This window comes from Bryocella elongata (genome assembly GCF_900108185.1).
Taxonomy (GTDB): domain Bacteria; phylum Acidobacteriota; class Terriglobia; order Terriglobales; family Acidobacteriaceae; genus Granulicella; species Granulicella elongata.
In genome coordinates, this window is sequence record NZ_FNVA01000006.1 from 1 (window position 1) to 230,686 (window position 230,686).

Here is a 230,686-nt window from a genome sequence, read left to right on the forward strand (position 1 = left end):
TGAGGCTCGTACGCATAGCTCGACCGGTCCACATCCAGCCCGGGGTCCCCAGCGGCAGGTCTTCGGCGCTGGGGTGGAGCAGCTTGCAGGCCCGGCATTCGCTCAGTCCGTGCTCGGCCTGAACGAACGCCACCTCCGCCCTTAGACCGGCAAGCTTCAGCCCGCGGTTCTCATCCTCCAGGCCCTTCAGCCGCTGTGCCTCGGCTACGTCCATCCCACCGTACTTCGGCTTCCAGGCATAGAACGTCGCCGCGCTGATCCCGTGCTCCCGGCACAACTCCGCCGTCTTCACGCCCGCCTCGTGCTGCTTCAAGATCCCGATGATCTGCTCTTCGCTAAACCGACTCTTCTTCATCCTCCGTCCTCCCGTTCCCATTACGAGAGAACTCCAGATCCAACTGGCAGAGTTTGCTGGGGGCAGGTCACAGCCAAGAAAAGCCCGCGAAAGCGGGCTTTTTACTTGGAAAGCTCTCTAGAGAGAGATCCTTTGCCGCGCTAACTCGAGAGACTTCTCTGCCTCGGGGTCTCTCGTATCTCCTCGGCCGAGGCATCCACGATGCTAGCGCCCTCGAAGGTGGCACGTCGCTACTGACCTTGGAGCTCTAAAGAAAACGTTAATTACTTATTTTCAATTGCTTATGCGGCCTGGTGCACCAGCTGCGATGCATGCCTGGTTGACAGTGGATGAGCGCAATAGGCGAAGATAAGGCGAATGTGCGCGCTGACCCTTTCTACCCAAACCCGGCTGCAGGTGGAGTCTGCGCTGGCGCGCAAGGCGCCTTCCGCACTCACTCCTCGGCCGCGGACGATCCGCGAGCGCATGGGGTCAGGCTCAGAGATCCTCGACCATCTGCTGGATGGTGGCTTGCCTGTTGGAGCGGTTTCGGAGTTTGTGGGCATTACGGGGTCGGGCAGGACGACCATGGCACTGGCGTTCGCGGCGGCCATGGCGCAGGAGGCGCGCGTTGCGGCGTGGGTAGATGTCGCCGATGCGTTCGACCCCGCCAGTGCGGCGCTGAACGGCGTGGATCTGGAGCGGCTGCTGTGGGTGCGTTGTGCATGCACGGGCGCTCCTTCAGCGGACAAGGGCGGTGAGGCCATGGCGCCCTCGCGCTCCACTATGCTGCATGCCACGCAACCCCCGTCACCGCTGCGAGGCGGGGGTAGTCCGCATCCGCGTTCGGAGGGCCTGGGGATGCCTGAAGCCATCCAGGCGATGATGCAGGCTCATGGAGGCCTCAACGATCATCAGGAGAGGCGCGAGCGGAAGAAGGTTGGCACACCGGGAATGCCGAACCGCCCGCTATCGCCGGTGCTGGATCGCGAAGAACAGGTACCCACTGACCGACAGCCGCCACGGCGCGAGAAGGTTATCCGTGGCGTGCAGGCGGGCAGAGACAATGCCGGCCGACGAGTCGACATTCAGGCCATGGAGGCAGCGCAGGGTGGTCCGCGTTGCGCGGAGCCGAAGCCGCATCCGCGCAAGAGTCCGGAGACAGCGCAGGTGAAGGCGGCGGTGATGCAGGCTGCTGCGGCCCAGGCAGCTCGAGCTTTAGATCCAGTTCGCCAGACTTCCGGTGCAACGTCCGCTCCTCGTCCCAAGAGGTCGTGGACAGATCTCGATCATGCATTGCGAGTCACTGATCTGTTGTTGCAGGCCGGAGGTTTTGGGCTCATCGTGCTGGACCTGGGAGACACGCCTGCAGAGAGGAGCTGGCGCATCCCGCTGGCGACGTGGTTTCGGTACCGTGCCGCGTGCGAGCGCTCGCGCACGAGCCTGCTATTGCTCACACAGCACCCGTGCGCGCGATCCAGCGCCGAGCTTGTCGTCCGTATGGAGGCCGGCGTGATGGAGTCCGCGGGCAAGGTGCTGACTGGCATGCGCTTCCGCATGGAGATCGAGCGGCAGCGCTTCCAGCACGTGCAAGCGGAGTATGAATCGAACCTCGTTGCCTTTCGCAAGGCACCGCAGCGCGCGGAACCTGGCGAAGCGAAAGGCATGTGGAGAGGACGCGCGTCATGGGCCGTGTAGAGCCGCAATACGTGTGCGTGCATGTGCCTGAGTTCCCGGCGCAGGCACGGCTGCGGGTGCGGCCGGAGCAAGCGCTGGAGCCTGTGGTCATCCTCGAAGGTGAGCCGCCGTTGCAGGAGGTTTGCAGCACGACACGGAAGGCTCGGCAGCTTGCCGTAACGAACGGTATGACGCGTGCGCAGGTGGAGGCGATTTCCGGACTCGTCCTGCTGCAACGTTCCATCGTGGAGGAGCGTGCAACGCGGTCCGCCATGCTGGGCATCGCCGCTGTGTTTACTCCGCGTGTGCAGGTCGTAGATACGCCGGCGAGCCTGACGTGCGTGTTCGACATGGCAGGTTCCGAGCTGCTCTTTGGAGGTGTGCAGGATTCGACCCGATCGATTGCTCGTGCCGTGCGCTCTCTTGGGCTGAGGAGTCATCTTGCGGTCAGCGCCAACTTCCATGCTGCGGTATGTGCCGCTCCCTACGCTCTGCGCGGACCATGCATCCTTGCCCATCATCGTGAGCATGAGCACCTTGGTCGACTTCCTGTTGTGGCCTTACCGCTCACGGAAGAGCAGGCAAAGACCTTCGATCTATGGGGAATCCGCACCCTTGCGGAGCTGGCAGCGCTGCCGGAGACGGATCTGATTACGCGGCTGGGGCAGGAGGGCAAGCGGTTGCGTTCGATGGCGCGCGGAGAATGGCCGCATCTTATGGTGCCCGAGGAGGCGGCATTCACGCTGGAGGAGTTCGTGGAGTTCGATGCCCCGGAAGATCGGCTGGAAGCTCTGCTGTTCGTTGCTGGCCCCATGCTCGATCAACTCATCGCGCGTGCCAAGATGCACGCGCTGTCGCTCGCGTCGGTGACGATCACGCTGCCGCTCGATGGTGGCGGGGAGCACGTGCGCACGCTGAAGCCCGCGCTCCCGCTGGCTGATCGTGCAGTTCTGCTGAAGCTGATGAACCTCGACCTGCAAGCACATCCACCCTCGGCGGCGGTGATGGGCTTGTGGCTTCACGCAGAGCCGGGCAAGCGTGGCAAGGTGCAGATGGGACTCTTCAGCCCGCAGCTTCCAGAGCCGACGCGGCTGGATGTGACGCTCGCGCAGATTGAGGCGATGGTAGGTGAAGGGCGCGTGGGGTCGCCGCGGCTTTCCGATACGCATCGGCCGGACAGCTTCACCATGGAACGCTTCGCTTCGCCCGCGAAGCCTTCGAATATATCAAGGCCGCAGCTTTCGACAGCGCTTCGCCGCGTGCGTGCACCGTTGGGGTTGCGCGTGTGGCTAGACGCTCCTGCTCGCAGGCCGAAGTCGTTCGCTTTCGAGAGCAGGCATTACACGGTCGCAGAAGCCTATGGCCCGTGGCGGCAGAGCGGAGAGTGGTGGAGCGAACGCGTGTGGTCGCGGGAGGAGTGGGATGTGCGCGCGGTGTGCGGCGAGAGCGTGCTGCTCTGCGTGCTTGCGCATGATCTGTTACGGGAGTTCTGGCAGATCGAGGCGTTCTATGACTGAGGGCTATATAGAGCTTCATGCAGCCAGCGCGTTCAGCTTCCTTGAAGGCGCCTCGCAGCCGGAGGATCTTGTGCGGAGGGCCATGGAGTTGAAGATGCCATCCATCGCGGTGCTCGATCGCAACGGCCTCTATGGCTCAGCCCGTGCGCACAGCGCAGCGAAAGAGAACGGAATGCGTGCTCATGTCGGTGCGGAGATCAGCGTGGCGGACCTGGGTTCGCGGCTGACGTTGCCGAAGGCACTGCCGCATCAGCACATAGCCGAGCCTGTGCGACTGCCTCTGCTCTGCACCTCGCGCGTTGGCTACCAGAACCTCTGTCAACTCATTACGCGCTTCAAGATGCGGGAACCGGCGAAGGGCGAAGGCGCGGCCCTGCTGGAGGATGTGCGCGAGTTTCGCGATGGATTGCTCTGCCTCACTGGCGGTGAGGAGGGACCGCTGGCTGCTGCACTTGCTGCCGGAGGGGAAGTCGAAGGGCGCAGATGTGTGGCGCAGCTCACGGAGATCTTCGGCGTACATAACGTCTACGTTGAGCTGCAACGTCATGGCTCGCGGGCAGAGGAGGCTCGCAACCAGGCGGCGATTCGCATTGCGGAGTCGCTGCGCCTGCCGCTACTTGCCGCCAACGGCGTGCGGTATGCCACGCAGGTAGAGCGTGAGGTGCTGGATGTCTTCACCTCTATCCGCCACCATGTCTCGCTCGACGAGGCAGGCCGGTTGTTGCAGGCTAACTCGCAGCGTCATATCCGTACCGCACGAACGATGCGTGGGCTCTTTCACGATCTGCCCGAGGCGATTGAGAACACGGTGTATGTTTCCCAAAGGCTTGAGTTTGAGCTGAATAACCTTGGCTACGAGTTTCCAAGTTACGACACACCGAATGGCGAGCCCATGGAGGTCTTCCTGCGCAAACGAGTTGCGGAAGGCATCAGCGTGCGGTATGGACCGAAGAACGACCCTGAGCTATTGGCGAAGGCGCAGAGGCAAGCGGAGCACGAGCTCGCATTGATCGAGAAGCTCGGCTTCTGCGGCTACTTCCTCATCGTGTGGGATATCGTGCGCTACTGCAAGACGCACGACATCCTCATTCAGGGCCGCGGCAGCGCAGCGAACTCTGTAGTCTGCTATGCGCTGGAGATCACCGCCATCGACCCCGTAGGCATGGATCTGCTCTTCGAGCGCTTCCTCAACGAGAATCGCAAGGAGTGGCCGGATGTCGACCTCGACCTTCCCTCCGGCGACAAGCGTGAGCAGGCCATCCAGTATGTCTACCAGCGTTACGGGCAGCTCGGTGCGGCGATGACCGCGAACGTCATCAGCTATCGCGGCAAGAGCGCGGCGCGTGAGGTCGGCAAAGCGCTGGGCTTCGATGCGGAGACGCTGGCGCGGCTGACGGGACTGATCGGCCACTGGGAGTGGCGCAAGAAAGGTGAGACCATTGGCGACAACTTCGGGCATGCAGGCTTCGATGTGAGTCATTGGCGCATCGCGAAGTATGTGGAGCTGTGCGAACGCTTGCAAGACCTGCCGCGCCACCTCGGGCAGCACTCCGGTGGTATGGTCATCTGCCAGGGGCACCTCAATAAGGTGGTGCCATTGGAGCGTGCGTCCATGCCCGGCCGCAGCGTGGTCCAGTGGGATAAAGAAGACTGTGGCGACCTCGGCCTGGTGAAGATCGACCTCCTCGGCCTTGGCATGATGGCTGTGATGAAGGATTGCCTCACGCTTATTCCCGAGCACTATGGTGTTGGTGTCGATCTTGCGCAGCTTCCACAGGATGATCCCGAGGTCTACGACACGCTGTGCAGGGCGGATACCGTGGGCATGTTCCAGGTGGAGAGCCGTGCACAGATGGCATCGATCCCGCGCAATGCACCACGCAGGTTCTATGACCTCGTCGTGCAGGTGGCAATCATCAGGCCGGGCCCGATCGTAGGCAAGATGATGCACCCCTACATGCGGCGCAGGCAGAAGAAGGAGGCGATTACCTATCCTGTGCCGGAGCTGGAGCCCGTTCTCAAGCGAACGCTCGGCGTACCGCTTTTCCAGGAGCAGTTGTTACGCATCGCGATGGTCGTCGGCAACTTTAATGGCACGGAGGCCGATGAGCTGCGCAAGGCTGTCGGCATGCGGCGAAGCTGGAAGCGTATGCAGGAGCTGATGATGAAGCTTCGCAACGGCATGGCCGCGAACAATATCGCTCCGGAGACACAGGAGCACATCGTGCAGGGCATCCAATCATTCGCACTGTACGGCTTCCCCGAGTCACACGCCGCAAGCTTCGCACTCATCGCGTACGCCTCGGCCTACTTCAAAGTGAAGTATCTCGCCGCCTTCACTGCTGCGATGCTCAACAACCAGCCGATGGGCTTTTACTCCTCTGCCGTTCTGGTGAAGGATGCACAGCGACATGGGCTCAAGGTGCGTTACATCGATGTGCAAACTTCGCAAGAGATATGCATTGTGGAGCATGACGCCGATGGGTCGCTGTCGCTGCGATTGGGTTTGAATTATGTGCGAGGTCTGAAGGTCGCGGTGGCTCAGCAGCTTGTTGCGGTGCGCCGGTGCGGAGGGTTGTTTCGCAACGTGGATGATCTGGCTTTGCGTGTCCCTGCTCTCAACCGCAGCGATCTCGCTCAGCTTGCACGCATTGGCGCGCTTAACTCACTGGGAGGCGTGGAGCATCGCCGCGATGCCATCTGGCAGATCGAGCAGTCATCGCGCCCTGTGGGGCAACTGCTGCGCCAGGCCGCGGCTCATGCTGAAGGCGCCAACCCGCCACTGCGACAAATGAGCACAGGAGAACGGCTAGTGAGTGACTACTCCGGCACTAGCCTCACTACCGGTCCTCATCCCATGGCGTATCGCCGGGCCGAGTTGCGCAGGATGGGCGTGTTCTCTGCGCAGGAGCTTCAGAAGATGCGTGATGGACAGTACGTCACTGCAGCAGGTGCTGTCATCGCACGTCAACGGCCAGGTACCGCGCTGGGCTTCATCTTTCTTTCGATGGAAGATGAGACCGGCATCGCCAACGTCGTCATTCATCCAGACCTCTACGAGCAGCAACGCATGCTTGTTACACGCGGAAAATTTCTCAAGGTCTATGGACGGCTGCAGAACCAGGACACCGTCATCCATGTGAAGGCCGAGTATCTGGAGCTGATGACAACGGAGCCCCTTGATATGAAGTCGCATGATTTTCATTAGGGTTTGCGAGAAAAATTCGCGAGTGGGATGGTTGTTAGTTATTTTGTGGATGCCTTCTTCACGGTCATTGAGGAAAAACATTAGGTGTTTCGGCAATCATCATCGCCGTAAAGCATATCTTCTGTTGGAAGGCTTGCATGAGGCGGGTCCTATCATGCTTTGGGGTCGCGGAGCCTGGGAGCCGCAACCGGAATTCGACGATGTTGAGTGTTGTCTGCGTGGCCGTATCTTGCGGTTTACGCTACGCGGATAATAGCTGAAAGGTGGCCGGACCCTCGCCAGGGCGAGCAGTACACGCAATATGCCACGGCCAACTCGGACGCTCAGCAAACAAGCTCCATCGAGAGAAATACTCCGCCGCCATCCGAAAGTGGCATTCTGAGCGACGTCGCCCATGCCGACGCTGCCATGAGGTCAGCGTGAAGCTTGTCTGTGCGCGGTAGGTCGAGCGCGGGACGGTCTGGTATAGTCACGCCAACAGCCACCATTTCCCAGAGACCCACGAATAGCCTTTTGCAGGAGCGTATCGCCGTGATGCTTCGTCGCACCCTTGTTGCCTTCGCTGGACTTTGTCTTTGCCCCCTGGCGCTTCAGGCGCAGACCCATGGAGCGGGTCACGTTTCGTCGCCGAAGGAGGTGCTCGGCTTCAACATCGGCGATGATTACCAGCTGGCGAACTACACGCAGCTGGTGACGCTCTGGAAGAGGTGGGCGGGCGAGTCGAACCGGATGAAGCTGGAGGAGATCGGTAAGACGGCCGAGGGCCGGACCATGTACATGGTCACGATCTCGTCGCCGGAGAACCTGAAGCACCTGGACCGGTACAAGGAGATCTCGCGCAAGCTCTCGCTCGCGGAGGGGCTGACCGACGATCAGGCGCATGCGCTGGCGGCCGAAGGCAAGGCCGTGGTGTGGATCGACGGTGGTCTGCATGCAGCGGAGACAGAGGGATCGCAGCAGCTGATCGAGACGGTCTATCACCTGCTCTCGAGCAACGACCCCGAGGCGCTGCGGCTGCTTAACGATGACATTGTGCTGGCCGTGCTGGTGAACCCCGACGGCCAGGACATCATGGCGGACTGGTACATGCGCCAGACGGACACCTCGAAGCGCACGTTCATCGGCGTGCCGACGATGTACCACCACTACGCCGGGCACGATAACAATCGCGACTTCATCATGGACAACCTGCCCGAGTCGGAGGCGATCGCGAACCAGCTCTACCGGCAGTGGTATCCGCAGATTGTCTACAACCACCACCAGCTGGGGCCGACGGGCGCGATCGTGTTCGTGCCGCCCTTCCGCGATCCGTTCAACTACGTCTTCGATCCGCAGATCTCGCTGGAGGTGGAGGCCGTGGGCACGGCGATGAACCAACGGCTGGTGGAGCGGGGCATGGGCGGCTCCGCGCAGCGGGCGGGCGCGAACTACTCGACGTGGTGGAACGGAGGGTTGCGCACGGCGCCCTACTTCCACAACCAGATTGGCCTGCTGACGGAGATCATCGGCGCACCCACGCCGATCCCGGTGGAGTTTTCGCCAAGCAAGCAGCTGCCGAATGGCGACTGGCCGCTGCCCATCCCGCCGGGCATGTGGCACTTCCGCCAGTCGATTGACTACGATCTGCAGCTGAACCGCGCGGTGCTGGACTACGCATCGCGCAATCGCGACACGCTGCTCTACGACATCTACCGCATGGGCAAGAGCTCGATCGCCCGCGGCAGCGAGGACTCATGGACGATCTCGCCGAAGGCGATCGAGCGCGCGGTTGCGGCGTCTCGCAAGGCGGACCCGAAGCTGAAGGCGACCTCGGTGGCCGAAACGCTCGGAGCCATGGGTGATCCGACGACGATCCCCGGCAGCTTTTACACGACGGTGCTGCATGATCCGGCGCGGCGCGATCCGCGGGGGTACATCCTCTCCGCGGACCAGCCGGACTTCCCGACGGCCATCCGGTTCCTGAACGCGCTGATCAAGAACGGGGTCACAGTGCAGAAGGCCACGGCGGCCTTCACCGTGGACGGCAAGACCTACCCGGAGGGATCGTACGTGGTGCTGAGCGCGCAGGCGTTTCGGCCCGAGATCCTGGACTTCTTCGAGCCGCAGAACTATCCGAATGACTTCGCGTATCCCGGCGGCCCGCCGAAGCCACCGTATGACATGACGGGCTGGACGCTCGCCATGCAGATGGGCGTGCAGTATGACCGCGTGCTGAATGGCTTCACCGGCCCGTTCACTCCGGTCAAGGATCTGCTGGCATTCCCCGCGGCGAAGGTGGAGGCCGTGGCGCGCCCGGCGGGTTACCTGATCAGCCACCAGAGCAACAACTCGACGATCCTCGAGAACCGGCTGCTGAAGGCGGGACTGCCGCTGTCCTGGATGGAGCAGGAGGAGCACGTTGCAGGCAAGTCACTGGGGACGGGCGCCATCTGGGTGCCGGCGTCGGATGCGGCGAAGGCGATTGTCGAGAAGGCGGCGGATGAGCTGGGGATCGAGGCGCATGGCCTCGAGGAGAAGCCGGCCGGAGCGATGCTGAAGATCAAGCCGGTGCGGGTGGGGCTGGTGGATGTATACGGTGGGATGATTCCGGCGGGCTGGACGCGCTGGCTGCTGGAGCACTACGAGTTTCCATACAAGGTGGTCTATCCGCAGCAACTGGATGCGGGCAGCCTGAAGGACCAGTTCGACGTGCTTGTGTTCCCGAGCTCGGTGTATGGGCTGGATGGTCGCTACTCCAGCATCCCGATGCCGCCGGTGGGCTATGCGATCTCGGGCACGGGGATCGTGCACAGCGAGCCAGCCGCGGCGGATGTACCCGACGCCTACAAGGCGACGACGGGATTCATCACCGCGGACAAGACGATTCCCATGCTGAATCAGTTTGTGGCCGCGGGTGGAACCGTAGTGGCGGAGGGGACCTCCGCTGCGCTGGGTGCCGCGCTGGGGCTGCCGGTGTCGGACCACCTGACGGAGATGGGCGCGGACGGCAAGCTGCATCATCTGCCGGGAGAGAAGTTCTATATTCCCGGTTCGCTGCTGAAGCTGAACATCGACAACACCTCGCCGCTTGCGTACGGGATGCCGAAGCAGGTGGCTCTTTACTACGACAACAACCCGGTGTTCAACCTCGCTCCCGATGCGCAGCATAGCCACACGACGGCGATCGGCTGGTTCAGCGGCACCGATCTGGAACTGAGCGGATGGGCCTGGGGGCAGCAGTACCTCGATGGCGGAAGCCCGTTCGTGACCTCGAAGATCGGGGCAGGGCGGGTGACGCTGCTGGGGACGGACGTGACCTTCCGCGCGCAGCCGGCGGCGACGTTCAAGCTGCTCTTCAATAGTCTGCTGCTGAGCTCAGCGGAGGAAGCCAAGCCCTGATTCAGGGAAATCGTGAAGCCTTGCCTGGCACGAGAGTAGGCCACTGAGAATTCAACCTGTCTGACCCGGTTTGCCGGATGAGGCAGGATGTACACTGCCACGTAACACTTCCCATCTTGCTTCCCTTGTCACGGTTCGTGCTTTCCCAGGCCCCTCTCATGGAATCTACGGCTCCCGCACAAGACCCGGATGATGTGACCTTGCTGCTCCAGGCGTGGTCGCAAGGAGAGCCGCTCGCAGCCGACCGGCTGTTCGAGCGGGTTTATCCGCATCTCCGCTACATTGCTTCGGCTTTGTTTCGAGGGGAACGCAAGGACACGGTGCTGCAACCGACCATCGTGGTGCATGAGCTGTTTCTGAAGCTCATCCGGCAGCGGAAGCTACAGTTTGAAGATCGCCAACACTTTTATGGCTTATGCGCAAAGCTGATGCGGCGGATCCTGATTGACCGTGCGCGCGAACAGCGGCGGCTGAAGCGCGATGGCGGGATTGCGATTGAGCTGGAAGAGCACCTGGCGTGGGTCGATGCGAGGGATGCCGGCTGGATGGACGTGGACCGGGTGCTGATGGAGCTGGAGGCGCTGGATCCGAAGATGTTGCGCATCCTCGAGCTACGGTTCTTCCTGGGCTGCACGGCGACGGAGACTGCGGAATTGACTGGGATCTCGAAGTCCACGGTGGATCGTGCGCTGCGATTTTTGCGCGGATGGCTGTATGAACGGCTACGGCCTCAAGGTGCCTGACCCATTCTTCGCGCGCAACGCGCGATCTTCTGTAGACAAACATGGCTGAGATGGATGACGTTCGCGAATTCCACGAGATTCAGGAACTCTTCGATCTGATGGTGGACCTGCCTTCTGAAGAGCGCGAGCAGCTTCTGAATGTGCGGGGCGTCGGGGGTGCAACTCGGCGGCGGCTGGCGACGATGCTGGAGGGCGCCGAGCTGCCTGAGATGGATGCGGCAGGCGTGGCCGCGGCGACGCATGTGGGACAGAGGGTCGGAGGTTTCCGGCTTGTACAGCTGCTCGGTGCGGGCGGAATGGGCGCGGTGTATCTTGCGGATCGCGTGGGGCAGGGGGAGCCTCGTCGCGTCGCGGTAAAGCTGATGGCTCCGCATGCGGCTGGGCCAGACTTCGTGCGTCGATTCGAACGCGAGCAGCACAACCTGGCGGAGCTGGATCATCCGCACATTGCGCGGCTGATCGAGAGCGGTATCAGCCCGGAGGGCGCGCCCTACCTGGCGATGGAGTATGTCGCGGGTGAGCATATCGATCGCTACTGCGATGCGCAGAGGCTCGGCGTGCGGGAACGCATCGGGTTGCTGGCGCAGGTGTGCGACGCGGTGAGCTACGCACACCGGAACCTGATCCTCCACCTCGACATCAAGCCCTCGAACATCCTGGTGACTCGTGAGGGCAGCGTGAAGCTGCTGGACTTTGGCACCTCGCGGCTGATTGCAGGGGACAGCCTGCTGACGACAGCGGCGATGGCCACGCCAGCGTATGCGAGCCCGGAGCAGCTACGGAATGATTCACTGACAACGGCTTGTGATGTGTATTCGCTGGGCGCGGTGCTCTACACGCTGCTGTGCGGAAGACGCCCGGTGGAGGATACGTCGATCATTGCGCTGATGGAGCGCGTGTTCCGCGAGGAAGAACCTGCCCCGCTGGAAGATGGGATTACCGAAGACGCTGCGGCTTTGCGAGGAGCAACCGCGACGCGGCTGCGGCAGGTGCTGCGTGGAGACCTCTCTACGATTGCAGCGCGATGTCTGCGGTCCCTGCCCGGGCAACGTTACGCGACGGTGGATGCCTTGGCGGACGATCTGCGACGTTACCTGGATGGGCGCGAGGTGCTGGCTCGTCCGCAGACGACAACGTACCGGCTGAGCAAGTTTGCGCGGCGTAACGTGAAGGCGCTTGCGGCGACGATCGCCGTGATGCTGGTGGTGGCGGGTACGCTGGGTTACGCGGCGTGGCGTCAGCACCAGGCGGTGATTCAGGGCGAGCGTGCGCAGCAGATGCAGAGCTTTCTCTATGACCTGTTCCGCATCGCTAACTCCAATTACACAGGCAAGCCCGCGGCTACGGTTCCGGAGTTCCTGGAGCTGGGCGTGAAGATACTTCCGGACTTTATCCATGATCCGGACGACCTCCGGCACGCGCAGCTGGCGCTGGGTGAGTCGATGCTCCATGATGGCGCGCTGGCTCCGGCGGAGCGTACGTTGCTTTCGGTGCGCGACCAGGCGAAGGCCTCGGGAGATTCCTCATCGCAGGCGGAGGCGGATGCCTTTGACGGCCCGCTGGAGGCGCGGCTCGGCCACATGGAGCAGGCCCTGGCGATCTCGCAGGAGGCGCTGGACCTGACGGAGCGGAAGGTCCCGATTCCGGCGCTGCGCGTGTGGGCGGAGCTGGGCTACGCGGAAGTCCGCGAGAATGGCGGAGTTCCTTCAGACCGCAGTCTGCAACTGCTGCGCGATGCTGTGGACACGGCGCGACGGAAGAAGCTATCGGACAGGATCGTGGGTGCTGCGCAGTATGCGCTGGCCAGCGATTTGGAGATCCGGGGACAGCTGGATGAAGCGGATCGGCTGATCCGAGACGACCTGGCGATCTACCTGCGCGAGCCGTATGCGGCGTGCGACCAGTCGAAGATGTACGGCGACCTGGGATTCATTGCCGGGGCGCGCGGTGATGTTGCGGCGAGTGTTCCGCTGTTCCGAAAGGCGTATGACGGAGCCCTCGCCTGCGCGGGACCCGACAACAATTCGACGTTGGTGATTGAGGACTTTCTGGCGGGAGCGATGCTGCATTCGGGCGATGCGCCCGGCGCCGTACGTGTGATGCGGGACGCCCTGCCGCGCTGGAAGAAGTTGGGCAGCGGAGGAACAGACCTTTCGAATGCGCTGTTCTACACGGCGTCGGCGTTGCTCGCGAACCATGAGCTGGCGGAGGCCGAGACAACCGCGAGGGAGCTCATCGAGAACGTGTACCGGTTCTCACCTCCCGGGAGCCACACAGTGGGCTCGTGCGAGAAGACGCTGGCGGAGATCCTGATCGCCGAGGGCAAGGACGAAGAGGCGCTGGCGCACGCACGGACGGCGGACACGGTTCTGACGGCGACTGCGAACTCACCGGCGTTCCAGGCGCAGGCGCAGAAGATGCATGTGGAACGGCTGGCGCTCGAGGCGCGGCTGGGCGATAAGGGAGCGCCGTAGCTCCCTTGGGTGAGGCGCAAGGATCCTGTTCGCACACGATCACCTCGACCACACCCCGGGGGCCCGGGGCACGTGGCTTCGGTGACGTTCAGCTTGATGCCGAAGGCCGGGCTGGCCAACGCCACGACGATCACGAACCAGGCGAACATTTTGTTCGATTCTGACGTGGCGATCGCGACAGGTTGAGTCTTGCGTGCATGGTGCGTACTGCTGGAAGAATTGGCGGATCAGAAGCGATGGCAAAGCGAACAGGCGCTTCGTTTGAAGAGTGATTAGGATGGAGAGCTATCTCGGAGGATGCCTTCTTGAAAGGAGAGCAGCAAAAAGCCCGCGAGTGCGGGCCTTTTGCTGTGACGATGTCTAACTACTCCTTCGCTTCGATCCAAGCGTTGGGCCTACTTCGCTGGTGCGAGTGCAATCTCCAAATGCTTGGTGGCCGCATCGAGAGACTTGATGGTAAAGCTCCGCACCTGGCCAGAGCGAACATCTTCCGTCGACTTGCTCGACGATGTGGCCGACCCGGAGCCGCCGGACTTCCACTTCGAATTGAGCATGGAGCTGAAGGCCGAGAGGTCGACGGCTCCGGTGGTGACTGGAGCTGGTGCCGCAGCAGGAGCAGCGGCGGGCAGCGTGCAAGTCACGAGGATACCTTCGCCGAGTTCGACGCGCGCCACGCCGTTTTCGACCGAGACGACGCGGCCGGTGACGGTGTCGCCCACCGAATGTTCGGCGACGAACTCGTCGAGGCCGGTAGGAACGAGCCCCTTGATGCTGAGACGAAGTTTGCGTCCCGCCTGGTCGATCTCGAGAACCTGCGCTTTGACGATCTCGCCGACGCGGAGAACGTCGGAGGGGTGGTTGAGACGGCGATCTGCGGTGATCTCGCTGATGTGAACCAGCCCCTGAACGCCTTCCGCGACGGTGATGAAGGCACCGAACGGAGTCATGGTGGCGACGGGGCCTTCGACTACCGAGCCGGCCGTCATGCGCTGCGCCGCTTCAACCCAGGGGTCGCCGAGAGTCTGCTTCAGGCCGAGCGAGATGCGGCGGTCTTCGGGAGAGATCGAAAGGATGACCGCTTCGATCACATCACCGACGTTCGCCACCTCGGTCGCTTTGTGAATGCGCTTGGACCAGGACATCTCGGAGAGATGAATGAGGCCTTCCACGCCGGGAGCGATCTCGACGAACGCGCCAAAGTCCGCGATGCGGGTGACGGTGCCACGCACGCGGCCTCCGACGGTGAAGGTCGCAGCCACGTTGTCCCACGGATGCGGCTGAAGCTGCTTGAGGCCGAGCGAAAGGCGGTTGCCCGTTGCGTCGACCTTGAGCACCTGCAGATCGAGCGTCTGGCCGACTTCGAGGATGTCTGCGGGGCTGTTGACGCGGGTCCAGGAGATGTCGCTGATGTGCAGCAGGCCGTCGATGCCGCCGAGATCGATGAAGGCGCCGAAGTCGGTGAGGGAGCGAACCGTGCCGCTGACGATGGCGCCTTCTTGAAGCTCATTGAAGCGCTGGCCCTTCAGGATGGCAGCTTCAGCTTCGGTGACCACGCGGCGGTCGAGCACGACGTCTTCCGCGGCAACATCGAGCTTGGTGATCTTCGCGAGGATCTCCTGCCCGACGAGCTTCTCCATCTCCGCCGCGTCGCGCGTGCCGGTGCGGGAGGCGGGGATGAAGGCGCGCACGCCCACATCGACCGTCAGGCCGCCCTTGACGACGGCAGTAACGGTACCGGTGATGTTGGTGCCGTCGGTGAAGGCCTTCTGCAGCCCGCTCCAGTCCGTGACCTTCGGCGCGCGGAAGAGTGATAGCTGGTAGTAGCCGTCAGGATCGCGGCCCTTGACGGAGACGATCAGGGAATCGCCGGGCTTTGGGGCTTCCGTGGCCTTGGGGAACGCCGTGAGAGCGAGAATGCCCTCGGATTTGAAGCCGATATCGACGAAGACGGACTCGGCGTCGACGGTAACAACAGTGCCCTGGATCTGCCGGCCTTCTTCGCCCAGTCGCCGGTTGCTGGTCTTCTGGTAGGCGGAGAATATATCGGCGAAAGCTTCTTCGGGCTCTTCGGGTTCGGCGAGGACAGGCTGGGTCTGTTCGGGCAGCGTGGTGGAAGCTGCGGGGTCGACGATGGACTCTGGGGTGGTGACTTCGTTTGATTCGGACATGAAAGCGAAACCCTTCAAAGATCAAGCGATCGCGTTGATCTTTCTCAATTCTGGGTCAGGATATCAGGGTGGCGGCCTCAACCCCCGTGGTCCTGCGAGTGGCCGAGAGCTTGATGCGACAAATCGAGTACGCGAATGACACCTGCTCGTGGTCTTGAACCCAAGGGTTTGGCGCTCGCGCGCAGTCACCGCGTGGGCGTGAGTGGGCGGTGGGAGCGGCGGCTGCGATAGGAGACTAAGACGTTGGCACGGGGCGGTCAGCTCGTGGATTGCCTGTGAGGCCTGGCACTAGCATGGTGCAAACCACGGCAGTGAGGGCTAGTAGCGCCGCTGTCGATAACCAGGCACCCGGGATCGCGCGACTCCTGGTCGCGTGGATCAGGTAGGTGCAGATTGCCGGCGTATAGCCGCCGAAGACGGCGGTAGCAATGCTGTATGCGAGTGAGAAGCCTGTGCTGCGAACGTCCGCGGGCATGATCTCTGTGAGGTAGACGACCATGGCGCCGTTATAACTCGCATAGAGGAGAGCCAGCCAGAGTTCGACGCAGAGCAGCCGGGCGAAGGACGGTTGTTGCACCAGCCACGCCATGAAGGGGTATGCGGTGACCAGCGTGAGGACGGTGCAGGCAACGAGCAAAGGTCTGCGCCCAATGCGATCGGAGAGCGAGCCCATCACGGGCAGCATCGCGAAGTTGAGTGCTCCAACGCATAGCGTGACGATGAAGGTGCTCTGCTTATCGAGATGCAGGGCGTTGGCGCCATAGGTGGGCGTGTACGCCGTGATCATGTAGAAGGCAGTTGTGGTCATCGTCGTGAGCATGGTGCCGATGAGCACGATGCGCCAGTTGGCCAGAACGGCTCGCAGGATCTCTGTTGTCGTGAAGCGCTTGCGTTTCGCGAGGAAGCCCGGCGTCTCTTCGAGCGTGCGCCGGATGAAGAACAGAAACGGAATGAGTGCGCACCCGATCCACAACGGCACGCGCCAGCCCCAGGAGTTCATGGCTGCCGGTGGGAGCTTCGCGCTGAGGACAAAACCGAGCAGAGCCGCAAAGACGACGGCGAGCTGCTGGCTGGCGCTCTGCCAACTGACGTAGAAGCCACGCTCGTGCGCAGGAGCGATCTCGGAGAGATAGACGGAGACGCTGCCCAGTTCGGCTCCCGCGGACAGGCCCTGCAGGAGCCGTCCCAGCAGCACAATCACGGGTGCTGCCACACCGATGCGCGCATAGCCGGGCGTGCAGGCGATCGAGAGCGTGCCGAACGCCATGAGTGCGAGCGTAAGCAGTAGCCCCGCACGGCGACCGCGGCGATCTGTGTAGCCACCCAGCACAAGCGCACCGAGCGGCCGCATGAGGAAACCCGCGCCGAAGGTCGCGAGCGACAGCATGAGACCGTTGAAGTCACTCTGGTTGGGAAAGTAAGCCTTTGCGATCGCGGCGGAGAAGTAGCCGAAGATCATGAAGTCATACATCTCCAGGAAGTTTCCGCAGGTCACGCGCAGTACGGTCGCGATGGGAAACTTCCTGTGTTCACTCTCGTTGTTCAAGGCGATCTTCCTTTGCAGCGTCGAAGTTATGGCGTGTGCGCGTGTGCGGGCAAGATGGATAGCTCGACGGACGAAAGGCGTCCGGCATCGTGGAAGACGGTGTTGTCGACGACGAGCATGCGTCGGCTCAACCCCAGAGGTTCGCCGGTGTTCGGGTTTACGTCGAAGCGAGGAAAGTTGCTGCTCGAGATATCGAGCCGGATGCGATGCCCCTTCTTGAAGAGGTTCGCGGTGTCGAAGGGCTTGATGGTGAGCTTGTAGATCTCACCCGGTGTGAGCAGCGTGCGGGTCTTCACGCCATCGCGATAGCTTGCGCGCAGGATGCCATCGGTGAGATTCATATCGAAGCCAGTCGGGAAGTCTTTGCTGGGCGGATAGACGTCAACGAGCTTGGCGGTGAAGTCGGTGTCGACGCCTGTCGAGGAGGCGTAGAGCGTGACGGTGACCGGGCCCGCGATGACCACATCTTCGGGGAGTGGCTCGGTCTCGAAGACGAGCACATCACTGCGTGAATGCAGCGGGAGATACGGTGCACGCGAGCCTGGCATATCCGGGCGCTCGCGCTGATCGTAGGCTCCATCCTTGAGGCGCTTGGATACGCCTCCGCCGATCGATGGCACGGGATGAGCGGGGTCGAACTGAAAGGTGGTCGCGTGCGACTCGGTCGGAGCTGGTGGCTTCGTCGAGAGCAGTCCTTCCGCGTGCAGGTAGAAGTTTGTGGGTCGTGCTGACGGAGGGGGCCAGGCTTGCGCGTTCTGCCAACTGCCGCCGTGTTCGAGACGGCCCTGCGCGTCCTTGTGACCATCGCCGCCGCCCATCAGGAAGTAGCGCACGGGTGCCTCATCTGCGGCAGGCGTATGTACGCCCTTCAGGTAGAAGTCGAACCAGCGGAGATGGAAGTCGATGTCGAAGTCGCTAAGCGCCGCGGTTGGCCCAAAGTCGACATCGCCTGCGTAGGAGACTGCGTCTCCATGATGGGTCCACGGCCCAATCATGAGGCGCTCCGGCGACTTCTTCAGCTTCGAGAGCTGGTGGAAGTTCTCGATCGTGCCGCGCAAATAGATGTCGTACCAGCCCCCGATGTGCAGCATGGGGACGTCGGCGGTCTGGGGATAGTACTTCTCCCACTGCATGCCGAGCGTCTCCCAGTAGGGACCATAGTCGGAGTGCGTGGCTTCGTCGAGGTAATAGCCTTCGTACACCGGTTCGATGGAGAGCGGGCTCTGGCCTTTGCGCAGCGGGAGCGGGGCGTACCAGTCAAACTCATGTTCCTGCGTCAGCATGGACCTGGCGACGGGATTCTTTGTGTCGGCGAGCGCCTGCTCCCATGCCCAGGTAAATTGGCGGCCCATCTCGAAGGCTCCGTCATAGCGCACCGAGTGATCCCAGGCGCTGGACATGCCTCCCATGTTCAGGACGAGGGTGCTCAGGTGCGGCGGGTTGAGCTTGGAGGCGTCAGCCTGCGTATGAGCGGCGTAGGAGGTGCCAAACATGCCCACCTTGCCGTTGCTGTATGGCAAAGCTGCGGCCCACTCGATGGTGTCATAGCCGTCGTAGGCGTCGTAGACGTAGTACTTCTCAAAGACACCGCCCGAGGCGTGGCGTCCGCGCGTGTCCTGCACGATGACGACATAACCGTGCGAGGCGAGGGCCTTCGCAATGGCAATCGTGGCAGGGGCAGCTTTGTCGTAGGGCGTCCGATGCAGCAGCACGGGGAGCTTCACGGAGGTGGGACCGTCAGCGGTGCCGGGGCGGTAGATATCCGTGGCCAGCTTCACGCCATCGCGCGTGACCATCATCACGTCGACCTGACGTGTTACCTCCGGATACGTCGCGGGAGCAAGAGCGCTGGAAGATCGAACTGTATTCGGGGTCTGCGCAACGAACGGCGGTGTGAGCGCGATGCTGCCTGCGAGGACGATCCACCTTGTCCAACGGTGCCGTTGAATGCAGCGCTGTTGTGTCATCAGAAAGCTCCGGCGGACGAGAGGTACACGGCGGCGACCGCTCCATGGCGGGCTAGGGAAGCTGTCGCCAGGGGTGAGGTTAAACCGTGAAGGTGGGAAGCCTTGCTCGTGAGTGTATCGCCAGTGGCCACACGGCTGCTCGGAGAGGAGGAAACGGTCTAAGTGTTGGGGGCTGGATCAAGCGGGAGGGCAGCGATTCACGAGGCGGGACATCTTGGCGAGAAGAACCGAAAATTCGATCGGCTTTGCTTCGAAGTCGTCGCAGCCGACAGCAAAAGCCCGCTCCCGATCACCGTTCATCACATGTGCGGTGAGCGCGATGATCGGAATGCCGGCCGTGCGATCGTCGGCTTTCATGCGCTCCGTCACCGTCCAGCCGTCCATCCCTGGAAGGCTCATGTCCATTAGCACCAGGTCGAAGGCATGGTTCTGCGCCAGCTCGAGGCCGGCCGGCCCGTCCTCCGCGGTCAGTACCAGCCAGCCGCACCGGGCCAGTCGCCGCGAGAGCATGTCACGGTTCCATTCGTTATCTTCCACCAGTAAAACTGTCGGCATACGAAATCGTACCGGCCCACCTCGAATTCATCGACTCAATGATCGTCTACGTTGCGGAAGAGATGAGCCATGCATCAGGAATACACAATCGCGACACGATTGTGGATCAAGAACATCACCATGGGTGATGGACGGGGTGCCACTCTGGACCTAGACTGGGTGAAAAGTGCTGCGACCGTCTGTCGACCCCGACGTCGATCTCTCGCGGCTACCCTTTTCGCGCCGACACAGTTTCTAGAGAGACGTCTGATTGGCCGATAGAAGGGTAACGGTCTTCACAGGAGGACCCTTGTTCGGCATTTTTCCCCAGATCGACCCACCTGAGGCATCGCAGGCCTCTGGTCCACCGCGCGACGCCCGGATATGGCTTGTCGCGTTGTGTGTGCTCGTCTGCGAGGTGATCTCTACCCTCGTCAATAACCAGAGTTACAAGCTCGATGGCGCCTCACTCGTCTGGCTTCCCAACGGCATTGTCATGGGGGCTCTCGTCAGTTCGCGGCGGAAGCAGTGGCCGGCGCTGCTGGGGATTGGCTTCGTCATCGATCTCATGGTCAACGAGATCGTAGGCGGCCCGCTGATCACGGCGCTCACCTTTGCACTCTTCAACTCCATAGAGTGCTTTGTTGGCGCGGTGATGCTCTATCGATTTCTCTACCCGCGCGCTCGCCTCACCGATTGGCATCAGATGCGTGCCTTTCTGCTCTACGGAGTGATGATTGCTCCCGCGATCGCATCTTGTCTTGCGTCGCTCTATCTGTACGTTCACCACGGTATCGCTTTCAGTAAGTCCTGGCGATTCTGGTACGCGGCGGATCTCCTGGGTCTTGCGACAGCGACTCCACTCTATCTCTCGTATCACCACGACCGTTTGTTCACTGGCCGTTCCCGCCGCGAATTGACGGTGCTCTTCGTGGCCCTTTGCCTTGTGTGCGTCGTGGTCTTCGACTTCAGCACGTATCCCACCCTGTGGCTCGTGCTTCTGGTGCTGATGCTGCTTGGCGTTCGCGGGGGATACACCGCCTCGGCGCTGGGGCTGTTGCTGGTGATTGCCATTGGCGGCTATTTCACGATCATTGGTCGCGGCCCCCTCGGAACTTCGATCAGCCACTCGCTGGGATCGCGCATGTTCATCTTCCAGGCCTTTACTGCCGTGACGATGGTTGTGCTTTATCTAACCGAGGTCGCTGTTGCTTCAAACCGGGCTGCACAGGCCGCCCTGCGCAAGAGCGAAGCGCGCTATCGGTCGCTCGCCGACGAGCTTGAACTGCGGGTGGAAGAGAGGACTCTCGATCTGCAGCACGAGATCACGGAACGCGAAGCCGTACAGAACGACCTGGTCCACGCAAAGATCCTCGCGGAAGAAGCTAACCACGCCAAGAGCGCCTTTCTCGCGAACATGAGCCACGAGCTGAGGACTCCCCTCAACGCCATCCTTGGCTACAGCGAGATGCTTGAGGATGATGCCGCCGAAGAAGGCCGCATGCACGTCGTCGAAGACCTCCGCCGCGTCCAGCGCGCAGGCCATCACCTGCTCCACATCATCAACGATGTGCTTGACCTCGCGAAGATCGAGTCGGGAAAGATCGATGTCTTCCCGAAGAAGGTCGAGGTCTCGAGCATCGTCACGGATCTGGTGGGCACGATCGAACCGCTGGCTGCGGCAAATAGCAACGAGCTCCGAATCGAAGTAGAGTCGCCTGCGGCGATCATCGAGATTGACGCCGTGAAGTTCAAGCAGTGCCTGCTGAATCTGCTCAGCAATGCCTGCAAGTTCACCAGGGATGGCACGGTCATCTTGAGGATTCGTGCCAGCAATGATCCCGCCTTGCCAGGCATGAACTGGGAGGTTCAGGACAGTGGTATCGGCATCTCCAAAGCCGACCAGTTGCGCTTGTTCCGGCCCTTTACGCAGGTGGACAACACCTTCACCCGCAGGCACGACGGTACGGGATTGGGTTTGGCGATCTCACAGCGTCTCATTCGCATCATGGGGGGCGACATTACCGTGATATCGGAGGTGGGGAAGGGATCTACCTTCACACTGCATCTTCCCGAGCGGCTCGTGAACCCTGCAACCCCAGCTCCCAGCCCCGTGAAGCACCCGGTCTTCGCCACGGAAGTCGACGCCTGACAGGTTTCAGGACGTAACTGCCGTTTTCGCTTGACAAAGATCGGATTGCGATGCATCATATCGTGTAACGATAAAAGCTGTGGGCCCTGCACGCACATGGGCGGTTCCCCCTCTTGAAGCCACCAGGCTTGAAGGGAACGACCCGCTGCATGATGCGCAGACGTCATTCATTCCATACATTGAGCGGAGGTACGGTATGCAGCTGAAGCCAATCTTCTTTCTGGGTGTTCTCTTGATGGCTTGTTCGAGTGTCTGCGCCCGTGCGCAGATGTCGGTTCATGCCCTGAGCGGTGTCGTGAAGGCAGTCGGCCCCATGGGAATCGATGTCCAGATTGGATCCGACACCACGACGCACTTCAAGCTGGCGCCAGGGGCAAAGGTTGCCGTGAACTTCGACGGCGGCTTGCGTTCCGACTCGGTGGCGGCAAACGAGTTCCATCACGTGGGCGCCTTCATCGTGGTCTATTTCTACGGTTATGGCAGCGATGTAACCGCGGTTGCAGTCAAGGAGCTCAATGCTGGCCCCTATGCGAAGGTTGAGGGCAGAATTACCGACTACGACCGCCGTGGCCACAAGATGACGCTTACGGACGCTGATGGCAAGACGCACTCGTTCACGCTGGCGGACCATCTGATCGTGGATTCAGACGAGGGAGCCGACGATGGACGCAAGTTTTCTCCGCGCAAGGGAGACGACGTGCGTGTGACTTATGCCTCTTCAGGTACGCAGGGAACGGTCTCGTTCATCCACGCGAGCCTGTAGCTCTATCTGGTGCAGCCAGTTGCCGGTGTTGGGCGTAACAGTCCTCGACCGGCGGCTGCTCCTGTCAGCGTGCTGTCTTCCACTGCGAGAGCACCGTTGACGAAGAGTTCCTTGACTCCCACACTCAGCTCCCGCGGATGCAGATAGTCCGCGCGGGGAGCGTATTTTGCAGGATCGAGTACGGCCACGTCGGCGAAGTAGCCGGGACGAAGATACCCGCGATGGTCGAGCTTGTAGATGTCCGCGGTAAGCCCGGTTGAATGGCGGATAAAGCTCTCCAGCGTGATGGTGTGCTTCTCCTGCACGTAAACTTTGTACTTCTGTGTGAAGGTCGCGTACTGGCGCGGATGCCCGTCGGAACCATCGGAGCTGGTGACGACCCAGGGCTGCTTCATGATCAGCTCGACGTCGCTGTCGATCATATTGAAGGAAGCGATGGCAATGCCGGCGCTCTTTCCTGACGCGGAGGTCGACGGAGCAGCAGAAGGGCCGCCCTGCATAATGACGACGGCAGCGTCGACGGCCTTCAGCTTCCATTCCTTCGCCATCGCCTCAAGCGTCTTGCCGGTCCAGGGCTTGCCGGAGGACGTGAGCAGGATGGAAGCCGGGCCGCCGCGACGGCGCAGGTTCTCCACCATCTCGACGCGAATCTTCGCCATCGTTGGCGGGTCTTCGAAGCGCTTGAGCATCGCACCGTAACCGCCATCGATGGCCCAACGCGGAACAAGCGAAGCTTCGAGATCGGAGCCCGAAGCCAGCCAGGGATACTCGTCGGCGGTTACGTCCTGACCCTTGGCGCGCGCGTCGTCTATGAGCTTGACGACCTCGGGCGCCTGCCCCTGCAGGTCGACGCCCAGCGCCTTGAGGTGCGCGAAGTGTACCGGCAGGCCTGCTTCGCGGCCGATCTGCAGCACCTCCCTGATGGAGTTCATCAGACCGACGGTGTAGTCGGACTCGTCGCGCTGATGCGTGTCATACATGCCGCCACGAATGGCGGCCTCGTGTGCCAGGGCGATGACTTCGTCGGTCTTCGCGAAGCTCTGCGGAGCATAGAACAGGCCGGTGGAGAGCCCGAGTGCGCCGTCGCACATGCCCTTGGCGACGAGCAATTTCTCCTTGTCGAGTTCCTCGGGGCTGGGCGCGCGGTCTGCCTGGCCAAGGACGCGTCCGCGGATCGCGCCGAAGCCCACGAAGGGAGCGACGTTGGTGCCGATCTTCTGGCCGACGAGATGATCGATGTCGGCCTTCACGTCGGGGGTGCCATAGCCGTCGACGCCGATGATGATGGTGCTCACGCCCTGCGCAAGCCACGGAGCATTGAGTCTTTTCGTCGCGTCTGCGGAGCGGATGTAGGTGTCCGGATGCGTGTGCGCGTCGATCAGCCCCGGCGCGACGATCATGCCCTTCACGTCGATGACGCGTGCGGCTTTCATCTTCGTCGCGTGGCCCACGTAGACGATCCGGTCACCCTTGAGCGCGACATCGCCGACGAAAGGCTTGCCTTCGCTGCCGTCGTAGATCGTTGCGCCGCGAAGAATCACGTCGGCGGCGTCCGTGCTCTGTGCAGGAAGGCCGAAAGGGGCGATGGCAGCGGTCAGAGATGCGACGGCCAGAACGTGGCGGAGGCACAGCAGGGCATGACGGGGCATGCCAACATCGTAGAGCAAGTCCGGCTATTGCGGCTTCGGGATAGCGGGCGGCAGCAGCTTCTCCGGATGCCTGGCGCGCAGGAACGCGACGAGGTCCTCGATCTCCTCCGGCTTGAGCTGATCGCCAAAGGCCGGCATGCCTTTGCCTCCGTCATGGATCTGGTGGGCAATCTGGTCGGCCTTCAGGCGCTTGCGGACATCAACGATCCTTGGCGCGCGCTCGGTTCCAGCGAGCTGCGCACCGTGGCAGAAGACGCAGCCATGCGTAGCGAAGACTTCCGCACCGCGCCTTGGAGCGTCCGAAGAAGCCTGGGCCGGATGCATCAGTGACGGCAGCAGTGCCACGCTCAGGGCTGGCGCAAGGAACAAGGAAACAACGAGGGTACGGCTTCTGTGCAATGCCACAGTGAGAGTCTTCCTGAATAGCGGGTCGGATGCAAGGCCGCGCGCGAGGCGCAAGCCACACGGCGGTCCAAGAGCTACTGCATCACGCCGTGGCCTGCGACGACGCCAGACAGAGATCCGACCTGCGCAGCCGGTGCGACGGGCTGCCCCGCACCTGTTTCGTGGTGATCGAGATCGTGCACATGCCAGGGCACGCTCTCGTTGGCGATCTCGCGGTGCTTGCGAAGATACTCGAGAGCGAAGGTGCTGGCGGTCGGATCGTCCTTTTGATCGGCAAAGTACGCGGCCTCGACCGAAGCCTTCTCCTTCTGGCCCGTGCGTCGATAGAGGATCGCGAGGTTGTAGTGTGCTGCAAGATCGTCGGGGTCGATGGCCTGAACCTGCAAGTACTCAGCCATAGCCTTGTCGTACTGGTGCATCTGGTAGAACGAGAAGCCGAGCTCACGGTGTGCGTCGCGGGAACGAGGGAACTTGGCTTCGACCATCTGCAGGTGCTTGACCGAGTCTTCGAGATCGCCCTGGTTCCGCTCCACCAGTGCGAGGTAGTAGAGTGCGCGCGAATCGTCCTTCAGTAGGGAGAGCGCCTTGTTGAGGTAAGGCAATCCGTCGTCGTACTTCTCCCAGCCGATGCAGACGATCGCCTGGTTGGTGTAGGCATCAGCGTAGTCGGACCGCAGCTTCGCGACCTGCTGGAAGGCTGCGAGCGAAGCTGCGTACTGCTGCGCGTCGAGCAAGCCGATGCCGTAGTTGTTCCAGCGCATCCACTCGGGGTTCTCGTTCGCCTGCGCGGCTGTGGGGGCGTTCGCCCCGGTGTTCAGCGTGCGGGTGGTTGTGGTCATGTCGATTACGGGCTGAGAGTAGTTCTGGCCCATCGGCATGCTCATGCCGAAGTTGATGAAGTGCTGATCGAAGCGCCGATAACGCACTGTTGCGGTGACGGAGACTGGCCCCCCGGCCTTCGGCATGGTGAAGGCATAGCGGATGAGCTGCGAGCGGCCGGACTGGATGGTGTTGTTGTAGGCGACGACCCGGTTGTCCCATACCTGGTGCAGGGCGTTGATACCGCCTTGAGCATTGATGAGGCGGTTGGTAAAGCTGTGGGCCTCGGGGTCAAGCTCGTTGTCGGGCTGCAGGGCACCGTTCTCGTAGAGGATCTTGCCGGTGGCGTCCTTGACGGTGAAGTCCACGTACATCTCGTACATGTCGCGCTGTTCGGGCACGAGCGAATGCGCGGTGCCCTTGTTCTGGATCACCACATCGACCAGGACGCGCTGGCCTGCGTTGAGGTTGAAGGCATTCTTGCCGAGCGGCGCGATCAGCTCCGGCTGACCTTCTGCGGGAGTCTCGGGCTCGACTGCGAAGATGTCGACGTTGACGACCTGATCCTTGAGAAACTTCACTACTGCGTCGGCCTGATCGTTGTACTTGTAGATCTGCGGGATGAGCATGTTCGCGGCGGCCCAGCGATGGCTGGCGAGCTGATGGTTCTTCGCGCCGTAGTCCGGCAACGTGCCCAGATCCGCGCGCTTCATGTGGCAGGTCTGGCAGGTCGAGACGACGTCCTTGCGATAGAAGGGCAGTGGTGATTCCTTGGAGAAGGATGCATTCTGCCACTCGTCATAGAGCGAGATGGCGCGCAGCCACTTGTAGTCGTTGAGCGTCTTCGGCAACGCGGCTTTGTGGCATGCCGAGCAGAACTCGCTGGTCTTATAGAGCGGCTTCATCACTGCGGCGGAGTGCCGATCGAGGTGCGCGAGGATATCGGCGTCGGACACGGCGTGCGTGATGGGCTTGCCGGCTTCATCGACGAGCACGGCAGGCGTGCCCATGACATAGCTTCCGGTGCCGCGGGTGTTCACAGACTGGATGGAATGGCAGACCATGCAGGTGACGCCGTCCTGGTCATAGGGACGTGTGCGCGGGGCCTTGTCGGTGAGCGAGCCCGAGACCAGCGCGATGGGATCGTGACAGCCTTCACAGTGGCGTGTCGAGGCGATGCCCTTCTCGGCAGCGAGCAGATTCACATTACGCAGGTAGTAGGGCACGCGGTTGGAGTTGGAGTGCACACTCTGCCGCCATTCCGCGTGAGCCTCCTGATGGCAGTGGCCGCAGTACTGCGCGGTCGGGAAGTTCTTCGGATCGATGAAGGCGCCAGTGTCGGTCGTCGCGTTCGACGGCAGGTAAGGGTGGTCGTTGCCGAACTTATAGTTATAGATCGCCGACTGCTTCGTGTTGTATTGCGCGCGAGCCTCGGCAGCAGCCTGATCCTGCGCTGCCGCGCGTGAAGGAACGACAGCGATGGCGGCGGCAAGAGCCATACCGGTGACGAGGATGCGAAGCTTTGTGCTGTGCTGCATGTGGGGTCAATCCTGTTCGGAACGCGAGCCTGAAGGGTGCCTGGGGTCGGGCGAATCTTAGTACCGTGGGCCGATACTTGTCAGTGGATTTCGGCGGAGGAAGACAAGGGACTGCCAGAACCCTCCGTGAGATCGAGTATGGCGTCCATCTTTTGGATGAGGAACTTCTCGGCGTTGCCTGAAGGCCAGTGGACCTCAAGCGTCATGGGCAGCGTGGGACCGGTGGCGCCGAGGCCGAAGTGCGGCCGCATGTCGGAGGTCGAAGCGTAGCTTCCACCAGAGAAAACGTCGCCGCGCTGCCGCATCCCATTGGCCGTGAGGTACACGGTGGCGCCGATGGCATCACGCGGGCTCTTGCGGCCATCTGGGCCTGGCTTGCCACCGCCTGTGAGCTTGAACGCGACCCAGTGATTCTTGTTCGGATCGATGTTGCGGAAGAGCGCGGGCACGGAGTCCATGTTGTTGATGACGGCGTCCATGCGGCCGTCGTTGAAAAGATCACCAACAGCGAGGCCGCGCGAGGTGAGCGTTTTCGCAAGGGCGGTGCCTTCGACAGCGGGGAGAGGCTCGAGCCTCTTGCCCTGCTCGTTGTGGAACAGCAGCGCCCGCTGTGCCCAGCTTGTGCCCCAGTCGTTGGTGTCGGCGTTGCGGTAGACGTGGCCGTTGACTTCGAGGAGATCCTTCCAGCCGTCGTTGTCGTAGTCGAGGAACGCCGTGCCCCAGCCGAGGAAGGGAATCGTCAGCTGCGCGATGTGCGTGTCGTAACTGACGTCGGTAAAGTTGGCATCACCATCGTTGCGATAGAGCGGTTTGTAGTCATCGGAGAAGGTGGTGTTGAAGACGTCGAGCTGGCCGTTGTTGCGGTAGTCGCCCAGCGCGATTCCCATGCTGGCGGTCTCGCGGCCTTCCTTGTTCAACGCATAGCCAGAGGCGTAACTGATGTCCTCGAAGGTACCGTCACCTTTGTTCAGGTAAAGATAGTTGGGCGTCGAGTCGTTCGCGACGAGCAGGTCCACCTTGCCGTTGCCGTTCAGTGAGACGAAGACGCTGGAGAGCCCGAAGTATCCGCTCTTGTCGGCGACACCAGCATGTTCACTTACATCGGTAAAGGTCCCGTCGCCGTTGTTGTGAAAGAGGTGATCGGGCTCGCCTGGAAGACCGCGCGGGCCGCAAAGGACCTTCGCTCCGCGGTACTGGCAGAAGCTCAACGGAATGCCTTCGGCGCCGACGGTCTGCTTCGCGAGGTCGTAGTGGACGTAGCCGGGGACGAAGAGATCGAGCTGACCATCGCCGTCGTAGTCGCCCCAGGTGGCGCCGGTGGACCAGTTGCCCAGCGCAACACCGGCCTTGTCGGCGACGTCGGTGAAGGTCCCGTCGTGGTTGTTGTGGTACAGCCGGTTCTTTCCGAAGTTGGAGACGTAGAGATCGGGCCAGCCGTCGTTGTCGTAGTCGCCCACGGCGACGCCGAAGCCCCAACGGTCGTTGCTGACTCCGGCTTTCGCGGTGACGTCGGTAAAGGTGCCGTCGTGGTTGTTGTGAAACAAGGCTGCGTGGGGAGCCACAGCCTTGCCCGCCTCAGCCTCGTCGGTACTGCCGTTGACGAGGTAGATATCCAGCCAGCCATCATTGTCGTAATCCAGCAGTGCCACGCCGGAACCGATGGTGTCGAGGATGTAGGGCTTGTTCGGAGAGCCCATGGTGTGGTGCCAGCCGGCGAGCCCCGCTTTCTTCGCGATCTCTTCGAAGGGCACCGCGCCCTTCGCGACCGTTCCTCCGGCTGTAATAGGCCGATGCTTTGCGTCGTAGACCGGCGCAAAGACGCCGGCCGTGTTGGAACCGCCGTGCGCGGGCGCCTGGGCGCCTTCCTGGGCCGTCTGCTGGGCTGCGTCCGATTGCGCGGTGGCTGGGAGAGGTCCAATAGATCCACCACAGAAGACCAGCGCGGCAGGGAACAGGATCGGCGCTGCAATTTGCCAGCGCAAGTGCTGAAAAGGTACCCAGAATGGCATGGCCGACCACTCTAGCAGGTGGAATCGGTCATGCGCCTCCATCAGAAGGTGGAGCTGATCGAGATTTTGGTTATGCCCGTAGCTGCATCATTGTTCCGACAATAAGGGCTGCGAATGCTATTACAATTGACCGGAACTCGATCCGGTCAGCCCCCTCCCACCTCAGAGACCGGAAAACCGGCACGGCGGATTGAGAAAGCGTTATCAGGTAACATCGACTTCTCCTCCCAAGGTCGGTACCTCTGTGAACTCCAGTCCCAAGACTTCCCGCGCCAGCTCCAAGAGGGGTCAGGTCTCTGATGTCCCCAAGGCTGGAATGCACCGCTATCGCGCGATCTACGAGACGTTGCTCGAGGAGATCCAGAGCGGTGTTTATAAGCCCGGTGAAAGGCTACCCAGCGAGGCAGCCCTCTGCGAGCGATTCTCGGCTTCGCGTATCACGGTCGCAAAGGCGTTCCAGAGCCTGCAGCAGGAGGGGCTCGTTCGCCGACGTCCCGGGAGCGGCTCTTATGTGGAGAAGCTGCCCAACTCCGCAACGCGCCAGTTCGGTTTGCTCATCCCGGACCTGGGCACGACGGAGATCTTCGAAGCCATCTGTCAGGGGCTGATGACCTCGCCTGCGGGAGGCTCGCATTCGCTGGCGTGGGGAAACGCCATGGCACGCGAAGATGCCTCTGTCACGATGGAGCGCCTCTGCCGTCAGTACATCGCTCAGCGCGTGGCCGGGGTGTTTTTTGCGCCCACGGAGTTTGCCGGTGAAGAGAACAACCGGCGCATCGCGGCCATGCTGGAACAGGCCAATATGCCGGTAGTGCTGCTGGATCGCGACTTCGAGACCTATCCGAATCGCTCGAACTTCGACTTTGTCGGCATCGACAACCGGCGGGCAGGCTATATCCAGGCGCAGCATCTGGCGCAGGCCGGGGCGAAGAAGATTCTCTTTGCGATGAGGCCTGGCTCCGCTAATACCGTGGATGCGCGGGCGGCCGGCTATCGGGAGGCCATGTTCGAGCTCTTTCACGGTGCCGTCGGCACCGTCGTGGGGGGAGACTTCGAGGACAAAGAGTTTGTCTCGCAGTTTATGAAGCGAGACAAGCCGGATGGAATCGTCTGTGCGAACGACGTCACCGCGGCGAAGCTCATGCGGACGCTTCTCTCGCTGGGATACAAGGTGCCGGAGGATGTGCGCATGATCGGGCTGGACGACGTCGGCTACGCACGATATCTGCCGACGCCTCTTACGACGCTGCGCCAGGATTGCGCGGAGATTGGCATCGTAGCCATGTCTGTGATGCTGGAACGCATCGAGCGACCCAGGCATCCGGTAGTGGATGTGCGCGTAAAGACGGAGCTGGTCATCCGCGAATCCTGCGGGATGAAACTCGGCGGATAGATCATTCTTCCCATGCAGAGCAAGTCTTCGATAGGTGATCAGGTAGGAGATCAACCCGGCGCTGCCTCCAGCCGGCGCCGCCTTCTGGTGCGCGGCGTGGTGCAGGGCGTGGGGTTCCGGCCTTATGTGCATCAGCTAGCGCAGCGATACCGTCTTGCAGGGTTTGTTCAGAACACCGCGACGGGGGTGGTAATCGAGATCGAGGGCGAACAGCCTGCACTTGCGGCCTTTGTCGCAGCGCTGCCCGTCGAAGGCCCACCCCTGATGCGCGTGGACGGGATGGAGCAGGAGGACCTGCCCACACTTGGTGGAGTGGAGTTTGTCATTCGTGAGAGCGACGCGTCCGGAGATGCTTTCGCTCTGGTGCCGACAGACGCTTGCGTATGCGCTGCATGTCTCGCAGAGATTCACGACCAGGGCAATCGCCGCTTTGGGTATGCGTTTACCAACTGCACCCACTGCGGGCCGCGCTACTCCATCATCGAGGACGTGCCGTATGACCGGCCGCTGACGACGATGCGTGGCTTCGCCATGTGTGCGAGCTGCCAGAGTGAGTACGAAGACCCAAGCGACCGCCGCTTTCACGCGCAGCCAAATGCGTGTCCGGTCTGCGGGCCTCGATTGGAGCTGGTGCATGGTGGTAACCCGCAACAACGTTGCGAGGGCCTGAGTTCTCCGGAGATTCTTGCCGAGGCTGCGCGTGCGCTGCTCGAAGGAAAGATCGTCGCATGGAAGGGACTCGGCGGCTTTCAGCTGGCGTGTGACGCTGGCAATGCAGCGGCCGTGCGCCTGCTGCGAGAGAGAAAGCATCGCCTGGAAAAGCCCTTCGCCGTCATGGTGGCGAACGCGGCCGCGGCGCGGTCGCTGGGCGAGTGTGATGAGGCAGAGGTTACGTTGCTCACGTCGCCGCAACGTCCTATCGTCCTGCTGGAGCGTCGCGAAGGGGCCGGACACCTGGCGGATGAAGTCTGCTTCGGTATACCCGTCGCCGGCGTCATGTTGCCCTCCACCCCGATGCATGACCTGCTCTTCGCTGAGGTTATGCGGCAGCGCGGTGCGGACGTGCCGCTGGTGATGACGAGCGGCAACCTCAGCGAAGAGCCCATCGCCATCGACAACGATGCGGCGCTGCGTTCCCTCGCGGAGATCGCAGACGTCTTCGTGTTGCATGACCGGCCGATTCATACCCGGGTCGACGACTCCGTCGCTCGCATCGTTGAAGGTTCGCCCATGCTGCTGCGTCGCGCCCGCGGCTACGCTCCGGAACCTCTCTGGCTAGGGCTTGGAGACGCGGAAGTGCTGGCGTGTGGAGGGGAGCAGAAGAACACCTTCTGCCTCACTCGCAAGGGGTGGGGACTGATGAGTCAACACCTCGGCGACCTCGAAAATCTGGAGACGATGGCTTTCTTCGAGGAGACGCTGGAGCGTATGCAGCGGCTCTTCCACGTTTCGCCGCGCGCGGTCGTGCATGATCTGCATCCCGGCTACATGAGCACCCACTTTGCGAAGCGCTGGGCGTGCGAGCGGGGGATGCAGGCCATCGGAGTGCAGCATCACCACGCGCACATCGCGGCCTGCATGGCGGAGCATAGGCTCACGGGAGAGGTGCTGGGTGTGGCCTGGGATGGAACGGGCTACGGAGAAGACGGCACAATCTGGGGCGGTGAGTTTCTTGTGTCAGGACTTGTCGGTTTCCAGCGCGCTGCGCACCTGCGGCCTGTGCTCCTGGCAGGAGGCGATACCGCAGTTCGCGAGCCGTGGCGGATCGCGCTGGCCTACCTGCAGGACGCCTTCGGCGAAGTACCCGAGGACCTCGCGTGGAGACCCGGCGCCAGTTCCTCCGCCTTCGAGACGGTGAAGACGATGTTGCAGCGCAGGATCAACACCATCCCGACCAGCTCCGCGGGAAGGCTCTTCGACGCGGTGGCATCGCTGACAGGTCTTCGCCACACCGTGGCCTTCGAGGGGCAGGCGGCCATGCTGCTGGAGGGTTCCAGTGCGTCAGCTATCCATCCTGCGTATTCGTTTGCCTTGGAAGAGTGCGCAGGCGCCGCAACCCAAGTCGATCTCCGCCCGATGATCCGAGAGATCGCTGGCGACAGAAGGCTGAACGTAACTCCGGCGATCATCGCAGCCCGATTTCACGCCACGATGGTCGACGTGATCACGGAGATATGCCTGCGGCTTCGCAGCAGTACCGGGCTGGATCGGGTGTGCCTTGGTGGCGGCTGCTTTCAGAATGTGACGCTGCTGCGCGGCTGCAGGTCTGCGCTGGAACAGCAGGGGTTCCACATCTATTGGCCGCAGCGTGTACCGGCCAACGACGGGGGATTGGCGCTGGGGCAGGCTGCGGTCGCGCTTGCCCGGATCGCCGCCGGGCTCTAAGTCTCCGTTACTCGAGATTCCTGCCTCTAGATCCGCGAATCGAGCGGTTTCACGGGCTATCCGAGTAATTGCATTACAACTTTCGCGCGATGGGTAGGGGTGCGGGAAACCGTTACGCTCAGTGTCAACTCGCGCCAGACCCACGGCTTCCATATGGAACGTTCGTAAGTCAAGGTGGAAGTCCGGTGCTGAGGAGATGCCCTTCGCGGTTGAAAGGACCGCCTCGTCGGAAGCCACACATGCCTCTTCGCGCGAAGACTCTCGTGCTGTTGACTGTGGCCGCCGGCCTCAGCGGTCTGTGGTGGAGCCTGCACTTTCCCCTGCAGGACTGGGGACGCTTCGGCGTGTACCTGGTGGCGGTGCTGCTGAGTTCGGGACTCAAGATCTCGATGCCACGCGGCGACCGTAAACTGGCCTTCAATCTTCCGTTCATTCTCCTTGCTGTGGTACAGCTCGCTCCGCAGCAGGCCATCGCCCTCGCTGCAGTCTCCTCGCTCGTCGAGTGCCTGGTTGGCATCCGGGCACGTTTCACCTTCACCCAGATTCTGTTTAATGTCGCGAACGTGACGGCCGCTACGGCAGCATGCTGCTGGGCCTTCGCCCTGGGTCGAGGGCATGGCCTGGATATGGCCCCGTCGCTGGCAGCCGCGACCGTTCTGTACTTCCTCATCAACACGCTTACGGTGGCTGCGGTGCTGGCCTGGTCCCAGGGGGAAGGAGCCCTGGGGCTGTGGCAGCGTGAGTTCGCCTGGTACCTTCCGTTCTATTTCGTTAGTGGCACGCTGGCCGTGCTGGTGGTGCTGGTAGGGTCGCGCCTCGGCTGGCTTACGACGCTGCTGCTGCTGCCCGCGATCTACAGCGTCTACCGCGCGTATCGAACGCAGAAGCGTTTGATGGCGGACCGCCAGGACATGCTGGAGGAGACCGAAGCTCTCCACCTTCGTACCATCGAAGGTCTGGCCATGGCGATCGAGGCCAAGGATCACAACACTCACGAGCACCTGCTTCGCGTGCGGATCTACGCGTCGGAGATCGGGCGGCTTCTTGGTCTGGAGCCGGACCAACAGCAGGCGCTTCAGACAGCTTCGTATCTGCACGACATCGGCAAGCTCGCTGTGCCGGAACAGATTCTCAACAAGCCGGGTCACCTGACGCCGGAAGAGTTCGAGAAGATGAAGATCCACACGGTAGTGGGCGCGGACATCGTGGAGCGGGTTCGCTTTCCATACCCCGTGGTGCCGATCGTGCGATCTCATCACGAGTCGTGGGACGGCAGTGGTTACCCGGATGGCCTGTCCGGGGAAGAGATTCCCATCGGTGCTCGCGTGCTTTCGGTCGTGGACTGCTTCGACGCTCTGACATGTGACCGGCCGTACCGTCGAGGTATACCCCTGGATGAGGCGATGGCAATAGTCAAGGCTCGATCCGGGACGCAGTTCGATCCGCACATCGTTGAGGTGCTCGAGAAGAATTACGTTCGTCTTGAGCAGATGGCTCACGAGGGTTCGGGAGATCTTCGGCGCCTTCAGACCGATGTGGTCGTGGAACGCGGCGCGGCTCCGGCTGCCGGGTTTGAGCGCGATGGCTCAACTTTGCTGGATGCGAATGGAGCCGATGAAGCGGGCGCTGCACCGCAGCCGATCCTTGATGCGCTTGGACTAATCGCGGCTGCGGGCAAGGAGTCGCAGGGCCTCTTCGAGATCACGCAGATGCTGGGGAGCTCGTTGAGCCCGAGCGAGACGATCCTCGTGATGTCCTCGCGCCTGCGCCGACTGCTGCCCTTCGATTGCTTCGCGCTCTACCTGATTAGTGGCGAAGGACTTACGCTGCAGCATGTCGATGGTCCAGCGAGCTCTTGCCTCTCCATGCGAACGATCCCGATGGGTGAGGGGCTGTCGGGATACGTTGCGGACTGTGCGCAGCCGATCGTCAACGGCAACCCGCACGTCGAGCCCAACTATGTAGCCGCAGTAGCTGGATCAACGGGGCTGCAATCGGCGCTTTCGATTCCTTTGACCTCACCGACGGGCGAAGTCTTCGCGGTGCTCACGTTGTACTCGACGAAGGCAGACGCCTTCTCCCGGGAACACCTGCGAATCCTCCTCGCGCTGGAGTCAAAGTTCGCCCTGTCACTCGAGAACGCGTTGCGCTTCCGGCAGGCCGAGCAGTACGCGTTGGTGGACCCCCTTACGGAGCTGCCCGGATTGCGCCAGTTCCGCGTTGCCCTCGATGCTGAACTCAATCGATCCCGCCGCTCCGGCGATCCTTTTTCAGTCGCGGTCTGTGACCTGAACCAGTTTCACCAGGTCATGGAAGAACAGGGGCGTTCCGCTGGCGATAACCTGTTGCGATCTCTTGCGGTGGCATTCCGTGAGTCCTGCCGCTCGTATGACGTGGTTGCGAGAGTCGGAGCAAGCAAGTTCCTCTTTCTCTTCCCGGCTGCTGAGGGCGAGCTGAATACTACGCTGGCCGAGCTCATCGAAGCAGCGGTGCGCCGTGTTGTTCAAGGTGAGGCGTCGGCGGTCCAGTTGACCGCGAGCATTGGGGTGGCGTGCTTCCCAAATGATGGCTCCACGGCAGAAGATGTGCTGGCTGCTGCCGATCGCCGGATGCACGTAGAGAAGCGGCGCTATTACGCAACGCATGAGGCCGCGGCCGCAGCTGCGATCAGCCTCGTTGCTGTGGCGTGACGTCTCTCATCTCGGAAGCCTGCTCACGATCAAGCTACTTTGTCCGATTCCGCAACCGTGCGGGCCGCCACACGTCATAGCGCAGCTCTCGCGTGCTGTACGGTCGGGCGCGGACGATCGGTTCCCAGCGCGGCGGACGGTCTTGACGGGGGCTTCGTAGCCACGCGTCGACAACTCCACCCGAAAATGCGGCTCCGCTAAGTACCCGTTCTAAGGTGCGCCGCCAGCGCGGACGGCCAGTGCTGGTGGCCGGGGGCGATGCTGCATCGCGAAGTCCGCTCCAGGAGAGCAGCTCTTTGAGCCCGCGTCTCTCCCTGGATAGCTTCATCCATGCCAGTCCGTGGCGATAGGACACGCCCGCTGCACGCAGCAGGTTCTGAGGATGTTGTGCGGTCACAGCCGCGTTCGGCCGAAGCACCATGCGCACGCTGGCATGGGCGAGGCGCATCACGAACTCCAGCGTGCCCAGGGAGCCGGGTTTCTCGATAAAACCGCCCGCCTCGCGAAAGATCGACGAGCGCACAGCGATGAGCCCGGCGTCGAAAGCATGCAGCGGCGCTGCGCCGCCTCGCATCGGCATACCGAGTGTCTGTCCAACGACAACGCCCAGCAGTGGGTCGGCAAGGAAGGCACGCTCGACGACACGAAGCGAGCCTGGGGCGAGTGTCACATCGGATGCGAGGAAGACCAGCACTTCGCCGAGGGCCTGGTCCGCCGCTCGATTGCGAGCAGCTGCAAGGCCCCGGCGGCGTGAGTTCCGCAGCAGTGTGACGGGCCGGCGGATGCCGCCGAGGTCCAGAGCGATCGGCTGTGGGCTGCCATCATCGACCACGACCATCTCGAGGGCCTCTATCTCCTCCGAGGAGATAGAGAGGACGCATCGCTGCAAAGCGCCCGGTTGTGCGTGGGCGACAAGGAGTATCGAAAGTGTGAGAGAGGGCAGCTCGCGCATGGATTCGAGTCCGCATCACAACGCGCATGATGGAAGGACTGAGCACGAGACTACGCAGGAAAGCATGACTGCGCCAGATAACTTCGGTTCCACCTGGTCACCACGTACCGCGTTGAGCAGGAAGGACTAATGGTGGTCACCACCGTAATCCGACGCGAGGTTACCCAGATATCGGAGCCAGAGATGACCTATGCAGACGCGTGTGGATTGCGCGGTGTGCGCACCCACGCGGCATCCTTTGCTGCAGCGCGTCGGGTCTTCGCGCGTTGGCGCAGCTTGAAGAAGATATGCGCCGGTACGTAGGCAAGAGCGCCAAGGCTCGCGAGCCCTTCCTCGCTGAGGCCTGCAGCAACGATGACGGACAGCGTCATCGCAGCCAGGCCCACAACCGCATAGAGCCGCAGCCATGGGAGCGGTAACGCGAGCGACAGCAGAAGGCACATGGCAACGCTGGCCGTCGGACGCGCCAGTAGTTCGAGCAGCGGCTCGACGAGGCGCAGCTCGCCGCAAAGCACAGAGCGCAGCATGGGCATGGTGAGTCTGCGGCGCAGAAGTTGACGGCCGCCTTCCCAGCGCGCGCGTTGTGTTGCTGCAGCTGAGGAGCCTTCGGGCATTTCGCCAGCTACATGGGCGTCGTCGACAAAGACCACTCGCATGCCCGCGCGTACCAGGGCGAGGTGGTACTCCACGTCTTCGACGATGGAGTGCGAGGTGTAGGGAAGTCCGGCGAGCGTGCGGCGCGAAAGCGCGAAGCCATTGCCGAAGATGCCGCACGAGAGCCCGAGTCGCGCTCGTCCCCGGGGACGCAGCACGTTGATCGCAACCAGCGCGAGAGCCTGCAGCCTGGTGCGCGGCGTGGTGGTATTGGCCGCGATGTAGCGGCACTGTGCCGCGGCTGCGCCTTGCTGCAGCGCGGTCGCGATGAGGGCCGTTGTATCAGTCGCGACGGTTGAGTCCGCGTCGATCACGAGCACAGCGTCCGCGTCGCCATGCAGGGCATGGTGAAAGCCATGATCGAGGGCCGCACCTTTTCCGTGCCCGGATGTCTCATTGAGTACAAGCACGGTAGCTCCCGCGAGCTTCGCGTTCTCTGCGGTGGCATCGGTGCAGTTGTGCGCGACGACGTAGATTGCCGACGGGGCGTAGCGGCTGGCTTTGAGGCTGCGCACACATGCGGCGATGAGCTGCTCCTCATTGTGCGCTGGCACCACCACGGCGAGGCGAAGCGTGAGAGTCTCGTGAGCTTTGATTCGAGCTGGCGGCAGAATGGCGGCGCTCGACAGAACGAGCAGCTCTGCGACGAGGGGAAGCGTCGCAAGTACGAGCACGCCGCCGAGAAGGTTCAGTGCGAGGTGTAGAGCGATGTGGAATGCAGGCATCATGCAGCGGACCTCATGTGTACACCTGCTGGAATTGGAATGCAGATTGCCGAACGCGCTGCGGCATAGGGATGGCCTGCGCCCAGCCTGCAAGCAGAAACAAGAGCTCGTAGGGCTGATTGCCGAGGAAGACGGTCGTAATGGTGCCGAGCAGCCCGATGAAGATCCCCAGCAGTGCGAAAGCGAAGCTGCTGTCATCGCGATTCGGCGCATTCAGAGCGATATAAGCGAGACGTATGACTGTGCTGACGCCGAGCAGGCAGAGGGCAGCCAGGCCAGCGAAGCCTTGCGTCAGGGCGATGAAGAGGTACTCGTTGTCGATGGAGCCTTGTCCCGGTACCTGGGGGAAGGTATCGCCCCAACCCCAAAGTCCGCCCTCGCGTGCGATGGGGGCGTAGTTATCGAGAAGCTGGCTTCTGTACTGCGCGGTCTGCTGCTCATCGCTGGCGGGAGCGCCGTCGCTGACGTAGTTCTTGAGGCCGGAGTAGGCGATGGCGCCGAAGAGCGCGATCCCGACGAAGGCGAACTTGGCGGTGCGCTTCACATTCTTTGCTCGCCCGACAAAGAGCACGGGAAGCGCTGCAAGACAGCCAAGCCAGGGGCCACGCGCCTGCGTCATCAGGAGCGTGATGACGAGGAGACCGATGATCGCGAAGGGCTTGGAGACGGGAGTCCACTCCAGGCCCTTGAAGCGCGGTTCCCACTGCTGCCGATGAAGCAGCCAAATTGCGAAGACGAGCCCTGTGAAGAGCACCATGCCGGCAAGCTCGGATTGCCCGAAAGGCCCGGAGACGCGACCGAATCCCCACCGGATCTGGGTCTTCCAGGAGAAGGACTCATCGGGGAAGAGCGGTTGCCAGATCATCGAGTATGGGTTGCGACCCATGGGGTATTCGTAGAGCGCGAGGATGCAACCGAGGAAGAGCAGGAAGGTGAACCGCTTCACCGTAGCCACCCGGGCGCCGTGCTGCTCGATGAGCGTCTTGCCGATCATGTAAGGCGTCAACGCGAGGGCGACGGTGTTGAAGCCGTCGAAGATCGCATTGGTGCGCATGTCGAGGAGGTACTCGGCGTAGTACGAGGAGATGATGAAGAGCGGCAGCGCCAGGTCGGCTACCGTCCAACGCCAGCGCGGGAGCTCCTTGATCAGGATGGCGATGCATAGCGGCACCAGCACGGCTTCGGAGAAGTTGATCGGGGGAAGCGCCGCGACCTTCCAGAAGAAGTAGGTCGGGATCAGCATGAAGACCGTCAGATAGACGTTGAGAAACGTCTTCGTCAGCGACCAGTAGAAGAGGCCGACGATGCAGATCAGGCACGGGATGAGGATCACGATCGACATGGCCGGCAGCCGCTGGAGTTCCGGGCATGGACTCCCAGGGAGCTTTAGTCTAGGTCGTGGCTGAAGGTCTGACGATGCCCCTCTCCGCGACGCTGGGACGCCTTTTGTGGGATGTTCCAACACGTGCGTCGCATGGCACAAACGTTAGGATGGATCGCGTTCTACCTGCCGGTGAAGAGCTTCTGCCAACTCCAGAGTCGGCGGTGGTGTGGCTTACGGGCTTCCCGGCCGGTTCCGCTCCATGGCTCCTCGAACGGGCAGCTGCCTTATTGACTACGGGAGAACGCAGCGGTGCAGAGCGCATGCGCTTGCCAGAGGCGCGATCCGAGTTCCTGCTGGGCCGCGCGCTGTTACGTTCGCTGCTGGCTCGACGGCTGGGGTGTAGCGCCGGCGCGGTGCCGCTGGAGGCCATCCCACAGCACAAGCCCAGGCTGATGCCGGGATCCGGCCCGATCGAGTTCAACCTCTCGCATGCAGGGGGACGCATTGCGATTGCAATGACCCAGGGAGTGTCGGTGGGTGTCGACATCGAGGCCATCGACCCCGAAGTGGAGTTCATGGAGATCGCGGGTAGCCACTTCGCCGCGGCGGAGAGATCCGTCCTCGTGCGCGCCAGGGAAGACTGCCGTGCGCGCTGTTTCTTCCGCCTATGGACGCGGAAGGAAGCGGTCGTCAAGGCCGCGGGAGATGGACTGACGCTACCTCTGGATGGCTTCGACGTCTCGCCTGCACTGCCGGAAGAATTGTCCCTTGTGATCGACAGCCTGGAGTGCGGAATGGGCTCCTGGTATGTGCGGGACGTGCCCGCCGAAGGCCAGTTCACGGCAGCGATCGCGTTGGCTAAGCCGGGCATGCTGGTACACCGTGTCGTGCTGGACGAGCAGAACGTGGCTTCACTGTTTCAGGCCGGGACAGCGTTCTCCCAGGTTCGCGTCGCCTGACAACGCTTGATGGCTCCGGATATTCGAAACGCATCCCCTCCTGGTAATACGCCTGAGACGTTACCGAATACCACCGAGGTTACTGACAAGTGATTGCACCGGGATGCGGAAGTTGTATTGAGAAGGCAGGCACCCCCTCCTAGTCTTTGCAAAGACATCGGGCGAACAGCGCCCCGAGTCAGGAGCGCACCGTGTCACTTCTCGCGTCGTGGACTTATCCCCGGGAAAGTGCAGGCGTCCTCGAAGGGCCGGCCGGTGCGCGTACCATTCCGCGGCGGCCCAGCTTCGCCGACACGGCGCACATTACTTCGATCGCGCCGGATGTTCGCACGGTCGCGCTCTTCGGGCTTCCCATCGCCAACGTAAGCATGGATGAGGCTGTCGCTCACATTGAGCATGCCATCGAGGCGCGCCGCTTCGAACAGATCGCTACAGCCAATCTCGATTTCGCGCGAAACGCCCGCGTCGACGCCAATCTGCATCGCGTCATCTGCGACTGCACCATGGTCGTCCCCGATGGTGCCCCCATGTTGTGGGCAGCGAAGCTCTTCAATCGACCCTTGAAGCAGCGTGTTACCGGTGTAGACCTGGTTCCGCGCCTCGCGAAGCTTTCCGCAGACAAGGGCTACGGTATCTACCTGCTAGGTTCGACGGAATCCCGCGCGGACCGCGCGGTGCAGGTTCTCGAGGGCCGATTCCCGGGGCTGCACATCGCAGGGCGCTATGCTCCTCCTCCGTGTCCGCTTGATGAGATGGACGATGATGCCATCCTTGAGCGAATCCACACCGCCAAGACGCGGATTCTGCTGGTGGCATTCGGCAATCCGAAGCAGGAGCTGTGGATCGCACGAAATCGCGATCGCCTGGAAGGCATTGTGGCCATCGGCATCGGCGGTTCGCTGGATATGATCGCGGGCAGCCTCCGCCGTGCTCCGGGCATCATTCAGGCGATGCAGCTGGAGTGGCTCTTCCGCATGGCGCAGGAGCCTCGCCGTCTGCTGCCGCGGTATGCTCGTGACTTCCGCGCGCTGATGCATCATCTTCCGACCGAGCTTTCCGCGAGCAGGCGCCAGGGCAGCCAGGCCAAGCTCTGGCCCATGGAGGTCACCTCCGACGAGAAAACGCGCATTCTGCGGGTTCCGGAGATCCTGACGGGCTCGGACTGCTACGCTGTGGTGCGCGAGGCCTCTTCGGCCGCGCGGCGCGGGCAGATGCTGATCTTCGACCTGGTCCTGACGGGACGCATCGAGGCCGATGGCCTTGGCTCCCTGTTGGAAGCGCGCCGCATCATGTCCGCGGCGAAGCTTCCCGTGTGGACGGTCGGCATCAACGAGCCGGTGCGACGGCTGGTGGAATCGGCCGGCCTTACCGAGATGGTCCGCTTTGTCCGGAATGTCCCTGAGGCTGTTCGCCTTGCGGGTCGCCCAACCAGCGACCGGCGGCGCAACACCCAGCCCTACGCTGGGCAGGAGCGCCGCGATTCGCGCCGTCAGCGCCGGGCTCCTCGCGCTTGAATTGCGTCTCCGCAGGGCCAAAGGTTGTATCTGGCGCCGACGGTACACTGACACTTACGGGGACTAGTCATACCCCATCCCTTTCTAAGAGCCTGAAACAGATCCTCCAGCCTCGTCTGGAGAAACCTGGAGACCGCTCTGTGACGTGCCATACTCCCCAGCGTATCGACCGCATCGGCAGACGCGCTCTGTCGTCCGTCGCGTGCGCCCTGCTCCTTGCGAGCGCATGGGGAACGTCGCAGGCTCAGAAGGGTGGTCCGTCGGACGTTCCGTCCAACCAGGCCAGCCAGACATTGCAACTCCGCGCATTGGAAAGTGCGCCAGACGCTCCCTATCAGCTGGGCAAAGGCGATGCGATCGTCGTCAACTTCGGCGGCCGTCCCGAGATGGACTCCAAGCAGGTGGTTGGACCGGACGGCAAGATCACTCTTCCCATCGCCGGATCGATTCTTGTCGCAGGCAGGACGCGTGAAGAGGCTGCGACCTCGATCGCCACGGCACTCGAACCGTACTACCCGGCCCTGACGGTAACCGTCGGTGTGGAGAAGTACACGTCCAACCAGGTGATGCTGCTGGGCGCCGTCGAACATCCGGGGCTTGTCACCTTCGACCGTGCACCGACGCTGCTCGAGGTGATCGCCCGTGGGGGTGCGCTGGAGAGCTCGCGCACGACGCACGCCGATGCGAGCTACAACATGACCTCGAACCTGACGGCTCGCGGTCCGGCTGTGCCGGAGCGCGTCGCGATCTATCGGGGCACCGACAAGGTTGTGTGGGTTGACCTGAAGCAGCTTCTCGACTCGGGCAGCCCTCTTGCGGCCATCCGGCTGGAACGGGACGACATCGTTTATGTGCCGTCGGCTGCGGAGCGCTACGTCTCCGTCCTCGGATCGGTGCAGCACGCAGGCGCCATCCAGCTCGACGATTCGAGCACCGTGGCGAAGCTAATCGGCCTCGCCGGTGGATTCACTCCGGATGCTGGTCGCTACCCGCAGATTCAGATCATCTCTACGACGACGGGAAAGACCCGGACAATTTCATTCAAGGAAGTACTCGAAGCTCATAATCTCGACCTCACGTTGCACTCCGGCGATGTGCTGTACATCCCGATGAGTGGCTTCAACCGTGTCGCGTACACCCTGGACAAACTTTCTCCGCTGGTGACGATGTTCACCGCCGGCGCATTCCTCACGCATTGATCGAAGGACAACGGTCACCTCATCCAGGTGGCTCAGGGGCCCAAAAGCAAGCATGAAGCCATCACGAATTGACGGACTGGAGCTTCCCGCAGTGGGAGGCGCGGCAACGCGCTCCGCGGCTCCGCCTGCCTTCCGTCTGGACGTTGTGCGCAGCGTGCGGCAACATGTCCCGCTTGCCTTGTCGGTCGGTACGATTGTCTTTGCGCTGGTGGTGATCTTCGCCCTCTCGCGCAAGCCTATGTACCAGGCGGAGAGCATGACGTACGTGGAGCCCCTGGTGACACGCAGCGTCGACGACGGCACACCGGGCGTCTACGATCCCTCCCGCTACGACTCCTACCTGCAGCAGCAGATGCAGACCGCCACGCGGCCAGACATCCTGGAGCAGGCGATCGCGACCCTTCCCGCGGGCACGTGGCAGCTGCCGGGAGAAGACATTCACAGCGCTGCAGCTCGCCTGGCAGCCTCGCTGAAGGTGCAGCGCGTGGCCCAGAGTTACCAGCTGTCGATCAGCCTCAGCAGCCCGAATCCACGTCAGGCTGCGGATGTTGTGAACGCCGCGACCAATATCTTCCTGCAGCAAGGGCGGCACGACGAGACGGTGCGGCAGGATGGCCGCTTGCAGTTGCTCAAGGAAGAGCACGCACGCATCCAGGCGGAGCTCGACGCAGACCAGAAAGAGCAGACCCAGCTTGGCCAGCAGCTCGGAGTGGCGGACCCGGCGGGTTCGTTCGGCAATCCCTTCGACTCGCAGCTCGCGAACATTCGCTCTGAGCTGGTGAGCGCACGCCAGGCGCACGATATTGCTGCCGCTCAGCTCGCAACCATTGCCTCGGCTAAGGACCCTGACGGCGCGAAGGCCGTCGCCGACGATGCGATTGCCAGCGATGCCACCGTGACCGCGCTGAAGCAGACCATCACCCAGCGGCGCGCGCTACTGGCCAGCCAGATGGCGGCTCTGACGCCGGCGAATCCGGTCTACAAGCAGGACCAGCAGGAGATCGCGCAGCTCGACAAGCAGCTTGATGGCCGCGTGACGCAGCTGCGTGATGTTGCAGAGCGCAAGCTGGAAGATAAGCTTCGACTGGACCTCGAGCGAACGGGCGATGTGGAGGCCCGGCTCAACGGGCAACTGGCACAGCAGACCGCGCTGGCGCATACTGCGGCGCCGCGGCTGCAGCGGGCGACCGAGCTGGCTGCAGATATCACTCGGCTGGAGAATCGATACACCACCGTTGAAGAAGCGATTCGCAGTCTTTCGCTGGATACGAATGGCCCCGGTACCACGCACTTGGTCGTTGCCGCTTCGGTGCCATCCAAGCCTGAGCCCAGCAAACAGAGACTGCTGTTTGCGCTGGCATTGCCTCTCGGCCTCCTCGCCGGAATTGCCGCTGCAGTCTTCGCCCGCAAGCGTGACCCGCGCCTCTACACCGAGGGCGACGTGGAGGAGCAGATCGGATTCCTGCCCATGGTGTCGATGCCGGCGCTAGAAGAGGTATCGAGCGTAGCTGCGGAAGAATACCTGTTGCGCATGGCCGCCGCCCTCGAACGCGCCTATCGTGTGGGTAAGGCGAGGACCTTCGTCTTCACCGCAGCGACTCCGACCACTGATATCTCGGGCTTCGTCCATGCGTTGCGCTTGAAGCTTATCGGTCTTGGGTTCAAGACCCAGGCCGTCTCTGCCGACGAAGCTTTGCTGGGGCAAAACGTCGGCGTCCAGCCGGCAGCGGTTCGGCCAGGTTTGCAGGACGGCCTCGCGACCGCGAGCCTGGACCGGCTCAAGTCCAGCTATGACATGATCCTGCTCGAGGCCCGGCCGCTGATGCATTCGGCGGAGGCCGAGTATGCGGTGCGTACCGCAGACGCGACGATCCTCGTTGTCGAGAGCGCCTTCACGACCAACGAAGAGATCCGAGAGTGCGCCCTCCTGCTGCAGCGGCTCAAGGCCGATGGCATCGGAGTGGCCTTGCTCGGACTGCACCGCAACGTCGTTGGAGCCGAGATGCGCGCGTCGATCGCAGAGGCCGAGCGCCGCCGGCCAGCGCGTGCAATTCCTACCGCGACCGCCGAGCCTAAAGTGTTGGAAGATCGTGTGTACGACATGATGGAGCGTCGCGCCCGGCAGGAGAGAGTGGTTTCTGCCCGTGAAGACGCCGGGAAACTTGGTATCGTGGAGCCAAAGCGTGCTCCCGACGAGGATCAGGCCCCGTACGAAGATCGAATCTCATCCTTCCAGCACGAAGAGCAGGATGGTACGCCTTACGTGGAGTGCGTGACCGCTGCTCGACCGAACGTCACACCTGCCACTATCTCTCGTCCGGTCTCGTCGGCCAGCACCCGGGAGGTCCCCATGCGGGACAAGATGGACGACCTGCGCAAGAGCCTTGCGCAAGTGGAATTCACAGACAACAACATCGCAGATGATCTGCCTGATGGGAGTCCAGCCGTGGGTCGAAGCTTCTTCCGCTTCTTTGAACGTAATCCGGAGGAGGAATCTCCGGCAGTGATTGGCTCGGAGATCGAGCGCGCCTTTGATCGTGTGCTCAAGCGCCCAGAGCCGCAGCCCCGTCGGTCGAACTCCAGCCAGGAGTTTGGCCGAACCGCGGCCGAACCGACGCCGCAGCTTCCTTCGCGCTACATCCCCGCAGAGCCCGCGCCGCCGGTCATCCCGGAGCGTCATCCTCTGATGCAGGACCTCGTGCCTGCGGAGCCGATGCAGCCTGCGTGGAGCTTCGCTCCCGAGAACCACGCGCCTGACCGCGAAAGCAACAGCTACGACGCTTCAAGCTACGATTCTGCTGGCTACGATTCAGGGAATCATTCAGCTGAGGGCTACATGTCCGAAAGCTATGCTGCCGCGCCCTCGTCCCACCAGCCCGACTTCGACACTCTCCGTGAGTTGAGAATGCCCTGGGGACAGTCCGAGCCCGAGGCGATTGAGCCTGAGGTGTCGCCGCTTTCTGAAGCAAGAATGCCCTGGACGTATTCCTCATCGTCCTATGCACCGCAATCGCACACGTCGGACGATGCGCTGCATCCGGTGGCCGAAGAGCCGATGCAACATGCAGTGTCGAAGGCCGCGACGGGGCCGACGCCCCCTGCTCCATCCTCCGACCGCAGAGCTCTCTATCCGGTCTATGTGCCGTCGGAGAATGTGATCGCCGCCCGCATGCCCCAGCCACCGGCTACCGCACTGGACCCTGCGCCCGCGCACTTCCCTGATCCGGAGCTCACACCGTTTGCCAGGGAGCAGCACCGGCGGGAAGTCGCTCGTGCGGCCGAACCCCTTCCCGTAGCGCTCGTCGATCCCCGGCTGGACTCGGGTACCTTCCGTCACGTCGCGCCAGCCGAGATGACCACGGATCATCTTCGCTCCGAGCTCATTCCGGCGCATGCGACCGCAGTCGACCCGGCCGGGTCGATGTACGTGTTACGCGATGAGTTGTCCTCTCCGCTCGCATCGGCTCGCGTTGCTCCGGAGATGCGCGTCGCCGAACCGATCGCCATCAGCTCGGCCCGCAGTGCAGCGGCCGTAGCGGCCCAGCGCCTCGCCGCAAAGATGGCAGCTGAGCTTCCCGCCGCGCCTCCAACCCCTTCTTTTCCGCGGCGTGAGCATATCTCCGGCCACCACGCAGCATTTGCTGCCGAGGCTGTGACACCGGTAGTCGCCAGCCCGATCGCCGCAACTCCTGTGAGTTCAGCGTCCGCAGTCGAGGCGCCGGATGAAGACATGCCTGGCTGGCTTTCGAGTGCTGAGGCCGAGCGTATCCGCCAACTGCTGGCGCGCTTCTCAGATGGCGTGGCGCGTTCGCAGGTCGAGGAGCCGGCCGCGACCTGGTTTGCCCAGCCGAGAAGTGCAGAGTCGCAGCCGGAGCCTGTGCCGGCTCTGGCGTCTGGCCCTCTGTACGCAGCCTCTGCGTTTCAGCCGATTCAAGCGCCCGAGCCGAAGAGTGCGTCTGACCTTCGCCCGGTCGCGTCGGTGGCCACGGCACGCCCCACCGACGCGGAGATCCACTTCGGCTACTCGCACGCTCAGCCGTCCGTTCCCGCAGTCGAGGTTACGTCGTCTGCGTGGGGTGCGCCTTCGGCAGCAGCAGCATCCTTCGTAGAGCCTGTGATCGCAGAGCCTGCAGTCCCGAGCTTTTCCGCGTACACTCCGTCAGTTTCGATTGAGGCCCCGCAGGTTTCCGCTTCAGCGCCTGTCAGCTGGTCGGTTCCGGATGCAATCCATGCTCCTGATTTCGGCGTGCCGGCTGAGCTGAAGGCCTACGAGATCCCGGCCTCGACGCTCCCCGCAGCTTCGATGCCCGTCCCCGAGTTTGCTTCGGCAGCGCACTTCGAGCAGCCCGCAGCTGCGCTGGATGCGGAGCCGGAAGGCGAAGTCGTTCCAGAGCTGCAGTGGCCGTCTTGGCCGACTCTCGCGCGCAATGCAACGCTTCTTCCGTCGGATCACCAGGAGGCGGAATCGCGACCCTGGTACGAGACCTTCGAGAACCACTTCCGCGAGGCCTCGCAGAACGAGTCGCTTGTCGTTGCGGAATCAGTTCCGCACGTCGCAGTCGAGCCGGCTCCCATCGCCGATGCAGATGCCGAGCCCGCGCCCAAGCCGGTTAGCTACGCTCCGGTTGCACCAACTCACGCGGAGCCGGCTCAAGCGGCACCCACTCCGGCACCGGGTCTTGCACTCCAGGTTGAGGCTCCGACCGAATCGATGGCCGCTCCGGTTGTCATCCGGGTGGCGGAGGCCGCGCCTCAGCCCGTGATCGAGGCCGTCAACAACTCGCAGACCCACGCTGTTCTGCCGACGAATCCCATCTCGACTCTCTACTCGAGCCATGCACCGTCCGCGGTCTCTCGTGCTTCGGCCGAGGCGGTGCTCGCGCGTACCCTGGCGCAGGCCCCGGTACGTTCCTTCGAAGAGTCCGGGCCGCTGTACTTTCACGAGTCGCATCCTGCGACTCCGATGCCGCGTGCCGACGCGGGGGAAACGCTCCGCTTCAACGGGAACGGGCACGCTCCCTCGAATGGCAACGGCACTTCGACAAATGGCAACGGTAACGGCCACGCCAGCAATGGCAACGGTCACCCGGTCAATGGGTACCAGCGGCTCGTTGAATCCTCACGGTACGAGCTCCAGGCGGCTGAGGTCGAGTTTGAAGCGCCCACCCCCTGGAAGACGCGCAAGCCGCCTGTTTCAGCGCCCGCTCAGGTCGATGAACTGACCCCACAGCCTGGCCGCTGGGGTATGCTGAGTCGCTTCGATCCTCACTCGACCAGCGCCGATGTGCTCGGTCCCGCAGGTGCGCGTTTCGCTGAGGATCGCGACGATTCTGAAGAGGAGCCGCAGCGCAGGTCTGCCACACGTTAGCCCATGAGCATCTTTCGCCAGATTCGCAGCGACTGGATCGCGCATCAGCGCGACTGGTCGCGGCATGGCTTCTGGGCTCTGATGGTCTATCGTTTCGGCAACTGGCGCTATGGCATCCGCCCGCGCGCCCTGCGCATGCCTTTCTCGTTCGCCTATCGCGTGCTGCACTTCATCTCGATCAGCCTCTGTGGCATTGAACTGCCGTGCGAGGTGAAGCTGGGCGACCGCTTCGTCATCGAGCATGTCGGCGGCATCGTCATCAGCGGCGACGCCGTCTTTGGCGAAGACTGCGTGATTCGCAATGGTGTTACCGTAGGGCTTCGTCATCGCGGCCAGCGTGGCTCGCCATGCATCGGTGATCGCGTGGACATAGGCGCCGGAGCCAAACTGCTGGGGCCAATCCGGATTGGAAACGATGTGGCCATCGGCGCCAATGCAGTGGTGCTCTGTGACGTACCGGATGGCTGCGTCGCCGTCGGAATTCCCGCTCGTATCCTTTCGCGTCGCAGCCATGACGTTCCAACTGTTGAAGCAGGCATGGAAGATCTGGTGCTGCGATGAGTCTCACGACATCGAGCACGGTGGTAGCTGCGACGCTGAGTGTTGTGATCATCGGTCGCAACGAAGGTGCGCGTCTCGAGCGGTGCCTGGAGTCGATCGCACGTATGGACCGCGAGGGCCTGCAGGTCGATGTGATCTACGTCGACTCCGACTCGAAGGACAACAGCGTAGAGCTCGCGCGACGGCACGGAGCCCGCGTCGTCGCGCTTCATCCCATCAGGCCGACGGCGGCGCTTGGCCGCAATGCAGGCTGGCACGAATCGCAGGCCGAGTTCGTGCTCTTTCTCGATGGCGACACGATCCTCGACCCGCAGTTTGTGCAGAAAGCACTCCCTGAGTTTGCGCAGCCGCGCATCGCCTGTGTCTGGGGCCATCGGCGCGAGAGAAAGCCGCTGCGTTCCATCTACTCGCGCGTGCTGGATCTCGACTGGATCTATGCTCCGGGAATCGTTCCGTTCTGTGGCGGCGACGCAATCTTCCGTCGCAGCGTGCTCATCACGGCCCGTGGGTATGACGAGACGCTGATCGCCGGCGAGGAGCCGGAACTCTGCCAGCGATTGCAGATCCTCGGTCACCGCATCCTGCACATCGATACCCCAATGACGGAGCATGACCTGGCGATCGATCGCTTTGCGCAGTACTGGAAGCGCGCCGAACGAGCAGGTCATGCCTACGCCGAGGTCTCGACCCGGCTTGCAGGTACAAAGTTTCCCTTGTGGTCCGAGGAGTCGCGGAGGAACCGGCTCCACGCTCTCGTGCTGATCGCTGTGCCGGTGATCGCGATCAGTGGGAGTGTGCTTTTGCGATCCGCGTGGCCGTTGCTCACGCTTGCGTTGCTCCCCATGGTCTTCCTGCGCTCGGCGTGGAAGGCGAGATGGAAGAAGGCAGACCCGATCACGCTGATGCTCTACGGTGTGCACTCGCACCTGCAGCAGATTCCAATTGCGGTCGGCCAGTGGCGGTATCGAGTCGGCCGGCGCAAGGGGCGGACCATGAAGCTGGTGGAATACAAGCGGTCCTAGCGCGTCTGCAAGGGCTTCGCAGGAACTCCGCCAACGGTTTCTCCTGCAGCTACATCACGCGTGACGACAGCATTCGCACCAACCGTCGCATGATCGCCCAAAGTCACTCCGCTGAGTACCGCTACACCACGGCCGATCCATACCTCTCGCCCGAGCACGATGGGTCTTGCGACGTGGGGCGAGTCTCTCAGCGTGATTCCGGACTCGCGCGTGTGGTTTGCGTCGCGAAGGCTGGCGTATTCGCCAACCATGCAACCATCGCCAAGAACGATCCGGGAGCGAGCAACGATGTGCACTCCGCTCGACAAGACAACGCCCTTGCCAAGCACGATCTCTCCATCTCCTTCGGTCTCTAGATAGACCCCGGGATACAGGAGAGCGTCGCCGCCGAACCGTATGTTTCCGGTGCCGTAGACCTGGGTGGCGCCCATCACGACTACAGAAGCCGGCAGTGGATGGCGCAGTGCGGCAGCGAGCCTTGCATGCGAGATCAATCTCACTACAAGGACACGCGGAAGTTCGATTGTGCGGAGGAGCATTCGCAAGGGCGCGGTCAGCAGAGTCTTCAATGGAGATCCCGAGGATGTAGAAGCGAACATCGCGTCACCACGGCTGCGGCGGTGAGATACGGCCGCCGTTCGTATCGCGCCAGGCCTGGTTCATCAGCCGGATGAGTGCGCGGAAGTGGACTGCGCGGCGTTGCCGTTCCTCGCTGCGGCTCGCGAGGTTGCGAAGCCACGAAGCTGTGTAGAGCAGCTGCTCCATGCGCCTGGCAGCCCATGCGCGGGAGCCGTGATGCCTGCGGTAGTAGAGCAGCGAGCTGCGCATGCGCCACAGTACAACCTGTGCCGCGATGGAAGAGAACTCCAGTGTCTTGAGCTGGCGCGAGCTCTCGCCGCCGATATGCGTTACCACGATATCGGGCCAGTAGCAGACCTCGTACCCTGCGTTCTTGAGGCGGCGGCAGAGATCAACCTCTTCGTAGTAAAGGAAAAATGCAGGATCGAAGTTGCCGACACGCTGTAAAGCTTCGGGCCGCAGAATGGCGAACGCGCCTGGGATCCAGTCGACGCTGGCTGGTTGCGTGAGGTCGCTCCAGGTGCGGTCGAGGCGGCCGAAGAAGCGCGAACGTGGATAACGATACGCGAGGCCGCTCAGCACGATAGCGTCGCCAAGCACGGTATGGAACATACGCGCCGAGGGTTGCGGCGAACCGTCTCGACTAATTAGGCGAGCACCTCCAGCTGCGCAACCTGGGTTCGCATCCATGTGCGCGATGGCGCGTTGAAGCGCGTCCTCATGCAGAAAGGCGTCTGAGTTCAGCAGCACAAGATATCGGCCACAAGCCTGTTCGAGAGCGAGATTGTTCGCCCGGCCAAAGCCGACATTCTCAGTGGTACGCAATAGGCGAACCTGAGGGAACGTTTCAGCGACCATCTCGGCAGAGCCATCGCGAGACGCGTTGTCCACGACGAAGAGCTCAGAGCTGAAGGGCGCGGACAACTGCAGTGCGGACGTGATGCACTCCCGCAGGAGTTCGCGGGTATTGAAGCTCACGATGATGATGGAGAGCTCCGGTCGCACAGGTTCACGGGCATCGGGCTTCGGTCCGGCGTCGCCCAATGCCTTGAGCGTCGTGGCCTGCGACGTCTCCGCGATGACCGCCGGGCTCACGATCGCATCTCCTCTCCGTTGAAGCACTGCGCAAGTCGCTCCTGGTTCAAAGGGAGGTTGTAATCATGCACGATGCGCCGACGAGCGGAGCGGCCGAGGAACTGCCGCAGGGTCGCGTCTCCTGCCAGCGTGGTCAGTGCATCGGTGAGCTCGCGGATGTTCGAAGGCGCAACGAGAATGCCATCGCGACCGGTGTGAATGAGCTCCGGAATTCCTGCGATGGAGGTGCTGATGCATGGAATTCCCAGTGCCATGGCTTCCATCAGAGCGACTGGAATGCCTTCCGCGAAGCTGGCGAGGACGAAGATGTCGGCGTCGCGGACGCGTGCCAGCGTTTCGTCATGAGGTAGTGAGGAGGTGAAGAGAATCTTCTCGGTGAGTCCACGCTCGCGAACAAGTTCCGTCAGGCCGAGGCGCTCGGGGCCATCGCCGATGAGTGTCGCAGAGAATTCGATCCCGCGCTCTCGCAGCCCGTAGAGCGCCTCGATGAGGATGCGATGTCCCTTGGCCGGAACGAGCCGCCCGGTGCAGACGATCTCGAGAGGCCGGTTATCGACGTTCTGAACAGCAAGCGAAGGAGTCAGCGCGGCGGGGTCCACGCCGAGGCGAACCACATCCAGCTTGCCCCAATGTGCGGGAGGCAGCAGTTGCATCAGCTGGCTCCGGCAGAAGTCGCTGATGCAGATGATGTGGGTGGCCTGGGTGAGCTTTTCACTCAGATGCTCGGCTCCGGTGTTGAGAAGTTCCTCCGGGCCGTGGATCGTCAGCGAATAGGGAATGCGCCACGCGATGGAGGTGAGCATGCCCACCGCCGCCACCGGCCCGCCGAAGTGCACGTGGAGATGATTCAGCTTGCGGGAGCGCATCCATTGTCCCAGAAGCAGAGCCTCAGCCAGATAGAAAAGCCAGTAGCCTCGCTCGGTCAGCCTTAGTCGACGGATAGCGAAGACAGCGCGAAGACCGCGAAGCAGGGTGATAGGGTGCGCTGCAATCGCGCGTGCAAGGAGCACCAGAGCACCTAAGGTATTGCCATCCTTGAGGTAACGCGTGGCATTCGCCTCACGCAGTTCTTCGTCCGAGAGACGGCTTGAGGGTCGGTCCGGGAGATTGATCGATGCGGTCTCGATATGCAGGCCACGAGCACGAAGTCCCAGAACCTCTTTGAGGAGGAAGGTGTGGGAGACAGCCGGATAGCGGCTCAGCAGATAGGCGTAACGTGTCGTCGTCTTGCTGCGTGGGCTCGGCGCGGCCTTGCGGGGCGGGGCAAGCGGCATGGTTTTGTGTTCTAGTGCCGGCACGTTATCAGCTTGCTCTCGCGATACCCCCAAAGCCATTCAACTTCGGGGCGTGGTGCTTCCACCAATGGGCTACTGCGCTACCAGTTTTGACGAGGTAGGTTGGAATCGCCGCATTCCATCCCTACGGACCGATGCCTTGACGCTTGACGTAAAACCGAAGACCGAACTCCCCGCTACATCGAACAACTTCGATGCGTTGCGCCTGGGCCTCGCGGTGCTCGTCATCTACTCGCACAGCTACGCGCTGGGGTTGGGGTCCGAGGCCACAGAGCCGCTTTATCGACTTACGCGAGGACAGATGAGTCTGGGGGCGCTGGCCGTCGACCTCTTTTTTGTCCTGAGCGGCTACTTGATCACCGCGAGTGCCGAGAAGTCTTCGTCGGTGGGCTCCTATCTGAAGAAACGTGTCCGCCGCATCTACCCGGCGTTTATCGTGAATGCGATCCTCTCCGTGGTGATCGTAGTGCCGCTGGCTCATGCCGTGATCGCCTCACCCGCGTGGGGGAACTTCGCTCTGCAAACGTTGCGGCTTTGCGAGTTTGAATACTCGAGTGCCTTCAGTGCGAATCCATTTCCGGGGCCGATCAATGGCTCGCTGTGGTCCATCCAGTATGAGTTCTGGTGCTACCTGGGCGTCGCCGCTCTTGCTTCGTTCGGGCTCTTGCGCCGGAAGTGGCTCCTGCTTGCGAGCTTCGTCGCTTCGGTGGGAGTCAGTGTGTTGTGGCAGGTGAAAGGCATCGTGCTTGGCGGCAAATTTCTTGGTCAGCTGCTGGGGTCGCCACAGCTTTGGGCGCGAATGCTTCCGCTGTATCTCGCCGGCGTGGTCGCGTATCTCTTCCGTGACAGGATTCGCCTCAACGCCCGCGGCGCGGTGCTTGCGTTGATCGTGTTGATCGGCGCCAGCTTCGTATCCCTTGGCTGGACGCTTGTATTTCCTGCCGCGGGAACGTACCTGGCGCTGTATCTCGCCTTCGCTCCCTGGCTTCGCCTGCACGGGGCGGCCAGACTCGGAGACTTCTCCTACGGAACGTACCTCTACGCCTTTCCGATCGCACAGATCATCATGAGCCGTTTCGGACACGAAGTGCCACCGTGGCAGCTCTTCGTACTCGCGACGCCGTTGACTCTGTTGGCCGCGATTGCAAGCTGGTACGGGGTCGAGCGTTGGTTCGTTCCTCGCGCGCGGCGCAATGAGGCCGTGCGGTCGTCGGCTGGGGCTCAGGCTGTTGCGGTGACACGCTCTTCCGCGCGTGCGGTGCTTGAGGCAAGAGCCGACTCGTAAACCTTCAACATCGTGTCGACTTTGCTCTCCCAGTTGAAGTGCTCTTCGACCCGGGCGCGTCCAGCAGCCCCCATTCGCTCACCCAGCGCTGGCTGCTCGACGAGCAGTTGCATAGCATCACGAAAGCCATCGATCATCGCTTCGCGGCTCGAGGGCGAGACCAGGAAACCACAGCTTGCGTCGAGATAGTCGAGCGGACCGCCCCAAGCCGTTGCGATGACGGGCTGCGCGCATGCCATCGCCTCGAGCACAACCGCCCCTCCACATTCGTACAGACTGGGCAGAAGGAGGCCGCGTGATTCCTGCAGGATCTGCGCGCAATCGCTCTGTGGCAACCACCCCAGGAAGCGAACGCGCTCCCCAAGGCCAAGGGTCTGCGCGAGGGCGCACCATGCGGCACGCATCGGACCGTCGCCGATGACATCGAGCTCAACGTTATCGACCTGGCAGATCGCCTCGAGTGCAATGTCGAGCGCCTTCCAGTCTACGAGCCGTCCCATGAAGACAAAGCGCGCGGCCGCTGAGTGAGGCTCGATGGCTTGATGGACAGCAGGCACACCCCACTGCGCGAGATCGACTCCGTTCTCGGGTAGCAGGATCACTCGCGCATCGGAAGCATCAGTCAATGCGAGCCGGGTTCGGTCATTGGCCACTAGTAGAGCCTGGGCTCTACGCTTACCTGGAATAAGCCTCTGCACGAGATCGCTCACAGCTCTGCCCAGGTCGATCACGGCGCGGCCCGGCAGCGACTCTCTTCCGCGAAACGCCGATGGATACTCCATGCCACCGTTCATTGGGCCGATGATCACGGGCGCCCCCACGTCGTAGATCATGGAAGGGAACCGCGGCGCAACGGGAATTGGCTGATGAACGATGGTATTGGCATCGGTCAACGTACGCAGCAGGCCTCTCTGTGCGGCCTGCGTCAGCATCTGGTTCGCAAGTCCGACGGTGGCTTCCGCGACACGATGCGGAAGCCATCGCGAGCACCAGTGAAATAGCTTCTGCAGCGGGCGATCCGCGATGAAGTGCAAGCGATCCTGCTGTTCCGGAAAGAGCGATTCGAGCTCTTCCCGGCAGCGTTCGTGCACGATGAGCTGCACATCGATGCCGCGCTTCAGAAGGACGCGCAGATAGTGGTAGGGAAGAATGGCCTCGCCGCCCCATCGTGTGGAGGTGTTCTCCGCGACGAGGAGCACCCGTATCGCCACGTCAGGCCCGCCCCGCGTGAAAGAGTCGATAGTAGCCAAGTCCCGCAAGCATACGCTTGGCGGTTTGCTCGGCTTCATAACGCTCACGCGAGAGCTCAACGAAGGGCAGTCTGTTTCCGTCGCCGAGGCACATAGCGCCCTGTTTGACGATGCCCAGTTCTTCCGCAGTCACAACCCAGGACTTGGCTTCTCCACCCGCGTGGAAACACTTGATGGTGCTCCAGGGCTCAGTGCGCAAGAGCGTCGCGCCCTGCACTCCGAGCTTGCGAGCTACGCGCTTGAGCTGCGTGCGATGCCAGCACAGCCAGTGTGCGGGATCGAGGTAAGAACCGCCGAGCTTCATCGCGATTGCAGACCACACGATGGCTTCGACGTGCATCATGCGTGGCAGCTGGGCGCCTCCCAGGCGTCCCAGCACCCAGTCGAGCCATTCAAGGGTGCCGTCGTCGCCGGGAGCACTCCACTGCGCGACTCCGATGTCTACATGTCGAGCGAGGCGGATGCTGTTGTCGAGCGCGCGGCGAACGACCTCCTGCGGCAACAGGCAATTCGGCTGTTGCCACATAAGCCGTAGCTCGGTCGCAGGTGTCTGCTCGAAGCGAAAGCGGTTTGGGAAGAACGTGTCAGGATCGAGGACGACGATCTCCTCTCCCGGTGCGCTCATCAGCAGGGGATCGGTAATCTTTCGCCAGCAACCATGGCCCGCTCGGAAGGCGCGAAGATTGGACCAGCGGCCAAACTGCGAAGCTTCGGCATCCGCGAGGCCGGCTTCGCTGGTGATGCTATAAGCTGCAGCCTGTGGCAACAGATCCGCAAGGGCATCGGCAAGTCTGGATTTGTCCTCTGCGCTATCGGTGATGAGATTCAGCGCAATGGGCTCGTCCGCGTGCCGCAGCAGGCTCGCGATGCCGCTCCTGGCGTAGGAGAGGGAACGCGGTGAAAGCAGAAGGAACACGCGCCGCGGTTGCTTGATCGGCAGGGGTGCGGGAGTGGGAAGACTCATCGCAAGGCCTCATTCAGATAGGCTGCGAGGGCATCGATGCCGGGTTCAAGGAAGAGGCGTTCGTGGTTGCCGTCCACTTCGCGTATCTCGATTCCGCCGCGGATGACGTCCTTCCAGCCGAGCTCGAGCGCAGCATTGGGGAAGTCCTGGTCTCGCGCCCGGAAGAGCATGAGAGCACCCTCATAGGGTTTGGGCACATACCGGTTGATCGCGACGAGGTTGATCTCGTTCGCGTCTTTGAACCAAGCAGGCAGAGTGCGGAACCCCAGCGTGGCCGCTGCTGCCGCTGCGTAACGGATCGCGCGCGTATGCAACTTGCTGGCGATGTAACTGCGGCGCGCTTCGACGCTGAGCGTCTCAGTGTTTCCGCGCAGACGATCGACGCGCTGATGCGCCTTCTCCTGCGTTGAGAAGCCGCTACGCTGTTCTTCATCGAACTTGCGCGTGCGCGAGTCGAGCATCCCGAGCATCGCGACCTGCTGCCCCGCAGCGCGCAGCTGCCGCGCCATCTCCAGCGCCAATGTCCCCCCGAAGGAGTAGCCAAGCAGATGATAAGGGCCAGAGGGTTGCAGCGCTCGCATCTCTGCGATGTAGAACTGTGCGAGGTCCTGCATCCTCAACAGGGCGGGCTTTCCTGGAAGCAATGCTTGTGCCTGAATTCCGTACACAGGCCGGTCCACGCCAATGCGACGCGCGAGGCCATAGAAGCTGATGACGTTTCCACCGACGCCGTGCACGATGAACAGCGGCTCGCGAGTACCCTCGGGCTTGAGCGCGACCAGCGAGGACTCGCTGCGTGCGGACACCCGCCGGCGAATGAGGCCGGCAACGGCAGCGATGGTCGGCGCGCCCACAAGCCCGGCAAGGCCGATCTCCATCGAGAAAGTGCGGTTCATGCGGGTGACCAGGCGCAGAGCAGCGAGTGACCCCGCGCCGAGCGAAAAGAAGCTTGACTCCACACCGATGCGCTCAATGCCAAGCGTCGTCTGCCAGATCTCCGCGAGTTGCCGTTCCAGAACATCGCGCGGCGCAATGTAGCGCTGATGATCGACTGTCGATTCCTGCATCGCGATACGTTGCACGGCCGGTGCGTGGGTCGAACTTCCGCGGCCAACAACCGCGCGGGCTTCGTCGCTCACGACGGGGAGTTGGTCTACTGCCGTCGTGGGATCTTCCAGGCCTGACTGCATGAGCTCGACAAAGAGTCGAAGATAACCGCGCACGGTATCCATGCGATGCAGCTGTGGGTTGAACTCCAGCTGTAGCCTAGGGCCTTCCTCCTCGCGGTCGACCACGGCAAACATCATGTCGAAGACGGCGCCGGGGCTTTCGGACCGCAGTGGGGTGATGTGGATGCTTCCCTCTGCCGTAGCAATGCGGCGCGCGACCATGAACGACTTCTGATACAGAAAGAAGATCGGGATCTCGAGCGAATTGTCGCCGCGGAAGTAGGGATCATGTACCAGGTCTTCAAAGGGCAGCGCCTGATGCTCCACCGCGGCGAGTGTCCACGTATTTACCGCGTCGAGCAGCTCGCGGAAGCTCATGTCCTCACGCACGAAGGCACGCAGGACCTGGATATTCATAAAAAGCCCGATGAGCTCCTCAGTCTCTTCGCTTCGATTGGCGCAGGGAGATCCAATTGTGAGGTCACGACGCCCGGTCGCCCGCGAGAGCATCGCGGAGAAGACCGTGAAGAGCAACACGTTGAATGTGACGCCTTCTCTGGCGCAGTAGGCTAACGCCCGCTGTGTGAGGTCGGAGGGTAACAGCAGCGTCTGGATATCGCCCGTGGCGTTCTTCTTGTGTTCGGGCAGGTGCTCGGGCGCATCCGCATCGGTCGGGAGCGCGATGGGGGCGGCGTCGCGGCCCAATGTGTTGCGCCAGAAGTCGAGTGAGCGCTCGTGCTCCTCGCTGTTGCACCAGTCTTCATGCCAGACGGCATAGTCAGCAAATTGGATGGGAAGCTCGGGAAGTTGCGGCGCGACGCCACGCACCCCAGCCTCGTAGAACTCGAGCATGTCGCGCATCAGTATGCCGTTAGAGATGCCGTCGCAGATGATGTGGTGCATCGTGACGAGCAGCAGATGATGCGATTCGTTCAATCGGATCAGGCGAAGCGCGAGTAGCGGACCGCGCGCGAGATCGAAGCGGAAGGCTGCATGGTCGCGTGTGATGCGGTCGCTGGACTGGCGTCGTTCCTCTCCCAGGCAACCGCTGACGTCATCAAGCAGAATCGGGACAGGCATGTGCGGATGGATCAACTGCATCAGCTGTCCATCCCGCAGCAGGAAGGTGGTGCGTAGCGATTCGTGGCGCTCGACGCAGGCGGCGAATGCCCGCGTGAGGACAGCAACATCCAGTGCGCCATCGCACTGCCACATCAAAGGCATGTTCAGCGCAGGGTTGCCGGAATTCAATTGATCCAGCGACCAAAAGCGGACTTGTCCCCGCGTCGCAGGCATGGCGTACAAATCCGCGGAGGCAGCAACCTGCGCCGTCTGGAGTTCATTCACGAGTTCGTCGAGTTCCAGTGCCACTTGTCCCTACCTGGTTACCTTGAACCGCTCGCGCGGCACGGCTGAGATCCGCGCCGGCCCACGAGGCTTTGCTTCTAACTCCGCCTTTGGCAATGCATGGCATACCGCAGCTACGGTTCGATGCTCAAAGATCTGTGAGGCTTTAACGAGAAGACCTTCGCGCTGCGCGCGCGCTGCGATGCGGAAGATCGCCAGCGAGTCAGCTCCCATCTCAAAGATGCTCTCCTCCACGCTGACGGCCTTGAGCTTCAGGACATCAGCCCAAATGGCAGCGAGTTGAGTCTGCTCAGCCGTGGAAGGTGGAACAAAGTCACGCTTGGGTGCCTGCCCCGCAGTGCCGTCGACCATCCTCAGCAGGGCCTTGCGATCGACCTTGGTGTTCGGCAGGCGGGGGAACTCGGGTAACACCAACACGGTTGGAGGCACCATATACGATGGCAGCTCGCGTTCTGCTGTGCGTCGCACTCTCTCACTCAGCTGCGGATCCACATGCTGCTGTCCGGCATCGAGGAACGCAACCAGTCGCGTGCTGTCGGTCCCAGGTTCCGTGCGGGCGAGGACAATCGCCTCGCGGACTGCATCATCTGTAGCGAGCACAGCTTCGATCTCTCCAAGTTCGATGCGGTATCCGCGAATCTTTACCTGGAAATCTGTTCGACCGAGCAGTTCTATGGCTCCATCGGCATGCCGTCGTGCAAGGTCGCCGGTGCGATAGATCCGCGCATTGACCGACGGTGCGATCACAAAACGCTCAGCCGTTAACTCCTCCCGATGCCAGTAGCCCACCGCGAGCCCATCGCCACCGATGCAAAGCTCCCCGGTGACGCCAATCGGGCATAAGCGAAGTTGATCGTCGAGGACGTGGAATTGCGTGTTTGCAATGGGGGTGCCGAGGCGCAGAGGGCCATCACCGGCTGCGACGCGGGTCGCGGAAGACCAGATGGTGGTCTCGGTCGGACCGTAAACGTTCCATACACTCGCAGACCTTGCAATCAGCTGGTTCGCGAGGTCGCGCGGCAGAGCTTCGCCTCCGCAAAGAGCCTTCAGCGGGGTCGCTGTATCCCATCCGGCATCGATCAGGATGCGCCACAGCCCAGGGGTAGCCTGCAGCACGGTTGCGTCGCTGCGTTTCGCGAGATCCAGCAACAGGCCGCCGTTGCTCACCTGCTCATCGGTTGCAATGACAAGCTTCGCCCCCGTCAGCATGGGGAGGAACATCTCGAGTGCTGCGATGTCGAAGGCCAGCGTCGTGACGCCGATGAGCACGTCATCGCTGGAGAGCCCGGGCTCGCGCTGCATCGAGTGCAGCAGATTCATCAAGGCGCCATGCGGGATCGCAACACCCTTGGGCTTTCCGGTCGACCCTGATGTGTAGATAACGTACGCGACGTCGCTGGACTTGATAGCCGCCGGGAGTGGATCGCTGACGCGAGGCTGGGGCCCGGTGATGTTGAGCATCTTCGCATTCGAAATGATGCTTGGATCGCGTCCGGTGAGGAGAAGCTTGAGGCCTGCATCGTCCACGATTCCACGCAGGCGATCCTGGGGATGCTTCGGGTCGAGCGGCACGTAGGCTCCGCCTGCCTTCATGACAGCCAGGAGCGCCCCAGCCATTTCGACGGAGCGTTCAATGCAGATGCCGACGAGTTCGCCTGGCTTCAGGCCTTCGTGTACGAGACGATGGGCGAGCAGAGTCGCATACTCATCGAGCTCCACGTAGGTCCACTTGCGGCCATTGCATTCGAGCGCCACCTTCGTTGCAGTGAGAGCCGCATGCCTGGTGACGATGGACGGCAGATCTGTGAATCGCCCAAAGTCGACGGCGGTCTGGTTCCACGTATTGCGCAGATACGACTGCTCGCTTTCCGTCAGTATCGCTAACTCAGCTGCGGTCGCGTCAGGCTGCTGCATCATGCTTTCGAGCAGCTGCTCCCAGTGGCCCATCCACCGCTCGATGGTCGATTCAAGAAAGAGCGTGTTGTTGTAATCACAAGCGAAGTGCAGCCCGTCAGATTGTTCAATGACGTTGAGAAACAAATCGCTGTTCACGAACTGCTTCGGCTGGCTGTTGATCTCAGCAGTGAGCCCGTCAAAGTTTGCGGCGTCCCCAACACGTTCGAGATTGAACTGTACTTCGATCAGCGGCAGTCGTCCCGGTTCGCGCTCCAGCTTGAGTCGGCGCAACAGGCTGCCGTAGGTGAACTCCTGGTGCTCCTGTGCATCGAGCAGCACCGTCCGAGCCGCCTTCATGTGCGAGAGCACGCTTTCCGCGGGCTCGAGCTCGCTGAGCAGCGGCAGATAGTTGACGCAGTGTCCGACAAGACTTTCGCCCTCGAGCAGAGCCTGGGCGGCCGTCGATATTCCCACGACCAGCTCCTGCTGGCCGCTGAGTCGATGCAGCAGCAGCTCGAAGCCCGCGAGCAGCGTTACATATAGGCTGCAGCCATTTCGGGCACTGAACTTCTTGAGCCGGGCATAGCGGTCCGCATCAATGTGTCCGTTGTATGTCGCGCCGGAGTAAGTCTTCACCAGGGGGCGGACGCGATCGGTGGGCAGATCGAGTCGAGGTGAACGACCTTCGAACTTGTTCACCCAATAACGTTCGTTCGCTTCAAACTCGCCACGGGCTTCCCGTTCACGCTGGGCCGCGGCATACCGGCTGAATGATAACAACGGAGCGAGTGCGCGAAGGCCTCCCGAGCCATTTGTGTATACAGCGGCGATCTCCTCAAGCAGCAGATTGGCAGACCAGCCATCCAGCACGATATGGTGCCCTGTAAGTACAAGGGCTACGCTCTGAGCGCTGAGCCTGAACGCCATGATGCGGAGTAGCGGGCCCGAGTGAAGATCAAACGGGCTGCGTGAATCTTCCTCGCTATACGCACGAAGAGCCTGCTCCTGGGCATCGCGCCCCAGTGCCGTGAGGTCAGACCAATCGACTGGACCCTCATAGGCTGGCGCGATGCAGAGGGACTCTCCATCCTGACTCACCACGCTACGCAGAGCGTCATGGCGGGCGATCACGGCATCGATCGCGAAGCGAAGGTCTGCTTCGCGAAGCGGGCCGTGCAGTCGGACCATCACCGACTCATTGAACGCGCAGTTGGCTTCCTGCCCCAGGGCAGCCGCAAGAAAGATCTCGCGCTGGGGCTCGGTGAGTGCTACGTGCGACGGGGAAAATTCGGTCGCGGAGTCACCTTGGTCAGCCGCAGATAGTGACGAGGATTCCTTTGACGGAAGGACGCCGTGACTCTGCATCTCAAGGATGGTCTCGCGGAAGGCCAGCTCTACTGCAGCGAGATCAGCGTCGGTGTGCGCGGAGGTGAGGAAGCATGGATAGCCTTCCTGGATGTGGATACCGCGGGCCCGCATCGCGTAGTAGAACAGCGTGCCTAGCGGAGTCTCGCCGGGGAATGTGAAGTAGAACCACGAGGCGAAGTGGTCGATGTGCAGAGGGACGCCGCGCTCCATGAGGAAGGCTCCGAGCGACTCCGAGATGGCCTTCGTCTTTGCGTTGAGTGTCTCCTGCAAAGATGGACCCTTCTGCTTAAGGTGCTGAAGCACGCTCTTAGCCGCAGCCATCGCCAACGGATGGCGCACAAATGTTCCGGCAAAAAAGGTGACGCCGACCTCCGGGATGGAGTCGTCGCCATAGTTCCACGAGCCGCCGTCGAGAGCGTCAAGATATTGCGCTTTGCCGGAGAGCACACCAATCGGATGTCCGCCGCCGATCACCTTGCCGTAGGTGCACATGTCGGCGCGGATGCCGAGATACTCCTGTACGCCACCGGGCGCAACGCGGAAGCCGGTGACAACCTCATCGAGGATCATCGCGGCGCCATGCTGTTCGGTGACGCGGCGGACCTCGCGGATGAAGTCGAAGGGCTTGTTCTCGGGATGCCGCGTCTGCACGGGCTCGATGAGCACTGCTGCGATGTCATCTGCGTTGTTGCGGATGTACTCAAGTGCTTCGGGCGTGCCGTAGTCGAGCACGGTGATGTTCTTCACGTTGTCGAAGGGAATGCCGGGCGCGATGGGAGCGCTGCCACGCGGTGTCTTGCGGATCAGCACCTCATCGAAGGTGCCGTGGTAGTCGCCGGAGAAGTACACCACGCGGTCGCGACCGGTAACGGTGCGAGCGACTCGGATTGCAGCCATCACGGCTTCGCTACCCGTATTGCAGAACGTCACACGTTCATTGCCGGTGAGGTCGCAGATGAGCTTCGCGACCTCTCCCGCGAGTGCGGACTGCGGCCCAATCGCGACTCCGCGATCAAGCTGCTTCTTGGCTGCCTCAACGACAAACTCCGGCGAGTGACCAAACATGATGCAGCCATAGCCATTGACGATATCGATGTACTCGTTGCCGTCGATGTCCCACAAGCGTGAGCCCAGCGCACGGTCCGTGACCAGCGGATACACCATCTCCTTCCACTGCGGACGGAAGCCTGAAACCGCTCGGGGGTCAGCGAGGCGCAGACGATCCGCTGCAGTGCGCCGCTTTGACCCTGGCGTCTTCGCGGTGTAACGCGCAATCAGTGAATCGATGTAGTTGCGCTGCTGGGGAGTGATCTCCTGCGAGGCCCGTTGTGGCGGCCGGAACGAGCCATGCTTCGTATCCAGCGCGGTGGAAGCCTGCGTGGCGGGAGCCGACGTCTTCAACGGAGCGATTGGAGCGGGAGTGCCAACAGCGTTGGAAGGAAGCGAAGGGGAAACTCCGCCTGACTGGACAGCCGCCTGCAGGGCTGCCACTTGCTGGGCGAACATGGCAGAGAGAGCTACAACCTGGCTGGTAAAGAGCTGTTCGATCGCGGAGCCCGCAGCCTCCGGAGTAGGCACCGTGATCGCAGAGGTCGGCGCCGGAGCCGCAGGAACAGGCGAAGCTGCTACGATTTCGGGAGCCATCTGCTCATCGAGATGCTTCGCAATAGCAGCGATCGTCGAGAGTTGTTCCATGACTTGGCGCAGCGTGATCTTGACCTTGAAGCGTCGGCTGACTGCTAGCGTGGCCTGCGTAAGGAACAGGGAGTCGAGGCCAAGCTCGAGGAATGTGAGGTCATACTCCGCCGGTGCGATGTCCACCCCGCTGAGTTCAGTGAAGAGTGAAGCTGCTTCCTGCTGCAGCCGCTCAAAGCGAGCAGGGGCCAACTGCGGTTGCTGCGCGTCGCGTATTGCTGGCGTGGCATTAATCGAACTCATAGCTGGTGATGGTCCCTCGGACATAGGCGGCGCGGATGCCAGCTCGTTGATGCGAACCTGCGGCGCGGGCGGATCGACCCAATACAGCTTGCGTTGAAATGGATACGCAGGAAGTGAAACGCGACGGCGTGTCTCGGCCGCGTAGTAGCGATGGGGATCGACGGAGATGCCTGCATTCCACAGGGTTACGACGGCATCGCGAACATCGCGCGTCCTGCCGTTCGAGCTGGAGCTCGGCAGGGAAGGCACTGCGAGCATCTCGGCCGCAGAGCTGCGCTGATGCAGCGCGAGAGAGGTGAGCGCTTCGCCGGGGCCACACTCGAGGAAGCAATCGTAGCCGGCGGTCAGAAGCGTGCGGAGAGCGTGAGCGTAGCGCACGGGGCGGCGGATCTGGTCCGCCCAGAAGCTGGGATCGGTTGCCTGTTCGTTCGTCACCCACTCGCCGGTGACCGTGGATACGTACGCACGCTGCGGCGGGTTCAGCGACACTCGCGCGACCTCATCCTCAAACGCAGCTAGCATCGGCTGCATCATGTGCGAATGGAAAGCGTGCGAGGCTTTGAGCCTCTTGCAGGCGATCTTCTCGTCTGCAAGCTTTGCTTCGAGCTCTTCGATGGCTGCGACCGGTCCTGCCATAACACTCGCCCGCTGTGAGTTGTATGCAGCAACGTTGATGGCATCGCTCGCGTAGGAGTCGATGCGATCTTCACCCAGCGCGACGGAGAGCATTGCGCCAGGCTCCATCGACTGCATCAGATGGGCGCGCAGACACACAAGCCGCATCGCATCTTCGACGGAGAAGACGCCCGCGAGTACAGCGGCAACGTATTCGCCAACGCTATGTCCCACGAGGGCTGCGGGCTGCAGACCCCAGCTCTGCCAGAGACTCGCGAGCGCGAGCTCCACAGCGAACAGGGCCGGCTGGGCAATCCGCGTCTGCGCGAGTGGAGCTTCTGCTTCTGAGTCGCCCAGGATCAAACCGCGCAGCTCCGGAATGCCTTCCTGTTCAGCGACCGAGAGGCAAAGTTCGAGGGTGTCGCGGTAGATGGGCTCGCTGCGATAGAGCTCGTGGCCCATACCGCTGAACTGAGATCCCTGCCCCGGGAACTGGAAGACCACCCGCTCGGCGGACCTCGCAGTCGTTGTGGGAGCCTGGTTCGAGCGAAGAGCCTCCACTGCATCCGAGATCGTTGCGGCCGCGAAGGCAAACCGCGTCGCAAACGTTTGGCGGCCGGTCGCGAGCGTGTAAGCTGCGTCGGCGAGATTGACCGTTGGATCCAGCTCGAACGCTTGTGCCAGCGCGAGCTTCGCTTCGGCAAGAGCCTCAGGAGTGCGCGCGCTGAGGCACAGCACCTGGCGGTCGCGGCGTGTGCGCCGCTCCTCTGCAGCGGGTGCTTCCTCAAGAACAACGTGAGCATTGACGCCGCCAACACCGAACGCACTGACGCCCGCCCGCAACGGAAGTTCGGGGGACGGGCTGATCCACGGCTCCGCCTGCGCGATCAAGCGGAACGGCGAGCCTTCGAGGTGCAGTTCCGGATTGGGTGACGCGAAGTGCGCGAGGCCAGGGAGCGTGCGGTGTTGCATCTGGAGCACAGTCTTGATGAGCCCGGTGACGCCCGCAGCTGCATCGAGATGCCCGATGTTGCCCTTCGCCGCGCCGAGGATGCAGAAGCTCTGACGGTCGGTGCTGCGACGGTAGGCTTGCGTGAGTGCGGATACTTCGATCGGGTCGCCCATCGGTGTCCCGGTGCCATGAGCCTCCACATAGCTGATGGTGTCGGCGCTGATGTTTGCCATGGCGAGTGCGCCGGTGATGGCGCGGAGTTGGCCATCGACGCCGGGCGCCATGTAGCCCGCCTTCTGCGCGCCGTCGTTGGTGATGGCGTAACCCCGGATGACAGCGGCTATGGCATCCCCATCGCGAACTGCATCTTCATAGCGCTTGAGCAGCACAACGCCCGCCCCGTGGCCGAAGATCGTCCCGCTGGCGTTCGCATCGAAAGGGCGGCAGTAACCGTCACGTGAGGTGAGACTGCCCTCCTGTGCGACGTGGCCGCGCTGCTGAGGGAATGTGATGGAAACCCCGCCGGCGAGGGCCATGTCGCATTGGTAGTTCAACAGGGACTGCGCCGCCTGGCACACAGCTACGAGCGATGTCGCGCAGGCACCCTGCACAGTCATCACGGGGCCGCGCAGGTTCAGCTTGTACGCAATGCGTGTGGTGAGAAAGTCCTTGTCATTTCCGGTGAGATACGAGAAGTCGCCAACCTGGTAACCGTTGGTGAACTCATCCAGGAACGAGCGATCGTGTGCGAGATTCGCCAGCAGGTAGGTGTTGAGGGCGCAGCCTGCGAAGAGGCCGATCTCGCCTGCGTAAGCGTGGGGATCGTAGCCAGCAGCGTCGAAGGCGTTGGCGCAGCACTCCAGCAACAGGCGATGTTGTGGATCCATGCGCTCCGCTTCGCGAGGGGGTACGTTGAAGAAGTCCGCATCGAATTGCCCAACGCCATCGAGGATGCCACGGGCCGCGATGAAGTCGGATTCGCCAGCGACGAAGTTTGTGGCTTCTTCGGGAGCGAAGCGGGTGATGGTGTCGCGACCTTCCACCAGGATGCGCCAGAAGCTGGCGATGTCTGGTGCGCCGGGAAAGCGTCCGGCCATGCCGATGATGGCGATGGCGTTTGCGGCGTCCTGCGGATCAATCTCGTAGCTCATCGCGCGGCCTCCGTTTCGGAGGGTGAGGTACGGTTGCTGCGCAATCGCGCGAGGGCCTCGCGCTGCAAGCGGGCACGATCCTGTTGGCCGCCGGTGGTATTCAGTGATTCCGGTAGACCTTCGCGCTCAAGCCGCGCCGCGAGCGAACGGATCGTCGCGTGTTCAAACAGCCACGCCATGGGGATGGAGCGCTCGAGGGCCCTCTCTAACTCGGTACGCAGGGCCGCGAGCTTCAGTGAGCTGGCGCCGGAATCGAAGAAGTTCTCGTTCAGTCCCACACGCTCGAGCCCGAGAACCCGGCACCAGGCTGCTGCAAGCGTCGACTCCAGCTGCGACTTTGGCGCGTGGGTGATGGGTGTTGTAGATGAGACGCGGGCCGAAGCCCTCTGAGCTCGCAGCGCGGCCAGCAAAGGTTCGCGATCCACCTTGCCGTTCACGTTCATCGGCAACAAAGGGAGCCACGCATAGCGGTCGGGCCGCATGTGTGCGGGGAGTCGTTGCTCCATAAAGCGGCGAAGTTCGGATTCATTAGCCTCCTGCGCACGTGCGACGACACACGCCGCAAGGGACGCCCGGCCTTCGGATTCAAACGGCAGCACCGTTGCTTGAGCGATGTTCTGGTGCGAAGCGAGGACCGCTTCGATCTCGCCGAGTTCGATGCGAAAGCCGTTGATCTTTACCTGGCGATCGGCGCGTCCCATGTAGACGAGTTCGCCATCATCGCGACGACGCGCGAGGTCGCCGGAGCGATACAACATGCCATTGGGTACGAATGGGCTTTCGATGAAGCGCTCCGCCGTGAGTTCTGCGCGATTGAGGTAGCCTCGCGCCACGCCCGCGCCGCCGACGAAGATCTCCCCGATCTCCCCGGTAGCGACGGGCTGGAGTGACGCGTTGAGCAGGTCCAGAGTGAGATCCGGTATCGGTTCTCCGATGAGGCTCTCGGTCTCTTGTGCAATGTCCTTCTCGAGGACGCGACGGCGCGTGACGTGTACGGCCGTTTCGGTGATGCCGTACATGTTGATCAGTTCAGGCCTAGCATCGCTGTGGCGGCGGACCCACGGCGCCAGGGCGCGCAGGTTCAGCGCTTCACCCCCGAAGATCACCAACCGCAGCGCAAGCGAACGCGTCCGCCCCAGTGATGCGGCGCGCTCTTCAGCGTGGATCAACTGCGTGAACGCGGTCGGTGTCTGGTTGAGCACCGTGACGTTCTCGCGGGCGAGCAGGTCGTAGAACTCTTCTGGCGACCGGCTGGTAGCGAAGGGCACAATCACCATGCGGCCGCCTGTCAGCAGGGGCCCCCACATCTCCCACACGGAGAAATCGAAGGCGAAGGAGTGGAACATTGTCCACACATCGTGCTCGTTGAATTGGAACCAGTGCCTGGTCGCGGTGAATAGGCGCGATACGTTGTTCTGTGTCACCATCACGCCCTTCGGCGTTCCCGTGGAGCCCGAGGTGTAGATCACATAGGCGAGGCTGTCGAGCGTCGCAGCGTACGGAGGCGCGGATGCATGTGCAGGAGCCGCGGGCAGATCTTCGATGACGAGAACGGGAAGCTCAAGGTCAGAGAGCAAAGCGGCGTGAGCGCGGTCGGTGATGATCGCTACAGGCTTCGCGTCGTGTAGGATATCGCGAACGCGCAGGGCAGGCGTCTTCGGATCGAGAGGAAGATATGCGGCACCAGCGCGGATGACGCCAAGCATGGCAGCGACCATCGCTGGCGTCCTCTCGGTCAGGATCGCGACTATCGCCTCTGGCCCCGCCTCGTGCCGCAAAAGGGAATACGCGACGGCTTCTGCCTGCATCGCCAGCGAGCGGTAGCTGGTCGAGGCTCCGTCGAACGTGACGGCCGTCTTGTCCTGCTGCTGATGCGCGACCCGAGCGAACTGCTCCCAGAGCGTGCCGGTGGGCACGGTTCCGCTGCCGAAGGGTGCCTCCAGCGCAGTCGTCATGGGATGGTTCGTGGTCGCGATCATGAACGCTCCTTCATCAGTCTGTGCGAGCAGCGCGGCGGCAGGCGATACATAGATCGGACCGCAGCATCCCTCCAAAGCGTCAGGCATAGCGGCGCAGGCCGAATCCAACAGCCAGCAGCGCCAGGAAAAGCAAGGTCAGCAACAGGTCCTGCCGGAGCGGGCGCACGCCTTCGCGCTGGGCTCCGAACTGGGTCACTACGTAGAGCGGAAAGTCGCCGGCGGCTACGGCGACAACAGCACCCGGCATGCCGAAGAACTTGAAGCCGAGCGGGATGCCGATCAACATCGCCGCGCAATAAAGTGCGTTGCCGACGGCGTTATAGGTGGACTTACCCAGAGAGAAGAGCACCGGCTGCGTCGTGGTGTAGAGCAGGGTGTGCCAAAGCCCGACGGCCAGCACGGGAATCATCCACGAGCCTTCGTGGTAACGGGCGGGGTAAAACTTCAGGATGAGCAGATCGCCCCATACGACCATGGCTGCCAAGAGCACGGCACCCCCGGACAGCGCAAAACCGCGATAGCGCAGGAAGCGGCCCCGAAAGTCCGCCTGCGGCAGATGCATGAGCTTGGCGACGAACGGGAATCCGACACGCTGCGAGAAGGCGTTGATGATCGAGCGAGGTACGTCGGAGATCTGAAAGGCGATCCCGTAGATGCCAAGAGTGGTCAGGGAGACCATGCGGCCGAGCAGCAGGCGGTCGGCCTGCGAGGCGAAGAAGAAGAAGGCCGTGCCGAGAACGATCCACTTGCCGAAGTGAACGATCTCGGTGAGGCTCTTGCGATCGAGCGACCAGCGATTGCGGATGCCTGGCGTCACGGCGGGAATGTGGCTGAGTATCAGGCGATAGATGCCGGATACCAGGTTCCCCGCGACCAGCGCCCATACGGAGGGCCAGCGGTACGCCCACGCGACGGTGACGACAAGAGCGATGATCTGGGTCGAGAAGTCGATCGCGAAGAGGCGCCGCACGCCCAGGTGGCGTGAGAGTGTAAGGAACCCCGTGCTGTTGAAGCCGCCGATCACGCAGCTCAAGGCGAGTACCGCGAGAACACGCGTGAGGCTCGGGTCGCGATACCAATGGGCTGCGGGCGCTGCGATGACCATCGCGATGAGCCAAAGTGCAATGCCGCGACCGGCTTGCAGCGTCCAGGCGGTGTTGAGGAATCGGACGTCGTCGCCGCGTTCGCTTTGGATCACGCTGGGCCCAAGGCCGATGTCCGAGAGCAGTGTGATGCCGGTGATGAGCGTCGAGACGAGGATCATCTCGCCAAACGCGGTGGGTGCCAGCATCCTGGTGAGCACCAGGCTGTTCACCACGCGTAGTCCCATTGCCGCGCCGTAGGAGACGATGGTCCACGCCGCAGCTTTGATCGCTGCGGACTCTAGGAACGACACGACGGAACGTTCTGGACCGCTGGGAGGCTCGGGCGCAGGTTCCGCAACCTCGACCAGCACCTCCGGTTCCATCACCGAGGGCGTTTCGAGGAGAACTGTCTCGCCTGCCAGAGCACTTTCCATAGCTGTCTCAATGCCCCTTGGTTAGCCCGGAGGATATGGGCTGCATGCGCAGCGCGGTCCGGACTGCCGGCCGCATGGAACGATCGCTTCGGCAAGGATCGCTCGTTCCCGCAGCGAAGGGGATAGCCACTTCGTTGTATGTGGGGCAGGCGACTGGCGCAATTGCGAATGGCGGCAAGCGCGCAAGCTGTTGTGGCCGTGGTGGATAGCTGCGCCAAGGCAGGCCATGATTGATGCCTCTGCCAGACTGGTGGGGGGAGGAACGAACGTCGCCCCTGATATCACTTAGCGCGAAGCAGCCGGTGTCGCCCAGCGTTCGACCCGTACCTCGGGGAATTGCCCCTGGCCGGGAGAAAGCAGCGGCGAAGGCTTGCCGCGCAGACTTTCGTCGAAGAAGCCAAGGAGAAGGGCCCGCAGAACCTGTTGACTCCGCTGGGGATCGATTGGCCCGGTCATCTTGCCGTTTTCGATCTGTGGGAGGATGGGCTGGTCGCTGAAGTCTGCGTGCTGGGTGCCCTCGACGAAGACGCGCAGACCACCATAGTGCTCCAGGCTGTCACGGGTCAGCTGGAAGTCGAGGCGATCCATCCTGTCTTCGGTTCCGCGGAGCGCGGGCTGAGCTGATAGATCCAGCTCGCGCTGGCGGCTGACGTCCTCGTAGACCAGCATGATTCGCTGATCCGCATTTCGTTGATCGAGCCCCGCGAAGCTCCATCCATCGAGGTTCACGGCCGCGACGACGCGTGGATCGAGGCCGCAGAGCTGCAAGGCGGCTGCCCCACCGAACGAGTGGCCCCAGGCTCCGACGTGTTGGGTGTCCAGCCGGGCATGCAAGGGGTCGCGCGGGTCGTCGTTCAGTGCGGAGAGCTTGTCCAGCGTTGCGCGCATATCCGCCGCCCAAATGTAGAGCTGCTCATTCCAGTAGCTGATCTGCTGCTGGGCGGTGGCCTGGTTCCCGTACGGACCTTGCAGCTGTTGCGAGCCGTAGACGACCGTACCGTCGGCCAGCTCCATGCGCTCGGCGTTCAGCGGGTGATCGACTGCGGCGACTACGTAGCCGTGGCTGGCGAGCTCTTCGAAGGCGATGGTGTTCTGGGTGCGCTCGCCCCGCCAACGGGGGCTGAAGAGGAGGACACGCAGGGGCTCATGGGTTACGGCTACAGGAGCATTCCAGCGGGAGTGCGTGGGGACAGCTGCCAGATAGGCGTCTCGCCAGGTGGTCTCCTTGAGTCGACGAGCATTTGCGATTGGCGCGGCGGAAGGTACCGCGGGGTACCAGATCTGGACGACGAGCGGTCGAGTCCCTTGGGGATCGGGAGTCCCATCCAGAGCTCGGCCCGGCTCGTTCAGATAGAGGATGCGCGTGCCCACTGGATATGGCCCGGTAGGTTCGGGGAGGCTGAAACGGCGCGAGGCATAGGCCAGCGATGCGGCTGCGAGCAGCAGGATCGCGGCCAACGGAAGGATCACTCGCAAGGTTCGACCTCCGGCCCCTGAGCTAGTTCGGCAGCGGGGTCGTTCGCTCCAGCAGTACCACGTTGCCCTTCAGGTAGTCGACCTTCCACCGCGAGGTGTGCTCCAGGAAGTAGGCCAGTGGAGTGTCCTGCTCGAAGAGCACATAGCGGATCTTCTGTTGATCGAGCAGCTTCTCCGTGTCCTTGATGCGGATGATGTCGAGGTAGTCCTTGAAGGTCCCGTTGTATTCGAAGATGTCCACGCGCGAGTCGATGAAGTCAGGCGTATCGCGCAGGTGCCAGATCATGTAGCCTCCCCACAGGAAGCTGTTGAACACCTTGCCCTGCAGGTGCATCGCACGAAGCGAGGGGACTGCGTCAACGGGGAAGAGCGGCATTGCCTTCTGGGTGTCGGTGTCTTTGACCAGCACCGATTGCTTCACCGCCATGATGGTCAGTACCACCATCGTTGCGATGTTGAGCAGCGGCTTGGGCCTGTAGTTCTCTCCGCGTTTCACAGGAGGGAATCGCATGGCAAACGCTGGTGCAGCAGTGATCGCGAACATGTACAGGAAGCGCGAGTGACTCAGTGCGGAGTAAAGGCCCGCGCCCACGAAGGCGAGGTCGTGCAGTTCCCATTCGCGCTGCTTGTAGATCTGCCAGATGATGGCCACAGCGAGGAGGAGCAGCAGAATCTCACCGCGCACGGTGTGCACATCGACGGGCTTCCACTCCTCGACGTTCTCGATGTTCAGCTTCTGATGGAACGCCAGGTTGAAGGGATAAGCGACGAGCTTCCAGCCGTAGGGATTGACGAACAACGCTGCGACGCTCGCGAGGATCGCGCCCAGCATCGTGTTGCGCGTCTTCGCGTCCATGCCGCGGCTCGAGATCGCACTCCACTGAAAGCGGAACAGCGTTGTGGCGAAGAAGATGCCAAGCAATGCGATGCCGATGAGCCAGGATCCATGCGTGTTCACCCAGACGACGTAGAGCGGCGGCAGCAACCACGCAGCCGCAGGCCGTGGGTTCTCCTTGTCATACACGCACTCGAGGATGTACATCTCCGCCAGCAGGCACATCCAGCCGAACAGCAGCGTCCGCGGGCCGTACGACACGCTGGACAGGAACATGCCTGCCAGGGTCACCAGGAACGATCCCACCGCACTCTTCGAGCGGCGATAGCTCACGAGGTAGATACCTACGGTGACGATGGCGATCGCCACGGCGTTCACGAACCACACGCCCTTGCCGCCAGCCACGGTCCATCCCCAGTAGTAGGGAAGCTCCGCAATCCACTCGTGATTCATCCACGCGGCGTGCAGTGCGGTCGAGGAGAAGATGTCCTCGGTGATGAAGTGGTGGGTCTGCAGCAGAATCTGCGCGTCGCGAAGGTGCCACCAGATGTCTGGGTCGCTCATCGAGCGCGGCGTAACGATGAAGACCAATGCGGCGAGCGCGTAGCCCATCGTTACGGGCAGACTGAAGAGCTTGTCCTGCCATCTGCGTGTGTCCGGGGAGGTCATCCCACGAAGGATAGCCGAGGCTTCGAGCCGATGTGCACGAAAGAGACGCAGGTTACCTACCTTTGAACGGTCCATCGGTGCAATCGAGGACAGTGCGGAAGTTGCACGCCGGTACTGTACAGATCCGCACCGTGGGCCGATATAGAGGTGCAAAGCCGCACCGCTATTGGTCCGGCTGATGTTGCAGCCATGGCGAGGTCCACCGACTTCCACAGTTGGCGGAACCGATATCCAACGAACGGGTCAGGAAGCCGTCCCCGGTACGTACCATTACCAGGGTGCCTGATAGACCATTCAGGTGATTGAGATAACCCTGTCCTGGCCGATAACGTTGCGACAGATCGAGGGAGACGCAGAGTTCACCCGAGTGCCCCCACTCACTCCGTAGACCTCTCGGATCAATTCAAACTTTCAGGAGAAGTCACATGTCGTTCATCAAGAATTTCGTGCAGGAAGAGTCTGGTCAGGATCTCATCGAGTACGCGCTCGTCGCGGGTCTCATCGGTCTGGCCGCTGTTGCAGCTATGTCCACCCTCGCCGGCAAGATCGGCAACGCGTTCTCGAACGTAGGCAGCCAGCTCACCTCCGCGGTCTAGTTCTTTACACCTCGGTTGCTTCTCCTTGCGGCGGGTGGCTCGAATGCCACCCGCCGTTCAACCCTCACAAGTCTTTCGACAGACGAGAGGCAAACCGGAAGACCTGCAGCACACGACGGCCTGAACGCGTTGGCATCTGTGCCAGGGATTTCGCGCCCGCAACGATCGCAGGCTGGCGAGGATAGCAAAGGCGCCAGATCCAGGCCGCACGCTGGCCATAGGCAAATTCGGTTCTCCGAAACCGACAGTTGCCCGGACGCCTGACGATGAACGCCTTTGCCCCCAGGAGTGTGCTGCAATGAACTTTCGGCGAATGGCAACGGCCCTGCTGATTGGCCTGCTGATCTCAGGCACGTGTACTTTTCTTCTGAGCCGAGCGCTACGGTCCCGGTCCAACACCAAGGTTCCGGAGCTTAGCTACGTCGCTCCGCTGCGTCCGCTCGCCGCGGGGGAGACCATCAAGGCGGAAAGCCTGCAGATGGTCACATGGCCTGCAAGCCAGCCCATCCCCGATGGGTTCGTGAAACCGGACACCCTTATCGGCCGAGGGGTCCTCTATCCCATCGACAAGGGACAGCCGATCACGGAGAAGTTTCTCTCTGCCGCCGGCTCAGGCGCTGGCCTTGCCAGCAAGATTCCAGACGGCATGCGCGCCGTCGCTTTGCGCTCCGACGACATCGTCGGCGTTGCTGGCTTCCTTATGCCCGGTTCGCATGTGGACGTGCTGGCCTCGCTGCAGGTAAAGACAAAGGACGAAACAGTCCCGGTTACCGTCACCATCCTGCAGAACGCCGAAGTCGTCACCACCGGCCACCAGATTCAGCCCGACCCCGAAGGGAAGCCCGCGACCGTCAACGTGGTCACGTTGCTGCTGACTCCTGAAGATGCAGAACGCGCCGTGTTCGCGACGCAGCAAGGCCCCATTCACTTTGTGCTTCGTAGCGGTACGGACAAGTTGCAGGCCGACACCGGGGCCCCCATTCAGCTCGCTTCGTTGGTCGGCGGAGGTTTGAAGTCAGACCTGAACGGTTCAGCAAAGCCTGCCGCGCCGCGTCCTCATCCCGCCCCCGTTCATGTCGCTGAGCCTCCTGCATCCCTCACAGTGGAAACCGTCAGTGGCGATCATTCGACCACCGACACCTTCAGGATTGGGTCGCGATGAAGTCCGCTATCTCGAAGCACGCACTTAGCGCTGCCCTGCTCGCTCTCACCATCTGCGCCTCCGCCCAACAGCCGGCCAAGCCATTGCTGCTAGCGATCGCTCCCAAGGCCGTCCCTCCGGCTCCGGCTGCAGCCTCTGCGCCTGCAACGCCGGTATCCAGCCTTTCGCCAATGCCGTTGGCCGTACAAGCGGCATCCAGCACCGACACGCTGCACGTGCTCGTGGGGCAGTCCCTGATGTTGCATGACGTGAATCCCCTGCGGCGTATTTACGTAGGCAATCCCGCTATCCTGCAGACCTTTACCTCGGGGCCGCAGGAGGTGATCCTCACGGCAAAGGCCGCTGGCGTCAGCACGATGGTCGTCTGGGACACATCCGATCACTCGACGATGTACACGGTGCACGCCGACCTGGACACCTCCGGTCTGAGTCAGTCTCTCCATGCTGCCTATCCCCTCGACAGCATCACCGCGACCGCGACCGACGACCATGTGACGCTCTCCGGTACGGTCGCTACGGCGGAGGTCTCCGAAGCGGCGCTGAAGCTCGCAGGGATGTACAGCAAGGAAGTTGTCAACTCGCTGCGTGTAGTCCCTCTGCATGGCAAGCAGGTGCAGTTGAAGCTCACGGTGGCGGAGGTCGATCGCTCCAAGCTCGTGCAGTTCGGTATCAATCTCTCGCGCGCCTTCGGCGGTAGCGTCGGTACCATCACCACCGGCCAGTACCCGTCCTCTATCTCCGCGACCCAATCTTCGGGCTCGACGTCGGCTACAGCTACAGCCTCCAATGCGCTGAACTTCTTCTTCTATAACTTCGCGCATGGCTTTGGCCTCACCATGGAAGATCTCGAGACCGCGAACCTGCTTCAGATTCTCGCTGAGCCGACTCTGACGACGCTGAGCGGGAAGACTGCACGCTTCCTCTCCGGCGGTGAGTTTCCCGTACCCATCGTACAGGGGGGCACCGGCAACTCGACGGCGGTCTCCGTTCAGTTCAAGCAATACGGCGTAAAGGTGGAGTTTCTTCCTGTCGTCAACGATGACGGCACCATTCACCTTGTGGTGACTCCCGAGGTGAGCACGCTTGATTATGCGAACGCGGTGAGCATCTCCGGTTTCACCATCCCCGCTCTCGCTACGCGTCGCTCTGAGACTGAGATCGAGCTGCGCAGCGGTCAAAGCTTCATGCTCTCGGGGCTGTTGAACCACACCACCACTGACGTTCTGACAAAGGTGCCGGGAGCCGGCGATGTTCCTATCATTGGACATGCCTTCAAGAGCAAGAGCTTGACGAAGGGTGTCAGCGAACTCGTGATCCTATGCACGGCCGAGGTCGTCGATCCGCTGCACGATGCTCCCGCAACTTCGACGCCCAAGATGCCTGTCCCACCTCTCGATAATAAGAAGTTCGATAAGAACGTTGACAACGCCGAAAAGGCGTATCCGACGGCCCACTAGCTGGCGGCAACACCAACCAAAGAAGCGAGCAGAATGCCGACCGAGTCACAAAAATCGGAGACCAGCCAGGCAGTCTTCAGCGTCTGCGCGACGCCTGATGTCGCCAGCGCGACGGCAGCGGCGACGCAGAGCATCAGCGGCGCTGAGTTCGTTGGTGAGTTCCAGGAATACATCTCCGGAGAGAAGCGTCCACAGTTTCCCAGCATCATCAACAACGCGGACAGCGTCGTTGCGCTGATCGATTGCGACCGCAATCCCGAAGCCGCGCTGGAGACGATGGATCGCCTGCGCCAGATCTTCCAACAGCGCGTCTCCCTCGTTGCAATTGGCTCTCGCACGGAGACCGAGTTTCTGCTGCGCGCAATGCGTGTCGGCTGCGATGAGTTCCTGTCGAAGCCCCTCGACCGCCCAACCTTTATCGCAGCGTTGAACCGCTTCCAGCGCGCCCGCGTAAGTGCCTCGCAGGTGCAGCCGGGCAAGGGAAGGGTCCTGTCCTTCTTTGGCGTAAAAGGTGGCGTTGGCACCACGACGCTTGCAGTACACCTTGCCATGCATCTGGTGAAGAAGCATCGCAAGAAGGTCCTGCTGATCGACTATAAGCACGAACTCGGCCACATCGCGCTGCACCTTGGAATCAAGGAGAGCGCGTACTACTTCGATGAACTGGTTCGCAACGTCGATCGCCTCGATACAGATCTGCTTGAGAGCTTCGTCACGCGTCATCCCAGTGGCCTCGAAGTGATTCCATCTCCAGATGTGGTGGCTGCTCCCCGTGAGGTGCCGGCCGATGCGATTGCACGCATCATGGACGAACTGCGTCGCCGCTATGACTTCGTCCTCATCGATACGTCGATGCAGTACACGAGCACCACGCACGCGATGATGAGTTCCAGCGACCAGGTAGTACTGATCTCCACGCCCGATGTCGCTGCCTTGCGCGACCTGATCCGTCGAGTGGAGCACTACGCACTCATCGATGGCTTTACCGACAAGCTGAATGTCGTCATCAATCGCTCCACATCCGACGATGCCGTCAGCCAGCAGGATATCGAGAAGACGATTCACTTCCCGGTGTACCTCGCGGTACCAAATAACTACGCAGAGTTGATGCGCGCCATCAACGCAGGCGAGCCGGTCGCACCTGCACAGCGCGGGACGTTTAGTAACTCATTTCAGACATGGGCTTTCCGGTTGACCTCCGATGGCTCCCAGTCGATACAGGCCCCCGAGCCCGTCAAGAAGCGTTCCTTCTTGTTCGGGTTCTAGCCGGAAAGGACCTCTTTCATGGCCGATCAAACCCTTGTGATGACTGGGCCACCCCGTCCTCCGATCGCTACTGCCGAGATCCGCAGCAGCCTGCACCTCGCCGATACGGCTCGCTATCAGCTCAAGACGGACGTCCATCACGAGCTCATCAAACGTGTTGATCTCGAAGAGTTAGCCGGCCTTCAGAACGACGCGTCGGGCCGCTCCAAGCTTCTCGCGACGATCTCGCAACTCGTCGCTGAACAGAACATTCCGCTCACTGCCGCCGATCGCGACTCTATCGCAAAGGAAGTGATGGATGAGGTCTTCGGCCTCGGGCCACTTGAGCCGCTGCTCAACGATCACACGATCTCTGACATCCTCGTAAACACGTACAAGACCGTATACGTGGAGCGTCGCGGCCAGCTCGAAGAGACGAACGTCTGCTTCCGCGATAACGCGCACCTGATGCATGTGATCGACAAGATCGTTTCGGCTGTGGGGCGTCGCGTCGACGAGTCCTCCCCGATGGTGGATGCGCGTCTTCTCGACGGCTCGCGCGTGAACATCATCATTCCTCCGCTTGCTATTGACGGACCTCTGGTCTCTATCCGCCGCTTCGGCTCGACGCCTCTTGGAGTCGAGGACCTGCTCGCCAAGAAGGCGTTGACGCCTGGCATGATGGAGCTGCTCAAGGCTGCGGTGAAGTGCCGGCTCAATATCGTCGTCTCGGGAGGTACGGGCGCCGGTAAGACAACACTCCTCAACGTCCTCTCCGGCTTCATCTCGCCAGACGAACGCATCGTAACCATTGAGGATTCGGCCGAACTACAGATCAAGCAGCGCCACGTGGGGCGTCTTGAGTGCCGTCCTCCGAACCTCGAAGGGAAGGGCGCGATCCGCCAGCGCGAACTTGTCATCAACGCTCTCCGTATGCGGCCCGACCGGATCATCCTTGGCGAAATCCGTGGCGAAGAATGCCTGGACATGTTGCAGGCAATGAATACAGGCCACGATGGGTCCATCACCACCATCCACGCGAACACGCCTCGCGATGCCATTGCGCGTATGGAGACCATGACGATGATGGGCAACATCGCGCTGCCGGAGAAGGCCATCAAGGCTCAGATCGCGTCGGCCGTGCACCTCATCATCCAGGCTTCGCGCCTCAGCGATGGCACGCGTCGCATCACCCATATCTCGGAGATTACGGGAGCTACGAGCGACATCGTCAGCATGCAGGATCTTTTCCTCTTCGAGAAGCGCGGTGTCGATTCCAACGGCCGCGTGAAGGGCCGCTTCGTTGCCACAGGTGTGGTGCCCAGCTTCGACGAAAAGCTGAAGGCTGCAGGTATCCCCTTGCCGATGAGCATCCTCAATGAGGTCGTCGAGGTCTAGCTGATGGTCATCCTCTTTGGCGCATTCGCAATCTCGTTCCTCACCAGCGTCGCCCTGGTGCTCTTCGTCTCTGCTCCTGCAAATCTGCAGCGTGCCGTGCAGGAGCGCCTGGTCGTGCTGCAGAATACTGTTCCCGATGCTCCTGAGAATGAACGCTTGCATCTCGCAGATAAAGAGCCCAAGCGCAAGATCTCGGGCCGCATCACGGAATGGTTCAAGAGCTACCACTTCGCAGAGAACCTCGAACTGCTCATCATGTATTCGGGATCGAAGCAGTCGGTGGGCTCGATCATCCTGATGAGTGTTGGTGTTGCTGCTATCGCGGGCTTCATCGTCAACTGGTTTGATGGCCCTGCGTTCGTGGTTGCGGGGATCTCCCTCGTGGGCACCAGCTTCCCCTATTTCTTCCTGCGCTTCAAGAAATCCAGTCGCCTGAGGAAATTCGAGGCTGCACTGCCGGACGCGATCGACCTGATGGCGCGTGCCTTGCGTGCGGGACATTCCGTGGCCTCTTCGATTGAGGTCATCTCGGAACAGACGCCGCAGCCATTGTCATCCGAGTTCGCGCTTTGCTTTCAGCAGCAGAAGTTCGGCATTCCTTTCCGTGACGCGATCACTGCGATGGGCCAGCGTGTTCCTTCGCAGGATCTGCACTTCCTCATCACCGCGGTCCTTGTGCAGAAAGAGACTGGCGGTGATCTCTGCGACATCCTTGATCGCACCACGCATGTCATCCGTGAGCGCGGCCGCATCCAGGGCGAAATTCGTACCTACACAGCGCAGGGCAGGCTCACGGGGTGGATTCTTTCGGCACTCCCTGTCGCAATGCTCGGGCTCACGAACATCATTACGCCCGGGTATTCGAGCGTGCTGTTTCATGACCCCATGGGACAGATGCTGCTTGGAGCCGGAGGCGTATTCATCCTCCTCGGCGCCTTCATCATCTCCAAGATCGTCGATATCAAGGTGTAAGAACTCAAGGTGTAAATGACTATGGATACCCTGCTCTACATCATGATCACGATCACCGGCGTCTGTGGAGTCGGCATCGTCGCTGCGTTGATGATGCAGCGCGCCGCGCGCATGGTCAGTGAACGGGCGCTGGCCGTGATGCAGGGCCAGGATCTGAGCACGCCTTCCCTGAAGCAACAGCGCTCAAAGGCGCTTCAGGACCGCTTCTTTCAAGAGATCCGCAAGATTCGCGCACGCTTTGGCATGCAGGAGAATCCTGCTTTGCTGGAGCGGTTCGTCAGCGCGGGCCTTAACTCCGCGCGCTACGTTGACATCTACGTGGCAGCTCGGGTCCTTGGGCCAATCATCGCTCTCATCGCCGCAAGCTTCTGCCCCTGGAAGCGTGTCTTCCTGATGACCACCGGAGCGGGCTTCGCCTATCTCGCACCTGACATCATTCTGACGCGCATGGTGAAGTCGAGGCGGGAACGTATCCGCTCTGCCATCCCCGACGCTGTCGATCTTCTCGTCATCTGCGTGGACGCTGGGCTAGGCCTCGATCAGGCGATGCTGCGTTGCGGCCACGAACTAGGAAAGTCGCACCCGGATATCCAGCAGGAGTTCCTGCGCATCAATCGTGAGCAGCGTGCAGGCAAGCAGCGTATCGAGGCCTGGGCGTCCATGGCGAAGCGGAACCAGCTGCCTGAGCTCGATGCCTTCGTAAACATGCTGATGCAGACCGAGCGCTTCGGTACGCCGATCGCCCGTGCGCTTTCGCAGTTTGGTGATGGCATTCGCCAGAAGCGACGTCAGCGTGCTGAAGAACTGGCGGCGAAGACGACTGTGAAGATCATCTTTCCGCTCGTCCTCTGCATTTTCCCGAGCCTGTTCATCGTGTTGCTTGGCCCCCCGGGACTCAGCATCATGCGCACCATGGGCAGTGGACAGTAGTTCCGGTCTGCGTCCTTAGCAGTGCGTATGCAGGCGTAATGCGTACGCGGGTATCTCCGGTAGCTTCGGATCTGCAGCGCGTGACAGCGTTACGTGGAGGCCGAACTCGTCCTGATGGAACGCGACGGGATCACTGCTTCCGATCAGCTCGACGCGGCACACGGATCCATCGAGATAGGGATTGCCACGGAACAACACATGCATCGTGGCATCCCCATCGGCTGGCCAACCCATGAACAAGGCGTAGATGAGGCGGCCGTCCTTCGATTGCGTGTAACGAACGTTAGAGGACGTATAGGTCTGGATGTCGTGATTCTTCTCCTGTGAGTTCTTCGCAGCGACCGTTGGCCCCTCTCCAAAGACCGCAAAGGGCCGGGTGGCGTAGATGGCCTCGCCGTTGACTCGCAGCCACCCTCCCATCTCCCGCAGAACACTCTTGGCTTCGCCGGGGATTGTCCCATCGGCCTTGGGACCCACGTTGAGCAACAGGTTCCCGTTCTTCGCAACGGTGTCGATGAGCTGTTGAATCAACGAGCCAGCTGTCCGGTACTCGTCGTTCTCAACGTAACCCCAGGAGTGCACCGAGACCGACGTGTCCGTCTGCCACGGAAGCAAACGCAACGTATCGAGCTTGCCTCGCTCGATGTCGAGCGTAGCTGTGTTTGCGGGCATCGCCTCTTCTTTATAGGTCAGCACGGGCTTCACGCCTGATGCTGCCGATCGGTCGTAGTAGTATGCCGCGAACTGCTGCAATGCCGGCTTCATGGCCGGTTGTCCGATCCACCAGTCGAAGTAGATCAACTCCGGATGATAGCGGTCGACAACCTCTGTCGACTGCGCAAGCCACTGATCCAGGAAGCGCTGATCCGGAGGCACCCACAACTCGAGATGGCTTGCGTTCGGTTCGTGCGTCCAGTCCAAAGGCTTGCCAGCAACAGGAAACTTCATCGCGGCCGCGGGCCCATAGAGCAGCTCCGTCTGAGGCGTGCGGCTCCTCACGTCGGAATCAACGGCATTGCCGACCCCGTACCACCACCAGTGTTCCGCCGTGTGCATGGAAAGACCGAGGTGCATACCCCGCGCGCGCGCCGCAGCCGCCAGCTCGCCTGTGGTGTCACGCTTCGGCCCCATCTGCGCTACGTTGTAGGGCGTCATCTGCGAGGCGTACATCGCAAAGCCATCGCAATGTTCGGCCACCGGGACAACATAGCGCGCGCCCGCGGCAGAGAAGAGATCGATCCATTCTCCGGCATCGAAGTGTTCGGCCTTGAACATCGGGATGAAGTCCTTGTAGCCGAAGCTGGAGAGTGGGCCATAGGTCTTCACCTGGTGGTCGTGGGCTGGATTGCCCTCGATGTACATGTTGCGGGAGTACCACTCGTTTCCGAATGCCGGAACGGAGTAGACCCCCCAATGCAGAAAGATTCCGAACTTGGCATCACGAAACCAATTCGGAGTTTGGTATGTCGCGAGCGAATCCCACGCCGCGTGGAACGGCACCTTCTTGTTCGCGACTGAGGTCTCCGCGTGCACCTTTGCGGTCTGGCGCGCGATATTGCGCTCGTAGACCTCCCCTGGAGCTACCTTCTTGTCCTGCGCGATCGCAGGTTTGGTGAGCAGGCTCAAGATCAGCAGTGCGGCCAGTTTCATGGCGTCACCATAGCAGAGCAAGGGCAGCTTTGTTAGCTTGGGTGTCGCGAGGTTCAGATGATCTTTACCCGGCCGGTGACGGCGCTACTGCTTATCCTGGTTCTGAGGGAAGCGCATGCTCAACATCCCGAAGTGTCTGGGCAGTTGGCGTTTAGCTCCGCGCATTGGATCGCAGCTCCGTTCTCCACCGTGCGAGATGGCGCAGAGGAGGATGGGAGCCACCCATTGCCTGTGTTTCGCCGTACCTTCACTGTTCGTGCGCGGCCGGTGAAGGCGACCTTACGCATCGTTGGCGTAGGCCAGTGGGATGCGTGGATTGCAGACTCGCACGAGGCTCGGCCGGTCGCGTCCCCGGGACTTCATGGAGCTTGGACGGACTACCGCAAGACTGTTGCGTACGACACCCTGGATGTCACGCGGCTTCTTCATCCCGGTGCAAACGTGCTATCCGTGATGCTCGGAAACGGGATGTTCAACGTGCAGAAGACCTCACTTGAGGGTGCTCGGAAGGGTACGCGATACACCAAGTTCACGGGCAGCTTTGGAGCGCCGAAGCTCATTGCCTCGCTCGAGTTGAAGTACCGCGAGGGGCGGACCGAAGTAATCACGAGCGATTCGCAGTGGAAGGCTGCGCCAGGTCCGTTGCTCTTCGACTCCGCGTACGGAGGGGAGGACTTTGATGCGCGTCGCGACGATCCAACGTGGAAGCTGGCAGGGTTTGATGACCACGCATGGCAGAGTGCGAAAGCGGTGGACGGTCCCGGTGGAGAGCTCATTCCGGCAATCGCTCTACCCGTTGGCGTGCATGAGACGTACAAGCCTGTGAAGACGACGACCCTTGCGCCCGGGCGCGTTGTGTACGACCTCGGCCAGAACTTTGCAGGCATCGTGCGCATCAGCGTCCATGGCCCCGCAGGAGCGATTCTCCGGCTCACTCCCGGCGAGCTCTTGAATGCGGACGGTACTGTGAGCCAGGCCACGTTCCACGGACCCATGTGGTGGTCTTACACTTTGCGTGGCAGCGGCGACGAGGCATGGCAACCACTCTTCGACTACATGGGCTTCCGCTATGTCCAGGCAGATTGGGTCAAGTCGCCTTGGCCGTATAGCGAGCCCGTTGCACCCAATGCCGACGCCACCGTGCTCTCGATCAAAGGAATTGCCGAGCACACCGACGCGCGTGCGGTTGGCACCTTCGAGAGTTCCAGTGAAATGCTCAACCGCATCCACCACCTCATCCTTGCGGCGATGCATAACAACGAGGTGAGCCTGATGACCGATTGCCCGCACCGTGAAAAGCTTGGTTGGCTTGAGCAAACGCATCTGCAGGCTGACGGAATGATGTTCAACAACGATCTCCGCGCCCTGATGGCGGCGAACGACCGCAACATGGCGGACGCGCAATGGGACAACGGGATCGTGCCGACGATTGCACCCGAATACACGCGCTTCGGTTCCATCTACGGGAGCTTCGACGACTCTCCGGAATGGGGATCCGCTGCCATTCTGGAGCCGTGGTGGACGTACACCTTCTACGGGGATCGCGCGCAGCTGGAGAAGGACTATCCGATGATGCAACGGTACATCGCCGCGCTCGCGGGCAAGGCGAAGGGAGGCATCGTTGAGTACGGGCTTGGCGACTGGTATGACATCGGGCCCAAGCCGCCGGGCCTTGAGCAGCACACCACGCTCGGGGTGACGGCCACGCTGATGCTGGTGCAGGATGCGCAGACCATGGAATGCATCGCGACGCTGCTTGGACATGCCGATGAGGCCGCGCGATACGGGGACCTGGCGACCAGGACCGCAGACGCGTTCAATAAGCGCTTCTGGGACGAAGTGCACCAATGGTATGACACTGGCAGCCAGGCGGCGAATGCGATGCCACTCGCGATCGGCATCGTGCCGGCTGAGCATCATCAGGCCGTGCTCGAGCATCTCGTCGCGGACATCCACGCTTTGGGCGACCACACCAATGCAGGCGAGATCGGTTATCCCTATTTGCTTCGAGCATTGGCGAAGGAAGACCGCGATGATGTGATCCTTGCCATGTTGATGCGCAAGGATCCACCGAGCTATGGCTCCCAGCTGGAGGTTGGAGCGACGGCTCTCACCGAGGCATGGGATGCAAACCCGCACTCCAGCCAGGATCACCTTATGCTTGGCGGTGCAGAACAATGGCTGTACCGCAGGCTGGCGGGCATCGACTTCGATCGTTCGCGAGCAGATGAGGCGCAGCAGATCACGGTACATCCGATCGCACTGAGCGGTGTGGACTGGGTGCGCGCCGGCTTCGACTCATCGCTTGGGCACATCGAAAGTGACTGGAAGCGGGAAGGCACACGCGTGGCATATAGGATCACCGTACCTGCAGGTGCCCATGCGATGGTCGTGCTCCCCCCGCAGGCCGCTTCAGACGCGCGAGCACGGTTGCTAGCGAGCGAGTCCGCGATTCAGTCTCGCTTCCTGGTTGGAGCTGGGACATGGACGTTCAGCGCGCCTGCGAACTAGTGGGAGACGCTCACCATGGCTTTGATCGTGCGACGGCGATGCCTCGCAACTCGTTGGGCCACTTGCCGGAGACCGCGCAGTAGAAGTGATACAGAGCGCCGTCGTGAAAGATGATCGACGGCTTATGAGCGAAGGTCTCGTCAATCGTTCCTGGTGCGCCCGGTTCGATGAGCGGTTGAGGGACCTTGGTGAAGTGGTACGGATCGGCGCCAAGCGCAAGCAGCTCCTTCGCGCGTCCGGGCCGCGTGTAGCCGAAGCCGAAGTAGTACATCCCGAATCCGCCGCTGTGCGTTACGACATATGGATTGGAAGCGAAGCGGCCATCATCGCTGTCGCGTGGCCCATTGCTTAGGATCGGATTGTTCGCATACCGCGTCCAGTGCAGGAGATCGCGCGATGTTGCCACGCCCGACTGTTCACGCCAGCCTCCGCCTTCGCTCTTTGGCAGGGTGTCCGTCTTCGCGTTGTAGTAAAGGAAGAACGTGCCGTCCTGAGCTCGCAGAAGATCCGGGCGATAGAGCCCACCGTGCTCCCACGGAGCACCATCCTGTGGCATCAGGATGGGCTCAGTCAGCTGCCAGTGCTGCAGGTCCGACGAGGTTGCAAGTCCGATGACCGCGGCCCCAGATTCATAGCCTGCACCTGGATAGGCGTTCCACGCGGCGAGATATTTGCCATCGTGCTTCAGCGCATCCCCGGGGCCGTCAAGCCGCTTGTCGCGGAGGATACTGCTGATCGCGAGGTTGTATTTGGTCCACTTCGAAGCTGGATCGCGGGCCCCGACGAGCGCAACTCTCTCCCAGCGCAGCAGGTCCTTCGACCGCGCAAGGCCGGTCTGGTAGCCCGTTCCATCGAACCCGATATAAAGCATGTAGAACGTTCCGTTGGCGCGAAACACGATCGGATCATCGACCGCGATCTCGTCGAAGTCGCCCTTCCGACCGGTGCCACGCAACAGCAGTTCGGGATACTTGTAGGGCGTGCGATAGGGTTCCGCCGGATCCTTCATCGCGAAGGCTCGAGGCGCAATGGCGGAGGCTCCCGTCAGTAGAAAGCCATCTCGCATAAAGTTGCGACGAGTCGATTGATTCATGGCTTCTCCATCGTTAGAACCGCGACACCCTGTGGAGGTAACTGGACAGTGGTTTGAGTGCCGAGATGCCCGATCGAAGCATGCTCGAGGAGGTCACGATAGGTGCCAAGCAACTTTATCTTTCGAGGACTGGTCGCATGGTTGATGACCACGATCAGTCTGCGCGCACTGGGCTGTTCGCGATCACTGCGGACAGCCACCTCGACCTCGTCCGATGTGCTCTCGTCTATCATGGCAGGAGCCGTCATCCCGGACTGCGCGCGTCGCATGATCGAGTTGAGAGTGGCAGCGCTGGGAAGCGTCCCCAGATAAGCGATCGTGCCCATTCCCAACTTACGCTCCACCATCGCGGGCGCTTGATCCAGGAGTCCTCCAGGATCATCGTAGGCGAGTACAGCGTGCGTATCCGTACTGGTGAGTCGAAGCTTCTCGGCCCATGTGTCCGCTTGGCTGCCAGGTACGTCAGCCATTGAAGAAATCAGAGCGACTGGATGATCCAGCGCATAGAACTGGCTCACCTGTGCGCCGAGAGCGAATTGCAGCGGCCCGGGCTGACGATGCGGATCCAGCGCATCATTGTCGTCCTTCATGCCGGAGCGCGGACCCAGGATCAGCGTGCCGCCGGCGTGTACCCATGCCAGCAGCTTGTCCGCGAGCTCGTCGTCAATCACGTTCAGTGACGGCGCGACCAGGAGCTTGTACCTCGCAAGGTCCCCGCGCTTGGGATCAATGATGTCCACGGCCTCGCCGCGTTGTTCTGCAAGGTGCCGCAACGGCGCATAGAAGCGGCCGAGCACCTTCTCCTGGTCGTAGTTGCGATTGTGCAGTTGAAAATCCAAAGCCCACCGCGAATCATAAGTGTGGAGGAGTGCGATCTCCGCGTGCGGCGTGGTGTTTGCCAGCGCAGCCCTCACACGAAGAAAGTCTGCACCCAGCTTTGCGATCTCTGGATAAAGCGGAAGTGGTTCACCATCCGGCCCCACGAGCGAGCCGTGATACTGCTCCTGGCCATTGAGCGCCGGAGCCCACTGCCAATATAGGATCGCGTCAGCGCCGTGCCCGACGCCCTGCCACGCCACCGCACTCGTCTCCCCAGGGTCCAGTGCGTTGTTCAGTGATGACCAGTTGACGAAGCCGGGTTGCGTCTCCATGATCCAGAAGTTCTCACGCTTCCAGCCCCTGACGAAGTCATCAAGCATCGCATTCTTTATAGCGTCGAGATGCCCTGAGCCCACATAGTCGTCCCAGCTTGCAATGTCGAGGTCTTCGCTGATTGCATAGTGGTCCCAGTTATCCGACCAGGCGAGCCCGCCAATGTTCGTCGTGATGAATTGATGGGAGCTGATGAGCGGACGCAGCGCATCGATCTGATTGCGTTGGAAGCTGCGCCATGTTGCCGTTACAAAGTGTTTGTGCTCGAGCAGGAGGCCAGGATTGCCGCTGCCAGTCGGAAGTGGAATCTGCGACCAGTCGCTGTAGGTTTGTGACCAGTAGGCTGTCGTCCAGCGCGCATTCAGTTCTTCTAACTTCTTATAGCGCTCCCGCAGAAACTGCTGAAACATGGTGCGCGTTGCGGGATCAAAGCTCTCGTCCGTGTATTCGTTTCCGATTTGCCAGCCAATGACATTCGGATTTTTCCCATACCGTCGCGCCATCTCGATGACGATGCGCGCGCAGAATCGGCGATAGAGCGGGTTTGCGTAATTGAATTGCCGGCGCATTCCAATCGTGTCCCGCCGGCCGTTAGCGCTGAACCGCAAGGTCTCGGGATAGCGCTGGGTGAGCCACGCGGGCGGCGCATCGGTGGGTGTTCCAAGTACGACGGCGATGTGGTGCTGAGCAGCCAGCGCAATCGCGCGATCCAGCCAGCGGAAGTCGTATCGACCCCGGGCCGGTTCCATCGAGGACCAGGCAAACTCGCCGATGCGGACGACGCTGAAGTGAGCCTGCTCCATCAGGGCAACGTCATGTTCCCAGCGCGACTCAGGCCACTGTTCTGGATACCATGCAGCACCGAGTAGTGGGGCGTTTCGCGTCTCGTACGAGGTGGATTGCGCATGGAGCGTCGCGGACGCGCGACCGATGGTGATCGCAAGGACAACCCACCGTGTCACAGTGCGGAATGCGGCGCGAATAGGAGAACGTTGCAAGGAATTCGGTCGAGAGGTTACGTCGTCGATGCCTTTAGGGTAAACGCATCGGGGACGCGCCGGTGCGCTACCCTGTTCCGCCATGCGGTGTCATGCGCGAACATGACATCATGGCGATACGATTTCTTCTCAGAAGAGCAGAACCGATCTTTACTCCGGGCACGTGGCCACGATAGAAGTACGGAACCTGATCGTCGCAGTAGGCCGCACTCCTGGCGGCTGCACGGGCATCCTGCAAGTGGGATGAGGAGAGGACCGAATCGGATGGCACAGACCCTTGCGTTGATTCACACCAGCCCCACGCTCACCCCTATGTTCACCGCGCTATGCGCCGCGGAGATGCCCGACGTGCAGATCTTCCACATGGTGGACGAGAGCCTCATCAAGGAGACGGTGCGTGCCGGTAGCCTTCAGCGCCGCACGATGCGGAGGCTGCTGATGCAGGTGGAGTCCGCCGTGGCGACGGGCGTGGATGCGGTGCTGATCACATGCTCGTCGATCGGCCCTGGAGTAGCGATTGCGCAGCAGCTCTTCGATACGCCCGTGATCCGCATCGACGATGCCATGGCGGAAGAAGCGGTCCGGCTCGGAACGCGCATTGGAGTGGCCGCGACACTGAGTACCACGATGTCTCCTACCGTGGCGCTGCTTCGAGCCAGGGCCGCAGAGCTGGGCAAGGAGATTGAGATCGTGGAGGCACTGGCCGAGGGTGCCTTCGACGCGGTGCTTGCGGGTGACGTCGAAACGCACGACCGCATCCTGACACAGACTCTGCTGCAGGAATTGCAGCAGGTAGATCTCATCGTGCTGGCGCAGGCCTCCATGGCTCGCGTGGTCAAGGCCCTGCCTGAAGGTCTTCTGAAGCCGCAGGTGTTGGGCTCTCCGGAGCTCGCGGTGAAGCGCACGCGCCGCATACTCGAAGCCGCGCGAAAGCCGGCTTTCTCCGAGGTCATGGTTTGAGCCAGCAGAAGATGAGCTGCCGCAACAAGGTTCTCGCGTTCCTCTGCGCACTCAGTGTCATTACCTTTGTCGACCGTCTCGCGATCGCGGTCGCGGAACCTGGGGTGCGTTCCGACCTTGGACTTTCGCCTTCGCAATGGGGCTGGGTCCTCAGCGCCTATGTGCTCGGCAATGCGCTCTTCGAGATTCCATCGGGCGCGCTCGGCGACAAGCACGGTCAGCGCCGTGAGCTCACGCGCATCGTGGGATGGTGGTCTGTCTTCACGGCTGCGACAGGCTGGTGCCGGAGCTTCTGGCAGATCGTCAGCGCGCGCTTTCTCTTCGGCGTGGGGGCGGCTGGAGCGTATCCCAACGCAGCGGGTGTCGTGGCACGCTGGTTCCCGCGGCAGGAGCACGCGCGCGCGCAGGGATTTATCTGGGCGGCGAGCCGATTCGGCGGCGCGCTCGCGCCTTTGTTGCTCGTGCCGCTTGCGCACGTACTCGGCTGGCGCGCCGTCTTCTGGGTGCTCGGTATCGTGGGAGTTGGCTGGGCCATCGCGTGGTGGATGTGGTTTCGTACGGACCCTGCGGACATGCCCGGCATCACCGCCCACGAGCTCGATGTGATTCACTCCGGGGGAGCCCACGTGAAGCAGCATCATGCGATCCCCTGGGCCGCACTGCTACGTCTACGCAACCTCAATCTGCTCGTCGTTGCGTACTTCTGGTACGGATGGGGAAGCTGGTTCTTCTTCGGCTGGTTCGCCACCTGGCTGGTCCGTGGAGCACACTTTACTTCTGCGCAGATGGGTGTGTGGGCGTCGTTACCGTTCTTCGTCGCGATGCTTGCGAACCTCGTTGGTGGCTTCGTAAGTCGTCACCTGGTCATGCGAGTTGGAGCCGTAAAGACCTATCGCGCGTTGACTTCTCTGTGTCTTCTTTGCGGAAGCGCCTTGTTGCTCGCGATGAGCTGGGCAACCGGACATGCACCGATCGTGATTCTCGCAACGCTGGCCTTTGGTGTCATGGACCTGATGCTGCCTTCTGCATGGGCGATGTGCATGCGCCTCGGCGGGGACTACGGCGGGACCGCGACGGCTCTGATGAATACAGCAGGCAACCTGGGGGGCTGGGTCAGCGCTGTGCTCTTTGGTTACGTCGTGAAGGCAACCGGCAACTACGAGCTCCCGCTCCGTTGCATAGCGATCGCAGTGCTCGCCGCTGCAGTCCTCTTTGCCTGCGTGGACGTGTCCCGAGGCATGAGCACGGAGCCAGCGCTGGACTAGTCTCCGCGGGCCTTTGCGAAAAAGTCCGGTGCTCCAACCTGGCCTCCTTTGAGGACGAGTTCGAACGGGCCTCCGTCTTTCATGTCGCGATGTGCGAGGCAGAGTGGTGCACCGGGATCGAGCGATGCCAGCCATGTCAGTGCCGTGACCTCTAGCTCCTGTACCGCGTGAGAGCTCGTATCTCCGCCACAAAAGACGACACGCTGAACCGCAGTACGCTTCAGCAACTCGATCGCCAGTTGGCCCAGAGATGCTCCAAGAGCCGCACCCTCCGGCTGTTCAGGCGACTCACCAACCGCGGTGTAGATCAGGACGTCTCGCGCGGCGTTCAGTGCTTCGGCAGCCTCTGCAATCACGAGCGCGCGAGTGGCCCCGTTGGCAGAATCAAGCCACACCGATGGATCGATTCGAATGCCGTGAAAGCCGTTCTGCACCGACCACTGGATCTGCCTTGCAGTGGCCGCTGAGCAGGATCCACTGAGCACCAGCAGTGGCGAGGTTGGACTGACCTCTGTGGAAGATGGAGATGTTTGCAAGAGTCCGTCCCCGTCCCATGCCCGCAGCAATGCCGAGGTCAAGCCCGAGCTCGAGGCTGAGAAGATCGGGCCTGCCTTGCCCTTCGCCCATAGGACGGTACCGATGCAGGCCAGCGACATCGCATCCACTGTGTCGAACAGCACGACCTGAACGCCTTCCTCCAGAATCGCCTGCAGGGCTGCTTGCGTCCGCTCAGTCGATGCCAGCGCATCGTGCGGCATGTGCCCGACGCGTATGTCGCTCTGATGCGAGAGATGCTTCGCAAGATCCGGCTCACGCATCGGCGTCACGGGATGCCGGCTCATCGGATGCCGATCGATCCGATGAATCATGCCATCGGGCGCGGCTGCGAAGAGGCGGCCATCCATCACATAACGTCGCAGATGAGGCGCGCCGACCACGATGGGGACGAACTCCGGCGCAAACGTGCGCAAACCAATCTCGATGGCGCGACCAATGTTCCCTACCTGTCGTGATGAGTCAAACGTGCTGCACACCTTGTAGTGCGTGATTGGCGCTCCGAAGCTGCGCAACGCCTCGAACAGCCTGGGCAGGTGTTGGTCCATCCACTCCGGCGTTTGAGATCGCGCATCGCCCGCGACACCAAAGGCCCGCAGCCCGGGGAAGTGGTCCAGCTGTTCCGGCGTTGGCGGAGCGAGAAACAGCGCCGCAGGCACGCCTCCCAATGCGAGCTGCTCGAGAATATCGGTCGAGCCGGTGAAGTCGTCGCCATAGAAGGTGTACAGCAGCGAAGGGTCGTTCATGCTCAAGCCCCGAACGTTGCAAGCGCTGCCGCAAGCTCAGGATGGCTCGCGGCATACTCTCCGAGCGCCATGCCTGCGGCCGCTGCATCCCATGCCTGTTGCAGGCTGCGTACTCCCGCGGCGGCGCCCATGGGATGTCCTAGGATCCCACCACCGGCCGCAAAGATGAGGTCGGTGGTCCCAATCGCTGCGTAGGTTCCAGGAGCCTGCCGTGCTGATTGGCCGGACGAGAAGACTGGCATGATCTCGCAGCCTGGATTCGGCGGCGCGAACATCGGCGTCAGGCACTCGCGCGCCGACGCGATCACCGACTCATCGCTCTCGCAGAACTTGTTCTGCAGTCCGTTGACGTGCAGATGATCGACGCCTGCGAGGCGCCATAACTTTTGTGCCGCGACGAAGCTCATGCCCAGCGCCGGCGAGCGGCCCATCATGCCCCAACCGTTGCGATGGCCGTGGATCACCAGCTGCGAATGTTTGCGGAAGGCTGTCATCGCAGGCAGTCCTACGGAGTGAATGCTGATCATCGCGCAGGTCCCGCCGTGGCTCACAAGATGATCATGCCGAGACAGCATCTCGTCCAGTTCGCCCGTGACGTTCGCCGCGTACATCACCTTGCGGCCGGTGCGGTCGAAGATCTCTCGAAGTACGGCGAGCACCGCTGATGTGCGCTCTACGAACGGGCATCGAGGGCCATCGCTCTGCAGCTCATCATCTTTGATGAAGTCGACGCCCGCCTCAGCGAGCACCCGCACTTGTTCTGCCGTCTGCGTCGGGACCATGCCAACGCTGGGCTTGATGATGGTACCGATGAGCGGACGTCCGTAAACGCCAGTCACCTCGCGTGTTCCTGCGACACCAAACTGCGGTCCCTGGTAACGCGTAAGGAAGGCAGGTGGGAGAGTGAGATCAAGCAGCTTGAGCCCGGAGAACGCGCGCAGCTCCGAGAGGTTTCCTGCCACAGTCGCGAGCAGGTTCGGTAGCGAAGGCCCTATGTTGTGCAGAGGCCACGAGAGCGTCACCTGCGCTGTGCGGCGCACACCATCCCAGTTCGCTGGAGTGCCGCTGCCAGGAAGGCTGGGTTCCACTGTGGGCAAGCCCTCAACGATGCTCTCAACGCGCGCAGCGAACTTCTCACGCAGCTCTTCTGTCTCTCCAGGAACGCGCAGAAACGTACCCGTCGACTGCTCGCCGGCCATGGTTGCCGCAGCCTGCTCGAGAGGGAATGCCGTTTCGATAAAGTAGCGGGCGAAGAGGCGATCGTTGCTGTTGCTTGTGCTCATCTGATCTCTTTGTTCACGTCCCGTGGAAGTCATGCCTTCGTGAAGTAAGCCGTGTACGTCTGGTTCACGATGCGATGCAGCGGCACATACACCGTGCTTATGCCCGCGACTGTCTCGGTGAAGGTGTCGGCGCCGGAAGGCTTCAGGCTTGCCGGTAGCACACGCCGTCCAGGCTGCGCCTGTTTCGCTCCTTCGATAGCCACGTACTGAACGGGTCCTCGCATCAGCGCGACGGTATCGGGATGTTGTTCATCAACGGCCTCCATGCGGAAGTCCTGGGGCACTTCGAGTTCGATCACATCTCCGCTATGCCACGTTCGCTTGATCGCAGCAAAGCTTCCGGTCGATGCGTTGAGAGCTACGCTGCGCCCGTTGATCTTCAAGGATGCCGGCCGCGCCAGCCACGCAGGGAGCCGGAGGTACAACGTGTATTCGGCGCTGCGATCCGCCGTGAGCGCTATCGCCACGTGATCCGTGGTTGGGAACTCCGTCGTCTGTTCAAGTGTGACGTTAGCTCCTCGAGCGTTAAACCGCACGCGTGAAGGAGTGTAGAGCGTCACGTAGTAACCATCGTCAGAGGTAAAGCCCAGGTTGAGCGGATAATCCGCCACCGTCTGTACAAGAGTGCCGGAGCAGCACGGCCACTTCTTCTGGTAATACACCTTCACCGCACCAGGCGAATACGTCGAGTAGTAGAAGTACCCTCCATCGGAGTCCGGCGGAAGGGATGCAAGAATCGTGTTGAAGAGCACGCGTTCAAGATAGTCGGCATGTGCCGTCGAAGTCGGCCGCGCGCTGCGAAGAAGATAGCGGCTCAACTTGGTCGCGGCATAAGAGCCGCATGGTGTCTCGAAGTGATCCTGCGTCGTCGAGAGCGCCGCGAATAACTCGCCGCGATGAGGCGTAATCAATGTCTCGTTGGGGCCGTAGCCGCCGGAGGCGTAAGCCTGCGTCGAGGTGAGAAGTGTGAACGCCCTCTGCATCGCGTCGCGGTACATGGTGTCGCCGAGTTCCGCATAGGCGCGGCCCGCGGACGACAGAGCCATCACGTGCGAGTAGGCATGCTGGCCAGGGAACGGATCCTCGCCGCGTGCCAGCGGAGCAAACATTTCGCGATCGAGGAGGTAACGTTGCGCATAGTCGCGCAAGCGAGGGTCGCCGGTCAACGATGCACCGGCAAAGAGGTTCTCCGGCATGACGAAGGTCTCATCATAGGGCGGGTTCTTCTTGCCGATGCGATCGCGACCCTTCGCGGGCAGTAATCCCTGCGCTCCATCAAAGACTCGCGTCAGCAGCCCTTTGGCGGAGTTGTCATCCGTGAGCGTTGCCGCATCGATGAGGCCGCAGAAATGCTTGTCCAGGGTGTAACAGACCCACAGATTGGTCTGCGGCCGAAGGATGCTCTCGTTCTTCGGACCAAGCGTTTCTCCGAAGCCCGCGACGAGCGCCTGCGCCTTGTCGCGGGCAGCGGCGTCGCCGGTGCTCGCACTGATCCGTGACAACCCCGAGATGTATTGGCCGAGGGCATGTCCCGGCACGAAGCCATCGGTGTCGTACCACCCGCCCATGTCGGCGCCAGGTGCAGTAAGCCCCGCGCGCTGGCGGTAAACCTTCAGCAACCGGTCGTTTGAGAGCGAGAGGAAGTGGGCATGTACCGCATCGTAGTGCGCTGCAAGTGGACCACCCGTGAGCTGCGCATCGGCGTATGCGAGCTCCGTCAAGGGCTCGCGGCCTGCAGGGGCGGTGGTCTCAGCGAAAGATGGCATGGACACGCTCGCCGAGAGCGCCGCTGTGGTCTTCAGGAAGCTTCGCCGCGTTAGCGCCATGTTCCCCACTCCCTTTGATCTGTCTCACATGCACTCATTCTGCGAAGGGTATCGCATCGGAGCAGTATTGATCACGTCTCGGACGACCCGGAATTGCGATTCGCGTCGCCAAGATCGATGCGGGTTCCAGATGTCGGAACCCACATCCGGGCAGTTGGCTAAGGCTGCGCGAACTCGTAGTGCCCCGAGTGCGTGAGGATCGCAGGTTCGGACTTGCCCGGAAGAAATACGCGGGCCCGCTCGATGCCCGCTGGAAGATCCATGGTCCAGGCCTTCGCGTGATCCAGTGAGACCGCGATTGGTCCATGTGGCGTCGCAACGGAACCGTGGGCATATTCCAGGCCCAACAGGTTGGGGTGGACATCGACGGACGCGTAGCCAGGCGATGTCGCGCGCACGCCGAGCACATTCTGTTGCAACCACGGCGCGGGCCACGAAGCCCAACCGTGTGCGTACGACACAAAGTACCCGCTCGTCCCATCGGCCTGCAGCGAGAGATGCGGATCGGACTTCGGCCAGCGCAGATCGTAGGATTCCCAGAAGCTCGTTGCACCTTCATCGAGCATGCCGCCCCAATAAGTGCGAATCCAATCGAGAGCCGTCCGTTGATGGCCCGTCGCACTCATCGCGTCCAGTACATAGGCATTGAAGTATGGGCTGATGACCTGATCCTGCGGTGTGTCCTGCTTCACGTGCGCAAGAACTTGGCTCCAAATGGCGTCGTTGTCTTCAGGCGCAAGGTTGGTGAGCACGGCCATCGAGTTGATCTGCCATGTCGTCCCGACAGTATGAGTGACCAGGTCAAGGAATGTCTTGCGAGCTGCCTCACGCATCGTTTGGGCCCGTTGCTCGTATTGCTTCGCGGCAGCCTCATCGCCGGCTGCGCGCAACAATGCCGGAGCCGCCTCATACGCCCGCAGGAACTCAAGCGTAGAGCCGCGAAAGGTGTCATCGGTTGCACCATATAGGCCCGGAGCCCAGTCCACGAAGCCCCAGCCCTTGGAGTCGCGGCGTAGCAGACCGGTCTGTGCATCGAGGCTGCCGTCCATCGTTGCGAGGAGCTTCCGAAGCGCGTCATGTTCGCTGCGTACGTAGGCCACGTCGCCGCTGGCCTCATAGACCTTTGCAAGCGTCGTGATCCACTGCGCCGTGTACCCACCGATGCCGTTCACTGCCTGCCCTGGTGCGGTGTCATCGGCGAGGTGCCTCAGCGTGTCTTCCAGAGCGAACGTATCGCCGAAGACACCAAGGATCGTACCGGCCTCCACATCGAGGTCTCCGGCCCAGCGCCCACGATCGCGCTTGGGTGCGTCCCAGATGTCATCCTGCATACAGAGATGCGCTGTGTAAGCTGCCGTCGCGAAGATGCGATTCAGCCTGGCGTCCGAGGATTCGAAGCCTCCTTCATATTTCACCGGGTAGGTGATGGCCTCGGCGTGGATGGAACGGAACGGAATCCTCGGAGCACCGCGAAGGAACGTGATGCGTACATAACGAAACGCAGATTTCGGCCCGCGGGCCCTGCCGTTTGCGGGCACATCCAGAAGATTGGTGCCCAGGTAATTGCCGCCTCTCTGTCCCGGTGTGAGCCCCGTCGCCATCGCTTCCATCTCATCCTCCCCATAGGCGATGGAGAGCGTGGCATCTTGATCAGAGCCCGAATCTATGACGAGGCGACCAGCGATCTCCTTGCCGAAATCGACGAGCATCGCTGGCGCCTGTTCATCCGTGGGATGAGGTGCAGTCAGTTCGACAGTGAACGGCGCGACCGCATGCTCCTGCGTGATGGCCTCAACATGTTGGAGTTGCCCTTCGCCATCATAAGTACGCGTTACGCGAACCGCAGCGATTGGGATCGCGCGCAGGAAGCTCGACATGCCTGTGTAGCCGGGCCAGCCGTACATGCCCGCGTCCACCGACCACTGCCGAAACTCGATGTTGCCGTCGATGCTGCCCAGTGACTCCACCCTGGGCCACGCGCTGTCGTCGAACGCAGGGGACTGCCAATCGTCTTTCTTTGGTTCGGCGATGGAGCGCCACGTCGAGTTGGTGACCACGAGCGGGGGCGCGTCGTCATTGCCGAAGCGCCCGGCGAGCAGCTTCGCCGCAAAGACCTCGCCGTATCCAAACTGATGCAACGCCTCCGAGCCTGCTCCAGTCACGACTCCTCGGCCGCGGATCGCTTCAACGGCGAGGACGTTGTCTCCCTTGCGCAGTGCCGTGCCAACGTCAAAGTGGAAGACACGAAAGTTGATCGGAGCTTCAGGATTCGTACTGTTTGACCCCAGCAGCTTGCCATTCAGAAACACCTTGGCGTATCTTGGTCCCGCGATGAAGAGTGTTCCGAATTGCGGAACGGATTGCAGGTCAAAATGGCCACGAAAGATGTGATGTTCGAGCCGCAATCCCGTCTTCGCCCAGGAGTAGTGGCTTCGGTCGGCGCGCTTCACCGTGACGTCTCCAGCTGTCCAAACGAACTCCTCAAGGAGGTCCTTCTTACGGATTTCACCTGTGGAGGAATGATTTTGCCAAGGATCGAGCGGCTTTTCCGTGGATTGTGCGGCTGACATCAGCGCGATCGTGAGACTGGCAGCCGCACAGAATCGCAGGTTGCGTCTCAGCCAGCGTTGATGCGGCTGTGGGAGTTTCAGCGTGGGGAGGATCAAACTGGATTTCACCACGACATGCTACGCCCGCCGCACCGAGAATGGGCTTGAAAATCGTCTACTCGATCGGTCACTCTTTCGCCGATCGTAATCGTCGAAACCTCAGGATGTGAAACCATGCCCCCCTCCTCGAAGCGCCCGCCCGAAGATGTCCCGGCCCTTACTACTCCTGCCACCGGAGGCCGACGTGGTGACCGGAATGAGTCGCAAACTGTGCTTCGCGCCTGCGATGTATTGAAGGCGTTCCGGTTCCGCGGAGAGGAACTCTGCCTGGCTGACGTCACCGAGCGCACGAGCCTGCCCAAGACCACCGCCTTCCGGCTCCTGCGGACGCTGATCCATGGCGGACTCATCGAGCGCGCGAGCGCGGGTCTGTATCGCAACTCCTTTGGGCCCGTACATGCGAAGCCTTACAGGATCGGCTTTGCCTCGCAGGGCGGCCTCAAGTTTGCGCAGGAGGTGCAGCACTCCATCGAACTCGCTTCGATGCGCGAGAACGTGCAACTCATCACCGTCGACAATCGTTACTCCGCGCGCGAGGCCCTGCGGAATGCAGACCTCCTCATCCGCGAGCGTGTCGACATGGTGCTCGAGTTCCAGACCTACGAGCGTGTCGCTCCGGTCATCGCTTCGAAGTTCCTGGAGGCCGATGTGCCGGTGATCGCGATCGAGGTTCCGCATCCGGGAGCAACCTACTTCGGTGCCAATAACTACAAGGCTGGGCTGATCGCAGGCCGCGCGCTTGGGCGCTGGGCACGTGAGAACTGGGGAGGGAAGATCGACCAGCTCGTCCTTCTGGAGTTACCCATCGCAGGCTCGTTGGTCGAGCTCCGCATCACGGGATTCGTCGATGGTCTGCACTCGACATTGCCAGAGGTCGCGAACGTTCCGGCCGTACACCTCAATGGCCGTGGCGACTTCGAACAGGTGCTCGAGACCATGCGGCAGTTCCTGCGCCGCACCCGCGCCAAACGTACGTTGATCGGAACGGTCAATGACGTCTGCGCCCTCGCTGCTCTGCGCGCGTATGAAGAAGTCGGCGCCAGTGACCGCATGGCAGTGGTCAGCCAGAACTGTATCCCCGAGGTGCGCGACGAGCTGCGCAAGGTGGACACGCGACTCGTAGGCTCGGTGGCGTACTTCCCGGAGCGTTACGGCAACGAGATCATCCCGCTGGCGCTCGGCATACTGCGCAAGAAGACGCAGACCCAGACTGTCTTCGTGAAGCATCAGCTCGTGACGCCTCGCAATGTGGATCTCATCTATCCGTTGGACGAACGTGGCGTCATCTCTCGAACCTTCAGCACGATGGATGCGTCGCTGCGACCCGTCGCGTAGCTCTCTATCGACCGAGGAAAAGCCCCGCAGATGTTTGCGGGCCTTTCCTCGTCCTGCGCCGTTGGCTCGACGGTCTATTCGAAGAGCCAATCGAGGTTCGGTGGTGCGCCGTTGGATCCCTTCAGGTTCATACTCATGTGCGGCGTCACATGCGCATCTTCGGGGATGAACCCCAGCACCACATAAGTGCCCTGGCCAAGATCCAGATCATTCTCTCCAGCCGCCATTGGCTTGGCCCATACGGTAAGCGGTACCGCGCGCGATCCCGTCCCGCCTGGCACGATCGCCCCTGGGAGCAGGATGTTCCACTGCTCCGTCGCTGAGGAAAGATTCGCCGTCCCACGCTTATTTGGTAGCAGCGCAACCAGCACCTGCGCTGGCTTCGAAAGCGTAAAGTGCAGCGGAGCATCCTGCTTCGGATCTACTCGGATGCCCTTGAGACCAGCGAGCTCCGGCGCGAGATCGGCGATTGCGGGACTCCCTGTCATGTTCAGCAATCCGGCGTCCTTGTTGACCGTGAACGTCTCTCCCGCGCCAGGCGCGAGAGTGAACGCAACCTGCGGAAGAGGCTTGATGTTCTGTTCTACCGCCATAGCTTGTGCATCGCCGTCGCCCGTAGCCATCTTCATCCGTTCTCGAAAGGTCTCAAGCTCCCTTTCGTAAACCGGCAACAGATCGCGGAAGTGGTTCGTATTCGCTGCGCCTCGAACCGGAATCTGACGCTGCGAGGTTTGCATACCTGCCACACTCCGGTAGGCGGGATCGGCTAACTTCACGAGCTCGCGGAAGTGGTCAACGGAAGTCGAGAGCAGTGTCTCCGCAGCCTTCAGGTGGGCCCCGTCATGGTCGTAGCCGAAGAACATCACCTGCTCGGCGGCCTTCGTCTTCGCCTGGTAATACAACATCAGCGCATGGATCGAGCGCAGGTCGTTGAGGATGCGCTCGTACTCGGCGCGGTCCTTCGTGACCGAAGGGCCTGCGGCCTCTGCTTCGGTCACGGCCTTCGTCGACCAGTCGACGGCCTGGTCGGCGATGCCCAGCGGTGTTTGCCCATGATGCGGCTTATGGTTCACCTCGTTCGCTACGTACTCGTCGAGGCGCTCTCCATCAGGAGCATCGCCGGTCCACAAAGTCTGAGCAGGCCCGTAGCGAGCTGCATCGATGAGTTGGGGCATCGTCATCCCCAGCGAGAATACCTGCCGATTGCCTTCAGTAACGCCAATGCGAGGAAGCAGCGCGGGAGCACATGGCCCCGCATCTTCAAACGCATTAAGTAAGTGCTCGCCTGCATCGTTGGAGCCGAAGCGATCGCCAATCTGATGTGCCCAGTAGACGTGCTCTTTCTTGGGATCGAGGTGCGGATTCCACGCATAGCGCCCCCACGACGCGAACCAGATCCAGTCCCGATCGGTCTGATCGAGCAACGGGGTCGTATTGTCGCCACTCACGGGCCAGTCCCAGTAGCGTAGCGGATAGATGTGCATGCCCCCAATACCGATCCGCTCGAAGTTCAGCACCGTCTGCCGCACAAAGTCGGGATCCCCCCAACGAAATGGCTCAAGGTTGCTGAGCAGATGGATGTTGGCAACAGTGATCTGGGAGCTGGCAACAAGGCGCTCAAACTGCGCGCGCACCGGCCCGCGCACATTGGTCCACGTTAGTGATTCACCGTTCCACTTGAACATCGTGTCGATGTTCGGATAGAGCGGGTTGCTCACCTCCATCACCTTGTCGATGTCGGTGGCATGCGCTCGCACAACGATGGGTGGCGGCGTAACAGGATGACCAACTTCCTTCTCCAACTCCGCAAGCCCGTCCTTCACACCGGGGATGATCGCGTCGGTCATCCACTGCGGGCCATAGTGCGGCCCCATCGCTTCACCCAGCGTCATGAAGATGCCGACGTTCGGATATGTGCGGATGAACTCGCTAAGGCAATATCGCGTGTACTCGGCAGACAAGGGGGATGGTGCCGACAGGTGATACGGCACGCCATGTGCGCGCGCAAATGTGTGCGAAAGATGAATGTTGTAGAAGCCTTGAAGAACCCAGATGCCGCGTTTGTCGGCCTCCGCTGTGACCCACTGAAACATCGCAATGTTCTGGTCGAGCTGCGCAGTGGGAAGTTCCTGCGCTTCGGGATACTTCGGCAGCTTCAGCAGTGAAGTGAAGGGGTGCCCGTTCCACAGATAAAGCGCGTTGTAGCGCTCGTTCACCAGAGTGTCGAGGTACCGTGTCCACCATGCCTTGTCGTAGAACCAGCCAAAGTCCTTCTGCGTCAGCGGGTAGTCATACTCCGCGCCTTCGTAGGTGATCTCAGGCTTCTGTATCCCGATGGCCGTAGCGCGCAGCTTGAGTTGCGGATGATCTTCGAAGTCGAGCGATGCGGGCAGAGCTTGCGCTTCCGATATGCGTTGCGCAAGCTCAAGAGCTCCATAAAGCGTGCCCGAGGAGTCATAGCCAGAAACGACAATCGTGCTGCCGAGACGCTTCAGCAAAAAGGCTTCCTTGGCGTCGGGCCAGAACTGGTTGAGGTCCTTATCGTAAGGCTTCAGCAGAGCATCCGTGCGCTGCGCAACAAGAATGCGTTCGGCGCCGGGAAGCCCAGCCACTGCTGTGCGAATGCGTTCCGCGGCGAAGCGCTCGCGAGGTGTGGCGTCGGTGCCGGTAATGACCCGCGGCCTCCCGAAGGCGGGAAGAGCGAGTGCGGCGAGTACGAGGCAGGCCGTGGCGCGAGGAATGCAGAGCTTCATGCGTGTGATCGTTTCATAATTTCGTTGAGATGTTCAGCTTGGTAACCGTCGGACGCATTCTCTCCGCGTCAGGAAATCGCAGATGTACGAACGGCCAGGGGCGATGAAGACCCTGGCCGCACGTTATGGTCAGTCCACAAAGAGAGGCCCGAAGTTAGAAGAGGATGTGCACGCCGAGCTGGAGCTGACGGCTAACGTTTTGTTGAGAGGTGGACTCCGCAAACGAAGACGAAGTCGGACTTGTGCTTGCTGCTCCGAATTGCGGGTGATTGAGAGCATTGAACGCGTCCAACCGAGGCTGCAGAACGAATCGCTCCCAGAGGCTAAAGTTCTTCAGCAGCGAAAAGTCAAAGTTGTTGGTTGGATCGGAGCGAAGAAGCAATTGAGGGAAGGTGCGGTAGTTGTAGCTATTTGGCTGCTGGGCCGAAACCGTGTTGAAACCGGCCGTGTTGAAGGTCGGTTTTCCGAACTGATGCGGACTATTGTTGAAGCCGGAATAGTTTCCTGTGTAGTCGACATTGCCCCAGGAAAGCGGCGTGCCGGATAGAAATTGGTAGATGCCAGTGACCTGCCATCCCCCGATGATCTCGTCAGCTAGCTTCGAATGATTGAAGAAGGTACGGTTGCGGCCGAAGGGAAGCAGATAGAGTGTCGTCACTGAGACGTGGTCGGGGAAGTCTGAACTGGTCTCTCCGTACCAGAGGTTGCCGCCCGGGTTCTCAAACATTGTCGCGCCCATGTTGCGCGAGTGAATGTAGTTGAACTCGAACTGAAGTCCGTACGACATGTTCTTCTTGACTTTGAACAGGATGGAGTTGAAGTTTCCACCTTCGATTGGGTCGAGACCTTCCGTCACGCTGGTGTACTCGGGGTATGCCTGCAGCATCGCTGCGACAGTCGTCTTCGAACCGGTGTTGAGGCCTGTTGTGGCTGCTGGTCCGGTAGTGGCCGCTGGCATGGTCCCAAGAAAAGGGTTAGCGACAGAGGCATTCAAGTAACCCGTAACTGTCGAATCAAGTACGGGAGAGTGGCTCAGATAGGGAAGCAACGGCGTGGAACTTGCCGCGAGGTTGGCGTAGTTGTGAACCTGGTGATCGCCAACGTACCCGGCCTCGAACAGCCAGGTCTTCCCGAGCTGCTTCTGGATGTCGAGCGTATAGTGCTCCGAATATGGAATCTTTACCGGCCCGTAGTAGTATGTGATGCTCGAACCCAGCTGCGTGTTCGCTCCATAGGCCGAACCGTAAGGCTGAACGATCGGGTTGGCAGGCCCCCCTAGAACGCTTGTTCCAGTAGGAAATGGATCGGAGAGGTTCGTAGCAGGGGACAGCATCGCGTTTGCTGTCGGTACGAAGCTGGTTGACTGCGTAAAGCCATAGCTCGGACCCCAGTTATTGGCGTAATCACCCCACGGGTTCACGTAGATGGCAAAGCCACCGCGGATGGCGAGTGTGCCATGCGCGAAGTCCGGCGAGTAGGCAAAGCCGACGCGAGGACTAACGTAGGCCGTGGCAGTCTGATAGGCCGAACGGTTGCCGGGGGTGGCGTATATAACGTTGCCGGTTGGAGTAAAGGACGCGGGAGCAGGAAGATCAGTTAGGGGAGTGGCTGCGTAGATCTTCGCGTAATTCGCTTCGGCGGCCGCTGTGCTGGCGTTTGCCGCGCCAGGAATGAATCCTGCAACGAGATGATTGTTGCTTTCCACGTCCGGCGTTTCATGATCGACGCGCACACCCGCACTCACGGTGAAGTTGTGAGTCGCCTTCCAGTCGTCCTGTGCGAAGTAGGCGCCGTACCAGCTGTCGTACTGGAACTTGGTGGCGACGTTGTAGGAGCCACTGGTGGGCAGGCCGAGATCGAAGAGAGCAAAGGCTCCTCCGAATGCCTGGTTTGGTGCTGAGTTGCTGGCAGTTACGAAGTCCGCGGAGCCCGCTTTGAACGCATATGTCCCATCAGCCGCACCAGGCGTGACGTTCGACTCCTTGTAGGAACGAATGTCGAGGCCGATCTTGAGGCTGTGGCGCCCGATGATCTTGTCGACTACGGCGTAGAACTGGAGCGTGTCAAAGGCCTCGAGGCTGCCGGGGGATCCGCTAAGAGCCTGGATCGTAGATGCGTCCGAGAATGTCATGTTCGGCAACGCGTACAAGGTCGAATTGCTGGCGATGTACCCCGGCATGTTCACTGTGGTCGGGTTGATACCCTGGCTCGTAGGCGCCGAGTCGGTGTAATAGCGCGAGAAACCAAGCCGTGTCTCGAGGCTTAGCGTTGGAGAGAACGTATGGACGTCGTCCACCTGTCCGCCCCAAATGAGAGTGTCCGCCGTGGTGCCGGTGAGGACGCCAGGGAACGTCAGTCCGGAGCTGCTGAGGTAGTTGCTGCGGTGAGCTTCAAACTTGATCCTGTTGGAGCGCGAGATGTTCCAGTCGATCTGCGCCTGGTTGGACTTGTAGTTGTTCACCGTTGGATCGCTGGCGAAGTAATTGTTCTCGCCATCGGCTCCTGTGGACGAACCACTGTAATTGGGCAATGGCATGAGAGCGAAGTATGCCTGAGCAACGGGGCTCAACGTAAGTCCTGCGCCCGGCAGACTGCCGCAAGTCGCCACGAGGCAGTTATTGGGGATGGGCTGCCGGGTGATCGTGGTACCTACCTGCGTTGCGGTGTACGGATTGTAAAGCTGGTAGTTCTTGGTGGAGGAGTTGAGCGCCAACAGCGCGGAGAAGTCTCCTTTGCGCTCCGCGGCGGTAGGAACACTCTCGATCACGGTCGCCGGTGATTTTCCGATGTAGCCCTCGAAGGCATAAAAGAAGAAAAGCTTGTCGCGATGCGTCATGAGCTTGGGAATGATGATCGGGCCACCGATGGTGCCTCCAAACTGATTGAAGTGCGTCGACGCTGCCTGGGTTCCGACGGGCTGGGTGTATGGGTTCGCGGTTAATGGGCGCGAGCCGGAGTAATATTCTTCGGCCGAGCCGTGGAAGACATTGGTGCCACTCTTTGTGTTTACGTTGAAGATGCCGCCCGCTGTGTCGCCGAGCGCAACGTTTGCTGAGAACTCATCGATTGCGATCGAGTCAACCGCATCGAGATTGGGGCTGTATCCGGAGATGCGGGCTCCGTCCTCCATGTTCGGAACGCCATTCATCAAGATTTCGTTCGATTGAGAATTTCCGCCTGCGATAGAAAAATCGCTGCCCGTCGAGTTGTCAAACGGCCGTACCTGCGACGCTGAGTGTTTCCCCTTTGCGACGGCGCCGTACATCAAATGTCCAAACCCAAGCGGCGAGCGACCATTGCTGGGTAGATCCTCTACCTCTTCAGCCGTTAGCACCTGGCCTGTGGTGGCGTTTGCAATGTCGACCAGGGGAGTTTCTCCTGTGACACTCACCGTCTCGGAGGTCGCGCCAACCTCCATCTTGATGTTTTCCGTGACGGTCTGCTCGGTCTGAAGAGTCAGACCTTTATGGAGATACGTTCGGAAGCCCGGCGCCGTGACGTCCACGCTGTAAGGGCCGGGTGCGAGGAACGGGATCGTGAAGTCTCCCGCCTTGTTGGACATGCCCGTGGTTCGCGCGCCAGTGTCGGTGTCCGTGACGACGATGGTGGCGCCAGGAATCGTCGCCCCTGTGGGGTCGGCGACGTGACCAGTGAGCGTAGCGCGCGTCTCCTGCGCGCTCGCAGATGCTATGACCGTCATCAGAGCCAGGGCTCCGGCAGCCATCGAAATTCGCTTCATAGGGGTACAGCCTCCGCAAAGGAATGCGAAAACCCTTATAGAAGCGTTAAAGTTAGCCTGTCAACATATTACGCTGGTATTGGCATATATATGCAGAAAACGTTTGCTTTCTGGGCCGCTGCCTGTCTGGCATTCGTCCTCCCAGTTGCCCGGCATTCGCCTCGCCTCGTCACGCAAAAGCATTGACATGCCGTCCGCCGGAACGAGCGGGCGCTGCATTTTCTCCCACATCCAAGGCCGCCGTTCGCGGCTCGCTACCATTCCTTCGCGGGAGTTCGCGTATCCGGAGATGGCTAGCGGGAGGTAAAGGTGTAGTGTCCGGCGGCCCGCAGCGAGATTGCCAGGCGGTGCCCGCCTTCGACAGACGTTCCGCTTGTCGGATTCCCGTTCATCATCACCATGGCTCCCACGTGCGCCACGGGAACCAGAACAGTCGCGACGATCCCGGCCGGAAGATCAATCGACACGGTGCCGCCATCGATGTCCACGCCCAACGGCCCACGAGGAGTCGGCTCCGAGCCGCGAGCGTACTTCAGATCAAGAAGGTCAGGCCGGATTGTCACGGTAGAGAAGCCCTCCCCGGTCGACTGAATTCCCAGAACCTGTTCCATTAGCCACGGCATCGCGCCAGTCGACCATCCGTGGGCAAGCGAGACAAAGTATCCCGAACGATTGTCGGCTTGGAGGGAAGCGTGAAAATCCTCTTTGAACCAATCCGGGTCGTAGGCTTCCCAGAAGCTCGTGGCATTCTCGCGAACCATGCCACCCCAGTACTGGCGCATCCATTGCAGCGCGTCTTCGCGATGGTCCATCTTCGCCATCGCGGCTAGCACATAGTAGCCGTAGTACGGTGTCGTCACCAGCGAGTTGAAGCGCACGTGTCCTACGGAATCCAACGAGTTCTGCCAGATCGCGTTGTATTGCGAGGGCTCGGCAACGCCCGAGAGGACTGCCATCGCGTTCGTCTGCCAGCGTGTTCCGAAGCTGCCGATTCGAGGGTCGAGCAAATGCTGCTGTGCGGCGGCCTTGATCTGTGCTGCTCGCTGCTCATACTTTGCCGCGTTATCGTTATCACCCAACGTGCGCAGCAGGAAGGCGGCATCTCGATAGGCCGCATAGAATTCCAGGGTCGAGGCACGTCGCGATTCCTGCGTATCTCCGTTTAGTTCCGGTGACCAGTCGACATAGAGCCACACATTGGTCTTGTTGGCATAGACATTGTTCTCATCGAACTCCTTGTCCACGTAGGCCAGCAACTGCAACATGCGTTCGTGCGTGCCGCGCAGCCACTCCAGGTCACCCGTCTGACGAATGTACTGCGCGACTCCAGTGAACCAGAAGGCTGAGTAGCCCGGGATGCCGTTGACGTGTTGCTTCACGGGTGCAGGGCCAAGCAGGCGGTCCAGCGTATCGCGCATCAGAAAGCGGTCGTCGAAGGCATCTTCGATGGTTCGGCCCATCACGTCGGTATCACCCATCCAGCGGCCGCGGTCGCGCTTGGGCGAGTCCCAGATGTCGTCCTGCATGCAGAGGTGTGCCGTATACGCACCGACTGCCCAGATGCGGTTCAGTAACTCATCGGAGCTCTCGAACGACCCCTTGTAGGTGACCGGATAGAAGATATCGTCAGCAGTGATAGAACTGAAAGCCAGGTCCGGCGCGCCTTCGATGAAGCTAACCTTTGCATAGCGGAAGCTGGACTTGGGCCCGTAGCCCGTCCCGTGCGGCGCGATCGGCACGACATTGACCCCAAGGTAGGGGTTCTTCATCATCTCGTCGTAGCTTTCGCCATACTGCACTGCCACCTTCGCGAGCGAGTTGGATGCCGAGACAAACTGCATGCGTGCGGTAATCTCGCGACCGAAATCGACCACGATCGTCGGCGCTTCAGCGTTAGGCAGCACTGCCTGCGAGAGCTTGATGGCAAGCGGCGCCGAAGGCTTCGCACTTGTCAGCTGCTCAAGGCCGCTCCATTGGCTGCGATACGGAGCCGATGACATCACTGCGGATACCGGGATACTGCGATGAGCGAGGAACGGCGAGATGCCGTCATAGCCCGGCCAGTCGTATAAACCAGCATCTGCGTTCCACTGAAACTCATCGAGAGTGTCCTCAATTCCTGCGAGCGCCTGAACAGGCTTCCACGCGGAATCGTCGAAGGTTGTACCCTCCCAGCCGCTTGCCGGACTCGCGGTCGAACGCCACTCCGGCCCGCTGAGCATCAGCGTCGGACCATTGACCCAGGGCTCACGCGCAACGACCTTCGCTACCACCACCTGGCCGGACGTCTCCTGGATCAGCAGTGCGGAGTTGGTAAATCCAGTGACGCCGCGACCGCGAACCACCTTCATCGCGAGCACGTTGATACCAGGCCTCAGCGTGCCCTCAACCGGGACGGCGATCACATGCATCGTCACGGGATGCGTAACATCCGTGTCGACGTGTTCGATGAGCCTGCCGTTGAGGTAGATCTGGGCAGACCGTGGGCCGGCGACGTACAACGTCGCACGCGAAGGCACCGCATCAACCTTGAAGCTGGTGCGAAAGTAGTGCGGTTCCGTCTTCTCGTTGATACCCGGAAAGACATAGGCGATCCGATCCGTCGTCGCGCTCTTTTCCGGCGCGGTCCAGATGTACTGCTCAGGCAGTGGCTTGTGAACGTCACGCTCCGTCGCGGCACCCGTCGCGTCGGCGACAGGATCGAGAGGGCCCGGGCCGGGAAGAGTCATCTGTGCCACGAGGCCGGTCGAGCCAAGGAGGACGGCGACAAAGACGGACAACGGCAGCAAACGAAGGCAAGCATTGGAGCGCAAAGCAGATGGCATGGGGATGCGGTCCTCACCCTGAAGGGGTTTCATGAATGACAGTTCCCGTTTATACGCAGAATGGATTACAGTTGGCAACGAAGTGCGAGAGCCTGCCTGCGGTGTCTTCCGCATGCTGGAAAGCGGCAGCTCAGCGCGCTATGCACTTGGTTAAAGGAGTTGCGGTGGCAGGGAAGCTCTCATTGATGTTGGGCGTGGCGGCGTTCCTTCTGGCACAGAACGCAAGCCTGCCGTCTGGCGCCAACTATGACGAGACAAAGGTCGCTCCCTACGTTCTCCTCGATCCGCTGAAGACCACGAATGGCGGGGAGATCACCACGGTGCGGGCTTGGGAGCAAGCCCGGGGACGATGGATCTCGTTGTTTGAGGAAAACGTTTTCGGAACCGTGCCCCCAGGTGCCAGATCCTTTCGGATTCATCCGCGCGTCACCGAAAGCGACGCGCCCGCTCTCGATGGTCTAGCGCTGCGCACGCAGGTAGAGATTCCCCTCACGACCACGCCAATTGGTCCATTGATGCACCTGCTGCTCTATCTCCCCGCGAAGCATGCTGGCAAAGTCCCGGTGATCCTCGGCCTCAACTTTGCGGGGAATGCCACCGTCGCCAGCGACCCAGGAATTCGCCCAACCGACGTCTGGACTCCCGGCGCCAAGCGAGGAGAGCCTGCACGTCTTGTCCCCTTCGACGAATCGAAGCGAGGCTCGCAATCGAGCGAGTGGCAGGTCGAGAGGGTGCTTCGTGCCGGCTATGGCGTTGCCACCGTGTATTACGGCGACATCGAACCCGACGCGAAGACCTTCGAAGGCACGCATGGAGTTCGTGCGGCTTACCCCTCGACGCCAGGACAGCCCACCTGGGGAGCGCTCAGCGCGTGGGCATGGGGGCTCTCGCGCGCGACCGACTACCTCTTAACGAATCGCCATGTGAACTCGAAAGAGATTGCGATCACCGGTCATTCAAGGCTAGGCAAAGCAACCGACTGGGCCGCTGCGACCGATCCGCGCTTCGCAGCGGTACTCTCGACGGAGAGTGGCAAGGGCGGACAGTCTCTCTATCGACGCAACTTCGGCGAAAACATCGCTCATCTGCAGCACTCCTTTCCATACTGGTTCACTGCGAAGTTTGCCGACTGGGTCGGCCACGATGACATGATTCCTGTCGATGGCAACGTGCTGCTCGCGCTCATCGCGCCGCGTCCTCTCTATGTCGCCAGCGCGCAGGACGACCTCTATTCGGATCCTGAAGGCGAGTTCGAGTCTGCGCGCGATGTGGGGAGCATCTACGCGCTCTTTGGCAAACATGGGCTCGGTATCGACAGGCGACCGCCCGTCAACGAGCCAGTCATGCACGACGTCGCGTACCACATCCGCTCTGGCAAACACGATGTGACAGCCTTCGACTGGGAGCAGTACCTGAAGTTCATGGATCAGGAGTTCGGCTCGCCGCTCGCTCGCGCAGGCTCCTCAACTGGAGGAACTCCTTGAAGCTCTTCTCGCCAACACTTTGTGGTTTAACGATGCTGGCCGCGGCTTCGCTCAGCGCGCACTCGCAAGTCAGCTCATCTCCCGCTCTCATCAGGCCCGAAACATTCCACCACTACATCGCAACCTTTGAGCAGCAGGAGAAGCTCGCGACCGGTACGGAGGGCTCTGATAGCTGGCCATGGATGCTCGCGCAGATTCCCTGGTTCGAGTCCTCCGATAAGCAGTTTGAGGAGATGTACTATTTCCGCTGGTACGCCTGGCAGAAGCACCTGGTGAAGACCAAGGCTGGCTGGGTGATCACCGAGTGGCTCCCCAAGCCCGAGATGACCGATGGCTTCTTCGGTGCCTTGCCGGATGCCACAACGTTCCATGTACGCGAGGCGCGTTGGCTCAAAGACAAGAGCATCGCCGAGGACGACATGCGCTACTGGCTCTCACCCGCAGCCGATCCGCACAAGTACTCGACGGCGATTGCCGATGCAGCTCGCGCGGTGCGTCTCGCCAATGGTGACCGTGAATTCGAAACGTCTTTACTGTCGGCGATGGTCAGGAACGAGCGCGCCTGGGACGCGCAACGCGACGCGAATGGCCTCTACTGGTCGATCGATACCCGCGATGCGATGGAGAAGAGTATCAGTGGCGATGGATATCGGCCCACGCTGAACAGCTACATGCTGGGAGAAGATGAAGCCATTGCGGCGACCGCATCTGAGGCCCATGATGCAGCCACCGAGAAAGAATACAAAGCGCGTGCCGAGCGCATGCACGGCCTCATCGAGCAATACCTCTGGAACCCGGCGGACCAGTTCTATGAAGTGATGTCACCAGCTCAGGACTCTGGTATCCGCAAGCAGAAGAGGTTCCAGGACAACGGCACCGCCATGCGAATCTCGGGAGTCCGCGAGCTGATCGGCTACACGCCATGGGCATTCAATGCGGCGCCGATTGAGCACGACGTTGCATGGAAACAGTTGTTTGATCTCAAGGGCTTTGCCGGCGAGTTTGGGCCAACTACAGCTGAGCGTCGCAGCCCTCGATTTCGCTTCGAGTCCAGCGACCAGTGCACATGGAATGGGCCCTCCTGGCCCTTCGCTACCACGCAGACCCTCACCGCGCTGGCGAATGCAATCGACGACAGGCCTCATGCGAAGGACGTCGATGCAGCCGGCTACATGAAGCTCTTCGAGGCCTATGTGAAGTCGCAGCATATCAAGCTGAAGGATGGCACGGTGATCCCGTGGATCGATGAAGACCTCGATGCCGATACCGATGAGTGGATCGCGAAGGACATGCTGCTGGCAAAGAATAAGCAGGTGGGCCGCGGCAATTACTACAACCACTCCGGATTCGCGGACCCGCTCATCACCGGTTTGATCGGTCTGCGCCCTGGACCTGGTAACGAGATCGTTCTGAAGCCACTGGTGCGTTCGTGGAGTTACTTCGCTCTGGATGGACTCCCGTATCACGGGCATATCGTCAGCATCGTTTGGGACGCGACGGGCAAGCACTACGGACGCGGTCAGGGCTTCGTGCTGATGGTCGATGGAAAGACATCAGCGAAGCGCAAAGACCTTGGAGATCTGCGCTACAAGCTTCCGCAATAGCAGGAGAGGAATGACAATGCAGCAACAGTTGCGAGCCGCGGTGGTGATCGCAGGCGCATGCCTGTTTGCGATGGCCGCAGGCGCACAGAAGATCGAGACAAATTCCGTAGGCATCAAGCTTGCGCGCATATCCGCGGGCGAGTTCCGCATGGGGGCAGACGCTAGGGAGATTCCCGCGAGCGTCAGGGCAGGCCTCGGCGTGATGTCCACGCGCCCAGCCCACGGCGACTTCGACGAGGTGCCGGCTCATCCAGTGAAGCTCACTTACTCCTTAGCGATGAGCGTCACCGAGGTGAGTATCGCGGAGTATCAACTATTCGATCCTGCCTATAAGCCCAACACAGCCGTTCCGGGTTATGCCGCTGGCATCAGCTGGCAACAGGCGATGGACTACTGCGCGTGGCTTTCGAAGCGTGAGCATAAGGGTTATCGCCTGCCCACTGAAGCCGAGTGGGAGTACGCTGCACGCAGCGGTGGAACGAAACTCTATGGAGCAAGCGATTCGCCGTTGAAAATAGATGAGCCCAACGCTTGGGGAATCGCCAACCTGGGCGTAGGCCGTCCTGAGTGGACCCTCGACTGGTATGGTCCATATGAGCCGCAGCTGCAGATGGATCCTACGGGTCCCTCGACGGGATGGGCGAAGGTCGTGCGGGGCGGCGCGCTGGACTTCCGCAAGTCGAAGGAGCCCGGGGAGAATCCTGCAAGCTCGCCCTACTTCGAACGCCCAGCGAATCGCGCGAGCATGGCGCCCAGCTTCTCGAGTCCTCAGGGTCGCATCGGATTTCGCATCGTTGAAGCCCCGTTCCCTTCGGCAAGACCCACCGCGCCCTTCACATATTCCTTCGAGACCGCAGTGAAGCAGCAGCCAGACGGTATCGCCGCGGGGCCCGATCTCTCGAAGCCATGGATACACCTGCATGAGATCTTTCCCAACCTCAATGGCCGCTCCATGCCTGAGGTCGGTTGGAGGATCGGGCTCGCACGCGGCCTCGGCATTGCCTATCACAACACCGCGATTCAAGAGCTTCCCAACGGCGACATGATGGCCGCCTACTACAACACGCCGCAGTCCGAAGACGACCCGGACATGACCATCATCACGATGCGTCGAAGAGCCGGCACGGAGACCTGGGATATGCCCGAGCCGTGGCCTTACTTCGCTGACGCAGCCAACGCTGCACCCGTCATCTGGAACGATGTAGTCCCCAACGGCACCGGTAAGCTCTGGTTCTTCTGGGGACAACCGCGACTCATTGGTGCGTGGCCGTTCTCGTATATGACCTCGAAGGATAACGGCGCAACATGGAGTGCCGTAGAGTTCCCCAGATTCACCGCGCCCATCGGACGCTATGTACCGCAACCGATCAACAGTATCGTGCGTTCAAGCGACGGCACGATCCTCATACCCACCGACTCCACGGGTCGCGATGCAACAGGCAATGGCTCTGTCTCCTCGGTGTGGGGTACGCACGATGGTGGTCAATCCTGGTATGACACGGGTGGACGAACCGCAGGACGCCACACAACGATCGTGATGGCCAAGGACGGCACGACCATCCTCGGATTCGGCGGCAAGAACTCCGAGATAGAAGGCAAGATGCCACTGGCAATCAGCCATGACGGCGGCAAGACGTGGCAGAAGAAGGCGACACCTTTCGACGAGCTGCTCAGCGGCGAGCGCCCCAGCGTAATCCGACTTCACGACGGGAAGCTCTTCTTCGTGGCTGATTACAATCCCTCAAAACAGAAACACATCCACAAAGATGGCGCCTACGTTGCACTCAGCGATGACGATGGCGCGACCTGGACCACGAAGCCGCTGCCAAAGGAAGTCGTCACCGTCGGATACACGACCGCAACGCAGGGTGCGAACGGTGTTATCCATGTCATCACCTCGAAGAACAAGCCCGACTATGAGATCGAGATGACAGAGGCCTGGGTGCTCGACAAGCTTGCGGGGCTCACGCCGGCACTTCCTTTGCAACTCGGCCCGATCACACAGCACGAAGAGAAGTATGCCAGCGGCAAGGTACGAATCCGCTGGGGAAGCGCGAAAGCCAGCGACGGGCGCGTGTTGCTCGAAGGCCCCGAAGAGGCCTTCTACATCAGCGGCAAGCCGATGTGGAAGCTCAGCTTCCACGAAGGAGAGAAGGTCGGTACCGAGACCTTCTGGCGTGAGAACGGAACGCGCGCGTGGGAGAAGTCCTACCTTCCTTCTGGCGAGTGGATATGGGTGCTCTTTGACGAGAACGGCAAGCAGACCGTGAGTTCAACTTGGAAGGGCAAGAGCTTCCAACACTCCACCGTCCCCGACATCATGCAGGACAAGAAGACCGATGGTCCTGACCCGGAGGCGGAATGAAGTTTCGAGCTTTGATGGCCACAGCGTTGCTCTGCATTTGCTCCGGGTCAGGTAGCTTTGCCCAAACGAAGTCCGACGCGAGTTCGGACGCGAAGGACCAGTACCTCTTCGTCTACTTCAAGGAGCCTGGCTCCCAAGGCATCTACTACGCACTGAGCCAGGATGGCTTCCACTACGAACCTCTCAACGATGGCCAGCCTTGGCTCAAGCCCTCGCAGCCCGGAGAGATCATGCGCGACATCTTCGTCACGCGTGACCCCGCGGGAGGCTTCCATGCCGTATGGACATGGGGTTGGCGTGGCAACAGCTTTGGCACCGCGGACTCGCCGGACCTCATGCAGTGGGGCGAGCAGCATGAGATCCCCATCATGACGACGGTGCCGGGCATTCGCAACGTCTGGGCGCCTGAGACTGATTGGGACGCAAGCAAGAAGCTGTGGGTCGTCTTCTGGTCAAGTTCTCCGAGCGCAGAGGAACAGGGCAACCGCATTTGGTTCTCGGAGACGAAGGACTTCCGCGACTTCTCTGCGCCGAAGATATTCTTCGATCCCGGCTATGAAGTCATCGACGCGACCATGTATCACGCGGGCGCGACGGAGTACCTCATCTACAAAGACCAGACGCGTGACCCTCAGCGGTACCAGGAGCGCGTCGCCAAAGGGCCGACCGTCGAAGGCCCTTGGACACCCGTCGGAGGTCCGATCAACGACTCCTGGTCGGAAGGCCCGTCAGCGATCAAGATCGGTGACGAAGTCGTCGTGTTCTATGACCACTATCGCCAGCCGCAAGCGCATTTCCAGGGCGTCGCGACGAAGGACTGGATCCATTGGCACTCCGTGAACGACCGGATGAGCCTTCCTCAAGGTTCGAAGCATGGCGCGTTCCTGAAGATAACGGCAGAGGAAGCCGCGAAGCTTCGTGCGCGGCATGATCCGCCAGCGACACAGTAGGTACTTGCCCGGCATGTCTATAACGCAAGAGCGAAGGACTCGCACGTCGCGAGCCCTACTGTGTTGTGAACGTGGACCTTCTCTCGCGCTGCTAGACCTTCTCGAAGACGATCGCCTGGTACGGCTTGCCCGGCAGCGTTACCCGCGTCGACGAAGCGGTCGAGGCTTCGCCCTCATCGGTGGTCACCTTCTGCTTGCCCACCGCGCGGATGGTCCCGGGAAGTGGGGTCATCGTCATGTTCCACGGGTCGATCAACGTAGCCTTGAAGTCGATGCCCTGTGGCAGAGGAAAGTCATACTCCGCAGGCTGGTGGAAGTCGAAGTAGTAAAGATAGAGCTGATTCGGTGTGCCGGCGGAGAGATAGTAGGCGCCCTCAAACTCATTGAGACCCACCTTGGTAATCTTCTCCACCACCTCGCGCAGGAACTTGATTCGAGGCGCGCTCGTCCCACTCAGCTTGCCGCCATCGCTCCACACCGGTATGCCCTTGGGCTGATTGAACGTGTCTCCGTGAGTGGCATACGTGCCGGCAATCACCGCAAGCCAGAAGCGTCTCGTCATCTCTTCAGCAGAGAGATTTCCCCAGCGCCGCGAAAAGTTGCCCTCATACTGGATCTCATCCCAAAGGATGGGTTTGCCCCAGGCCGCGCGATACTCCGGCGCCTTGTTGAAGTCATATTGCTGCAGGCTCGCGTGGGTCACCCAGGGCTTCGAGTTGTCATACTGCACACGGCTGTGATGAATGGAGCGAAGGTGGCTCGAGGGATCATACTGCTGGATCACGTGAAAGTAATGGTCCCACTCCGGCATGGTCTTCGACTTCACAAGGTCGTACTCGTTGGCCACCGACCACCACACGTTGCGGAACGAAGCGAGACGGGCAACCGCATACTTCAGGTACAGGTCATTCACTTCGGCGGGCATCGACTTGTAGCCCCAGCCATCATAGGGATGGAACAGGATCACGTCGGCCTGGATGTCAAGATCGCACAGATCCTGAATCCGCCGCTCGCAATGCGCGAAGTAAGCCGGGTTCAGGCGCGTCAGGTCGTTCGAGCCGTCGGCATGCTTTTCGAAAGGCAGCGCAAAGAGATCGTGCCCCAACGGCTTCGGCAGAAGACACAAGCGCACCTTGTTGAAACCCGCGGTGCGAAGCGTGTCGATGGTCTGTTGCTCGAACGGCTCACCCAGGAACGCCATCGCGTAGCACGTGGTGCCGAATGGAAAGTACGGCGTACCGTCAGCGTGCTGAAAATGGTACTGGTGGGCCGTCGTGACAGGGCCATGATTCGCTCCCGTTGCTTTCGTCACCTCGAATGCACCAGTGTGGCCGTTGAGGTCCGGGGTCTTCGAATTCGACCGCCACACCCAATGGCCGGGCTCATCCGGCATGTAGCGTACCTTGTAGACGCCTTCTCCATCGTAGAATCCGGCAACGTCGACACTGCGGTGGCCCAGCGTAAACGTCGCGCTCACCTCGATGTCTGTAAATGGATTGCCGCTCGAGGGCCCATGCAGCGAGAGCTCGCAGCGGTCCCACTGCTCAACACTGGTGGAAGGCGCCGGGGCTGGCGCGGCGGAAGACGCGGAGGGCGAAGCGGTGAGCGCGGCCCCGAGGGCGGCTGCGCTGCGCTGGATCATTGTGCGGCGGTCCATCTTTCGGAATACTCCATCATGCGGCCATTGATTCAGTGGCTAGGCCTGCACCTTCTAGAGTATTGTGGTGGCTGACTCAAATAAATACAAGGATGCATATTCATGCAAAGTGAGGTCCCGGTCACAACGCAGAGGCAGAGCCCGGGCGGCGTGTCGGCAAACGCGAACTCTCTGTTCGACGGTCGCGAAGGCGACCCCGCGATCTTGAAGCACCTCGCCAATCGCATCCGCATGACTGCCATGTCGATGACCAATCATGCGCACCTCGGTCACACCGGCGGTGACCTCTCTGCCTCCGACGTCCTGGCGGTTCTTTACGGTGGAGTGCTGCAGCTCGATCCGCAGCAGCCCAACTGGCCTCAGCGAGATCGCTTCCTCCTCTCCAAGGGGCACTGTGCGGCCGCGCTCTACACAGCGCTTGCCATGCGCGGCTTCTTCGAGACAGCGCTGTTGCGCACCTTCATGGATCCGTTGTCGAAGCTCAACGGCCACCCGGACCGCAACAAGTTGCCAGGGGTTGAGGCCAACACCGGTCCGTTGGGACATGGTTTGCCCATCGCAGTCGGCTGCGCGATAGCCGCGAAGATGCGCGGTGAGACCTGGCGTACGTTCGTCCTCACCGGAGACGGCGAGCTTCAGGAAGGCTCCAACTGGGAGGCCGCGATGAGCGCGCAGCAGTATAAGCTCGATAACCTCATCGTCATCGTGGATCGCAACCGCCTTCAACAAGGCGACTTCACCGAGAACACGATTCGCATGGAGCCTCTCGCTGACAAGTGGCGCACCTTTGGCTTTGCCGTCACGGAGATCGATGGCCACAACACGGCCACGCTGCGCGAAGTTCTCAGTGGCGCTCCGCTTGAGGTGGGCAAGCCGACCTGCATCATCGCGAACACCATCAAGGGCAAGGGCGTAAGCTTTGCTGAGAATCAGCCCGCGTGGCATCATGGCGTTCCCACCGAAGAGCAGTTGCGCAAAGCTGCAGAAGAGCTGGAGGCAGAGCCGGTATGGTAACCCCACCTGAGATCGCCGCCGAAGAGTCGCAGCCCTCCGCGCCTACATACACCTTAGGGCCTAAGGCCGACTGCCGCGATGCTTTCTCGCAAACCCTCGTTGAGCTCGCAGGGAGCGACCCTCGTGTCTGCGCCGTCGTCAATGACTCGGTGTCCTCTACGAAGCTGAAGGGCTTTATGGGGAAGTATCCGGAGCGCTTCGTCAACGTCGGCATCGCGGAACAGAACATGGTCGGAGTTGGCACGGGACTCGCGAACGGAGGTATGCTGCCATTTGTCTGCGGAGCATCGTGCTTCCTCACCGCGCGCGCCATGGAGCAGGTTAAGGTCGACCTGGGCTACACGCGCTCCAACGTGAAGCTCTGCGGCATGTCCTCCGGCATGGCCTACGGTCAGCTTGGCCCAACGCATCATTCCATCGAAGACATTGCGTGGACGCGAGTGATCCCCAACCTCACCGTGATTGTGCCTGCGGATGCAGCCGAGACAGAAGCCGCCATGCGTTTTGCTCATGCTACCGACGGTCCGATGTTCCTGCGCATCAGCCGTGTCCCTGTGCCGTCGATCCTTCCGAAGGGCCACGTCTTTGAACCGGGCAAGGCAGTCCTGCTGCGCGAAGGCCACGACGTGACTCTGATGGCCAATGGAGTCCTTGTCAGCCGCGCGTTGGAGGCAGCCAACGCCCTTGCAGCAATGGGCATCGAAGCCCGTGTACTGAACATGAGCTCCATCAAGCCGTTCGACGAGCCAGCGGTGCTTGCGGCAGCACGTGGTACGCGCGGCATCGTCACGGCAGAAGAAGGCCTGCGTGCAGGCGGTCTTGGAGGCATCGTCGCGGAGATCCTTGCGACCAAAGCCCGCAATGCTCCTCCGCTCCGCATCCTCGGGCTGCCGGACGTCTTCGCCCCGACCGGCACAGCAGAGTTTCTGCTCGAGCACTTCGGCCTCACCGCAAAAGGCATCGTCGATGCATCGGTCGAGCTCGTTGGGAGTAAGCTACCGGCCAGATGACGCTTTTGCATGCAGCAGCGGAGGTTGTGCTGGCTATCGACCAGGGCACGACGAACACCAAGTGTGTTGCGGTCAATCGCGATGGCGCCGTAGTGTGCATAGCGGCCGCGCCGCTGGCTATGCTCTCGCCCCGCGATCAATGGATGGAGCAATCGCCGGCTGACATCTTGGCCAGCGTCAGCACCACGTTGCAGGAGGCAGCGAAAGAATGCACGGACCGAGGCTTCCGGATCGCAGGCATCGCCATCTCCAACCAGCGGGAGACCGCTCTTGCATGGGATGCCGCCACTGGGGATGTCATCGGGAACGCGATCAGTTGGCAGTGCCGCCGTTCAACCGGCGTCTGCGATCGCATCGCTTCGCATGCACTTGAGATTCACGAGCGCACAGGCCTCGTGCTCGATCCCCTGGTGAGCGCGTCGAAGTGGGCGTGGCTTCTCACGGAGAGTGCTCTCGCAACGCGAGCCAAAGACCTCATGGCATCCGGAGATCTTCGATTCGGGAACGTCGACGCTTGGCTGCTATGGTGGCTTACCGGGGGCAAGGTTCACGCGACGGACCACACCAATGCCTCTCGCACGGCGCTCTTTGGACTGACTAGCCTCGCTTGGGACAGCGAGATGGCTGGCCTCTTCGGCATTGATATCAGCGCGCTTCCTGAAGTAAAGACATCCGCCAGCCACTTCGGCGTATGCAATGCAATCGGTTCGCTGCAAGGCGTGCCCATTGTCAGCATGGTCGGTGATTCGCACGCTGCGCTTGCAGCGCAGGGGCCGTCGGGAACGGTGAAGGCGACGTACGGCACCGGATCCTCGCTGATGGTGGCACTCGACGAGCTTCCCCGGGACAGCAAGGGGCTTGCAAGAGCCATCGGATACTCAACGACCAGCGGTGTGCAATACGCCCTCGAAGGCAATATCGCGATGAGCGGCGCGGCCTTGAAGTGGGTCGGAGATTTCCTTGGCCTTGCAGACCCCGTCGCCGATACGGCAGCTCTCGCAGCATCGGTACCCGATAGCGATGGCGTCGTCTTCGTCCCTGCGATGGCTGGCCTCGGCGCTCCGTGGTGGGATGCATCCGCTCGTGGAGCTCTGTTGAACCTGGGCCCGTGGCATACGAAGGCTCACATGGCTCGTGCTGCGCTTGAGTCGATCACGCATCAGGTGACGGACGTCTTCGAGGCCATGGTTGAAGCTACCGGCGTTGTCTTGCCTGCGCTGAGCGCGGATGGTGGAGCGACGCGAAACGACTCGCTGATGCAGTTCCAGGCAGACATGCTGCAATGTGAGGTCCGCAGATCTCAGCGGGAGGAGCTTTCGGCAATTGGTGCCGCCTGGCTTGGCGGTGTGACGCTTGGCTGGTGGAAGTCTGTGGACGAGCCGTATCGAATGGCTGCTCCACCTCAGCTCTTCAGTCCACTCATGCCCAATGACCTACGCGTAACGCGTCGCCAGGTCTGGCTCGAATCGGTCCGTCGCACCCTCTCGCAGGGGGCAGCATGAGCAACGCCTCCGACATCCTTCTCGAAGCGAGAAACATCACCAAGCGTTACCCCGGACAGCTTGCGCTGGATGATGTGACCTTCCGCGTCTATCGTGGCCGCGTCAACGTACTTATCGGAGAGAACGGGGCTGGCAAGTCGACGTTGATGCGTATCCTTTGCGGAGCCGAATCCCACGATGAAGGCGAGATCTGGATGGATGCTCAACTCCTGACATTGGGCTCTCCCCGCGCGGCCGCGGCGCATGGAATCGCCATCGTGCACCAGGAACTCTCTGTCTTCGCCAACCTCGACGTGAGCGAAAACATCTTCGCTGGCCGCGAGATGGTCTCGATGGGCATGGTGAATCGGCGAGCCGAGGACGAGCGCTCGTTGTCCGCCCTGACGCGGCTCCGCAAGCCGCTGGAAGCATCGACACTCGCTTCGGAGCTCTCGCTAGGTTGTCGGCAGGTGCTCGAAATAGCTCGCGCTCTCGCCCATCAGTCCAGGTTACTCATCCTCGACGAACCCACCTCTGCGCTGTCGCAGGCTGAGGCCGAAACGCTCTTCGAAGCCATCGGTGATCTGCTTGCAGCAGGCCTCACAATCATCTACATCTCCCATCGGCTTGGAGAGTTGATGCGTCTCGGCGATGCGTTCACAGTCTTGCGATCAGGCAAAGTGGTCGGCACGGCGATGCGCGGCGAAGCAACGAGAGAGTGGATCGTGACCACCATGAGCGGTCGCCCGATGCATGTGAAAACCGAACGCCGCCGCGTCGCAGATGCAACCAGGATGCTTGAGGTGCGCGACCTTACAGTGGGACGCGGATTGGATGGCGGATCAGCCGAGCCCGTACTTGATCGCATCAGCCTCAGTGTTTGCCGCGGCGAGATCGTTGGTATCTTCGGTCTCCTCGGCGCAGGCCGTACCGAGCTGCTCGAGACGCTTGCTGGATCCGCTCCTGGCTTCACCGGCGACATAGCGGTCGATGGACACCGCGCCAGGCTGCGTTCCGTCTCCGATGCGATGGATGCTGGCATAGCGCTTGTCCCTGAAGACCGGCAGCGTGATGGGTTGGTGCCTGAACTCAGCGTGCGCGAGAACATCGTGCTGGCTCTCCAGGGCGAACGCTGGCTCTCACGCACGAAGGAAACGGAACGCGTGATGGAACTGGTCCGAAAGCTCCGCATCGAGGTGCGCGATATCGAACTCCCTGTCACTGCATTGTCCGGAGGAAATCAACAGAAGGTCCTGCTGGCGCGTTGTCTCGCACGCAAGCCGCGTGTCTTGCTTCTTGACGAGCCCACGCGCGGCGTGGATGCCAACGCCAAGGCGGAGATCTATCGCGTACTCCGCGAACTCGCGGACGAAGGCTTGAGCGTGCTCTTCACGTCAAGCGAGATCGAAGAGACCGAAGAGCTCGCCGATCGCGCGTTGGTCATGCGCGAAGGACGCATCGTGGCTGAGCTTGGCCCTGGAGAAATGACCGATGTGGCATTGATGAACGCTGCCAGTCATGATGTTGCGGCAAGTCGTATCGACCGGAGGATGCTGACGACATGAACGCTTCCGGAGCCAAACTGCTTGCGAAGGGAAGGCTTGCGCAATCTCCCGCGAGGCTCGTCCTGATCGCACTGCGCATGCGTGCGTTACTGGTGCTCATTGCGCTGGTCGTGGTGTTCACCATCCTGTCTCCGGACTTCCTTACCGCGAACAATCTGTCCATCCTCTCCAAGCACATCGCGGTGTATTCCATCCTCGCCATTGGCATGACCTTCGTTGTGCTCACCGGTGGCATCGATCTTTCGGTCGGCTCTGTCGCCGGCCTCAGCGGCATTGTCGCCGGCTACGTGCTCACGCATGGCATTATGATCGGCGGCATCGCACGATACCCCGGCGTTGCTGCTGCAATTGTCGCCGCGCTCACGGTAAGCCTCGTGGCGGGTGCCGTAAATGGATGGCTGGTCAGTCGTGCGGCAGTCGCGCCGTTCATCGCCACGCTGGGATCGCTATATATCGCACGGGGCGCGGCGCTCCTGTTCTCGAACGGAAAGACCTTTCCTGGCCTGGGCGCGGATTCCCCTCACGGCAGCCGGTTCTTCACGATGCTGGGCCAGTCGTTTCTGCTCAGGCTTCCGCTGCCCGTATGGATTGCGCTGGCGCTCTTCGCCATCGCGGCGACGATCGCGGCGAAGACTCCCTTCGGCCGCCATGTCTACGCGGTCGGTGGCAACGAACGTGCCGCGCGGCTCTCAGGGGTACGCGTACCGCGCGTGAAGTTTATCGCGTACCTGGTCTCCGCATTGGCTGCCGGCATCGTAGGACTGCTCATCGCTTCGGAGCTTGAGTCCGCGCATCCCGCCACCGGGGAGAGCTTCGAGCTCACGGCGATCGCAGCCATCGTGTTGGGTGGAACCTCGCTGATGGGCGGTCGAGGCTCCGTGAGCGGATCGCTGCTCGGTGCATGCGTCATCGGCATACTCGCCGATGGTATGGTCATGCTCGGCGTAAGCGAGTTCTGGCAAATGGTGGTGAAGGGTGTGGTCATCGTCCTCGCCGTCGCCGGAGATCAATTGCAGACCCGCCTGCAGGCGAAGCTGCTTCCATTTCTGCTTCGCTCCAACGCGGAGGCATGACATGCGCCGACCCTGCGTTCCATTCGTTGCTGCGTTGATGGCGTTGCCACTCCTTCAAAGTTGCGATCGCGGCGTGCGTCCTCCGCTTATCGCGATCATCGTCCCTTCGCAGGACAACCCCTTCTTCAAGGCTGAAGCAGACGCCGCCGCAGTGCGTGCGCGTGCCCTGGGCTACCGCGTGCGGATCGACTCACACGGTGATGACGCCTACCTCCAGGACAATCTCATCGATGCAGCGATTGCCTCCGGAGCGAAGGCCATCGTGCTCGATAACGCGGGAACAGACGCATCGATCTCAGCCGTGCGTCGTGCGACTCGCGCCGGCATCGCCTGCTTCCTCATCGACCGTGACATCGCCGCGACCGGAATCGCTAAGGCGCAGATCATTGCAGACAACGACCAGGGAGCACGTATCGTCGCTGCTGAGTTCGTTCGACGCATGGGCGCTGCTGGTGGGGATTATGCGGAGCTGCTCGGCAAGGAGAGCGATACGAATGCGCAGGTCCGCACCAGGGGATTTCACGCGGTGCTCGATGGTGATAAGCAGCTGCACCGAGTGGCGGCACAGTCAGCAGACTGGTCCCAGTCCGAGGCCTTTGATAAGACGGAGGTCATCCTGCAGTCCCACGCAACAATCAAGGGAATCATCGCAGGCAATGACACCATGGCGCTCGGCGCCGTGGCTGCGGCGCGGTCCTCGGGCCGTCCCGTCGCTGTGATCACGGGCTTCGATGGATCCCCCGATGCACTCGCGGCGATAAAGTCCGCGCAACTGAGCGCGACGACGCTGCAGCCTGCTGCCATCATCTCCCGTATGGCCGTCGACGAGCTCGACCGCTATCTCAAGACCGGAACCACGGGGAAGCCCGAACGGCAGATTATTCCATGCGACCTGGTCACGCCCTCGAACGTCGACGAGTTCGTGGACTTTGAAAAAATCCGATAGGCACCACTTGCGAGGAACAACGATGGCAACCACACTGGGCGTAATTCTTGGCAACCGCAACTTCTTTCCTGACTCACTGATCGGCGAGGCACGTCGCGAGCTCTCCGCTCTCTTCGCTGCGCTGGAGATCGAGCCCGTATGGCTCATCGACGAGACGAAGCTTGGCGCCGTCGAGACGTGGTCCGATGCGATGAAGTGCGGCGAGCTCTTCCGCCGCAATCGTGATCGCATCGAAGGCGTGCTTGTCTGCCTGCCCAACTTTGGCGACGAGAAGGGAGTCGCCGACTCCTTGCGTCTCAGCGAACTCAACGTGCCTGTGTTGGTGCAGGCTTGCCCGGATGACCTCGACGCCTTCGGCCTCGAGCGGCGTCGCGATGCCTTCTGCGGCAAGATCTCAGCCTGCAACAACCTTCGCCAGTACGGCATCAAGTACTCCCTTACGACCGACCATACCTGTGCCATCGGCTCCCCAGAGTTCCGCGCCGACATGGTCCGCTTCGTGGGGACCTGCAAGGTCTCACGCGGTTTGCGTCGCGTGCGGCTTGGTGCCGTCGGCGCTCGTCCGAATGCTTTCAACACCACGCGCTACAGCGAGAAGCTTTTCGAAGCCGCGGGCATCACGGTCAACACGATCGATCTCTCCGAGGTCTTCGGCAACGCTGCCGGAATCGCCGACAGCGACGCACGCGTGAAGCAGCAGATCGACAAGATCAAGAGCTATGCGGATTCATCGAAGGCTCCCGACGAATCCCTCAAGCGCATGGCGAAGTTCGCCATTGTCGTCGACGACTGGATGCGGGAGCTTGGCATCACCGCTACGGCAATCCAGTGCTGGAGCTCGATGCAGAAGAACTATGGCGTAAACGTCTGCACCGTCATGAGCATGATGAGCGAGCAGATGCTGCCTTCAGCATGCGAGGTCGACGTCGCTGGCGTCGTGTCGATGTACGCTCTGCAGCTTGCCTCGCAGACTCCCAGTGCTCTCGTGGACTGGAACAACAACTACGGCAAGGATCGCGATACCTGCGTCTTCTTTCACTGCGGCAACTGGGCGAAGGACTTCCTGCCCGACATCCGCATCGGCACCGCACCGATCCTGGGCACAGTGCTTGGGGAAGAGAACACCGTGGGTGCGCTCGAGGGCCGCACACCGGCGGGTCCCGTCACCTTTGGTCGACTCAGCACGGATGATGTGGCAGGCAAGATCCGGGCCTACGTTGGACAGGGCCAGTTCACCGATCAGCCGCTCGACACCTTCGGTACACGGGCTGTCGTCAATGTCCCAGGCTTGCAGAAGTTGATGCACGTCGTGTGCCGCAACGGCTTCGAACATCATGCCGCGATGACCAGGGGCCATGTGGCTCCAGCCGTAGCCGAGGCGCTCGACACCTACATGGGCTGGGATGTCTACCATCACGGCGCGGAGTAGTCTTACCCAAGCCCCAACAGCAACGGCCCGCAGACTCGTCTGCGGGCCGTTGCGTCTCTTGCGATCCCCGCGTTCTAGTGTCCGCGGAGGCGCGTGATGTCGTTGAAGAACACGAAGCACGCGAAGACGATCAGGCAAACGAACGCGACCTGGTAGATGCGCTCCTTCAGCGCCTCGTTCACGTCGCGCTGCATCAGGCTCTCCACCATCAGGAAGACGATCATCGCGCCATCAAGTGGAGGAAAGGGCAGCAGGTTGAATGCGCCCAGCTGGATGGAGATCGTCGCCATGAAGCGGACCAGCGTCCACGGGCCAAGCTGCGTCGCAATGTCGATCTGTTGCGCGATGCCGACAGGCCCCATCAGCTGCTTCGCCGAAACCTGGCGCGTGAACATGCCCTTCAGCACGCGCACCACCATCGTCGAATCATCCACGTTGCTCTCGTAGGCTTCGCCGAGCGCCGCGCCCCACGGCAGCTTCTCCACCGTCACCGGCGTCGCCGCCGGCTGGAAGCCGAAGCAGTAGTTCTTGCCGCCGCATGCTGCCAGCTTCTCTGGCGTCGCGCTCAGGTTCAGCATCTGTGCGTTGCGGCGAACCAGCAGCGTCACGGGAGCGCCGCCGCGATCACGCAGGTACGCTTGCATCGCCTGCACCGAGTGCGGCGAGTATGCGTCCACGCGAATCAGTTCATCACCGCTCTGCAGGCCTGCGCGAAACGCCGGGGTGTCCGAGCTCACCGTCACCACCTTGATCGGCGCATCCTGTTCCCGCGGCTGGAAGCCCAGCGCGGTAAACAAACTGAGCGGGTCACTTGGGTTGTCCATGTGTGCCGATGCGAGATCCAGCATGCCGGTCTGCACCTGGCCCTGGTGGCTGAAGGTGATGGGCAGCGATTGGTGCATGTGCAGTGCGCACTCCACGGAGATCTTCTCCCACGTGGGATTCGCCTTGCCGTTAAAGCTCAGGATCGTATCTCCGGAGCCCATGCCGAGACTGGCCGCCGGCGTGTTCGCGGGCACGTAATCGACCACCGCAGGCCCGCTCAGATACTTGTCGACCTCGTGGTGGTAGTGCGAGAGCGCAGCCATCAGGATGAAGGCGAGGATGAAGTTCGCCAGCGGTCCCGCGACGCCGATGATCATGCGCTGCCAGCGCGGCTTGGCAGGGAACTCATCCGGAGCGGCGTTCACTGCCGAGCCACCGTACTCGCCGGCCATCTTCACGTAGCCGCCCAGCGGCAGAGCGGCGATGCGGTAGTCGGTGTCGCCATACTTCACCCCGAAGAGCCGGGGACCGAAGCCGATCGAGAAGACCTCCACACGCACGCCGCAGAGCTTGGCGGCAGCGAAGTGGCCGAACTCGTGCACCAGCACCATGATGCCAAGCACAAAGACGAACTCAAGGATGATTGCGGGGAGGTGGGCAATGTTCATGAAAGTGTGTGTTAAGTCTCGCGGGTGGTCGTCTGAAGTTCTGGTGTGCTGCGCTAAGTTCTGGTGTGACGCGTTAGATCCTTATGCCTTGTTCTGGTGTGACGCGTTAGATCCTTATGCCATGCTCGGTAAGTCGTTCGCGTTCAGCCGGCGGCACCTGTAGCAATGGCCTCGGATGCCCGCTGACGAGCCCGCACGTCGGATGCGAGCACCTCCGCGATCGACGCCGGGGACCCCGTCGGTGTAAGCGCGAGCACAGCCTCGATTGTACGGGCAATGCCCTGGAAAGACAGCTTCCCGCCAAGGAACGCTTCGACTGCAATCTCATCCGCGGCGTTGAGCGCAATGCAATGATTCTGCGAGGCTCCGGCCGCCTCATACGCCAGGCGCAGGCATGGAAAGCGCTCGAAGTCCGGCTCCTGGAAGTCCAGCTGCTTCAGCGCTGTCATGTCGAAGGTCAGGTCGCTGGCCACGCGCTCCGGCCACGCCATGGCGTAGAGGATCGGCAGCCGCATGTCGGTCACCGAGATCTGCGCCAGGATGGACCCATCGATGTACTCGACGAGCGAGTGGATCGTAGACTGCGGATGCACCGTCACCTTCACCCGCTCGGGAGGAAGGTTGAACAACCGGCACGCCTCAATGATCTCCAGCCCTTTGTTCAGCATCGTGGCCGAATCGACCGTGATCCGACGCCCCATCACCCACGTTGGGTGCTTCAGCGCCTGTGCCGGGGTGATGTGCGCAAACTCCGCCAGCGGCGTGTTGCGGAACGGGCCGCCCGAAGCCGTCAGCCAGATCTGCTTCACCTCGTTCGCTGCACCGGCGCGCAGGCACTGGTGGATCGCATTGTGCTCAGAGTCGATGGGCAGCAGCGGCGTGTTGTGTTCGCGAGCCGCCGCCAGGATCAGGTCACCCGCCGCAACCAGGCACTCCTTATTCGCGAGACCGACGCTCTTGCCCGAAAGCACTGCTGCATAGGTGGCTTCGAGCCCCGCCACGCCGACGATCGCCGAGACGACAAAATCCGCCTCCGGCAGCGTCGCGACGCGAACGGTCCCGGCCGTACCGTAGACCACCTCGACGCCCGTTACACCCGACGCCTTGAGGCGCGTCTCGAGCTGGTCGGCAAGCTCTTCCGTCGCGATCGAAGCGACCTTCGGCCGCCAGCGTACGCACTGCGCCACGGCTTCGTCGATGTTGGAACCCGCAGCCAGGGCAACGGGATGAAACAGATCAGGGTGCGACTCGCAGAGGCTTAAGGTGCTCTGACCGATCGAACCGGTCGAGCCGAGCAGGGCAATCTTCTTCACCTCAACATTTTCGCAGATACAGGCTCCCGGATGCGCCGCCGACCGGTTCTCAGCCAGCAGCCGCCCTGCAGCGCAGGTTTCCGTAACCGGAAGTTTATGTGTCTTAATCGCGTCGCCTGCGTCACAACGGGATGCCTTGGAATCGCCGCGCGACGCGGACCGCCAAATTGACACTCTGCTCCTTGTTCTTCTGTTCCGTCGTTCTCCTCCAGGCAGGCACAGTGTTCGGCCAGCAGGTGGAAGCACCCCAGCCGCAGACCGGCAAGGTCGCAGGGGTCATCACCGACGCCGATGGAGAGCTGATTCCTGGCGCGAAGGTCGTCGTCACCGGCCCAAATGCAGCTGACAGGCTGACAGCGGAGAGCGATGGCGAAGGCTTCTTTGTCGTCGAAGGACTGAAGCCGTTGGTCGCTTATCAGATCTCGATTGGCGAAACGGGCTTCGCCGATTGGACGTCCACCGTCACCTTGCAGCAACCGGGGCAATACCTCTACCTGAAGGAAGTGCAGCTGCAGGTGGCCGCCGTCGTAACAGCTGTGACTGCAGCAACATCCGAGGAGATAGCCCTGCAGGAGGTCCATGCGGAAGAGCACCAGCGCGTGCTGGGGATCGTGCCGAACTTCATGGTCGTCTACGACCGGAACCCCCAGCCTTTGTCCGCCCGGCTGAAGTACCAGCTTGCCTTCCGCTCCGCTACCGACGCCGTCACCATCGCGGGGTCACTCTTCATCGCCGCCATCGACCAGGCCTCCGATACACCGGCATACCAGCAGGGCCTCAAAGGTTACGGCCAGCGTTTCGGAGCGCAGTACGCCGGAGCGTTCTCCGACGTCATGATCGGCGGAGCCGTCCTGCCTTCCTTGCTGCACCAGGACCCGCGCTACTTCTACCAGGGCACCGGAACCAGGCGCTCGCGGATCCGCCATGCCATGCTGGCTCCCTTCCTTTGCCCCGGAGACAACGGCAAGACCCAGTTCAACTACTCCAGCGTCGGTGGCGATCTGGGCGCGGCAGCCCTGGAGAATCTGTACTATCCGCAGTCAAACCGTGGCGTCGGACTCGTCTTCAGCACCGCTGCCATCACCACCGCGGGCCGAATCGCCAGCACCCTCGCGCAGGAGTTCCTTCTGCGGAGGTTGACCGCGGGTGCCTCGAAGCCGTAGCGGCTCAACTCGCGCCGGGGAATCTCAGGTTCTTTCGGAAGCAGAGCGGTCTAAAAGCTGCCGGGCGAGATCGCCTGCTTCACCACCAGCACCAGCCAAAGCACCGGCGCCGCAACCAGCAGCGCGTCGATGCGGTCCAGAATGCCGCCATGCCCCGGGAGTATGGTGCCCGAGTCCTTGATCCCCGCTCCGCGCTTCAGTGCCGACTCCAGCAGGTCTCCGAACTGCGCCGCAGCGTTCAGCGCGACGGCCAGCAGGAGGTATGCCCACCAGGGCTCGCTCGTATGCAGCCGGGTGAAGCTCGATCCCGTTGCCGTCAGCCAATCGCCACCCAGCACCATCGCCATCCCGAAGACGCACGAGGCCACGACCGAGGCCGCGGCACCCTCCCATGTCTTATTGGGCGAGAGTCTCGGGGCGAACTTGTGCTTCCCAAAGTGCTTACCGACGTACATCGCTGCCGTGTCGCCCGACCACACGCATAGGAACAGGAAGATCAGCAGCGCCGTGCCGTTCTCTTCGTTCAGGATCTGGGGCAGCAACGTCAGGGGATACGCGATGTACACCAGCATCAACAGGCCCGCTGCGGTCTCCCACAGCACGCACTCCAGCTTGGTCTTCAGCGCCGAGACGGAGAACAACACCAGCGTCACGAACGAGATGATCGTAATCATGTCCTTCGGCCGGTAGAACGTCGCAAAGAAGAACGCAGCAATGGCGAAGGTCACCCACCACAACGGCAGCGGGCAGCCGCCGGCCTCGGCGAACTTGCGGTACTCCAGCGCCGAGAGCATCGCGATCGCCGCTGCAACGAGTGCGATGGTCCACGGCTTGTCGAAGTAGACGAGCGCCAGGACAAAACTGATCAAAACGATTGCGGTGAGGATGCGCTTCATGGTTCTCACCGAGAATACACGCTAACCGCGCCCGGCCCGGGCCGTCGCGGCGACTGCCCACGACGGCCCGCCCGACGGCGACTTACCCTCCCGCGCACTCACTCAGCGGAATCCCGTGAGCAAGGCAGAAGCTGTCCTGCTGCTGTTGCTGGTTGGCGACGCTGTTCTCGAAGGCGTGGTGCAGCAGGATGCCAGCTGTCGCAGCAGCTCCCACAGCCACGCCGGTCAGGATCAGCACATTCCGCGCGTCGTGGGTCGTTGGCATGGCCGTCAGGTCGACGATCTCCTGTGGATTCAGCGGAGTAGCCGTCACCACCTTCACCCGGCTCACCAGGTTCGAGATCGCCAGCTCGTACCAGTGACTGCGCTCGGACCGCTTGCCGAAGTCCTCAATCGGCGAAATCACCGTCCACAACACCACCCCGGTCTTCTCGTCGCGAATGTGCAACTCGAACGCCGGTGTCGCGTAGGACGCGACGTCCCCCCGGTATCCGCTTACGTCGGTCAGCGGAGCGATCTCGCGAAGCTCGAAGATCAGGTTCGCCTGTCCCGGGGTGTCGACCAGCGTGTAATGCCCCCAGGCGGCCAGCGCCTGGGAGAACTGTTCGTAGGCGTCGTTCATATCCGCAGGAGCATTCGGAGCGGAGCCCAGGTTGCTGAGAAACACGGTATGCGCCGCGGCGATCTGCTGTGGCACAGGCCCCTTCGGCGTCACCGGCACCGTGGGCCGTCTCCGCGGCGGAATCATTGGCCCACCCGCGTTCTGCGATGCGTTCATGCCGTCCTGCATCGCCTGCTGTGACGCTCGCTGAGCGTCGTCCATGGCCTGCTGGTTGGCCTGTTGCGCGGCCTGCATGGCTTGTTGGTTCGCCTGCTGCGCCGCCTGCTGTGCTGCCATGGCTGCAGCATCCTGCGCCACGGCTGGTTGGGAAAGAACAATCACTGAGGCCGAGAAGGCCATTGAAAACACGACGAGGTGCTGCAAAAAATGCTTCATGTCACGACTCCCAAAACGCGATCCTGCGCTGAGGCGTTCGAAGTTCGCACAGATCCTCCAGCGCGCAGAACAACGCGGGGCGGAAGGCGCAGCACTACGCCGCTACAGGACGCAACGTTGCAAGGGAGCGAACTGCGAAGATTTTGAAGGGATAGTTGTGAGGGAGAAGCGAACTAGACGCGAAGGCTATAAGGCCGAAGCTGCGGCGGAATCTCCGCGCAGAGCCTCGCCAGGGCCGTGTGCCGTTGCAAGTCGCTGGCGGAGGTGCCAGCCAGACGGAGGTTTCCCGTAGGAGTGGTCGCCGCCCAGAACTCCGAAGCTGCTGCCCGGCCAGGGCAAGTCGCCCGCCGCACCTGGGTCCGCAACCGCTGTTGTGCGGAAGGTGCATCGGCAGCGACCTTTACCCGGCAGGGTGTCGCCCGGAAGGGTTGGCTCGCCGTGATGGCCGCATGCGCGGAGTGCTGGCAGAAGACCGCCGCGCACAGAAGCGCAACGTAAAGGAAGAGGAAACGTCTTTGCGTGTTCAAGGATCCGCGATGCGTGCTCATGGTCCGATCCCAGCTGACGGTGACGAAGGACATGTCTACCGATATGCAAGATAGAACGCGTGGCATCAAAAAAGGATGCGCCGAACGGAAGTTTTTCTTCAACGGCTGGGCAGCAGGAGCCCGCGCGCGAATCTACCCTCGCGCCAACTCGGCTTCGGTCGGCAGGACGCCGCTCAGGTCCTCATCGGTCGATTCACCCAGCCCACCAAAGCGCCGCTCGCGGCACTGGTAGTCGGCGATAGCCTCCAGCAGGTGAAGCCCGCGGAAGTCCGGCCACAGGCGATCGGTTACGAAGATCTCCGCGTAGGCGATCTGCCACAGCAGAAAGTTCGAGATACGCTGCTCGCCCGAGGTCCGTACGACCAGATCCGGGTCCGGCATGTGCGCCGTATACAGGGCGGAACCCACCTGGGGTTCATCGATGCGGTTCTTGATGGCATCGTCGACGCCTTCGGCCGCCAGCATATCCTCCAGAGAGATGCCGCGCTGATGCGCTTCGGCGATCATGCGGTGAACTAGCGTCCGTGCCGAGTCCACAATCTCCGATCGCGAACCGTAGTTCAGCGCCAGGGTCAGCGTCGTCCCCGTGTTCTTCGCCGTCTGGTCCTCGGCCCAGCGCATCGTCTCCTGCACATCCGGAGGCAGCTCATGGGTGCGGCCAATGTAGGCCATGCGGATGTTGTTATCGTTCATCCGCTTCACGTTCGAGACCAGGTAGTTGCGCAGGAGCTTCATCAGGAAGCTGACCTCCGTCTTGGGGCGGCGGAGGTTATTCTCCAGCGAGAAGGCATACAGCGTAAGCCACGGAAGATTGATCCGCGACGCCGTCTCGACCACAAACTGCACACTCTCCGCGCCTTGTTGGTGTCCCAGGAATCGCTTCAGCGCCCGCTTGCCGGCCCAGCGGCCGTTGCCGTCCATGATGATCGAGACATGCTGCGGGATGCGCGCAGGGTCGAGCTGGTCATAGACCACACGCTCCTCGGCCGAGAGCTCATGAACTCGGTTCGAGCGTTCGAAGACGCGGGAATGCTGGGGGGTCGACACGGTGGGCTCGCTACCCAAGAGGGTACAGGATGGAGCCGCTGCGAGGGAATACCCGGGAAGTGATCTCTGCGCGTAGGTGCTGCCTGATTTCGCCACAAACGGAGAGGCGTCGCCGCATCTCCTTACCCTGCACGAACTGCATGCGGGAAAAGGAGACACAGCGACGCCGGAGGTCGAGGTGCGGGTGCTGCGCGGCCGAAGCCCGGCGGGTTAGGCCAGCTTCCGGCTGCGGCTCTGCGCGAGCTCGCGCACGTGGTTGAGGAAGATCGACTTCTGCGTCGAGTTCAGCTTGGATGAGTACTTCGACAGCTCAGCCAGGAACGGATCGCTGAGAAGCACCGCAGCTTCATCCTGGTGACGTGTCGGAGCGTCCCGAAGCAGGGCGCTGATATCCACCTGCAGCGCACGCGCCAGGCGGTCCAGTGAGCTCAGCGTTGGCATCGCCTTGCCGTTCTCGATCTTCGAGATGTAGGTACGCGGCACATTCATGCGCCCGGCGAGCTGCCGCTGCGACAGATTGCGCACCCGGCGCAGGTCGCGGACAGCGCTGGCCACATGCGGACCCGCATCCTGATGGGGAACAGGCTCAGCGACCACCTGGAGGGCGACTGCGGCAACCTTGGGTTGTTCAGGGAGGAGTGACTTCTTGCACCGTCTGCAAACGCAGGCCGCGGTGCGGTATTGGACCAGCTTGCAGTGGTCGCAGCGCAGAACCTCACGCTGACCGGCCGACTGGTTCGCGGTCTCGGGCGAAGCCACCTCTTGCTCGTGCATCGCCGTAAGGGGCGAAGCGGAGCCGACAGGCACCATGCTCGTTGCCATAATTGTGTGTTGCGGACGGCTGCCAGAGCAAGGCGCCGTACTCTCACGTCCGATAACGGAGGCGAGAGATGTGCTTAGATTGACACCCGGTGCCGAGAGAGTCAAGAGTGCCCAGCCTGATCCCTGCCAATTTCTCCACAAACGTGGGATTCCGAACCAAGCGAGTTAACAGCGGGGCAGCAGATCCCAATCCCAGCTCGGGAGACTTGTAACCGGTGTTTCGAAACGCGCGACTCGATCTGATCCCTTTTGACGGAATCCCATCACCTGCGATGATGATCGAATCGAAAACCGGTGGAGGGAAGTATGACCCAGGTATCAGCAGCCGCAGCGGAGGCCCTGCTGCGGGAATGGACCTCGAGCGAGTCGCTGGTGAAGCATGGGCTGGCGGTAGCCCGTTGCACCGAAAGCTACGGCGTGCGTCAGGCAGAGGTGCTGGGGTTGATCCCGGAACAGGCCTGCGCCATGGCGGAGCTCTACCGCGCCACCGGCCTGCTGCACGACTTTGACTACGACCGCCACCCCACGCCCGAGGAGCATCCCTTCGTTGGAGTCGCCTACCTTCGCGAGCACGGCTGGCCGGAGGAGATGCTCCACGCCATCCTCGCCCACGCCGATTACTCCGGCGTCGAGCCCATGTCGCATCTCGATTGCTCGCTGTTTGCCTGCGACGAACTCGCCGGCTTCCTGACGGCTTGTGCTCTGGTGAAGCCGACGAAGAAGATCGCCGACGTCGAAGTCGCAGGCGTGAAGAAGAAGATGAAGGACAAGGCCTTCGCCCGCGCGGTGAAGCGCGAAGACATTACCCGCGGCGCCGGCCTCCTCGGCATCCCGATTGAGGACCACATCGCAAACTGCCTCGCTGCCATGCAGACGCACGCAGACGAGCTGGGCCTCTGAATATCGCCAGGACGGGTGCCCCGGGTCCGGATTTTCCGGACCCGGGTCTTGCTGGTGGTGCGTCTGCTACTTAGTGAGCACAAACAGTGCAACCCCGTGCTTCGGGATGCGCGCGCTCAGTGTGCCGGTGACCGTACCCAGGTCCTTGCCTGCCCATACGTCATGCGCCTTCACGCTGCCCGTCAGCCCCAGCTCCTTCAGCGCGACGCTGAGATCGCGCACCGACCATGATGTGTTGATGAGCCCAACTGCCACGCGGCCTCCAGATAGCGGCTTGGCCCACGCGCTGAAGTCGCCGTGCTGATATACCTGCTTCGCCTGCACGCCGAGCTTGTCCTGGTCGATCGCGATCACCTCGCGGTTCATCAGGATCGACTTGTCCGTGTCACTCATCTTGCTGAGGTCGTTGCCCGCCAGCAGAGGAGCCGCCAGGAGCGCCCAAAGGCTCATGTGCGTCTTGTACTCGTCGGTGGTCATCTTGCCGTTGCCCACCTCCAGCATGTCGGGATCGTTCCAGTGTCCGTGACCGGCGTAGGAATTCAGGCCCGACTGACCAAGCCCGATGGTGATCATGCGGCCGTAACTGTCGTTGATGTCATCGGTGGTCCGCCACAGCTGCGCTCCTACGCTCGGGCCCCACACCCACACGTCATCCACGCCATATTGGCAGAGGCTGTAGACGATCGGACGGCCCGTAGCCTTCAGCGCATCGCCCATCTTCTTGTAGGCCGCGATCATCAGCTTGTAACCAGCTGCTGTGCCGCCGCCGTTGGCGTCATCGGCCTTCTTCATGATGCCGCCAAAGCTACACAGATCGTACTTCAAGTAGTCGACACCCCAGCTTGCGTAGGTCTTCGCGTCCTGCTCCTCGTGACCGTAGCTCGCCTCATAGCCTGCGCAGGTCTTCGGCCCCGGGGAAGAGTAGATGCCGAACTTCAACCCCTTCGAATGGATGTAATCGCCCAGCGCCTTCATGTCCGGGAACTTGTCGTTGGAGTGGATCACTCCCTGCGCATCCCGTGTGCCTTCCCAGGTGTCATCGACGTTCACGTACACGTAGCCGGCATCGCGCATGCCGCTTGAGACCATCGCATCCGCGGCCGATCGCACATCGGCATCCGTTACCTTGCCTGCAAAGTGGTTCCAGCTGTTCCATCCCATCGGTGGCGTGGGCGCGGGACCTTGTGCCCGCAGGTTCGGGCTCGTCGAACCGGCAATCGCAAGTGATGCGGTGATCAGCAGCAAAGTCTTCAAAGGCATCCTCTCTCTTCTCCCTATGACAGCGCCGCGGATGCGTGGCATCCGCGGCGATTGTGGTGTCGCATCGAGCTACTTGTTCTCGGAGGCCGCTGTCAGATGGTGCACGGGCGAAGGCTTGCCTCCGCTCTGCGTTCCGGGTTCCAGTAGCAAGTCGTTGCAGCCCTTCGGCGCGTTGAGAAGATTACACCGGGCAGGCAGTCCATTGCTGAAGCCCACCGAGTACCCCGTCCAGCGCGATGGCTCCGACAACGGATAGTCGGTTGAGATCATCTGCGCTCCGCTGTCGAGCAGCTCGTCGCGGCGTGTCGTGTCGTTGGTCCGCGCGGCGACGGTGCTGTCATCGGCCCGCGCACGCACCAGGTATCCCTCGCGCACCAAGCCATCGATCCGCTCCTTCGTCCCCGCGTTCTCTTCCGTGAACGCCGCATCCGGTTCGCCCGGAACCGCATTCGTGAACAGCACGCGACCCTTCAGCGACGGATGCCCTTCGGTGTACACGCTCTCCATCGGCCGCTGGTCCATCAGGAAGATCACCTTGCCCCGGCTCTCCGCCAGTGTCGGCCAATGCCCGGCTTTGATCGCCGCATTCAGCGTCGGATAACTCCCCCGCACCGCGTCGGGAAGAATGATCTCGTCGGCCGGAAACACCGAACGAATCTCCGCATCCAGAGCATCGAAGGCCGCAGGCGTAAAGTCCTCCGCGTACACGCTGCCAGGAATCTCCTTCACCGCTCCGTGCTTGGTCTCGATCAACAGGAACAGCGGAACATGCTTCGGGTGCGCCTTGGACCACGCACGTACCTCCGTCAGGCACGTTGTCAGCAGATGGCAGGAGCTGCGCTCGCTCACGTCCTGGATGTGGATCACCTTCATCCCTGGCTTATCCATCTCATGCTGCGGATCGAAGTCAGGGTCCGCCGGCAACCCAGCCTGCTTGGTGATCTCGACGATCTTCGGGTGCGCAAACCGCCCTCCCTTCGCATCCTGCACGATGTCGATCTCCAGCTGCCGCACGCCACCGTCCAGCTGGTGCGTCAGCGTCTTGTGCGCATAGTCCAAGGCCTCGAAACCCTTCGGGTTGACCTTCTTCATCCACGCCTCTTCGCTCGGTGCGAATCCCAGGTCATAGCTGTTGTGCGAACCGATCACCTGGATCTGGTTCAGGTGCACGACCTTGTCCTGCGACGCCATCGACTGGGCCTGGACTCCCACACTACCCATCGCCAGTGCCAGTCCCGCGATCGTTCCCATAGCTTTCCGGTGCAATCCCACTTGATTCTCCTTCGCCCGCTCCCTCGCGGACGCTTCCATTCAACCAAAGAAAACGGCGAGGAGCCTGTTCTGCGCTCCTCGCCGCGAATGAACACGCCATGCGGTTCGCGAAAGATCGTCTAGAAGATGATCTTGCCGGCGAACTGCATCTGACGTGCGGGGAAGTTGCTCGTGATGCTGCCGAACGACGACCCATCGGTGATGGCAGTATCCGGCGCCTGCCAGTTTGTGACGTTGAACGCGTTGAAGACTTCAGCGCGGAAGTCCAACTTGACATGCTCCACGCCCAGGCCGAACTGCTTGTGCAGACCGAAGTCCGTATCGTAGTAGCCGAAGCCGCGAACGATGTTACGCGACACGTTGCCATAAGCAGACGTGTTGCCATAGTTCGCGTAGGACGGCAGAGCGTAGCTCGAGAGCGGAAGGTAGTTCGTGAGCCCAGCATACTTAGTCGCCTTCGCCCACGACGACTTGCCGTTCTTCAGTGGTGTGCCGGTGAGGTGCTGCGGACGGAGCGTGACCAGGTCCGACGTGTACAGCATGCCCGTCGTGCCATTCGTCGTGGAGCTGGAGTAGGTGATGTTCAGCGGAAGTCCGCTGGTCATCGTGTTGATCATCGTCAGCTGCCAGCCACCAAACGCCTGCTGCAGGAAGCCGTTGGCATCCTTGCCGTAGCGCTGGCCCTTGCCGTACGGCAGATCCCACACGAGCGACGTGGTGTTGTCGATCGGCTGGTCATAGCTGGACGGACCGTAGTCGCCACGGGGGTTGGCAATGTTCACGCGGGAGTTGTCGCCATCGGTTGTCTCCAAGTGACCCGAGGCGATATCGAAGGCGCGGCCGTAGGTGAAGGAGTTGAGGATGTACAGGGCCCCGACACGCTTCTCCAACTTCACCTGGAGCGAGTTGTAGCTGGCAGTGCCGATCGGCAGCGAGACTTCGATGTCGCCGAAGGTCGGCACCGGGCGCCGCGACTGGTAGCTGGCGCAACCCGACAGCGTCGCCGCAAGGCAAGGTGTCGCCTGGTTGTAGTCAGCCAGCACCTGGATGTGGCGGCCGACGTTGCCAACGTACGCCACGTCCAGCAGGATGTTGCTGGGCAGCGTGCGCTGGATGCCGAGGAAGTAGCTCTGCACGTAGCCGGTGGTGAAGTTCGCGGGGATGTAGCGGGTATTCACCAGCAGCGGATTGAAGTTCGCCGAGCTGGTAAGGCCATTGGCATAACCCTGCTGCGTCTGGCGGAAGCACAGAGCCTGGTTCTGCGTGTCGTTGGTGCAGAGATTCGATCCGATCGGAGTCACGTTCGGGTTGGGGTTATTGATCGCCGCGTTGACGACGTTCGGTCCGTTGTAGGTGAGGTTGTTCTCGCCACCTTCGCGGTTGTATTGCACGTACACGAGACCGTAGCCTGCGCGAATGGCCGTCTTCGGATCAGCCGCGTACGAGAATCCGAGGCGTGGAGCGAAGTTCTTCGTTGGAACATGCACCAGCGCGCGGTTGTAGATGCTGCCGCTCGAGGCCTGGATGATGCTGCTGGTCGCGGGGTTGAAGTTCGCCAGCTTATTGTCACGCTCCCACTGCGGAGTCATGATCTCGTAGCGCAGACCGGCGTTGACGGTCAGCTTCGGAGAGATGGCGAAGTCATCCTGGAAGTAGCCCGCGAAGTAACGCTGGCGGAGGTTGACGATCGTGTAATTCGTCAGTGAGTAGGAGCTGCGGTTGCCGAAGAGGAAGTCCGCAACCTCCTGCGCCTGCGCAATCTGCGTGTCCGTGGAAAGAGCCGGCAGGCAGGGCGGTGCAGGGTTCACGCTGCAGGCCACAAACGTCCCCGCCGCGAACTTGCTGGCGTAGTTGTCCTGGCCGTAGCTGGGGTTGAAGTCGTTCACTTCTGTGTGGATGATCTGCTGCTCATAACCAAACTTCATCGAGTGACGGCCGCGGACCCAGCTGTAGTTGATCTTCGGGTTGAAGATCGTCGGCCACTGGAACTGCGGGCTGGAGGTCTGGTTGCCCAGCTGCGTAAATCCGCTGATCGATTGACCATTCAGCGAACGAACGATCGAGGGATCGGTCGGCAGACCATCGGTGATGCCGTACTTCGTCAGCAGCGATGCCTGACCCTGCGTATACGGAGTCTTGCCACCCTTGTTGGCCGTCCACGCGAAGCGAATGTCCAGCGACTTGTTCGAGCTCAGAAGCCAGGTCGCGCCACCCGCCACCTGGCGGTTCTTGATGTAGACGTTGGAGTTTGCATTGCCACCGGCAGGGCCGCCAACCGTCGGAGGATCGAAGATGTAGCCCTGGTGCTCGGTATAGCGGCTAAAGAGCTGCCACTTGCCGTAGTGCTGGTCGACGCGGATGTCACCCTTGTCGTCGTTGATCGTGCCGCGCGGCGCGTTCGAGTAGTTGTTCGTATACGCAGCTGGGTTGGTCAGGTCCGTAGTCACATTGTCCGCAGGCAGAGCCGCCAGCACCCCAAGCGCAAACGGAGTCGCGCCTGATGAGATATCGCCGCTGGTGTACGAAACGCCCGTGATTGGGTTGTACAACGGAATCGGCTTGGTCGGATCGTTGTTGTAGAAGAAGTGGCCAAGGCGCTGCTGTGCACTCGGCAGAGTCACCGGCGCCAGCTGGTAGTTGAAGATCTGCCGCAGACCTTCGTAGTCGGCGAAGAAGAAGACCTTGTCCTTCAGGACCGGTCCGCCCACGGTCGCGCCAAACTGGTTGCGGATCAGCTTCGGCTTCTGGTTGGTGATGGGCTCGATCGGACCAACGGCGTTCAGGTCGGTGTTGCGGACGTAGTCCCACGCATGGCCGTGGTACTGGTTGGTGCCGCTGCGGGTCTGCACGTTGATCACCGCGCCCGGCATGCGTCCGTACTCCGCTGAGTAGTTGTTGGTCTCGAGGCGGAACTCGCTCACCGCGTCTGGCGAAGGCGTGATGTTCTCATTCTCAAAGCCCTGGTTCGAGGTGCCGTAGTTCGAGTTTTCCAGGCCGTCCAGGATGAACTCGTTGAACTCCGAACGCTGGCCGTTGATGTTGTACGAGTCAGCGCGGCTGGAGGCCGTCTGGTTCTCAAGGATCGACTTGCGGGTTCCCGGCGCCAGCAGCACCAGATCGCCATAGTCACGGCCATTCAGCGGCAGGTTCTCGACCTCACGGGTGCCGATCACCTGGCTGCGCGAGCTGGTGTCGGTCTCGAGCAACTGCGCCGCACCGGTCACCTCGACCGTCTCGTTGGCGCCAGCCTTCAGGGCGACCTCAACGCGCTGACGGGCATCCGTCGCAACGTTGAAGACTTCCGTCTGCTCCGTGGCGAAGCCGGAAGCTTCGGTCGTCACGCGGTAGTTGCCGATCGGCACCGAATCAAACTCGAACTTGCCTTCTTTGTCCGAGACCACTGTAACTACGACGTTGGTGGCGACATTGGTCAAACGAACCTTGGCTCCGGGAACGACAGCTCCAGAGTTATCGTGAACGTAGCCCAGAACTGACGACGAACCGAACTGTGCGTTCGCATGTGGCGCCAGCAGCAAGGCGGCAGACAGAGCGAGCAGGCAGAGCGCATTCTTACGCCCTGCAATCGCGTTCAGTAGCCTCATAATCTTCTCTCCTAAGTGAAACAAATGAAAGTGCTTGATGGTGTCTCTTGGGTCCGTGCCGGTGTGCTGGCGAAGTTTCGCCAGCGCGGCATGAAATGGTTCTTCTGGAACGGGCCGCAACACTAAATACTCGTCGCAAGGCGTGTCAACAGCTTTTTCTTTTTTCTTTACCGCTAACGTAACTTCACCTGTCCAGTGCCCCCCTTCGAAACTCAGCAGGGACTGGCGGTCAGACAGGAGCCGCCCACCGAAATCGCATCTCCCCTTGCTGCGGTTACGTACACCCGAAAAGCGGCGCACGCGATCTCCGCTGCGAAAACCGAGAGATTCCCTTCCAACGTGGCGTGCGTTAAGCATCGCTGATATATGTACCTTGCATTGCGAACGTGCGGTTAAACCGTACTGGTTCGATCCACGAAATCCACATCGTGCAGGCAGGATTCCACTGACCTCTTCACAGGCGAAGAAGGACAGAGGGATCTCCTCATGTGATGGAATGCGCTTCGCCGATCTTCGCGCATGGAGATAGTGTGGGGTCAGCCTGCCGTGCTCACCACAACACCGCGACGCATCTTCGCCGGCACACGGCGTCCGTGCTGCGCTGCCTCGCGGAGTCCATGATCGTACGCTGCATACACCTGCTCGAAGACCGCGTCCCACGATGCCTTCATTGCATGCTCCCGTGCCGCGAGAGCCATACGTTCGCGGAGCTCAGGATCCTGCGCGAGCCGCAACACGCCTCTTGTCAGTTGCTCTACATCACGCGCGATATACCCCGTCTCCCCGTCACGCACCAGGTAGCGAGGCCCGCCACGATCCGTCACAATCGCCGGGACGCCGGACGCAAGTGCCTCCAGAACGACGTTGCCAAAGGTATCCGTGCGAGACGGAAAGACAAAGGCATCCATGTTGGCGAACGCTGCAGCCAGGGCGTCGCCGCGAAGCACCCCGGGCAACTCTGCCCGCTGCATGTTCTCCCGCAGCCAGGTCTCTTCGGAGCCCTGGCCTACGATGACGAATCGTACGTTCGACACCCCGGCCTGCACGAGCGAACGCTCGAGCGTGGCAAGATCATGGACGCTCTTCTCCGGGCTAAGCCGTCCCACGAAACCCACGACAAATTCGCTGTCCGTCCGCGTGCGCCGTCGCGGATGGAAGAGCTCCGTGTCCACGCCCCGTTGCATCAGTGCGGCAGGCTTGTTCGTGCCTTGCTCGACGAGTCGGCAGAGCTCCGCGTTCGGCGCAAAGAGCATATGCCCTACGCTGTAAAACCGCATCAACGCAAAGAGGCTTGCGTCGCGAATCACGCTACCAACGCGCTCTCGCAGCACGGCTGGAAGCAACTCGCGCAGTCCCGCAGATCGTTGCTCCGCGTACTGATGCAGATTCGTGTGCCACGAGGCAGCCAACGGTATACCCAGCCGATGTGCAACCAGCATGCCGAGCAGCCCCGCATCGCTGGGCCCCGTGATGTGAACAATGTCTGCCTGGAATGCCTCGACCTTCGCTTCGATCGGCTGCAGGTAGCGGAGAAAGCCCAGGTCGAAGCTGTGCTGCTTGTCGAGCGCAAAGCCCAGGCTACCCCGCGACAGCGTCACACGTTCCGTCGCGCCCTGTGTGTTGGTCGCAGGAACATGGCCGCCGTGGATCGTAAGAAAGGGAAGTGCTCGCCGGTGCGCGAAGGCTTCAAACTGACGGCTGGTGTTCGCAACGCCGTCAACCTCATCGAACGTGTCCGGGAAGAACGCAACGCGAAGCGGTCGTTCACTCATCGGCCAGCTCCCTCGCCTCCCTCCAGCGGCGCGCTGAAGCGGTCCGGCTGGCGCAGCGCGACACGGAGAGTCTGATCGACAGGGCCCACGTCGAGCAGGGCAAGCAGGGCGAAAAATGCCTTGATATAAATCGGCGGCTTGCTCCAAAGGTGTGCGATGGGCTGCATCTCCCCTGAGCGATCGCAGTGGAAGACGCGCTCATCCCAGCGCTGCGATCCAACCGGAAACTCGCTGTACTCACGCGTCACCGCACGCAGCGTATGCAGCACTCGCAGCGTGTTGGACTCGCGATACTGCGGCATGAAGAGCACATGGCTCTGCCGATCGCGTCGGATCTCGTTCACAAATTCGTCGAAGCTCGTGCACGAGCTCAGGTTCAGCGTCGCGTTCGGCTCAGAGCCATGGCGGTCGCCACCGGAGATCAGCATCTGGTTGAAGCCCTCGGCCAAACGGCGCACCGACTGATTTTCCTCCCAGCTGCGAATGCCGCTGAGTTCGAGTGCGTGGATGCATTCGCCTTCCTCGGCCAGCAGCGCGTGCAGCGCCTTCTCATGCAGGTCGCTGCCAATGTGCGCGAGATCCCAATAGGGATGATTCAGCACCACCAGAACGTCACGCTGTGCATCCAGCCATTCCAACAGTTCGGTAAGCCGCTCGCGTCTTGGAGACTTCGTGTATTCGCGAAAGTTTTCCATCATCGATTCAGCCGCGAAGGCCGGCAGATTGTGGATGCCCATGTGAAACACGGCATCGCCAAAGGGCACGGTCCACTCGACTGAGATCGGCACATGGCGCGTCTCGGGCAGGACCCGAAGCGCCATCGGTGCTCCGATCGTGTCATGGTCGGAGATCGATACCAGGCTGCGCAGGCCGAGCTCCCGCTCGATCTGCAGGGACTCCACCCGAAACGCCGCCATGGGCGTTAACGGCGGCGTCCAGTATGCCTTGTCCAGGTTCAAAGGGTTGGCGCTTACCCGTACTGCATACTCGTTCTGCGTGCGAAGCCAGCGATTGAGCATGGCATTCCGCTTGAAGAAGTCGCCAATGAACGACAAGCTCTCTTGTGAGTAGTTCGTGTGGCTGTGCAGTGAGATCCCGGTTGCATAGGATTCAACGGCACTTGGTTCTTTCCAAAGGCAGCTTACTCTGCGATCCACACTTGCTCCTCTCCTCGTCCGGGTAGTAAAGCGCTCGCCGGAACCTTGGAGGTTCTCGCATTCGAAACTCCCATAGCTCTGTTAAGAGAGGGTTATGCCCGCGCGTATGTTTGTGAATATGCATTCGCAGGAACTTCATCGGGTTCTTCCACTCGGGTTCCTATACTGACCGCAATGCGATGCATCCTGAGGCCGCACCCATGGAACGACTGACTGGCGAGGAGCCTCGTCCGCACCTCCTGACCTTGCTGGGCGCGCTCATCCGCCGGCCGCAGACGTTGTTCTCCGTCTGGAACTGGAAGTCTGCTCTGCTCAGCATCACCCTGCGCGGACCCATCTTCTTCGGCGCTGCTCTCTCCAAGGGCTTCGGTGCGGCGTTTGGCGCCTTACTGGCCGAGACCTTGATCTGCGCACTCGGCGTCGGACTCTACAACGCCCTGGTCCAGACGCTCCGGCGTGCCGAACCCCTGTGGGCCACCGGGGTGCTCCTCTCGCTCGTCTTCCCCGGTTGCGTCCAGGCGATCGAATACACCATCCATCGCCTGCGCGGGACACCGCACCTTCGTACCGCCGCCATCATCTCGCTCTGCGTCAGCGGCATCTCAACGCTCTTCAACTGGTACGCGATGAGAAATGGAGCGTTGATGGTAGGGCCCGATTCTTCAGGCCTGCTCTCAGATCTTCGTCACCTTCCGCGACTCATCCTGGGCTTCGTGATCGCGCCCTTCCGATTCGCGCTTCGAAGGATTCGCGGGTCAACGATACCCGATCCCTCTACGCAACAGATCGAGCCTGGTGGCGCGGTCTAGGCGACTCTCGTCCTGACCAGCGTGACGCCCAGCAGAGCAGCCGCCGCCGGACAGAAGCTTGCCCCCCATCGTTGTGCTGCCAGGCACCTTCGCACGATACTTCCGATCTCGTCGGCGTTCATCAGCCATCTCGGTCCGTTCGTATCCCGATCCTCAGGGTGACGACCCTGCCGTCGGAAGCCAAATGGAAAATTCCGGTTGGTCGCTGCCATCGCCGCGGAATTCGGCGTTCCGCCCGTAGAGCGGACGGCTGAAGAGTTTTCCGCTGCCACGGAACAGCAGAGGACTGACCCGGGAGACTACGGATCCGCTCTCAGTCCATGAAACCCAGACCCTCTTTGAATCTAACGATATAAACTGTTTATTTACAAATGAATACAGGCGATGCGTAAATTCTATTCGTGAACGAAATCGACCTTTCTGCCCGACCTCGTAATCGCGCAAAGCCGCATTTGGGTTGGATCGTAACCGCAACTTCTTGGTTGCGGATTCCATAAAATGACACCGGGCAGTGCGTTGCGTGACAATTCCTTCGGTGGTTCGATGGCTGCTCGGGAAGTGATCTATCAGTTCTATGACTTCGAGCTCTCCACCGCCCGGCGGGAGTTGCGAAAGCACGGCTTGCGTGTCCGCATCTCTAAGGCGCAGATGGGCCTTCTGATTCAGTTTCTGGAACATCCCGGCGATCTGATTCCACGCGCCAGGATCGCAAGCTGTCTTTGGGCCGACACCTCGAATCTCGATGTGCCCAGTGGCTTGAATACGGCGATCAATCGTCTCCGTTACACGCTCGGAGATGATGCCACCAACCCCATTTATCTCGAGACAGTGTCCGGCGTTGGCTATCGGTTTGTCGCACCGGTGCGGGCGTTCGACTCTACCGGTAAGCCCGTCGTCAACTCGGGCTCTCCGCTCGGGGACAGACTCCGTCAACGCTTCGCAAATCGCTTATCTAACAGCGTAAGAAGTTATATATCTGCGATTTGGAGTGCTTTCCGGAAGCCGAGTTCGCGGGGATAGTTGATTCACGCCGTCTTGGTCTCCAGCGGATCATGAACTCCCTCATGCCCTAAATGCATACGCCGGCTGCAGCGCGAACGGCGCCAGCCGACATCTCCTGGTCTATCTCAGCATTTTCGTGGTTCGCTCAGGTGACGGTCGAGAGCAGCAGTCTCAGGAGTAAGAACGATCCCGCCGTACATCCAGGAAAAACAGGACCCGCCCCGCAGGACCGTCCAGTCTAGTTTGATGGTCGGGGCGGAGGGATTCGAACCCCCGACCCTCTGCTCCCAAAGCAGATGCGCTACCAGGCTGCGCTACGCCCCGACGTAACTAATTATCGCATCCACGGACGCGAGTTTCGACACCGCGTGCATGGTCTCAGGCCTCGCTGCTTTGTGGCAGCAGTCCCGGTGGGTTCCCGACGATCTTGCTGCCGGTTCCGCCCACGGCGTCCAGCAGGACCCGATGGTGGATTGTAAACAGCGCCAGCTCCAGGCGATCTCCAACACCCGTCTTGTCGAAGATTGACCGCAGGTAGTTCTTGATGACCTGCTCGCTGTTGTTCAGCTCTTTCGCAATGTCCTTGTTCTTGTAGCCCTGCACGATCAGACCAATGATCTTGAGCTCTTTCGCCGAGAGCCTTGCGCGGGCGCGCTCTCCCACCATGTCGGTCTCGAAGCGGGCAGAAGCGGCGTGCGCAGCCTCCATCACGTATTGGCCGCCGCGCGCCACGGTGCGCAGGCACTTCAGCATCTCGGCGCGGCTCACATCGCGGTACAGGATCCCCTGCACATTCTTCTTAAGGTAGTTGGCCGGGCTGTCCGCCTTCTCCAGGATCACCACGTAGCGGGTGTTGTTCACCTTCGCCTTCGCCATCAGCTCGTCCAGGTCGGCGTCGAGGGAACCGGCGAAGATGACGATGGCTCCCAACGCAGTCTCGGAGGCCTTGTAGAGTCGTTGAAGGTCATCGCACTGGCCGACGATATTGAAGTCGTCCTCGACCACGACGAACCTCGCCGTCCCGGCGCGAAATACAGCGTAGTTGTCGGCGATGATGATCTTCTGGCTCATGCGTTCCGGGCTACCGCCGTCCTCCGCGTCCTCGTTGATCCGGTGCGCGGCCCCGTACTTGGCCTTCAATCCCGGTGGCGAGGGCGAATGACGCCTTCACGAGGTTCAAGTCTAGCAGAGCGTTTGTTTTCATTACCTCCCGCAGAAGGGCTATGGAACCCGCGTAAATACCCGCATTTTGCAGGCATCCCTGCACTCATTCCTGGCATCATCCGGATGTGGCACGCTCCTTCCAACGCGATACCACGTTCGTTGTAGCGGTATCCCCGCAGTACCCACCGTCGGGGGATTCCTGCTGACCGGACGCGGCGATACTCTGCACTCGGATCGCAACTCGCGGACAGGCTCCGCGGCGCCAGGCAGCTGCCTCAGCCGACGGCTATGCGATTCCAGGGAGATACCGCCATGGAGTTCATCTGCCGCACCATTCTCGTCGCCTTCGTAGCGACCGCAGTTGCCATCAGCGTCAACTGGATGCCCAGTCGCTAAGACGATTGCCGTTGGCTTCGCTGGGGCCCGGCAACTCCGTGCCTACGGCATAGCACGGGCAGCGTCTGAGATCAAGCTCCGCTGTGACTGGCATTCCTGTGCCACAGGCTCCCGCAACTCCACCCGGAACTTCCCCCAATCAGATCAAGCGCTTAAAGCCAAACGGCTCCCGAAGCAACTTGGCCGGAATCTTAGCCAGGATGCCAGGCGAGCCGAAATACAATTCTCCGCTTTGAACGCGGCAAGAAGCGGAGAGAGTGACCGTCGACAGTACCCCTCTGTCGGCCCCCGAGGTGCATCACTCCCCCCCTCCTTACTCGGACGAAGAGCTAACTGGACGGAATCGCGCTGTCCAGCTGCGATCCGGCCGAGCTGAAGCTGTTGGCGATGTTGTTGGCCAGTGAAGACATCGCAGCAATGGTAGTCAGGGCTACCAGAGCTCCGATGAGTGCGTATTCAATCAGATCCTGCCCGGATTCCTGATTCCAAAGGTCCCGGAGGAATGCGATTCGCTGTGCCATGAGTTCATCTCCCAATCAGCTTCGAGTCTGTCGAGGCCCTTCGTACAACCTCGTACAGCCTCAAAGTACGACCGGAGGACCCGACGGCACGGCCCAAGTACGACGATATTGCGACAGAGGTAATACCACCTTTGCGGAGTATAGGAGCTTTCGTAACCCTCTCGGCCACTCGCGGGAATCGTTCAGCACCCTGTCGAAATAGCCCAGAACAAAGGTTCTTGGGCCATGCTCAAGGGGTGAAACGCTACCACCAACGCGCCATTGTTTGGACTCCTCATGTCACGGAAACTCGAAGCTGCAACTACCGCAACCGGCCGATTTGTGCCCGGCCCCCGGTAGATCAGAACTGCCTCTCCCGGAGCTTTGGGGAGATCGCACGGTACAGACAGGAGCCATGTCATCATGACCGTCATCTCGCGAACCTCCGCCAGGCGCAAGCTGTTGCTCGCCTCCGGCTTTCTGATGATGGCTTTCCTCCTCCTCTACCTGCGGCCAGGGTCGGGGTGGACTGAATTCCTTATCCTCTCGCTGCTCATCGCCCTCGCGATGCTTTGCTCCGGACAGATCGCTTACCTGCACTCCCGCAAGGTGCTGCGTGCCCTGCGGCTTGCCAAGCGCGAACGCACGCTCTTCAAGGCCGTCGCTGAAAACAGCCAGGGAGCCTTTTATATCTGCAAGCCGATGTGCGACAGCTCCGGCCGCGTCGTCGACTTCCGCATCACCTACGCCAACCGCAAGGCCGAGGAGCTCTTCGGCCGCTCCCGCCTCGACCTCGTGGGCCAGTCAACCTCCGTCATCATTCCGGACTCAGCCCGTTCCGAAGTGGTGGGTGCATGGTCGCGTGTCGCCGTCACTGGCATCGCCGAAGAGCTGGACATGGCGTTCACGCCGCGCAACAGCCTGCCGGCCACCTGCATCACGCGCATCTCGCCGCTGGGCGGAAGCGTCGCAGTCTCGACCCTGCAGAGCAACGAAGAGGCTGTCGCCGCCTCGCGCCTCCAGGAACTCAGCGCCTTCTCGCAGTCCATCATCGAAAGCGCACCGATCAGCATGATCGCCACCGACATCTCCGGCACCGTCATGGCGATGAACTCGGCGGCCGAACGGCTGACCTACTTCCGCAAGCATGATCTCGTCGGCCAGCACTCGCTGCTGCTGCTGCACGACCCCGCGGAGATCTCCGCGCGCACCATTCAGCTCAGCCGGGACCTCGAAGAGCCCATCGCCGCGGGCTTCCAGTCGCTCATCGCCCGGGCGAGCTACGGACAGCAGGACACGCGCGAGTGGACCTACGTTCGCCGCGATGGCTCCCGCGCCAGCGTCAGCCTCACCATGATGGCTCTGCAAACTCCCGACAAGCAGATCACCGGCTACCTCGCCATCGCCTACGACATCACCGAGCGCAAGAAGCTCACCGATTCCATCACGCATATGGCGCACTATGACCAGCTCACCGGTCTGCCCAACCGCGTGCTGCTGAACGACCGCATGGAGCAGGGAATCGAGCGTGCCCGCCGCTTCAATCAGCGCATGGCCGTCTACATGGTCGGCATCGATCACTTCAAGCGCATCAACGAATCACTCGGCCACTCCGGTGGCGACGCCGTCCTGAGCTTCTTCTCGCGCCAGCTGCTCTCCGCCGTGCGCCGCACGGACACTGTGGCCCGTGTTGGCGGCGATGAGTTCGTCGTCCTCATGCCCGACTTCCGCGACAGCGCGGACGCCGCGCGCTGTGCCGACCTCATGATTCAGAAGATCACCACGCCGGTGAACGTCGGTGGCTCGGAGATTCGCGTCAACGCTTCCATCGGCTATTGCCTCTTCCCCGAGGATGGCGACAACGGCGAGACCCTCCTCCGCAACGCGGACGTCGCGATGCACGAGGCCAAATCCGGCGGTCGCGGCCTGGCCGTCGCCTACACCGGTAATCTGCAGCGCGAAGCTGCCGACCGCCTCAAGATGGAAGAAGAGCTCCGTCACGCCGTGCAGAACGGCGAGCTAGAGCTCCACTATCAACCCCAGGTGCGCTGCTCCAACGGTGAGGTCACCGGCATGGAGATGCTGCTGCGCTGGAACAACCCGCGCCGCGGCTTTGTGCCGCCCACCACGTTCATCCCCATCGCCGAAAAGGCTGGTCTGCTCGTCCGTATCGGCGAATGGTCCATGCGCCAGGCCTGCAAGGACGTTGTGAAACTGCAGCGTCAGATGGGACGTGAACTTACCGTCGCCGTCAACCTCTCGGCCTGGCAATTCAGCCAGCGCAACCTCATCGAGGTTGTCACCGAGTCCATCAACGACTCCGGATTGCCCGCGAAGTGCCTCGAGATCGAGATCACCGAGCAGATGCTCATGACCAACTCCACCACCGTCATGGAGACCATGCGCAAGATCCGCGAGCTCGGCGTGACCATCGCCATCGATGACTTCGGCACCGGCTTCTCCAGCTTCTCGTACATCCTGCAGTACGAGGTCGACCGACTCAAGATCGACCGCTGCTTCATCGATCGCAGCACGCAGGACGCAGGCGCTGCCGCTGTCGTCCGCACCATCATCGCCATGGCCCACGGACTCAATATCGAGGTCGTTGCCGAAGGTGTTGAAACCACCGCGCAGATGAACTTCCTGCTCCGTCGCAAGTGCGATCAGGTGCAGGGCTGGCTCTTCGCCCGCGCCGTGCCGATCGAGGCCTTCGCCGCGGTCGTTGAACGCATCGATGCCTTCGTCGCCGAGCAGCAGCGGCTCGCCGTCGAAGACAAGCGCAGCGTCATCGAGGGGCTTCCCGTTACCTCAGATACCGTGCAGAGCATGTTCACGAACGTCGAGGACGACTCCCCGAGCGACGACGACAGTCGCCCGCACCGCCGCATCAGCGATGCACTCCGCGTGCAGTAATCCAATCGAGACCCCAAACGGTAACGCGCCCGAAGAAACTTCTCTTCGGGCGCGTTTGCATGGGAGCTTGATGAAGCTCTACTGCGGATAACGCTGCTGATGCCACTCCCAGGCGCTCGCCAGGATGTCCGCAATTCCGGGCACCTCAGGCTTCCATCCCAGCACCTCATGCGCGCGCTCGCTGCTCGCCACAAGCCGCGCCGGATCACCCGCCCGCCGCGGCTTGATCTCTACAGGAATCGCACGTCCTGTGACCTTCTCTGCCGCTTCGATCAGCTGCTTCACGGAGAAGCCGCTGCCGTTGCCCAGATTGCAGATAATGCTCCCGGGCTTCTCCTCATCCATCAGCGCCTCGAGCGCCAGGATGTGAGCTGCGGCAAGATCTGCAACGTTGATGTAGTCGCGAATGCACGATCCATCGGGCGTAGGATAGTCATCGCCGAAGATGGAGATGCTCGCGCGCCGTCCCATCGCCGCGTCCAGCACCAGCGGGATGATGTGCGTCTCCGGCTCGTGCGCTTCACCACGGCCAGGCAGTGCCCCTGCAACGTTGAAGTAGCGCAGCGCCGCGTACCGCAGCCCGTGCAGCTGGTGAAACCACTTCAGGATGTACTCGACCAGGAGTTTCGACTCGCCATAAGGATTCGTCGGCAAGAGCTTCGCATCCTCGGGAATCGGCACTGCCTCTGGCTCGCCATATACCGCAGCAGTTGAAGAGAACACCAGCCGCTTGGTGCCCGTAGCCAGCATCGCTTCCAGCAGCGACAACGTGGACGCCGTGTTATTGCGGAAGTAGACCTCCGGCTTCCTCATCGAATCGCCGGCTTCAATCAGCGCTGCGAAGTGCAGCACTCCGTCGAACTTCTCTTCGCGCAGCAGCGCTTCCACGCGCTCGCGATCGGCGATGTCGCACTCCACGAACGTAGCGCCTGCCGGTACTTCATGCCGCTTGCTATGGCAAAGGTTGTCGAGCACCGTAACCTTGTGGCCCGCCTGCATCAGGATGGTGGCGACAGTCCCGCCGATATAACCTGCTCCGCCGGTAACGAGAACATTCATGCGTCTTAGACTCCTGCTTTCTTTACAGCCTGACGCAGCGTCTCTGCTGCGCTCTCTGGAGTAATGTCTCGCTGGGGCGATCCCAGCAGCTCAAAGCCCACCATAAACTTCCGCACCGTGGCTGAACGCAGCAGCGGCGGGAAGAAGTGTGCATGCATCACCCACTCCGGATGATCTTCTCCGTCCGTTGGCGCACCGTGAAATCCCATCGAGTACGGGAACGGCGTATCGAAGACCTGGTTGTAGCCCGCGGTCACCGTCTTCAGAATCGCGGCCAGCCCATCGCGCTGGGCTTCGGTCAGGGCAGGTAAGCCGCTCACCGCCGCACGTGGCACCAGCATGGTCTCAAAGGGCCACACGGCCCAGAAGGGCACCAGAGCCACCCACGTCTCGTTCTCTGCGATGATCCGCTCGCCTTCGCTCAACTCCTTGGCGAGATAGTCGATCAGCAGAGGTGATCCATGCTGTGCGAAGTAGTCCTTCTGCGAGGCCAGCTCCAGCGCTGGCTCGTTGGGGATGTGCTCCGTCGCCCAGATCTGTCCATGCGGATGCGGATTGCTCGCGCCCATCATCGCTCCGCGGTTCTCGAAGACCTCGACGTACGCGATCTCTTCGCGTGCGCCGAGCTCCTGTACCTGCCCGGTCCACATATCGACGACGTTGCGGATCGCCGGCACGCTCATCGTCGCAAGCGTCAGGTCATGGCGAGGATCGAAGCACAACACACGGCACACGCCGCGCTCGGTCGAAGCCCGCAGCAGGCCAGCGCCATCATCGAAGCTCGCAGGCGCGACGTCGTCCTTCAGCGCGGCGAAGTCATTCTCGAAGACAAACGTACCCGGATACTTCGGCGTAACGTGTCCGCCGGCACGCGTGTTGCCCGGGCACAGGTAGCAGGTCGGGTCATACTTCAGCACCGCGGGCTTGACGGTATCTTCCGTCTGGCCCTGCCATGGCCTTTGGGTGCGATGCGGCGACACCAGCACCCACTCCCGCTTCAGCGCGTTCCACCGCCGGTGCGGTGTCTGCAGAAAAGATTCTGGAATCACAGCGCAACCTCCACAACTTCAGGATGGCGAGCGACCGCGCCATCGACGGCCTCGCAGACATAGCACGGCGCCTCAATGCCGAAGCGCTCGCGATACGCTGCCTGCAGTGCGGTGACAAAGGCCGGCACGTTCTTCGCCTCGACGAGGCTGACCGTGCATCCGCCAAAGCCTCCGCCGGTCAGCCGGGCGCCGTAACAGCCTTCCAGCGTAAGAGCCGTATCCGCAAGGAAGTCCGTCTCCGCAACGCTGCATTCAAAGTCATCCCGCTGGCTGGCATGCGAACTCACCATCAGCTTGCCGAAGGCCGCAGCATCGCCTGCAGTCATCGCAACGCGCGCTTCGCGTACACGGCCGTTCTCGCTGATGATGTGCCGGCAGCGCTTGTAGGACTCCGTCGACATCTTGTCTTCGCACGCTGCAAGCTGCTCCAGCGTCGCTCCACCCAGGTCCTCGACCTCGGGGAACTGCTCACGCAGCGCCTGCTGCCCGTCCATCACCTGCCGGTAACGAACGCTGTATTCGCCGCTCGCGATGGAGTGCTTCACCATCGAGTTCGTCACCACAACACGCGTCGTCGCGAGCGTGCCCGTCGCGATGGGCAGGTGTTCATAGGCCAGCGTGCGGGTGTTCAGCAGCAGGGCATGTCCAGCCTTCGCGGCCGTGCTCACAAACTGATCCATGATGCCCGAAGGCGCGCCGACGTACTGGTTCTCCGCGCGCCGGCAAAGGACCGCAATCTCTTCCAGGGGAAGCTTGTGGCCGCTGAAGCCCAGCAGCGCCACAGCCGTCGCAACTTCGATCGAAGCCGACGAACTCAGACCCGCTCCCAACGGTACGTTGCCATCGATGTGCAGGATGAACGGTGCGATGTCCAAGCCCAGCGCCTGCATCTGGCGCAGCACGCCGGTCGGATAGTCCGCCCATCCACCCTGCTTCGGGCTGCGGTCGTCACGCGACTGCGTGCGGCGCTCCGGAAAGCTTGCACTGTCGAAGTGATACTGGTCGTCGTCAGCCGGAGTGATCGTCGCGGTGGTCGCGAAGTTGATCGCCATGGGAAGCACGAAGCCTCCGGTGTAATCGGTGTGTTCGCCCAGCAGGTTCACGCGACCGGGCGCGCTCCATGATCCAGCTTTGGATCTTGCGTTGGTTTGCAGCGCGTTCTGCGTCGCCGCTGATGGTTCAGACAAGCCTTGACCTCCACGTGACCCCGATTCGCCGCTCGACGACATGGCGTGCCGCTGCTCACGCGATTCGCACTTCACCTGCTCACCACGCACCGCTTCAAGGGTCTCCGACCATTATGCCCACGCTCACGCCTGATCGGGAATGAAACGTCTTTGCATTGCTGTCCGACAGATAGCGTGGATGTCAGCAGGTAGTCCATTCGTACTATCCAGGCACAGGACACTCCGACTGGTCGCCGCTTGACGGCTCCCCCTCCGCTTCCTACCCTTAGCGCATGAAGCAGGGTGAGAGCCGCAGGTCGTTCCTCAAGCATTCCGTAGCCGCCACCATCGCGGCCACCACCGCCGCAATGAACATGGAATCTGCCGCGCCACCCCCGCGCACGAAGCGCCCCAACATCGTCCTGTACCTCGCCGACCAGTGGCGTTGGGACTTCCTCGGCGTCAACAAGCTGAACGCCTCGGTGCGTACACCCAACCTCGATGCCCTTGCCGAGCGCGGCACCAACTTCACCCACACAGTGTGTAACCAGCCCGTGTGCGGACCTTCGCGCTCCACGCTCTTCACCAGCCGTTACGCCACCGACGCGGGCGTCTGGCACAACGGCCTTCCGCTCAACAAGACGCTGCCCACGCTGGCTGGCGAGCTGCGCAAGGCAGGCTACTCCGCGAACCTCATCGGCAAGTGGCACCTTGCGATCGAAAGCGAGAAAGATGGCGGCGGCCCCGGCTTCGTGAAGCCTGAAGACCGCGGAGGCTTCCTCGATCTTTGGGAAGGCGCCAACGCCCTCGAGCACACGTCACATCCCTACGAAGGCACCATCTGGGACCGCGATGGCAAGCCCATCTCCTACAAGGATCAGTACCGCGTCGACTTCCTCACCGACCGTGCCGAGCGCTTCCTGCGCAGCCCCGAAGCCAAAGAGAAGCCCTTCTTCCTCTTCCTCTCGCAGCTTGAACCGCACCAGCAGAACGACATGGGCCAGCCCATCGGTCCCAACGGCTCCAGGGAGAGGTACAAGAACTCGCACGTTCCGCCGGATCTCCGCGCGCTGCCCGGCACCTGGCAGGCCCAGCTGCCCGACTACTACGGCTGCTGCGAGGCCATCGACACCAGCGTGGGCCGCTTACGCCACATCCTCGAAGAAGAGCACCTCGCCGACAACACGCTTTTCGTCTTCATGTCCGACCACGGTTGCCACTTCATGACCCGCAACGCCGAGTACAAGCGCTCCACGCACAACAGCTCCCTGCGCGTGCCGCTGCTCTTCGATGGCCCCGGCTTCGAGGGCGGCCGCGAGCTCTCGCAGCTAGCTGGAATCATCGACATCGCGCCGACGCTGCTCGAGGCCGCCGGCGTCCCCGTGCCGCCATCCTGGAAGGGCCGCAGCCTGCTCCCGCTGGTCACCAGCGCCGAGGCCCGCAAGACATGGGTGAACGAACAGTACATTCAGATCAGCGAGTCCATGACCGGCCGCGCCATCCGTACCCCCGACTGGACCTACTGCGTCGCTGACCTCACCGGCAACACCAGGGAGCCCGCAGCAGCGAGTTACCACGAGTACCAGATGTACGACCAGCGCAACGATCCCGCGGAGCTCGTCAACCTCTCTGGCCGCGCCGACTACCGCAAGCAGGCGGATGAGCTCCGCGACCGGCTGCTCGCCAGGATGAAGGAAGCGGGCGAGCCTGCGGAGATCGAGCGCGCGAAGCTTTATCCGTAGAGCGTATGCCTCTGTCAGAACGACAAACGGCGCTCCATGCGGGAGCGCCGTTCGCTTCAAATGATGGAGCACCGAATGGGATTTGAACCCATGAATACTGGTTTTGCAGACCAGCGCGTTAGCCACTTCGCCATCGGTGCGTAAAGCTAAGACTTCTAGGGTACAGGGTCCAGAGCCAAGGGTCCAGAAGACTGAACCATCTGAACCCTGGCCCCTAAACCCTGGACCCTTGTTCTTACTGTGGCTGCGCGGTTGTGCGCAGGTAAGGCTTCACGGTCTTGAAGCCAGGAAACTTGATCGCTGCCTCTTCGTTCGAGACCGCCGCCGTGATGATCACATCGTCGCCCTGCTTCCAGTTCGCAGGCGTGGCCACCTTGTGCTTCGCCGTCAGCTGGATCGAGTCCAGCGTACGGATGATCTCGTCGAAGTTGCGGCCTGTCGTCATCGGATACGCCAGCGCGAGCTTGATGCGCTTGTCCGGCCCGATCACATAGACCACGCGCACGGTCGCGTTGTCAGCCGGCGTGCGGCCCTCGCAGCTGTCGCCGGAGTCCGCAGGCAGCATCTGGTACAGCTTCGCGACGTTCAGGTCGGTATCCGCAATGACGGGATAGTTCACCGCCGACCCCGTCACCTCTTCAATGTCCTTGGCCCACTTGCTGTGGTTGTCGGCGGAGTCGAGGCTCAGTCCGATGACCTTCGCTCCGCGCGCGGCGAACTGCTGCTCCAGCGCGCCCACCGCGCCCAGCTCCGTCGTGCACACCGGGGTGAAGTCCTTGGGGTGCGAGAAGATCACGCCCCAGTTGTCGCCCAGCCACTCATAGAAATCGATGGTGCCCTGGGTCGTCTGTGCGGTGAAGTTCGGAGCAACCTCATTGATGCGAAGAGACATTGCGTTTGCCTGCCTTTTTCTCGGGAGCGTACTCCCTGATGTTGAGCTGGCGGCCTCATGTGGCTCGTGATGGCCGTCACGCCGTTCGCTTGCGGTACTGCGCGTTGCCGCAAAGCAGAAGACCCACCCTCGCCTGTGCGGTGGGTGGGTCTGATGTTCGCTTCTTGACGCTTTATCGTCTCGACTCGCTCATCCACGCACCCGCCCGCGCATACACATCGCGCCGCAGCGACAGCAGCGAGTGGCGGGCATCGTGATGGAGCGAGTGAAAGTCATGAGCAATGAAGGTCCAGTCAAAGTTGTACCGCGGCTGATGCTTGGGCCTCAGCAACGAAAGCGGGTTGGCTCTCGCGCGGTGACTTCAAGGTACGGCGAAGCGGCGAAACGTGTCAAACGGGGGCAGCGGGCGGAGCCCGTTAGCCGCTTCGCGGGTAGCGGCTTCGCCGTCAGCGAGCTTCGCTCGTTAGCGTGAGGCTCGAGAGCATCGGCGATGCGGCCTCTATCGCGCAGCGCTAACGCAAAGCGCTACTCTCTTCCCATGCCGACACTCGACTACACCATCCTCGACGTCTTTGCCGAGCGCGCGCTCGAAGGCAACCCTCTCGCCGTCTTTCACGACGGCAGCGATCTGACCACCGAAGAGATGCAGGCCCTCGCCCTCGAGACCAACCTCTCCGAGACCACCTTCGTCATTCGCAGCGGCCCCGATGCGTGTGCCCCAGACGACGATGCCGTGCGCGTGCGTATCTTCACGACGCAGGAAGAGCTGCCCTTCGCGGGCCATCCTACGCTGGGCACCGCAACGTGGCTCTGGCTCAACGACGAGCGCCGCAAGGGCAGCGAGACCATCACGCTCGCGCTGACCGCGGGCCGCATTCCCGTTCGCTTCGCTGCGGACTCCACGCAACACAAGACCAACGCCGAGATGCGGCAGAACGATCCGGTCTTCGTAGCCACGCTCGACCCCACAGAGACCGCGCATGCCCTGGGCCTCGCCGCGGACGATCTGCTGTCTGGCCACCCGCCAAAGGTCATCACGACCGGCATGGCGCAGTGCATCGTCGCACTGCGCTCGGTGGAGGTTCTCTCGCGACTCGCCGTCCCGCAACAGACCGCTGCGCCATGGCTTGAGAGCAAGGGCGCGAAGTTCGCCTACTGCCTGGCTCCTACCGGTGACGCGACGCAATGGCGCGCTCGCATGCAGTTCTATGGCGCGGAAGATCCCGCGACCGGCTCTGCCGCAGGCTGTGCGATCACGTGGCTGGTGAGCGAAGGCCTCGTCGCTGCTGACCAGTTGGTAACCATTACCCAGGGAGTGGAGATGCACCGTCCGAGCGAGTTGCGCGTCCGTGCCTCCTTTGAGGGGGGCAAGGTGTGCGATGTCCGTGTGGGAGGCAGCACCATTCCCGTGGCATCGGGACGCTTTTTCCTGCCATAGTCTCAGGGTTATTCACAGCCTTGTAACTTCAAAACCTCAACGCTGACGCGCATTGGCACATTTGCTCTCCACAAGGCAATCGATGCATAGCCCCATCTTCGTCCTATCTTCGCCGTTGTTTTACGCTCTGCTACCCGTTAGGCTCACCCAAGTCGTCAGCCACCGATTGGTAGGCGACGACTAAGTTTTTCGCCTGATTTACAGACAATTTTTAGGAGAAGCCCGGGAGCGGCTAACTGCGTCGTTTGCAGCGCGCCAACCTCCTCCGTGGGGCCAACGCGACGAAAGGACGCGCTGACCTCTCCCGGTCTGATCCGAACATGAACCGGCCCGCCGGCAAACGGTGGGGCAGGGGATAGCCAAGCTGTGTGCCCGGGAATCGGAGCGCGGCGGGGACGGGATTTCCACGTCTTCCGCAGCCTCCACAGCCCGTGGAAAAACAGCAAAGTAGGTGCGGTCATCGCGATAACGCGGCGACCGCGCCAACGGCTCCCCGCGCCTTATCGATTGCACCTCGTCCGCCCGCCGCTTCATGCCAACTCAACACCCTACCCGGGTGCGTGCCACGAAGCGCCACAACGGCGTTGACGGCCTCGCTCGGCCCAAAAACAGCCATCCGGCCCCACGCAGGCCTCCCGCTACGGCGACCTGCGCACAACGGCAACAAGGAACCGCGCGCCGCCAACCAACGGCCGCGACAAGGACGACAACGATGCGCCCCCGCAAAACCATTCTCTGCGTTGATGACAATGAGCAAGTTCTCTCGATTCGCAAGTTCCTGCTGGAAACCCGCGGCTACCGCGTGCTCGCAGTGACCACCGGCCATGAGGCCCTCGAGATTCTGCGCGACGCTCCCCTGGGCTCTATCGATCTCCTCCTCTGCGACCTCCTCCTGCCCCAGATGGACGGCAACGAGGTCGTACGCCGCGGCAAGCAGCTGCATCCCATGCTGCCCGCGCTGCTGGTCTCCGGCACCGTCACCAGCTTCGAGCGCGCCTCCGCAGCTGACGCCTTCCTGCCCAAGGGCGCCTTCAGCCCCGCCGAGATGCTCGATCGCATCCGCATCCTCGTCACCCGCAAACGCGGCCCCAAGAAGCACGTGCAGCCCGCCGTGCTGGACGACATCGCGATTGCCAGCTAGGGATGAGCCGCTGGCGCGGTTAGCGCTGCGCGTTAGCGGCTTCGCCGTTAGTTTCCTTTCATGGGGCGAGGCAGAGTGCTGTGCGCTCCGCCGTGCTAACCGCGCAGCGGCCAACGCGGAGCGCTCAGGCGCAGCCGCTAACGCGAAGCGCCTCGTCGAAGCTACGCTTCGACGAGCCCATACTTCCTCTGCCACTGCCGCTTCAGCCGCGCCCACACCGCGTCCTTCTCAGCCTTGCTGATCGCTGGATCGGGGCCTTCGGTAAACCTTGCGGCTTCGACCTTGGCCAGCTCCAGCATCTCGCGGTCCCGGACAAGGTCGGCGACGCGCAGCTCCGGCATGCCAGCCTGGCGCGTGCCGAAGAACTCACCCGGCCCCCGCTGCTTCAGGTCGAGCTCGGCAAGCTCGAAGCCGTTTTCGGTGGCCACCATGGCATCGAGCCGTGCTTCGCCCTCGGGGCTCACCTTCTCGCCGGTCATCAGTACGCAATAGCTCTTGTTGGCCCCACGACCAACACGCCCGCGCAGCTGATGCAGCTGCGCCAGCCCAAACCGCTCCGCGTGGTCGATGACCATCACCGTGGCGTTGGGCACGTCGACGCCGACCTCGATGACCGTGGTCGAAACCAGTACATCGAGCTCGCCGCGCTTGAACCGGGCCATCGTCACTTCCTTGTCGTCCGCGCTCATGCGGCCATGCAGCAGCCCCAGCTTCATGCCGCTGAGCGCCCCCTGCTGCAGCTCTTCAAACATCTCGGTAGCGGCGCGAAGCTTCGCGCGCAAAAACATCGCAGGCTGCTTCGGCGCGGCCTTCGACGAGCCTTTGCCCTTGACCACCTTCGTCGCCTTACCCTCAGCAGCCTTCACACTAGCGGCCTTCTTCGCGGCGGCGGCCTTCCTGGCTCCTGTCTTCCCGCTCGCTCCTCGCTCCTCTACAGCTTCAGCTTCTTTCTCCGGAGCAAAGTCCAGCTCCGCCTGGTCGTCGCGTTCGCCCTCGATGATGGGGTACACGATGTAGGCCTGGCGTCCCTGCTTGACCTGCTTGCGCACAAACTCCCACACCTCCCCGGCACGTTCGCCCGGCAAGCGCCGCGTTGTGATCGGCGTACGCCCTGGCGGCAGCTCGTCGAGCACGCTCACGTCGAGGTCACCGTAGAGCGTCAGCGCCAGCGTGCGCGGGATCGGCGTCGCCGTCATCACCAGCACATCCGGCTCTGTGGGAGCTTCGCCCGCGCCTGGCTTTTTCATCAACCGGAACCTCTGCTGCACGCCAAACCGATGCTGCTCGTCGACGATGACCAGCCCCAGCTTCGCGAAGTCGACCTTCTCCTCCACCAGCGCATGGGTGCCGATGGAAAGGTCCGCCTCGCCGCGAAAGATCCTGCCTCGCACCTCGCGCTTCTCGCGCTCGTCCAGCGAGCCCGTGAGCAGCGACACCCGATACGGCTTGCCTGTCGTCGGCGAGACCGCCTCCTTCAGCAGCTTCTTCGCCTGCAGATAATGCTGGGTCGCCAGGAGCTCCGTCGGCGCCATCATCGCGACCTGGTAGCCGTTTTCGATGGCGATCAGCGCCGCCTCCAGCGCCACGATCGTCTTGCCCGAGCCGACATCGCCCTGCAGCAATCGCCGCATCGGCCGCGGGCTGCGCATGTCCCCGGCAATCTCGCCGAGCACCCGCTTCTGCGCTCCCGTTGGCTTGAAGGGTAGGATCTGCTTCAACGCCTTGCGCACCTTGTCGTCCGTGACGAAGCTAGTCCCTTCGCGCTCGCGCATGCGACGACGCTTCAGTTCCAGGCCCAGCTCAAGGTAGAAGAACTCCTCGAAGATCAACCGCCGGTGTGCGGGCGTGATCGCGCTCTGCAGCGCCTCCAGCTCCGTGCCCGCGGGAGGGAAGTGCAGAAACTCCAGCGATTCCATGCGGCCGGGCATCGCCAGCCGCTCGCGCAGCACCGCAGGCAGCGTTTCGATATTTCCGTTCCCGGCGCTGCTCTCAGCAAGCTCACGAAACACCGTCCACATCACCCGCCGTGTCCAGCGCGAGCTCAGCTTCGCCCCCCACGCCGTCGTTCCCCCCAGCGAGTGATACACCGGCACGATCCGGCCCATCTCGAGCATCGTGAACTCGGCGTCCTCGCCGGTTGCGCCTTCAACGGGCAGGATCTCGAAGGTCGGCTGCACGATCTTGAACCGCGTCGAGCCCATCGGAGCGTTCAGCGCGTTGCCGCTGCGCGAGCCATCCAGCTTGCCGTACAGCGCGATCCGCTGCCCCGCGTGGAACTTGTCCTTGAGGTAGGCCGCGTTGAACCACAGGCACTTCACGGTTTCGAAGACCGGAGGCGGCTTCAGCAGCCCGTCCATCGCTGGTTCGGCTGCTGGTTCGGGTCCAATCCCGTCTCTCGGATCTCGAATCTGGCTCTCTTTCATCTCCGGAATGACACCGACCGTCATCTCGAAGATCTGCCCCGACCGCGTCTTGAGGAGCACCGTCCCGCGCACCTCGCCGATCACCGTTGCCATGTCGCCCACCTGGTAGCTCGAAAGCGGGCGTGGATGCAGGCGGTCTTCGTAGCGGAAAGGAAGGTGGTACAGCAGGTCCTCGACCGTCTCGACGCCGCGCTCCGCCAGGCTGCCGGCCACACGTTCGCCGATCCGCCTGATGAACTTGACCGGCGTTGAGAGCTCTATCCGCACGGTTTCGATGGTACTAGCCGACGCTGTGGCAGTTGCCCCCGTGCCTGCGGCGGCAACGTCTTCACATTGCTCACAAGCACGGCGCGCGTGCCCGTTGGATAATGGTGACAGGGCGTGTTCCAGCCCAACCTTTGAATTTCGCCCAGCTTTTGAAACGTCGCGGGCATCGCCCTCGTGGCGTGTCCCGCTGGGCCGGCAGGCAAGTTTTCGGATGGATTCGTTTCTCCAGCGCTTCAAGAACCCACTTGTGCTGATCGCCATTGTGCTGGCGCAGGTGCTGGCGCTCGCCGTCCAGGTGCAGAAGCCTCTGCACGGCTTTTCCGCACGTGACGGCGCCGATGGCCCCCGCGTGAGCCTGCTGCGTTCCTGGATCAGCGCCGTCTTTACGCCCATCGAGCGCGGCAAGAATGCCTCCAGCTTCGGTGTGCGGAACTTGTGGTTCGGTTACATCAACCTGCGCCACACTCACCAGGAAAACGAAGATCTCAAGAAGGAGATCGCCCGGCTCAAGCTCGAGCAGGATGAGTTTGCCGAGGACGCTGCCCAGGGCCGTCGCCTGCAGGCCCTGATGGCATTCAAGCAGCGCTACGTGCAGCAGACCGTCGGAGCCCAGATCATCGGCACCAGCGGCTCGGATCAGTCGCAGATCCTGTTGCTCGATAAGGGCGCTGACTTCGGCCTCAAGCCCGACCAGGCCGTGATGACGCCCGACGGCGTCGTCGGCAAGATCCGGGACGTCTTTCCGCACACCGCGCAGCTTCTCCTGCTCAATGACCCTACCTCCGGCGCGGGCGTCCTGCTCGTCTCCACCCGCATGCGGGCCATCCTGCGCGGCGGCCCCAACGGCCAGGTCATCATCACCAACCTCACCGCCGATTCACGCCTCAAGCCCGGGGAGCAGGTCGTCACCTCGGGTGGAGACCAGGTCTTCCCGCGCGGTCTGCCCGTTGGCGTTATCACCTCCATCGCCCCCGACCCGCAGCATCAGCCGTACCTCATGATCACGCTGAAGCCCAATGCCGACCTCTCCCGCCTCGAAGAGGTTCTTGTCATCACCGGCACGACAGGTACACTTCCCGCCGACGCCCTGGCCGATGCCACCACCGCCGAGGGCGTCGCAGAAGCGAACAAGCGCGCCGCCGACCTTATCGCAGAACGACTTCCCAGCCTCCATGACGACGCAGGACAGGCCGCAACTGGAGCTGCCGGCTCGACCGGTGCAACGAACAGTCCGAAGACTGACTCCGTCCCCGATCTGGTTCGCGGTACGCCCGGGATCCCGAACTCCGGTCTTCCTCGCCCTCGCCCCGCGCTGCATCCCGACCGCTACTCTCCCGGCACCGTCGAGCCCGCACAGGATCTTCAGCCTGGAGCCCGGCCCGGCACTCCGCCAACCGAAGCGAAGCCGCCGCAAGACAATCAGGACGATCACTAGCCTCTTCTCATTCTCACTGACAAATTCTCCCTGACAACCTCGAACCCGGCAGCACAGAAGGACTCCACAGATACCCGATGCGCGAACGCAGCTATACATCCCGGCAGGAGCTTGATCAGTACGCCTTCCGTCCCCTGGTCGCGCTGCTCATTCCGCTGGCCTGCATGGTTGTGCAGGTACTTCTGCCACCCTGGCTGCTGGCGAAGGTTGGCATCGATCTACCGCTGCTGGCTGTGATCTACTTCGCGGTCGCACGGCGCAGCCCCATCGCGGGCACCATTACCGGCACCATCATCGGCCTCTTCCAGGACGGCCTCACCAACCTGCCCTTCGGCGTCTACGGCATTGCGAAGGCGGTCATCGGTTACATCGCGGCCAACATTGGCTTTGCGGTGGACATGGACAACACCGTCAACCGCGCCATCATGAACTTCGCCTTCTCCCTCGCGCAGAGCGGCATGCTCTACCTCATCAAGCGCTGGGTCCTGGCCGATGTCACCGCGCACCTGCTGCCCATCCACGAGGTCATCGCTGCCGTTGCGAACACCGCCGCCGGCGTACCCCTGTTCTTTCTGCTCGACCGCTTCCGCATCCGCGAGTAATTGCTGGAACCAGGAAGGTAGCCGCAAAGATACGGAACTGCGACAAAGCCTCCGAACGGGAAGAGCTCCGAGACCCTATAAAATAAGGGTGCGGCGTAATTTCGCGTTTGTGACTTTCTCCACTCACGACTTTCTCACCGCAGGAGCGTCCTTCCCCCATGGCCCGCATCTCACCACTCGACCCGAACCCCTTTGACCGTGAAGAGAAGGTCTCCACGGCCAAGCTCAACGCTACGCAGTACATCGTGGCGCTGGTCATGCTGGTGCTCGTCTCGGGGCTGTGGCGTCTGCAGATTCTGGGCGCGGACAACTATCGCGTGCTCGCCGAGCAGAACCGCATCCGCAAGGTGCCCGTGCTCGCCCCCCGCGGCAAGATCTTCGACCGCGAAGGCCGCATCCTCGTCGACAACTATCCCTCGGTCACCTGCTTCCTTGTCCGCGAGCAGCAGAAGAACCTCGAGGCCGATCTGCCGCTGATCGCCCAGGGCCTGCATATCCCTGAAGACCAGATTCGCTCCACCATCAAGCGCTTTGCCCTCGCGCCCAAGTACCAGCCCATCCCCCTCAAGCAGGACATCACGCCCGACGAGCAGGCCTTCATCGCCGCCCATCGCGACGAGCTGCCGGAGCTCGAAACCCTCGAGGAGCAGCGCCGCCTGTATCCCAGGGATGGCTTCGCAGCGCACCTCATCGGCTACGTCGGCGAGGTCAGCGAGAACGACCTTAATACCTCCAAATACGCCTTTTACGAGCCCGGAGATGTCGTCGGCAAGTCCGGCGTCGAGGAGGCGTACGACGCCATCCTTCGCGGGGTTGACGGCTCGCGCGACGTCGTCGTGAACTCGCACGGCAAAGAGGTCGGCATGATGGGGCAGGAACTCGCCAAGCCCGGCCAGGATCTCAAGCTCACCATCGACCTCGACCTGCAGATGGCCGCCGAAAAGGCGCTCGAAGGCAAGAACGGTGCGATCGTGGCGATGGACCCGCACACCGGCGAGATCCTCGCCATGGTCTCGCGGCCCACCTTCGATCCCAACCAGTTCGCTGTGCGCCTGACCAGGTCCTACTGGAACGAGATCATCACCAACCCCAATCACCCGCTGATGAACAAGGCGATCCAGGCGCAGCTCGCTCCCGGCTCGACCTTCAAGGTCATCATGACGGTGGCGGGGCTGCAGGAAAACATGGCGGAGAATATGCACGTCGTCTGCAATGGCGGCGTCACCCTCCAGGGGCATTTCTTCGGCTGCGACAAGCACCACGGCCTGGTGGACATCCATAACGCCCTGCCCTACTCCTGCGACAGCTTCTACTTCACGCTTGCCGACAGGCTCGGCATCGACACCATCGCGAAGTATGGGCATGAGATGGGCATCGGGCAGAAGACCGGCGTTGACCTGCCCGATGAGGCGACCGGCATCATGCCTTCGCCGCAGTGGAAGCTGAAGGCGCAGCACGACAAGTGGTACGCCGGTGAGACCCCGTCCGTGGGCATCGGACAGGGCGCGGTGCAGGCGAGCCCCATTCAGCTCGCCCGTGCCCTCAGCGGCATCGCCTCCGGTGGAGCTCTCGTCCGTCCGCACGTGGTCTTCCCCGACGAGATCTCGCCGGACATGCTGCAGGCCATTCACGATACCTATCCCGGTTCGGGCGAGAAGAAGGTCGAAATCTCTCCGGAGACCTGGCAGATCGTGACGGACGACATGGCGAACGTGACCCAGGGGATCGGGACGGCTGCCGAAGCGCATCTCGAAGGAATCGACTTCGCCGGCAAGACCGGCACGGCGGACGTCGTGAGCGGACGCAAGAAGGGCACAGCCGATAAGGCGACGCTCCCCAACGCATGGTTCGTCGGCATGGCGCCACGCCGTAACCCGGACATCGTCGTTGCGGTCCTCTGGGAGCACGGCTACTGGGGCAACAACTCGGCGAAGCTGGGCGCGCAGGTCATCAACGCCTTCGTAACCAAGCAGCGCATGCGCTCCGGCAACCTGATGAAGCTGGCCGACAGCCCGAAGCCTGCGGCCCCGTCAGACCAGACACCGGGCGACAAGCCGAAGACTCCCGCAGCAAACCCAGCCGGGGCAAACACCGCTGCACTTGAGCCCCAGCGGGGGCTTCCGCGGCCCGGAGCGGGTGGAAGATAGCCGAGGTATCATCAGACATGGCTTTGGAGATAGAGATCGCTCGCTACAACGAACTCCTCCCTCAGCTACTGGAGACGAGCGAGGGAAAGATCGCGGTCATAAAAGGCCAGGAGTTTCTGGGGGCCTTCGAGACGATGGACGAAGCCTATCAAGCGCTCCTTCCCAAGTACGGCTTCGTGCAATGTCTCATGCGGACGATCCGCGCGCAGCAACCTGTGTACGACCTCACAAATCTTCATCTTGGACTGATTCGTGTCCAAGAGTGAGTTCGACTGCATCGGCCCAGGTGGACTCGACACGCTTCTCTATGATGGCCCGCTGCTTCAGGTTGCGATTACCGTCCCTCTCGCATTGGTCCGCTTTCTCCGCGAAAATGGACAGCCTCCGTTTTCTTCCATCATCGGTCTTGGGCAGATCGACACTGGAGCTGCGGTGTCGGCTGTGGACCCATCCGTGTTTCGTGAACTGGAGATACCTTCAGTCGATAGGGAGATGGTGCAGACGGCGCACGGACTTTCGGAGCTTGATCGGTACAACGCCAGTGTTCGCTTTCTGCAGTTGGAGGTCGAGCCAATGCCTCTCCATGACGTGCTTGGAGGCCATGTTCGCCGCCCCTCCGTCCTCGGCCCAGATATCATCATGCTCATCGGTCGTGATCTGCTTCGAAGCTTGGTCTTCACCTATGACGGCCCGAACGCCCGCTTTACGGTTGCTACCTAATCTATGTTTCGCTCCCGCTTCCGTGACTTCGACTGGACCCTCCTCGGCTTCGTAGCCGCGCTGAGCATCATCAGCGTCTTCGAGATCCGCTCGGCGACCGCGATGACCAAGTTCCACGGCTTCCAGACAAAGCAGATCCTCTTTCTCTCGATCGGCACCGTGGCCATGTTCGGCATCTCTATGCTCGACTACCACAAGCTCCTCGACATCGCCTACTGGGCGTACGGCATCTCGATCACGGCGCTCGTTGCGGTGCTGGTGCCGCACATCGGCACCAAGGTGCTCGGGGCGCGGCGCTGGATCAACCTCGGCGGAGGCGCACACTTTCAGCCATCGGAATGGGTTAAGCTCGTGCTCATCCTCACCATGGCCCGTTTCCTTTGGGAGCGCTCCGGCGAAGACCACGAGATGACCTGGCGCGATATCGGCAAATGCTTCGCTCTCATCGGCGTCCCCATGCTCCTCGTGCTCAAGGAGCCCGACCTCGGCACCTGCCTCACCTACTCTCCAGTACTTCTTGCCGGCCTCTTTCTCGGCGGAATCCGTCTCAAACAGGCGTCCATCCTGATCCTCGGCTTTTTGCTGGTGGTCGGCGTGGGCTGGAAGTCCGGCAAGCTGCTGAAGCCGTATCAGAAGGCCCGTCTTACCGCCTTCGTCAATCCGGACAATGACCCCAAGGGCTCGGGCTACCAGATCCGCCAGTCGCTCATCGCCGTCGGCTCGGGTGGTCTTTGGGGTACCGGCGCCAACAAAGGCTCGCAGACCCAGGGCGACTTTCTTCCCATCCCTTACACCGACTTCATCTTCGCCGCTTTTTGCGAGGAGCATGGCTTCATCGGCGCCGTCATCATCCTCCTGCTCTACTTCATGATCCTCGTCCGGCTCGTCCAGAACGCCCAGATGGCCGCCGATCCGCCCGGGACGCTGGTCACCATGGGCGTCATGGCGGTGACCCTTTTCCAGGTCGCGGTCAACGTCGGCATGTGCCTCGGCCTCATGCCGGTGACCGGAATCCCTTTGCCCCTAATGAGTTACGGAGGATCGTCGGTGATCTTCACCTTCCTGGCCCTTGGGATCGTTATGAACATCCGCATGCGACGATTTGTGAACTAGTCCCGTGACGCGGCGCACAGCGCAGCCAGTTTGGTGCATACTAAGAGCAACTGTCTGGCCTTTTGCCAGGCAGGCAAGCCCAGCCCCGGATGCGAACCATCTTTCCCGCCGGCTGGGAACCCAGGATTTTATCTAAAGGGCCGGCCAGGCGCGAGATCACTCTGCGGTCGGACAGGTTTTGAGAATGAACGTAAACGGACGGTTAACGGCCACCCCTCTCTGCGAGGAAGTGCTGGTCACAAACTCCGTTTGCGCAATGTGGATCGCGAAGGCTCGTCAAGATTTCGCGATCGACGGTACAACACTGGCTTCGTCTGTTCCCCAAAGAGCTTCAAGGAGGTTCGCCGTGCGGCTCAGCTCGCGCGGCGTATCCCCTGCTGCACCTGCAAGGTCGGCACCAGCGTTCTCCTCTCGTCTCCTGACCTCCACTGAGGAGCTTGCCTTCAGGAGCTAACCAGACTCCGGAAGGTTTGATCCTCGCCTCGCCTGCTCGTTCGCGCACAAACTGCGCGGACAGAAAGCAGGACGATGTCGAAGGAAATTTACATCTCCAGTACGCCGCACGAGACGCGGCTAGCGATCGTTGAAAAAGACGAGCTCACCGAGATTTACTACGAGCGCGAGAACGAATACACGCTCGCAGGATCCATTTACAACGGACGCGTCACCCGCGTCCTCCCAGGCATGCAGTCGGCGTTCGTCGACATCGGCCTCGAACGCGACGCCTTCCTCTATATCACCGACTTCATGGAAGAAGCCGGCGAATCCGCCGACTTCGAAGCTGGCGGCGGTGAAGCGCAGGCCGGCGGCGGTGGTCGTCGTGGTGGACGCGATCGCGACCGTGGCCGTGGCAAGGGCCGTGGCGATCAGCCCCGTGGTGAGCAGGGCGGCGAACGCCCCCGTGGCGAAGAAGTCCGCGCCGAAGCTCCCCGCGATGAGAGCGACGACATTGAAGATATCGACAGCACTCCGGTAGAAGCCTCCGGCGAGTCTGCCGATGCCGAAGGCGCTGCCGACGGTTCCGCCGAGGGAGGACGTCGCTGGCGCGGTCGTCGCGGCCGTCGCCGTGGCCGCTCCGGCCGCACCGATCAGCCGGGTGCAGAGCAGGCTGGCAGCAGCCAGCAGGGAGCTGAAGCCTCGCCTTCCACGCCCCGCGCAGACTTTGACGACGCCGAAGAGTCCACCGCGGACTTTGCAGCTCCGGACGAGCCCATCGAAGAGCTGGAAGCCAGCACCGATGGCCGTCCCCATCGTGATGGGCGCGATCGCCGTGGCCGCCGCGACCGTGGCGACCGTGGCGAGGATCGCAAGGGCGCCAACCGGGGCGCTCGCGAAGGCCGCGACTCCCGCGACGACCGTCCCCGCGAATCCCAGAGCTTCGACGCGGCTCCTGCCGTCGAGCCCCTCATCCTTCCGGGAGAGTCGCTCTCCAAGTACCGTGGTGGCGATGCCGCTGAGCGCAACGAAGCGGCCGCACCAGCGCCCGTAGCCCCTCGCATCGCTCGTCCTTCCAGCGAGATCGACCTGACCGCGGTCGGCTGGGATGGTGGCTTCGTGCTGCCGGGCGAGACCCTTTCGCGACGCAGCCGCAACGATGCTGCTCCCGCCCCACAGCAGGGCCAGTCCGAGACCTCCTCGGAAGGCCGCGGGCATCGCGATGGCAGCGAACGCCGCCGCGACCGCGATGGCCGTCGTGGCCGTCCGGAGCGCAACGCCACCCCTTCGATCGATCCCTCCATCGCCGTTCAGCCCGCCGTCACCTCGCAGCATGAGCCCGAAGCGACCGTGCTGCCGCTCTCTGACAACGCGCCCGAGTACATCGTCGAGTCCACCGAAGTTCGCCTCGAGGCCGAAGCGCAGCACCTTGAAGTTGAAGAGCAGCGCCTTGAGGTCGAAGAGCACCTCGAGATCGTCGACCCGGTCATCGAGCCCGTCACCGACCTCGCTCCCACCGAAGCGGCCGAGGTGGAGCCCGTCGCCCTTGAAGCCGCCGCTGAAGTGCACGAGCAGGTGCTCGAGGCCGAGGAGACAGTCCTCGAAGAGACCAGCCACGAGTTCGAGGAGACTACCCACGAGTACGAGCCCGGTGAAAACGCCGCCGCTTCGTTCCGTGTCGATCCCGCGGGCCAGCGTGAGTTCCGTCAGTCCGGCCCCGCGGAAGACACAACTCCGGAAGAGACCCATCAGGAAGTAGTCGAGGAAGTCGCCGCAGCTCCAGTCGAGCATGTCGAGCCCACGGCTCCCGCGCACGAGTTCACCACCCTCCAGCCTACCGGCGATCTCGTCTCCGAGGTTCCGGAGACCCCGGCCATCGCTGCGGAGGTCGAGAACCCTTCCGCGCCCATCGAGCACGAGCGCGCAGTCCAGGAGGTCCACCTCAGCGAGGTAGAGGCGCCTGTTGTTCCGTCTTCAACGCAGCCGGCTCCCACCACCTTTGCACCCGGCGATGGCGAGCTCGAGGAAGAGCTGCTGGACGACGAGGACGTCGATTACCTTCCGTTGAGCGCCAGCGCCGCGGACGATGACATGGAAGAGGAGACCCTCGAGAACGCCGCCGACCTCGGCAGCATGATTCGCGAGATGTCCATCGACCAGATCACCCGTCCCGAAGAGCCAGCACTCGACGACGATGACGAAGACGAAGATGACTTCGACATCGACGAGGAAGAGATCGCCAACGACGAGGCCTACGCGGCCGCTCACGAGAGCGCCGACGAGTTCTCCGGCAGCGACGTCTCCGAGTCCGAAGAAGACGAGTACGCGACAAGCTCCAACTTCGAAGGCCTCGATGAAGGCTCCGAGAGCGCCCAGGGTGGCGAAGAGCGCGAAGGCGCCTCTGCCGACTCCGAATCTGCTCCCCGTCGCGACGGCGATCGCCGCGACAAGCGCTTCCGTCGCGGAGGCCGCGGTGGCGGACGTGGCCGCGAGACCAGCGGTGGTGGCAGCAACAACGGTGGCGGCGGCAATCGTCGTCGTCACTCCGTGCAGGCCACGGACCTCCCGGCCATCAGCGATCTGCTGAAGCCCGGCCAGGAAGTCCTGGTGCAGATCGCCAAGGAGCCCATCGCGAAGAAGGGTGCGCGCATCACCTCGCACATCGCTCTTCCCGGCCGCTTCCTGGTCTTCATGCCCACGGTCAACCACGTCGGCGTCTCCCGCAAGATCGAGTCCGACAGCGAGCGCCGCCGCCTCAAGGAGATCCTGCTCAGCGAAAAGGGTGACCAGAGCGGCGGCTTCATCGTCCGCACGGCAGCCTCCGGCGCCAGCGAAGAGGAGCTCCGCTCGGATCTCCGCTTCCTCCTGAATCTCTGGAAGGACATCAAGGGCCGCAGCGATACCTCCAAGTCACCCGCGCTCATCTACCACGATCTCAACCTCGTCGAGCGCATCCTGCGCGACCAGGTGACGGACAACTTCTCCGCCATCTGGGTCGACACCGAACAGGAATACGAGCGCGTCCTGCGCTTCCTGCAGCGCTTCCAGCCCGCGCTGCTGCGCCGCGTCAAGCTCTACACCAAGGACACGCCGCTCTTCGAGCAGTTCGGCATCACCGAGGAGATCAACAAGGCGCTCCGCTCCAAGGTATGGCTCAAGTCCGGTGGCTCCATCGTCATCAACCAGACCGAAGCCCTCGTCGCGATCGACATCAACACCGGCAAGTACGTCGGCAAGACCGCTCGCCTCGAAGACACCATCGTGAAGACGAACCTCGATGCGATCCCCGAGATCGTGCGCCAGATTCGCCTCCGCGACCTCGGCGGCATCATCATCATCGACTTCATCGACATGGACGAGCGCAAGAACCGCAACAAGGTCATGGCCGCCCTCGAAGAAGAGTTGAAGTCCGATCGCGCTCCGTCGAAGGTTCTCCAGTTCAATGACTTCGGCCTGGTGGCGATCACCCGCAAGCGCGTCAAGCAGTCGCTCGAGCGTACCCTCTCGACCACCTGCACGATCTGCGCCGGCACAGGCATGACCAAGGCTCCCATCACGGTCTGCAACGAGATCTACATCGAGCTGCGCAAGATGCACCGCCACATCGAAAAGGGCGACATCATGCTCCGCGTCCACCCGGACGTGGTCAAGCAGCTCAAGTCCGGCGGCGGCAAGTGGCTGCAGGAGATGGAAGACCTCAGCCGAAAGACGATCCTCGTCAAGAGCGACCCCAGCCTCCACCCCGAGCAGTTCGACATCCACTAGAGCCGAGCTTCAACTTCAACGCACAACGGCGGCCCTCGGGCCGCCGTTGTGCTTGTCGGGCATCCTTCGTCAACCGGCGGTCCCGCGCCCTCATCTGCTTCGGTTATCCTTGTCTTCGTCAAGGCCAACACGCATCGCAAAGGGGATTCACCATGTCGGCAGTCACACATTATCGCTGCGAGATCTGCGGCACCGAGAGCTCCAACCCGATCCACTGGTTCATGATCGAGTGCAACTCTGATGCCCTGAAGGTCCTTCGCTGGGATACTGCCACGGCATCGGCCCCGGGCGCACGCCACTATTGCGGTGAAGCTCACGCGAGCGTCTACATCAGCCGCTGGCTGGAGGCCGCCTGCACGCCCGCACGTCCAGACTTCAACCGCCCCTCCGCTGAGTAGGCAAGTGCCGCCACAACACGGGGCTGCGTAACAAGAAGAAAGGGCGAGCCATCGGCTCGCCCTTACTTGCTTTTGTGCAGCAGCGTTAGTGCGCCGCCACCATCTCTTCCACGGCCTGGTGCAGCCCGGCGCCGTTGGCCGAGCGCGTGTAGAACATGTGCCCGCCGGGGAACTCTCTTACCTCAAGCTGCCTGCCGAGCGTCGCGGGCAGCTGGTTGGCGACCAGCACCGAGCCCATGAACGGGCAGCTCAGGTCGTTCCAGCCGTGCACGATGAGCACCTTCAGCTTGGGGTCAGCGGCGAGGGCTTCGCGCAGGTCGGCTGCAGCCTCACCGCGATTGGAACGGTCGCGCTCCCACAGGCGATTCACCTCGTAGCTCAGGGCGTTGTAGCGGTCATCGGTCTTCCAGCCCACGGTGTGGGTGATGAAGTCGACGGCCGCCGTCGTCGTGGGAGCGATGATGCTCTCCAGGATCGGGTCGCTGCCCTCCTGCTCGGAGGAGTACGGGAACGGATCCGGGAGCGTTACGTTGGAGTCATACACGGAGCCGATGGTGCCCTGCTCGCGATGCACCTCGCGCAGGTAGGAACCCGTCTCCAGCCGTCCACCGGAGTAGCGCACGTACTGTGCATCGAGGCCGGTCATCTCCGTCACATGCTGGATCATCGCATCGGTCTCGGCCTTGTTCGCAGGCCCATGCACCAGCGCTTCGAGGTACGGCCCTTCGGTGTAGCTGATCACGTCCTTCATCGCCGCATCGCTCAGCTTGCCCTTGCGCTCCAGGTTGGCCGCGGTGATGGAAGGCAACGTCACCATCCAGTTGATGGGCGAGATGGTGGCATCGCCGGCGGGAGGACGCAGCGCCGGGCTTACCAGCACCACGCCGTTCATCGCCACGCCGATCTGCGACTGCAGATAATGTGCCACGCGCGGCCCGCGATAGCCGCCATAGCTCTCACCCGCAAGGTACTTCTTCGAGAGCATGCGGTCGTTCTTGACCAGCCACTTGTAGATCACGAGCGAGAGGTACTCGACGTCCTGCTGCGCGCCGTAGAACTCCTTCTTGCTCTCCGCTTCATCGACGAGCGACTTCGAGAAGCCGGTGCCGATGGGATCGATGAAGACGAGGTCCGTGAAGTCGAGCCAGGTCGCAGGATTGTCCTGAAGAATCGCCGGATCGGAGGCCGAGTCTCCCTCGTTCGCGAAATGGATGCGCTTCGGCCCGAAGGCTCCCATGTTCAGGTACACGGAGCTCGCGCCCGGGCCGCCGTTGAAAGCGAAGGTCACGGGGCGGTTGGGCCCGTCGACGATGTAGGAGGTCACGACGACCTCGCCGGTGGGCTTGCCTGCGGCGTTCTTGGTTGCGATGGTGCTCACGGTCGCGGTGTAGTGGATCGTCTTGCCGTTGACGGTGATGGTCTGCGGCACGCTCTTGTCTGCGGGCAGGGGATTGGCCATGGGCTCGGCCTTCGCGGCGCCAGCTTGCGCTGCGGCAGGCGGCGCTCCGCCTCCTCGCTGGGCAAGGCCGGCGAGCGGCGCGGCAGGCAGAATGAGAGCCACCAGGAGAGCAGGGGAGAGCTTGTGCAGGGTCATGCGACCTAGTGTAGGACACGGTGGCGCACCCACGCAGCGGAAAGCTGCGGGTGCCCCACGTCTCGCGTTTGAGACGTGGGTTTGCCGGGTGCCCCATGTCTCGCTTCTGAGACATGGGTTAGCAGGGTGCCAGCAGTCCTACCGCGCGTGGTGTCCGAAGAGCTGGGCGACCTCGCCGACGCGGTACAGCAGCACGCCGGTCATGGCGATGAGGTAGACGCGCAGCACGCGCAGGCTCCAGCGCACGGTGGGCGAGAGCTCGATGAGCCCCAGGCCTTCGCTGGAGCGCTTCTGCTCCTGCACATCGTCGAGCGGGTGGATGACATAGAGCTCGGTCTCGTTGTTCTTGTGGTTGGTTGCGAGTGCGGCCATGATGGCCTCCTTTCATGCGTTGATCTTGTGTGTTGAAAGCGACTGCTATCGGAAGAGCGAAGGCAGCAGTACCTGCGCCGCGAGCACGATCGAGAGTGCAAACAGCACGCCGACGATCGTCCAGTTGATCCAGTTATTCCACGGCTTGTTCACCCACTCGTCGCCCAGCAGAGCGCGGTCGTTCAGCAGCAGCTGCAGGAAGATGATGGCCGAAGGCAACATCAGCCCCGCGAACACCTGCACGCTCACGATCACCAGCTGCAGCGGCAGCCGCGGAATGAGCACGATGCCCGCTGCCGCGAAGATGCACGCTGCGTAGACGCCGTAGAAGCCCGGCGCCTCGGTGATCTTCTTGTGCATGGAGTGCTCCCAGCCGACGACTTCGCCATAGGCCCAGGAGCTCGCCAGCGAGATAGCGGTGGTGCCGAGTACCGCGGCGTTCACCATCAGCAGCAACAGCGCATGGTGCACGAAGGTCCCGGTGCGTGCGGGCAGCACCTTCGCAATGGCCTCCGCCAGCTGTGCGGGATCGGTGAACGCGATGCCATGGTTGTATGCGAATGCGCCGACGAGCATCATCGCACCGGCCACGCACACGGTGAAGACCGCGCCGATGAGCGTGTCCAGCCGCGCCCACTTCAGGTCGCTGAAGCGCAGCCGCTTCTCCGCCACGCAGCTCTGCTGAAAGAACAGCTGCCATGGTGCAATCGTTGTTCCCACGATGCCGATGACGAGGAAGACGAGATCGCCGGTGATGCCGCCCTTCGGGATCGATGGGACGATGGCGTTGTGCAGCGCGTCGTGCCACTGCGGATGCAGCAGGGCCGCCGTCACAAACCATGCGAGGTCGAGCAGGCACAGGCAGACGACGATGCGCTCCCAGCGGCGATAGCTTCCGCTCGCCACCAGCGCGATGAGCGCAACCGCAGCCAGCGGCACGGAGATCACAGGCGAGACGCCCAGCCCGCTCATCGCCAGCGAGATCGCGGCGAACTCGGTGATCAGGGTGAGGAAGTTGACGGCCAGCAGGTCGATGAGCGAGAAGCGTCCCCACCACTTGCCGAAGCGCTCATAGATCATCGCCGCGTGGCCCTTGCCGGTGGCGATGCCGAGGCGCGCGACCATCTCCTGCGTGAAGTAGCAGATCGGCATCAGCAGCAACAGAGTCCACAGCAGGTGCAGGCCATACTGCCCGCCGGCCTGCATGTAGGTGGAGACGGCGCCGGCATCGTTGTCGGCCTCCATCACGATGAGGCCCGGCCCGAAGGCCATGAGGAACGCAACGACGTTGCGCTGCCAGCCGGAGCGCACGCGGACTCCCTTGTTCGTGTTCTCGGTCTTGTGAATCTCCTGAATCGTCGTGGACATGACGAGACTCTCCCTTCCCGCACACGGGCCGTATCGCCGCGCACACGCCGCCGGGCCATGGAGCCGCGAAGGCGTGCGAACGCTGGCGACGGAGAAGACCGTGCGCGCCGGTTAGAGGGCAGGAAGAGGCGTGCGTCTGCACGAGTTCTCTGCCGCGAATGGTGTCAGAAAGACACTGCGCGGGCAGGGTGGGGAAGACGCTTCAGTGCGATGTCAGAGAGACGATCGGAGGAAGGCTACCGGCACCCCGCGGCGCAGTGCAGGAACGGGCATCCGAATATCCGAGGACTCGGAGGTTCCGTTTTCGATGCAGTCTGCATGGGGGCTCCTGGTAGAGATACGTACGCCGAAGGCATACCCCCGTAGGGTATCCAAAGATGTAGAGCCAGCGCAACCCTTTTCGGTTCGAATTCGATATCCCACGGCACAAATGCGGGTGCCCCATATCTCGATTTTGAGATGTGGGTTTGCAGGATCTCGTTCGTGTCGGCAGCTACTCGTGTTCCGGCGTTTGAGGTACGCCCGCGGCCTGGGCATCATGTGCCGCCATTGCCGCCACCTTCTCGCGATGCTTGCGGATGTAGTGCGCAGCGATGTCGGGATAGAACTCGCGGATGCTGGAAAAAGCCACGTCACGCATCGCGGAGTAGCCGAACTTCGTTGCTAGCACGCTGAAGCTGGTGGCTCCAGCAGGATAGTACTCGCGCGAGATGAGCTGCGTGAGCACCTTGCCGCCGAGGCCCGCGATGTTTGGGGTGTTGCGCCCCGAGTAGGTGCGCGCCACGCCCTGGCGGCTGATCACATACAGCGCGCGGATCGGTATCGAGTGGCCCGCACCCAGCGGGTAATAGCGCGTGTCTTCATGCAGCAGGCTCGGCAGGAACCACGCCGAAAGGTAGGTGCCGTCGGTCTTGTCGAGGAAGCCACGCCATGTGTACGCATAGAAGCCGTCCGCGCCCTTGCCCAGAGCGGGGTGCGAGTTCATGCCCTCCGCGGTGATGGAGGTCAGTCCCAGGAAGATGAAGGACGAATAGTCGAACGCCTGCCGCGTCGCGACCTTGAAGTTGTACGCCCATCCCGGAGGATGAACCACCGCGCCCGCCGAAACCGTGCGGAAGTTCGGCATGAAGCCCAGGATGCGATGCGGTTGCGAGCGCTCCAGCGGAATCGGCTTGCAGTTCTTGTCCACCTCTACTCCCGGATCGGCGACGCACTTCTCGTGCTCATCGCGATGGGCGCCCGGCGTGACCGGCTGCGCGGGCATCTGGTCCTGATCGTCATCCGCGCTGCCGTCGGCGAACTCCGCGAAGGGGTTCACTGGGATCGGCGGGAGGTCATTGCTCGAGGAATACCCGAGAGCCGGATAGACGACCGTGGAGGGGGCGTCGGAGAGTGCCCCGAGTGTATCCGTCACGCTCGCGCGAACCATCGTCGCGGAGGCAAAAGGAACAAGAGCAAAACAGAGAATGCGAAACATGCGCAGCAGAAGGAGTCTTCCTGGGCCGGATCTTCGGGGCCTCTATGGGAATGGTAAAAATCTGTCGTTACTAGAGTTAGACGGCGCACGGATAGCCAAGTTGCGGAAGCATTTCGCTCTTGACCCGACGGAAGAAGGCCAAAAGGGACCGTTGATTGCCCGCACGAGCTAAAGCCAAAGGGCCCATGCGCTTGCATGGGCCCTCCGTGAGATCCACCACTGCAAAACCAGGTCGCGGTCTACCTGCCAACCTCTTCGAGATACTTCTCCACCTCAAGCGCCGCCATGCAGCCCGTCCCGGCGGCGGTAATGGCCTGCCGATAGCGCCGATCCTGTACATCGCCGCAGGCATAAACGCCGTGCAGTTGCACACCCTGTCGCGTCACAAACACGTTGTGCTCGGTCTTCACATAACCGTCGGAATCGAGGTCGATCTGCCCCTCGAACATCGTCGCGTTGGGATCATGCCCGATGCCGAGGAACATGAAGCTCACCGGTAGCTCCGAGCGCTCGCCCGTCTTGCGGTTCAGCAGCTTCAGGCCCCTCACTTCCTTCTCTTCAACCCCCACCACCTCTTCCACGACGGTGTTGTGGAGGAACTCGATCTGCGGGTGCGCGATGGCGCGCTCCAGCATGATGCGCGAAGCGCGGAAGTTCTCGCTGCGGTTGATCAGCGTGACCTTCGTGGCGAAGCGCGTCAGGAACAGGGCCTCTTCCATCGCCGAGTCACCGCCGCCGATTACGGCAATCTCCTTGCCCGAGGCAAAGAACCCGTCGCAGGTCGCGCAGGAGCTTACGCCGAAGCCCACCAGCGCCTTTTCCGACGGAAGTCCCAGCCACCGCGCCGAAGCGCCCGACGCGATGATCAGCGTTCGCGCCAGGATGATGTCCTTGCCGATACGCAGCTCAAACGGTGAGCGCGTCAGGTCGGCGGAGGTGAGGTGAGCCATGCGCAGCTCTGCGCCGAAGCGCGTCGCCTGCTTCTTCATGTTCTCGATCAGCTCAGGCCCCTGCACGCCATCCGGCCAGCCGGGAAAATTCTCGACCAGCGTGGTGATGGAAAGCTGGCCACCAGGCTCATGGCCTTCGAGGACGAGGGGCTTCAGGTTGGCACGGGCGGCGTAGATGGCAGCCGTGAGTCCGGAGCAGCCGGAGCCGAGGATCACTGTGTCGCGTACTTCGTACGTTTCAGACATAACGTATTCGATTGTAGCCGGGTAGCAAACGATGCGGAGGCGTCCTCGCAGTCCTTCCCCCGAAGTCCTCTACTTGGGCGGCCGGGCCGAATTTGGCTCGAGACCGGTGGCAGAGACGTCCAGCGATCCCAGGTGCCCGTTTTCGAGGTCGTGGATGATCAGGCGCAGTGAGGTACCCTCCGCGGGCAGGCTGATCTCCTGCTGGTACCGCGCCCCGCGCTGCACCGCCGTGACCCACTGCTCGGGCGTCCACGTCATGTGCAGGGACTTGACGTCAGAGCGGATCACACGTCCCCGCGGGTCATACACCAGCGAGACAAACTCCAGGTGCGACTGGCGGCGGCCATCGGGCAACGTCTCCACATCGAGGCTGCGCACGTCCGCGGAATACTCAATGCCATACCGCCGGTTGTGGGTGGGGTCGAGCTGCCGCCGCGTGGAATCGGCCACGGGCACCACACCGGCCAGAGAGGGCAGAACCCGCGCGAAGAACTGGATCTGCGTCGCCGGTGGCGCCAGATACGCTGCCGCAGCCCTCACCGGAGACGGCCCTTCATCATCCGATGCCGCGATCGCCGTGCTGACCGCCGGCTCGGCATAGTACCCGCGTCGATAGGAAAGCTGCAGGCCTGTCGGCGCGTCGACCGCCACACGAATCTTGCGGTACTCGCCGTGCGCGTTCTTGTCCGATGGCACATACGCCAGGGTGTAGTAGTCCGATCCCGACGACACCACCTGCGCGACGGCCTGCGCCACGCCGTTCGTGTTCATGAACGCCTTGCCTCCGCTGTCGTCGGCCATCTCGTACATCGCGGATTGCGACTCCATCCGCTCCGAAGAGCTCGCGCCGGAGACATCGAGGCCGTGGGCATCCACCGGATAGATCGCGATACGCTCCCGCGCCAGCAGGTCCATGGTTTCGCGATACTCCCGTTTCCATGTCGGCTCGCCGGTGTAGTTCGTCGGGGTCCGTGGAGGAATCAGGCTCAGCGGAAAACCTCCAGAAAACCAGATGAGATTCTTGCGTCCGGGAACTCCCGCCAGAAATAACGCGATCTGGTGGAAGGCTCGCAGAGTGATCGTGGCGCGCTGGGCTTCGTTCACGTTGTAGTCGATGTCCACGAAGTCGCTCAGCGCCTGCTCCAGAAACCCTTCCTGCCCAGGCCCCACGGGTGGCTGGTCGGCCATCAGCTGGCTATGAATCTGCGCGACCGCCGCCGAGGGCGCTTCGACGTCCAGGTCGCCAGGCCCCGCACCCTGCGGATGCACCCCTGCCATCGCCGCGCGCAGACGGCCAATGTCCGTTGTGAAGTTCTGCAGCAGCACCAGCTGCGAGTTCAGGCCAAAGATAGCGATGCGAGTGTTCGGCGGTGCGGTGCGCAGGTAGTTCATCACCTGCCGCCGCACCCAGCCCTGGCTCGAAGCGGGTGTATTCAGCGCATCGAACAGCAGGATCGTCGGTGTGGTCTGCGGTGGGGGAACGAGGTTGGTGAAGACTCCCGGCTGCAGCGGCGGCAACCCGGCCCCGGCCCTCGCTGCGGCCGCAGCGTCGGAGGCAGCGGAGTGTTCCTCCATGCCCGCAAGGATCTGCGGACGGCCCCCCTCCGCCAGGTGGAAAGCCGACTCCGGCAGATGCCGGACGGGATTTCCGTGAGCATCGGTCACCGTCACATCGACCACCACCAGCCGCGCCGCGGCATGGAGCGTCACCACCGGAGGCGCGGGCTGGTTGCCGGATTGGGCCGCCAACGACAGCGTCCACAGAAAGATGGCAGGAATGCTGAGCACGCTTCTCATGCAGGCCTTTGCGGTCGGAGAGGTAGGAGCCGGTGCTTGGATTGTATGCCGGGTCGCAGCCTTCCGTGCACCGTGCGGCCGGTCTCCGGCATCTTGAACGCAGGAGCGTAGCATCAAGTCATGGCAAATCTAGTGCTTGTATATGGAATGCGTCTGTTGCCCGCCGACGAGCTTGAAGCCGTCGAGGCCGCACAGCTGAAGCTGAAGAACGGAAACGAAGCCCAGGTCACGATGCACATCCTCGAAGGCAGCCGCGAGAGCATCGAGTCGCAGCTCCGCACCTCCGTCGAAGCCTTCTTCGACTTCTACCCCGAGATCTAGCAAACCTTCCCCATTTGGCGTGATCCTCGTCACCCGTCATGCCTCAGCTTGAGAATCCCACTGTAGCTCTGCTCTTCCACGACGAAAGAACGCGTGGGAGAGCAGAGCTGCAATGTCCCTCAGGATTCATTCCTCCACGATCCACTCGCTACTCGTTGTGCTGTTGTTGGCCAGCGCGTTCATGCGCCGCGCTGAAGCGCAAGGAACCGCCGTCCCCCAGCCTGACGCCACACTCGGCGCCGCTCTGCGCAGCCTCGCCTCCCGCGCCGGTGTCGTCTTCGTCGGTCAGGTCACACAAGTCGAGCGTACCGGCGAGGTTGTCCTCGTCCACTTCCGCGTCGACCAGCAGATTCTCGGCGACGCCCCCAGTTCCTTTGTCCTTCGCGAGTGGGCCGGACTCTGGCCGAATGGTGAGCAGCGCTACTACCCCGGCCTGCGTGCGATGTTCTTCCTCCACGCAGCCTCTGGCTCGGGCTTCAGTTCTCCCGTAGACGGTGCTGATGGCGTAGTGCCGGCCATCCCCCAGGGCGCGGAGGCGATACCTCTTCTCGATACGAGACGCCTCGACGCCCGGTTGCAGCGCTCTGTCGGCAATCCTCTGCCGGATGCCAGCGTCAGCGCCGTTCTGCTCACCGAAGCGGCTTCCCTCGTTCAGGGCTGGCAGGCGCCCGTCTGGACCGAACCTGTGCGCCGTCCCTTGCCGGTCGAGGCCATCCCCTCGATCGTCTCCACCGATCCCGGTACCGGCGCTCCCATCAGAGTGCACCGCCTCCAGCCATCGGTTCCAAAGCCGCAGCCGCCCCAGCCCGATCCTGTCGCGACGTCTCCCTCCAGCCGCATTGCGCCCATCGCCTATGCTCCGCGCTAGCTCTCTGCCAGCCGCCGCGCTCCTGCTTGCGGGCGTACTACTTGCGCCACAGGCCCATGCCGGAGGCCCACGCTTCATCACGGGCACCAACCTCAGCGGCATCGGCCCTGGCGTCCCGATGCCCTTCTACACCCCGCAGCTGAACTACTACACGGACTCCGGCAACCTCGCCTCCAACGTGACCCACGCTCAGGCCGACGCGCTCGTCGCCGCCGCTGCTGCCGTCTGGAACGTGCCCTACACCAGCCTCACGCTCGCGCAGGGCGGCGAGCTGGCCGAGCACATCTCCAGCAGCAATGCCTACTTCAACGGCACGCAGATGATCTTTCCTGCCGACGCCAGCGCCTCGAACTACCTCAACATCCCCATCGCCATCGTCTACGACACCGACGGGAGCGTCACCGACCAGCTGCTGGGCGCAGGCGCCAGCAGCCCTGCCGGTTGCCGCCAAAACGGCGTCACCAGCACCGACGACAGCTTCAGCCAGACGGGCCAGATCCTGCACGCGGTCATCATCCTCAACGGCCGCTGCGTGGGCTCCGCACCGCAGCAGATCACCCAGATGCAATACCAGGTCATGCGGGCCTTCGGACGCGTCCTCGGCCTCGCGTGGGCCCAGCTTGACGACAACGTCTTCACTGGCAGTCCCGCTCCGACCGCCTCGGACATGGCCTACTGGCCCGTCATGCACCCCATCGACGTCCTGTGCAGCTCCTACACCTACCAGTGCATGCAGAACCCGTTCGCGCTCCGCATGGATGACATCTCCGCCCTCTCCGAGCTCTACCCCCAGGCCACGACCAACAGCGCGACCGGCAAGATCGCCACCCTCGACGGCAGTGACATCATGGGCGGCCTCGTCTCCTTTCCCACCGGGACCGGCATGGAGATGGTCAACATCACGGTGAAGCGCTGGCTCGCGGGTGCCGCCGTGGAGGAGACGTCGCAAGCGGTCTCCGGTGTCTCCGGCTACCTCTTCCAGGCAACCGGCGGCAATCGGGTCTCCGGCGGAGAATCCAGCGCAGCAAACTCGGGCCGAGGTGACACCTATGCCGAGGGCTACTACCAGCTCGGTCGTGTGGTTACGAACCTGGGCACAGACCTCTTCCTCGTCGCCGAGCCGGTCAATCCGCTCTACACCGGCGCCTACGCGCTGGGAAACTTCCAGCGGCCTGTCCCCACGATGTCCGGCCCGCCTGGGCTCGCCTATGGCTGGTCGGTGTGGCCTGGATATGGGTTCACGCTGAACATCGCGCAGGCCAGCACGGCAACCACCTGCAACCCTGGAGCGGACGGCACGGAGATTGCCCCAGCCGCGTCCGACCCAACCGGCCTCTGGCTCCGCCAGCTCTGTGGCATCGGCCATCAGTCGTGGTTTGGCGTCACGATCCAGCCCGGTCGCACGTGGACCCTCGAGACGAAGGCCCTCGATGAATCCGGCCTCGCCACCCTCTACAAGGCGCAGCCTGTCCTGGGGGTCTGGAATAGCTCCGATCCCGTCAACGGCAGCCTTCCCACGGTTGCTTCCGCAACCTTCGCCATGAATGCCATGGCTCCCGGCGTGACCCAGCTCCACATGCCATCCTCCACCTCCGCAGCCAGCTACCGCGTCGTGGTCGAAGATCAGTTCGGCGGGGGGCGTCCGGACTTCGGCTATCAGGCTCGAGTGCTCTACGCCGCCTCCATCACCCCTGCGGTCGTGGGCATCGGCGGAGGTCTCATCACCATCACAGGCACAGGCTTTCTCACCGGCAATCGGGTGCTCGTGAACGGTGTCGCTGCCACCGTCACTGCTACGACGGCGACACAGATCCAGGCCATCGCTCCCAGCCTCAGCTCCATCGGTGCCGCACAAGGTTCGCCCGTGAGCGTCGAAGTCTACGACGCCGGTACCGGCGGATCCACCACCATCTCCGCAGCCCTCAGCTACAGCAACGCTCCAGACCTCATCCAGACCGTAAGTGCACCGTCCGCGCTCTATACCGCCATCGCTTCCACCACGCCCTTCACCGTGCAGACGCTCACCGCCGGTGGCTCGGCTCCGGCGGTGGGCGCCACCGTCACCGTCTCCGTCACGCAGGGAAGCGCTCTGCTTGGCTGCGGCAGCGCAACCTGCTCCTACACCACGGACGCCAGCGGCCACGCTTCCACCGTCATCACGGGGCAGATCCCCGGCAACGTCACCATCACCGCCACGGAGCTCAGCGGCGGCAACAGCGTCACGCTGAGCCTGCTCGACACGACACCTACGCTCGCCCTCACCATCGCGCAACCTTCGGCGTACCTCGCTGCCGGAGCTTCGGCGAGCTGGACCATCGCGACCGCCGCAACCCTCAACGGTGGCCCGGGCATCTCTGCGCCGATGACCTGGTCGGCTTCCTCCGGTGCACGGCTCTCCGCAGGCAGCGCCCTGGCTGACACTCTCGGAGACGCCTCAGCCGTGTTCTCCCTCACCTCGGCGGCGACCGGCACCTACAGCCTGCAGGCCTGCGCCTGGAACCTCGTCTGCTCAAGCTGGTCCGTCACTGCCATCGACAGCTCGCTCTGGGTCCCCGCCGTGACCTCCGGCGCCGGGCAAAGCGTGCCTCAGACCGCGACCCTCGCTCCCGTCATCGTCACCATCACCGACGGCTCGGGCCACGCCCTGCCCGGAGCTACGGTGACCATCAATCAACAGGTCAACGCATGGGAAGGCCCATGCCCCGCAACCGGCGTATGTCCCGCCGCACCGTTGCTCGGCAAGTCCGGCACAACCGCCATCGCTGACGCCAGTGGCAACGTGCAGATCACGCCGCTCGAAGTGACAGGCCAGCCCGAGGTCGTGCACATCGCCGTCATCACCGGCGCCCAGGGCTTCCTCTCGCTCTCGCTGGTCAAGACCCCTTAAGCCGAACGGCGCAGCGGAAGACTATCCGCTGCGCCGTCGTTCTTGCTGTCTTGCAAAGCCGCTACGCCGTCTCCACCGGAACCAGCCCGTCGTGCGCCGGTGCACGTCCAATCGAAGCCAGACCATAGGCCGCGATGTACACGTAGCAGATCACCGGGATGAAGAAGCTCGGGTGCAGGCCGATATGATCGGCGATGGTGCCCTGCAGCTTCGGGATAATCGCGCCGCCCAGGATCGCAGCCACCAGCAGGCTCGAACCCTTGCTCGTCAGCGGGCCCAGGTCCTGGATGCCCAGCGTGAAGATCGACGGGAACATGATCGAGTTGCAGAAGCCCACCGCCAGCAGCGTCCACATCGGTAGCGAGTGAGGTATGTACATCGTCCACTGCCAGTGCAGGAAGTGCATGGGGTACGTTGCAATGATCCCCGACGTGAAGTGCGAGTTCATGCTGATCAGCACCAGGATGCCTGCGATGATCGCACCCGGCCCAAGCACCATGCCGGTCTTGATCTTCTGCAGCAGCGCCGATCCAACGAACCGGCCCAGCATCGCACCGCCCCAGTAGCACATCAGGAAGTTCGCGGCGATCGACTCCTTCAAGCCCGCGATGTCCGGCAGGCCCATGTAGTTCACCAGCAGGCTGCCGATCGCAACCTCCGCGCCCACGTAGGTGAAGATGCCCACTGCGGCGAACAGCAGCCACGGATGACGCCAGATGCTGTCCGGCCGCGAGAGCGCCTCAGAGAACGCTCCCGGCCGGAAGTCCTGCGTGTGCTGGCTGACGCCGGTCTTCGTCTTCAGCTTGATGGCCGCCAGCGCCAGCGCCAGCAGCACCAGCGTCAACGCAATGCCGATGTACGGCATCTGCACCGTCCCGGCCTGCGCCGCGCGGTACGCTTGGCGCGCCACGTCGGTCATCGAGTTCAGCGCCGCGGGACTCGCGGTCGGCGGCGCCGCGGCAAGAATCAGCTGCGAGCCAAAGAACGGCGCGATGAACGTGCCCACCGAGTTGAAGGCCTGCGCCAGGTTCAGGCGGCTCGATGCGGTCGCCGCCGGGCCAATCACCGTCACGTACGGGTTCACCGCAACCTGCACGATTGTCATGCCGGCGGCCAGAACGATCAGCGCCGAAAGGAACACGGGGAACAGCGCAAGATGCGCCGCCGGGATGAACCCCGCCGCGCCCGTCGCCATCACGAACAGGCCCACCACCATCGTCTTCTTGTAGCCGTAGCGGTCCACCAGCATGCCGCCCGGATAGCTGAACAGAAAGTAGGAGCCGAAGAACGCCAGCTGCACCGTCATCGCCTGGCCATAGCTCAGCTCGAAGATCGACTTCAGGTGCGGGATGATGATGTCGTTCAGGCAGGTCAGGAAGCCCACCATGAAGAAGAGGGCGGTAGCCACGCTCATGGCGCGCGTGTCAGTACGGACGACGTCGTCGTAGTAGCCAGGGGCACTGATGTTCTTTAGCGGTACGGCCAAGCGGACTCCTCGGGCGGCGCACCGGGCGCGCCCAACCTTACAGATTTTCCCATTCAGAGTACCTGCTTCCGGCCACGTCTGGCTTGGCCGCCCCGGCGACCCATACCTTTGAGCCACTTCCTCGCAGCCAGAAAGGCCGCGCGGTGAGTCCGGATCACCCCCATGTCTTACAGGCTGTCTGGAGCGCCATCGTATGCTGGAGGGGCCGAAGCCAGTAGCCCGGCCTCCAAACCTATGTCGACCAGCGCCACCTCGCCCACCTCTTCCGCCTCCGCCCTCAGCCTCGGAGCGATCCCGCTCGCGCCCATCTTCTCCGAACGCGTCTGGGGAGTGCATGACCTCGGCCCCTGGTTCCCGGCCGCCACCGGCCCGGCCATCGGCGAGGCCTGGCTCACCGCCACCGACTGCGCCGTCGAAGGCGGAGCCCTGCAGGGCAGCAACTTCGGCGACCTCGTCGCTGCGCATCCCGCCGAGCTGGCTCGCGGCTCCATGGGCGAGTTCCCCCTGCTGATCAAGGTCCTCTTCCCCAGGGAAAAGCTCAGCGTCCAGGTGCATCCCGACGACGCCCGCGCCCAGCAGCTCGGCATGCCCAACGGCAAGACCGAGTGCTGGTACATCCTCAGCGCGGAGCCCGGCGCCACCGTAGCCGTCGGCCTCACCCAGCCCATGTCCAACGACGAGATCCGCGCCGCCATCGAGAACGGCACCCTCGAAGACTTCGTCGATCACATCCCCGTCAAGGCCGGAGACATGGTCTTCGTCGACGCCGGCACGGTCCACGCCATCATGCCCGGCGTCATCGTCCTCGAAACCCAGCAGTACTCCGACACCACCTACCGCCTCTTCGACTACGGCCGTCCCCGCGAGCTGCACATCGAAGAAGGCCTGCTCGCAACCAAGCAGAAGACCCGCGCCGGCCTCGTCACCCCGCAGCCCATGGAAGGATTCGTTCGCTTGATAAGCGAGCAATACTTCTTTGTAGACCGCTTCGAGCTTAACCCGAACGCAAGCGTTTCCCTCGGAGGCTTCACGGGCCTGCAGATCTTGGTCGCACTTGGAGAAGGGGTGACCCTCGGCATCGGTACGGCCAACCCAATCGCTCTCCGTCCAGGACACGCTGCGGTTCTGCCGGTTGGAAGCGGGCACTGGGACATCGCCGCGAGCAATGCGGTTGAAGTGATCCGCATCGGAAGGCCGTAGCTCCTTTAGTTCAGAGAAAGCGATTTGTTGGGAGCACCCCTTCTTGTACGCCCTCGACCATCAGTTACGATTGGGTCCCGAAGGGACGTGCAGATGGAAAGCGCAAACTGGGTCGCCAAAATGGTCGATTGCCTCGCATCGGAAGAGGCAGACTCGGCTCGAATGACTGAAGCCATCAACCTCAAGTACGAATATAGGCCGAAGAGCGTCTTCAAATATCGCGCTGTGGATGACGACGGATATTCACTTCAGAATCTTGAACGAGATTGCGTCTGGGTGTGCTCCCCTACGGCATACAACGATCCTTTCGACAGCAGCCTCTCGATCGCGATGAATGTGTTGCTTAGAGGCGTCATTAGGGAGGGCGTCAAGAACATCGTTGAAAGCGAGCTGACCGATCAGATTGACCCAGAGAAGTTATCGCAGCTACTCGAATCCGCTAACCCAGGCCTCGCTCTTCAAGAGCTGTTTATGCTCAGAGACGGACTTTCCAAAGAAGAGCAAGCTCATTTCAGGCAGTGGTTAGCGGCGCAGATGGATAAGTGGGAGCGCTTAGCCACTTCAAAACTACCAGAGAGCCATAAAGAGTCTCTGAAAATATGCTCATTCAGCGAGAAGCCAGATTCAATAACCATGTGGTCGCACTACGCCGATCAGCATCGGGGATTCTGCATCGAATACGGCGTTCAAGACTTGCCACCGAGTGACGGCTTCGTCCGTATGCTTTTCCCGGTCGTATATTCTGAGCGGCTCTTCGACGCCACAAGGTACTTTCAGGCGGCGATCCGCGACAGAGATAAGTTCAATATGCTATTTCCGATTCTGGCAGCACTCCACAAGTCTCCAGAATGGAGCTACGAGAAGGAGTGGCGTCTTATTATCCCCGCGAATCTGGCAAGGCAGGCTGGTGCGTTGCGAGTCCCAAAGCCCAAGGCTGTCAATCTCGGCCCGCGAATGCTAGAGGCGAAACGTGCCGCCGTCATTGAAATTTGTAGGCGCAAGGGCATCCCTATTTATCAAATGAGCCTAGCCCGAGACTCGTTTTGCCTGCGCTCGGAGCCGCTAGCGAAAGAGGATCAGGAAAGAGCAAACAGCGCGAGCGATTGATCCCGGCAAGCGCTCCTCTCGCCACGACCGTTAGGCGCCAACCTTCCCCGCCGCCTTTCCGAATCCCCAGGGAACTGCGCGCCTTCACTCCCCGTATGATCTTCGCAAGGAGCCCTGCGCCCATGTTCCGCACCCTTCAGCGACACCTCAGTCTGTTCGTGGCTGTTCTCGTTCTCTTGTCCGGCGTGACGCTTTGTGCGCAGGTCCCGTTGCTGGAAGAGCCCGGCTACACGCCCACGCTCACCTTCGACGTGGCCACCATCCGCCTCGCTCCGCCGCCGGACGCCAACTTCCGCGTCACCGTCTCCAGCCCGCCGCACTCCAGCCGCTTCGAGGCGAAGAACCTGCCCATCAAGGCCCTCCTGCAGATCGCCTACGGCTACGATGCTCCCGTCGTCGGTGCTCCCGACTGGGTGGGCAATACCTTCTACAACATCCAGGCCCGCTCCGACGAAGCTGCCGACGCCCGCCTCGCCAAGCTCACCGACAACCAGGTGCGCCTCGAAAAGCGCAACGCGATTCGCGTCCTGCTCGCCGAGCGCCTCGAACTGAAGACCCATCTCGAGACCCGCAACACCGCGATCTACAACCTCGTGCTGGCCAAGGGTGGCCTCAAGATGACGCCTTCGCCCGCTCCGCCTCCTCCGGCCGATGGTTCAGCTCCGCCCCCTCCGCCGCCCGTCGACATGGCCGCGCATGGTTCGCAGCATGGCCTGGAGTTCGTTGGGAAGAACGTCATCCTTCGCGCCATCACCAGCTCCCTCAGCTCCATGGTGGAAGCGCCCGTCGTCGACAAGACCGGCCTCACCGGCGCGTACAACTACACGCTGCAGTTCGGCCGCGAATGGTCCGCCAACGATCCCGACAGCTGGCCTTCGATCTTTACCGCCGTGCAGGAGCAGCTCGGCCTCAAGCTCGAAGCCACGCATGAGACCGTGCCCAACCTCGTCGTTGACCACATCATCAAGCCAACCGAAAACTAAGCCAACAAAGAGGGCCGAATCCCGCGAAGTAACGCAAGCGCACCTTGCCCTCGGAACCGAATCCGCACGGCCTGCGTATTCCCATCGAGCGAGAAACTCAAGGAGCCTTATGCGCCGCTACGTCCTTTCCCTTTGCACCCTTCTCATCGCCGCCGCCAGCCTCCAGGCTCAGAACTTCACCACGCAGCCCTGCAAGGACAGCGACGAAGGCAGCCACTGGTTCGGTGGCAACAAGAGCGCCTGCGAAGTGCGTTCCACCACACTTCCGCTTGCCAACGGAAGCCTCAACGTCCACGGCACCAACGGCGCTATCGAAGTAACCGGCGAAGACCGCAGGGACATCGCGCTCGAGGCCCGCGTTACCGCCCGCGCCGGCAGCGACGCCGAGGCCGTATCGATCCTGCGCGAGGTCACCATCGCCACCAGCGGCACCATCCAGGCCAATGGTCCAAAGTCCTTCGGCGAACGCAACTGGTCCGTCAGCTATCGTCTGCGCGTGCCGCATCGCCTCGCGGCGAAGCTCGAGACCGTCAACGGCAGCGTCTCGCTGGCCGCCATCAACGGCGAGATCAACGCTGAGACCACGAACGGCAGCGTCCAGCTCGCCGACCTCGCCGGCAACGTCCACGTCTCCACCACCAACGGCAGCATCAAGGCCAGCCTGGATGGCAACACCTGGCACGGCGCCGGCCTCTCTGCCATCACGACCAACGGCGGCGTCACGGTATCGGTCCCGCCGTCCTACTCCGCACACCTGGTCGCCAGCACCACCAACGGTGGTATCTCCGCAGTCAACGGGCTCTCGACCTCCGCTGGCCGTCATCACAAGCAGCTCGACACCACCCTCGGCAACGGTGGCCCCACGCTGAGCTTTGAGACCACCAACGGTGGCGTGAAGATCCAATAGCTCGCGCCAGCACAATCACGCAGACAAAGCACGGGCTCTGAGTTCAACTCAGAGCCCGTTGCCTCTTGCGAATGGGGTTACTTCGCCGCCGGCTTCTCCAGGTGCCCGCCAAACTCAAACCGCATCGCCGAGAGCAGCTTGTCCGAGAACTCGGCGTCGCCTCGTGAGCTGAATCGGTCGTACAGTGCGGTCGTTAGTACGGGCGTAGGTACGCCTTCGTCGATGCCCGCCTTGATCGTCCAGCGTCCTTCACCGGAGTCTGAAACGCGACCGCTGAACTTCGAGAGCTCGGGATCTTCAATCAGCGCAGCAGCCGTGAGATCCAGCAGCCACGATGCAATGACGCTGCCCCGACGCCACACCTCCGCGATCTCCGGAAGATCCAGGTCGTACATGTAGTGCTCCGGGTTGCGCAGCGGCGTCGTCTCAGCATCGATCTCGTCCGTATGCTTGCCGATGTTCGCAGACTTCAGCACGGCCAGCCCTTCCGCATACGCCGCCATCATGCCGTACTCGATGCCGTTGTGCACCATCTTCGTAAAGTGGCCGGCGCCGTTCGGTCCGCAGTGCAGATACCCATCTTCCGCCGTGCCAATACCCGGCTTGCGGCCCGGCGTGCGGTCGATCGTGCCCGGTCCTGGAGCGATCGTCTTGAACAGGGGATCGAGGTGCTGCACGACGTCCTTGCTGCCGCCGATCATCATGCAGTACCCGCGTTCCAGGCCCCACACACCGCCGCTCGTCCCCACATCCACGTACTCGATGCTCTTTTCCGCGAGCATCTTCGCGCGTGCAATGTCGTCGATGTAATACGAGTTGCCGCCGTCGATCAGGATGTCGCCCGGCGCCAGCAACGGCGAGATCTCCGCGAGTGTCTTCTCGACGACGCCCGCCGGAATCATCAGCCAGATCGCGCGTGGCGTGGTGAGCTTGGAGACGAGGTCCTGCATCGACGACGCCCCGGTAACACCGTCTACCTTCGCCAGGTCCTCAACGGCCTGGGCATGCATGTCGAATACGACGCACTCGTGACCATGCGCCACGAGACGCTTGACCATGTTGGCGCCCATCCTGCCGAGTCCTACCATTGCAAGTTGCATGAAATCTCCTTGATGCCGCTGTACCCGGTTAGACGGCAAAGACCTCTGCCGTGATGCCGATTTCTCTGAACATCATGCAGCGCAATCGTGTTGAGTTGCGCCGCCCGAAAGTGTAGGTCGACGGCAGGAATCTTGTCCTTGACACTTGGCCGACTGTATCCGAGACGTGCCCGGCGATCTTCTCGCAGGTTCGCAGCTATTGATTGAACGCCGTTGAATACGCCGACTTCGGATCGATCGGCCGCTTGATCATGTGCAGCGCGACCAGCTGTTCGTACATCTGCTGCCACCGCGCCGGATCAAACTGTCCCACCGCTTCACCCTTCGCCGGATCTCCTGTGATGAAGTTGCCCTCATGCAGCTTGCGCCAGCTGAACTGCTCCCAGTCCGCATTCAGCGCGGGATTCAGCTTCAGCAGCAGGGCATTCGTCTCGCGGGGATCCTGCATGTACTCCTTCCATCCCCGGATCGACGCCCGCGTAAACTTTGCCACGATGTCGGGATGCGCCGCCGCATACTCGCGCGAGGTGAAGAACACCCGGTAGGGATCAAACCCCGCATCGCGATTCAGCAGCATCCGCGTGTGCGCGCCAGCACGTTCCGCGAAGTACGGCTCGGACGTCACGAAGCCCTGTTGGATGTAGTTCGGGTCATGCAGAAACGCAGCCACGCTGTACGTCGCGGGAATTTCATGCACGTGGTCCAGGTGGAACTTCTTGACGATGAACTCCCACCACGTCGATCCCGGCCGCACCGCAATCGTGCGCCCGTCGATGTCGCTCCACGTCTGCACCGGCGACTCCGCGTGCACCATGATGCCCTGCGGATCGTGCTGCATCGTCGCGCCCAGCGCCAGCAGCGGTTCGTTCGCGTTGGCGATCGCCTCCAGCACGTGATCGGACGAGTTCATGCCAAACTGGGAGACGCCCCGCGCCACCAGCGCGTCGGAGTTCGCAAACGGGCTGCTCGGCAGGATCTGTACGTCCAGACCCTCAGCCTTGTAGTAGCCCTTGTTCAGCGCCGTGTAAAAGCCGCCATGCTCCGGCTGCGGATACCAGTCGGCCTGCAGCTTCACCACCGTCAGGCCATCGTGATGCTCGCTCTGGCAGCCCGTCAGCGGCGTCGAGACCGCGAGCAGGAAGCCGCACATCGCAGCAGGAATCAGGGACGACGAACGGAGACGGCCAACCCTCCGCCTCAACGCCAACGTTGCAGCCAGCACCATGCATGCAGCCTAGCATCCGCACGGCAGCATCCGGCGCGAGCTGGCATCAGGCCTGGGGGCCCGCTCCCGGCTGCAGCATCTCCAGCCCTTCCGAACGCACAATCTCATTGAGCTTCGCAGTCAGCGCGAGCAAGGCTGCATCCTCGCCGATGCGACCCACCAGCTGCACGCCGCCAATCGACCCCGGCATGGTGAGGGCAGGCGTGCCGGTCATGCTCATCGGAACGGTGTAGCGCAGGATCTGCGCCCGGACGTCGCTCAGGTCCTCGCCTTCCTTCAGGGCCGACACCGGGCTCGCCGGCAGCAGCAGGTAGTCGAAGCGCTCCATCAGTTCGCGCATCTCCTGGCGAAATACGTTCAGCCGAACGCCCAGCGAAGCGATCTCATCATCCGTAATCGATTCGCCCCACTTCAACCGCTCTGCGACAGGCTGCTCAAACTTGTCGAAGTTTCCGCGGTGGTAGCCGGCCGCCTCGTGTGCCTGGATGGGCGCAAAGATCTCCATCGCCGGCTCCCAGAACGTGGCATCGAACTCCTCCACCGTCGCGCCCAGCTGGTTCAGCTTGCCCAGCCAGATCCGCTGCAGCCGGAAGATCAGCGGCTCGGTGTCACGCAGAAAGTGCGCATGCGGATATCCAATCCGCAGTCCGCTCATCTTTGGAGCTTCGACGATGTCGAACCCGAACAGCGCTTTGCCGAGCACCGGCCCGTCCCGTAGGTCGCCGTACAGCCATCCGATCGAGTCGAACGTCTCCGCCAGGTGCGCCCCGCCGTCCCACAGGCTCTCGCAAAACTTCACCGACGACCGGTACCCTGCGATGCCGCACAGCGCCGCCGGTACCCGGATCGACCCGCCCGTATCCGTGCCGATGGCCGCAATCGCCGACCCCTCCTGCACGCTGGCCGCTGCTCCGCTGGACGATCCTCCGGTCAGCAGGGAAGCGTCGCGCGGCTGCAGGCAGTGGCCGTAGTCGCGGTTCTCTCCCGTGATGCCATAGGCCAGCATGTGGAGGTGGGTCTTGCCCGTAATCACCGCGCCTGCGGCCTTCAGCCGCTTCGCTACCACCGAATCCTTTACCGCGATGCCATGGCTTTGCTCGTAGAACTTCGAGCCGCACGAAGTGGCGAAGCCCTCCAGGTCGAAGCAGTCCTTCAGCGAGACCGGAATGCCGAACAGCGGCTGTGAGTCATCTCCCGCGGCCGTCAGCTTCGCGGCTTCGCCCTGCGACCAGGCTGCGTCCTGCGCAAGGTACACGTTCTTGCCTGCATTGCTGTTCGCATGCGAGAGACACTCCTGCAAAGCTTCTTCGGGAGAGCTCTCCTGCGTGCCGAACGCCGATCGCAGTGCGGTTATAGGGCTGGGCTTCACGGGCATGCAGGTGATTCTATCGGCAGGGGATGCACTTCGTGCGAGTGCGCCGTTGAGCGCCCGTGACTCTCGTGCTACGTTCGCATATGGTTACCCCCCAGTCCGCCATGCGGTCCCGCAAGCTCAGCCCCCCCGCGCAGGCCGCGTTCGACTCCGAACGCATGCGCGATCTGGTCAAGTTCGCTTCGAAGACCCTCGACACACCCGCACCCATCGCCTTTGCCGCCGAAATCGTCAACACGAAGACCGGCGAGCGCCTCGTCCGCGCCCTCAACAACGTTGGCAAGTCCAAAGACCCCAGCCTGCACGCCGAACTCCGCGCCGTCGGCATCGGCTGCCGCAAGCTGGGCAGCTTCTCCCTCAAGGGCTATACCCTCTACACCACCTGCGAGCCCTGCCCCATGTGCATGGCCAATGCCATGTGGGCCAACCTCGATCGCGTCGTCTATGGACTCACCATCACCGAGGCTGCGAAGTTCGTTCGCCAGATCCACATCCCGGCCACCGAGGTCGAAGCCCGCTCCGACTGGCGCTGCAAGGTCGATGGCCCCTGCGAAGACCAGCTTTGCCTTACACTCTTCTCACACCCCAACATGATGAAGGCCTTCCGCAGCTGGCGCACCCGCAAAGCCTGACCCGGAACAGAATCGCAACACCCAACGGCAGAACTACCTCGCAGAGCTAACCTCGCAGATCCACCTCGACCCCAACCGCATCTCCGCCGTATCTCGCGGAGTCCGCACCTCACGGAGGCCAGATGATCGATCTCGCCGCAGGCCTGTCTCCATTGCTTGCCGATCCCGCGCGCGTCCTCACCCAGCCGCAGGTCGTCGAGCGCCTCTCCCGCGACTTCTACTGGTACTCCCCCATCCTGCGTCCGCAACTCGATGGCAAGCACGCCGACATCGTCGTCCAACCCATCAGCAACGCTGAGATCATCGCCGTCCTGCGCTGGTGCTTCGCGCATGACGTTCCGGTCACGCTGCGCGGCGCGGGCACCGGCAACTACGGCCAGGCCGTGCCACTCCATGGTGGCGTGGTGCTGGACCTCCAGCTCATGCAGGCCATCGAGTCCATCGACAGCGAAGGCGTCGCCGTGTGCGAGCCCGGCGTCAAGCTCGGCGTCCTCGAAACCGAGGCCCGCAAGCAGGGCTGGGAGCTGCGCTGCTACCCCTCCACCATCGCCAAGGCGTCGCTCGGCGGCTTCCTCGGCGGCGGCTCCGGCGGCATCGGCTCCATCTCCCATGGCGGCCTGCGCGACTTCAACACCGTTCGCGCCCTCGAGGTCATCACCATGGAGGCCGACCCCCGCGTCCTCCTCCACGAAGGCCCCGCCGTCCACGACATCCTCCACGCCTGGGGCACCAACGGCGTCATCACGAAGATCTGGTTCCAGCTCACCTCCGCGGTCGAGTGGGCACAGGCCGCGCTGGCCTTCCCCAGCTTCGCGCAGGCCTTCGACTTCAGCGAGACCCTCGCCGTCGATCCCTCCTGGGTCAAGCGTCTGCTCACCGTCTTCGAGTGGCCGCTGCCTTCGTTCTTCTCGCCCATCAAGTCGCTGGCGCGTGAAGGCCACGCGGGGATCTTCCTGCTCATCGCGGAGGCCCAGCGCGCGCAGCTCGAACAGGCCGTCCGCGACGCCGGCGGCGAGGTCACCTTCGCCGAGCCCTACGCCGGTCTCCGCTCCACGCCTCTGCTATCCGACTACACCTGGAACCACACCACGTTATGGGCGATGAAGGCTGATCCCGCCTACACCTACCTGCAGTGCGGCTTCGACCTCGAACGCTCCCGCGAGCAGTTCGCCACGCTCAAGGCAAAGTTCGGCGACGACTTCCTCATCCACATCGAGTGGATGAAGAACGGCGCCGGCAACATCTTTCCCGTCGCCATCCCCGTCGTGAAGTTCACCGATGAAGCCCGTCTCAACGACATGATCGACACCTGCCGCGCGAATGACGTCTTCGTCGCGAACCCGCACGTGAACCACGTCGAAGGCGGTGGCCGCTATCGCGAAGACAACGTCCAGCTGCAGGCCAAGTACCGCTACGATCCCCACGGCCTGATGAACCCGGGCAAGATGGCCACGTTCGTTCGCCGCAACGTGGCAGCCATGGCAGGAAAACACGCATGAACACCGTACGCAGCAGCTGGATTCCCGACGCACGCAACTTCGCCTACCTCAACTGGAAGCAGGTCGACGCTCTCCCGCGCGAGTCCACCGTGCTCGTCCTCGGCACCGCAGCCATCGAGCAGCACGGCCACCACCTTCCTCTCGCCACCGACACCCTCATCAACAACGTCATGCTCGGCCGCGCGCTCGAGCAGCTCCCCGCCGACATGAGCCTCTTCGCTCTGCCGCCCATCTGCTACGGCAAGAGCAACGAGCACATCGGCTTCCCCGGAACGCTCTCTGTCTCCGCGTCCACCTTCATGGCGGTCGTTCGCGACCTTGGCGCTTCCATCACCGCGGCGGGCTTTCGCAAGCTCGTCCTCTTCAACACCCACGGCGGCAACAGCTCGCTGGTGGACGTGATGGCCCGCGATCTCCGTGCCGAGTTCAACCTCCGCACCTTCACCATCTTTGGCTCCGCAGGCGCAAAGTTCGAAGGCCTCAACCCGCAGGAAGCCAAGTACGGATTCCACGCCGGTGAGCTCGAAACCGCATGGCTATTGGCCGCAACGCCCGACCTCGTCGATACCTCCGCCTACACGGCCCGCTACATCGCGAAGCTCGAAGACGACGAGCTCCTGCAGCCCGAACGCGGCGCAGCCAACTTCGCCTGGCTTACCCGCGACATCTCCGACACCGGCGTCCTCGGCGACCCCACACCCTCCACGCCCGAGAACGGCGAGCTCTGGCTCGCCTCAGCTTCAGCTCAAGTAGCCAAAGCCCTCACCGCCATCTACAACTACGAGGCCAAGGCCGAATGAGCGCAGCCCTCGTTGACTGCGGCAACGGCGTCACCCTCGAACGCTCCGTCGCGTTCACACTCTCCGACGGCACGAAGCTCGTCTCCGATCACTACTACCCGGTTGAGGCTGGCCCGCATCCCACGCTGCTCATGCGTCAGCCCTACGGCCGCGACATCGCCTCCACCGTCGTCTATGCGCATCCCATCTGGTTCGCCCGCCACGGCTACAACGTCGTGATTCAGGATGTGCGGGGCCGCGGCGGCAGCGAAGGTTCGTTCTATCCCTTCCGCCACGAAGGCCGCGACGGCGCCGAGACCATCGCCTGGCTGCGTACGCGCCCCGAGTGCAACGGTCGCATCGGCATGTACGGCTTCAGCTATCAAGGCGCAACGCAGCTTCTCGCAGCAGCCGAGCAGCCCGAAGGCCTTCAATGCATCGCACCGGCGATGACTGCCTGCGACCTCTATCGCGGCTGGTTCTACCACCACGGCGCACTGCGCCTGGCCTCGTCCCTTGGCTGGGGCCTGCAGATGCTCAAGGAAGATGCCCGCCGCCTTGGCCTCGCCGAAGCCTCCGCGAAGCTCGAAGCCGCATGGGCCAACGTCCGTGCGCAGGCCTCGCACCTGCCCTATGCGCAGCATCCAGCGATTGTTGATTCCGCCCTGCCGTCTTACGTCCGCGACTGGTTCTCTCATGACAGCCCAGGTCCTTTCTGGTCGGATTTAGACATCAGTTCGCGCGCTGGCGACATCAACGTCCCCGCGCTCCACGTCTCCGGCTGGTATGACACCTACCTCGAAGGCTCCGTGGCAGGCTTCGAGCTGCTCCGCGATCACGCAGCCACCGAGCACGCCCGCGACAACCAGTACCTTCTCGCCGGCCCGTGGGTCCACATCCCCTGGGGCGATCGCGTCGGCGAAGCCAATCTCGGCGAGGCCGCTCTGCTCGACACCGACGACCTGCTCCTCCGCTGGTTCAACCACTGGCTCAAAGACGCCAACACCTTCGCCGACGAGCCTCGCATAAAGCACTTCGCGATGGGCACCAACACGTGGCATAGCGCCGATGCGGCACAGGCGCCTTCCGCCATCACCCTGCACCTCGCCAGCGATGGCCGCGCAGAATCCCGCAAGGGCGATGGCGCCCTCGTCGAAGATGAACCGACCGGTCCAGCCGACATCTTCGTCTTCGACCCCGAGGTCCCCGTCTTCGCCCCCGGTGGCCCTCAGGCTCTAGCTGGATTGTTTGATCAATCCGGCGCGGAACAGCTCAACAACCTCCTCGTCTACACCGGTGATTCCCTGGAAGCTCCGCTCCACATCTTCGGGCGCCCCAGCGTCTCGCTCCACGTGCAGACCTCATCCGCACACGCCGATGTCACCGCCAAGCTCGTCTGCGTCAAGCCCAATGGCCGCGCCGAATTCGTCTGCATCGGCATCGCGCGTTCCACCTTCCTCTTCGGCGAGGCCAGCGTCGCCGATGTGCCGCAGCTTTGGGTGTTCACCCTCGAGCCCACCTCCTTCGTCTTCGCCGCTGGAGACCGCATCCGCCTCGAGATCGCAGGCTGCGCCTTCCCGCTCTATGACCGCAATCCCTCCAACAGCACGAGGCCCAGCGAGATGACCGTATTCCACTGGCAGCGCTGCACCCACATGGTCTTTCACGATCGCGAGCACCCTTCGTCGCTTCAACTTCCCGTGCTGCAGGAGGGCCACGCTTGAGCGCTCCCGGAATCCCCGAAGTTCTCCTCACCAACGTCACCAAGCGCTTCGGCCCGTCCGCCGCGCCGGTCCTCGACGCTATCTCGCTCACCGTCGAGCGCGGAGAGTTTGTCACGCTCCTCGGCCCCTCCGGCTGCGGCAAATCCACGCTGCTCAAGCTCGTCGCTGGCCTTTCGCCCATCACCTCGGGCGAGATCACCGTCAACGGCATGACGCCCGTAAACGCCCGGCCCATCGTCTCCTTCGTCTTTCAGGACGCCACGCTCCTCCCCTGGCGCACCGTCGAGAAGAACGTCGCGCTCGCGCTTGAACTCGAAGGCCGCCCCCGCGACGAGACCGCGCAAACCACGCAGTCGCTCCTCCAACTCGTCGACCTCTCGCACGTCGCCCAGCACTATCCCCGCCAGCTCTCCGGCGGCATGAAGATGCGCGTGTCGATCGCCCGCGCCCTCGCCACGCGGCCGCGCGTGCTGCTCATGGACGAGCCCTTCGCCGCACTCGACGAGATCACCCGCGACCGCATGAACGAAGAACTCCTCCGCCTGCGCGCCGAGCAGGACTGGACCGTCCTCTTCGTCACGCACTCCGTCGCCGAGGCCATCTTCCTCTCGTCGCGCGTCATCATCCTCGCGCCGCATCCCGGCCGCATTGCGCACGAGCTGACCATCGACCTGCCTTGGCCACGCACCGCCGAGACCCGCGAGTCGGAAGCCTTCGATGCTCTGGTCAACCGCGCCTCGCGGCTTCTCCGGGAGGCCCATCGCGCATGAAGAAACGCCTTGTCTTCGTGCTCAACTCCCTCGGCGTCTTCCTCGCCATGCTGCTTGTCTGGCGAGGCATCATCGCTGCCTTCAACGTCCCCGCCTACATGCTGCCCACGCCGTGGATGGTCACGGTGGCCTTCGGCGAACACCTCAACGGCATCCTCAGCGCACTGCTCATCACTACCGAAGAGGCCGTCCTCGGCATCGTCTCCGCCGTCATCCTCGGCGTGCTCATCGCGCTCATCTTCGCGCGCTCCGAATGGATCCGCCGTCTGCTATTTCCTTACACCGTGCTCCTGCAGACGGTGCCCATCATGGCTGTGACGCCCCTCATCATCATGTGGGTCGGCCCGGGGCAAGCCGCGGTCACACTCGTCGCGTTCATCTTCTGCGTGTCCTCTATCATCGCCAACACCACGCAAGGCCTCATCAGCGTCAACGACGACCTGGTCGCGCTCTTCCTCATGCACAACGCTTCGCCTGCACAGGTGCTCGCGAAGCTGCGCCTCCCGCACTCGCTGCCATACCTCTTCGTCGGCATACGCATCTCCAGCGGCCTCGCGGTCATCGGAGCCATCACCGGCGAACTCTTCGCGGGCTCCTCACGCGTAGGGCAGGGCGGCCTCGGTTACTCCATCCTGTATGCGATGGCGCAGATGCAGACCGACCTCCTCTTCGCGCTCGTCATCGCGTCCACGATCCTCGGCTTCGCGTTCTTCTTCACCGCAACCTTCCTCGAATGGCTGATGCTGCACAAGTGGCACGAGTCCGCAGCCGTAAGCCGCCTCGAATCCTGACCCATTCGAAAGGCCGAAGAGCATTGGCCAGCTTGCAGTTCAAGCGTTTGGAAACCATGAGGACGAGCACGATCGTCTCGTTAAGGGCACGGCTTCAGCCGTGCCGTAAGAGCGGCAAATAGATAGGGGCTTCAGCCCCTGAGGTCCCGACATATGCTTCGCCTCGCTTCACAAAAGGACGGCCAGCCCGGCTGGTACCTCATCACCCACCCCGACCACGCACACCTGGCTGGTGCCTTCGCCACCGCATGGGGCAACACGCAATTCCTTCAGCCCGAGCCCCGCGAGCACGTGCTGCTCGGCATCTGGTCGCACGATGATGGCTGGGCCGCCCGCGATGCCACCACGCCGATCACCCGCGAAGGCAAGCCGTCAGCGTTCTCCGTCGAATTGGTAGGGAAGTACTCTGCCTTCGAAGAGATCGACCTCGTCGCCTATCTCAATGTCCGCCGCAACGCGGTCAAGCTCATCGCCGAGCGCGACCCCTACGCCGCGATCCTCATCTCCATGCACACCCGCAACCTGCTCGGCGAACACGCGGACCGCTCCACTATCAAACCCGACCTGCTGCCCATGCTCGATGCCTTCCTCGACGAGCAGCTCGAACTGCAACAGAAGCTCCGCGATCAACTCCTGGGCTCCTATAGGGTCGCGCCCGAGTTTCTCACCGATGAAGCCTTCCTCGAGAACTTCCGCCTGCTCCAGGCCTGCGACAATCTCTCGCTGCTCAGCTGTGTGAACTTCGCGGGCGATGCCTCACTGCTGCACCCGTTGAAGACCATCGATGGCACCAGTGAGATCAACGTAGAACGCATCGGCGTGCGCAGCTTCCGGCTCACACCCTATCCCTTCGCCGAGCCGCTGTTGAGCTTCGAGCTTCCAGCCCGCTTCGTCGAAGGCACAACCTTCGCCAGCGCGGAAGAGCTTCGCGCGCTCTATGAAGCTGCCCCGGTCGAGATCCTCACAGTGACAGTGACATCAAGGGGGTAGCCCTTGCCTCTGGGTGCCCCGGGTCCCTCAAGGGACCCGGGCTATCGTGCCACTGGAGCTATATAGTGTCACAGGTCTGTGTGTACACCGGAGATGCGAACTAACTCCTGGGCAAAATCGACACATGCGCCTGGACGATCCGCCAGCCCTCGTCCAGCCGCACCCACACCTGGCTCTGCCGTCCACGGACGATGCCGTTCAACGTATCGCGCTCGAACTCCAACGTAATCGATCCGTAGTCTTTGCCGAAGGTACGAATCTCCAACCGTACCTGTCGCCGCGCGAGCCCCACCGCAGGCCGGCTCAACCGGAACGCCTCGATCTCCGCCTCGCCGTACAGGTTCTCACCCGCGCCCAGACGAATCGACAGCGGCGAAGCCCAGAACATCTCCGTCAACACCGGCACATCGTTGGTCACCAGCGCTTCTTCATAGCGCGGATACAACGCCGCCAACTCCGCGACAACCTCCGGATCATTCACGACCAAGCTTCACCCCAACTCGCAGCCCAGAACTCGCAGCTCAGAACTCGTAACTCACAGCTCGATCAAACTTTTCTTTGCCTCAGGAAGTCGCAAACAGCTTCCGCTCCGGCAGCACGCTCTTCGCAATCACCGCGGACACAGTGATCATCGGCTCGTTCACTACCTGGCTCAGTTGCAGCTTCATCGCCACGCTGCACAGCACGTACGCGTGCACCGGCGTAAAGCCCCATTGCGCAACGAGGAAGTCGATGATCCGGCTCGTAGCGTTGCGCGCAGCCGTCAAGGCATCGGTCGCGCTCTCCACCACCACCCAGCCCGGCCCCACATCGCCTGGCGTGGGAGCCTCGATCACGGGACCTTGTGCGAAGACGCCTCGCACCGCGGCACCTTTATGCAGCGTGAACCGCAGCGTCACATCCGCAGGGCATTCGATGCCATTGATCGACACCTCGCCATCGCCCTGCGCCGCATGCGCATCGCCACAGCTGAACAAAGCCCCCGGCTGCTGCACGGGAAGGTAAAGCGTCGCTCCGGTCGCCAGCTCGCGCACGTCCATATTGCCGCCGAAGACTCCCGGCGCCCGCGTGCGGAACTCGCCCTTGTCCGCCGGAGCCACGCCCATGATCCCGCAGAACGGTCGCAGCGGCACCACCGCCGGCGTCAGCGAGCGCGACACATCGCACTCCAGCTTCCAATGGAAGAGCGAACCTTCGCTGAAGCGCTCCTTCAGGAAGCCCAGCCCCGGAATCGTGCTCGTCCATCCCCAGCCGCGATGAGCTACCTCGAGCACATCCACCTGCAGCACGTCGCCAGGAACGGCTCCGTCAATCGCAACCGGCCCCGTCAGGCAGTGAATCCGCATCTTGTCGATGCCCGCAAACTCCTCCGCCGCCATGCCATCGCGCACCTGCAGCCCGCTCGCATCCTGGCAGTCGAAGTGGACGGTGTCACCGCTCGCAATCGTCAGCCGCGGCGCAAGGTCCGCGTTCCAGCGGGAGTGTGTTGGCTCAGCCGAAAGCTCATGCGTCGCCACCCTAAATCTCCCCAGTCGTCTTCAACTCGACCGTCATCTGCAGCTCCACCAGCGCATGCCGAGGCAGCCCGCTCACGCCGATCGCCGCGCGTACATGCTTGCCGCTCTCGCCGAAGACCTTGCCCAGCAGGTCCGACGCTCCGTTGATCACCGCCGGCGACTCCGAGAATCCGGCCACAGAGTTCACGTAGCCATTCACCGTAACAATGCTCTTCACCTTCTCCAGCGAGCCGAGATGAGCCTCCAGCACCGCAAGGTGCAGCAGCGCGCAGCTCTGCGCGGCGGCATAGCCTTCTTCGACCGTGCGATCCTGCCCGACGCAGCCGGTGATGACGCCATCCGCCGTCTGCGAGATCACGCCGGAGAGAAACACGAGGTTACCGACAGTGCGTGCCGAGGTGTAGTTGCCGCCAGGCTTCGGGGCCGCGGGAAGCGCGAGTCCAAGCTCGGCAAGTGTGTCTTTGGGGGTCATGGTGAAAGTTAGCGTAGCACGCCGATCCCATGGCTTCAGCCCGGTAGATGTGCCGCGCCTGAAGTCTCGAATCCATAAACAACGAACGTGTCGCCGAAGTCGATTTCCGCTCGCCACGTACAAGCCGTGGTCTAGCATGGGGCATGGGACAGCGCAGTTGGATCTTCACAGTGCTCATGGCATTGATGGTTTCTGTGTCTTTGTTCGACGCCCCTGCGCAGACAGAGCGTCCACCCGGTCCACGCATCCCGCTGCACCGTACCCGGCTTCATCGCGATGATCTCGAGATTGGCGGCGATCTTGTGGGTGTCCTTACCGGGCAAAGCCGGTTCGTGAACTATACGGATCTCCTCGCACTTCCGCAGGTCAGCGTCCGCGTCAGCGGCGACACCAACTTCGTTGGCCCTGTGCGCATCGAGGGGGTTCTCCTCGAGTCTCTACCTGCGCTGCTGGGCGCGAGGCCGGACGCTCGCCTCGTCACGGCGATCTGCGACGACTTTTACGAGGCGCACTACCCGATCGCCTATCAGCAGGCCCACCATCCCATCCTTGTGCTGAAGGTGAACGGCCTCGATCCCTTGCACTGGCCACTCGGATCCGACAAAGTCCCGATGGGGCCCTACATGATCTCGCATGCGCATTTTCAGTCCAAGATGCAGGTGCTCTCGCATCGTGAAGAGCCGCAGATCCCCTGGGGCGTCGTGCGCCTCGACTTCGAGAACGAAGCGGCCGTCTACCGCCCTATCCTTCCGATCGGCCCCGATGCGCAGTCACTCCAGGTCCAGCAGGGCTATGCCATCGCTCGTGAGAACTGCTTCCGCTGCCACAATCGCGAAGGCCAGGGAGGCACCAAGGCCAAGCGCTCCTGGAGCGTCGTCGCGCGCCGCGCCATCACCGACCCGCAATGGTTCGCAACCTACGTTCGTGCGCCAAACAAGATCAACCCCGCTACGCAGATGTCTGGTTCGCCGCAGTATGACGACGCCACCATCGCCGCCCTGATTGCGTACTTCAAACCCTTCGCACACGCCGACTGACAGGAGTTCGCCGCGATGCCCGAGATCACCGACACCGCAAAAGTCTCACGACTCGCCAAGACCGTCCTTATGGCCGCGATGGCCTTCTTCTTCACCCTCGTCGTCTTCAACAACATCACAGACTTCGATTCGAACTATCAGTTCGTCCACCATGTGCTGTCGATGGATTCAACCTTCCCCGGCAATCACGGCATGTGGCGAGCCCTGCACCCGATCGCGCTCCACATCGCCTTCTATGTCGGCATCATCTGTTACGAAGCTCTGAACATGGTGCTCTGCTGGTGGGCGGCCGCCGCGATGTTCTCAGAGCGAAGCGCGACTCCGGCAGCCTTCGTCCGCTCCAAGCGGATCGCCATCGCCGCGCTTACCGCAGGCATGCTCCTCTGGCTCGTCGCCTTCCTCGAGATCGGCGCAGAATGGTTCCTCATGTGGCAGTCGCACACGTGGAACGGCCAGGAAGCCGCCTTCCGCATGATCACCATCGAGGGCATTCTGCTGCTCGTCATGCTCTTGCCCGAGTCCGGCGAGTAGCAATCTCGAATGACGCGGCATGGCTCCTTTTGTTGTCATTCCCGAAGGGAATCTGCGTCTCGAAACAGGAACCTCAAGTAGGGAGCTACGCCCAATGAACGCCTCCGAACAAACCGAACCTCGCCTCGTGATCGTTGCCTACAAGCCAAAGCCTGGCATGGAAGCCGAACTCCTCCAACTCACCCTCGAGCATGTCCCGCTGCTGCGAAAGCTGGGCCTTGCCACGAACCGCCCGGCTCTCGCAGGCCGAGCGAAGGACGGCACCATCGTCGAGGTCTTCGAGTGGGCTCCGGGCGCCATCGCCAAAGCGCATACGGACCCCGAGGTCGGCAAACTCTGGGTCCGCTACAACGCCGCCTGCGACTACGTTCCGCTGAACTCCGTGGCGGAGGCTTCGGACATGTTCGCCGGCTTCGTGCCCATAGACCTCTAGGGAGCCTCCGGGCAGGCCCCGATCGGTCAGGGCGGGATTTCAGTCCCTCCGCAAGCTACCCAAACAGCGCCGCCTGCGCTGGCTCGGGATACTCCAGCACCGCCTTCTGGGGTTCCTTACGATCCATGGCAGGAGCCGTCGAGAGCATCGACGGATCGTCGACCGGCAAACGTGGCGTAAAGTATCTCTTCCTCTCGTCGGCCTTAGGATCTTTCGGGTCGCGCGTCAGGATCGCCTCCGTCACCCGCTCTGCCAGCCCATGCGTGGCGCACAGCCGCCGCACCAGCAGAGCCATCCTCTGCCGGTAGCCCGCGTCGACAAAGTCCTTCGTCGCATAGCGGCGCTCATAGTCCGGCACCAGGGCAGGGAAGTGTTCGCGAACGAAACTCAGGTAGGTAGGACGCGAACACGACTTCAAGAACAGCGGGTGGGCTCCCAGGAAGCTTGCACCCGCTGCGGCGGCAGCGCTGGCCACCTGCTCCAGCGACCGCAAGCTGTCATTGATTCCTGGAAGCAGCGGCGAGCAAAGCACGCCCGTAATCACCCCGGCCTCCCGTAACGTCTTCACCGCCGCCAGCCGAAGATCCGGCCGAGGCGCCCGTGGCTCCAGCTTCCGCGCCAGCGCCGCATCGGTGGTCGTCACCGTAATGTGTACGACCAGCGCATTCCGCTCGGCGATCCGCACCAGCAGGTCCACATCCCGCACAATCAGGTTCGACTTCGTGACGATCCCCAGCCGCCGTCCCTGCTGCCGGGCCATCACCTCCAGGATCGACCGCGTAATGCCTACCCTGCGCTCGATCGGCTGATACGGATCCGTCGCTGTTCCCAGCGCCAGCTCCTCGTCGTGCGGAACCGACTTCAGCTCCTGCTCCAGCAGCCACGCAGCGTTCTCTTTGAGATAAATCTCCCGCTCGAACGCCAGCGCCCAGTCCTGCTGAGGAGCCTCATAGGTCCCCGGCTCAACCGGTGTAATGGGTTCGGGCCGCAGAAACTCATGGGTGTAGCGGGCGTAGCAGTACTTGCAGCCGAATTCGCAGCCCCGGTAGGGGTTGATCGTCCAGGCCTTCCACCCCATCCGCTTCGAGACCGAGTGATTCAGCAGCGACTTCGACCGCATGGAGCGAAACTCGATCAGATGCCCGTCCTCGGCATGGGTGGCCTCGGCGGCAATGCGTGCCAGCCCAGCCGGACGGGAGTCGAGGATAGGAAACAGCGTGGTAGCCGGCGCCGCAGGAGAGGTCGGCATCTCCACTGCGGCTGCGGATTCGATCTCGTGGTCTTTCGGGATTCCGATCTCGTGATTCGCCATTTCTTCGCCCTCGGTGAAGTCGAATCTAGGCCCTCTGGCTGTGGGAGTCAAGGCCGAGCAGTACGTTTTTTCTTCGCCTGTGGAGGCTACCCGCGTCGCCCCCATCCCTTGTGGTTTTGCCCCTTCCCGGCGCGGGAAACGCCCACCCGAATCCCCTCGAATCGCGCCCACTTCTGGCGTAGACTGCCCCCATGCAGCTGGTCGTGCCCCAGGCTTCGTCCCCGCTTCGCCTCCGCTTCGAGCAGCCCTTGAGCGACGAGGAACTTCTGCGCTTCTGCGCGAAGAACGACGATCTGCGTATCGAACGCGACGCCAATGGAGATCTGATCGTGATGTCGCCGACAGGAAGTGGAACGGGCAGCCGGAACGCGGAATTGAACTTTCAGCTGGCCCTTTGGGCACGCCAGACGAACTCCGGCGTCGTCTTCGACTCCAGCGCCGGCTTCACGCTCCCCGACGGCTCCATGCGCAGCCCGGACGCCGCCTGGATCAGCTGGCCACGCTGGAACGCGCTCACCGAGGCCCAACGCCAGGCCTTCGCGCCCATCTGCCCGGAGTTCCTCGTCGAACTCCGCTCGCCCACCGACGACCTGCCCAAACTACAGAAGAAGATGCAGTCTTGGCTGGCCAACGGTGCCGAACTCGCCTGGCTCATCGACCCCGAGCGCAAGATAGTCGAGATCTACCGCCCCGGCAAGGCCGCCGAGGAGCAGGAAGGTCACACAGCTGCCTACGGCGAAGGTCCGGTGGGCGGCTTTGTGCTGGAGCTGGGAAGGATCTGGGGCTAAACCCCTGATCCGAATACCGAAGATGGTTCAGGTCGACGATCCGATGGATTCGATGGATTCGATGGATTCGATGGATTCGAGGGATTCGAGGGATTCGAGGAGCCGTCCCGGGGAGCGGCGGAGCGATGGAGCTATGAGTCGCCAGGCTCGAGCCGCGCGTTGCGGTAGAACACGGCCCGGCAGTGGTAGCACTCCCACGGGTACCACCCGAATCGGCGCATAAGCGAGTCGATTCTTCCGCGTCGGGAATATCGGCGCGCCTCCTTTCGGCTGCACTTGCAGTGCAGTCGAACCGAAGAAGGGAACAACGTGGAGAGCAGCGCGGCAAAGAGGCCGTACCTCCGCAATGCGCGGGCGATCCGACGCGGCGCCAGCTTGCTGCCTTTCCCTTTTCGCTTGGAAACCGTCCCCAATTCTGGCCCTTCCGCCGGGTTGACGCTCCCGGCACTTGCGGATTTCGCCATCCTAGTCCATACTTAGAGGGTTGTCTGCGCATTTTGCGTCGGCACAGTCGAAACCACGCCCATGCGGAACACCGCATGACCTTCCGGCGGAACCCAGAATTGGGAGCCGATCCGGAAAACACGGGGTGGAAGACGAGGTTGAAAGATGGCTCGTAAGCTTACCAAGAATGTTGCGAAGGCCCGTGCGCTCGTGGAAACACGCCCCTACACGTTGGGCGATGCGATTCCCCTGCTGCAGCAGGTCAAGTTTGCCAAGTTCGATGAGACGGTCGATCTGACCCTCCGCCTTGGCGTTGATACCCGTCACGCTGACCAGATGGTCCGTGGCACGGTGGTTCTTCCTCATGGTCTCGGCGGCAAGTCGAAGATCGTGGCAGTCATCACCTCCGGCGACAAGCTGAAGGAAGCGGAAGCGGCCGGCGCCGAGTTCGTTGGTGGCGAGGACCTCGTTGAGAAGATCCAGAAGGAAGGTTGGACCGACTTCGACGCTCTGATCGCGACCCCCGACATGATGCGTTCCGTCGGCCGTCTGGGTAAGGTGCTCGGCCCCCGTGGCCTGATGCCGAACCCCAAGACCGGCACCGTGACGACCGATGTCGCCGGCGCCATCCGCGAGATCAAGGCCGGTAAGGTTGAGTTCCGCGCTGACAAAACTGCCCTGGTGCACGTTCCGGTTGGAAAGCTCAGCTTCCCGATCGACAAGATTGCCGAGAACGCGATGACCGTGATCAACGCGGTCGTGAAGGCGAAGCCTTCCGCTGCCAAGGGTAAGTACGTCAAGCGCATCATCCTCAGCTCCACGATGGGTCCTGGCATCGAGCTCGAAGCCGCCGTCGCCGAGCAGGCGAGCAAGGCGTAAGACTAGCTGCTGGAGGCTGGCGTTTAGCTTCCAGCCAGTGTGTTGCAGGTTTTCGGTTTGTGCTCCGATGGAGATTCCATCTCTCGAAGCGCCAAAATTAAGCTAAGAGCTAGAAGGCTGGCAGCTAAGAGCTGGCCGTAGCGAAAAGCTAGAAGCTAGAGGCTGTTTTTATGGCAATCAGCAAGGCAAAGAAGAACGAGAAGGTCAAGCTGCTCGCAGCCGAGTTGTCGACCTCCACGACCGCTATCATCGGGACCTTCAAGGGTCTCACCGCATCCAAGGACTTCGACCTCCGCAAGAAGATCCGCGCAGCCGGTGGCCAGTACCACGTGGTCAAGAACAAGCTTGCGGCCATCTCCTCCGAGGGCACCAAGGTTGAGGCCGCTCTGCAGGGCCTCAAGGGCGTCTCCGCCGTGGCTTACACGTCGGGCGATCCCGTCGCTCTCGCGAAGACGTTGTCTGACTGGGTCAAGGAAAACTCGGAGTTCACCTTCAAGCTCGGCATCGTCGACGGCAAGGTGATCACGGTTCCCGAGATCACGGCTCTGGCCAACCTGCCCGGCAAGGAAGAGCTCTTCAGCAAGCTCCTCTTCCTCATCAACTCGCCCGCGCAGCGTCTGGCGACGGTCATCAACGCCACCGGCCGCAACCTGGCCGTTGTCGTCAACCAGGCCGTCGAGCAGGGCAAGCTCCCCGCAGCCTAAGCCTTCAGGTGCAGGCACACAAGTTTTGCCGCTGGGGAACAAGGGGGCGCATGTCTGGCGCAACGGAACCCCAAGGGAACAGGCGGCAGCCAAAGGTCGAGAGATCGAACTTTGGGGAATCATCAGCAGTACGAAAACGAATTCAGTAATACATGGAGAACATCATGGCGGATTTGCAGCAGTTGGAAGATCAGATCGTTAGCCTCAGCCTCCTCGAGGCTTCGGAGTTGGTAAAGAAGCTCGAAGAGCGCCTCGGCGTCTCGGCTGCGGCCGCGACCGTTGCGGTTGGCGGCGGCGGAGCTGCGGCTCCGGCAGCAGCCGTTGAAGAGCAGACCGAGTTCACCGTGATCCTCAAGGAGATCGGCGCGAACAAGATCAACACCATCAAGGCAGTACGCGAAGTCACCGGCCTCGGTCTCAAGGAAGCCAAGGACCTCGTTGAGGCGGCTCCCAAGCCCCTCAAGGAGAATGTCTCGAAGGACGAGGCGGCAACCGTCGCCAAGAAGTTCGACGGCATCGCGGCAGTCGAGATCAAGTAACTTCCTGCTTTGCAGGAAGTTACGGGCAGGCGACCGGCTTCAGCCGGCGCTGGCCGCGGAGTTCCGCGGTGCCCGAAAGACACCGGCTTGCACGCCGAGGTAATTTGCAGTATCCTCTGTGATGGGGATAAAGCTGCAGTTGCCTCGGCGTGCAGCGCCGTTTGTTTGGAATCCTCGACATTGGCAGATTCTCCGGTTTTATAGATCTCAGGCGCAACACGCGGCGACGCGGTCGCCGACATCTTCTAGTATCTTCCGACTCATCCTGGCACTGCGAAGCAGGTTACGGAGTCGGCCATCCTGCGGTTCGAGCGGCGGGTCCGCAGGGTGAAACGTGCGACAAGCGGCAAACTTGAGGCCCCTCGGCAAGGCCTCAAAGGGCGGCGACTATCCAGCGTTTCCTTAGGGAATCAAACTTTTCAACCAGCTTCGCGCTCTCCGGGCATTCGTTCCCGCAGGGCGCTTTCGGCGTCTTCATGCACCCGCATGCATTGAGCCGCTGAACCGCCGGCACACTACCGTCGCGCGGTCGCACGTAACTCCGCCGCCAACGATGTTGTAACAGCTTCCGCCGTGTGAAGAAAGCGGAAGCGAGTCCCAGGTTTGTACCCCGCAGAATGCTTCGCTGGGGAGCAGCACCCTGCGCCATGGGCGCGACCGTCTTCGAGGAGCGGTCGAGCTGAAAGCGGCGCGGCAATGTCCAATGAGAGGGGCCTGGCCGGCCTCTTCTCCCTTCCATCCGATGCACTTGCCATTCCCGGCGGTGCCTCGAAACGTGGAAGGCCTCGAGCCAAGTACCAGGAGAGAGAATGTCACGCCACAATACTCACGATCCCAAGAACGTCCTCCGCTCGGTTCGCCAGCGCCTCGACTTCTCCAAGATCCCGACGAGCATCAAGATCCCGAACCTGATTGAGGTCCAGCGGCGCAGCTACGAGCGCTTCCTGCAGATGGACAAGCTGCCTCAGGAGCGCGAGGACAATGGTCTTCAGTCGGTCTTCACCTCGGTCTTCCCCATTACCGACTTCCGCAACGTCTCCGAACTCGAGTTTGTCGACTACACGATCGGCAACTGGGAGTGCAAGTGCGGCTACCTCAAGGGTCTCAACCACCTCCGCTCGGCCTGCACCAACTGCGGCCACATGGTCATCACGGATCCCTTCCACCCCGGTGATGTCCTCTGCAAGTTCTGCGGAACCTACAACAAGAACACCCCCGACTTCTGCACCAAGTGCGGTGATCCCGTCGGTCTCCAGCTGAAGTACGACCAGGCTGAGTGCGAAGAGCGCGGCATGACCTACTCCGCTCCGCTCAAGGTCACCATCCGCCTCAAGATCTACGACAAGGATCCTGAGACCGGCGTGAAGACCCTGCGCGACATGAAGGAGCAGGAAGTCTTCTTCGGCGATATCCCGCTGATGAGCGCCAACGGCACCTTCATCGTCAACGGCACCGAGCGCGTTATCGTCTCGCAGCTGCACCGTTCGCCCGGCGTCTTCTTCGAGACGGCGAACAACCGCACCTACTTCCTCGGCAAGATCATTCCGTACCGCGGCAGCTGGGTGGAGTTCGAATACGACCAGAAGAACACCCTCTACGTCCGCATCGATCGCAAGCGCAAGTTCCTCGGAACGATCTTCCTGCGCGCGCTCGGCCTGCGTACAGACGAGGAGATCCTCAAGACCTTCTACACGGTCGACACCATCAAGGTGGCGGACGCGAAGCTGCACTGGACTGTGGCCCCCGAGGGTGTGCATACCAACCTCGTCGGCACCCGTGCGACCTCGTCGATCTCCAACGGCAAGGAAGAGATCGTCGCCAGCGGCAAGAAGATCGGCAACAACGCGATGAAGAATATCCGCGCTGCTGCCATCGCCTCCGTTGAAGTTGAGACCTCCGAGTTCGACGGCGCCATGACGGCCTCCGAAGTGGTCGACATGTCCACCGGCGAGCTGCTCTACGAGGCCAACCAGGAGCTCACCGCCGACAAGCTGCACAAGATCCAGCAGTCCGGCGTCACCAGCTTCGAGGTCTTCTTCCCCGACCGCGACGACGTAGGCAACATCATTGCGAACACCCTTCGCCGCGACTCCGTGCGCAAGCCCGAAGAAGCGCTGATCGAGATCTACCGCAAGCTCCGTCCGGGCGACCCACCGACGCTCGACACCGCGACCGCGCTCTTCGAAGGCATGTTCTTCGATCCGCGCAAGTACGACTTCTCGCGCGTCGGACGTCTCAAGTTCAACATCAAGCTGTACGAAAAGGGCGAGCACACCTCGCTCGATCACCGTACGCTCACGCCTGAGGACTTCTACGGCACCATCCGTTACCTCCTCAAGCTGCGCAAGAACATCGGTCAGGTCGACGACATCGATCACCTTGGCAACCGCCGCGTCCGCGCGGTCGGCGAACTCATGGAGAACCAGTTCCGCATCGGCTTGGTTCGCATGGAGCGCGCGATCAAGGAAAAGATGTCCGTCTACCAGGAGATGTCGACGGCCATGCCGCACGACCTCATCAACGCCAAGCCTGTCATGGCCGCCATCCGCGAGTTCTTCGGTTCGTCGCAGCTCTCGCAGTTCATGGATCAGACCAACCCTCTCTCGGAGATCACGCACAAGCGCCGCCTCTCGGCCCTTGGGCCTGGTGGTCTGTCGCGTGAGCGTGCCGGCTTCGAAGTGCGAGACGTGCATCCGACCCACTACGGTCGTATCTGCCCGATCGAGACGCCGGAAGGTCCGAACATCGGTCTGATCTCGTCGCTGTCGTGCTTCGCACGCATCAACGAGTACGGCTTCATCGAGTCGCCCTACCGCAAGGTCAAGGACGGCCAGGTGCTGGACTACGTCTCCATCTCCAACGCCGGTGAGAGCGGTTTGCGCCAGGGCGATGTCCTCGAGGTTCACGAGTGGCACAAGCTCAACGCGCAGCTGGTCAAGGATGGCAAGCGCACGGTCGATGTCGAGCCGTTCAGCTTCTACCTCTCCGCGTGGGAAGAGGATCGCCACACCATCGCGCAGGCCAACGTCGTTCTCGATGCGGAACTCCGCCTCGCTGAGGACCTGGTCAATGCACGTAAGGCCGGCAACTTCGTCCTGGTGCCCAAGGCTGAGGTCGACTACGTCGACGTCTCGCCAAAGCAGCTGGTCTCGGTCGCCGCTTCGCTCGTACCGTTCCTCGAGCATGACGACGCGAACCGCGCCCTGATGGGAGCGAACATGCAGCGCCAGTCGGTGCCGCTGCTCGTCTCCGAGGCCCCGTTTGTCGGTACCGGTATGGAGGGCGTCACCGCCCGCGACTCCGGCGCCGTCATCCTGGCCAAGCGTAACGGCATCATCGATTCGGTCGACTCCGAGCGCATCATCGTGCGCGTCGAAGGCGAGCACCACCCCACGCAGCTGTCGCGTGAGGTCGGTTCCGATATCTACCAGCTCACGAAGTTCAAGCGCTCCAACCAGAACACCTGCATCAACCAGAAGCCGATCGTCCGCAAGGGTGACCGCGTTCTCAAGGGACAGGTACTGGCGGACGGTCCTTGCACGGAGCAGGGCGAGCTTGGTCTCGGCCGCAACGTGCTCGTAGCCTTCATGCCCTGGCGCGGTTACAACTTCGAGGACGCGATCCTCATCTCGGAAAAGCTGGTCCGCGAGGACTACTACACCTCGATCCATATCGAGGAGTTCGAGATCGAAGCCCGCGACACGAAGCTGGGACCGGAAGAGATCACCCGCGACATCCCGAACGTCTCGGAGCACGCGCTCCGCGACCTCGACGAGTCGGGCATCATCCGCATCGGCGCCAAGATCGGCCACAACGACATCCTCGTGGGCAAGGTAACGCCGAAGGGCGAAACCCAGCTCACGCCGGAAGAGAAGCTGCTCCGCGCCATCTTCGGTGAAAAGGCCGGCGACGTTCGCGATGCTTCGCTGACGTGCCCTCCGGGCATCGAAGGCACCGTCGTTGACGTTCGCATCTTCAGCCGCAAGGGCCAGGAGAAGGACGCCCGTGCGCTCCAGATCGAGCAGGAGATGGTCGAGAAGCTCGAGCGTAACCTTGCGGACGAAATCCGCATTCTTACCGACGAGCGTCTCAAGCGTCTCGAGGGAATCCTTGGCGACAAGGAAGTCCTCGCCGACCTGCACGACGAGCGCACCAACAAGAAGCTGCTCTCCAAGGGCGACATTCTCACCCGCGACATGATCGAGCTGATCTCGACCCGCAACCTGAAGCGTATTCGCTACGCCGACAAGGACCCGCGCGTCAACGAGCAGATCGATGAGATCGAGGAGATGACCTCGCGCCAGATTGACGTCTTGCGCAAGATCACCAACGAGAAGATCGGCAAGATGCAGAAGGGCGACGAACTCGCTCCCGGCGTCATCAAGATGGTCAAGGTCTACATCGCCATGAAGCGCAAGCTTTCGGTCGGTGACAAGATGGCCGGCCGTCACGGTAACAAGGGTGTGATCGCTCGCATCCTGCCGGAAGAGGACATGCCGTACCTTCCCGATGGCACCCCCGTTGAGATCGTGCTCAATCCCCTCGGCGTGCCTTCGCGTATGAATGTCGGTCAGATCCTTGAGACGCACCTTGGCTGGGCTGCACACGAGCTCGGTCGCAAGGTGGCAGAGCTCGCGTCGCAGCACCAGGAAGCTGGTGAGGTTCGCGAGATCTTCAAGCGCGAGTTCAAGGGCACGGCAGCTCTGCACCAGCTGCTCGCACTCGATGACCAGCAGACTCTCCGCGTAGCGGCGGGTATGGCCTCGGGCATCTGGTTCGGCACGGCAGTGTTCGATGGCGCGCAGGAGTACGAGATCAAGGCCCTGCTCGCAGCGGCTGGACTCCCGTCCTCCGGCAAGACCCTGCTCAACGACGGCATGACCGGCGAACCGTTCGAACAGCCTGTCACCGTGGGCTACATCTACATGCTCAAGCTCTCGCATCTGGTCGACGACAAGATCCACGCTCGCTCGATCGGACCGTACTCCCTCATCACGCAGCAGCCGCTGGGTGGTAAGGCGCAGTTCGGTGGCCAGCGCTTCGGTGAGATGGAAGTCTGGGCGCTCGAAGCGTACGGCGCTGCGTACATCCTGCAGGAGCTGCTCACCGCGAAGTCTGACGATGTGTTCGGCCGTACGAAGATCTACGAGGCCATCGTCAAGGGTGAAGCTGCCATCGAGCCGGGCGTACCTGAGTCGTTCAACGTCCTTATCCGCGAGCTGCAGTCGCTCTGCCTCGACGTCGAGCTCGTGAAGAAGACCGGCAACGAAGCGGAAGAGAACACGGTGCCCGAACTGGCCGTAGCCGACTAACTACCAGCTGTTAGCCGTTAGCTCCTGGCTTCTAGCAATGCGTACAGAAGCGAAGGGCTAACGGCTCCAGCAACAAGTTCAGAACCAAGCGGCCGCGATGAGCCGGAAAGCAATCATCGCCGTACCACCTACAACTGAAGACAAAAACGCAAGAGATCCAGATGTGCGGTAAAGCGATGCGCCGAAAGTCATCGCGGGAACACCAACCGCAGCGCCTCTAGCTAAGAGCCAAGAGCTAACAGCTAAGAGCTTGCCTGCCGCAACGGAGACAAACACATGTTCCGCTCCAGCCCGTTTGAAATGGCCGGTCCGATCACGGACTTCGACTCCATTAAGATTCAGCTCGCCTCGCCCGAGAAGATCCGCTCGTGGTCGCATGGCGAGGTCACCAAGCCCGAGACCATCAACTACCGCACGTTCAAGCCCGAACGCGATGGCCTGTTCTGCGCGCGCATCTTTGGACCCATCACCGACTGGGAGTGCCTCTGCGGCAAGTACAAGCGCATGAAGCACCGCGGCGTGATCTGCGACAAGTGCGGCGTCGAAGTCACGCTGTCCAAGGTCCGTCGTGAGCGCCTCGGACACATCGAGCTGGCTTCGCCCTGCTCGCACGTCTGGTTCTTCAAGGGCCTGCCTTCGCGTATCGGCCACCTGCTCGACATCTCGCTCCGTGAGCTCGAAGCTGTCCTTTACTTCGAGTCCTACGTCGTCGTCGATCCAGGCGACGCGCCCGTCAAGGAGCGCGAGGTCATCAAGGACGAGAATCGCTTCCGCGAGCTCGACCAGCAGTACCGCCCCTCCGGCTTCAAGGCCATGATGGGCGCCGAGGCCATCAAGGAGCTCCTCAAGCGCGTTGAAATCGTAGAACTCGGTATCGAGCTCCGCGAGCGCATGAAGACCGAGACCTCGCTGCAGAAGAAGCTCAAGTACGCCAAGCGTCTCAAGGTCGTTGAGGCCTTCCGCCGCTCGGATAACAAGCCCCAGTGGATGATCCTCGACGTGATCCCGGTGATCCCGCCTGAGCTTCGCCCGCTCGTGCCGCTGGACGGTGGCCGCTTCGCGACGTCGGATCTCAACGATCTCTATCGCCGCGTGATCAACCGTAACAATCGCCTCAAGAAGCTCATGGATCTCCATGCGCCTGAGGTCATCGTTCGTAACGAAAAGCGCATGCTGCAGGAGGCCGTCGACGCTCTGTTCGACAACGGCCGCCGTGGCCGCGTCCTTCGTGGCGCCAACAACCGTCCGCTCAAGTCGCTCTCGGACACCCTCAAGGGCAAGCAGGGCCGCTTCCGTCAGAACCTGCTCGGCAAGCGCGTCGACTACTCCGGCCGTTCGGTCATCGTCGTTGGTCCGGAGCTCAAGCTCCACCAGTGCGGTCTCCCCAAGAAGATGGCGCTCGAGCTCTTCAAGCCCTTCATCTATCACCGTCTGGAGCAGACGGGCCACTGCACCACCATCAAGCAGGCCAAGGAAATGGTGGAGATGCAGGACCCCATCGTCTGGGACATCCTGGAAGAGGTCATCAAGGATCATCCGGTCCTGCTGAACCGCGCCCCGACCCTGCACCGTCTCGGCATCCAGGCCTTCGAGCCCGTCCTCGTCGAGGGCAAGGCCATCAAGATCCACCCGCTCGTCTGCACGGCGTTCAACGCCGACTTCGACGGCGACCAGATGGCTGTGCACATTCCGCTCTCGCCGGAAGCGCAGATCGAAGCTTCGGTCCTCATGCTGGCTTCGCACAACATCCTGTCCCCGGCATCCGGTCAGCCCATCACGGTGCCGACGCAGGATCTCGTGCTTGGTCTCTACTACCTGACCAAGTCCAAGGTGGGCGCCAAGGGTGAAGGCCGTGTCTTCGCCAACATCGACGAAGTCCTGATGGCCCTCGAAGCCAAGCAGGTCGAGACGCTCACGCCTATCCGTCTGCGCTACACCGGCGCTGTGCTGGATATGACCGTCGCGTACGACGATCAGGACATCAACCACACCGAGGCAGTCGCCTTCGACAAGCAGTACATCAATACCACCGTGGGCCGCGCCATCCTCAACGATGCGCTCCCCGAAGGTGTGCCGTACATCAACGGCCTGCTCAAGAAGAAGGGCATCGGCCAGCTCGTCAACTACATCTACCTGAACCTCGGCCTCGAGACCACGGTCAAGATGCTCGACCGCATCAAGGAACTGGGCTTCCAGTACGCGACGCGCTCGGGTCTCTCCGTCGGTCTCGACGACATGGTCATCCCGGACTCGAAGTACGAGGTCGTGCGTGACGCCGAAAAGCAGGTCATCACCCTGCAGCAGCAGTATCTCGATGGCTCGATCACCAACCTGGAGCGCTCCAACAAGGTCACCCAGATGTGGTCCAACGTCACCGAGCGTGTTGCGGACGAGATGTTCAACAACATGAAGCGGGCCGACAAGGAAGGCTCCATGAACCCGATCTACATCATGGCGGACTCGGGCGCTCGTGGTTCCAAGCAGCAGATCCGTCAGCTCTCGGGTATGCGCGGACTGATGGCCAAGCCTTCGGGCGAGATCATCGAGACCCCCATCACGGCGAACTTCCGTGAAGGTCTCACCGTGCTGCAGTACTTTATCTCGACGCACGGTGCGCGTAAGGGTCTGGCCGATACCGCTCTCAAGACCGCGGACTCGGGTTACCTCACCCGCCGTCTCGTCGACGTGGCGCAGGACGTGATCATCTCCGAGCACGATTGCGGCACGGTTGAAGGCATCTACGTCATGCCCATCATCGAAGCCGGTGAGACCATCGAGCCCCTGCGCGACCGCATCATCGGCCGCGTCTCGCTCGAGAAGCTCAAGGACTTCGAAGGCAAGACCATCGTCGAGATCAACGATGAGATCGACGAAGACAAGGCCTCCGCTGTTCAGGCCGCAGGCATCGAGCGCGTCAAGATCCGCTCCGTGCTCACCTGCGAGTCCAAGCGCGGCTGCTGCGTCCTCTGCTATGGCCGTAACCTCGGCTCCGGCAAGATGGTCGAGCTTGGCGAGGCTGTCGGCGTCATCGCCGCGCAGTCCATCGGTGAGCCTGGTACCCAGCTCACGATGCGTACCTTCCACGTCGGTGGAACCGCATCGCGTTCCGCGGATGCCTCGCACCTCGAAGCCAAGAACAACGGCAAGGTGCACTTCATCAACCTCGTCACCGTCCGCTCCAAGGAAGGTGGTCTGGTTGCCTTCAACCGCTCCGGCTCTATCGCCATCATCGATAGCAAGGGCCGCGAGAAGGAGCGCTACGCGATCGTTTACGGCGCGAAGCTGAAGGTCGAAGACGGTCAGCAGGTCAAGCTCGGCGATCTCCTCGGCGAGTGGGACCCCTACACCTTCTCGATCCTCACCGAGATTGCAGGTACCGTGAAGTTCAAGGACCTGCAGGAAGGCGTCACCCTGCACGAAGAGATCGACGAGGTCACCGGCCTCTCCCGTCTCGTCGTTGCGGATTCGCCTGACGAGAAGCGCCAGCCGGCCATCCTCGTCCACTCGGGCAAGGGAACCCAGAAGCGCTACCTCATGCCGAGCCGCGCCCACCTCATGGTGGTCGATGGCGACGAAGTCCACCCGGGCGACGTCCTCGCGAAGATTCCTCGCGAGACCACGCGTACCAAGGACATCACCGGCGGTCTGCCGCGAGTCGTCGAGCTCTTCGAGGCCCGCAAGCCCCGTGATCCGGCGATCATCTCCAAGATCGACGGCGTCGTTCGCTTCGGCGATGTCGCCAAGGGTCAGCGTAAGGTGTACGTCACCGCGGACAACGGCAACGAGGAAGAGTACTCGGTACCGCGCGGTGTCTACGTCAACGTCCAGGAAGGCGAGCGCGTTCGCGCCGGCGATGCCCTCATCGACGGTCCGCGCAACCCGCACGACATCCTCGAGGTCCTCGGCGAACGCGAGCTGCAGATGTACCTGGTCAACGAAATCCAGGAAGTCTACCGCTTGCAGGGCGTGTCCATCTCGGACAAGCACATCGAGACCATCGTGCGGCAGATGCTCCGCTGGGTGAAGGTCGAAGAAGTCGGCGACACCAACTTCCTGCTCGAGCAGCAGGTGGATCGCTTCCGCTTCAACGCCGAAAACCAGCGCGTCCTCATGGATGGCGGACGTCCCGCCATCGGCCGCCCGCTGCTCCTCGGCATCACCAAGGCGTCGCTCTCGACCGATAGCTTCATCTCGGCCGCCAGCTTCCAGGAGACCACCCGCGTCCTCACCGAAGCGTCCATCAACGGCGCGGTGGATACGCTCCGTGGCCTCAAGGAAAACGTCATCGTAGGCCGCCTGATCCCCGCCGGTACCGGCATGGAGTACTACCGCAACGTCCAGCTCTCCCCAGAGCTCGAAGAAGCGGCAGCCCAGGTCCAGCAGGAAGTCACCGCAGCCATCGAAGCCGAAGAGCGCGAGCTCGAACAGATGCGCATGGAAGGCGAACAGGAAGAACTCGCCGCCGAATAACTCCTGGGCGGAGCGCCACACGCGCTCCGCGCCAAGACCAAACAAAGAAGGGCAGGGCAAACGCCCTGCCCTTCTTTTTGCCTACTCTCGAGGCGTTATCATCCTGGCTCTTAGCGGTGGGGAAGGGGCAGTAGCGAACTGGGAACCAACACAAACACAAAGGGCGGACTCGAGAGAGTCCGCCCTTTGTTGTCTCAGGGAGTGCAGCAGCTCAAACGCAGTCAGCGCGCCCTTCGCCGCTCTTTGAAGCAACTCTCAGCAAGCGTTGCTCAGCATGGCTTTCATCAGGTTGGGATCGAGGCAGGACTCCGCTATTTGCCGGCAAGCACCTTCGTACCTTCGTGCGGGCTTCCCTTGCCGATGTAGCCAATGGCGCCAGGTGTCTTCGCGACGTACTCGACCACAGCAGCGTCGCTGTCGAAGGACTTTGGCATCGTGGCCTGTCCCGAGAACACCAGGGAGCGCCAGCTTGCCATGAACGCTGCATCCGACTTGCCGATGTAGGCCGCCAGGAACTCGTCGTTCGCGGCGCCCGACTTCAACAGGACCGGAGTCACGTGCGATCCGCCCAGCGAAGAAGACGCCCCGGTGAAGATGTCCTTCAGGTCGCCCTTCGAGGCCTCGGAGGCCTTGACGCTGGGGTTAGCGATGATGAGCTGGGCATGAGCCTGGCTCACAAAGAACATGGCCGCGGCCACGGAGAGGAAGATCAGGAATCGCTTGTGCATTTTGATTCTCCTTTCGCGCAGCTAGAAGCTGACGCCGACTTTGAGGATGGTGAGTTTCGTGTTGGGCTTCAATCCACCCGGGTTCAGGGCCGTGTCGTAGCTTTGGTTGGTTCCCTCGATGAAGTGCTGCTCGGCCTTCGCATAGAGGTACTGGTTGAAGTCGTACCGGCCAGAGATCGCCCAGTCCTTGGAGTAGCGCGCTGGTCCCAGAGCCGCTTGATGATCTACAAGCTGGCTGTCATAAACGCCGGCCGTAAGTTTGTCTGTCACCTTGTAGCTGGCCATCGCATACCACGAATGGTCGTCCAGCCGGATTGGCTCGGCAGGAAGCCCAGTAAAGTTGATCGAACCGTTCACGGGCAGCCGGGAGAACTCTCCTGCGACCATCAGTTTGTCCTTCTCATAGCGGCCGAAGAAGCTGGGAGTGTTGAGCGGCTTGATCACTTCTGTGCCCGACAGAGCACCACCACCGGCGGTCACTGCGGAGTTCCACTGGTTGTCCTTGCCATCGGATGCGCCGATCATCAGACCGCGCAGCGGCGTGATCCAGTGGAGCGCAGCACCGTAGGTCACACCACTTAGACCGTTCGGCAGGTTCAGGCCGGATTCTTTCTGGCTGACAAAGTAGCCGTCGTCGGCGCCGAGCACTCTCTCTCCGCCCCAACCGCGATACTCCAGCTTGCCGAATCCAGGCGCCAGCTTGATCGTGCCATACGCGACACCACCATAGTGCGACAACAGAGAGTTACGGCTGGTGATGGGATACACGCTCTGGGGCAGCAAGGACCACAGGTAGGAAGGATCGATATCCTGCGTCTCATTGAAGAGGCCGGAGGGCGTCTTTACCTTGCCAAAGCGCACGCCGAAGCGGTCGTCGGCCTTGTAGTCGGCCATGGCGTAATCGAGCGTGATGGCGTTGCCAAAGTTGCCCAGCAGGAAGTAACGACCCTGAATCGCGACCCGCAGCTTCGGGGTCGGCTGCGCGCTGATGTTGAGAACGGCTTCCGTCCACGCCGGGCTGCCATCGCTCGAGCTGGTCGTAAAGATGTTGTTGTTCGTGGTGTACAGGAAGCCTTCAGTCGCATACCCGTGGAACTGAATGTTGAGGTCGTCAAGGCTCTGAGCTCTGACAGCGGTAGTGGCAGCTGCGATCAGAGCGAGCGTGGCTACTAGGATTCGTTTCATGGTTTCTCCTTGAAAGGTGTGGCGACTGTTCCTGGAAGAATCGCGCTGCAGTCTTTACTGCATGCACGCCTCCCAGGTGGAGGGCATCTGCTTGCTTCCGTCTCCGCCCTCCAGGGAGCAGACCGGAGATTTCGTCCGACTTCGGCACGGGACCGAGAGGCATGTGCGCTGGATCAGCGCACAGAAACCTTCGGGAGCTCTGCATCGTGGTGCCTGATCGCTGGCTGTTCCGAGATGAAAGGGAGAGTTTCCGGAGCGGCGAGAGCACGAAGCCTCGTTGTACCGGTGTTCCGTTTTCACTCGTTGCTCGAGCCCTATCGGTTCTGCAGGACAGCGGGCTCGGGAATGCATTGGAATCGGACATACCCTTGGACCTTTGGGTCAATCCGCGCAAGTTGGCTCACGTTTCTCTCTCCAGCGCCGATAGGCATGACACAGAAGGCTCTGGCCATACGGAGATCGTCCCAACGAAGGCCCGCGCCTTTGCACACGTCACAGAGCTCGGCGACGTCCGAAAATCCTCAGGCTTTCATTCAGGTGAACGATGAATCATTTAGGAATTCGCGGCAAACTGCTGCTTAGTGTTGGCGCCTTGGCGACCGGATATCTTCTGTTCTTCGCTCTGGTGCAATGGACCTCCAGCACCACCGAGACGCATCTCTCGACCGTCTCCTCCTCCATCTATCCAGCGGCCCTGGCGCTGAACCACGCGCAGACCGACTTCCAGGGAGTGAAGAAGGACTATAAGGACGCCGTTCTTCTCCAGGACAAGGCCGCATTGGAGACAGCCGACAAGGATGCCGCGACCGTGGTCGAGCAGCTCTCTACGGCCAGCGAAAAGATCGCCTTCGATCCCGCTCTGCATCAACAGGTCGAAGCTGCGCTCGAAAGCTTCAAGGGCCTGCACGAGCGCTCGAAGACCGCCTACACCGTGATGGTGACGACTCCGGATGCGATGACGGCAGAGACGCAATCCACCCTCGCCTCCCTGACCGACGACAACAAGAAAATGGAGCAGAGCCTCGTTGATCTGAGTGACAGCATCGGCAACAAGGCATTCAACTCTGAGTTTGCGGCGGTTGCATCGTCGAACTCACGTCAACGCTTCTTGGCATTCGCATTGTTTCTGGTCGCAGCTGGGTTTGGCGCTCTGGTCGTGCTGATGATGGAAAAGCAGGTGTCCTCTCCTCTTCGCGATCTGGCCGACAGGCTGGCCGATGGCGCGAAACAGGTAGCTCAGTCGGCGGCGCAGGTCTCTGGATCGGGCATGACCCTGGCCCAGGGAGCGTCGACGCAGGCAGCCTCACTCGAAGAGACCAGCGCATCGTCACAGCAGATCAGCGCTATGGCTGAACGAAGCGCCGCCGATTGCCACTCCACAGCAGAACTTGTTACCGCATCCCAGGACAAGTTCACCGACGTGAACAAGTCTCTGGCCCAACTCGTCGGCGCCATGGACGAAATTCGGGTTTCAAGCGACAAAGTCTCCAAGATCATCAAGGTCATCGACGAGATCGCATTCAAGACCAATATCCTCGCTCTCAATGCCGCGGTCGAAGCGGCCCGCGCGGGAGAGGCGGGCGCCGGCTTCGCCGTCGTCGCCGAAGAGGTTCGCAACCTCGCAGGCAAATGCGCTGAGGCCGCCAACGATTCGTCCGCCATTGTGGCCGAGTCTCTTCAGCGCTCCAACGAAGGCAAGACCCGCCTCGACGGTGTATCCGTGTCGATCCAGGCCGTCACTGCCGAGTCGGTCAAGGTCAAGTCTCTCGTCGATCAGATCAATGTAGCCAGCGTCGAGCAGACTCGTGGCATCACTCAGATCGCCCGCTCGATCGTGCAGATGGAGCGTGTGACGCAAGCCTCGGCATCGACCGCGGAGGAAAGTGCCGCCGCGGCCGAGCAGTTGACCGCGCAATCCAACGTACTCAACGAAATTGTCAGCAGCCTGGTCCTGGTCATCGGTGGCAAGGCCGCCTGAGAACAGGCGACCGATCCTGCGAATCATCGCCTGGAAGGACAGGTCGTGAGCGACGACGCAGTGATGCTCCACCAATCGGCGCCCCGCAAGGGGCGCCGATTGATTTCTGTCGGAAATATGCGGAGCGCCCTGCCCACTGCCGTCCCGTTCGAAAGATCCCAAAGCACATGGCATGGACGCCGTCGAGCACTCGCTGCTCACCCTCGTCCAGTGGCGGTGCGATCTGCTTGCTCCCTCATCCGTACGCGCGATTGCGCCACGTCGCCAGGTGCCATCGGTCGGGATATTCTCCTGTACTGACCGTCCGAATTGGAGCAAGTCTCCGGTCCTCGCTTGACGGCGCACCCGCGTCCCGATTCGGAGACGTCGTCACCACCCACGGTGCACCAATCTCGTCCACCGCCCGTTAACAGCTATCTGGCTGCCGATAGATCTTTCGCACGCTCGATTCCTTCGAGTGGGAGGTGTGGCATGTTTGAAGGTCGTTGGTTCTCTCTGTCCCTGTATCTCGCGGCAGACCGTCGCATTGATGCGGTCGAGTACTCGCTGCTCGGCGTGAGCCTGGTGGGCGCGGTTGTGGCCACGCTGCACGTCTGTGGCATCGGTGCACCGCAGTTACTGGCCCTGCTTTTCGCGCGCTAGATTGCGGGCGCGCGCGTCGCTCCATCGAAGTTGGCATAGTTCCGTGCTCCGCTGGCTACAATGGAATAGGCAGACGTACGATACGTTACGTCGCGACACTCCCTTGCGCCCCCGGACAAATTCAGAGCTCCGGAGCTATCTCCCCTAGTTCGAAGACTTTGCGCAAAAGGGGGGGAGGGGTACCCATGCCGCGGGCACTTTGATATCACCTCCAGAAGTGTCACCCTCCGATCCTTCGGGGCATGACCATTCGTCCCCTGTGGCCCGTAGGTGGCATATCCTCGCTGTCACCATTGGGCTAATCTCGGTTGAAATCGCTGCAACCCCTGGCCGATAGTGGGGGGAGAAGCCAAACTAGGCTCGGAGATGGGGGAGACGATGATGCTTTGGGCCGCACCACTGCTGTTCCGCTTCTTGGTAGAGGAGAACGGTCAGGATCTCGTGGAGTATGCGCTCGTCGCAGGCTGCATTGGACTTGCCGCAATTGCCTCTCTCAAGATCCTTACGAACGGCATCAGCAACGTCTTCTCGGGCGTTGGTTCCACATTGACTTCTGCCACCTAAGACACGGCTGGATCGCTCCTTGCGAGCATCCAACGCGAGAGAATGCCTCTCGTGCACGCCGTTCTGCTTGCTATCGTTGCGTTGAGCCTCCTGCTCATGCTCTGGCGTCCTCGTGACTGGCCGGAGGCATGGTGGGTCTGCGGCGGAGCTCTGTCGCTGGTCGTCCTGCGTCTTGTGCCGGTCCGCTCTGCTGGTCATGCGGTCGCGGAAGGCACCGACGTCTATCTCTTCCTCACCGGAATGATGCTGCTCTCCGGCCTGGCTCGCGAGCAGGGTGTCTTTGACTGGGTCGCTTCCGTAGCGGTGCGTCGTGCCCGGGGAAGCTCGGCGAGCCTCTTCCTGCTGCTCTATGTCGCCGGCACGATTGTCACCATCTGCATGTCGAACGACGCCACTGCAGTCGTGCTGACTCCCGCCGTGCTGGCCGCCGCACGCAGAGCAAAGGCCCAGCCCTTGCCGCTCCTCTTCGTCTGCGCCATGATCGCAAACGCCGCCTCGTTCGTGCTTCCTATATCGAACCCGGCCAACCTGGTCGTCTTCCGCGGCGCCATGCCCTCACTGAGCCGCTGGCTCGCCGCGTTTGCAGTTCCTTCGCTGCTTTCAATCCTGGCTACCTACCTGGTGCTGCGGTGGTACTTCCGCAAGGACCTGCAGCAGCCCATCGAGCCAGAGCGCGAAGCGCATCAGTTGACCGCAACCGGAAAGATCGTGACGGCTGGGCTCGGAGTGGTCGTGCTTGTGCTGCTCGCGGCCTCCGCGTTCAGGATCGATCTCGGCCTGCCCACGTGCGTCGCGGCAATCGTCGTGGCTCTCGTCGTGTCCGCGCGCGCCCGGCAGAACCCCGTCCTTCTCCTGCGAGAGGTGAGCTGGACAACCCTGCTACTGGTCGCCGGGCTATTCGTGATGGTGCAGGCCGTCGAGTCCATCGGTGCGCTGCAGCTGACGGGCCGATGGCTTGCATGGTGTGCGCATCTGGCCCCTGCAACCGGAGCGGCGGTGGTTGGCTTCGCGGTCGGCGTTGGCAACAACCTGCTGAACAATCTCCCGCTGGGATTGCTCGCCGGCGCCACGGTCGCTGCGACTCATACGCACGGGCTGCTGGCGAACGCAGTACTGATCGGTGTGGACCTGGGCCCGAATCTATCCGTGACGGGGTCGCTCGCGACGATCCTCTGGCTGCTGGCGCTCCGTCGCGAAAAGCTCAACGTCAGCGCGTGGGACTTCTTCAAGGTCGGCGCTCTCGCCATGCCGGTGGCGCTGGCTGCTGCTCTCGGCGGGCTGGTTGCGATGAACGCCATAGGACATTGACCGCGGGAGAATCTCGTCTCTCGAATTGCGGAATTCGCCGCTACACTCTTCGCATGCGCAGATTTTCAGCGAAGGAGACGGAGTGGCTCCTCGAACTCGATGGCATTGAGCTGGCGAACTTCTGGCCGCGCGCCTTTGCCTTCGTCATCGATTGGATGATCGTCGGTATCCTGCTGAGCACCGTCGCAACGGCAGGGTTTGCGACGTGGCTGGGCATCCGCCACCTCCAGGGCAAGCCGACGCCTGACTTCATGCAGATGGCCACGGAGAGCTCTGGAAAGCTTCACACCACGGTCGAGAAGGCCGACGCGAAGCAAGGCTTCCACTTCAACATTGGCCCAGGCAAGTCGCCGAACGGCGAGGAGGCCCATGGGCCGCTCGAACAGGCGCTGGAGGTCGTGAACGACATCGTCGTGCCAGTGCTGTACTTCGGCGTGCTGCTATGGAAGGGACATGGGCGCACCCCCGGCAAACGGCTGATGAATATCCGCGTGATGTCCATCGCGCATCGGCACCTGAGCTTCTGGCACTCGGTGGAGCGAGCACTGGGCTACGGCGCGGCTGCTCTCGAAGGTGGCTTCGGCTTCGTGCAGTTCTTCCTCCACCCATACCGCCGCTGTGCGCAGGACCGGCTCGCCGAGACCATCGTCGTCACCGAGCGGAGTTATCAGGACCTTCAGCATCGCCTGTCGCATCCGCTGATTCCGGATGAAAAGTGAAAGTGGTTAAAGCCGAAGGCGCCAAAGACTTTCGTCTCTGGCGCCCTCTCGTTGACCGCTGGACAGTGATGTCCGAGATCCGGTTCGTTGGCAGCTCCCGTGATGTCGTGCGAGTTGGACTTGCGTCCTTCGCTCGGCTCATGGGCGCTCCGCTGATTCACACGGCCTGGTGCGCGCCAGGGAGGTGAATCGTGCAGCCTGCCTGCTCCGGGCGTCGGGCTGGACTTGCGTCCGCCTTCGTCTCCTCGGCTTGCACACTGCTGGAGCCTTTGCTCGCTGTTCCGCAGTCCTCGCGGCTTGCGCTTTGAGTCTGCGGCCATAGGACCTGCGTTCTGCTTCGAGCTCCGTCGTCCGGCTTGCGCCTCGCTCCTTCGCTCTCCGCTGCGTGCCTTCGATTCTTGATCGCCGGACTTTCACCCTGCGCTCTCGTCTCTCCGTCCGCCCCGCTCGCTCTCCGTCGGCTCGGGTTCAGCTTTCGCCTTGCCGTCGCTTTGACCTCAAGCGTTCCCCTGGCTTCCCGCGTGTCCTGGCCCGACGGCCACTTCCCGCGTTCCGCTGCAACGATGTCCTTCGTGCTCCCGTCGCCTGCGACCGTCGCCGCCTGCTTCGGGCTCCTCGGGCTGTCCGCTGGCCTCGTTGCTCCGGCTTTCGCCTTCGCTCCCCAGCTGCGCTTCGAACCTCTGGTCTTCCGGCTGCCTTCGCTCTCGCGTTAGCCTCCGTCGCTCTCGGAACCTACGCCCCCTGTGCTGGTGGTCTGATCGGAATCAGGCTCCCAGCACAAGAGGCGCGCCTTCGAACTAACCTGCGTTCATCGCCATTCGCTACGCAGCCGGACGTGCTCGAGAGGCCGCATAAAGCGCTTGCGCACCGTACGTTGCATCCCTGGCGATCCCGGCTGATTTCGCGTTCGGCTAACTGCCCGCTCATCAGTTGACGGAACATTACTCCTGCACTTGCCTGTGCGCACAATTGCAAAACTCGTCTCTTCTGTGGAAGGTCCACAGGCGACTTAGTCTAGATTCACAAGTTGGCACTTTGCCTTGTTACAGGGAGCCTTGCGCTTCGGCCTCCTGCAGCAAGGCGTGCAGATCGAGCGCGCGAGTAAACATCGTGAGTTCCCCGTTGGAGTCCTTCGGCCAATCGGCCTGTGGGCGATCCCAATAGAGCTCGATCCCGTTGTCGTCCGGGTCGCGCAGATAGAGTGCCTCTGAGACTCCGTGGTCGGCCGCGCCCTCCAGCTTGACGCCGTGGTCGATCAAGCGGCGCAGAGCGACGCCCAGCGAGGCTCGAGTTGGATAGAGCACGGCGAGGTGATAGAGGCCGGTCGATCCGGCGGCGGGAGGCTTGCCGCCGAGGCTCTCCCAGGTGTTGAGCCCGATGTGGTGATGGTAGCCACCGGCAGACAGAAAGGCAGCCTGCGTGCCGTAGCGCAGCGTCAGGTCAAAGCCGAGCACTTCCTGGTAGAAGGCGAGGGCGCGATCGAGATTCGAGACACGAAGATGAACGTGGCCGATCCGGACATCGGGAGGAAGCGTTGAGTTCGTCACGTAGATGGGATGTTTGGTGTGCTCCATGCGATCCGAGCGAGAGCGATGAACAGAAACGCTACGTATGCCGATGTATCTCGATTGGGCGCTGTGGCATGCCCACGATGGAGTCGCTACAGCACGGTAGGAGCACGCCTCTGCCGCCGATGGGTCATTGTTGAAAGTGATATCAAAAGATACGGTGGTAATACGATCCATTTGCCGCACGGCGCGAATGGGGTTCGCAACGCCGGATCTAAGGACAAAGACAATGATGGAGCACAAGCACCTGCTACTTGCTGTACTTCGCGAAGATGACGGCCAGGACCTGATCGAGTACGCATTGCTGGCTGGTTTGATCGCCCTCGCGTCCATCGCCTCAATCAAGGTACTCGCCACCAAGATCGGCAACGCCTTCAGCAACGTCGGCAGCCAGCTCACCAGCGCAACTTAGCGCTCCCGCGGACAAGGTCCGCACCCATCAGGATTGTGCACGCACGCACAAATCACGGCTCGCGCTTCGGCGCGGGCCATTTTTTTGCTTCGAGAGACATGACTGACGAAGGGGAGAGGTGTTCTAGCCGAGATGTCCGCTGGGATGTGTTGGCAGGGTGAAGTGGAAGGTCGAGCCCTGGCCGAGCTCGCTGGTCGCCCAGATCGTTCCTCCATGCTGCTGCACAATGCTGCGGCAGATGGCGAGGCCGAGGCCGGTGCCACCCATGTCGCGCGAGTCGGAGGCATCCACCTGCTTGAAGCGTTCGAATATCTGCTGCAGCTTGTCGCTGGGGATACCCCGGCCATGGTCTTCGATCTCGATCAGGGCTTCATCCGGAGTCACATTATGCGCGGTGAGCCGGATCTCGCTGATGAGCGTCTCTGACTGCGGAGAGAACTTGATCGCGTTGGAGACGAGGTTTGTCAGGGTCTGCAGGATGCGGTCGGCGTCCCCATAGACCTGCACGTTGTTGGCTTCGATCACGAAGCGCACGTTGGCCTTTTGTGCCGCAGCGGAGAGAAGTGCGACGGTGCGGCGCATGAGCTCGTCCACGGAGCAGGTCGTGCGATGCAGCTCCGCTTTGCCGGATCCAATGCGTTCCAGGTCGAGGATGTCGTTGACCAGCCGGACGAGGCGATCCGTGTTGCCGATTGCGATCTCCATCATCTGCTTGATGCGTTCCGGCCTGGCGTTGAGAGCTCCCGCAGCAACGAGACCCAGCGCGGCGCGCAGGGACGTCAACGGCGTGCGCAGTTCGTGCGACACCGTGGAGATGAACTCGTCCTTCATGCGGTCCAGCGCGTTGCGCTCGCTGATGTCGGTGAACGCGACGACGACACCGACGGCGCGGCCTTCAACGATGGGTGCTGGTGACGTGAGTCTGGCCTGTTGTGCCTGGGGAACGCTGGCGATGCTGGCCGTGGCATCGCCGTTGGGCTGCTCCGCCAGTGGCTGCTGCAGCTCGACTGCGCTTACAGGCAGCGTCTCTTCGGCGGTCTCGATCTGGGGCCGAGCGACATACTCCACGGGGAAGCTGGCGCCGTCCTTGCGCCAGAAGACCTCGTTGGAGACGCGCACCGTGGTGCGATTGCGAAGGGCGAGCGCGATGGGGCTCTGGCTCGCGACATACGGGGACCCATCGCTGCGTGTGTGGTGTACGAGGTCCAGCATGTTGCGGCCGAGCAGCTCTTCCGGGCGGTAGCCCAGCATCTGCGCGGCCGCAGGATTGACGACGGTGCAGCGGCCATCGAGATCGATACCGAAGATGCCGTCGCCGACGGACTCCAGCACGGAGTTCGATTGCCGGATCAGCGCACGCAGCTGTTCTTCCGCGCGGATCTGCTCCGTGATGTCGACGCCAAAGGCCAGCACATAGGGAGCTCCGTCCCGGGGTTCCACGAGTCGGTTGCGATAGGCGATGACGCGCTCTTCGCCGTTCAGGTGCTGCAGGTGGAACAGGCCCTGGGCCTCACCCGTGCGCAGCAGCTGCTGGACGTAGGGCTCGAGCGTGGTGTGACGATTGGGGTACAGAAAGCTCGTCAACGGATGGCCGACGACGTCTTCCACGCGGCGGCCGATGCCCTGGGCGCCATATTGATTGATCGACAGGATGACCCCGCCAAGGCCATGGGTTGCAACCATGCCGAGCGAACCTTCGACGATCTGGCGGTAGCGCGACTCCGACTCGCGGATGGTGGTCTCGGCGATGCGCTGCACCGTAACGTCGATGCCGGTCGCGATGATGAAGGCGACCTGGCGTTGCGAATCGACCAGCGCGGTCGCCGACCAGGAGATGCGGCGGCGCGTGCCATCAGCAGCCACCCAGTAGTTCTCGTAGGTGGTGGGGAACTGGCCGCTGCGGATGCGGTCGAAGCTCTCGATGTAAGCCGGGACGTCGGTCTCGGGGATGAGACGTTCCCAGGCATACTTGCCGACCAGGTCGGCGGACTTGTAGCCGGAGATGATCTCGCAGGCGCGGTTGAAGCGCACGATGCGGCCGGCGGTGTCGAAGACGACGACCAGCGCACCGACGGTGTCGAGCACGGCAGAGACGAAGTTGCGTTCGACCGTGAGGGCTGACTCCACGCGAAGGCGCTCGCGGGCGGAGTAGTCGGTCTCGCGCACGCGATAGATCAATTCAAGGCGCGTGGTGACGGCGTGGCTCAGGCTCTCAAGGGACTCCACCTGCGCAAGCGTGAGCTTGCGGGCGGCGGTATCGAGCACGGCCAGGCAGCCGATGGGCACAGCGTGCGGCGTCAGGATGGGCGCGCCGGCATAGAAGCGGTAGCGGCGGTCGCCGAAGGGAATGCCGCCGGGCGACCACTCGGGGTCGCGCCGTGCGTCGGGAATCTGGTAGATGCCCTCGCCGGAGATGGTCGTCTCGCAGGGGATGGAGTGGCGCGGCGCGGACTCGATCTCGGTGCCATAGCGGCCGATGAGGACCACCTGATCGCGCTCGATGATGGAGATGGCTGCCACCGGGGAGTTGCACAGCTGGGCAGCAAGACGCGCGAGGTCGTCCAGGGCAGGGTCGTGCGGCACTTCGGCGAGCGCATAGCGCGCCAGAGCGTCGAGCCGCTGCTGCTCGATACCGGACGTGGGAGCTTCTATCATTCCTCACTTTGAGCATACGAAGTGAGGCTGTGGGTGGGCAGTCCCACTTTGGCTGCAATTGGCGATCAAATGGTCACCACTGCGGAGTCACTTCGGGGAGGAAAGGGGAAACTTCGAGGGGGTGAGGCCCGAAATGGACCAGATTCAGGGGAATTCCCGGACGACGCTGGAGGTCCTTGCCACGGAATGAGGCATCACGGGAGGTTGTGGGTGTCGTCGGCGCTCGCGTCCATGGCGACCTTCCATTTGCCGCCGACCTTCTTCCAGAAGGTGATGTAGCGGCCGGAGGTGGTCGTGGACTTGCCGTCGGGGCTGTTGGTAGTTGCATCGTAGTGACCCCAGGTGAAGCCCGTGTCTCCCGAAGGGCCGACCTGCGCGCCCTCGGGATACCAGGTGAGCTGATAGACCTTGGGATCCCATTGCGCGATGGCGGCGATGGCTGTCTTGCCCTGAACGGGGGGCTTGCCGTTGCTCAGGGTGACGCCGTCGTCGGCGAACCAGTCGGCGAAGGCCTTGCCTCCACCCTTGGCGACAGCCTGGCCGAACTCACCTTCCAGA

158 protein-coding genes and 2 tRNA genes (1 of these 160 cut by a window edge) are annotated in these 230,686 nt (G+C 62.1%); 86 read left to right on the forward strand and 74 right to left on the reverse strand.

Annotation, left to right across the window (positions count from 1 at the left end):
* Window positions 1-355, reverse strand: a 355-nt coding sequence (locus C4S68_RS23645) for a transposase (protein ID WP_235011652.1), incomplete at its 3' end; no start/stop codon positions are given.
* Between the two features lie 357 nt (window positions 356-712).
* On the opposite strand from C4S68_RS23645, the gene C4S68_RS16210 reads away from it, so the two are divergent.
* The 6 genes from C4S68_RS16210 to C4S68_RS16235 all read left to right on the forward strand — a co-directional run bounded on the left by C4S68_RS16210 (window position 713) and on the right by C4S68_RS16235 (window position 13,331).
* Window positions 713-2,032, forward strand: coding sequence for a P-loop NTPase family protein (locus tag C4S68_RS16210; RefSeq protein WP_103934162.1), 1,320 nt, complete (start codon window positions 713-715; stop codon window positions 2,030-2,032).
* A complete protein-coding gene (locus C4S68_RS16215) occupies window positions 2,020-3,528 on the forward strand; it encodes a Y-family DNA polymerase (protein WP_103934163.1) in 1,509 nt (502 codons plus the stop codon). Before C4S68_RS16210 ends, C4S68_RS16215 begins: the two co-directional genes overlap by 13 nt.
* Window positions 3,521-6,736, forward strand: coding sequence for a DNA polymerase III subunit alpha (locus C4S68_RS16220; RefSeq protein WP_103934164.1), 3,216 nt, complete (start codon window positions 3,521-3,523; stop codon window positions 6,734-6,736). The genes C4S68_RS16215 and C4S68_RS16220 overlap by 8 nt, the downstream gene beginning before the upstream one ends.
* A gap of 534 nt (window positions 6,737-7,270) precedes the next feature.
* Window positions 7,271-10,114: a M14 family metallopeptidase gene (locus tag C4S68_RS16225; protein WP_103934165.1), complete on the forward strand. Its 2,844-nt coding sequence runs from the start codon at window positions 7,271-7,273 to the stop codon at window positions 10,112-10,114.
* 158 nt (window positions 10,115-10,272) lie between these two features.
* A complete protein-coding gene (locus C4S68_RS16230; protein ID WP_160115193.1) occupies window positions 10,273-10,857 on the forward strand; it encodes an ECF-type sigma factor in 585 nt (194 codons plus the stop codon).
* Window positions 10,858-10,898: 41 nt separating this feature from the next.
* Window positions 10,899-13,331, forward strand: a complete 2,433-nt coding sequence (locus tag C4S68_RS16235; protein ID WP_103934167.1) for a serine/threonine protein kinase — start codon at window positions 10,899-10,901, stop codon at window positions 13,329-13,331.
* A gap of 395 nt (window positions 13,332-13,726) precedes the next feature.
* Here the strand turns inward: C4S68_RS16235 and C4S68_RS16240 are convergent, their stop codons facing one another.
* The 4 genes from C4S68_RS16240 to C4S68_RS16255 all read right to left on the reverse strand — a co-directional run bounded on the left by C4S68_RS16240 (window position 13,727) and on the right by C4S68_RS16255 (window position 19,567).
* Entirely contained in the window at window positions 13,727-15,499 is a 1,773-nt protein-coding gene (locus tag C4S68_RS16240; protein WP_103934168.1) for a S1 RNA-binding domain-containing protein, read from the reverse strand.
* Window positions 15,500-15,734: 235 nt separating this feature from the next.
* Window positions 15,735-17,045, reverse strand: coding sequence for an MFS transporter (gene tcuC / locus C4S68_RS16245; RefSeq protein WP_103934169.1), 1,311 nt, complete (start codon window positions 17,043-17,045; stop codon window positions 15,735-15,737).
* 26 nt (window positions 17,046-17,071) lie between these two features.
* A complete protein-coding gene (locus C4S68_RS16250) occupies window positions 17,072-19,012 on the reverse strand; it encodes a CocE/NonD family hydrolase (RefSeq protein WP_103934170.1) in 1,941 nt (646 codons plus the stop codon).
* A 177-nt stretch (window positions 19,013-19,189) separates the two neighbouring features.
* A complete protein-coding gene (locus tag C4S68_RS16255; protein ID WP_103934171.1) occupies window positions 19,190-19,567 on the reverse strand; it encodes a response regulator in 378 nt (125 codons plus the stop codon).
* Between the two features lie 289 nt (window positions 19,568-19,856).
* Between C4S68_RS16255 and C4S68_RS16260 the strand changes: the two genes are divergently transcribed.
* Window positions 19,857-21,698: an ATP-binding protein gene (locus C4S68_RS16260; RefSeq protein ID WP_160115194.1), complete on the forward strand. Its 1,842-nt coding sequence runs from the start codon at window positions 19,857-19,859 to the stop codon at window positions 21,696-21,698.
* A 196-nt stretch (window positions 21,699-21,894) separates the two neighbouring features.
* On the forward strand, window positions 21,895-22,461 hold the full coding sequence (locus C4S68_RS16265) for a hypothetical protein (protein ID WP_103934173.1): 567 nt from the start codon (window positions 21,895-21,897) through the stop codon (window positions 22,459-22,461).
* A gap of 2 nt (window positions 22,462-22,463) precedes the next feature.
* Here the strand turns inward: C4S68_RS16265 and C4S68_RS16270 are convergent, their stop codons facing one another.
* From C4S68_RS16270 to C4S68_RS16285, 4 genes are all read right to left on the reverse strand, one after another.
* Window positions 22,464-24,110: an N-acyl-D-amino-acid deacylase family protein gene (locus C4S68_RS16270; protein WP_103934483.1), complete on the reverse strand. Its 1,647-nt coding sequence runs from the start codon at window positions 24,108-24,110 to the stop codon at window positions 22,464-22,466.
* A gap of 24 nt (window positions 24,111-24,134) precedes the next feature.
* Window positions 24,135-24,515, reverse strand: coding sequence for a c-type cytochrome (locus C4S68_RS16275; RefSeq protein WP_146072182.1), 381 nt, complete (start codon window positions 24,513-24,515; stop codon window positions 24,135-24,137).
* 74 nt (window positions 24,516-24,589) lie between these two features.
* The gene (locus C4S68_RS16280; RefSeq protein ID WP_235011653.1) at window positions 24,590-26,872 is read right to left on the reverse strand and encodes a tetratricopeptide repeat protein; all 2,283 of its coding nucleotides are present in this window, start codon (window positions 26,870-26,872) and stop codon (window positions 24,590-24,592) included.
* 80 nt (window positions 26,873-26,952) lie between these two features.
* Entirely contained in the window at window positions 26,953-28,881 is a 1,929-nt protein-coding gene (locus C4S68_RS16285; protein WP_103934485.1) for a CRTAC1 family protein, read from the reverse strand.
* Between the two features lie 316 nt (window positions 28,882-29,197).
* On the opposite strand from C4S68_RS16285, the gene C4S68_RS16290 reads away from it, so the two are divergent.
* The 3 genes from C4S68_RS16290 (at window position 29,198) to C4S68_RS16300 (ending at window position 35,349) form a co-directional block, all read left to right on the forward strand.
* The gene (locus tag C4S68_RS16290) at window positions 29,198-30,274 is read left to right on the forward strand and encodes a GntR family transcriptional regulator (RefSeq protein ID WP_103934175.1); all 1,077 of its coding nucleotides are present in this window, start codon (window positions 29,198-29,200) and stop codon (window positions 30,272-30,274) included.
* Window positions 30,275-30,286: 12 nt separating this feature from the next.
* On the forward strand, window positions 30,287-32,659 hold the full coding sequence (gene hypF, locus C4S68_RS16295; RefSeq protein WP_103934176.1) for a carbamoyltransferase HypF: 2,373 nt from the start codon (window positions 30,287-30,289) through the stop codon (window positions 32,657-32,659).
* 239 nt (window positions 32,660-32,898) lie between these two features.
* Window positions 32,899-35,349: a sensor domain-containing diguanylate cyclase/phosphohydrolase gene (locus tag C4S68_RS16300; protein WP_160115195.1), complete on the forward strand. Its 2,451-nt coding sequence runs from the start codon at window positions 32,899-32,901 to the stop codon at window positions 35,347-35,349.
* Between the two features lie 34 nt (window positions 35,350-35,383).
* Here C4S68_RS16300 and C4S68_RS16305 read toward each other — a convergent pair whose 3' ends face one another.
* The 3 genes from C4S68_RS16305 to C4S68_RS16315 form a co-directional block, all read right to left on the reverse strand.
* Window positions 35,384-36,301, reverse strand: coding sequence for a glycosyltransferase family 2 protein (locus C4S68_RS16305; RefSeq protein WP_103934178.1), 918 nt, complete (start codon window positions 36,299-36,301; stop codon window positions 35,384-35,386).
* Window positions 36,302-36,489: 188 nt separating this feature from the next.
* On the reverse strand, window positions 36,490-37,683 hold the full coding sequence (locus C4S68_RS16310) for a glycosyltransferase family 2 protein (RefSeq protein WP_160115196.1): 1,194 nt from the start codon (window positions 37,681-37,683) through the stop codon (window positions 36,490-36,492).
* A gap of 10 nt (window positions 37,684-37,693) precedes the next feature.
* Window positions 37,694-39,022, reverse strand: a complete 1,329-nt coding sequence (locus C4S68_RS16315; protein ID WP_103934180.1) for an O-antigen ligase family protein — start codon at window positions 39,020-39,022, stop codon at window positions 37,694-37,696.
* 302 nt (window positions 39,023-39,324) lie between these two features.
* Between C4S68_RS16315 and C4S68_RS16320 the strand changes: the two genes are divergently transcribed.
* The 6 genes from C4S68_RS16320 (at window position 39,325) to C4S68_RS16345 (ending at window position 49,627) form a co-directional block, all read left to right on the forward strand.
* Window positions 39,325-39,963: a 4'-phosphopantetheinyl transferase family protein gene (locus C4S68_RS16320; RefSeq protein WP_160115197.1), complete on the forward strand. Its 639-nt coding sequence runs from the start codon at window positions 39,325-39,327 to the stop codon at window positions 39,961-39,963.
* A 191-nt stretch (window positions 39,964-40,154) separates the two neighbouring features.
* On the forward strand, window positions 40,155-41,477 hold the full coding sequence (locus C4S68_RS16325) for a WecB/TagA/CpsF family glycosyltransferase (RefSeq protein WP_103934182.1): 1,323 nt from the start codon (window positions 40,155-40,157) through the stop codon (window positions 41,475-41,477).
* A gap of 140 nt (window positions 41,478-41,617) precedes the next feature.
* Window positions 41,618-42,676, forward strand: a complete 1,059-nt coding sequence (locus tag C4S68_RS16330) for a polysaccharide biosynthesis/export family protein (protein ID WP_160115198.1) — start codon at window positions 41,618-41,620, stop codon at window positions 42,674-42,676.
* A gap of 52 nt (window positions 42,677-42,728) precedes the next feature.
* On the forward strand, window positions 42,729-48,044 hold the full coding sequence (locus C4S68_RS16335) for an exopolysaccharide transport family protein (RefSeq protein ID WP_146072184.1): 5,316 nt from the start codon (window positions 42,729-42,731) through the stop codon (window positions 48,042-48,044).
* 3 nt (window positions 48,045-48,047) lie between these two features.
* Window positions 48,048-48,605, forward strand: coding sequence for a serine O-acetyltransferase (locus tag C4S68_RS16340; protein ID WP_235011654.1), 558 nt, complete (start codon window positions 48,048-48,050; stop codon window positions 48,603-48,605).
* Window positions 48,602-49,627 carry a glycosyltransferase gene (locus C4S68_RS16345; RefSeq protein ID WP_103934185.1) on the forward strand — a complete coding sequence of 342 codons (1,026 nt, stop codon included), beginning with the start codon at window positions 48,602-48,604 and terminating at the stop codon, window positions 49,625-49,627. Before C4S68_RS16340 ends, C4S68_RS16345 begins: the two co-directional genes overlap by 4 nt.
* On the opposite strand, the gene C4S68_RS16350 is transcribed toward C4S68_RS16345, so the two are convergent.
* From C4S68_RS16350 to C4S68_RS16360, 3 genes are all read right to left on the reverse strand, one after another.
* Window positions 49,624-50,058 carry an acyltransferase gene (locus C4S68_RS16350; protein WP_235011655.1) on the reverse strand — a complete coding sequence of 145 codons (435 nt, stop codon included), beginning with the start codon at window positions 50,056-50,058 and terminating at the stop codon, window positions 49,624-49,626. The two genes, C4S68_RS16345 and C4S68_RS16350, sit on opposite strands and share 4 nt — an antisense overlap.
* A gap of 172 nt (window positions 50,059-50,230) precedes the next feature.
* Window positions 50,231-51,301, reverse strand: coding sequence for a glycosyltransferase family 2 protein (locus C4S68_RS16355; protein ID WP_235011656.1), 1,071 nt, complete (start codon window positions 51,299-51,301; stop codon window positions 50,231-50,233).
* On the reverse strand, window positions 51,298-52,575 hold the full coding sequence (locus tag C4S68_RS16360) for a glycosyltransferase (protein ID WP_160115199.1): 1,278 nt from the start codon (window positions 52,573-52,575) through the stop codon (window positions 51,298-51,300). The genes C4S68_RS16355 and C4S68_RS16360 overlap by 4 nt, the downstream gene beginning before the upstream one ends.
* 160 nt (window positions 52,576-52,735) lie before the next feature.
* Here C4S68_RS16360 and C4S68_RS16365 point away from each other — a divergent pair, with 160 nt between their 5' ends.
* Entirely contained in the window at window positions 52,736-53,881 is a 1,146-nt protein-coding gene (locus C4S68_RS16365) for an acyltransferase family protein (RefSeq protein ID WP_160115200.1), read from the forward strand.
* Here the strand turns inward: C4S68_RS16365 and C4S68_RS16370 are convergent.
* The 8 genes from C4S68_RS16370 to C4S68_RS16405 form a co-directional block, all read right to left on the reverse strand.
* Window positions 53,818-55,131 carry a glycosyltransferase family 4 protein gene (locus C4S68_RS16370; protein ID WP_235011657.1) on the reverse strand — a complete coding sequence of 438 codons (1,314 nt, stop codon included), beginning with the start codon at window positions 55,129-55,131 and terminating at the stop codon, window positions 53,818-53,820. The two genes, C4S68_RS16365 and C4S68_RS16370, sit on opposite strands and share 64 nt — an antisense overlap.
* Window positions 55,094-56,095, reverse strand: a complete 1,002-nt coding sequence (locus C4S68_RS16375; RefSeq protein WP_103934189.1) for a hypothetical protein — start codon at window positions 56,093-56,095, stop codon at window positions 55,094-55,096. The genes C4S68_RS16370 and C4S68_RS16375 overlap by 38 nt, the downstream gene beginning before the upstream one ends.
* Entirely contained in the window at window positions 56,092-58,635 is a 2,544-nt protein-coding gene (locus C4S68_RS16380) for a condensation domain-containing protein (protein ID WP_103934190.1), read from the reverse strand. Before C4S68_RS16380 ends, C4S68_RS16375 begins: the two co-directional genes overlap by 4 nt.
* 6 nt (window positions 58,636-58,641) lie before the next feature.
* Window positions 58,642-66,552 carry a hybrid non-ribosomal peptide synthetase/type I polyketide synthase gene (locus C4S68_RS16385; protein WP_103934191.1) on the reverse strand — a complete coding sequence of 2,637 codons (7,911 nt, stop codon included), beginning with the start codon at window positions 66,550-66,552 and terminating at the stop codon, window positions 58,642-58,644.
* Window positions 66,549-68,531 (reverse strand): amino acid adenylation domain-containing protein, encoded by a 1,983-nt coding sequence (locus C4S68_RS16390; protein WP_160115201.1) that lies wholly within the window; start codon window positions 68,529-68,531, stop codon window positions 66,549-66,551. The genes C4S68_RS16385 and C4S68_RS16390 overlap by 4 nt, the downstream gene beginning before the upstream one ends.
* A 79-nt stretch (window positions 68,532-68,610) precedes the next feature.
* Window positions 68,611-70,050 carry an oligosaccharide flippase family protein gene (locus C4S68_RS16395; protein WP_103934193.1) on the reverse strand — a complete coding sequence of 480 codons (1,440 nt, stop codon included), beginning with the start codon at window positions 70,048-70,050 and terminating at the stop codon, window positions 68,611-68,613.
* A gap of 285 nt (window positions 70,051-70,335) precedes the next feature.
* Window positions 70,336-71,520: an alpha/beta hydrolase family protein gene (locus C4S68_RS16400; RefSeq protein WP_103934194.1), complete on the reverse strand. Its 1,185-nt coding sequence runs from the start codon at window positions 71,518-71,520 to the stop codon at window positions 70,336-70,338.
* Window positions 71,521-71,548: 28 nt separating this feature from the next.
* The gene (locus C4S68_RS16405; protein WP_146072186.1) at window positions 71,549-73,105 is read right to left on the reverse strand and encodes a hypothetical protein; all 1,557 of its coding nucleotides are present in this window, start codon (window positions 73,103-73,105) and stop codon (window positions 71,549-71,551) included.
* 350 nt (window positions 73,106-73,455) lie between these two features.
* On the opposite strand from C4S68_RS16405, the gene C4S68_RS16410 reads away from it, so the two are divergent.
* From C4S68_RS16410 to C4S68_RS16440, 7 genes are all read left to right on the forward strand, one after another.
* Entirely contained in the window at window positions 73,456-73,626 is a 171-nt protein-coding gene (locus tag C4S68_RS16410) for a Flp family type IVb pilin (RefSeq protein ID WP_103934196.1), read from the forward strand.
* A 298-nt stretch (window positions 73,627-73,924) separates the two neighbouring features.
* The gene (cpaB, locus tag C4S68_RS16415) at window positions 73,925-74,788 is read left to right on the forward strand and encodes a Flp pilus assembly protein CpaB (RefSeq protein ID WP_103934197.1); all 864 of its coding nucleotides are present in this window, start codon (window positions 73,925-73,927) and stop codon (window positions 74,786-74,788) included.
* Window positions 74,785-76,245 (forward strand): type II and III secretion system protein family protein, encoded by a 1,461-nt coding sequence (locus tag C4S68_RS16420; protein WP_103934198.1) that lies wholly within the window; start codon window positions 74,785-74,787, stop codon window positions 76,243-76,245. The genes cpaB and C4S68_RS16420 overlap by 4 nt, the downstream gene beginning before the upstream one ends.
* A 33-nt stretch (window positions 76,246-76,278) precedes the next feature.
* On the forward strand, window positions 76,279-77,511 hold the full coding sequence (locus C4S68_RS16425) for an AAA family ATPase (protein ID WP_103934199.1): 1,233 nt from the start codon (window positions 76,279-76,281) through the stop codon (window positions 77,509-77,511).
* An 18-nt stretch (window positions 77,512-77,529) separates the two neighbouring features.
* Complete coding sequence (locus C4S68_RS16430) at window positions 77,530-78,888, forward strand: CpaF family protein (RefSeq protein WP_103934200.1); 1,359 nt, start codon at window positions 77,530-77,532, stop codon at window positions 78,886-78,888.
* Between the two features lie 3 nt (window positions 78,889-78,891).
* Window positions 78,892-79,860 (forward strand): type II secretion system F family protein, encoded by a 969-nt coding sequence (locus tag C4S68_RS16435; RefSeq protein WP_103934201.1) that lies wholly within the window; start codon window positions 78,892-78,894, stop codon window positions 79,858-79,860.
* Between the two features lie 15 nt (window positions 79,861-79,875).
* On the forward strand, window positions 79,876-80,790 hold the full coding sequence (locus C4S68_RS16440; protein ID WP_235011658.1) for a type II secretion system F family protein: 915 nt from the start codon (window positions 79,876-79,878) through the stop codon (window positions 80,788-80,790).
* A gap of 15 nt (window positions 80,791-80,805) precedes the next feature.
* Here the strand turns inward: C4S68_RS16440 and C4S68_RS16445 are convergent, their stop codons facing one another.
* The gene (locus C4S68_RS16445; RefSeq protein WP_103934489.1) at window positions 80,806-82,440 is read right to left on the reverse strand and encodes an alpha-L-fucosidase; all 1,635 of its coding nucleotides are present in this window, start codon (window positions 82,438-82,440) and stop codon (window positions 80,806-80,808) included.
* Between the two features lie 231 nt (window positions 82,441-82,671).
* Here C4S68_RS16445 and C4S68_RS16450 point away from each other — a divergent pair, with 231 nt between their 5' ends.
* Window positions 82,672-84,951 carry an alpha-L-rhamnosidase gene (locus C4S68_RS16450; RefSeq protein WP_235011691.1) on the forward strand — a complete coding sequence of 760 codons (2,280 nt, stop codon included), beginning with the start codon at window positions 82,672-82,674 and terminating at the stop codon, window positions 84,949-84,951.
* Window positions 84,952-84,961: 10 nt separating this feature from the next.
* Here C4S68_RS16450 and C4S68_RS16455 read toward each other — a convergent pair whose 3' ends face one another.
* Together C4S68_RS16455 and C4S68_RS16460 are read right to left on the reverse strand one after the other, a co-directional pair.
* On the reverse strand, window positions 84,962-86,044 hold the full coding sequence (locus C4S68_RS16455) for a glycoside hydrolase family protein (protein ID WP_103934204.1): 1,083 nt from the start codon (window positions 86,042-86,044) through the stop codon (window positions 84,962-84,964).
* Window positions 86,041-88,158, reverse strand: coding sequence for a beta-galactosidase (locus tag C4S68_RS16460; protein WP_268807294.1), 2,118 nt, complete (start codon window positions 88,156-88,158; stop codon window positions 86,041-86,043). The genes C4S68_RS16455 and C4S68_RS16460 overlap by 4 nt, the downstream gene beginning before the upstream one ends.
* A 300-nt stretch (window positions 88,159-88,458) precedes the next feature.
* On the opposite strand from C4S68_RS16460, the gene C4S68_RS16465 reads away from it, so the two are divergent.
* Both C4S68_RS16465 and C4S68_RS16470 read left to right on the forward strand, forming a co-directional pair.
* Window positions 88,459-89,154 (forward strand): aspartate/glutamate racemase family protein, encoded by a 696-nt coding sequence (locus tag C4S68_RS16465; RefSeq protein ID WP_103934206.1) that lies wholly within the window; start codon window positions 88,459-88,461, stop codon window positions 89,152-89,154.
* A gap of 11 nt (window positions 89,155-89,165) precedes the next feature.
* Window positions 89,166-90,419: an MFS transporter gene (locus C4S68_RS16470; RefSeq protein ID WP_146072187.1), complete on the forward strand. Its 1,254-nt coding sequence runs from the start codon at window positions 89,166-89,168 to the stop codon at window positions 90,417-90,419.
* On the opposite strand, the gene C4S68_RS16475 is transcribed toward C4S68_RS16470, so the two are convergent.
* From C4S68_RS16475 to C4S68_RS16490, 4 genes are all read right to left on the reverse strand, one after another.
* The gene (locus C4S68_RS16475; RefSeq protein WP_103934208.1) at window positions 90,416-91,720 is read right to left on the reverse strand and encodes a four-carbon acid sugar kinase family protein; all 1,305 of its coding nucleotides are present in this window, start codon (window positions 91,718-91,720) and stop codon (window positions 90,416-90,418) included. The genes C4S68_RS16470 and C4S68_RS16475 overlap by 4 nt on opposite strands.
* A 2-nt stretch (window positions 91,721-91,722) precedes the next feature.
* Entirely contained in the window at window positions 91,723-93,003 is a 1,281-nt protein-coding gene (locus C4S68_RS16480; RefSeq protein WP_103934209.1) for a ribulose-bisphosphate carboxylase large subunit family protein, read from the reverse strand.
* 29 nt (window positions 93,004-93,032) lie between these two features.
* On the reverse strand, window positions 93,033-94,829 hold the full coding sequence (locus C4S68_RS16485) for a beta-L-arabinofuranosidase domain-containing protein (RefSeq protein WP_103934210.1): 1,797 nt from the start codon (window positions 94,827-94,829) through the stop codon (window positions 93,033-93,035).
* 158 nt (window positions 94,830-94,987) lie between these two features.
* Entirely contained in the window at window positions 94,988-97,279 is a 2,292-nt protein-coding gene (locus C4S68_RS16490) for an alpha-L-rhamnosidase-related protein (protein ID WP_160115203.1), read from the reverse strand.
* 333 nt (window positions 97,280-97,612) lie between these two features.
* Between C4S68_RS16490 and C4S68_RS16495 the strand changes: the two genes are divergently transcribed.
* The gene (locus tag C4S68_RS16495; protein ID WP_103934212.1) at window positions 97,613-98,833 is read left to right on the forward strand and encodes a substrate-binding domain-containing protein; all 1,221 of its coding nucleotides are present in this window, start codon (window positions 97,613-97,615) and stop codon (window positions 98,831-98,833) included.
* A gap of 74 nt (window positions 98,834-98,907) precedes the next feature.
* Here the strand turns inward: C4S68_RS16495 and C4S68_RS16500 are convergent, their stop codons facing one another.
* The 3 genes from C4S68_RS16500 to C4S68_RS16510 form a co-directional block, all read right to left on the reverse strand.
* The gene (locus C4S68_RS16500) at window positions 98,908-101,586 is read right to left on the reverse strand and encodes a hypothetical protein (protein WP_103934213.1); all 2,679 of its coding nucleotides are present in this window, start codon (window positions 101,584-101,586) and stop codon (window positions 98,908-98,910) included.
* Window positions 101,587-101,740: 154 nt separating this feature from the next.
* A complete protein-coding gene (locus C4S68_RS16505; RefSeq protein WP_103934214.1) occupies window positions 101,741-105,325 on the reverse strand; it encodes an outer membrane beta-barrel protein in 3,585 nt (1,194 codons plus the stop codon).
* Window positions 105,326-105,618: 293 nt separating this feature from the next.
* Window positions 105,619-108,183: an alpha-L-rhamnosidase-related protein gene (locus C4S68_RS16510; protein ID WP_160115204.1), complete on the reverse strand. Its 2,565-nt coding sequence runs from the start codon at window positions 108,181-108,183 to the stop codon at window positions 105,619-105,621.
* Window positions 108,184-108,314: 131 nt separating this feature from the next.
* On the opposite strand from C4S68_RS16510, the gene C4S68_RS16515 reads away from it, so the two are divergent.
* Genes C4S68_RS16515 through C4S68_RS16530 form a run of 4 tightly spaced genes read left to right on the forward strand, consistent with a single transcriptional unit; the run spans window position 108,315 to window position 114,553 of the window.
* Window positions 108,315-109,634, forward strand: a complete 1,320-nt coding sequence (locus C4S68_RS16515) for a glucuronyl esterase domain-containing protein (protein ID WP_146072189.1) — start codon at window positions 108,315-108,317, stop codon at window positions 109,632-109,634.
* On the forward strand, window positions 109,631-111,238 hold the full coding sequence (locus C4S68_RS16520) for an MGH1-like glycoside hydrolase domain-containing protein (protein WP_146072190.1): 1,608 nt from the start codon (window positions 109,631-109,633) through the stop codon (window positions 111,236-111,238). Before C4S68_RS16515 ends, C4S68_RS16520 begins: the two co-directional genes overlap by 4 nt.
* 10 nt (window positions 111,239-111,248) lie before the next feature.
* Window positions 111,249-113,603, forward strand: coding sequence for an SUMF1/EgtB/PvdO family nonheme iron enzyme (locus C4S68_RS16525; protein ID WP_160115205.1), 2,355 nt, complete (start codon window positions 111,249-111,251; stop codon window positions 113,601-113,603).
* Complete coding sequence (locus C4S68_RS16530) at window positions 113,600-114,553, forward strand: glycoside hydrolase family 43 protein (protein ID WP_103934219.1); 954 nt, start codon at window positions 113,600-113,602, stop codon at window positions 114,551-114,553. Before C4S68_RS16525 ends, C4S68_RS16530 begins: the two co-directional genes overlap by 4 nt.
* A gap of 91 nt (window positions 114,554-114,644) precedes the next feature.
* On the opposite strand, the gene C4S68_RS16535 is transcribed toward C4S68_RS16530, so the two are convergent.
* Complete coding sequence (locus C4S68_RS16535; RefSeq protein WP_235011660.1) at window positions 114,645-116,210, reverse strand: DUF5060 domain-containing protein; 1,566 nt, start codon at window positions 116,208-116,210, stop codon at window positions 114,645-114,647.
* A 102-nt stretch (window positions 116,211-116,312) separates the two neighbouring features.
* On the opposite strand from C4S68_RS16535, the gene C4S68_RS16540 reads away from it, so the two are divergent.
* The 7 genes from C4S68_RS16540 (at window position 116,313) to C4S68_RS16570 (ending at window position 124,728) form a co-directional block, all read left to right on the forward strand.
* Window positions 116,313-117,224, forward strand: a complete 912-nt coding sequence (locus C4S68_RS16540) for a transketolase (RefSeq protein WP_103934220.1) — start codon at window positions 116,313-116,315, stop codon at window positions 117,222-117,224.
* The gene (locus C4S68_RS16545) at window positions 117,218-118,234 is read left to right on the forward strand and encodes a transketolase family protein (protein ID WP_103934221.1); all 1,017 of its coding nucleotides are present in this window, start codon (window positions 117,218-117,220) and stop codon (window positions 118,232-118,234) included. The genes C4S68_RS16540 and C4S68_RS16545 overlap by 7 nt, the downstream gene beginning before the upstream one ends.
* Complete coding sequence (locus tag C4S68_RS16550) at window positions 118,231-119,736, forward strand: FGGY-family carbohydrate kinase (RefSeq protein WP_103934222.1); 1,506 nt, start codon at window positions 118,231-118,233, stop codon at window positions 119,734-119,736. Before C4S68_RS16545 ends, C4S68_RS16550 begins: the two co-directional genes overlap by 4 nt.
* Window positions 119,733-121,280, forward strand: coding sequence for a sugar ABC transporter ATP-binding protein (locus C4S68_RS16555; protein ID WP_103934223.1), 1,548 nt, complete (start codon window positions 119,733-119,735; stop codon window positions 121,278-121,280). The genes C4S68_RS16550 and C4S68_RS16555 overlap by 4 nt, the downstream gene beginning before the upstream one ends.
* Window positions 121,277-122,353 (forward strand): ABC transporter permease, encoded by a 1,077-nt coding sequence (locus C4S68_RS16560; RefSeq protein WP_103934224.1) that lies wholly within the window; start codon window positions 121,277-121,279, stop codon window positions 122,351-122,353. The genes C4S68_RS16555 and C4S68_RS16560 overlap by 4 nt, the downstream gene beginning before the upstream one ends.
* A gap of 73 nt (window positions 122,354-122,426) precedes the next feature.
* Window positions 122,427-123,299, forward strand: coding sequence for a D-ribose ABC transporter substrate-binding protein (locus C4S68_RS16565; RefSeq protein ID WP_200821579.1), 873 nt, complete (start codon window positions 122,427-122,429; stop codon window positions 123,297-123,299).
* 22 nt (window positions 123,300-123,321) lie between these two features.
* Window positions 123,322-124,728: an L-fucose/L-arabinose isomerase family protein gene (locus tag C4S68_RS16570; RefSeq protein ID WP_103934226.1), complete on the forward strand. Its 1,407-nt coding sequence runs from the start codon at window positions 123,322-123,324 to the stop codon at window positions 124,726-124,728.
* Between the two features lie 74 nt (window positions 124,729-124,802).
* Here C4S68_RS16570 and rseP read toward each other — a convergent pair whose 3' ends face one another.
* Both rseP and dxr read right to left on the reverse strand, forming a co-directional pair.
* The gene (gene rseP / locus C4S68_RS16575; RefSeq protein ID WP_103934227.1) at window positions 124,803-126,161 is read right to left on the reverse strand and encodes an RIP metalloprotease RseP; all 1,359 of its coding nucleotides are present in this window, start codon (window positions 126,159-126,161) and stop codon (window positions 124,803-124,805) included.
* A gap of 143 nt (window positions 126,162-126,304) precedes the next feature.
* Entirely contained in the window at window positions 126,305-127,474 is a 1,170-nt protein-coding gene (gene dxr, locus C4S68_RS16580; RefSeq protein ID WP_103934228.1) for a 1-deoxy-D-xylulose-5-phosphate reductoisomerase, read from the reverse strand.
* Window positions 127,475-127,656: 182 nt separating this feature from the next.
* On the opposite strand from dxr, the gene C4S68_RS16585 reads away from it, so the two are divergent.
* Entirely contained in the window at window positions 127,657-128,637 is a 981-nt protein-coding gene (locus C4S68_RS16585) for a carboxypeptidase-like regulatory domain-containing protein (RefSeq protein ID WP_235011661.1), read from the forward strand.
* A gap of 50 nt (window positions 128,638-128,687) precedes the next feature.
* Here C4S68_RS16585 and C4S68_RS16590 read toward each other — a convergent pair whose 3' ends face one another.
* The 5 genes from C4S68_RS16590 to C4S68_RS16610 form a co-directional block, all read right to left on the reverse strand.
* Entirely contained in the window at window positions 128,688-129,533 is an 846-nt protein-coding gene (locus C4S68_RS16590) for a phosphatidate cytidylyltransferase (protein ID WP_103934230.1), read from the reverse strand.
* Window positions 129,534-129,615: 82 nt separating this feature from the next.
* Window positions 129,616-130,530: a hypothetical protein gene (locus tag C4S68_RS16595; RefSeq protein WP_146072191.1), complete on the reverse strand. Its 915-nt coding sequence runs from the start codon at window positions 130,528-130,530 to the stop codon at window positions 129,616-129,618.
* Between the two features lie 173 nt (window positions 130,531-130,703).
* Window positions 130,704-131,078: a hypothetical protein gene (locus C4S68_RS16600; protein WP_146072192.1), complete on the reverse strand. Its 375-nt coding sequence runs from the start codon at window positions 131,076-131,078 to the stop codon at window positions 130,704-130,706.
* A gap of 132 nt (window positions 131,079-131,210) precedes the next feature.
* Window positions 131,211-132,125 (reverse strand): polyprenyl diphosphate synthase, encoded by a 915-nt coding sequence (gene uppS, locus C4S68_RS16605; protein WP_103934491.1) that lies wholly within the window; start codon window positions 132,123-132,125, stop codon window positions 131,211-131,213.
* 210 nt (window positions 132,126-132,335) lie between these two features.
* Window positions 132,336-132,947, reverse strand: coding sequence for a helix-turn-helix domain-containing protein (locus tag C4S68_RS16610; RefSeq protein WP_235011662.1), 612 nt, complete (start codon window positions 132,945-132,947; stop codon window positions 132,336-132,338).
* Window positions 132,948-133,253: 306 nt separating this feature from the next.
* Here C4S68_RS16610 and C4S68_RS16615 point away from each other — a divergent pair, with 306 nt between their 5' ends.
* Window positions 133,254-133,847 carry an HD domain-containing protein gene (locus tag C4S68_RS16615; protein WP_103934233.1) on the forward strand — a complete coding sequence of 198 codons (594 nt, stop codon included), beginning with the start codon at window positions 133,254-133,256 and terminating at the stop codon, window positions 133,845-133,847.
* Between the two features lie 66 nt (window positions 133,848-133,913).
* Here the strand turns inward: C4S68_RS16615 and C4S68_RS16620 are convergent, their stop codons facing one another.
* The 5 genes from C4S68_RS16620 to C4S68_RS16640 all read right to left on the reverse strand — a co-directional run bounded on the left by C4S68_RS16620 (window position 133,914) and on the right by C4S68_RS16640 (window position 142,808).
* Window positions 133,914-135,107 (reverse strand): glycoside hydrolase family 27 protein, encoded by a 1,194-nt coding sequence (locus C4S68_RS16620; protein WP_103934234.1) that lies wholly within the window; start codon window positions 135,105-135,107, stop codon window positions 133,914-133,916.
* A gap of 69 nt (window positions 135,108-135,176) precedes the next feature.
* Window positions 135,177-136,358 (reverse strand): phosphatidylinositol-specific phospholipase C1-like protein, encoded by a 1,182-nt coding sequence (locus C4S68_RS16625; protein ID WP_103934235.1) that lies wholly within the window; start codon window positions 136,356-136,358, stop codon window positions 135,177-135,179.
* Between the two features lie 140 nt (window positions 136,359-136,498).
* The gene (locus tag C4S68_RS16630) at window positions 136,499-139,981 is read right to left on the reverse strand and encodes a TonB-dependent receptor (RefSeq protein ID WP_103934236.1); all 3,483 of its coding nucleotides are present in this window, start codon (window positions 139,979-139,981) and stop codon (window positions 136,499-136,501) included.
* Window positions 139,982-140,517: 536 nt separating this feature from the next.
* A complete protein-coding gene (locus tag C4S68_RS16635; protein ID WP_103934237.1) occupies window positions 140,518-141,753 on the reverse strand; it encodes a glycosyltransferase in 1,236 nt (411 codons plus the stop codon).
* The gene (locus C4S68_RS16640; protein WP_103934238.1) at window positions 141,750-142,808 is read right to left on the reverse strand and encodes a PHP domain-containing protein; all 1,059 of its coding nucleotides are present in this window, start codon (window positions 142,806-142,808) and stop codon (window positions 141,750-141,752) included. The genes C4S68_RS16635 and C4S68_RS16640 overlap by 4 nt, the downstream gene beginning before the upstream one ends.
* A gap of 302 nt (window positions 142,809-143,110) precedes the next feature.
* Between C4S68_RS16640 and C4S68_RS16645 the strand changes: the two genes are divergently transcribed.
* Both C4S68_RS16645 and C4S68_RS16650 read left to right on the forward strand, forming a co-directional pair.
* Complete coding sequence (locus tag C4S68_RS16645; protein WP_103934239.1) at window positions 143,111-143,719, forward strand: MFS transporter; 609 nt, start codon at window positions 143,111-143,113, stop codon at window positions 143,717-143,719.
* Window positions 143,720-144,262: 543 nt separating this feature from the next.
* Window positions 144,263-144,739 (forward strand): winged helix-turn-helix domain-containing protein, encoded by a 477-nt coding sequence (locus C4S68_RS16650; protein WP_160115206.1) that lies wholly within the window; start codon window positions 144,263-144,265, stop codon window positions 144,737-144,739.
* A 229-nt stretch (window positions 144,740-144,968) separates the two neighbouring features.
* Here the strand turns inward: C4S68_RS16650 and C4S68_RS16655 are convergent.
* The 3 genes from C4S68_RS16655 to C4S68_RS16665 all read right to left on the reverse strand — a co-directional run bounded on the left by C4S68_RS16655 (window position 144,969) and on the right by C4S68_RS16665 (window position 146,802).
* Window positions 144,969-145,045 (reverse strand) — tRNA-Pro (locus tag C4S68_RS16655).
* 54 nt (window positions 145,046-145,099) lie between these two features.
* A complete protein-coding gene (locus C4S68_RS16660; RefSeq protein WP_103934493.1) occupies window positions 145,100-145,792 on the reverse strand; it encodes a LuxR C-terminal-related transcriptional regulator in 693 nt (230 codons plus the stop codon).
* Between the two features lie 818 nt (window positions 145,793-146,610).
* Window positions 146,611-146,802 carry a Flp family type IVb pilin gene (locus tag C4S68_RS16665; RefSeq protein WP_103934241.1) on the reverse strand — a complete coding sequence of 64 codons (192 nt, stop codon included), beginning with the start codon at window positions 146,800-146,802 and terminating at the stop codon, window positions 146,611-146,613.
* A gap of 402 nt (window positions 146,803-147,204) precedes the next feature.
* Between C4S68_RS16665 and C4S68_RS16670 the strand changes: the two genes are divergently transcribed.
* Window positions 147,205-149,694 (forward strand): putative bifunctional diguanylate cyclase/phosphodiesterase, encoded by a 2,490-nt coding sequence (locus C4S68_RS16670; RefSeq protein ID WP_103934242.1) that lies wholly within the window; start codon window positions 147,205-147,207, stop codon window positions 149,692-149,694.
* Window positions 149,695-149,772: 78 nt separating this feature from the next.
* On the opposite strand, the gene galE is transcribed toward C4S68_RS16670, so the two are convergent.
* Genes galE through galK form a run of 3 tightly spaced genes read right to left on the reverse strand, consistent with a single transcriptional unit; the run spans window position 149,773 to window position 152,989 of the window.
* Window positions 149,773-150,753: a UDP-glucose 4-epimerase GalE gene (galE, locus tag C4S68_RS16675; RefSeq protein WP_103934243.1), complete on the reverse strand. Its 981-nt coding sequence runs from the start codon at window positions 150,751-150,753 to the stop codon at window positions 149,773-149,775.
* A 5-nt stretch (window positions 150,754-150,758) separates the two neighbouring features.
* On the reverse strand, window positions 150,759-151,799 hold the full coding sequence (locus C4S68_RS16680; protein ID WP_103934494.1) for a UDP-glucose--hexose-1-phosphate uridylyltransferase: 1,041 nt from the start codon (window positions 151,797-151,799) through the stop codon (window positions 150,759-150,761).
* Window positions 151,799-152,989: a galactokinase gene (gene galK / locus C4S68_RS16685; RefSeq protein ID WP_235011663.1), complete on the reverse strand. Its 1,191-nt coding sequence runs from the start codon at window positions 152,987-152,989 to the stop codon at window positions 151,799-151,801. Before galK ends, C4S68_RS16680 begins: the two co-directional genes overlap by 1 nt.
* 272 nt (window positions 152,990-153,261) lie before the next feature.
* Between galK and C4S68_RS16690 the strand changes: the two genes are divergently transcribed.
* Window positions 153,262-154,710, forward strand: coding sequence for a sulfatase-like hydrolase/transferase (locus C4S68_RS16690; RefSeq protein ID WP_103934244.1), 1,449 nt, complete (start codon window positions 153,262-153,264; stop codon window positions 154,708-154,710).
* Between the two features lie 64 nt (window positions 154,711-154,774).
* On the opposite strand, the gene C4S68_RS16695 is transcribed toward C4S68_RS16690, so the two are convergent.
* Both C4S68_RS16695 and C4S68_RS16700 read right to left on the reverse strand, forming a co-directional pair.
* Window positions 154,775-154,850, reverse strand: a tRNA-Cys gene (locus C4S68_RS16695).
* A 95-nt stretch (window positions 154,851-154,945) separates the two neighbouring features.
* Complete coding sequence (locus C4S68_RS16700; protein WP_103934245.1) at window positions 154,946-155,602, reverse strand: peroxiredoxin; 657 nt, start codon at window positions 155,600-155,602, stop codon at window positions 154,946-154,948.
* Between the two features lie 538 nt (window positions 155,603-156,140).
* Between C4S68_RS16700 and C4S68_RS16705 the strand changes: the two genes are divergently transcribed.
* The gene (locus tag C4S68_RS16705) at window positions 156,141-157,040 is read left to right on the forward strand and encodes a PhzF family phenazine biosynthesis protein (protein WP_103934246.1); all 900 of its coding nucleotides are present in this window, start codon (window positions 156,141-156,143) and stop codon (window positions 157,038-157,040) included.
* Window positions 157,041-157,752: 712 nt separating this feature from the next.
* A complete protein-coding gene (locus C4S68_RS16710) occupies window positions 157,753-158,181 on the forward strand; it encodes a response regulator (protein ID WP_103934247.1) in 429 nt (142 codons plus the stop codon).
* Between the two features lie 161 nt (window positions 158,182-158,342).
* Here C4S68_RS16710 and recG read toward each other — a convergent pair whose 3' ends face one another.
* Window positions 158,343-160,817: an ATP-dependent DNA helicase RecG gene (gene recG / locus C4S68_RS16715; RefSeq protein WP_235011664.1), complete on the reverse strand. Its 2,475-nt coding sequence runs from the start codon at window positions 160,815-160,817 to the stop codon at window positions 158,343-158,345.
* Window positions 160,818-161,082: 265 nt separating this feature from the next.
* Here recG and mreC point away from each other — a divergent pair, with 265 nt between their 5' ends.
* From mreC to C4S68_RS16755, 8 genes are all read left to right on the forward strand, one after another.
* A complete protein-coding gene (gene mreC, locus C4S68_RS16720; RefSeq protein WP_103934497.1) occupies window positions 161,083-162,306 on the forward strand; it encodes a rod shape-determining protein MreC in 1,224 nt (407 codons plus the stop codon).
* A gap of 77 nt (window positions 162,307-162,383) precedes the next feature.
* A complete protein-coding gene (mreD, locus tag C4S68_RS16725; RefSeq protein WP_103934248.1) occupies window positions 162,384-162,908 on the forward strand; it encodes a rod shape-determining protein MreD in 525 nt (174 codons plus the stop codon).
* A gap of 158 nt (window positions 162,909-163,066) precedes the next feature.
* The gene (gene mrdA / locus C4S68_RS16730; RefSeq protein ID WP_103934249.1) at window positions 163,067-165,055 is read left to right on the forward strand and encodes a penicillin-binding protein 2; all 1,989 of its coding nucleotides are present in this window, start codon (window positions 163,067-163,069) and stop codon (window positions 165,053-165,055) included.
* A 17-nt stretch (window positions 165,056-165,072) separates the two neighbouring features.
* On the forward strand, window positions 165,073-165,321 hold the full coding sequence (locus tag C4S68_RS16735) for a hypothetical protein (protein WP_103934250.1): 249 nt from the start codon (window positions 165,073-165,075) through the stop codon (window positions 165,319-165,321).
* Window positions 165,308-165,775, forward strand: coding sequence for a pepsin/retropepsin-like aspartic protease family protein (locus C4S68_RS16740; RefSeq protein WP_103934251.1), 468 nt, complete (start codon window positions 165,308-165,310; stop codon window positions 165,773-165,775). The genes C4S68_RS16735 and C4S68_RS16740 overlap by 14 nt, the downstream gene beginning before the upstream one ends.
* Window positions 165,776-165,778: 3 nt before the next feature.
* The gene (rodA, locus tag C4S68_RS16745; protein WP_103934252.1) at window positions 165,779-166,888 is read left to right on the forward strand and encodes a rod shape-determining protein RodA; all 1,110 of its coding nucleotides are present in this window, start codon (window positions 165,779-165,781) and stop codon (window positions 166,886-166,888) included.
* 528 nt (window positions 166,889-167,416) lie between these two features.
* Entirely contained in the window at window positions 167,417-171,088 is a 3,672-nt protein-coding gene (locus tag C4S68_RS16750; protein WP_103934253.1) for an Rne/Rng family ribonuclease, read from the forward strand.
* A gap of 152 nt (window positions 171,089-171,240) precedes the next feature.
* Window positions 171,241-171,486: a hypothetical protein gene (locus tag C4S68_RS16755; protein WP_103934254.1), complete on the forward strand. Its 246-nt coding sequence runs from the start codon at window positions 171,241-171,243 to the stop codon at window positions 171,484-171,486.
* An 85-nt stretch (window positions 171,487-171,571) separates the two neighbouring features.
* On the opposite strand, the gene C4S68_RS16760 is transcribed toward C4S68_RS16755, so the two are convergent.
* The 6 genes from C4S68_RS16760 to C4S68_RS16785 form a co-directional block, all read right to left on the reverse strand.
* Window positions 171,572-173,080, reverse strand: coding sequence for a S10 family peptidase (locus C4S68_RS16760; protein ID WP_103934255.1), 1,509 nt, complete (start codon window positions 173,078-173,080; stop codon window positions 171,572-171,574).
* A gap of 138 nt (window positions 173,081-173,218) precedes the next feature.
* On the reverse strand, window positions 173,219-173,452 hold the full coding sequence (locus C4S68_RS16765) for a hypothetical protein (protein WP_103934256.1): 234 nt from the start codon (window positions 173,450-173,452) through the stop codon (window positions 173,219-173,221).
* 45 nt (window positions 173,453-173,497) lie between these two features.
* A complete protein-coding gene (locus C4S68_RS16770) occupies window positions 173,498-174,820 on the reverse strand; it encodes an Nramp family divalent metal transporter (RefSeq protein WP_103934257.1) in 1,323 nt (440 codons plus the stop codon).
* 493 nt (window positions 174,821-175,313) lie between these two features.
* Entirely contained in the window at window positions 175,314-176,234 is a 921-nt protein-coding gene (locus C4S68_RS16775) for a hypothetical protein (protein WP_200821580.1), read from the reverse strand.
* A 302-nt stretch (window positions 176,235-176,536) separates the two neighbouring features.
* Window positions 176,537-177,493: a thioredoxin-disulfide reductase gene (gene trxB, locus C4S68_RS16780; protein ID WP_103934258.1), complete on the reverse strand. Its 957-nt coding sequence runs from the start codon at window positions 177,491-177,493 to the stop codon at window positions 176,537-176,539.
* Between the two features lie 69 nt (window positions 177,494-177,562).
* Complete coding sequence (locus C4S68_RS16785) at window positions 177,563-179,281, reverse strand: VWA domain-containing protein (protein ID WP_160115207.1); 1,719 nt, start codon at window positions 179,279-179,281, stop codon at window positions 177,563-177,565.
* Window positions 179,282-179,410: 129 nt separating this feature from the next.
* Here C4S68_RS16785 and C4S68_RS16790 point away from each other — a divergent pair, with 129 nt between their 5' ends.
* From C4S68_RS16790 to C4S68_RS16800, 3 genes are all read left to right on the forward strand, one after another.
* Window positions 179,411-179,611 carry an allantoinase gene (locus tag C4S68_RS16790; protein WP_103934260.1) on the forward strand — a complete coding sequence of 67 codons (201 nt, stop codon included), beginning with the start codon at window positions 179,411-179,413 and terminating at the stop codon, window positions 179,609-179,611.
* A 112-nt stretch (window positions 179,612-179,723) separates the two neighbouring features.
* Entirely contained in the window at window positions 179,724-180,479 is a 756-nt protein-coding gene (locus C4S68_RS23270; RefSeq protein ID WP_160115208.1) for a hypothetical protein, read from the forward strand.
* Window positions 180,466-183,366, forward strand: a complete 2,901-nt coding sequence (locus C4S68_RS16800; protein ID WP_160115209.1) for an IPT/TIG domain-containing protein — start codon at window positions 180,466-180,468, stop codon at window positions 183,364-183,366. The genes C4S68_RS23270 and C4S68_RS16800 overlap by 14 nt, the downstream gene beginning before the upstream one ends.
* 61 nt (window positions 183,367-183,427) lie before the next feature.
* Here C4S68_RS16800 and C4S68_RS16805 read toward each other — a convergent pair whose 3' ends face one another.
* Window positions 183,428-184,852: a sugar MFS transporter gene (locus C4S68_RS16805; protein ID WP_103934263.1), complete on the reverse strand. Its 1,425-nt coding sequence runs from the start codon at window positions 184,850-184,852 to the stop codon at window positions 183,428-183,430.
* Window positions 184,853-185,086: 234 nt separating this feature from the next.
* On the opposite strand from C4S68_RS16805, the gene C4S68_RS16810 reads away from it, so the two are divergent.
* From C4S68_RS16810 to C4S68_RS16825, 4 genes are all read left to right on the forward strand, one after another.
* Complete coding sequence (locus tag C4S68_RS16810) at window positions 185,087-186,052, forward strand: type I phosphomannose isomerase catalytic subunit (RefSeq protein ID WP_160115210.1); 966 nt, start codon at window positions 185,087-185,089, stop codon at window positions 186,050-186,052.
* Between the two features lie 93 nt (window positions 186,053-186,145).
* Window positions 186,146-187,159 carry a DUF2971 domain-containing protein gene (locus tag C4S68_RS16815; protein ID WP_103934265.1) on the forward strand — a complete coding sequence of 338 codons (1,014 nt, stop codon included), beginning with the start codon at window positions 186,146-186,148 and terminating at the stop codon, window positions 187,157-187,159.
* Window positions 187,160-187,281: 122 nt separating this feature from the next.
* Window positions 187,282-188,142, forward strand: coding sequence for a TIGR03435 family protein (locus C4S68_RS16820; protein ID WP_103934266.1), 861 nt, complete (start codon window positions 187,282-187,284; stop codon window positions 188,140-188,142).
* Window positions 188,143-188,251: 109 nt separating this feature from the next.
* Complete coding sequence (locus C4S68_RS16825; RefSeq protein ID WP_103934267.1) at window positions 188,252-189,049, forward strand: DUF4097 family beta strand repeat-containing protein; 798 nt, start codon at window positions 188,252-188,254, stop codon at window positions 189,047-189,049.
* Between the two features lie 77 nt (window positions 189,050-189,126).
* Here the strand turns inward: C4S68_RS16825 and gnd are convergent, their stop codons facing one another.
* The 3 genes from gnd to C4S68_RS16840 form a co-directional block, all read right to left on the reverse strand.
* Entirely contained in the window at window positions 189,127-190,149 is a 1,023-nt protein-coding gene (gnd, locus tag C4S68_RS16830) for a phosphogluconate dehydrogenase (NAD(+)-dependent, decarboxylating) (protein ID WP_103934268.1), read from the reverse strand.
* Window positions 190,150-190,345: 196 nt separating this feature from the next.
* Window positions 190,346-191,374: an ABC transporter substrate-binding protein gene (locus C4S68_RS16835; protein WP_103934269.1), complete on the reverse strand. Its 1,029-nt coding sequence runs from the start codon at window positions 191,372-191,374 to the stop codon at window positions 190,346-190,348.
* Between the two features lie 46 nt (window positions 191,375-191,420).
* Window positions 191,421-192,749: an amidase gene (locus C4S68_RS16840; RefSeq protein ID WP_103934270.1), complete on the reverse strand. Its 1,329-nt coding sequence runs from the start codon at window positions 192,747-192,749 to the stop codon at window positions 191,421-191,423.
* A 101-nt stretch (window positions 192,750-192,850) separates the two neighbouring features.
* On the opposite strand from C4S68_RS16840, the gene C4S68_RS16845 reads away from it, so the two are divergent.
* The 7 genes from C4S68_RS16845 (at window position 192,851) to C4S68_RS16875 (ending at window position 199,931) form a co-directional block, all read left to right on the forward strand.
* The gene (locus C4S68_RS16845) at window positions 192,851-193,378 is read left to right on the forward strand and encodes a nucleoside deaminase (protein ID WP_160115211.1); all 528 of its coding nucleotides are present in this window, start codon (window positions 192,851-192,853) and stop codon (window positions 193,376-193,378) included.
* A 122-nt stretch (window positions 193,379-193,500) separates the two neighbouring features.
* The gene (locus tag C4S68_RS16850; RefSeq protein ID WP_103934272.1) at window positions 193,501-194,877 is read left to right on the forward strand and encodes an FAD-binding oxidoreductase; all 1,377 of its coding nucleotides are present in this window, start codon (window positions 193,501-193,503) and stop codon (window positions 194,875-194,877) included.
* Window positions 194,874-195,677: a creatininase family protein gene (locus C4S68_RS16855; RefSeq protein ID WP_103934273.1), complete on the forward strand. Its 804-nt coding sequence runs from the start codon at window positions 194,874-194,876 to the stop codon at window positions 195,675-195,677. The genes C4S68_RS16850 and C4S68_RS16855 overlap by 4 nt, the downstream gene beginning before the upstream one ends.
* On the forward strand, window positions 195,674-197,380 hold the full coding sequence (locus C4S68_RS16860) for a CocE/NonD family hydrolase (protein WP_103934274.1): 1,707 nt from the start codon (window positions 195,674-195,676) through the stop codon (window positions 197,378-197,380). The genes C4S68_RS16855 and C4S68_RS16860 overlap by 4 nt, the downstream gene beginning before the upstream one ends.
* On the forward strand, window positions 197,377-198,150 hold the full coding sequence (locus tag C4S68_RS16865; RefSeq protein ID WP_103934275.1) for an ABC transporter ATP-binding protein: 774 nt from the start codon (window positions 197,377-197,379) through the stop codon (window positions 198,148-198,150). The genes C4S68_RS16860 and C4S68_RS16865 overlap by 4 nt, the downstream gene beginning before the upstream one ends.
* The gene (locus tag C4S68_RS16870) at window positions 198,147-198,941 is read left to right on the forward strand and encodes an ABC transporter permease (RefSeq protein ID WP_103934276.1); all 795 of its coding nucleotides are present in this window, start codon (window positions 198,147-198,149) and stop codon (window positions 198,939-198,941) included. The genes C4S68_RS16865 and C4S68_RS16870 overlap by 4 nt, the downstream gene beginning before the upstream one ends.
* Before the next feature lie 153 nt (window positions 198,942-199,094).
* Window positions 199,095-199,931 carry a DUF3891 family protein gene (locus C4S68_RS16875; protein ID WP_103934277.1) on the forward strand — a complete coding sequence of 279 codons (837 nt, stop codon included), beginning with the start codon at window positions 199,095-199,097 and terminating at the stop codon, window positions 199,929-199,931.
* Between the two features lie 100 nt (window positions 199,932-200,031).
* On the opposite strand, the gene hpxZ is transcribed toward C4S68_RS16875, so the two are convergent.
* The 3 genes from hpxZ to C4S68_RS16890 all read right to left on the reverse strand — a co-directional run bounded on the left by hpxZ (window position 200,032) and on the right by C4S68_RS16890 (window position 201,920).
* Window positions 200,032-200,412, reverse strand: a complete 381-nt coding sequence (gene hpxZ, locus C4S68_RS16880) for an oxalurate catabolism protein HpxZ (RefSeq protein WP_200821581.1) — start codon at window positions 200,410-200,412, stop codon at window positions 200,032-200,034.
* A gap of 82 nt (window positions 200,413-200,494) precedes the next feature.
* Window positions 200,495-201,448 carry an acetamidase/formamidase family protein gene (locus tag C4S68_RS16885; RefSeq protein WP_103934279.1) on the reverse strand — a complete coding sequence of 318 codons (954 nt, stop codon included), beginning with the start codon at window positions 201,446-201,448 and terminating at the stop codon, window positions 200,495-200,497.
* 1 nt (window position 201,449) lies between these two features.
* Entirely contained in the window at window positions 201,450-201,920 is a 471-nt protein-coding gene (locus C4S68_RS16890) for a RidA family protein (RefSeq protein WP_103934280.1), read from the reverse strand.
* A gap of 143 nt (window positions 201,921-202,063) precedes the next feature.
* Between C4S68_RS16890 and C4S68_RS16895 the strand changes: the two genes are divergently transcribed.
* The 3 genes from C4S68_RS16895 to C4S68_RS16905 all read left to right on the forward strand — a co-directional run bounded on the left by C4S68_RS16895 (window position 202,064) and on the right by C4S68_RS16905 (window position 203,921).
* A complete protein-coding gene (locus tag C4S68_RS16895; RefSeq protein ID WP_103934281.1) occupies window positions 202,064-202,957 on the forward strand; it encodes a c-type cytochrome in 894 nt (297 codons plus the stop codon).
* Between the two features lie 15 nt (window positions 202,958-202,972).
* Window positions 202,973-203,488: a DUF2165 family protein gene (locus C4S68_RS16900; RefSeq protein WP_103934282.1), complete on the forward strand. Its 516-nt coding sequence runs from the start codon at window positions 202,973-202,975 to the stop codon at window positions 203,486-203,488.
* A gap of 94 nt (window positions 203,489-203,582) precedes the next feature.
* Complete coding sequence (locus C4S68_RS16905) at window positions 203,583-203,921, forward strand: hypothetical protein (RefSeq protein WP_103934283.1); 339 nt, start codon at window positions 203,583-203,585, stop codon at window positions 203,919-203,921.
* A 55-nt stretch (window positions 203,922-203,976) separates the two neighbouring features.
* On the opposite strand, the gene C4S68_RS16910 is transcribed toward C4S68_RS16905, so the two are convergent.
* The gene (locus C4S68_RS16910) at window positions 203,977-205,233 is read right to left on the reverse strand and encodes an SPL family radical SAM protein (protein WP_235011665.1); all 1,257 of its coding nucleotides are present in this window, start codon (window positions 205,231-205,233) and stop codon (window positions 203,977-203,979) included.
* A gap of 191 nt (window positions 205,234-205,424) precedes the next feature.
* On the opposite strand from C4S68_RS16910, the gene C4S68_RS16915 reads away from it, so the two are divergent.
* The 6 genes from C4S68_RS16915 to rpoC all read left to right on the forward strand — a co-directional run bounded on the left by C4S68_RS16915 (window position 205,425) and on the right by rpoC (window position 218,369).
* Window positions 205,425-206,021: a Uma2 family endonuclease gene (locus C4S68_RS16915; RefSeq protein WP_103934284.1), complete on the forward strand. Its 597-nt coding sequence runs from the start codon at window positions 205,425-205,427 to the stop codon at window positions 206,019-206,021.
* A 609-nt stretch (window positions 206,022-206,630) separates the two neighbouring features.
* Entirely contained in the window at window positions 206,631-207,344 is a 714-nt protein-coding gene (gene rplA, locus C4S68_RS16920; protein WP_103934285.1) for a 50S ribosomal protein L1, read from the forward strand.
* 170 nt (window positions 207,345-207,514) lie between these two features.
* Window positions 207,515-208,048 carry a 50S ribosomal protein L10 gene (rplJ, locus tag C4S68_RS16925; RefSeq protein ID WP_103934286.1) on the forward strand — a complete coding sequence of 178 codons (534 nt, stop codon included), beginning with the start codon at window positions 207,515-207,517 and terminating at the stop codon, window positions 208,046-208,048.
* 164 nt (window positions 208,049-208,212) lie between these two features.
* Window positions 208,213-208,587 (forward strand): 50S ribosomal protein L7/L12, encoded by a 375-nt coding sequence (rplL, locus tag C4S68_RS16930; RefSeq protein ID WP_103934499.1) that lies wholly within the window; start codon window positions 208,213-208,215, stop codon window positions 208,585-208,587.
* A gap of 809 nt (window positions 208,588-209,396) precedes the next feature.
* Window positions 209,397-213,899 (forward strand): DNA-directed RNA polymerase subunit beta, encoded by a 4,503-nt coding sequence (rpoB, locus tag C4S68_RS16935; RefSeq protein ID WP_103934287.1) that lies wholly within the window; start codon window positions 209,397-209,399, stop codon window positions 213,897-213,899.
* 276 nt (window positions 213,900-214,175) lie between these two features.
* On the forward strand, window positions 214,176-218,369 hold the full coding sequence (gene rpoC, locus C4S68_RS16940; protein ID WP_103934288.1) for a DNA-directed RNA polymerase subunit beta': 4,194 nt from the start codon (window positions 214,176-214,178) through the stop codon (window positions 218,367-218,369).
* A gap of 311 nt (window positions 218,370-218,680) precedes the next feature.
* Here the strand turns inward: rpoC and C4S68_RS16945 are convergent, their stop codons facing one another.
* Window positions 218,681-219,097 carry a type 2 periplasmic-binding domain-containing protein gene (locus tag C4S68_RS16945; protein ID WP_103934289.1) on the reverse strand — a complete coding sequence of 139 codons (417 nt, stop codon included), beginning with the start codon at window positions 219,095-219,097 and terminating at the stop codon, window positions 218,681-218,683.
* A 21-nt stretch (window positions 219,098-219,118) separates the two neighbouring features.
* Window positions 219,119-220,282 carry a hypothetical protein gene (locus tag C4S68_RS16950; RefSeq protein WP_103934290.1) on the reverse strand — a complete coding sequence of 388 codons (1,164 nt, stop codon included), beginning with the start codon at window positions 220,280-220,282 and terminating at the stop codon, window positions 219,119-219,121.
* Between the two features lie 544 nt (window positions 220,283-220,826).
* Here C4S68_RS16950 and C4S68_RS16955 point away from each other — a divergent pair.
* From C4S68_RS16955 to C4S68_RS22985, 6 genes are all read left to right on the forward strand, one after another.
* Window positions 220,827-222,260 (forward strand): methyl-accepting chemotaxis protein, encoded by a 1,434-nt coding sequence (locus tag C4S68_RS16955; RefSeq protein ID WP_103934291.1) that lies wholly within the window; start codon window positions 220,827-220,829, stop codon window positions 222,258-222,260.
* 471 nt (window positions 222,261-222,731) lie between these two features.
* Window positions 222,732-222,902 carry a hypothetical protein gene (locus tag C4S68_RS23275; RefSeq protein WP_160115212.1) on the forward strand — a complete coding sequence of 57 codons (171 nt, stop codon included), beginning with the start codon at window positions 222,732-222,734 and terminating at the stop codon, window positions 222,900-222,902.
* 378 nt (window positions 222,903-223,280) lie between these two features.
* Complete coding sequence (locus tag C4S68_RS16960; RefSeq protein WP_235011666.1) at window positions 223,281-223,466, forward strand: Flp family type IVb pilin; 186 nt, start codon at window positions 223,281-223,283, stop codon at window positions 223,464-223,466.
* Between the two features lie 42 nt (window positions 223,467-223,508).
* Window positions 223,509-224,774, forward strand: coding sequence for an SLC13 family permease (locus tag C4S68_RS16965; protein ID WP_103934292.1), 1,266 nt, complete (start codon window positions 223,509-223,511; stop codon window positions 224,772-224,774).
* A 53-nt stretch (window positions 224,775-224,827) separates the two neighbouring features.
* Entirely contained in the window at window positions 224,828-225,493 is a 666-nt protein-coding gene (locus C4S68_RS16970) for an RDD family protein (RefSeq protein ID WP_103934293.1), read from the forward strand.
* Between the two features lie 521 nt (window positions 225,494-226,014).
* On the forward strand, window positions 226,015-226,206 hold the full coding sequence (locus C4S68_RS22985; RefSeq protein WP_146072193.1) for a hypothetical protein: 192 nt from the start codon (window positions 226,015-226,017) through the stop codon (window positions 226,204-226,206).
* 330 nt (window positions 226,207-226,536) lie between these two features.
* Here the strand turns inward: C4S68_RS22985 and C4S68_RS16980 are convergent, their stop codons facing one another.
* Complete coding sequence (locus C4S68_RS16980) at window positions 226,537-227,067, reverse strand: VOC family protein (protein ID WP_103934295.1); 531 nt, start codon at window positions 227,065-227,067, stop codon at window positions 226,537-226,539.
* A gap of 223 nt (window positions 227,068-227,290) precedes the next feature.
* Here C4S68_RS16980 and C4S68_RS16985 point away from each other — a divergent pair, with 223 nt between their 5' ends.
* Window positions 227,291-227,473 carry a Flp family type IVb pilin gene (locus C4S68_RS16985; protein WP_103934296.1) on the forward strand — a complete coding sequence of 61 codons (183 nt, stop codon included), beginning with the start codon at window positions 227,291-227,293 and terminating at the stop codon, window positions 227,471-227,473.
* Between the two features lie 123 nt (window positions 227,474-227,596).
* On the opposite strand, the gene C4S68_RS23650 is transcribed toward C4S68_RS16985, so the two are convergent.
* Complete coding sequence (locus C4S68_RS23650) at window positions 227,597-230,128, reverse strand: PAS domain S-box protein (protein WP_235011667.1); 2,532 nt, start codon at window positions 230,126-230,128, stop codon at window positions 227,597-227,599.
* Window positions 230,129-230,322: 194 nt separating this feature from the next.
* Window positions 230,323-230,686, reverse strand: the 3' portion of a protein-coding gene (locus C4S68_RS17000) for a YybH family protein (RefSeq protein ID WP_103934297.1). The gene runs 200 nt beyond the window's last position; only the last 364 of its 564 coding nucleotides appear in the window; the start codon falls outside the window, past its right edge; its stop codon occupies window positions 230,323-230,325.

Bases quoted from the DNA above. Each gene is read 5' to 3' on its own strand.
- trxB (WP_103934258.1), bottom strand. From the start codon at position 177,493: ATGTCTGAAACGTACGAAGTACGCGACACAGTGATCCTCGGCTCCGGC.
- rplL (WP_103934499.1), top strand. From the start codon at position 208,213: ATGGCGGATTTGCAGCAGTTGGAAGATCAGATCGTTAGCCTCAGCCTC.
- C4S68_RS16210 (WP_103934162.1), top strand. From the start codon at position 713: ATGTGCGCGCTGACCCTTTCTACCCAAACCCGGCTGCAGGTGGAGTCT.
- C4S68_RS16435 (WP_103934201.1), top strand. From the start codon at position 78,892: ATGGTCATCCTCTTTGGCGCATTCGCAATCTCGTTCCTCACCAGCGTC.
- C4S68_RS16890 (WP_103934280.1), bottom strand. From the start codon at position 201,920: ATGACCCCCAAAGACACACTTGCCGAGCTTGGACTCGCGCTTCCCGCG.
- C4S68_RS16290 (WP_103934175.1), top strand. From the start codon at position 29,198: ATGCACCGCTATCGCGCGATCTACGAGACGTTGCTCGAGGAGATCCAG.
- C4S68_RS16570 (WP_103934226.1), top strand. From the start codon at position 123,322: ATGGCAACCACACTGGGCGTAATTCTTGGCAACCGCAACTTCTTTCCT.
- C4S68_RS16900 (WP_103934282.1), top strand. From the start codon at position 202,973: ATGCCCGAGATCACCGACACCGCAAAAGTCTCACGACTCGCCAAGACC.
- C4S68_RS16280 (WP_235011653.1), bottom strand. From the start codon at position 26,872: ATGCAGCACAGCACAAAGCTTCGCATCCTCGTCACCGGTATGGCTCTT.
- C4S68_RS16390 (WP_160115201.1), bottom strand. From the start codon at position 68,531: ATGATCGCGACCACGAACCATCCCATGACGACTGCGCTGGAGGCACCC.
- C4S68_RS16810 (WP_160115210.1), top strand. From the start codon at position 185,087: ATGTCGACCAGCGCCACCTCGCCCACCTCTTCCGCCTCCGCCCTCAGC.
- C4S68_RS16950 (WP_103934290.1), bottom strand. From the start codon at position 220,282: ATGAAACGAATCCTAGTAGCCACGCTCGCTCTGATCGCAGCTGCCACT.
- C4S68_RS16305 (WP_103934178.1), bottom strand. From the start codon at position 36,301: ATGCGCGAGCTGCCCTCTCTCACACTTTCGATACTCCTTGTCGCCCAC.
- hypF (WP_103934176.1), top strand. From the start codon at position 30,287: ATGCAGAGCAAGTCTTCGATAGGTGATCAGGTAGGAGATCAACCCGGC.
- C4S68_RS16985 (WP_103934296.1), top strand. From the start codon at position 227,291: ATGATGGAGCACAAGCACCTGCTACTTGCTGTACTTCGCGAAGATGAC.
- C4S68_RS16870 (WP_103934276.1), top strand. From the start codon at position 198,147: ATGAAGAAACGCCTTGTCTTCGTGCTCAACTCCCTCGGCGTCTTCCTC.
- C4S68_RS16760 (WP_103934255.1), bottom strand. From the start codon at position 173,080: ATGACCCTGCACAAGCTCTCCCCTGCTCTCCTGGTGGCTCTCATTCTG.
- C4S68_RS16875 (WP_103934277.1), top strand. From the start codon at position 199,095: ATGCTTCGCCTCGCTTCACAAAAGGACGGCCAGCCCGGCTGGTACCTC.
- C4S68_RS16525 (WP_160115205.1), top strand. From the start codon at position 111,249: ATGACAATGCAGCAACAGTTGCGAGCCGCGGTGGTGATCGCAGGCGCA.
- C4S68_RS16225 (WP_103934165.1), top strand. From the start codon at position 7,271: ATGCTTCGTCGCACCCTTGTTGCCTTCGCTGGACTTTGTCTTTGCCCC.
- C4S68_RS16800 (WP_160115209.1), top strand. From the start codon at position 180,466: ATGCTCCGCGCTAGCTCTCTGCCAGCCGCCGCGCTCCTGCTTGCGGGC.
- C4S68_RS16635 (WP_103934237.1), bottom strand. From the start codon at position 141,753: ATGAGTGAACGACCGCTTCGCGTTGCGTTCTTCCCGGACACGTTCGAT.
- C4S68_RS16855 (WP_103934273.1), top strand. From the start codon at position 194,874: ATGAACACCGTACGCAGCAGCTGGATTCCCGACGCACGCAACTTCGCC.
- C4S68_RS16270 (WP_103934483.1), bottom strand. From the start codon at position 24,110: ATGCCCCGTCATGCCCTGCTGTGCCTCCGCCACGTTCTGGCCGTCGCA.
- C4S68_RS16240 (WP_103934168.1), bottom strand. From the start codon at position 15,499: ATGTCCGAATCAAACGAAGTCACCACCCCAGAGTCCATCGTCGACCCC.
- C4S68_RS16350 (WP_235011655.1), bottom strand. From the start codon at position 50,058: ATGGGCGCCACCCAGGTCTACGGCACCGGAAACATACGGTTCGGCGGC.
- C4S68_RS16220 (WP_103934164.1), top strand. From the start codon at position 3,521: ATGACTGAGGGCTATATAGAGCTTCATGCAGCCAGCGCGTTCAGCTTC.
- C4S68_RS16395 (WP_103934193.1), bottom strand. From the start codon at position 70,050: ATGGAAAGTGCTCTGGCAGGCGAGACAGTTCTCCTCGAAACGCCCTCG.
- C4S68_RS16815 (WP_103934265.1), top strand. From the start codon at position 186,146: ATGGAAAGCGCAAACTGGGTCGCCAAAATGGTCGATTGCCTCGCATCG.
- C4S68_RS16765 (WP_103934256.1), bottom strand. From the start codon at position 173,452: ATGGCCGCACTCGCAACCAACCACAAGAACAACGAGACCGAGCTCTAT.
- C4S68_RS16895 (WP_103934281.1), top strand. From the start codon at position 202,064: ATGGGACAGCGCAGTTGGATCTTCACAGTGCTCATGGCATTGATGGTT.
- C4S68_RS16625 (WP_103934235.1), bottom strand. From the start codon at position 136,358: ATGGGAACGATCGCGGGACTGGCACTGGCGATGGGTAGTGTGGGAGTC.
- C4S68_RS16860 (WP_103934274.1), top strand. From the start codon at position 195,674: ATGAGCGCAGCCCTCGTTGACTGCGGCAACGGCGTCACCCTCGAACGC.
- C4S68_RS16710 (WP_103934247.1), top strand. From the start codon at position 157,753: ATGCGCCCCCGCAAAACCATTCTCTGCGTTGATGACAATGAGCAAGTT.
- C4S68_RS16550 (WP_103934222.1), top strand. From the start codon at position 118,231: ATGACGCTTTTGCATGCAGCAGCGGAGGTTGTGCTGGCTATCGACCAG.
- C4S68_RS16645 (WP_103934239.1), top strand. From the start codon at position 143,111: ATGGAACGACTGACTGGCGAGGAGCCTCGTCCGCACCTCCTGACCTTG.
- C4S68_RS16590 (WP_103934230.1), bottom strand. From the start codon at position 129,533: ATGAAGCGCATCCTCACCGCAATCGTTTTGATCAGTTTTGTCCTGGCG.
- C4S68_RS16790 (WP_103934260.1), top strand. From the start codon at position 179,411: ATGGCAAATCTAGTGCTTGTATATGGAATGCGTCTGTTGCCCGCCGAC.
- C4S68_RS16535 (WP_235011660.1), bottom strand. From the start codon at position 116,210: ATGGACCGCCGCACAATGATCCAGCGCAGCGCAGCCGCCCTCGGGGCC.
- C4S68_RS16495 (WP_103934212.1), top strand. From the start codon at position 97,613: ATGCCCCCCTCCTCGAAGCGCCCGCCCGAAGATGTCCCGGCCCTTACT.
- C4S68_RS16500 (WP_103934213.1), bottom strand. From the start codon at position 101,586: ATGAAGCTCTGCATTCCTCGCGCCACGGCCTGCCTCGTACTCGCCGCA.
- C4S68_RS16820 (WP_103934266.1), top strand. From the start codon at position 187,282: ATGTTCCGCACCCTTCAGCGACACCTCAGTCTGTTCGTGGCTGTTCTC.
- C4S68_RS16285 (WP_103934485.1), bottom strand. From the start codon at position 28,881: ATGCCATTCTGGGTACCTTTTCAGCACTTGCGCTGGCAAATTGCAGCG.
- C4S68_RS16375 (WP_103934189.1), bottom strand. From the start codon at position 56,095: ATGAGTCTTCCCACTCCCGCACCCCTGCCGATCAAGCAACCGCGGCGC.
- C4S68_RS16670 (WP_103934242.1), top strand. From the start codon at position 147,205: ATGACCGTCATCTCGCGAACCTCCGCCAGGCGCAAGCTGTTGCTCGCC.
- C4S68_RS16440 (WP_235011658.1), top strand. From the start codon at position 79,876: ATGACTATGGATACCCTGCTCTACATCATGATCACGATCACCGGCGTC.
- C4S68_RS16430 (WP_103934200.1), top strand. From the start codon at position 77,530: ATGGCCGATCAAACCCTTGTGATGACTGGGCCACCCCGTCCTCCGATC.
- C4S68_RS16615 (WP_103934233.1), top strand. From the start codon at position 133,254: ATGACCCAGGTATCAGCAGCCGCAGCGGAGGCCCTGCTGCGGGAATGG.
- C4S68_RS16905 (WP_103934283.1), top strand. From the start codon at position 203,583: ATGAACGCCTCCGAACAAACCGAACCTCGCCTCGTGATCGTTGCCTAC.
- cpaB (WP_103934197.1), top strand. From the start codon at position 73,925: ATGAACTTTCGGCGAATGGCAACGGCCCTGCTGATTGGCCTGCTGATC.
- rpoB (WP_103934287.1), top strand. From the start codon at position 209,397: ATGTCACGCCACAATACTCACGATCCCAAGAACGTCCTCCGCTCGGTT.
- mreC (WP_103934497.1), top strand. From the start codon at position 161,083: ATGGATTCGTTTCTCCAGCGCTTCAAGAACCCACTTGTGCTGATCGCC.
- C4S68_RS16700 (WP_103934245.1), bottom strand. From the start codon at position 155,602: ATGTCTCTTCGCATCAATGAGGTTGCTCCGAACTTCACCGCACAGACG.
- C4S68_RS16345 (WP_103934185.1), top strand. From the start codon at position 48,602: ATGAGTCTCACGACATCGAGCACGGTGGTAGCTGCGACGCTGAGTGTT.
- C4S68_RS16250 (WP_103934170.1), bottom strand. From the start codon at position 19,012: ATGACACAACAGCGCTGCATTCAACGGCACCGTTGGACAAGGTGGATC.
- galE (WP_103934243.1), bottom strand. From the start codon at position 150,753: ATGAATGTTCTCGTTACCGGCGGAGCAGGTTATATCGGCGGGACTGTC.
- C4S68_RS16665 (WP_103934241.1), bottom strand. From the start codon at position 146,802: ATGGCACAGCGAATCGCATTCCTCCGGGACCTTTGGAATCAGGAATCC.
- C4S68_RS16750 (WP_103934253.1), top strand. From the start codon at position 167,417: ATGTCGAAGGAAATTTACATCTCCAGTACGCCGCACGAGACGCGGCTA.
- C4S68_RS16560 (WP_103934224.1), top strand. From the start codon at position 121,277: ATGAACGCTTCCGGAGCCAAACTGCTTGCGAAGGGAAGGCTTGCGCAA.
- C4S68_RS16300 (WP_160115195.1), top strand. From the start codon at position 32,899: ATGCCTCTTCGCGCGAAGACTCTCGTGCTGTTGACTGTGGCCGCCGGC.
- C4S68_RS16265 (WP_103934173.1), top strand. From the start codon at position 21,895: ATGCAGCTGAAGCCAATCTTCTTTCTGGGTGTTCTCTTGATGGCTTGT.
- C4S68_RS16420 (WP_103934198.1), top strand. From the start codon at position 74,785: ATGAAGTCCGCTATCTCGAAGCACGCACTTAGCGCTGCCCTGCTCGCT.
- C4S68_RS16945 (WP_103934289.1), bottom strand. From the start codon at position 219,097: ATGCACAAGCGATTCCTGATCTTCCTCTCCGTGGCCGCGGCCATGTTC.
- C4S68_RS16445 (WP_103934489.1), bottom strand. From the start codon at position 82,440: ATGAAACTGGCCGCACTGCTGATCTTGAGCCTGCTCACCAAACCTGCG.
- C4S68_RS16610 (WP_235011662.1), bottom strand. From the start codon at position 132,947: ATGGCAACGAGCATGGTGCCTGTCGGCTCCGCTTCGCCCCTTACGGCG.
- rodA (WP_103934252.1), top strand. From the start codon at position 165,779: ATGTTTCGCTCCCGCTTCCGTGACTTCGACTGGACCCTCCTCGGCTTC.
- C4S68_RS16335 (WP_146072184.1), top strand. From the start codon at position 42,729: ATGAAGCCATCACGAATTGACGGACTGGAGCTTCCCGCAGTGGGAGGC.
- C4S68_RS16540 (WP_103934220.1), top strand. From the start codon at position 116,313: ATGCAAAGTGAGGTCCCGGTCACAACGCAGAGGCAGAGCCCGGGCGGC.
- C4S68_RS16980 (WP_103934295.1), bottom strand. From the start codon at position 227,067: ATGGAGCACACCAAACATCCCATCTACGTGACGAACTCAACGCTTCCT.
- C4S68_RS16235 (WP_103934167.1), top strand. From the start codon at position 10,899: ATGGCTGAGATGGATGACGTTCGCGAATTCCACGAGATTCAGGAACTC.
- C4S68_RS16965 (WP_103934292.1), top strand. From the start codon at position 223,509: ATGCCTCTCGTGCACGCCGTTCTGCTTGCTATCGTTGCGTTGAGCCTC.
- C4S68_RS16620 (WP_103934234.1), bottom strand. From the start codon at position 135,107: ATGCCTTTGAAGACTTTGCTGCTGATCACCGCATCACTTGCGATTGCC.
- C4S68_RS16215 (WP_103934163.1), top strand. From the start codon at position 2,020: ATGGGCCGTGTAGAGCCGCAATACGTGTGCGTGCATGTGCCTGAGTTC.
- C4S68_RS16425 (WP_103934199.1), top strand. From the start codon at position 76,279: ATGCCGACCGAGTCACAAAAATCGGAGACCAGCCAGGCAGTCTTCAGC.
- C4S68_RS16825 (WP_103934267.1), top strand. From the start codon at position 188,252: ATGCGCCGCTACGTCCTTTCCCTTTGCACCCTTCTCATCGCCGCCGCC.
- C4S68_RS16595 (WP_146072191.1), bottom strand. From the start codon at position 130,530: ATGAAGCATTTTTTGCAGCACCTCGTCGTGTTTTCAATGGCCTTCTCG.
- C4S68_RS16360 (WP_160115199.1), bottom strand. From the start codon at position 52,575: ATGCCGCTTGCCCCGCCCCGCAAGGCCGCGCCGAGCCCACGCAGCAAG.
- C4S68_RS16955 (WP_103934291.1), top strand. From the start codon at position 220,827: ATGAATCATTTAGGAATTCGCGGCAAACTGCTGCTTAGTGTTGGCGCC.
- C4S68_RS16845 (WP_160115211.1), top strand. From the start codon at position 192,851: ATGCGGTCCCGCAAGCTCAGCCCCCCCGCGCAGGCCGCGTTCGACTCC.
- C4S68_RS16340 (WP_235011654.1), top strand. From the start codon at position 48,048: ATGAGCATCTTTCGCCAGATTCGCAGCGACTGGATCGCGCATCAGCGC.
- rpoC (WP_103934288.1), top strand. From the start codon at position 214,176: ATGTTCCGCTCCAGCCCGTTTGAAATGGCCGGTCCGATCACGGACTTC.
- C4S68_RS16735 (WP_103934250.1), top strand. From the start codon at position 165,073: ATGGCTTTGGAGATAGAGATCGCTCGCTACAACGAACTCCTCCCTCAG.
- C4S68_RS16470 (WP_146072187.1), top strand. From the start codon at position 89,166: ATGAGCTGCCGCAACAAGGTTCTCGCGTTCCTCTGCGCACTCAGTGTC.
- C4S68_RS16960 (WP_235011666.1), top strand. From the start codon at position 223,281: ATGATGCTTTGGGCCGCACCACTGCTGTTCCGCTTCTTGGTAGAGGAG.
- C4S68_RS16505 (WP_103934214.1), bottom strand. From the start codon at position 105,325: ATGAAGCGAATTTCGATGGCTGCCGGAGCCCTGGCTCTGATGACGGTC.
- C4S68_RS16385 (WP_103934191.1), bottom strand. From the start codon at position 66,552: ATGAGCTACGAGATTGATCCGCAGGACGCCGCAAACGCCATCGCCATC.
- C4S68_RS16455 (WP_103934204.1), bottom strand. From the start codon at position 86,044: ATGAATCAATCGACTCGTCGCAACTTTATGCGAGATGGCTTTCTACTG.
- C4S68_RS16480 (WP_103934209.1), bottom strand. From the start codon at position 93,003: ATGAGCACAAGCAACAGCAACGATCGCCTCTTCGCCCGCTACTTTATC.
- C4S68_RS16770 (WP_103934257.1), bottom strand. From the start codon at position 174,820: ATGTCCACGACGATTCAGGAGATTCACAAGACCGAGAACACGAACAAG.
- C4S68_RS16690 (WP_103934244.1), top strand. From the start codon at position 153,262: ATGAAGCAGGGTGAGAGCCGCAGGTCGTTCCTCAAGCATTCCGTAGCC.
- C4S68_RS23275 (WP_160115212.1), top strand. From the start codon at position 222,732: ATGTTTGAAGGTCGTTGGTTCTCTCTGTCCCTGTATCTCGCGGCAGAC.
- C4S68_RS23270 (WP_160115208.1), top strand. From the start codon at position 179,724: ATGTCCCTCAGGATTCATTCCTCCACGATCCACTCGCTACTCGTTGTG.
- C4S68_RS16915 (WP_103934284.1), top strand. From the start codon at position 205,425: ATGCAGCTGGTCGTGCCCCAGGCTTCGTCCCCGCTTCGCCTCCGCTTC.
- mrdA (WP_103934249.1), top strand. From the start codon at position 163,067: ATGGCCCGCATCTCACCACTCGACCCGAACCCCTTTGACCGTGAAGAG.
- C4S68_RS16840 (WP_103934270.1), bottom strand. From the start codon at position 192,749: ATGCCCGTGAAGCCCAGCCCTATAACCGCACTGCGATCGGCGTTCGGC.
- C4S68_RS16600 (WP_146072192.1), bottom strand. From the start codon at position 131,078: ATGAGCACGCATCGCGGATCCTTGAACACGCAAAGACGTTTCCTCTTC.
- C4S68_RS16315 (WP_103934180.1), bottom strand. From the start codon at position 39,022: ATGTCGATCGTGATCCTCATCCCGTGCCTGATCTGCATCGTCGGCCTC.
- C4S68_RS16530 (WP_103934219.1), top strand. From the start codon at position 113,600: ATGAAGTTTCGAGCTTTGATGGCCACAGCGTTGCTCTGCATTTGCTCC.
- C4S68_RS16755 (WP_103934254.1), top strand. From the start codon at position 171,241: ATGTCGGCAGTCACACATTATCGCTGCGAGATCTGCGGCACCGAGAGC.
- rplJ (WP_103934286.1), top strand. From the start codon at position 207,515: ATGGCAATCAGCAAGGCAAAGAAGAACGAGAAGGTCAAGCTGCTCGCA.
- C4S68_RS16465 (WP_103934206.1), top strand. From the start codon at position 88,459: ATGGCACAGACCCTTGCGTTGATTCACACCAGCCCCACGCTCACCCCT.
- C4S68_RS16410 (WP_103934196.1), top strand. From the start codon at position 73,456: ATGTCGTTCATCAAGAATTTCGTGCAGGAAGAGTCTGGTCAGGATCTC.
- C4S68_RS16660 (WP_103934493.1), bottom strand. From the start codon at position 145,792: ATGAGCCAGAAGATCATCATCGCCGACAACTACGCTGTATTTCGCGCC.
- gnd (WP_103934268.1), bottom strand. From the start codon at position 190,149: ATGCAACTTGCAATGGTAGGACTCGGCAGGATGGGCGCCAACATGGTC.
- C4S68_RS16230 (WP_160115193.1), top strand. From the start codon at position 10,273: ATGGAATCTACGGCTCCCGCACAAGACCCGGATGATGTGACCTTGCTG.
- C4S68_RS16630 (WP_103934236.1), bottom strand. From the start codon at position 139,981: ATGAGGCTACTGAACGCGATTGCAGGGCGTAAGAATGCGCTCTGCCTG.
- C4S68_RS16320 (WP_160115197.1), top strand. From the start codon at position 39,325: ATGCGCTTGCCAGAGGCGCGATCCGAGTTCCTGCTGGGCCGCGCGCTG.
- C4S68_RS16705 (WP_103934246.1), top strand. From the start codon at position 156,141: ATGCCGACACTCGACTACACCATCCTCGACGTCTTTGCCGAGCGCGCG.
- C4S68_RS16850 (WP_103934272.1), top strand. From the start codon at position 193,501: ATGATCGATCTCGCCGCAGGCCTGTCTCCATTGCTTGCCGATCCCGCG.
- C4S68_RS16485 (WP_103934210.1), bottom strand. From the start codon at position 94,829: ATGGCGCTAACGCGGCGAAGCTTCCTGAAGACCACAGCGGCGCTCTCG.
- C4S68_RS16510 (WP_160115204.1), bottom strand. From the start codon at position 108,183: ATGAAACCCCTTCAGGGTGAGGACCGCATCCCCATGCCATCTGCTTTG.
- C4S68_RS16970 (WP_103934293.1), top strand. From the start codon at position 224,828: ATGCGCAGATTTTCAGCGAAGGAGACGGAGTGGCTCCTCGAACTCGAT.
- C4S68_RS16255 (WP_103934171.1), bottom strand. From the start codon at position 19,567: ATGCCGACAGTTTTACTGGTGGAAGATAACGAATGGAACCGTGACATG.
- C4S68_RS16545 (WP_103934221.1), top strand. From the start codon at position 117,218: ATGGTAACCCCACCTGAGATCGCCGCCGAAGAGTCGCAGCCCTCCGCG.
- rplA (WP_103934285.1), top strand. From the start codon at position 206,631: ATGGCTCGTAAGCTTACCAAGAATGTTGCGAAGGCCCGTGCGCTCGTG.
- C4S68_RS16310 (WP_160115196.1), bottom strand. From the start codon at position 37,683: ATGATGCCTGCATTCCACATCGCTCTACACCTCGCACTGAACCTTCTC.
- C4S68_RS16475 (WP_103934208.1), bottom strand. From the start codon at position 91,720: ATGAACGACCCTTCGCTGCTGTACACCTTCTATGGCGACGACTTCACC.
- C4S68_RS16910 (WP_235011665.1), bottom strand. From the start codon at position 205,233: ATGGCGAATCACGAGATCGGAATCCCGAAAGACCACGAGATCGAATCC.
- mreD (WP_103934248.1), top strand. From the start codon at position 162,384: ATGCGCGAACGCAGCTATACATCCCGGCAGGAGCTTGATCAGTACGCC.
- C4S68_RS16555 (WP_103934223.1), top strand. From the start codon at position 119,733: ATGAGCAACGCCTCCGACATCCTTCTCGAAGCGAGAAACATCACCAAG.
- rseP (WP_103934227.1), bottom strand. From the start codon at position 126,161: ATGAACATTGCCCACCTCCCCGCAATCATCCTTGAGTTCGTCTTTGTG.
- C4S68_RS16650 (WP_160115206.1), top strand. From the start codon at position 144,263: ATGGCTGCTCGGGAAGTGATCTATCAGTTCTATGACTTCGAGCTCTCC.
- C4S68_RS16835 (WP_103934269.1), bottom strand. From the start codon at position 191,374: ATGGTGCTGGCTGCAACGTTGGCGTTGAGGCGGAGGGTTGGCCGTCTC.
- C4S68_RS16405 (WP_146072186.1), bottom strand. From the start codon at position 73,105: ATGGACCGTTCAAAGGTAGGTAACCTGCGTCTCTTTCGTGCACATCGG.
- C4S68_RS23650 (WP_235011667.1), bottom strand. From the start codon at position 230,128: ATGATAGAAGCTCCCACGTCCGGTATCGAGCAGCAGCGGCTCGACGCT.